214 protein-coding genes and 2 tRNA genes are annotated in these 230686 nt (G+C 34.2%); 81 read left to right on the top strand and 135 right to left on the bottom strand.

Going from position 1 to position 230686, the window contains the following annotated elements; translation table 11 throughout:
* Positions 1-49: 49 nt before the first annotated feature.
* The 7 genes from CAP47_RS08835 to CAP47_RS08805 form a co-directional block, all read right to left on the bottom strand.
* Complete coding sequence (locus CAP47_RS08835) at positions 50-1381, bottom strand: tyrosine-type recombinase/integrase (protein WP_100776291.1); 1332 nt, start codon at positions 1379-1381, stop codon at positions 50-52.
* Between the two features lie 420 nt (positions 1382-1801).
* The gene (locus CAP47_RS08830; RefSeq protein ID WP_100776290.1) at positions 1802-2491 is read right to left on the bottom strand and encodes a LysE family translocator; all 690 of its coding nucleotides are present in this window, start codon (positions 2489-2491) and stop codon (positions 1802-1804) included.
* 37 nt (positions 2492-2528) lie between these two features.
* Positions 2529-4232 (bottom strand): single-stranded-DNA-specific exonuclease RecJ, encoded by a 1704-nt coding sequence (gene recJ, locus CAP47_RS08825; protein WP_100776542.1) that lies wholly within the window; start codon positions 4230-4232, stop codon positions 2529-2531.
* A 15-nt stretch (positions 4233-4247) separates the two neighbouring features.
* Positions 4248-6959 (bottom strand): PD-(D/E)XK nuclease family protein, encoded by a 2712-nt coding sequence (locus CAP47_RS08820; RefSeq protein WP_100776289.1) that lies wholly within the window; start codon positions 6957-6959, stop codon positions 4248-4250.
* Positions 6960-7058: 99 nt separating this feature from the next.
* The gene (locus CAP47_RS08815; protein ID WP_100776288.1) at positions 7059-8429 is read right to left on the bottom strand and encodes an OmpA family protein; all 1371 of its coding nucleotides are present in this window, start codon (positions 8427-8429) and stop codon (positions 7059-7061) included.
* Between the two features lie 99 nt (positions 8430-8528).
* Positions 8529-9728 carry a glycine C-acetyltransferase gene (kbl, locus tag CAP47_RS08810; protein WP_100776287.1) on the bottom strand — a complete coding sequence of 400 codons (1200 nt, stop codon included), beginning with the start codon at positions 9726-9728 and terminating at the stop codon, positions 8529-8531.
* A 17-nt stretch (positions 9729-9745) separates the two neighbouring features.
* The gene (locus CAP47_RS08805; RefSeq protein ID WP_192869976.1) at positions 9746-12868 is read right to left on the bottom strand and encodes a UvrD-helicase domain-containing protein; all 3123 of its coding nucleotides are present in this window, start codon (positions 12866-12868) and stop codon (positions 9746-9748) included.
* 233 nt (positions 12869-13101) lie between these two features.
* Between CAP47_RS08805 and CAP47_RS08800 the strand changes: the two genes are divergently transcribed.
* Positions 13102-13710, top strand: a complete 609-nt coding sequence (locus tag CAP47_RS08800; RefSeq protein WP_100776285.1) for a superoxide dismutase — start codon at positions 13102-13104, stop codon at positions 13708-13710.
* A gap of 57 nt (positions 13711-13767) precedes the next feature.
* Here the strand turns inward: CAP47_RS08800 and CAP47_RS08795 are convergent, their stop codons facing one another.
* From CAP47_RS08795 to CAP47_RS08785, 3 genes are all read right to left on the bottom strand, one after another.
* Positions 13768-14805 (bottom strand): glycosyltransferase family 9 protein, encoded by a 1038-nt coding sequence (locus CAP47_RS08795; RefSeq protein WP_100776284.1) that lies wholly within the window; start codon positions 14803-14805, stop codon positions 13768-13770.
* Positions 14805-15413, bottom strand: a complete 609-nt coding sequence (locus tag CAP47_RS08790; protein ID WP_100776283.1) for a DUF4254 domain-containing protein — start codon at positions 15411-15413, stop codon at positions 14805-14807. The genes CAP47_RS08795 and CAP47_RS08790 overlap by 1 nt, the downstream gene beginning before the upstream one ends.
* 128 nt (positions 15414-15541) lie before the next feature.
* Positions 15542-17377: a T9SS type A sorting domain-containing protein gene (locus tag CAP47_RS08785; protein WP_100776282.1), complete on the bottom strand. Its 1836-nt coding sequence runs from the start codon at positions 17375-17377 to the stop codon at positions 15542-15544.
* Between the two features lie 160 nt (positions 17378-17537).
* Between CAP47_RS08785 and CAP47_RS08780 the strand changes: the two genes are divergently transcribed.
* Both CAP47_RS08780 and CAP47_RS08775 read left to right on the top strand, forming a co-directional pair.
* Positions 17538-18464, top strand: coding sequence for a mechanosensitive ion channel family protein (locus tag CAP47_RS08780; RefSeq protein WP_100776281.1), 927 nt, complete (start codon positions 17538-17540; stop codon positions 18462-18464).
* A gap of 33 nt (positions 18465-18497) precedes the next feature.
* Positions 18498-19688 (top strand): MFS transporter, encoded by a 1191-nt coding sequence (locus CAP47_RS08775; protein WP_100776280.1) that lies wholly within the window; start codon positions 18498-18500, stop codon positions 19686-19688.
* Between the two features lie 21 nt (positions 19689-19709).
* Here the strand turns inward: CAP47_RS08775 and CAP47_RS08770 are convergent, their stop codons facing one another.
* Positions 19710-20363 carry a metal-dependent transcriptional regulator gene (locus CAP47_RS08770; protein WP_100776279.1) on the bottom strand — a complete coding sequence of 218 codons (654 nt, stop codon included), beginning with the start codon at positions 20361-20363 and terminating at the stop codon, positions 19710-19712.
* A 169-nt stretch (positions 20364-20532) separates the two neighbouring features.
* Here CAP47_RS08770 and CAP47_RS08765 point away from each other — a divergent pair, with 169 nt between their 5' ends.
* From CAP47_RS08765 to CAP47_RS08750, 4 genes are read left to right on the top strand one after another with little or no spacing between them, the layout of a single operon-like run.
* On the top strand, positions 20533-21840 hold the full coding sequence (locus CAP47_RS08765) for a TolC family protein (protein ID WP_100776278.1): 1308 nt from the start codon (positions 20533-20535) through the stop codon (positions 21838-21840).
* Positions 21841-21853: 13 nt separating this feature from the next.
* Positions 21854-22936, top strand: a complete 1083-nt coding sequence (locus CAP47_RS08760; RefSeq protein ID WP_100776277.1) for an efflux RND transporter periplasmic adaptor subunit — start codon at positions 21854-21856, stop codon at positions 22934-22936.
* Positions 22937-22942: 6 nt separating this feature from the next.
* Positions 22943-26146, top strand: a complete 3204-nt coding sequence (locus tag CAP47_RS08755) for an efflux RND transporter permease subunit (RefSeq protein ID WP_100776276.1) — start codon at positions 22943-22945, stop codon at positions 26144-26146.
* 18 nt (positions 26147-26164) lie between these two features.
* Positions 26165-26353, top strand: a complete 189-nt coding sequence (locus CAP47_RS08750; protein ID WP_093238345.1) for a DUF2892 domain-containing protein — start codon at positions 26165-26167, stop codon at positions 26351-26353.
* Between the two features lie 78 nt (positions 26354-26431).
* On the opposite strand, the gene CAP47_RS08745 is transcribed toward CAP47_RS08750, so the two are convergent.
* From CAP47_RS08745 to panC, 6 genes are read right to left on the bottom strand one after another with little or no spacing between them, the layout of a single operon-like run.
* The gene (locus CAP47_RS08745) at positions 26432-27952 is read right to left on the bottom strand and encodes a lytic transglycosylase domain-containing protein (RefSeq protein WP_100776275.1); all 1521 of its coding nucleotides are present in this window, start codon (positions 27950-27952) and stop codon (positions 26432-26434) included.
* Positions 27953-28001: 49 nt separating this feature from the next.
* Positions 28002-29369: a DNA repair protein RadA gene (gene radA, locus CAP47_RS08740; protein WP_100776274.1), complete on the bottom strand. Its 1368-nt coding sequence runs from the start codon at positions 29367-29369 to the stop codon at positions 28002-28004.
* 8 nt (positions 29370-29377) lie between these two features.
* A complete protein-coding gene (locus CAP47_RS08735) occupies positions 29378-30520 on the bottom strand; it encodes an alpha/beta hydrolase (RefSeq protein ID WP_100776273.1) in 1143 nt (380 codons plus the stop codon).
* Positions 30521-30550: 30 nt separating this feature from the next.
* A complete protein-coding gene (locus CAP47_RS08730) occupies positions 30551-31513 on the bottom strand; it encodes a YbhN family protein (RefSeq protein ID WP_100776272.1) in 963 nt (320 codons plus the stop codon).
* On the bottom strand, positions 31510-31860 hold the full coding sequence (gene panD / locus CAP47_RS08725) for an aspartate 1-decarboxylase (RefSeq protein WP_093238360.1): 351 nt from the start codon (positions 31858-31860) through the stop codon (positions 31510-31512). The genes CAP47_RS08730 and panD overlap by 4 nt, the downstream gene beginning before the upstream one ends.
* Positions 31861-31864: 4 nt before the next feature.
* Positions 31865-32713 carry a pantoate--beta-alanine ligase gene (gene panC, locus CAP47_RS08720; RefSeq protein ID WP_100776271.1) on the bottom strand — a complete coding sequence of 283 codons (849 nt, stop codon included), beginning with the start codon at positions 32711-32713 and terminating at the stop codon, positions 31865-31867.
* Between the two features lie 100 nt (positions 32714-32813).
* Between panC and CAP47_RS08715 the strand changes: the two genes are divergently transcribed.
* The 5 genes from CAP47_RS08715 (at position 32814) to CAP47_RS08695 (ending at position 38976) form a co-directional block, all read left to right on the top strand.
* Positions 32814-33650 carry a glycogen/starch synthase gene (locus CAP47_RS08715; protein WP_100776270.1) on the top strand — a complete coding sequence of 279 codons (837 nt, stop codon included), beginning with the start codon at positions 32814-32816 and terminating at the stop codon, positions 33648-33650.
* A gap of 1 nt (position 33651) precedes the next feature.
* Entirely contained in the window at positions 33652-35214 is a 1563-nt protein-coding gene (locus CAP47_RS08710) for a DUF4270 domain-containing protein (RefSeq protein WP_192869975.1), read from the top strand.
* Between the two features lie 18 nt (positions 35215-35232).
* Positions 35233-37080 carry a glutamine--fructose-6-phosphate transaminase (isomerizing) gene (gene glmS, locus CAP47_RS08705; protein ID WP_100776268.1) on the top strand — a complete coding sequence of 616 codons (1848 nt, stop codon included), beginning with the start codon at positions 35233-35235 and terminating at the stop codon, positions 37078-37080.
* Positions 37081-37181: 101 nt separating this feature from the next.
* On the top strand, positions 37182-38690 hold the full coding sequence (gene atpD, locus CAP47_RS08700; RefSeq protein WP_100776267.1) for a F0F1 ATP synthase subunit beta: 1509 nt from the start codon (positions 37182-37184) through the stop codon (positions 38688-38690).
* 10 nt (positions 38691-38700) lie between these two features.
* Positions 38701-38976, top strand: a complete 276-nt coding sequence (locus tag CAP47_RS08695) for a F0F1 ATP synthase subunit epsilon (protein ID WP_100776266.1) — start codon at positions 38701-38703, stop codon at positions 38974-38976.
* 57 nt (positions 38977-39033) lie between these two features.
* On the opposite strand, the gene CAP47_RS08690 is transcribed toward CAP47_RS08695, so the two are convergent.
* Positions 39034-39543: a CvpA family protein gene (locus CAP47_RS08690; RefSeq protein ID WP_100776265.1), complete on the bottom strand. Its 510-nt coding sequence runs from the start codon at positions 39541-39543 to the stop codon at positions 39034-39036.
* A gap of 43 nt (positions 39544-39586) precedes the next feature.
* On the opposite strand from CAP47_RS08690, the gene CAP47_RS08685 reads away from it, so the two are divergent.
* The 3 genes from CAP47_RS08685 (at position 39587) to CAP47_RS08675 (ending at position 41441) form a co-directional block, all read left to right on the top strand.
* Complete coding sequence (locus CAP47_RS08685; RefSeq protein ID WP_192869974.1) at positions 39587-39943, top strand: hypothetical protein; 357 nt, start codon at positions 39587-39589, stop codon at positions 39941-39943.
* Between the two features lie 63 nt (positions 39944-40006).
* On the top strand, positions 40007-41029 hold the full coding sequence (pheS, locus tag CAP47_RS08680; protein WP_100776264.1) for a phenylalanine--tRNA ligase subunit alpha: 1023 nt from the start codon (positions 40007-40009) through the stop codon (positions 41027-41029).
* A 16-nt stretch (positions 41030-41045) separates the two neighbouring features.
* Positions 41046-41441, top strand: a complete 396-nt coding sequence (locus CAP47_RS08675; protein WP_100776263.1) for a hypothetical protein — start codon at positions 41046-41048, stop codon at positions 41439-41441.
* Between the two features lie 3 nt (positions 41442-41444).
* On the opposite strand, the gene CAP47_RS08670 is transcribed toward CAP47_RS08675, so the two are convergent.
* From CAP47_RS08670 to CAP47_RS08650, 5 genes are read right to left on the bottom strand one after another with little or no spacing between them, the layout of a single operon-like run.
* The gene (locus CAP47_RS08670; RefSeq protein WP_100776262.1) at positions 41445-42335 is read right to left on the bottom strand and encodes an EamA family transporter; all 891 of its coding nucleotides are present in this window, start codon (positions 42333-42335) and stop codon (positions 41445-41447) included.
* Positions 42336-42351: 16 nt separating this feature from the next.
* Positions 42352-43389 (bottom strand): NAD(P)H-dependent glycerol-3-phosphate dehydrogenase, encoded by a 1038-nt coding sequence (locus CAP47_RS08665; RefSeq protein ID WP_262502135.1) that lies wholly within the window; start codon positions 43387-43389, stop codon positions 42352-42354.
* 6 nt (positions 43390-43395) lie between these two features.
* Positions 43396-43983 (bottom strand): nicotinate (nicotinamide) nucleotide adenylyltransferase, encoded by a 588-nt coding sequence (gene nadD, locus CAP47_RS08660; RefSeq protein WP_100776261.1) that lies wholly within the window; start codon positions 43981-43983, stop codon positions 43396-43398.
* Positions 43984-43985: 2 nt separating this feature from the next.
* A complete protein-coding gene (gmk, locus tag CAP47_RS08655) occupies positions 43986-44564 on the bottom strand; it encodes a guanylate kinase (RefSeq protein WP_100776260.1) in 579 nt (192 codons plus the stop codon).
* 1 nt (position 44565) lies between these two features.
* Entirely contained in the window at positions 44566-45432 is an 867-nt protein-coding gene (locus tag CAP47_RS08650) for a YicC/YloC family endoribonuclease (RefSeq protein ID WP_100776259.1), read from the bottom strand.
* Between the two features lie 113 nt (positions 45433-45545).
* Between CAP47_RS08650 and lpxB the strand changes: the two genes are divergently transcribed.
* Positions 45546-46658, top strand: coding sequence for a lipid-A-disaccharide synthase (lpxB, locus tag CAP47_RS08645; RefSeq protein ID WP_100776258.1), 1113 nt, complete (start codon positions 45546-45548; stop codon positions 46656-46658).
* A 76-nt stretch (positions 46659-46734) separates the two neighbouring features.
* On the opposite strand, the gene CAP47_RS08640 is transcribed toward lpxB, so the two are convergent.
* From CAP47_RS08640 to hemA, 6 genes are all read right to left on the bottom strand, one after another.
* Entirely contained in the window at positions 46735-47388 is a 654-nt protein-coding gene (locus CAP47_RS08640) for a 3-oxoacid CoA-transferase subunit B (RefSeq protein WP_100776257.1), read from the bottom strand.
* A 16-nt stretch (positions 47389-47404) separates the two neighbouring features.
* Positions 47405-48103, bottom strand: a complete 699-nt coding sequence (locus CAP47_RS08635; RefSeq protein ID WP_100776540.1) for a CoA transferase subunit A — start codon at positions 48101-48103, stop codon at positions 47405-47407.
* 158 nt (positions 48104-48261) lie between these two features.
* The gene (gene hemE / locus CAP47_RS08630; protein WP_100776539.1) at positions 48262-49290 is read right to left on the bottom strand and encodes a uroporphyrinogen decarboxylase; all 1029 of its coding nucleotides are present in this window, start codon (positions 49288-49290) and stop codon (positions 48262-48264) included.
* A gap of 35 nt (positions 49291-49325) precedes the next feature.
* Positions 49326-49976 carry a uroporphyrinogen-III synthase gene (locus tag CAP47_RS08625; RefSeq protein WP_100776256.1) on the bottom strand — a complete coding sequence of 217 codons (651 nt, stop codon included), beginning with the start codon at positions 49974-49976 and terminating at the stop codon, positions 49326-49328.
* Positions 49977-50897 carry a hydroxymethylbilane synthase gene (gene hemC / locus CAP47_RS08620; protein WP_100776255.1) on the bottom strand — a complete coding sequence of 307 codons (921 nt, stop codon included), beginning with the start codon at positions 50895-50897 and terminating at the stop codon, positions 49977-49979.
* A 35-nt stretch (positions 50898-50932) separates the two neighbouring features.
* Positions 50933-52195 carry a glutamyl-tRNA reductase gene (gene hemA, locus CAP47_RS08615; protein WP_100776254.1) on the bottom strand — a complete coding sequence of 421 codons (1263 nt, stop codon included), beginning with the start codon at positions 52193-52195 and terminating at the stop codon, positions 50933-50935.
* 197 nt (positions 52196-52392) lie between these two features.
* Here hemA and CAP47_RS08610 point away from each other — a divergent pair, with 197 nt between their 5' ends.
* From CAP47_RS08610 to CAP47_RS08600, 3 genes are all read left to right on the top strand, one after another.
* Complete coding sequence (locus CAP47_RS08610) at positions 52393-53283, top strand: helix-turn-helix domain-containing protein (RefSeq protein ID WP_100776253.1); 891 nt, start codon at positions 52393-52395, stop codon at positions 53281-53283.
* A gap of 163 nt (positions 53284-53446) precedes the next feature.
* Positions 53447-54466 (top strand): ferrochelatase, encoded by a 1020-nt coding sequence (hemH, locus tag CAP47_RS08605; RefSeq protein WP_100776252.1) that lies wholly within the window; start codon positions 53447-53449, stop codon positions 54464-54466.
* Positions 54467-54469: 3 nt separating this feature from the next.
* Positions 54470-55831, top strand: coding sequence for an MATE family efflux transporter (locus CAP47_RS08600; RefSeq protein WP_100776251.1), 1362 nt, complete (start codon positions 54470-54472; stop codon positions 55829-55831).
* A gap of 35 nt (positions 55832-55866) precedes the next feature.
* On the opposite strand, the gene CAP47_RS08595 is transcribed toward CAP47_RS08600, so the two are convergent.
* The 17 genes from CAP47_RS08595 to CAP47_RS08515 all read right to left on the bottom strand — a co-directional run bounded on the left by CAP47_RS08595 (position 55867) and on the right by CAP47_RS08515 (position 76647).
* Complete coding sequence (locus tag CAP47_RS08595; protein ID WP_100776538.1) at positions 55867-56496, bottom strand: carbonic anhydrase family protein; 630 nt, start codon at positions 56494-56496, stop codon at positions 55867-55869.
* A gap of 225 nt (positions 56497-56721) precedes the next feature.
* Positions 56722-57483, bottom strand: a complete 762-nt coding sequence (locus CAP47_RS08590) for a tetratricopeptide repeat protein (protein ID WP_093238426.1) — start codon at positions 57481-57483, stop codon at positions 56722-56724.
* 2 nt (positions 57484-57485) lie between these two features.
* Complete coding sequence (locus CAP47_RS08585) at positions 57486-59252, bottom strand: BatD family protein (RefSeq protein ID WP_100776250.1); 1767 nt, start codon at positions 59250-59252, stop codon at positions 57486-57488.
* A gap of 5 nt (positions 59253-59257) precedes the next feature.
* The gene (locus tag CAP47_RS08580; RefSeq protein WP_238141014.1) at positions 59258-60163 is read right to left on the bottom strand and encodes a tetratricopeptide repeat protein; all 906 of its coding nucleotides are present in this window, start codon (positions 60161-60163) and stop codon (positions 59258-59260) included.
* The gene (locus tag CAP47_RS08575) at positions 60150-61199 is read right to left on the bottom strand and encodes a vWA domain-containing protein (protein ID WP_100776249.1); all 1050 of its coding nucleotides are present in this window, start codon (positions 61197-61199) and stop codon (positions 60150-60152) included. The genes CAP47_RS08580 and CAP47_RS08575 overlap by 14 nt, the downstream gene beginning before the upstream one ends.
* Positions 61199-62203: a vWA domain-containing protein gene (locus CAP47_RS08570; RefSeq protein WP_192869973.1), complete on the bottom strand. Its 1005-nt coding sequence runs from the start codon at positions 62201-62203 to the stop codon at positions 61199-61201. The genes CAP47_RS08575 and CAP47_RS08570 overlap by 1 nt, the downstream gene beginning before the upstream one ends.
* The gene (locus CAP47_RS08565) at positions 62193-63818 is read right to left on the bottom strand and encodes a hypothetical protein (protein ID WP_153043512.1); all 1626 of its coding nucleotides are present in this window, start codon (positions 63816-63818) and stop codon (positions 62193-62195) included. Before CAP47_RS08565 ends, CAP47_RS08570 begins: the two co-directional genes overlap by 11 nt.
* Before the next feature lie 23 nt (positions 63819-63841).
* Positions 63842-64705, bottom strand: coding sequence for a DUF58 domain-containing protein (locus tag CAP47_RS08560; RefSeq protein ID WP_100776246.1), 864 nt, complete (start codon positions 64703-64705; stop codon positions 63842-63844).
* Between the two features lie 54 nt (positions 64706-64759).
* Positions 64760-65764, bottom strand: coding sequence for an AAA family ATPase (locus CAP47_RS08555; RefSeq protein WP_100776245.1), 1005 nt, complete (start codon positions 65762-65764; stop codon positions 64760-64762).
* A gap of 181 nt (positions 65765-65945) precedes the next feature.
* Entirely contained in the window at positions 65946-67154 is a 1209-nt protein-coding gene (locus CAP47_RS08550) for a murein hydrolase activator EnvC family protein (protein ID WP_100776244.1), read from the bottom strand.
* Positions 67151-67906, bottom strand: coding sequence for a DUF4292 domain-containing protein (locus tag CAP47_RS08545; protein WP_100776243.1), 756 nt, complete (start codon positions 67904-67906; stop codon positions 67151-67153). The genes CAP47_RS08550 and CAP47_RS08545 overlap by 4 nt, the downstream gene beginning before the upstream one ends.
* 6 nt (positions 67907-67912) lie before the next feature.
* Positions 67913-69274, bottom strand: coding sequence for a tetratricopeptide repeat protein (locus CAP47_RS08540; protein WP_100776242.1), 1362 nt, complete (start codon positions 69272-69274; stop codon positions 67913-67915).
* A complete protein-coding gene (locus tag CAP47_RS08535) occupies positions 69274-70287 on the bottom strand; it encodes a sugar phosphate nucleotidyltransferase (protein ID WP_100776241.1) in 1014 nt (337 codons plus the stop codon). The genes CAP47_RS08540 and CAP47_RS08535 overlap by 1 nt, the downstream gene beginning before the upstream one ends.
* Positions 70288-70310: 23 nt before the next feature.
* Entirely contained in the window at positions 70311-70745 is a 435-nt protein-coding gene (gene dut / locus CAP47_RS08530) for a dUTP diphosphatase (protein WP_100776537.1), read from the bottom strand.
* A gap of 9 nt (positions 70746-70754) precedes the next feature.
* Positions 70755-72209: a lipopolysaccharide biosynthesis protein gene (locus tag CAP47_RS08525; RefSeq protein WP_100776240.1), complete on the bottom strand. Its 1455-nt coding sequence runs from the start codon at positions 72207-72209 to the stop codon at positions 70755-70757.
* A 120-nt stretch (positions 72210-72329) separates the two neighbouring features.
* Positions 72330-73769 carry a DUF5689 domain-containing protein gene (locus CAP47_RS08520; protein WP_100776239.1) on the bottom strand — a complete coding sequence of 480 codons (1440 nt, stop codon included), beginning with the start codon at positions 73767-73769 and terminating at the stop codon, positions 72330-72332.
* A gap of 22 nt (positions 73770-73791) precedes the next feature.
* On the bottom strand, positions 73792-76647 hold the full coding sequence (locus tag CAP47_RS08515) for a TonB-dependent receptor (RefSeq protein ID WP_100776238.1): 2856 nt from the start codon (positions 76645-76647) through the stop codon (positions 73792-73794).
* 135 nt (positions 76648-76782) lie between these two features.
* Between CAP47_RS08515 and CAP47_RS08510 the strand changes: the two genes are divergently transcribed.
* Complete coding sequence (locus tag CAP47_RS08510) at positions 76783-77820, top strand: endonuclease (RefSeq protein WP_100776237.1); 1038 nt, start codon at positions 76783-76785, stop codon at positions 77818-77820.
* Between the two features lie 101 nt (positions 77821-77921).
* On the opposite strand, the gene atpG is transcribed toward CAP47_RS08510, so the two are convergent.
* From atpG to CAP47_RS08450, 12 genes are all read right to left on the bottom strand, one after another.
* The gene (gene atpG, locus CAP47_RS08505; RefSeq protein ID WP_100776236.1) at positions 77922-78791 is read right to left on the bottom strand and encodes an ATP synthase F1 subunit gamma; all 870 of its coding nucleotides are present in this window, start codon (positions 78789-78791) and stop codon (positions 77922-77924) included.
* Positions 78792-78848: 57 nt separating this feature from the next.
* Complete coding sequence (gene atpA, locus CAP47_RS08500) at positions 78849-80432, bottom strand: F0F1 ATP synthase subunit alpha (protein WP_100776235.1); 1584 nt, start codon at positions 80430-80432, stop codon at positions 78849-78851.
* A 41-nt stretch (positions 80433-80473) separates the two neighbouring features.
* On the bottom strand, positions 80474-81004 hold the full coding sequence (gene atpH / locus CAP47_RS08495; RefSeq protein WP_100776234.1) for an ATP synthase F1 subunit delta: 531 nt from the start codon (positions 81002-81004) through the stop codon (positions 80474-80476).
* A gap of 3 nt (positions 81005-81007) precedes the next feature.
* On the bottom strand, positions 81008-81502 hold the full coding sequence (locus tag CAP47_RS08490) for a F0F1 ATP synthase subunit B (RefSeq protein WP_100776233.1): 495 nt from the start codon (positions 81500-81502) through the stop codon (positions 81008-81010).
* Between the two features lie 91 nt (positions 81503-81593).
* Entirely contained in the window at positions 81594-81815 is a 222-nt protein-coding gene (gene atpE, locus CAP47_RS08485) for an ATP synthase F0 subunit C (protein ID WP_093238488.1), read from the bottom strand.
* A gap of 33 nt (positions 81816-81848) precedes the next feature.
* Positions 81849-82925: a F0F1 ATP synthase subunit A gene (gene atpB, locus CAP47_RS08480; protein WP_100776232.1), complete on the bottom strand. Its 1077-nt coding sequence runs from the start codon at positions 82923-82925 to the stop codon at positions 81849-81851.
* 120 nt (positions 82926-83045) lie between these two features.
* The gene (locus CAP47_RS08475) at positions 83046-83444 is read right to left on the bottom strand and encodes a hypothetical protein (protein ID WP_143521309.1); all 399 of its coding nucleotides are present in this window, start codon (positions 83442-83444) and stop codon (positions 83046-83048) included.
* Positions 83431-83676: an AtpZ/AtpI family protein gene (locus tag CAP47_RS08470; RefSeq protein WP_100776231.1), complete on the bottom strand. Its 246-nt coding sequence runs from the start codon at positions 83674-83676 to the stop codon at positions 83431-83433. The genes CAP47_RS08475 and CAP47_RS08470 overlap by 14 nt, the downstream gene beginning before the upstream one ends.
* Positions 83630-84049, bottom strand: a complete 420-nt coding sequence (locus tag CAP47_RS08465) for a polymer-forming cytoskeletal protein (protein WP_093238500.1) — start codon at positions 84047-84049, stop codon at positions 83630-83632. The genes CAP47_RS08470 and CAP47_RS08465 overlap by 47 nt, the downstream gene beginning before the upstream one ends.
* A gap of 7 nt (positions 84050-84056) precedes the next feature.
* Positions 84057-86483 (bottom strand): tetratricopeptide repeat protein, encoded by a 2427-nt coding sequence (locus tag CAP47_RS08460; RefSeq protein ID WP_238141012.1) that lies wholly within the window; start codon positions 86481-86483, stop codon positions 84057-84059.
* 183 nt (positions 86484-86666) lie between these two features.
* Positions 86667-87386, bottom strand: a complete 720-nt coding sequence (locus CAP47_RS08455; protein WP_093238506.1) for an ABC transporter ATP-binding protein — start codon at positions 87384-87386, stop codon at positions 86667-86669.
* A 3-nt stretch (positions 87387-87389) separates the two neighbouring features.
* Positions 87390-88865, bottom strand: a complete 1476-nt coding sequence (locus CAP47_RS08450) for a DUF5687 family protein (protein ID WP_100776230.1) — start codon at positions 88863-88865, stop codon at positions 87390-87392.
* 119 nt (positions 88866-88984) lie between these two features.
* On the opposite strand from CAP47_RS08450, the gene CAP47_RS08445 reads away from it, so the two are divergent.
* Complete coding sequence (locus CAP47_RS08445) at positions 88985-89521, top strand: 3-hydroxyanthranilate 3,4-dioxygenase (RefSeq protein WP_100776229.1); 537 nt, start codon at positions 88985-88987, stop codon at positions 89519-89521.
* Here the strand turns inward: CAP47_RS08445 and CAP47_RS08440 are convergent.
* From CAP47_RS08440 to CAP47_RS08430, 3 genes are all read right to left on the bottom strand, one after another.
* Entirely contained in the window at positions 89518-91755 is a 2238-nt protein-coding gene (locus CAP47_RS08440) for a patatin-like phospholipase family protein (RefSeq protein ID WP_100776228.1), read from the bottom strand. The genes CAP47_RS08445 and CAP47_RS08440 overlap by 4 nt on opposite strands.
* Positions 91745-93550 carry an excinuclease ABC subunit UvrC gene (gene uvrC / locus CAP47_RS08435; RefSeq protein ID WP_100776227.1) on the bottom strand — a complete coding sequence of 602 codons (1806 nt, stop codon included), beginning with the start codon at positions 93548-93550 and terminating at the stop codon, positions 91745-91747. Before uvrC ends, CAP47_RS08440 begins: the two co-directional genes overlap by 11 nt.
* A gap of 100 nt (positions 93551-93650) precedes the next feature.
* Complete coding sequence (locus CAP47_RS08430; RefSeq protein ID WP_100776226.1) at positions 93651-94400, bottom strand: TerB family tellurite resistance protein; 750 nt, start codon at positions 94398-94400, stop codon at positions 93651-93653.
* A gap of 183 nt (positions 94401-94583) precedes the next feature.
* On the opposite strand from CAP47_RS08430, the gene CAP47_RS08425 reads away from it, so the two are divergent.
* The 7 genes from CAP47_RS08425 (at position 94584) to CAP47_RS08395 (ending at position 103916) form a co-directional block, all read left to right on the top strand.
* Complete coding sequence (locus tag CAP47_RS08425; RefSeq protein ID WP_100776225.1) at positions 94584-95741, top strand: homogentisate 1,2-dioxygenase; 1158 nt, start codon at positions 94584-94586, stop codon at positions 95739-95741.
* Between the two features lie 36 nt (positions 95742-95777).
* On the top strand, positions 95778-96938 hold the full coding sequence (gene hppD, locus CAP47_RS08420) for a 4-hydroxyphenylpyruvate dioxygenase (protein ID WP_100776224.1): 1161 nt from the start codon (positions 95778-95780) through the stop codon (positions 96936-96938).
* An 89-nt stretch (positions 96939-97027) separates the two neighbouring features.
* The gene (locus tag CAP47_RS08415) at positions 97028-97801 is read left to right on the top strand and encodes a DUF3108 domain-containing protein (RefSeq protein WP_100776223.1); all 774 of its coding nucleotides are present in this window, start codon (positions 97028-97030) and stop codon (positions 97799-97801) included.
* A 93-nt stretch (positions 97802-97894) separates the two neighbouring features.
* Positions 97895-99151 carry a M23 family metallopeptidase gene (locus tag CAP47_RS08410; protein WP_238141009.1) on the top strand — a complete coding sequence of 419 codons (1257 nt, stop codon included), beginning with the start codon at positions 97895-97897 and terminating at the stop codon, positions 99149-99151.
* Between the two features lie 102 nt (positions 99152-99253).
* A complete protein-coding gene (locus tag CAP47_RS08405) occupies positions 99254-101926 on the top strand; it encodes a TonB-dependent receptor (protein ID WP_100776222.1) in 2673 nt (890 codons plus the stop codon).
* Positions 101927-102031: 105 nt separating this feature from the next.
* Positions 102032-103174 (top strand): ATP-binding protein, encoded by a 1143-nt coding sequence (locus CAP47_RS08400; protein ID WP_100776221.1) that lies wholly within the window; start codon positions 102032-102034, stop codon positions 103172-103174.
* Between the two features lies 1 nt (position 103175).
* Entirely contained in the window at positions 103176-103916 is a 741-nt protein-coding gene (locus CAP47_RS08395; RefSeq protein ID WP_100776220.1) for a metallophosphoesterase family protein, read from the top strand.
* On the opposite strand, the gene CAP47_RS08390 is transcribed toward CAP47_RS08395, so the two are convergent.
* Positions 103913-105685: a 1-deoxy-D-xylulose-5-phosphate synthase gene (locus CAP47_RS08390; RefSeq protein ID WP_100776219.1), complete on the bottom strand. Its 1773-nt coding sequence runs from the start codon at positions 105683-105685 to the stop codon at positions 103913-103915. The two genes, CAP47_RS08395 and CAP47_RS08390, sit on opposite strands and share 4 nt — an antisense overlap.
* Before the next feature lie 37 nt (positions 105686-105722).
* On the opposite strand from CAP47_RS08390, the gene CAP47_RS08385 reads away from it, so the two are divergent.
* Positions 105723-106169: a nucleoside deaminase gene (locus CAP47_RS08385; protein ID WP_100776218.1), complete on the top strand. Its 447-nt coding sequence runs from the start codon at positions 105723-105725 to the stop codon at positions 106167-106169.
* Here the strand turns inward: CAP47_RS08385 and CAP47_RS12515 are convergent.
* Genes CAP47_RS12515 through CAP47_RS08375 form a run of 3 tightly spaced genes read right to left on the bottom strand, consistent with a single transcriptional unit; the run spans position 106166 to position 107780 of the window.
* Positions 106166-106654 (bottom strand): alpha/beta hydrolase family protein, encoded by a 489-nt coding sequence (locus CAP47_RS12515; RefSeq protein WP_238141007.1) that lies wholly within the window; start codon positions 106652-106654, stop codon positions 106166-106168. The two genes, CAP47_RS08385 and CAP47_RS12515, sit on opposite strands and share 4 nt — an antisense overlap.
* Entirely contained in the window at positions 106651-107013 is a 363-nt protein-coding gene (locus tag CAP47_RS12510) for an alpha/beta hydrolase family protein (RefSeq protein ID WP_238141005.1), read from the bottom strand. The genes CAP47_RS12515 and CAP47_RS12510 overlap by 4 nt, the downstream gene beginning before the upstream one ends.
* Positions 107010-107780: an alpha/beta fold hydrolase gene (locus CAP47_RS08375; protein WP_100776217.1), complete on the bottom strand. Its 771-nt coding sequence runs from the start codon at positions 107778-107780 to the stop codon at positions 107010-107012. Before CAP47_RS08375 ends, CAP47_RS12510 begins: the two co-directional genes overlap by 4 nt.
* A gap of 281 nt (positions 107781-108061) precedes the next feature.
* On the opposite strand from CAP47_RS08375, the gene CAP47_RS08370 reads away from it, so the two are divergent.
* The 3 genes from CAP47_RS08370 to CAP47_RS08360 are packed head-to-tail and all read left to right on the top strand — an operon-like array spanning position 108062 to position 111535.
* A complete protein-coding gene (locus CAP47_RS08370; protein ID WP_100776216.1) occupies positions 108062-108724 on the top strand; it encodes a succinate dehydrogenase cytochrome b subunit in 663 nt (220 codons plus the stop codon).
* A 12-nt stretch (positions 108725-108736) separates the two neighbouring features.
* Positions 108737-110740, top strand: a complete 2004-nt coding sequence (locus CAP47_RS08365) for a fumarate reductase/succinate dehydrogenase flavoprotein subunit (protein WP_100776215.1) — start codon at positions 108737-108739, stop codon at positions 110738-110740.
* Positions 110741-110788: 48 nt separating this feature from the next.
* The gene (locus tag CAP47_RS08360; RefSeq protein WP_100776214.1) at positions 110789-111535 is read left to right on the top strand and encodes a succinate dehydrogenase/fumarate reductase iron-sulfur subunit; all 747 of its coding nucleotides are present in this window, start codon (positions 110789-110791) and stop codon (positions 111533-111535) included.
* A 73-nt stretch (positions 111536-111608) separates the two neighbouring features.
* Here CAP47_RS08360 and CAP47_RS08355 read toward each other — a convergent pair whose 3' ends face one another.
* Entirely contained in the window at positions 111609-112553 is a 945-nt protein-coding gene (locus tag CAP47_RS08355) for an NAD-dependent epimerase/dehydratase family protein (RefSeq protein ID WP_100776213.1), read from the bottom strand.
* A 102-nt stretch (positions 112554-112655) separates the two neighbouring features.
* On the opposite strand from CAP47_RS08355, the gene CAP47_RS08350 reads away from it, so the two are divergent.
* The 3 genes from CAP47_RS08350 to CAP47_RS08340 are packed head-to-tail and all read left to right on the top strand — an operon-like array spanning position 112656 to position 115746.
* Positions 112656-113162: a hypothetical protein gene (locus CAP47_RS08350; RefSeq protein ID WP_100776212.1), complete on the top strand. Its 507-nt coding sequence runs from the start codon at positions 112656-112658 to the stop codon at positions 113160-113162.
* Complete coding sequence (locus tag CAP47_RS08345; protein ID WP_100776211.1) at positions 113152-113640, top strand: nuclear transport factor 2 family protein; 489 nt, start codon at positions 113152-113154, stop codon at positions 113638-113640. The genes CAP47_RS08350 and CAP47_RS08345 overlap by 11 nt, the downstream gene beginning before the upstream one ends.
* Before the next feature lie 48 nt (positions 113641-113688).
* Positions 113689-115746, top strand: a complete 2058-nt coding sequence (locus CAP47_RS08340; RefSeq protein ID WP_100776210.1) for a M13 family metallopeptidase — start codon at positions 113689-113691, stop codon at positions 115744-115746.
* A gap of 75 nt (positions 115747-115821) precedes the next feature.
* Here the strand turns inward: CAP47_RS08340 and CAP47_RS08335 are convergent, their stop codons facing one another.
* A complete protein-coding gene (locus tag CAP47_RS08335; RefSeq protein WP_100776209.1) occupies positions 115822-116055 on the bottom strand; it encodes a hypothetical protein in 234 nt (77 codons plus the stop codon).
* A 69-nt stretch (positions 116056-116124) separates the two neighbouring features.
* Between CAP47_RS08335 and CAP47_RS08330 the strand changes: the two genes are divergently transcribed.
* The gene (locus CAP47_RS08330) at positions 116125-117267 is read left to right on the top strand and encodes a serine hydrolase domain-containing protein (protein ID WP_100776208.1); all 1143 of its coding nucleotides are present in this window, start codon (positions 116125-116127) and stop codon (positions 117265-117267) included.
* A gap of 2 nt (positions 117268-117269) precedes the next feature.
* Positions 117270-117980: a 3'-5' exonuclease gene (locus CAP47_RS08325; RefSeq protein ID WP_100776207.1), complete on the top strand. Its 711-nt coding sequence runs from the start codon at positions 117270-117272 to the stop codon at positions 117978-117980.
* Between the two features lie 72 nt (positions 117981-118052).
* On the opposite strand, the gene CAP47_RS08320 is transcribed toward CAP47_RS08325, so the two are convergent.
* The 3 genes from CAP47_RS08320 to CAP47_RS08310 are packed head-to-tail and all read right to left on the bottom strand — an operon-like array spanning position 118053 to position 122429.
* Positions 118053-119879 (bottom strand): M1 family metallopeptidase, encoded by a 1827-nt coding sequence (locus CAP47_RS08320; RefSeq protein WP_100776206.1) that lies wholly within the window; start codon positions 119877-119879, stop codon positions 118053-118055.
* 3 nt (positions 119880-119882) lie between these two features.
* A complete protein-coding gene (locus tag CAP47_RS08315) occupies positions 119883-121556 on the bottom strand; it encodes a S8 family serine peptidase (protein ID WP_100776205.1) in 1674 nt (557 codons plus the stop codon).
* 15 nt (positions 121557-121571) lie between these two features.
* Positions 121572-122429 (bottom strand): MBL fold metallo-hydrolase, encoded by an 858-nt coding sequence (locus CAP47_RS08310; RefSeq protein WP_100776204.1) that lies wholly within the window; start codon positions 122427-122429, stop codon positions 121572-121574.
* Positions 122430-122523: 94 nt separating this feature from the next.
* Here CAP47_RS08310 and CAP47_RS08305 point away from each other — a divergent pair, with 94 nt between their 5' ends.
* The 3 genes from CAP47_RS08305 to CAP47_RS08295 are packed head-to-tail and all read left to right on the top strand — an operon-like array spanning position 122524 to position 126004.
* The gene (locus CAP47_RS08305) at positions 122524-124413 is read left to right on the top strand and encodes a cation:proton antiporter (RefSeq protein WP_100776203.1); all 1890 of its coding nucleotides are present in this window, start codon (positions 122524-122526) and stop codon (positions 124411-124413) included.
* A gap of 36 nt (positions 124414-124449) precedes the next feature.
* Positions 124450-125550, top strand: coding sequence for a DNA-processing protein DprA (gene dprA / locus CAP47_RS08300; protein WP_100776202.1), 1101 nt, complete (start codon positions 124450-124452; stop codon positions 125548-125550).
* Positions 125551-125560: 10 nt separating this feature from the next.
* A complete protein-coding gene (locus CAP47_RS08295) occupies positions 125561-126004 on the top strand; it encodes a hypothetical protein (RefSeq protein WP_093238599.1) in 444 nt (147 codons plus the stop codon).
* Between the two features lie 80 nt (positions 126005-126084).
* Here the strand turns inward: CAP47_RS08295 and CAP47_RS08290 are convergent, their stop codons facing one another.
* From CAP47_RS08290 to CAP47_RS08205, 18 genes are all read right to left on the bottom strand, one after another.
* Positions 126085-126978 (bottom strand): DUF3078 domain-containing protein, encoded by an 894-nt coding sequence (locus tag CAP47_RS08290; protein ID WP_100776201.1) that lies wholly within the window; start codon positions 126976-126978, stop codon positions 126085-126087.
* Between the two features lie 21 nt (positions 126979-126999).
* Positions 127000-127506 (bottom strand): DUF2480 family protein, encoded by a 507-nt coding sequence (locus CAP47_RS08285; protein ID WP_100776200.1) that lies wholly within the window; start codon positions 127504-127506, stop codon positions 127000-127002.
* 20 nt (positions 127507-127526) lie between these two features.
* Entirely contained in the window at positions 127527-127850 is a 324-nt protein-coding gene (locus CAP47_RS08280) for an SUF system Fe-S cluster assembly protein (protein ID WP_093238605.1), read from the bottom strand.
* 10 nt (positions 127851-127860) lie between these two features.
* Entirely contained in the window at positions 127861-128232 is a 372-nt protein-coding gene (locus tag CAP47_RS08275; RefSeq protein WP_100776534.1) for a SufE family protein, read from the bottom strand.
* A 52-nt stretch (positions 128233-128284) separates the two neighbouring features.
* Positions 128285-128698 carry an META domain-containing protein gene (locus tag CAP47_RS08270; RefSeq protein WP_100776199.1) on the bottom strand — a complete coding sequence of 138 codons (414 nt, stop codon included), beginning with the start codon at positions 128696-128698 and terminating at the stop codon, positions 128285-128287.
* The gene (locus CAP47_RS08265; RefSeq protein WP_100776198.1) at positions 128695-129933 is read right to left on the bottom strand and encodes an aminotransferase class V-fold PLP-dependent enzyme; all 1239 of its coding nucleotides are present in this window, start codon (positions 129931-129933) and stop codon (positions 128695-128697) included. Before CAP47_RS08265 ends, CAP47_RS08270 begins: the two co-directional genes overlap by 4 nt.
* Before the next feature lie 48 nt (positions 129934-129981).
* On the bottom strand, positions 129982-131295 hold the full coding sequence (sufD, locus tag CAP47_RS08260) for a Fe-S cluster assembly protein SufD (RefSeq protein WP_100776197.1): 1314 nt from the start codon (positions 131293-131295) through the stop codon (positions 129982-129984).
* A 20-nt stretch (positions 131296-131315) separates the two neighbouring features.
* Positions 131316-132074: a Fe-S cluster assembly ATPase SufC gene (sufC, locus tag CAP47_RS08255; protein ID WP_093238617.1), complete on the bottom strand. Its 759-nt coding sequence runs from the start codon at positions 132072-132074 to the stop codon at positions 131316-131318.
* A 3-nt stretch (positions 132075-132077) separates the two neighbouring features.
* Entirely contained in the window at positions 132078-132491 is a 414-nt protein-coding gene (locus CAP47_RS08250) for a hypothetical protein (protein ID WP_153043510.1), read from the bottom strand.
* Positions 132492-132501: 10 nt separating this feature from the next.
* A complete protein-coding gene (gene sufB / locus CAP47_RS08245; protein WP_100776195.1) occupies positions 132502-133947 on the bottom strand; it encodes a Fe-S cluster assembly protein SufB in 1446 nt (481 codons plus the stop codon).
* Between the two features lie 11 nt (positions 133948-133958).
* Positions 133959-134288 carry a HesB/IscA family protein gene (locus CAP47_RS08240; protein ID WP_100776194.1) on the bottom strand — a complete coding sequence of 110 codons (330 nt, stop codon included), beginning with the start codon at positions 134286-134288 and terminating at the stop codon, positions 133959-133961.
* A 73-nt stretch (positions 134289-134361) separates the two neighbouring features.
* Positions 134362-135414: a thiamine-phosphate kinase gene (gene thiL, locus CAP47_RS08235; protein ID WP_100776193.1), complete on the bottom strand. Its 1053-nt coding sequence runs from the start codon at positions 135412-135414 to the stop codon at positions 134362-134364.
* 158 nt (positions 135415-135572) lie between these two features.
* Positions 135573-136952, bottom strand: a complete 1380-nt coding sequence (gene accC, locus CAP47_RS08230; RefSeq protein ID WP_100776192.1) for an acetyl-CoA carboxylase biotin carboxylase subunit — start codon at positions 136950-136952, stop codon at positions 135573-135575.
* Between the two features lie 54 nt (positions 136953-137006).
* Positions 137007-137504, bottom strand: a complete 498-nt coding sequence (gene accB / locus CAP47_RS08225; protein ID WP_093238635.1) for an acetyl-CoA carboxylase biotin carboxyl carrier protein — start codon at positions 137502-137504, stop codon at positions 137007-137009.
* A gap of 18 nt (positions 137505-137522) precedes the next feature.
* A complete protein-coding gene (locus CAP47_RS08220) occupies positions 137523-138521 on the bottom strand; it encodes a beta-ketoacyl-ACP synthase III (RefSeq protein ID WP_100776191.1) in 999 nt (332 codons plus the stop codon).
* A 269-nt stretch (positions 138522-138790) separates the two neighbouring features.
* The gene (locus CAP47_RS08215) at positions 138791-140344 is read right to left on the bottom strand and encodes an aldehyde dehydrogenase family protein (protein WP_100776190.1); all 1554 of its coding nucleotides are present in this window, start codon (positions 140342-140344) and stop codon (positions 138791-138793) included.
* A 150-nt stretch (positions 140345-140494) separates the two neighbouring features.
* Positions 140495-141598 carry an alanine racemase gene (alr, locus tag CAP47_RS08210; RefSeq protein WP_100776189.1) on the bottom strand — a complete coding sequence of 368 codons (1104 nt, stop codon included), beginning with the start codon at positions 141596-141598 and terminating at the stop codon, positions 140495-140497.
* A 3-nt stretch (positions 141599-141601) separates the two neighbouring features.
* Positions 141602-142222, bottom strand: a complete 621-nt coding sequence (locus tag CAP47_RS08205; RefSeq protein WP_093238650.1) for a thymidine kinase — start codon at positions 142220-142222, stop codon at positions 141602-141604.
* Between the two features lie 99 nt (positions 142223-142321).
* On the opposite strand from CAP47_RS08205, the gene CAP47_RS08200 reads away from it, so the two are divergent.
* Positions 142322-143491: a hypothetical protein gene (locus CAP47_RS08200; RefSeq protein ID WP_100776188.1), complete on the top strand. Its 1170-nt coding sequence runs from the start codon at positions 142322-142324 to the stop codon at positions 143489-143491.
* Positions 143491-144159, top strand: coding sequence for a 16S rRNA (cytidine(1402)-2'-O)-methyltransferase (rsmI, locus tag CAP47_RS08195; RefSeq protein ID WP_100776187.1), 669 nt, complete (start codon positions 143491-143493; stop codon positions 144157-144159). Before CAP47_RS08200 ends, rsmI begins: the two co-directional genes overlap by 1 nt.
* A gap of 53 nt (positions 144160-144212) precedes the next feature.
* On the opposite strand, the gene pyk is transcribed toward rsmI, so the two are convergent.
* The 5 genes from pyk to CAP47_RS08170 all read right to left on the bottom strand — a co-directional run bounded on the left by pyk (position 144213) and on the right by CAP47_RS08170 (position 148520).
* On the bottom strand, positions 144213-145643 hold the full coding sequence (gene pyk / locus CAP47_RS08190) for a pyruvate kinase (protein WP_100776186.1): 1431 nt from the start codon (positions 145641-145643) through the stop codon (positions 144213-144215).
* Positions 145643-146131, bottom strand: coding sequence for an IPExxxVDY family protein (locus CAP47_RS08185; RefSeq protein ID WP_192869972.1), 489 nt, complete (start codon positions 146129-146131; stop codon positions 145643-145645). The genes pyk and CAP47_RS08185 overlap by 1 nt, the downstream gene beginning before the upstream one ends.
* A gap of 125 nt (positions 146132-146256) precedes the next feature.
* Positions 146257-147009: a ribonuclease III gene (rnc, locus tag CAP47_RS08180; protein ID WP_100776184.1), complete on the bottom strand. Its 753-nt coding sequence runs from the start codon at positions 147007-147009 to the stop codon at positions 146257-146259.
* A 15-nt stretch (positions 147010-147024) separates the two neighbouring features.
* Entirely contained in the window at positions 147025-148275 is a 1251-nt protein-coding gene (gene fabF, locus CAP47_RS08175) for a beta-ketoacyl-ACP synthase II (RefSeq protein WP_100776183.1), read from the bottom strand.
* A gap of 11 nt (positions 148276-148286) precedes the next feature.
* Complete coding sequence (locus CAP47_RS08170; protein ID WP_093238670.1) at positions 148287-148520, bottom strand: acyl carrier protein; 234 nt, start codon at positions 148518-148520, stop codon at positions 148287-148289.
* Positions 148521-148670: 150 nt separating this feature from the next.
* Here CAP47_RS08170 and CAP47_RS08165 point away from each other — a divergent pair, with 150 nt between their 5' ends.
* Together CAP47_RS08165 and CAP47_RS08160 are read left to right on the top strand one after the other, a co-directional pair.
* Positions 148671-149261, top strand: coding sequence for a phosphoribosylglycinamide formyltransferase (locus CAP47_RS08165; RefSeq protein WP_100776533.1), 591 nt, complete (start codon positions 148671-148673; stop codon positions 149259-149261).
* Positions 149262-149264: 3 nt separating this feature from the next.
* Positions 149265-149879 (top strand): viroplasmin family protein, encoded by a 615-nt coding sequence (locus CAP47_RS08160; RefSeq protein ID WP_100776182.1) that lies wholly within the window; start codon positions 149265-149267, stop codon positions 149877-149879.
* A 5-nt stretch (positions 149880-149884) separates the two neighbouring features.
* Here the strand turns inward: CAP47_RS08160 and CAP47_RS08155 are convergent, their stop codons facing one another.
* From CAP47_RS08155 to xrtF, 3 genes are read right to left on the bottom strand one after another with little or no spacing between them, the layout of a single operon-like run.
* Positions 149885-150319 carry an exosortase F system-associated membrane protein gene (locus CAP47_RS08155; protein ID WP_100776181.1) on the bottom strand — a complete coding sequence of 145 codons (435 nt, stop codon included), beginning with the start codon at positions 150317-150319 and terminating at the stop codon, positions 149885-149887.
* Positions 150312-150473 carry a hypothetical protein gene (locus CAP47_RS12570; RefSeq protein ID WP_317042703.1) on the bottom strand — a complete coding sequence of 54 codons (162 nt, stop codon included), beginning with the start codon at positions 150471-150473 and terminating at the stop codon, positions 150312-150314. The genes CAP47_RS08155 and CAP47_RS12570 overlap by 8 nt, the downstream gene beginning before the upstream one ends.
* 40 nt (positions 150474-150513) lie before the next feature.
* Entirely contained in the window at positions 150514-150864 is a 351-nt protein-coding gene (xrtF, locus tag CAP47_RS12565) for an exosortase family protein XrtF (protein WP_317042702.1), read from the bottom strand.
* Between the two features lie 91 nt (positions 150865-150955).
* Between xrtF and CAP47_RS08145 the strand changes: the two genes are divergently transcribed.
* The 5 genes from CAP47_RS08145 to CAP47_RS08125 all read left to right on the top strand — a co-directional run bounded on the left by CAP47_RS08145 (position 150956) and on the right by CAP47_RS08125 (position 157257).
* A complete protein-coding gene (locus tag CAP47_RS08145) occupies positions 150956-151414 on the top strand; it encodes a GAF domain-containing protein (RefSeq protein ID WP_100776180.1) in 459 nt (152 codons plus the stop codon).
* A gap of 136 nt (positions 151415-151550) precedes the next feature.
* Entirely contained in the window at positions 151551-152315 is a 765-nt protein-coding gene (locus tag CAP47_RS08140; protein WP_100776179.1) for a polysaccharide biosynthesis/export family protein, read from the top strand.
* 1 nt (position 152316) lies between these two features.
* Positions 152317-154725: a GumC family protein gene (locus CAP47_RS08135; RefSeq protein WP_100776178.1), complete on the top strand. Its 2409-nt coding sequence runs from the start codon at positions 152317-152319 to the stop codon at positions 154723-154725.
* Positions 154713-155207 carry a C40 family peptidase gene (locus CAP47_RS08130; RefSeq protein ID WP_238141003.1) on the top strand — a complete coding sequence of 165 codons (495 nt, stop codon included), beginning with the start codon at positions 154713-154715 and terminating at the stop codon, positions 155205-155207. The genes CAP47_RS08135 and CAP47_RS08130 overlap by 13 nt, the downstream gene beginning before the upstream one ends.
* Before the next feature lie 4 nt (positions 155208-155211).
* Positions 155212-157257 (top strand): ComEC/Rec2 family competence protein, encoded by a 2046-nt coding sequence (locus tag CAP47_RS08125; protein ID WP_100776177.1) that lies wholly within the window; start codon positions 155212-155214, stop codon positions 157255-157257.
* Here CAP47_RS08125 and CAP47_RS08120 read toward each other — a convergent pair.
* From CAP47_RS08120 to CAP47_RS08105, 4 genes are read right to left on the bottom strand one after another with little or no spacing between them, the layout of a single operon-like run.
* Positions 157241-157780 carry a thioredoxin family protein gene (locus CAP47_RS08120; protein ID WP_100776176.1) on the bottom strand — a complete coding sequence of 180 codons (540 nt, stop codon included), beginning with the start codon at positions 157778-157780 and terminating at the stop codon, positions 157241-157243. The genes CAP47_RS08125 and CAP47_RS08120 overlap by 17 nt on opposite strands.
* A gap of 25 nt (positions 157781-157805) precedes the next feature.
* The gene (locus CAP47_RS08115; protein ID WP_093238696.1) at positions 157806-159887 is read right to left on the bottom strand and encodes a peptide MFS transporter; all 2082 of its coding nucleotides are present in this window, start codon (positions 159885-159887) and stop codon (positions 157806-157808) included.
* A gap of 16 nt (positions 159888-159903) precedes the next feature.
* Positions 159904-161721: a peptide MFS transporter gene (locus CAP47_RS08110; protein ID WP_100776175.1), complete on the bottom strand. Its 1818-nt coding sequence runs from the start codon at positions 161719-161721 to the stop codon at positions 159904-159906.
* Between the two features lie 24 nt (positions 161722-161745).
* Positions 161746-163926: a S9 family peptidase gene (locus CAP47_RS08105; protein WP_100776174.1), complete on the bottom strand. Its 2181-nt coding sequence runs from the start codon at positions 163924-163926 to the stop codon at positions 161746-161748.
* A 211-nt stretch (positions 163927-164137) separates the two neighbouring features.
* On the opposite strand from CAP47_RS08105, the gene CAP47_RS08100 reads away from it, so the two are divergent.
* Positions 164138-165442 carry a hydroxymethylglutaryl-CoA reductase, degradative gene (locus CAP47_RS08100; RefSeq protein WP_100776173.1) on the top strand — a complete coding sequence of 435 codons (1305 nt, stop codon included), beginning with the start codon at positions 164138-164140 and terminating at the stop codon, positions 165440-165442.
* Entirely contained in the window at positions 165442-166359 is a 918-nt protein-coding gene (locus CAP47_RS08095) for a GYDIA family GHMP kinase (RefSeq protein WP_100776172.1), read from the top strand. The genes CAP47_RS08100 and CAP47_RS08095 overlap by 1 nt, the downstream gene beginning before the upstream one ends.
* A gap of 59 nt (positions 166360-166418) precedes the next feature.
* Here CAP47_RS08095 and CAP47_RS08090 read toward each other — a convergent pair whose 3' ends face one another.
* From CAP47_RS08090 to CAP47_RS08060, 6 genes are all read right to left on the bottom strand, one after another.
* Complete coding sequence (locus CAP47_RS08090) at positions 166419-168572, bottom strand: peptidylprolyl isomerase (protein WP_100776171.1); 2154 nt, start codon at positions 168570-168572, stop codon at positions 166419-166421.
* Positions 168573-168695: 123 nt separating this feature from the next.
* A complete protein-coding gene (locus tag CAP47_RS08085; protein WP_100776170.1) occupies positions 168696-169985 on the bottom strand; it encodes a hemolysin family protein in 1290 nt (429 codons plus the stop codon).
* Positions 169986-170177: 192 nt separating this feature from the next.
* Positions 170178-170744: an LPS export ABC transporter periplasmic protein LptC gene (lptC, locus tag CAP47_RS08075; protein ID WP_100776168.1), complete on the bottom strand. Its 567-nt coding sequence runs from the start codon at positions 170742-170744 to the stop codon at positions 170178-170180.
* Positions 170745-170752: 8 nt separating this feature from the next.
* Positions 170753-172117 (bottom strand): tetratricopeptide repeat protein, encoded by a 1365-nt coding sequence (locus tag CAP47_RS08070; RefSeq protein WP_100776167.1) that lies wholly within the window; start codon positions 172115-172117, stop codon positions 170753-170755.
* Between the two features lie 9 nt (positions 172118-172126).
* Positions 172127-173371, bottom strand: coding sequence for a lipid outer membrane transport protein FadL-like protein (locus tag CAP47_RS08065; RefSeq protein WP_100776166.1), 1245 nt, complete (start codon positions 173369-173371; stop codon positions 172127-172129).
* Positions 173368-174099, bottom strand: a complete 732-nt coding sequence (locus CAP47_RS08060; protein WP_100776165.1) for a type III pantothenate kinase — start codon at positions 174097-174099, stop codon at positions 173368-173370. Before CAP47_RS08060 ends, CAP47_RS08065 begins: the two co-directional genes overlap by 4 nt.
* A 99-nt stretch (positions 174100-174198) precedes the next feature.
* Between CAP47_RS08060 and CAP47_RS08055 the strand changes: the two genes are divergently transcribed.
* From CAP47_RS08055 to CAP47_RS08040, 4 genes are all read left to right on the top strand, one after another.
* Positions 174199-174271 (top strand) — tRNA-Phe (locus CAP47_RS08055).
* A 636-nt stretch (positions 174272-174907) separates the two neighbouring features.
* Entirely contained in the window at positions 174908-175189 is a 282-nt protein-coding gene (locus CAP47_RS08050) for a GIY-YIG nuclease family protein (protein ID WP_100776164.1), read from the top strand.
* Positions 175190-175378: 189 nt separating this feature from the next.
* Entirely contained in the window at positions 175379-175660 is a 282-nt protein-coding gene (locus CAP47_RS08045) for a GIY-YIG nuclease family protein (RefSeq protein ID WP_100776163.1), read from the top strand.
* A 246-nt stretch (positions 175661-175906) separates the two neighbouring features.
* Positions 175907-176173, top strand: coding sequence for a GIY-YIG nuclease family protein (locus tag CAP47_RS08040; protein ID WP_100776531.1), 267 nt, complete (start codon positions 175907-175909; stop codon positions 176171-176173).
* Between the two features lie 224 nt (positions 176174-176397).
* Here the strand turns inward: CAP47_RS08040 and CAP47_RS12425 are convergent, their stop codons facing one another.
* The 4 genes from CAP47_RS12425 to CAP47_RS08020 all read right to left on the bottom strand — a co-directional run bounded on the left by CAP47_RS12425 (position 176398) and on the right by CAP47_RS08020 (position 180857).
* Positions 176398-176595, bottom strand: a complete 198-nt coding sequence (locus CAP47_RS12425) for a type II toxin-antitoxin system RelE/ParE family toxin (RefSeq protein WP_202820551.1) — start codon at positions 176593-176595, stop codon at positions 176398-176400.
* Positions 176586-176822 carry a hypothetical protein gene (locus tag CAP47_RS08030; RefSeq protein ID WP_100776162.1) on the bottom strand — a complete coding sequence of 79 codons (237 nt, stop codon included), beginning with the start codon at positions 176820-176822 and terminating at the stop codon, positions 176586-176588. Before CAP47_RS08030 ends, CAP47_RS12425 begins: the two co-directional genes overlap by 10 nt.
* Before the next feature lie 115 nt (positions 176823-176937).
* The gene (locus CAP47_RS08025; protein ID WP_202820550.1) at positions 176938-177489 is read right to left on the bottom strand and encodes a hypothetical protein; all 552 of its coding nucleotides are present in this window, start codon (positions 177487-177489) and stop codon (positions 176938-176940) included.
* Between the two features lie 23 nt (positions 177490-177512).
* A complete protein-coding gene (locus CAP47_RS08020; RefSeq protein WP_153043509.1) occupies positions 177513-180857 on the bottom strand; it encodes a hypothetical protein in 3345 nt (1114 codons plus the stop codon).
* A gap of 220 nt (positions 180858-181077) precedes the next feature.
* Between CAP47_RS08020 and CAP47_RS08015 the strand changes: the two genes are divergently transcribed.
* The 3 genes from CAP47_RS08015 (at position 181078) to CAP47_RS08005 (ending at position 184145) form a co-directional block, all read left to right on the top strand.
* Positions 181078-182739, top strand: a complete 1662-nt coding sequence (locus tag CAP47_RS08015) for an ABC transporter ATP-binding protein (protein ID WP_100776159.1) — start codon at positions 181078-181080, stop codon at positions 182737-182739.
* 121 nt (positions 182740-182860) lie between these two features.
* A complete protein-coding gene (locus tag CAP47_RS08010) occupies positions 182861-183418 on the top strand; it encodes an autotransporter domain-containing protein (RefSeq protein ID WP_100776530.1) in 558 nt (185 codons plus the stop codon).
* A gap of 22 nt (positions 183419-183440) precedes the next feature.
* Positions 183441-184145 carry an SIMPL domain-containing protein gene (locus tag CAP47_RS08005; RefSeq protein ID WP_100776158.1) on the top strand — a complete coding sequence of 235 codons (705 nt, stop codon included), beginning with the start codon at positions 183441-183443 and terminating at the stop codon, positions 184143-184145.
* A gap of 146 nt (positions 184146-184291) precedes the next feature.
* On the opposite strand, the gene CAP47_RS08000 is transcribed toward CAP47_RS08005, so the two are convergent.
* Positions 184292-185371: an HpaII family restriction endonuclease gene (locus CAP47_RS08000; RefSeq protein WP_100776157.1), complete on the bottom strand. Its 1080-nt coding sequence runs from the start codon at positions 185369-185371 to the stop codon at positions 184292-184294.
* A complete protein-coding gene (locus tag CAP47_RS07995; RefSeq protein ID WP_100776156.1) occupies positions 185368-186633 on the bottom strand; it encodes a DNA cytosine methyltransferase in 1266 nt (421 codons plus the stop codon). Before CAP47_RS07995 ends, CAP47_RS08000 begins: the two co-directional genes overlap by 4 nt.
* Before the next feature lie 194 nt (positions 186634-186827).
* On the opposite strand from CAP47_RS07995, the gene CAP47_RS07990 reads away from it, so the two are divergent.
* The 15 genes from CAP47_RS07990 to CAP47_RS07920 all read left to right on the top strand — a co-directional run bounded on the left by CAP47_RS07990 (position 186828) and on the right by CAP47_RS07920 (position 201489).
* Entirely contained in the window at positions 186828-187376 is a 549-nt protein-coding gene (locus CAP47_RS07990; protein WP_100776155.1) for a CopD family protein, read from the top strand.
* Between the two features lie 31 nt (positions 187377-187407).
* A complete protein-coding gene (locus CAP47_RS07985; RefSeq protein WP_238141001.1) occupies positions 187408-188814 on the top strand; it encodes a sensor histidine kinase in 1407 nt (468 codons plus the stop codon).
* A gap of 5 nt (positions 188815-188819) precedes the next feature.
* Entirely contained in the window at positions 188820-189596 is a 777-nt protein-coding gene (locus CAP47_RS07980) for an enoyl-CoA hydratase/isomerase family protein (RefSeq protein ID WP_100776153.1), read from the top strand.
* A 133-nt stretch (positions 189597-189729) separates the two neighbouring features.
* Positions 189730-190716: a DUF1028 domain-containing protein gene (locus tag CAP47_RS07975; RefSeq protein ID WP_100776152.1), complete on the top strand. Its 987-nt coding sequence runs from the start codon at positions 189730-189732 to the stop codon at positions 190714-190716.
* Positions 190713-191729, top strand: coding sequence for an isoaspartyl peptidase/L-asparaginase family protein (locus CAP47_RS07970; protein WP_100776151.1), 1017 nt, complete (start codon positions 190713-190715; stop codon positions 191727-191729). Before CAP47_RS07975 ends, CAP47_RS07970 begins: the two co-directional genes overlap by 4 nt.
* A gap of 196 nt (positions 191730-191925) precedes the next feature.
* A complete protein-coding gene (locus CAP47_RS07965; RefSeq protein WP_100776150.1) occupies positions 191926-194232 on the top strand; it encodes a putative monovalent cation/H+ antiporter subunit A in 2307 nt (768 codons plus the stop codon).
* A 1-nt stretch (position 194233) separates the two neighbouring features.
* On the top strand, positions 194234-194647 hold the full coding sequence (locus tag CAP47_RS07960; protein WP_093245515.1) for a Na+/H+ antiporter subunit B: 414 nt from the start codon (positions 194234-194236) through the stop codon (positions 194645-194647).
* Between the two features lies 1 nt (position 194648).
* Positions 194649-195002, top strand: coding sequence for a Na+/H+ antiporter subunit C (locus CAP47_RS07955; RefSeq protein ID WP_100776149.1), 354 nt, complete (start codon positions 194649-194651; stop codon positions 195000-195002).
* Positions 194999-196510, top strand: a complete 1512-nt coding sequence (locus CAP47_RS07950) for a proton-conducting transporter membrane subunit (RefSeq protein WP_100776148.1) — start codon at positions 194999-195001, stop codon at positions 196508-196510. The genes CAP47_RS07955 and CAP47_RS07950 overlap by 4 nt, the downstream gene beginning before the upstream one ends.
* A 1-nt stretch (position 196511) precedes the next feature.
* Positions 196512-196994 (top strand): Na+/H+ antiporter subunit E, encoded by a 483-nt coding sequence (locus tag CAP47_RS07945; protein ID WP_100776147.1) that lies wholly within the window; start codon positions 196512-196514, stop codon positions 196992-196994.
* Positions 196991-197266 (top strand): cation:proton antiporter, encoded by a 276-nt coding sequence (locus CAP47_RS07940; protein ID WP_100776146.1) that lies wholly within the window; start codon positions 196991-196993, stop codon positions 197264-197266. The genes CAP47_RS07945 and CAP47_RS07940 overlap by 4 nt, the downstream gene beginning before the upstream one ends.
* Positions 197259-197678, top strand: coding sequence for a monovalent cation/H(+) antiporter subunit G (mnhG, locus tag CAP47_RS07935; protein WP_100776145.1), 420 nt, complete (start codon positions 197259-197261; stop codon positions 197676-197678). Before CAP47_RS07940 ends, mnhG begins: the two co-directional genes overlap by 8 nt.
* A gap of 46 nt (positions 197679-197724) precedes the next feature.
* Entirely contained in the window at positions 197725-198486 is a 762-nt protein-coding gene (locus tag CAP47_RS07930) for an exodeoxyribonuclease III (protein WP_100776144.1), read from the top strand.
* A gap of 39 nt (positions 198487-198525) precedes the next feature.
* Entirely contained in the window at positions 198526-199479 is a 954-nt protein-coding gene (locus tag CAP47_RS07925; protein ID WP_100776143.1) for a flagellar motor protein MotB, read from the top strand.
* Positions 199480-199482: 3 nt separating this feature from the next.
* The gene (locus CAP47_RS07920; RefSeq protein WP_100776142.1) at positions 199483-201489 is read left to right on the top strand and encodes a thioredoxin domain-containing protein; all 2007 of its coding nucleotides are present in this window, start codon (positions 199483-199485) and stop codon (positions 201487-201489) included.
* On the opposite strand, the gene dgt is transcribed toward CAP47_RS07920, so the two are convergent.
* Together dgt and CAP47_RS07910 are read right to left on the bottom strand one after the other, a co-directional pair.
* Positions 201484-202830 carry a dGTP triphosphohydrolase gene (gene dgt, locus CAP47_RS07915; RefSeq protein ID WP_100776141.1) on the bottom strand — a complete coding sequence of 449 codons (1347 nt, stop codon included), beginning with the start codon at positions 202828-202830 and terminating at the stop codon, positions 201484-201486. The two genes, CAP47_RS07920 and dgt, sit on opposite strands and share 6 nt — an antisense overlap.
* Before the next feature lie 11 nt (positions 202831-202841).
* Positions 202842-203411 (bottom strand): DUF3109 family protein, encoded by a 570-nt coding sequence (locus CAP47_RS07910; protein WP_093245467.1) that lies wholly within the window; start codon positions 203409-203411, stop codon positions 202842-202844.
* Positions 203412-203583: 172 nt separating this feature from the next.
* Here CAP47_RS07910 and CAP47_RS07905 point away from each other — a divergent pair, with 172 nt between their 5' ends.
* The gene (locus CAP47_RS07905) at positions 203584-204162 is read left to right on the top strand and encodes a MarC family protein (protein WP_192869971.1); all 579 of its coding nucleotides are present in this window, start codon (positions 203584-203586) and stop codon (positions 204160-204162) included.
* Position 204163: 1 nt separating this feature from the next.
* Complete coding sequence (locus tag CAP47_RS07900; RefSeq protein WP_093245463.1) at positions 204164-204364, top strand: hypothetical protein; 201 nt, start codon at positions 204164-204166, stop codon at positions 204362-204364.
* Between the two features lie 4 nt (positions 204365-204368).
* On the opposite strand, the gene CAP47_RS07895 is transcribed toward CAP47_RS07900, so the two are convergent.
* Genes CAP47_RS07895 through CAP47_RS07885 form a run of 3 tightly spaced genes read right to left on the bottom strand, consistent with a single transcriptional unit; the run spans position 204369 to position 206969 of the window.
* The gene (locus CAP47_RS07895; protein ID WP_100776140.1) at positions 204369-205943 is read right to left on the bottom strand and encodes a S41 family peptidase; all 1575 of its coding nucleotides are present in this window, start codon (positions 205941-205943) and stop codon (positions 204369-204371) included.
* Entirely contained in the window at positions 205940-206371 is a 432-nt protein-coding gene (locus CAP47_RS07890; protein ID WP_100776139.1) for a deoxycytidylate deaminase, read from the bottom strand. The genes CAP47_RS07895 and CAP47_RS07890 overlap by 4 nt, the downstream gene beginning before the upstream one ends.
* A 13-nt stretch (positions 206372-206384) precedes the next feature.
* A complete protein-coding gene (locus tag CAP47_RS07885) occupies positions 206385-206969 on the bottom strand; it encodes a HupE/UreJ family protein (protein WP_100776138.1) in 585 nt (194 codons plus the stop codon).
* A 129-nt stretch (positions 206970-207098) separates the two neighbouring features.
* On the opposite strand from CAP47_RS07885, the gene CAP47_RS07880 reads away from it, so the two are divergent.
* Positions 207099-207172 (top strand) — tRNA-Ala (locus CAP47_RS07880).
* A gap of 163 nt (positions 207173-207335) precedes the next feature.
* Here the strand turns inward: CAP47_RS07880 and CAP47_RS07875 are convergent.
* The 6 genes from CAP47_RS07875 to CAP47_RS07850 all read right to left on the bottom strand — a co-directional run bounded on the left by CAP47_RS07875 (position 207336) and on the right by CAP47_RS07850 (position 210805).
* Positions 207336-207557 carry a hypothetical protein gene (locus CAP47_RS07875; protein ID WP_100776137.1) on the bottom strand — a complete coding sequence of 74 codons (222 nt, stop codon included), beginning with the start codon at positions 207555-207557 and terminating at the stop codon, positions 207336-207338.
* Between the two features lie 71 nt (positions 207558-207628).
* Complete coding sequence (locus tag CAP47_RS07870; protein ID WP_093245439.1) at positions 207629-207988, bottom strand: YraN family protein; 360 nt, start codon at positions 207986-207988, stop codon at positions 207629-207631.
* Between the two features lies 1 nt (position 207989).
* Positions 207990-208886 (bottom strand): LD-carboxypeptidase, encoded by an 897-nt coding sequence (locus CAP47_RS07865; RefSeq protein WP_100776528.1) that lies wholly within the window; start codon positions 208884-208886, stop codon positions 207990-207992.
* 112 nt (positions 208887-208998) lie between these two features.
* The gene (locus CAP47_RS07860) at positions 208999-209589 is read right to left on the bottom strand and encodes a hypothetical protein (RefSeq protein WP_100776136.1); all 591 of its coding nucleotides are present in this window, start codon (positions 209587-209589) and stop codon (positions 208999-209001) included.
* Positions 209590-209699: 110 nt separating this feature from the next.
* Positions 209700-210254, bottom strand: a complete 555-nt coding sequence (locus CAP47_RS07855) for a hypothetical protein (protein WP_100776135.1) — start codon at positions 210252-210254, stop codon at positions 209700-209702.
* Positions 210255-210265: 11 nt separating this feature from the next.
* A complete protein-coding gene (locus tag CAP47_RS07850) occupies positions 210266-210805 on the bottom strand; it encodes a hypothetical protein (protein ID WP_153043508.1) in 540 nt (179 codons plus the stop codon).
* Between the two features lie 390 nt (positions 210806-211195).
* Here CAP47_RS07850 and metG point away from each other — a divergent pair, with 390 nt between their 5' ends.
* The 3 genes from metG (at position 211196) to CAP47_RS07835 (ending at position 215210) form a co-directional block, all read left to right on the top strand.
* On the top strand, positions 211196-213250 hold the full coding sequence (gene metG / locus CAP47_RS07845) for a methionine--tRNA ligase (protein ID WP_100776133.1): 2055 nt from the start codon (positions 211196-211198) through the stop codon (positions 213248-213250).
* Between the two features lie 27 nt (positions 213251-213277).
* Entirely contained in the window at positions 213278-214120 is an 843-nt protein-coding gene (locus tag CAP47_RS07840) for a mechanosensitive ion channel family protein (RefSeq protein ID WP_100776132.1), read from the top strand.
* A gap of 247 nt (positions 214121-214367) precedes the next feature.
* Complete coding sequence (locus CAP47_RS07835) at positions 214368-215210, top strand: mechanosensitive ion channel family protein (protein WP_100776131.1); 843 nt, start codon at positions 214368-214370, stop codon at positions 215208-215210.
* A 7-nt stretch (positions 215211-215217) separates the two neighbouring features.
* Here the strand turns inward: CAP47_RS07835 and tsaB are convergent, their stop codons facing one another.
* From tsaB to CAP47_RS07805, 6 genes are read right to left on the bottom strand one after another with little or no spacing between them, the layout of a single operon-like run.
* Complete coding sequence (gene tsaB / locus CAP47_RS07830) at positions 215218-215883, bottom strand: tRNA (adenosine(37)-N6)-threonylcarbamoyltransferase complex dimerization subunit type 1 TsaB (RefSeq protein WP_100776130.1); 666 nt, start codon at positions 215881-215883, stop codon at positions 215218-215220.
* Between the two features lie 26 nt (positions 215884-215909).
* Positions 215910-217346, bottom strand: coding sequence for a TolC family protein (locus CAP47_RS07825; protein ID WP_100776129.1), 1437 nt, complete (start codon positions 217344-217346; stop codon positions 215910-215912).
* A 40-nt stretch (positions 217347-217386) separates the two neighbouring features.
* Positions 217387-218499 (bottom strand): efflux RND transporter periplasmic adaptor subunit, encoded by a 1113-nt coding sequence (locus CAP47_RS07820; protein WP_100776128.1) that lies wholly within the window; start codon positions 218497-218499, stop codon positions 217387-217389.
* 24 nt (positions 218500-218523) lie between these two features.
* The gene (locus CAP47_RS07815; protein ID WP_100776127.1) at positions 218524-219792 is read right to left on the bottom strand and encodes an ABC transporter permease; all 1269 of its coding nucleotides are present in this window, start codon (positions 219790-219792) and stop codon (positions 218524-218526) included.
* A 1-nt stretch (position 219793) separates the two neighbouring features.
* Positions 219794-221038, bottom strand: coding sequence for an ABC transporter permease (locus CAP47_RS07810; protein WP_100776126.1), 1245 nt, complete (start codon positions 221036-221038; stop codon positions 219794-219796).
* Positions 221031-221732 carry an ABC transporter ATP-binding protein gene (locus CAP47_RS07805; protein ID WP_100776125.1) on the bottom strand — a complete coding sequence of 234 codons (702 nt, stop codon included), beginning with the start codon at positions 221730-221732 and terminating at the stop codon, positions 221031-221033. Before CAP47_RS07805 ends, CAP47_RS07810 begins: the two co-directional genes overlap by 8 nt.
* A gap of 244 nt (positions 221733-221976) precedes the next feature.
* Between CAP47_RS07805 and CAP47_RS07800 the strand changes: the two genes are divergently transcribed.
* Positions 221977-222465 (top strand): c-type cytochrome, encoded by a 489-nt coding sequence (locus CAP47_RS07800; protein ID WP_100776124.1) that lies wholly within the window; start codon positions 221977-221979, stop codon positions 222463-222465.
* 79 nt (positions 222466-222544) lie between these two features.
* On the opposite strand, the gene CAP47_RS07795 is transcribed toward CAP47_RS07800, so the two are convergent.
* From CAP47_RS07795 to CAP47_RS07775, 5 genes are all read right to left on the bottom strand, one after another.
* On the bottom strand, positions 222545-223048 hold the full coding sequence (locus CAP47_RS07795; RefSeq protein ID WP_100776123.1) for a hypothetical protein: 504 nt from the start codon (positions 223046-223048) through the stop codon (positions 222545-222547).
* A 54-nt stretch (positions 223049-223102) separates the two neighbouring features.
* Positions 223103-223453 carry a hypothetical protein gene (locus CAP47_RS07790; RefSeq protein WP_100776122.1) on the bottom strand — a complete coding sequence of 117 codons (351 nt, stop codon included), beginning with the start codon at positions 223451-223453 and terminating at the stop codon, positions 223103-223105.
* 2 nt (positions 223454-223455) lie between these two features.
* Positions 223456-225198, bottom strand: a complete 1743-nt coding sequence (locus tag CAP47_RS07785; RefSeq protein ID WP_192869970.1) for a hypothetical protein — start codon at positions 225196-225198, stop codon at positions 223456-223458.
* A gap of 153 nt (positions 225199-225351) precedes the next feature.
* Positions 225352-226890, bottom strand: a complete 1539-nt coding sequence (locus CAP47_RS07780) for a glycine--tRNA ligase (protein ID WP_100776120.1) — start codon at positions 226888-226890, stop codon at positions 225352-225354.
* A 77-nt stretch (positions 226891-226967) separates the two neighbouring features.
* Complete coding sequence (locus tag CAP47_RS07775) at positions 226968-229322, bottom strand: S9 family peptidase (protein WP_100776119.1); 2355 nt, start codon at positions 229320-229322, stop codon at positions 226968-226970.
* Positions 229323-229396: 74 nt separating this feature from the next.
* Here CAP47_RS07775 and CAP47_RS07770 point away from each other — a divergent pair, with 74 nt between their 5' ends.
* Positions 229397-230263: a ChaN family lipoprotein gene (locus tag CAP47_RS07770; protein WP_100776118.1), complete on the top strand. Its 867-nt coding sequence runs from the start codon at positions 229397-229399 to the stop codon at positions 230261-230263.
* Between the two features lie 177 nt (positions 230264-230440).
* On the opposite strand, the gene tnpA is transcribed toward CAP47_RS07770, so the two are convergent.
* Positions 230441-230686, bottom strand: a 246-nt coding sequence (gene tnpA, locus CAP47_RS07765; protein ID WP_153043507.1) for an IS200/IS605 family transposase, incomplete at its 5' end; no start/stop codon positions are given.

Here is a 230686-nt window from a genome sequence, read left to right as displayed (position 1 = left end):
GTCGATTAAGATTTAAATGTAAAATTATATTTTACATTACAAGGTTAGTTTAATTTTGGTTTTTTTTAGTTTTTAATAATTTTAACACTTTTGGCTGAGGTATTTTGTCAATGTAGTCAAACATTTGAACTGCTAAATCTTCTTCAGACTTACCAATGTACTGCAAAAACATATTTTCTGAGCTATGACCTGTAACTGAAATTAAAATAGGTGTTGGGATACTACTATAATAATTTGAAGCAAATGAACGTCTGCAAACATGAGTACCTATCAACTTCCATTTAGGATACAAGCCTTTTATAGTAGTGCCATGCTTTCCATTTTGTCTTATCCTACCTATTGTTGGCTTATCAATTCCAGCAATTTTGCACACTTCTTTAAAATACTCTCGCAATTTAGTATGCGACAGCGTATAAGGAAAACCACCTTTTATAATACTCTCGGCTTCAGGTAGTATTGGTATTGTAACTGCTTTTCCTGTTTTTTGCTGCACAATTCTAAAAACTCGCTTACCTCTAACCATTTCAATTTTATCAATTGATAACCTCAACAAGTCAGACACTCTCTGACCAGTATGACAGCCTAAAATAAGCCATTTACGAGCGTTATTTAAGTAATTGGTACTTATGTCAGCTTCTTTTATTTGCTGCAATTCATCAAACGATAAATAGATTATTTCTTCAGGTTTTTTATTATCTGAAATAACTTGTATGTCTTTACTTGGGTCTATGTTTATTTTAATGTCATCTATGTCATTCAGGATTGATTTTAAGTTTGCTAATTGCTTCCCCACATAATTAACTGAGTAATCTTGATTAAAAAGCCAATTTTCAAAATCTTTAATTATTTCTTTATCAATTTTTGAAACTATTATTTTTTTGCCTTTCAAATGATCTATTTGAAACCTTTCTACAATTGTTTTAAATTGCTCAATACCTTTTATACGTCCTCTGCTTAGTCCTACTTTAAACCGACCACCTTTTGTTCTTATTTTTTTTCGTGGTGCATGGTCTATTGCTTTTTGAATTTGATAAGTAAGTGTGTGGGTTTTATCCTTAAGCCTGTTAAAAAACTTATCAATAAAAAATTGTAACCAGTCGCCATCAACATCAATACCTTTTGCATAATCTTTATTAAGCTGGGTTAAAACATCGTCTTTTAGTTTGTCAAGTTTTTTTTTGGTTTCCTTAGCGTTTGCCATTTTTGGCTTTGTAAGATCTACAAGCTTTTTTTTTGATTTTTTTGATTGTTTAGTTCCCCAGTGTTTTGGATTGGTACTGAGTCCTGTTTTTTTTCTAAAAACTTTTGATTTTCCGTTTGAACTTGCCGACAGGTTAGCATAAATATTTGAACCTATCAATTGAAAACTTAGACTTGCCATTGCTGTTTTGTGTTTTGAAAATTGATAAAGTCAAATATAAAGATTTTGCATACTATTTGCATAAGAATTTAGAACTTATGCTATTTTTATACATTTTATTGCATAGGCTAAAAACATAAATTCCTGATTATCAATCTAATTATATTTAACAAGATTGAACTAAAAGCAAGGGTTGAGGTACGCTCGACACCTCTCTAAAAACCTAACTTGTTTAAAGTTGGGTTTTATTTTTTTTACTTGAAACTCTACAGCGGTGCTCCCGAGACTTCGGGACGCTCACATCCTCACTAAACGCTAACTATAAACTACTTACAAGCTTCTTTGTATAGTATTGCATAGAAGTTTTTTTCTAGAAGGAACTTGAACTAACTTCTATAAAAACTCAAATGATCTCGTTTCAATAGGTTGAAGAAACTTTTTTTATTCAAATTCTTGAAACATTGTGATGTCGAGATTGTCTTCAATTTCGTGCATATCTTCAGGGAATGTTCCTCTGAGAACAAGTATGATTCCGAAGATCAGCATCAGAATGCTGATGGCTTGCTTCATCAGAATAATTCTTCTTGTCGTTAATTTTTTATTCAGACGTTTCGCAAGCAAAATCTTAAGGATATCGATAATAAGGTAAGTGATAAGAATTGTCCCAAAGAAAACAGTCATTCTTTTAGGATCCATTTCTAAAGTTGGTCCGAAAATAATCAACAAACCTAACCAAAAGCCGAGTACGCCTATGTTGATAAAGTTGAGCAAAAATCCTTTGACAAATACGCCTATATAATCTTTGCGTTTTAATTTCTGAACTTCAAAATTTGCAGATTTACGAGCGGATTTCTTAATTTTTATGAAACTCATAATGCCGTAAACCAAGAGAACTGTCCCCCCAAAAATAAATAAAGCAGGGTCATCTTTTATACTTGTCAATAATTTATTTGTACTAAAATAAGCGATACAAAGAAAAACGAAATCGGCTAAAATAACACCTAAATCAAATGTCAGTGCCGCTCTAAAACCACGTAAAGCGGCAGTTTCTAGCAATACAAAAAAAACAGGACCAACCAAAAAAGCTAAGAAAAAGCCTAAGGGTATAGCTGATAAAATATCTTCAAACATTCCGTTGATTCTCTATCTCAAAGTTAATAAATAAGAACTAACTATCAGTCATCACTCTGATATCTTTAATATTCAATTGAAGATTTATCTCATTATTCCATTCGTTTTCTTCAATTGTAAAAACAGCTTCAAGTTGATCATCTTTAGAAATTTTTTCTAAAATGTCACCCAAACCAAATCCAATCGCTCCGATACCGACCTTACCCTGAATCAATTTACATTTAAGATGTTTTCCTTCCTTCCCGACAGCTTTTGCATAAGGATCTAATTTTAGATAAGAGGCGTAAAAGGTAGGTTTCATATTTCTCGGACCAAAAGGCGCAAATTGCTTCAGTATCCTATTCATTTTATCTGTAATATTTTTCAGCTCGATCTCAAATTCATATTGAATTTCAGGAACTAACAAATCAGGATCAATGCTATTTTTGACAACAGATTCAAATTTATTTTTGAAGGCTTCATAATTGTTTTCATCAAGTGTTAAACCTGCGGCATATTTATGCCCACCGAATTGTTCGATAAGATCAGAACATTCTTCAAGCGCATTATAAACATCAAACCCAGTGACTGATCGTGCTGAAGCCGCCAATTTATCTCCGCTTTTTGTAAAAACTAAAGTTGGTTTGTAATAAGTTTCTATGAGTCGTGAGGCCACAATACCGATGACGCCTTTGTGCCAAGATTCATGATAAACAACATTGGTAAATCGATTTTCTTCTTTTAAATCTATGATTTGCTGAAGTGCTTCATGTGTTATTTTTTTATCAGTTTCTTGGCGATCAGAATTATGCCTATTGATTTCTTCAGCAAAAGAAGTTGCTTTTTCAATATTATTTTCACATAATAAGTTAACAGCTTCAAGTCCGTGTCGCATACGTCCAGCGGCATTGATTCGAGGGCCAACACTGAAGACTAAATCTGTAATGGTGAAACTTTTACGTTTAGTTTGCTCCAATAAAGCAGTAACACCTGTGCGTTTTCTGGCATTAACTAATTTTAAACCGTAATAAGCTAAAATCCTATTCTCACCAGTCATCGGTACGATATCTGAACCAATGGCTATGGCAACTAAATCCAGATAATGATAAACTTTTCGTACGTTAAGCCCAAGCTTTTTCTGAATGGCTTGTGCCAACTTAAAACCAACGCCGCATCCACAAAGCTCATCGTATGGATAATGGCAATCGTCTCGTTTAGGGTCTAAAACTGCAACAGCTTCAGGTAAATTCTTACCTGGTCTGTGGTGATCACAAATCACAAAATCAATATTTTTTTCCTTTGCGTAAACAACTTTATCAACAGCCTTTATGCCGCAATCTAACGCGATAATGAGATCAATATTTTGTTCGGTGGCAGTGTCAATTCCTTGGTAAGAAACGCCATAACCTTCGGCGTAACGATCAGGGATGTAAGAAATCACCTTGTCAGTTAGTGTTTTTAAATAGCTTGACATAAGAGAAACGGAAGTCGTACCATCAACATCATAATCGCCATAAACCATGATCTTTTCGTTATTTTCAATTGCTGAAATAACTCTCTTCACAGCGACATCCATATCTTTCATCAAGAACGGATCATGGAGATCTTCAAGTTGAGGCCTAAAAAACTGCTTTGCTTCATCGAAAGTTTTTATATTTCTATTGATGAGCAAATGTGAAATTTCTTCACTTACATTTAAAGATTCAGCCAATTGCTTGACAACTTCATGATTATCAATTTTCTTTTCAGTCCATCTTTTCATCATACTTCTTTTTCATCATACTTCTTTTTCTTCAAAAGCTTGGTTAGGATCAAGGATTTCATTGATTAAGGTAATTAATTTTTCTTTAAATTTACTTAAAACTGATTGATCAATATACTGACTCGAAGCATTTGTTTTGTCTTTAAACTCCATGAAGCCTGAGTTTAATTTTTTGAATGTAATGATACCAACAATTGACTGATCTGTCAATTCATCTTCGTAAAGCAGGGCATAAAACAACAACTGAAAGGCTTTACTGTAATCGTAATCAGATATTAATTCCTCCCATTTTTTAGCATCTAAAATAAGTTGATTTGGCTTAACTTCACCTGTTTTATAATCGACAATTCTCAGTTGATGATTGAGCATATCAATTCTATCAATTTCACCTATCATTTTGACTTTAAGGTCAAGTTTCTCATCCTCCAAGAAAATTTCTTTACGCTTTTCGAGTGATTTTAAAACCAGTTCATTCTTTTCGACAACTTGTAATTCTTGCTCAAGAAAGCGTTTTGTCTGTTGTTTTGCAATTTCATAATGCAACAAATTTTCACCAGTCTGAATGGCATCTTCATTAAATTCTTTTGCAAATTGCTTCTTTAATTCGAGCTCATAAGTTTGTAAGATTTTCCTGAGATGCTCAGCTGTGATTATTTCATTGAGATATTCTTTATAAATATTTTCAATCGTTTTATGGATTACGTTACCATGCACGCGATATGAAACAGTGTCTTCTATCTCTTTTGTTTCTTTGATGCCAAGAACATATCTTTTATAAAAATCAAGCGGATTACGGATATAAGTCGTCAATGCAGAAGCTGAAATACCATGCTCAAAACGCTTTTTCAGAATGCTGATCATTACGGGCGTTTTCTTGACTTTTGAGAGTTCATCATGCAAAACATTTGCAGTTGCTGCACCAGTAAAGTGTTGTATTTGATGTTGAGGTCTTTTGAAGTACTTTAACTGTTTCAGAAAACGGCTTTCTTCACCTTTGGACATGCCCTCAGTATCTGTATTGTACAAAAAATGCGCTTCTTTTACATCTTGTAAAAGTCTAAAAAAGTGATAAGCATAAACATCGTCTTTTTCGGTATAAGTCGGTAAATCGTATTGTTTTTTTAAATCGAAAGGGATATAAGAGTTTTGAGTTTTCCCCAATGGTAAAACACCTTCGTTAACTGAAGTCATAATGATGCGTTCAAAACTTAAAACACGTGTTTCGAGCATTCCCATAATCTGTAAACCATCGTAAGCATCGCCGATAAAGTCAACCGTCTGCTGACTCAAAATGTCTTTATAAATTTGCTTAAGTGTTTTAAAGCTAGTGATTAAGCTGGTTGAACTGTTATAGGTTTTTACCTTTTCAAATACTTTCTGAAAACCTCTAAGGTAAAGAAGTCTGACTTGATCATCCTGATAAGTTTGTTCAAAGAAAACACTGAGCTTGAACATCTTGTCAAGAAATGAGTCAACACTTTTGTAATCATAGAAAATAAGCTGAAGTTGCTCTGAAAATTTTTCAGAAATAGACTGAGAAACTTCAAACAATCTTTCTTTAGAGATATAAATTTGATTTGCTTTTAATAACTGGCTTTTAAGTTTCTTTTGTTCTTCAAAGAAAATACTTTTAAACATCGGATGACTGATAATTTGAAGCAAAACTTGATGATAAATCTCTTGGTGTTGATCAACTTGCCAATCTATAATACGCTCAAAAAACGAAGCAAAACTTGTCTGGCTTAGCGCCAGTCCCATTGTAATATTTGCCTTTTTTACGTTATCTGGTAAAGCATTTAAAATAGGTTGAAGCAAATTTTCATCACCCAAAATCAAAGCTGTTTTTTTGAGTTCAGCTTCAGAAAGATGAGATAAAATTTGTCCGACTAGTTTGGCCTGACCTATTTGTTTAGAAACATCATAATACTTAATGTCCTTTTTTTGGCTAAAATTGTTTGTGCTGGCTTCTAGAGGTTGATTTTTATATAAAGACCAACTTTGAGCATAAGTACGCATAAATTCTCCTGCTTTGTGTTCTTCTAAAAGATACTGATCAATATCCCAGAAAACTTCAGCAGATTTATGTTCTGTTAAATAACGAATCAATTTTATTTCCGCTGTATTTAAAGCATTGAGACCAACGAAAACAAAATCTTTATTTTTCCTTTCAGCGTAAGATTCTATTTTCTCTGTTGCAACTCTGTAAGCTAAGCCCTGATAAGCTTTCTGTTGACTTAAAAGTTGTTCTCGTAAAGCTTTATAATAGCTGGGTAAAATTTCCCAAAACTTCAAATAGTTTTTAACCATTTTCGTTTGATCAGCTCCCTTTGACCAATGCTCAACATCTTTGATATCTTTTAAATGGTTAAAAAAACGAGTGGTATCAATGAGGTATCGATCAATTTCATTGAAGTCTTGTATTAAGGTTTGTGACCATCCATAAAAAGTTTCAAAACTTTCTTGTTCATCTTTAGGTGTTATTTTTTTATAGATATGATACAGCTCAAAAACTGTTTCTAAACTATCGATATAATTTAGCCCTGAAACCTCAGCAATAAATTCTTCAACACTTAAAACTTCTGGAAAAATAAAAACATCTTGTTTCGTCATTTGAGACAAGCGCCTTTTAAAAGCATTCGCCGATCTTCGACTCGGAAACACAAAACAATTATTCTGAAGTTGATTAACATCATACTTGAAAATGATATCATCTAAAAATTGAGACATAGAGAAAATTTTAAACTAAAAATGACGGAGTTCAAATATAATCCAAAAAAAAGACTGTCTCGAAAGACAGTCTTTAAGAATATTTAATGAAGCTTTAAATTACTTCTTCAAGTTAATTTCAACTCTTCTATTAGCAGCTCTACCGCTTCTAGTTTTGTTAGTTTTAACTGGTTTAGTTTCACCATAACCTTTAGAAGAAAGTCTGAATTCATCAACACCATTTTCTACCAAGAAATTCTTAACAGAAAGTGCTCTTGCATCAGAAAGCTCCATATTGTTTTTAGCACTACCAACAGTATCAGTGTGACCTTCAACAGTAAATTTAGCGTTAGGGTACTCATCTAAAATCGCAATAATTGCATCTAAAGCTTCTTGAGAATCTTTAGTGATTGATGTTTTACCAGTAGCGAAGTTAATTGTTTTCGCGTAGTCATTCAATTCTTTTTGAACCTCATCACTTACTTCTGGACAACCATTGTTTGCTACAGTACCTGCAACCTCTGGACACTTATCATCTTTATCTAAAACGCCATCTCCATCAGTATCTGGCCATGGGCAACCATTATTTTCTTTTGGTCCTTTTTCATTTGGACAATCATCTTCGTGATCAGCAACGCCATCTCCATCAGCATCTGGGCAACCATTCATTGCTTTAGTTCCAGCAACTTCTGGGCACTCATCTTGTGGATCTGGGATACCATCTCCATCAGTATCAGGGCAACCATTAAACTCTGGTAAACCTGGAGTATTTGGACATTCGTCATCTTTATCAGGGATACCATCTCCATCAGAATCTGGACAACCGTTAAACTCTTTTAAACCTGGAGTATCAGGACATTCATCTTCTTTGTCATAAACCCCATCTCCGTCAGTATCAACACCTCCGAAACCAAGTTTAACTCCAAGCGCGTGCTGGAAGTGATCCATTCCTGAATCTTCGAAAGCAGCTTTGTAAGAAGAATCTAAAGTTAATGCAATATTATCTGTCATCCAGAAATTTATACCTAAACCTCCATTAAAAGTTGCTTCACCGCTATCGTCTAACCAGTAGTAACCAGCACCAGCTGATAGAAATGGATCAACTACTTTAGTGTTTAGTAACTCCATGAAGCTATATTGAACAGATGCATCAACAGAGTAATATGACAAATCATTGACTTCAATGTCTCCAATTTGTTTAATCTTGTTTACCGAACCAGCTAATTGTCCGCTAAAACCTTCTCCAATATATCTTCCGACAGTTACTTTAGAGAATGATGGCATAATATTCCAGTGATCTGAAGCATTGAAATATTCGTCAAAAATACTTTCACTAGACATTGTTCCTTCTCCCATTCCGTCACCAGTTGGGTAGAAATCAATTGCGTTTGTTCCTATCGAAACAGCCCAAGGGTTGTCTTCAGTTTGAGCATGTGCAGTGATAGTAAAAACAAACATCATTAGTAATGTTAATTTTCCTAAGTGTTTCATAATTATCTTTATTAAATTAGTGTTTTGTTAAGCAAAAGTAGCCTAATATTCGCGTCTTATCAAAAAATATTATATTAATATTTTTATAAAACTTGTGATTTAATTAATAACTCCCATCGATTGACCAATCTTTTTAAACGCATTTATCGCTCTGTCAAGGTGTTCTTTTTCATGTGCTGCAGAAAGTTGAACTCTAATTCTTGCTTTTTCCTTTGGAACGACTGGAAAGAAGAAGCCAATCACATAAATTCCCTCTTCAAGAAGTTTCGCTGCCATTTCTTGCGCCAGTTTAGCATCATAAAGCATCACTGGTACAATTGCTGAATCACCATCTATAATGTCGAAACCTAATTCTTTTATATTCTTCTTGAAGTAAGCTGTATTGTCTGCTAACTTTTTTCTGAAGCTATCATCATTTTCTAAAATATCAAAAACTTTTAACGACGCCCCAACGATTGCTGGCGCTAATGAATTTGAGAATAAGTATGGTCGTGAGCGCTGTCTTAGCAAATCAATAATTTCTTTTTTTCCTGTTGTATAACCGCCCATTGCACCACCAAGCGCTTTCCCTAAAGTTCCTGTAATGATGTCAACTCGGTCTAAAACGCCTTTTTCTTCAAGTGTACCGATTCCTTTCTCTCCGATAAAACCTGTCGCATGACACTCGTCAATCATAACAAGAGATTCATATTTATCAGCTAAATCACAGATTTCATCTAAAGGTGCAACAAGTCCGTCCATTGAGAAAACACCGTCTGTAACAATCAAGATATTTCTCGCTCCGTTTTCTTTTGCTTTCTTTAACTGATCTTCCAAATCTGACATATTACCATTTTCATAACGGTAACGTGCTGCTTTACACAAACGCACACCATCTATAATAGAAGCGTGGTTTAATGAATCTGAAATAATTGCATCATCTTTTGTCAACAATGGCTCAAAAATACCACCGTTTGCATCAAAACACGCAGCGTAAAGTATTGTATCTTCAGTACTATAGAAGTCTGCAATTTTTTTCTCTAATTCGACATGAATGTCTTGTGTACCACAGATAAATCTAACACTTGACATACCAAATCCGTGACTATCTAAGGTATCTTTTGCTGCCTGAACAACATCAGGATGTGATGATAAACCTAAGTAATTGTTTGCACAGAAGTTCAAAACTTTTTTACCTGTGTTGATTGTGATTTCGGCATCTTGTGGCGATGTAATCACACGTTCCTTTTTATACAATCCATCATCTTTGATCGATTGGATTTCGTTTTGCAGTTGTTTTTGTAAGTTTTTTGAGTACATAGTTTTTATTTACAAATTTATAGAATCTTTATCTCAATGCTTTCAGAAATGTAAACAATCATTTTTTGCTCAACTTCATAACCTAAAGCCTCAATAGCATGTGCGTATGCTTGAACTTGAACGGCATGATTTTCTGAAAAGCCTCCTGTTTTATAATCAATAATAATAGCCTTTTTATCGAGAGTACAAAATTTATCTGGCCTCAATAATTCTCCCTTGTAGTAAATTTCTCTTTCGTTGAAGGTTGTCCATTGCTCTGAAAAATAAACTTTTAAATCAGGGTGCTCAGTGATTTCAGTTAATTGCTGTTTCAACATCTCTTTTTCTTCTAGAGAAATCTCTCCTTCTGATAATACTTTCTCCAATTGTAAATCTATGTCAGCTGTGGTGTAAATATGTGAGAGCAAATCATGAATTAAATTCCCTCTTCGTCTCGCATCCATTTGTTCTGTGTCTGAGATTGACTCTGATTCTGTCACCAAATTGACATGGTATTTATCTTTTGAGGCTAAGAATTTAATCGGGAAAAGTTGATTTTGATCTTTCTTTTTTCTTTTAAAATCATCAATATCAGAAGTTCCAAATTCTATCTCAATGGCATCAAAATTTTTATTATTTTCTAAAGCATAAGTTTTAAATGTATTGAAGTAGTCAGAATTATTTGGTTTTGTTTCATTTGAAAAAACATGTAATTCTTGTGAAGCTCTTGTTAGCGCAACATATAATAAATTCATGTTTTCTAATTCAGTTTCACTTATTAATGACTCTACTTCCTTACCAAAAACAGGGTGTGTATCAGTTTTTGAAGGTTTGGTGATCAAACCTAAAGGCAAATCTTTATCTTCTTCTAAAGGAAGCCAAACATGACTTTGCATAATATCAGCATATTGTTCATCGGCAAAAGGCAGTAAAACAATAGCAAACTCAAGACCTTTACTTTTATGTATTGTCATAATTTCAACAGCGTCTTGATTCTCTGGTGCAACGATTCCTTTAGATGTAGCTTTTGTTTCCCAATGTTTTAAAAATGACTTCAGATCATTTGTTTTCTTTTGTGTAAAATCAAAAACTTCATCTAAATAAAACTGAACATAAGCATTTGCAAATTCAGCTAATTCAAATGCATCAATCGCATATTCAACAGCATCATATAAAGGTAACTCATGAAATTCTTTAGGATTAAAGTGAATCTTATACTTTTCCAATTCTTGCCAAAACCCTGAATTTGAAGTTGTGATTAATTTTCTAATAAAACCAAAACCATCTTCTGGTTTAATCAAATATTTTTCTAAATAGGAAACTACTCGATACATCGCTTCATCATCATCTTCATTTTCAAGCAAACTCAATAAAGCATCTAAAAATTGAACAGTCGCATCAGAAGAAATCAAAAGGCTTTCAGATGAAATAATCGGAATCTCAGCCTGAGACAGGGCTTCTGCCAAAATGATACCTTGACTTTTCTTCCTTACCAAAATACAAATGTCTTTCAATTGAAAGCCTTGTTCCAGTTTTTGATTGATTTTATTGACAACAAGTTCTGCGTATTGCTCCTCTTTTTCTTCTTTATTTTTGGCGTCAATAAATTGAATATTGACATAACCTTTCGTTTTCTTAATCGGTTTTTGTTCTAGTTTTTCTCTTTCATAAATCGATTTCACCAATTCACTATCAACGAGATTTTTAGCTGAAGCAAAAAGCCCATTATTAAACTGAACGACCTCTTGAGAGCTTCGGTAATTATTAGGTAAGTTAACAACTTGAGGTGTCAAATTGAAATTATTTTGTCCATCGATTAAATCAACGAATTGACCAACATCACCGCCGCGCCAGCGATAAATCGACTGTTTAGGATCGCCAACTAAAGTTAAGCTTCCCCTTTCGTTATTTTCATAAAGCGAGCTCAAAGCATTATCAACCAAAGGCTGCATATTTGTCCACTGCATTTTGGAGGTATCCTGAAACTCATCAATAAAAAAATGTTGAAACTTCTCTCCCAATCTTTCATAAATAAAAGGCGTTGGCTGATCTTTTAATTCTGCATGTATGGTTTTATTAAAATCAGAAATCAATTGAATATTTCTTTCTTCTTTAATCAGATTCATTTCAGTTTGTACCAAATTAAGAACAGAAAGTTGTGTCAGGTTTTTTAAAACTTTTGTATTGATTTTAACTTGATCAATTTTCGCTTTAAAAAGCGAAACCACTTCTAAAATTTGAGGCGCAACACTTTCTATAGCTTGCTTCTTTTCATCAGCTGTTTTTTTTGTGTAGAAGGTAGATGTATCACTTGTTTCCATCCACTTTGCTGTCATTTTAATATCGGAAATATTCTTTGTGTCGACAACTTTTTTAAAAAAATTAGGAATCGTATTTCTACTGAAACCATCCATTATTCCTTGCGAGCCAAAAACATCTAACATTTGTACTGCAAGTTCTTTTACTTCAACTTCAAGCTTTTCATTTTCTTTGATAATTTGTTTTTTTGTCTTTGTAAAATCATCAATTTCAAAATTTTGTAAAACTTCAACATATTCAATTTCATTATCGTTGAGCAGTAATTTTGAAGCATCTAGAATATCTTGAAAAATGTACCCGCTTTTATCATCGTAGATTTTTTCAGTCGTAAAATCAATCAGAGTTTTGGTTAACTTTTTATCATGACCAACTTTGTCTATCACACGATTAACAGCGTTTTCGAGCAGAGAATTTGCATCCATTTCAATATCAAAATTGAAAGAAAGGTTGAGATCTTTAGCAAAAGTTCTGATAATTTTATGTGTAAAAGCATCAATTGTCGAAACTTCAAAAGCAGCATAATTGTCCAGAATCTGCTTAAGCATGATGACAGATTTTTTCTGAATTGTTTTTGCATCCAATCCGCTAATTCTAATCACAGCTTGGCATAAATCAGAAACTTGCTCACCTTCTTTAATTTGAGCAAACTCAACAAGACTATCTAAAATTCTTGTTTTCATTTCTGCAACAGCTTTATTAGTAAAAGTCATTGCCAAAATGCGTCTGAAAGGTTGCTGGCTTTTTGAAGATAATATTCTGGCAAGGTAATCTGCTGTCAGTGTAAAGGTTTTACCCGAACCCGCTGAGGCATTATATATCTTAAAAGAAGATGCTTCTTGCATGTTTAATTTTCTAATTTTTAAAAAATGAAAGATACAAAGAGCTGATGAATTGTTAGCTGATAAAATTTGTTTTAATGTTTGATTTTTTTTCATAAAACCTACTGAAAAACAACATTTATTAAAACACAGCAACAGAATTACAATCTATTTTAAGTATTTTATAACACCAAAAAATTTAAAAACATCACTCTTCTTCTTACTTTTGGAATGAACATTTTTAAAAAAACACTATTATGGCTTTTGAACTACCAAAATTAGACTATGCACATGATGCACTGGAACCACATATTGATGCAAAAACGATGGAAATTCACCATGGGAAGCATCACAATGGTTATACAACAAAATTAAATAACGCAATTGAAGGAACTGATTTAGAAGGGAAATCAATTGAAGAAATTTTAAACAATTTAGATCTTTCAAATAGCGCAGTCAGAAATAATGGCGGTGGATTTTACAACCACAGTTTATTCTGGAAAGTGATGTCTCCAAACGGAGGTGGAAAACCAAGCGGTGAATTAGCGAAAGCAATTGACGATGCTTTTGGTTCTTTTGAAGATTTTAAAGATAAATTTTCTAAAGCTGCAGCAACACAATTTGGATCAGGTTGGGGTTGGCTTTGCGTTAATGAAGGTGGAAAATTAGAAATTCACTCAACGCCAAATCAAGACAACCCATTAATGCCAAATGTTGGCTGCTCAGGAATGCCGATTTTAGGTGTTGATGTTTGGGAACATGCATATTACTTAAACTACCAAAACAGACGTCCTGATTATATTGAAGCATTCTTTAATGTGATTAACTGGGATGAAGTTGCCAAAAGATATGCTGAGCATAAATAAGCTTTAGCGGCTAAAAAATTACTAAGAAGCTGTTTCATTTATTTGAAGCAGCTTTTTTTATATCAATTCTTCTTCAGCTGTTTCAATGATTTCTTTCGGATCTATTGAAGACATGACATTCTCATAACCTTCAATCATTTTGTTGCCATAAACCGAAGTTGGTAATAGTGGATAACGCTCTAAATCTGGTAAAATCTGCTGAATTCTTTTCTGATTAAAAGGTGAAAATCCAGCATAAGGGTGTGTCGCTCCCCAAATAGTCACAACACGCACACCAAACATGGCAGCCAAATGCCCGTTTCCGCTATCCATGGAAATCATTAAATCAAGGTTGGAAATTATTTGTAATTCTTGCACAAAAGAAAATTTACCTGCTACTGAGGTGCATCCAGAGAATTTGTTTTCTAGTTCTTTTAACTTAATAACTTCATTCTTTCCTCCGCCAAAAAGCAAAATTTGATAATTTTTATTTTGTAAACTCTCAATAACTTCCTGCATTAAAGCTAAAGGATATTGTTTTGGCTCATGTGCTGCAAAAGGTGCAATACCGATAAGTTTTTCAGAAAAATCAACAGCTAATTCTTCTTTAACTTGCTGATCAATAGGAAGTTGATGGTTGAGATAAAAAGCATTAAAATCAATATAAAATCCAAGTTTTTCTAAAACATCTGCATAACGACAATGTGTCGACTTCAGTTTTAAAAAAACTTTATTTTGAGTTCGCGTTAAGCGTTTTTTTGCTTTTCTTCCTTTGTCAATTTTTACATAATCATGACCGAGAATTTTAAGAAAACCGCAAACTATTTTTGATCTTAAAACATTATGAAAATCAGCGACATGCGTTGGCTTTAATTGATGTAAAGTTTGTGCCAAACGCCATAAACCGACAACACCTTTGTGTTTTTTCTTTGTGTCAACCTCAACAGTCTTGACATTTGGTAAATGATGAAATAATTGACAGAAAAAAGCTTTACTTACAACAGTCACCTTGATATCAGGATTTTGTTGAAGCAAAGCTTCTATTACAGGAACTGTCATGGCAACATCTCCCATAGCAGATAATCTGATAATCAGAAGATGTTGGTGTTTTGTCATTATTTTTTACTTCTTAATATAGGATTCATCTCATCATCATTGTACATCTTCATCTGCTTATAGACTTTCATGTATTTTTCACCTTTTTCAATATCTTCCAAAAGTTGATCAATCGCGGTTGATAAATCTTCACGTTGCTCTAAAAGAACATCCAATTTTGCTTGACATGAAGCGATGTGTGCTTCAGAAGCATCTTTACGCTCAGCTTCTTCTTGCATGTGATATATTTTCAATGCTAAAATTGATAATCGATCAACACCCCAAGCTGGACTTTCAGTGTTGATTTTAGCGTCAGCTTTAGGTTTCACCTCTTTAAATTTTTCTAAGAAATAACTATCAATAAACTCAACAGTGTCTGTTCGATCTTGGTTAGAAGCATCGATTTTTCTTTTTAAAACCAAGGCATCATCAGCATTGATTTCCGGATCACGGATTAAATCTTCATAATGCCATTGTACAGTATCAATCCAGCATTTTCTATAAAGTAAATGCGAAAGAAGATCTGTTTTTTGATCGTAAGGATTTGAGAATTCTTGAGCCACATCATCTTTGATGTGATAGGTTTTGATGACTTCCTGAAAGATGTCATTTGCTTGAGGTGAAAACATAATTTTATAGATTTGTTACAAATATAACATTCCAAAATTAGCTTCACAAAACTGGGTGTTGTAATAAATTAGTTTCAATCTTTTAGACATTTAAAAAACGTCAAAAAAAATAAATTGAAGCATTTAATTTACTTCACTAATAATTTTATTGTGGTAAGTCTTTGATTTTGAGATTTCAACTTCACAATATAAATTCCAGAGGAGAGCTGATCTTGCAATTCAATTGGCTGTCCTATTTTTACTTTATATTGAGTATAAACCTCTCTACCAATGAGGTCGAATATAGATATTTGCAATTCTCCAAAATTCTTTCCTTCTACAGTAAATTGGCCATCTGTGGGATTAGGCCACAGGCTCAATTTCTGATACTGAGAATCTTCCACACCCATCCTTTTCTGCATAAATTTAATTAAAAAAGAATTTGTAGGATTATTACCGTTAGGTAATTCAGATTGGTAAGCATTGGATGTTGCTATAGCATTGTAACTCATAGTTGTTCCTGTTAAGTAAAAACCATCTTCATCGTTCATAGGAAGCACCTTCGTAATTGCATCTCTTTTTTCTCCACCATAATAACTAGCATAAGATAAGTTTCCATCTTCTGAAAATTTTGCAAAATACCCATCATGATTTGCTCCACCAGTATTCGGATTAGGTTGTTCTTGGTAAGCACCATCTGTAGAAATATGCTCATAAGAGTTTGTAGTGCCAGTGAGCCAAAACTCATAAGCCTCTGATGAATTACTATAGCTTAAATTAAAAGGAATCATACCATTCGCACCATAATAAGTACACCAAATTCTATCGTATGTCTCACTATCCATCTTTAAGAAAATCATATTGCTATGTGTTCCAATTAAATTTTCTTGATAACTTCCTGAACTGGCAATGTTAGTGGCACTTTCACTAGCTCCTGAAACATAAATATTATTCTGTAATACAATAATATTCTGACCTTTATCATTTTCATCACCTCCATAATAAGTGCTCCACAAACGGCTACCAGAAGATGAGAATTTTGATACAAAAATATCTCTATTACCATTATTTTGCATTTGATAAGCATCTGTGGTTGAAAAGTAACCTGTCGCATCTTCTGTTGTACCAACAACAAAAAGATTTCCTGATGAATCTACGCTTAAATCTGACACCATATCATTAACAGCACCCGATCCATAATATGTTCCCCAAATTCGTCCTCCATTTTCATTAAATTTCATAATCAAACCAGCTCTTTGATTATGCACATCTGTGAAAATAACGTTTTCTTGAAAGCTTCCAACAGTGGTTAAATGCGAAGTAGAATTTGTATTTCCTGTTATAAATACCTGCCCATTTTCCACGGTAACACTAGAGATGGCTTCCATACGCTCGCCATCTACATAAGTTGACCAAATCAAATTTCCTGAAGAAGAAAATTTTGTTAAAAATCCTGATGTATAACGCGGAATAGTTATTGGTTCCATATCAACCATAAATTCTTGAAAAGAACCAGTTGTTGTCATCCCTGTTGAACTGCTTGTTGAACCTACAATGTATAAATTACCATTATGCCAAGCTATATCTGTTGGCCAATCACCGCCTTCACCACCGAAAAAAGTAGACCAAACTAAACTTCCTTCGGAATCAAATTTGCTAAGTAAAATATCTGATTCACCTCCTCCGAAAGTTGTTTGGTATGCTCCTGGTGTTATGTAATTAGCCGCTTCTGTTTCCATATTTAAAGCCCAAACCTCGGATAACATATAAATGTTTCCATCAGAATCTATTGCGCTTGAAACAGACTTTGTTATATAAGGCCCATAATATGTACCCCAAATTCTATCATATAATGAAGAATTGTTTTGTGCAGTTAAATTCCCAAAAGACAAACAGATCAATATAGTCATGACTTGTGCTACATTTTCTAAAGCCACACTAAAGTAATTATTAAAAGAAAAAATAAAATCTTTGCCTTTCTTCATAGTGTTAAATTTCAAACAATCAAACCTTCAAATATAAAATTTAATTCAATATAATTTATTTTTTTGATTATTATTTAGACACACATAGCAATGTCGTGAAGGTTTAGGACAACTATTTTAAATAGATGTCTTATTTTCACACATCAAACAGAACTGGACTATGAAGGAAAAACAAAAAGATAAACGTTCAATCGCGATTTATGGCATCACGGCAATGCTATTAATTCTTTTACATTATTTATTAAATTTCATCATTTTCGGCTCTTGGCGTGAGTACATTCCCTTCATGAAAAAGTTGAGCATCAGCTTATTTCTCATCGCCTTAATTTTACTAATCAGTAAATTAGTTGAAAACAGAGTTAACAAACAGAATCAACTTGAAGGAGATCGGTACAATTTAATTCGTATCACAAGATTATTAGCTGTTTTTTTTATCATAATTGTCATTACGGCTTTCCTTTTCCAAAATTTATATGCAGCAGCGGTTAGTTTTGGTTTATTCTCCTTAATTATAGGTTTTGCTTTGCAAGCGCCAATCGCTTCATTTATCGCTTGGGTTTATCTCATATTTAAACGTTCATATTTAGTTGGCGACCGTATTCAAATTAAAGATTTTAGAGGCGATGTGATTGAAATAAGTTATTTAGACACAACTATTGAAGAATGTAGTGGTGATTATTTAGGCAACGACAGAAAAAGTGGTAGAATTGTTAGATTCCCGAATAGCTTAATTTTAAAAGAAGAAATCACAAACTATTCTGGGCCTGACATCCCGTTTATTTGGAATGAAATCGCTGTGCAAATCGCTTACACGAGTGATATTGATTTTATAGAAAAATGCTTGCTTAAAGCTGCTTCAGAAGATTTTAAAGAAAAATATCCACACCTATCAACCGATAGACATAAAAAATGGAAGCCTGCTGTCTATTTCAGAAATAACATTTATGCTTGGATGGAAGCCGTTGTATCTTATCCAGTTGAACCTTATGATACAACAGGAAGAAGAAACAGAATTCTTAAACAAGCTTTACCAATGTTAAATGCTGCACCTGAAAAAGTTCAATTTCCTGAAGGCAGGTTGAGATAAAATCTTTGTTGAAATCAAATCATAAAATTTAAAATGAGTCATTCAAAGTCAAATCGCTGGTTTATTGCCATCATGGCAACACAACTTCAAGTTATTTTAGGAACCGTTTACGCTTGGAGTTTTTTCCAGAAACCTATTATGTTAAAATACGGCTGGAGCAATGTTGAAACCATGTGGATTTTCAGTATCTCAATTCTTTTTCTGGGTTTATCCGCTGCTGTCGGTGGTCGGATTCTTCCAAAGTTTGGCCCTAAAAAACTAGCAACGATTGGCGCATTACTCTACGGTTTAGGTTTAGGCTATGTGACGCCAGTGGCAACTGTTTCAAAATGGTTTCCTGACAAAAAAGGTTTGGTGACAGGTATGGTCGTGATGGGTTTTGGACTCGGCGCACTTGTGATGTCAAAATTAATTGCGCCTTTGTTTTTAGAAATTGCAAATGACAATATCATTGAAGTTTTCATATACATTTCAATCTGTCTTATTGTTTTAGGGACTATGGCTGGGTTATGTATGAAAAATCCACCTGAAGGTTTTATTCCAGATGGCTATCAACCTGAAAGTCATGAAACCCAGAAACAAGAATCAGGACATGATTTGAGCTTAAAAAGCAGTTTACTTTCAAAAAAATTTTTAGGCATGTGGCTGATCTTTTTTCTAAATATTTCTGCTGGCATTATGTTCATCAGTTTACAATCGCCAATGATTCAAGATTTGCTTCTCTTAAAAGATGCATCAATTTCTGCTGAAGAGCTTTCTATTGCTGGTGCAAGCTTGATTGCAATCAGCTCATTATTTAATGGTGTTGGACGATTTTTTTGGGGAGGTTTTTCTGATAAAATCGGAAGAATACAGGTTTTTAAACTCATTCTGGCTTCACAAATTATCGTATTTATTCTCATGATTTACACAGAAAACCCTTGGATTTTCGGGGCACTTGTTTGCTATGTATTGCTATGTTATGGCGGCGGTTTTGGTGCAATGCCATCTTACGTTCTCGATGTTTTCCACGCTAAATTAATGCCTGTTGTTTACGGCGTAATTCTTACAGCATGGTCAATTGGTGGAATTGTCGGACCACAAGTAGCCGCTTTTATTAGAGATTATTATGCAAATACACCAGAGCTGGTTGGCTCTCGAACTTATATTGCAGGAACAATTTTACTTGGTTTAGGATTTATCATCAGCTTAATGCTAAGCAATAAATCAATTACTGAAAGTTAGTTCTTGTAATAAAAACTTCTTCTAATTTTTAATGTAAATATTAGACGAAACCATGAGAGAAACACGTAAGTCTTTATCTTTGAGTTTAATCAGCATTGAGTTATCAAAATTTTCTTTATCAATAACTTCAATCTTTTCACCTAATACAAGTCCGTTTTTATCAAGATATTTTAAAAACTCTGAGCTTGTATCTTTAACGCCTATCAAAGTTCCTGAATCTTTCACATTTAGTTTAGATAAAAGCGTTTTCTGAGCCACTTTTAAATTTCCTTCAGCATCAGGAATCGGATCTCCATGCGGATCTCGCTTCGGAAAATCAAGGAATTTATCCAATTCTTGAGTTAATTTTTTTGATTTAATGTGTTCAAGTTGTTCTGCAACTTCATGAACTTCATCCCAGGTAAAATTCAACTTATCCACCAAAAAAACTTCCCATAAACGATGTTTTCTGATCACTCCTAAAGCTGCAACTCGTCCGCTCTCTGTTAATCTAGCACCCTTATATTTCTTATAAACGACTAATTTCTTCTCTGATAATTTTTTCAGCATATCAGTTACCGAAGAAGCTTTACTGTCAAGCTGCTCTGCAATTGCATTTGTACTCACACCATCTGGATGATTTTCTTCCAAGTGGTAAACTGATTTGAGATAATTTTCTTCAGAAAGAGAGATCATAAAATTAATTTTATCGTCAGACAAAAATATGATTTTTCTCTAGCTTACATCTGTTTAGCAAATCTTTTTGACTTCTATTTCTGGTCAAACATTCCTCAATCGCTCGGTAACTTTTGTTACTGTCAGCATTAAACTTAGCTTGTATTTTTGCAGTGATAATAAATAAATCATGCAAAATAGAATTCTTACATTATTGTTGATCTTATTGGGCACAACCACGTTTGCTCAAGAAGTGAAGCTTATTTCAGAAGACGATATTCTGAGTGAGTTAGAATCAAAAAATTTAAAGATTTTGATGGCTGACAAAGAAACTGCTAAAGCCGAAGCTGACTATTTTCAGTCTTCCGCAGTGTTTTTGCCTCGAATCTCAGCAAGTTATTCAGCAACGCGAACAACAAATCCTTTGATGGCATTTGGTTCAAAACTCAATCAAGAAGTTTTAACGCAAAATGACTTTAACCCTGCTCTACTTAACGATCCTGATGGAATAAACAATTTCGCCACCGTGATTAGCGTAGAACAACCATTAATTAATGTTGATAAGTTTTATGAAAGACGTGCTGCTAAACTCAAAGTGACAGCAACTGAATTGCAAGGCGAACGCTTTAAAGATTTTATGAAACTCGAAACACGTAAAGCCTATATGCAATTGCAAATGGCGTACAAACAACGTGATGTTATTGAACTTGCACTTAATACGGCTCAAAAACACCAAACCAATGCAGAGAATTTTCTTGAAGAAGGTTTGATTCAAAAAGCTGATATTTTAGATGTTAAAATCCGTGTTAGTGAACTTGAAAATCAATTGGTTCACGCAGAAAGTCAAATCGAAAATGCCTCTGATTTTCTCAAATTTGTCATTCATTCTGATGAAGAGTTGACCTTAAAACCTATTGAAGATTTGCAACTTAATGCTGATTTAAATGAATTAAATTCTGCAAAAGTCAAAGATGAAAGAGAAGATATTCAGGCGATGACACATGCTGTAAAAGCAAGAGAAAAAATGCTGAAAGCCTCACAAATGACTTATTTGCCAAGCCTCAACGCTTTTGGAAGTTATGAACTTTATGATGATGAGTTTTTTCAAGCTGATGCTAATGGATACCTCATTGGCGCCCAGCTAAAATGGAACATTTTTGAAGGCGCTCAACGTATTGGAAAAATAAAAGCCAAAAAAGCCGAATTACAAATGGCTGAAATGGAACTTCAGAATTATAAAGACGAATCAAAATTAGCTTTACAAAAAGCAAAACGCGAATATAAAGATGCTTTAAACGAAGTTAAAACCACAGCAATTTCAGTTGAGCAGGCTCAAGAATCTCTGCGTATTAAGCAAGATAGATTTGCTGAAGGTTTAGAGAAATCAACTGAAGTTTTAGATGCCGAAGCAAAATACTCTCAGCAACAACTGAAGCATTTTAATGCTATTTTCAAACACAATTATACTTCATATTACCTCAGTTTTTTAACAAAATAAACAAACCCTGATCATGACAAAATTTTTAATAAAATCAGTTGCATTCATTTTCATCGTCAGCTTTATGAGCTGTGGCAATAAGGAAAATAAAGAAACAACAAAACGACAAAAAGATCCTATTGCTGTAGAAACATCAACAGTTCAAGCTTCAAACTCTTCATTTATCAGTACAAGCGGACAAATCAAGGCTCTTGATCAAGCAACGATGAGCACAAGAATGATGGGTTACATTGAAGAAATCCCTGTTGAAGTTGGTCAAAAAATAAAGAAAGGACAACAACTCATTCGTATCAACAGCCAAGAATTAAGTGCTAAAAAAGCACAAGTTGCAGCACAAATCAATAAAGCTGAAGCCAATTTTAAAAATGCTAAACGGGATTATGAACGCTATCAAAATTTATTAAAAAAGAACAGCATTAGCCAAAAAGAATTTGATAATGTTGAGACAGCTTACAATATGGCTAAAGCAAATCAAGAAGCGGCGCAACAGATGAAAGCCGAAGTTCAATCTCAGTTTGCTTACACAAATTTGCAAGCTGCTTTTGATGGTGTAGTCACAAATATTTATGCTGAAGTCGGGAATTTAGCCAAACCTGGCGAACCTTTATTAACGATTGAAAATCCTTCGAAATTTGAAGTTCGTACAAGCGTATCTGAATCACAAATTTCAAATATCAATACAGGTGATGAAGTTGATGTTTACATCTCAAGCCTTAGCTTAAAAACAACTGCTAAAGTTTCAGAAGTTGCTGGTTCTGCATCTCAAACAAACGGACAATATGTTGTCAAAGTTATTTTAGATAAAAATCCTGAAGGCATTAAATCTGGAATGTATGCTCATATTGATTTTAAAGTTAAAGAAAGTCCTTCAGCTAGTTCTCAAATAATGATTCAGCATGATGCAATTGTCAGTCAAGGTGAATTACAGGGTGTTTATACAATCAGTAGTTCAAATACAGCTATTTTAAATTGGTTACGCCTCGGAAAAAAACAAGGCGACATGGTTGAAGTCATTTCTGGTATTTCTGAAGATGATGTTTATATCCTCAATGCAGAGTCAAGATTGTATAACGGCGCTCCAATTCGTCTTAAATAAAAAATCATGAAAGAAGGTATTGCTGGCAAAATTGCTAAAGGTTTTTTAGACTCAAAACTGACCATTTTATTGATGGTCGTGTTTATGGTTATTGGTGTTTACAGCTCGTTTTTAATTCCACGTGAAGAAGAGCCACAAATCGATGTGCCAATGGCAGATATTTTTGTGGGTTATCCTGGCGCAACACCAAGTGAAGTTGAGTCGAGGGTGATTGCTCCACTCGAAAAAATAGTTTCAAATGTAACTGGCGTTAAGTTTGTTCATTCTTCTGCTCTTCCTGGTCAAGGGATGATGATTGTTCAGTTTTACGTTGGTGAAGATGTTGAGCGTTCTTATGTCAAGCTTTATGACGAAATCATGAAGCACATGGATAAAATGCCACATGGTATCACACAACCTCTTGTTAAAACAAGATCTATTGATGATGTCCCAATTATGGGATTGACATTATGGAGTGATAAATATGATGATTTTCAACTTAAGAAAATCATGCAAGAAGTTGAAAACGAAGTTAAAACAATTACTGATGTCGCACGAACAGATATTATTGGTGGACGTGATGAAGTTTTAAATATTGTTTTAGATCCATCAAAGATGGCTTCTGCTGAAGTTGATCCTTTAGAAATCAGGCAACAAATTTCAGCTAATAATGTGCAAATGCAGTTGGGAAGTTTCAGTCAAAACAACCGTGAATTCAGAGTGAAGACAAATGGTTTTTTTGAAACTAAAGAAGATCTTCAAAAATTAATTATTGGCCAGAAAAACCAAGCACCAATTTATCTTAATCAAGTGGCTTCGGTAGAACTAACGGCAGAAACGCCTCATCAATATGCAAGCTTTGGATTTGGTGCTGGTGATGGGAATATCGTTGAAAATCCATCAGAGTATCCTGCTGTCACTTTATCAGTTGCTAAAAGAAAAGGTGCTGACGCGATGAATATCGCCGACCAAATTTTGGAACGTGTTGAACTTTTAAAGCTAAACACCATTCCTAGTGATGTTAAAGTTGAAGTGACTCGAAATTATGGAGAAACAGCTTCTGACAAGGTTTCTGAATTAATGCTTCACCTCATCGGTGCAATTATTGCCGTGACTTTGGTTGTGATGTTAGCCATGGGATGGCGAGGTGGTTTGGTCGTCTTTTTATCAGTGCCAATTACTTTTGCATTAACTTTATTAAGCTATTACTTACTCGATTATACTTTAAATAGAATTACACTTTTTGCATTGGTTTTCGTGACTGGTATTGTGGTGGATGACTCCATTATTATTGCAGAAAATATGCACCGTCACTTTAAAATGCGGAAGCTTCCTTTTAAAGAAGCTGCACTTTATGCAATTAACGAAGTTGGAAATCCTACAATTTTAGCGACTTTCACTGTGATTGCTTCTGTTTTACCGATGGCATTTGTTAGCGGTATGATGGGACCTTACATGAGTCCAATGCCTATTGGTGCTTCCATCGCAATGATTTTATCGCTATTTGTTGCTCTAACAATTACACCTTATTTAGGCTATATTTTCTTAAAAGGAAAAGAAAAAAAGAAAGCTAATCAAACTGTTGATGAAGATGAAACAAGTGGGATTGAAGATACAAGAATATACAAGCTTTACAACAAATTTGAGAGACCTCTTTTAGAAAATAAGAAGAAAGCGTTTCTTGCTATTGGCGTGACAGCTATCGTTTTATTCGGAACGATTGCTTTGTTTTTTACGGAAACAGTTTTGGTGAAAATGTTACCTTTTGATAACAAAAATGAATTCCAAGTTATTGTAGATATGCCAGAGGGCAGTACACTTGAGGAAACCTCAGCGGCTGTGAAAGATATCACGCAGTATATTTCTCAAGAAGAATATGTTATCAACTATCAAAGCTACATCGGTGCTGCGGCTCCAATAACTTTTAACGGTTTAGTTCGTCATTATGATATGCGTCAGCAAAGTCATCAAGCAGATATCCAGGTTAATATCAAGAACAAAGATGACCGAAGCCTACAAAGTCATGACATTGCTAAATTGATGCGACCAGGCATTCAAGAAGTTGCAGAAAAGCATAATGCAAATGCAAAAATTGTTGAAGTTCCACCTGGACCACCAGTTTTATCAACCATCGTGGCTGAAGTTTACGGGCCAAATGAGGAAGAGCAAATCAGGATTGCACAAGAAATCAAAGACATCTTAAAAAACACAACTGATGTTGTAGATATCGACTGGCGAATTGAAGCGCCTCAAACTGAAATCACTTACGATATCAATAAAGATAAGGCTCAAAAAGCAGGAATTAGCACACAGCAAATTGTGCATAGCTTGAGAACTGCACTTGGTAATGATGCTGTGAGTGCGATGTACATGCCTGAAAAAACTGAACAGGTTGATATTGTTTTAAAGCTTGATGAAACTCAAAAAAACATTGATGGATTAAATCTTATTGAAATTAAATCTCAACGAAGTGAAATGATACCTATCGTTGATTTAGTAACAATTAAAGAAGGTAAAATCCCGACAAGTAAATACAGAAAAAATCAAATGTCTGTGGTTTATGTTACGGCTGAAATGGCTGGAGAACTTGAAAGCCCTGTTTATGCAATTTTAGGCATGGAGGAAAAGCTGAAAGAAATTCAGCTCCCTGAAGGTTATGAGCTTAGTGAACTTTATTTAGGTCAGCCAGAAAACACCGATGATTATACTGTAAAATGGGATGGTGAATGGCAAATTACACTAGAGGTTTTTAGAGACTTAGGTTTAGCTTTTGGTGGTGTCATCATCATTATTTACATGCTGATTGTCGGTTGGTTCCAGAACTTCAAAACACCAATTGTTATGATGGTTGCAATTCCTTTATCAATGATCGGAATCATTTTAGGTCACTGGATGATGGGGGCTTTCTTTACAGCAACTTCTTTTATTGGGATGATTGCGCTTGCAGGCATCATGGTCAGGAACTCCGTATTATTAATTGATTTTATCAATATTAGGTTAGCAGATGGCATCCCTTTAAAACAAGCCGTTATTGAAGCTGGCGCTGTAAGAACAACACCTATTTTATTAACAGCAGGAACAGTTGTGATCGGTGCGTTTGTGATTTTGTTTGATCCTATCTTCCAAGGTCTTGCCATTTCATTAATGGGTGGAACTATTGGTTCTACATTTTTGACATTGCTAATTGTACCATTGGTATATTACTTAATGATGAAAAACAAGTACAAATAATTTTAAAAATAAAGAAAAATGAGAAATAGATTAGTTAGAGGAATCGCTGGTACATTTGTATTAATCAGCCTTCTCCTTGCGGTATATGTCAATATTAATTGGTTATGGTTTACAGCCTTTGTAGGTGCAAACTTGTTACAATCTTCAATTACAAAATGGTGTTTACTTGAAGATATTTTGAGAAAATTCTTTGGTGTAAAAGATTAATTCTTTCACTAAAAAGATTAATCTAAAAAGGCGTTTTCAATTAAGAAAACGCCTTTTTTAATTAAGAAGAACTGACATCTATCCTTTGCGAATCTGAAGTGTCATTCCTGGTTTTAATCGATTTGAATTCAAATGATTCAGCTTTTTGATATCTTCAATTGTCACATCTTGAAATTTGCGAGAAATACTCCATAATGAATCACCATTTTTAACGATATAAGTTGATTTATTTGAAGAAGTCTTTTTCTTTTGAGACTTCTGTTTCTTCTTTTCTTTCTGAGGAGAAGACTCAACAACAGCCGTTGGTTTTTTAGGATAAATAATTAAACGCTGACCAATTTTAAGTCTATCAGATCTTAAGTTATTCCATCGCTTAATTTGGCTTGTATAAACGCCAAATTTAGAAGCAATCTTCCCCAAATAATCGCCAGATTTTACGCGGTACCTAACCTTATCATCTGCTTTATAGTATTTCGGCAAAGGCTCTTCTTGTTCTGCGATTTGCGCTTCTGCGTAATTGTAAATTTTATTTTCGTTTGCCACAAATAATCCAACAGCATGATATGGCAATCTCAGATAGTATTTTTTATTTTTTTCATAAGGAATAATTCCCAACTTATAACTTGGATTTAAAAATTTCAAATATTCTAAATCTAAATCAGTTGCAGTGGCAACATGTTCAAGCTTAATAAGTTTTTTTGTATGAATTGTATCTGTTGCATAAAAAACATGAGAAGGTTCGTTTGGCGCTAAATTATGTTCATCTGCATATTCAAATAAATACATCATTGCCTGGAATGATGGCACATAACCCGCTGTTTCACGAGGCAAGTGTCGTCTGAGTTTCCAGTAATTAATTTCGCCGCCACTTCTTCTTATCGCTTTAGAAACATTTCCAGGACCAGAATTATATGCTGCAAGTGCTAAATCCCAATCATCAAACATTGTGTATAATTTTTTCAAATATTTGGCTGCAGCTTCTGTTGAAGCGACAGGATCCATACGTTCATCAACATAACTGCTCACATCCAAATCGTACATTTTACCAGTGGTATACATAAATTGCCATAAACCCGTGGCGCCAACTCTTGACTTAGCACGAGGATTTAAAGCAGACTCTACCAATGCGAGATATTTCATCTCAAGAGGAATATCGTATTTATCAAAGGTTCTTTCGAAAAGCGGAAAGTAAAAACGACTCAAACTCATTAAACGCTCTGTACTGACTTGGCCTCGACTGAGATAATAATTGATTACGCTTTCTAAAGAAGGATTATACTCAATATGAAACGGCATTTTTTCATTCAGACGCTTAAGACGCTCTTTTAAAACCTCAGTTTCAACAGATTTGATAGAAACTCTTTCTAAATCCTTCTGAGTGACATCGTCATGAATTTGCTCAAATAGATCAGAGCTTGAAAGAGCTTGTTGCCAGACAGAGTCAAGACGGATTGTTTTTTTATAATCTTCAAAAACAATCTTAACTGAGTCTTGAATAATCTCGTGAAATTCCTGTTTACTCAGCTCATTTTCAGGGTTGATTTGTGCTTGATGGCTTGCCGTCAAAAGACAAAAACCTAAAATCATTATATATCTCATGCTTCATTATTTCATTTTGAACAAATTCAAAAATAAGATAAATACAGTTTTAAAATAAGATTTTAACTAAATCCTGAATTTTAGAAACTTTATAAATTTCAATTCCGTAGTTTGTCTTCGGTAATTTAGCTTGTTTGGAAACGACAATTCTTCCAAAGCCTAACTTCTCTGCTTCAATCACACGCTGCTCAATTCTCGTGACTGGCCTAATTTCTCCAGCCAAACCGACTTCTGCTGCAAAGCAAATATCATTTGGGATGGCTTCGTCTTCATTTGAGGATAAAATTGCAGAAACAACAGCTAAATCGATCGCGGGATCATCAACATGAATACCACCTGTGATATTTAAGAAAACATCTTTTGCGCCAAGTTTAAAACCAGCCCGTTTTTCTAAAACTGCCAAAAGCATGTTTAATCTTTTGACGTGATAACCCGTAGTGGAACGTTGTGGTGTTCCATAAACTGCTGTGCTAACTAAGGCTTGAATCTCAATCATCAGCGGTCTGATACCTTCTAAAGTTGCGGCAATTGCAGTTCCGCTTAAGCCATTGTCAATTTTAGAAATCAATAAATCAGAAGGATTCTTGACTTCTTTTAAACCATAAGCCTGCATTTCAAAAACACCAAGTTCATGTGTTGAGCCGTAACGATTTTTGTGTGCTCGTAAGATACGGTAAACATAATTCCGGTCGCCTTCAAATTGTAAAACAGTATCAACCATGTGTTCCAAAACTTTTGGTCCAGCGATACTACCTTCTTTATTAATGTGACCAATCAATAAAACTGGTGTGTTTGTTTCTTTGGCAAATTTGATGAGTTCGGCTGCACATTCGCGCACTTGAGAAACACTACCTGGTGAACTTTCAACATAGTCTGTATGAAGTGTTTGAATAGAATCTATGATTAAAACATCAGGTTGAACTTCACCGATTTGTTTAAAAATATGCTGTGTTTTTGTTTCTGAAAGAATATAACAATTATTCTCTTTATCAGAAATTCGCTCTGCTCTCAACTTGATTTGTTGCTGGCTTTCTTCACCTGAAACATAAAGAACTTTATCATTAAATTGAAGTGACAACTGTAAAAGCAAAGTACTTTTCCCAATACCAGGCTCGCCTCCTAAAAGTGTGACAGAACCAGGCACTAAGCCACCACCCAAAACACGATTAAATTCTTCATTTTTGGTTTCCATTCTTTGAATAGCGGAAACTTTAATGTCAGCAATGCGTGTTGGCTTTTGCTTTCTTTTCAAAGGAGAATCTTGCGTGTGCGAATCCCAACTGGGTTTAGATGTTTTCTTCTCTACAATTTCTTCTGCTAAAGTATTCCATTCTTTACACGCGTTACATTGGCCTTGCCATTTAGCGTATTGAGCGCCACAACTTTGACAGTAATAGAGCGTTTTAGTTTTTGCCATAATAAATTTTAGTAGCCAAAAGTTTCTTTAAGGTATTCTGCTTTATCAAGCACAACATCATTTGTAATTCCACCTGCTTCTTCTAGACCATATGCATTTTGGTAACTACGCATGGCTTTTTTAGGTTTTCCGATTTCTTCAAAATAACGTCCTCTGAAATAATTACCTAAAACAGTTTTAGGCATTTTATCTTCAGCAAGCTTAGAGAGGTCCTTATAAAGTTCAAACTTTTTATTTTTTTTAATGGCCTTATCGATTAACATTAAATCGTTGACACGGTAATCAATTTCAAGTGCATAAAGCTCATAAATAGTTTCATGTTTTCTAATAAGATATTCAACATAATCATCAGCTTTAAGAAGTTGATCTTGATATTCTTTTTCAGAAATTGGTTTATATAATGAGAAAATATTCTGAAGCGCTCTCGGTAAGGCAATAGTTACCATACTGAAATGATCAGCATCTTCAACATCCTTATAATAATAATGAAACCTCTTATTTTCAACTAATGAAAATTGCGCGTTGGCTTGTCTAATTTTATTTTTTAAAGACTCAATATCATTTTCAGCTGTTGCTAAATAATACCAAACTTGATGTTTTGATTTTTCAAAAGCATCATTTAAACGACTGATATTTTTCGTTGTATAGTCAGGACTTAAATTGATATAACCTCTAAAAACAGGATTTTCTTGGATTAAAAAATAACTTGCAAAATCAGCCATATAATCTTGTGCTACAATGACTGAGAAAGGTGATGCACGGTAATTTTCGTATACAAATTTCATCACTTCTAAACTGACAAAATCATAAAATTTAACACCTTTATCTTTTGGGTAACCCTTACTATCATCTTTTTGGCCGTCTTCCATTCTGTAACCAGCTTGGTTAATACCAATGACGATCACTTCAGGAATATAATCCCAGTAGGAATAAAAATCAGAAATACCAGCAACTGGTTCAAACAAATAATCACCATCGAAGGTAACAATAACTGGATAGCTTTTATTAGCATTTTTCTTGTAGTTACGCGGAAGTTGAACTTTAATTTGTCGAGTTTCTTCAAGAATTTTAGAGTCGACTTTAATGTATTCGGTTTGAGAAAAACCTAGACTAAAACAAAAAGTTAAAGTCATTAAGATCAGTTGCTTCATAATAATAAAATATCTATAAAAGTAAGGAAATTAATTTTTATTAACAAGAGGTAATAAAATTGCAGAAATTCCGCCAATGATAATCACCAGTAAAGTTTGCGCAACCCAAACAATCCATCCAAAGGACTCTCCAGCCACTTCACTTCCGCCAAAAAGAGCAATACTCGCACCAACAGTAACAGGGTAAATACCAATGCCACCGTTAGTAATTGACATTGAAAACGAACCAAAAACAAAAGCGACCAACATTACATTGAGACCTAAACCCGCCGTTTCAGGCACGCTATATTTCACCACAACAAACATAGCCACATAAAGGAACCATATTAAAAAGGTGTGTGCAATAAATGCTGATCTATTTTTCATTTTTAAAATCGATTTCATCCCTTTCAGAACACCTTCCAAAAATTCTCTGATTTTAATAATTAAGGCGTGATTTGATTTTCTAAGAATTTTAAGACCAACAAGAAATATAACAATCAATAGTAACATGATTCCGAATGTCATCACAGGATTGATCGATTGTTCTTCAAAAAAACCAAGTATAATCTCAGCTTGCATTGCAATCGTTAAACCAACAATACTGAGAAGCATGATAAAATCAATAACACGCTCAGTGACAATGGTTCCAAAACTTTCTTGAAACTTGACTTTTTCGTAATTAGAAACACTTACTGCTCGTAAAACTTCGCCAGATCTAGGCACACCGAGATTAGCAAGATAGCCAAACATCAATGACATAAATGTGTTAGAAAAACGCGGTTTTACGTTAAGAGGTTGAAGCAAATAATGCCATCTGTAGGCACGAGACATATGGGATAAAACACCTAAAAATACAGAAATTGAAACCCAAAAAAGGTCAGCTTTTTTAATATTCTCCCAAATAAGTTGACGCTCTTCAGCTTCAAATCTAGCAATAGAAATTACAACAAAAAAAACACCGATCACTAATGGAATAATGACTTTTAAGAGTTTTTTTGTTTGCGGCTTCATGATGTAAGTAGATTATCATCATTAGGAAAAACAAGACTTGGTTTAAAAGCTTTTCCTTCTTCAATTGTCATAAATCCATAAGACATAATAATGATGATATCTCCAGGAGCAACGCGTCTTGCTGCGGCTCCATTTAAAGTAATCTCACCACTTTGACGAGGACCAGGAATAACGTAAGTTTCTAAACGTTCACCATTGTTGTTATTCACAATTTGAACTTTCTCTCCTTCTATAATTTGAGCAGCATCCATTAAATCTTCGTCAATAGTAATGCTACCGATATAATTCAAATCTGCACCTGTGACTTTAACTCGATGTATTTTTGATTTGACAACTTGTATTTGCATAAATTTATTTAAAAAGAATATTATCGATTAATCTCACTTCGCCAGCAAAAGCAGCCATAAATCCGCGGTAAGATTTTTCATTTTTCTTTGTATCAACAGGCACTAAACTATCAGCTTCTGCAATTTCAAAATACTCAAGATCCAGAGTTTGATTCTTGTCGAAATCGGACTGAATCATTTCTTTTATCTCTCGAAAATCTTGACCTTCATGAAAAGCAGATTTCGCTTTTTGTAAGCTTTCATGTATTAAAGAAGATTCTGATAATTGATGATCTGTCAACCTGAAATTTCGAGAACTTTCAGCCAAACCGCTTTCCATTCTTGATGTTGGACAGCCAATAACTTTTACATCTTGCTCAGTGATCTCAACCAATTTTTTAACCAATGCCAATTGCTGATAATCTTTTTCACCAAAAAAGGCTTTATCAGGTTTGACAATATCAAAAAGTCTTTTCAAAATTGTCCCAACGCCATTAAAATGTCCAGATCTAAATTCACCTTCCATGTACTGAACGATACTTCCGAAATCGAATTCTTCAGCTTCAACATTTTCACCATAAACCTCTTCTACACTTGGACTAAAAACAATAGTTTTGGCATTGTTGTTCAGAAGCAAATTGTAATCTGCATCATGGTTTTTTGGGTAATTTTTAAGATCTCCAGCATTGTTAAATTGCGTTGGATTGACAAAAATACTGACAATAACGTAGTCACAATGCTGAAAAGCAAAGTTGACTAAACTAATATGGCCTTGATGTAAAGCACCCATTGTAGGCACTAAACCGACTATTTCCTGTTGCTCTTTGAGCTTAACAACTTCTTTTTGAAGTTTTTGTGAGTCTGTAATGTTCACTCTTGTTTTCTATAATTAATTTGCAAAGCTAATATTTTCGCGTCAATCCGCATAAAATTTTGTAAATTTGCAACTTTATTAATAATCATCTAATTTTCCCATGAAAGATAAACGCATATTATACGTCTCGTCTGAGGTTGTCCCATATTTTCCAGAGAACAACATTTCCTCAATGTCATTTGAAGCACCTAAAATGGTTAATGCTGCTGGCGGTCAAACAAGAATTTTTATGCCGCGGTTTGGGAATATCAATGAAAGAAGACACCAACTTCATGAAGTGATCAGGTTATCAGGAATGAACCTTGTTGTCAATGACCTCGACATGCCTTTAATTATCAAAGTCGCTTCTATTCCTAAGGAAAGAATGCAGGTTTACTTCATCGACAACGAAGATTATTTTAAAAGAAAAGCAACCTTGACTGATGAAGATGGTCAATTATTCGAGGATAATGATGAACGTGCAATTTTCTTCGCAAAAGGAGTTATTGAAACCGTTAAGAAATTAAACTGGGCACCAGATATTATTCATATCAATGGATGGCTAGCATCATTATTACCTATGTATTTAAGAAATTACTATGGTAATGAACCTTTATTTAAAGAATCAAAAATTATTACTTCCGTATACAATCAAAGTTTTGATGATACGTTAGATTCTGAAATGATGAAGAAAGTTTTATTTGACGGTTTGGAAGATGATACTGTTGAACACCTCAGAACACCGAATTACACAAACATCATGAAAGTTGCAATAGACAACTCGGATGGTATTATTTATGGTGGTGAAGATGTTCCTGAAGAATTACAATCATATATTTCAGAGAAAGATTTACCAACTTTAGAATACAAATCTCGTGAAGTTTTTGCACAAGCTTATCAAACTTTCTACCTGAGAGATATTTTAAATGAAACAGAAGAAGAAGCAGAAGACAACTAGAATGAATAGAATTTTTAGAAACACCCTAGGTCTCGTCGGCCTCATTGCCGCTTTTACAGCATGCCAAGAAAATAGTTTTGAAAATGGAAGTGATTTCATAGGTAGCATAGATATGCAACCAGCTTATGAAATTGATGAAATCACATCTTACAGCGAAAAAATAAAATCCGTTCAAACCAATGGTTTATCAAATTACCTATTAGGAACTTATGATGATCCTGTTTACGGTAAAAGTTCAACAAGCTTATTAACACAGTTGAGACTTGATCAAACCAGTCCTGATTTTGGCACAAATCCAGAGGTTGATAGTGTTGTTCTTTCGTTTCCATTTTATGGTCGCGAAACAGGTGAGAATGAATATGAATTAGATTCTATATATGGAACTGGTGATTTTAAATTAAAAATTTATGAATCTAACTATTTCTTAAGAACTATAGATCCAGGAAGTGATGGTGATTTTGATGAAGATCAAGCTTATTATTCTGATCAAATTGGTGATTTTGAAAACTTTTTTGATCCAACACCAGTTTTTGAATCTGACGTTATCACATACAGCGATGTCACTTCTCCAATTACGCTTATCGATAGTAGTGATCCTGAAGAAAATGATACGATTAATTTGTCTCCACGTATCAGAATTAAATTACCGGTATCTTATTTCAAAAGTAAAATCATTGATAAAGAAGGCAGCGACGACCTTGTTAACAACAACAAGTTTGTTAACTATCTCAGAGGTCTTTACATCAAAATGGAGCAGGTAGGCCCTGAACCAATCATGTATTATTTAAACTTTAATAATGACGTTTCTGAAATAAAAATTCACTATACAACTGAAAGAGAAAGTTTAAATGTAGAAGATTCCATTATCCAAAAGAACGAAACTTTTAAAATGAATTTTAAAGGCATCAAAGTCAATCTATACGATAACAATTTTGATGTTGACCTAACAAGTCAAGACAAAATAAATGGTGAAGAGAACATTTACCTAAAAGGTGGAGAAGGTTCTGCAGGAATCATTAATTTATTTGATGGTGCTGACACTGACGGAAATGGAGTTTCAGATTTGTTAGAAGAAATCCGTGAAAAAAACTGGATTATCAACGAAGCAAATTTGATGGTTTACGTTAATGAAGATATTTCTCCAATTGATTCAGATAAAGCAAGACGCCTCTTTGTTTATAATGCAGATAAAAATAGAATTTTAACTGATTATCAAAACGATCCAACAGTCAATAATGACAACCCTTCAACTTCAGCTTCTATTCACCTTCCTCCTTTAGATGAAGATGAAAATGGAAATAAATTTTATAGGTTAAGAATTACAGATCACATTAATAACGTGATTAATAATGATTCGACAAACGTTAAACTTGGGCTTCTACTTTCTGAAAATGTTAACCTGACAAGAGTTAAAAAAGTTCAAAATGGACCTAATTCAGAAATTGATAAAATTATTGAAAGCTCTGTTATTAGCCCAAGAGGCATGGTTCTACACGGATCGAACTCACCTGATGTTGAAAAAAGACTAAAATTAAGAATCATCTATACAGAAACTGAAAATTAATAATCTAACCAAAAAATTATGTGTGGAATTGTAGGATATATTGGACCTAAAAACGCCTATGAAGTTGTTTTAAAGGGTTTGCAAAGATTAGAATATAGAGGTTATGATAGTGCAGGTATTGCATTATATAATAATGACGAATTAAAGATTTGCAAAACTAAAGGTAAAGTCTCAGAACTTTTATCAAAATGTGAATCTGAAAAAATAACAAATGGTCACATTGGTATTGGCCATACACGCTGGGCAACTCACGGTGAACCTAATGATGTTAACTCACATCCGCATGTTTCAAATTCAGGTGACTTAGTGATAATTCACAACGGAATTATCGAAAATTACGAGTCGCTTAAAAAGGAATTAACGAACAGAGGTTACACTTTTGAATCTGACACAGACACAGAAGTCTTAATCAACCTTATTGAAGACGTTAAAAATAAAGAAAATGTCAAACTAGGAAAAGCAGTTCAAGTTGCACTCAACCAAGTTGTTGGTGCTTATGCAATTTCAGTTTTTGACAGAAATAAACCTAATGAAATTGTTGTTGCAAGACTCGGTAGCCCACTTGCCATTGGTGTTGGTGAAGATGAATACTTTATCGCATCGGACGCCTCTCCTTTTATAGAGTTTACAAATAAATCTATCTATCTTGAAGATGGCGAAATGGCTGTTGTAAGATTAGGTAGAAAAGTAAAAGTGAGAGAAATCAAAAATGATAAACTCGTCAAACCTTATGTTCAAGAACTTCAACTAAGTCTTGATCAAATTGAAAAAGCGGGTTATGATCATTTTATGCTCAAAGAAATTTATGAGCAACCAGAAGCTATTAAAGACACTTATCGCGGTCGTATGTTACCAGAGAAAGGTTTAATTCGCATGTCTGGTATTGATGATAATATTGAAAAGTTCTTAAATGCAAAACGCATTATCGTCATTGCATGTGGTACCTCATGGCATGCAGGTTTAGTTTCAGAATATTTATTTGAAGATTTTGCAAGAATCCCTGTTGAAGTCGAATATGCTTCAGAGTTTAGATATCGAAATCCCATTATTAATGAAGATGATGTTGTGATTGCTATTTCCCAAAGTGGGGAAACTGCAGATACAATGGCTGCCATAAAAATTGCAAAAGAGAAAGGCGCATTTGTCTTTGGTGTGTGTAATGTTGTCGGTTCGTCTATTTCAAGAGAAACGCATGCTGGTGCTTACACCCATGCAGGCCCTGAAATCGGTGTCGCTTCTACAAAAGCATTTACAACACAGATCACAATTTTAACTTTAATCGCCCTAAAACTAGGAAAGCAAAAAGGAGAGATTTCTAATTCTCAATTCCATGCTTACTTAAATGAACTTAACACGATTCCTGAAAAAATTGAACGCACGCTTGAAACAAACGAAGAAGTCATCAAGGTTGCAGAAGCATACAAAAATGCAAAGAACTGCCTTTACCTAGGACGTGGACATAATTTCCCCGTTGCTTTAGAAGGTGCATTAAAATTGAAAGAAATTTCATATATACACGCTGAAGGATATCCGGCAGCAGAAATGAAACACGGACCAATTGCGCTAATTGATGAAATGATGCCAGTCGTTGTTATTGCAACTAAAAAAGGACATTATGAAAAAGTGGTAAGCAACATTCAAGAAATCAAATCTAGAAAAGGAAAGATTATCGCTGTAGTCACTGAAGGAGATACTTCAGTTAAACAAATGGCAGATCATATTCTTGAGGTTCCAGATACAATTGAAGAATTTACACCGCTATTGACAACAATACCATTGCAATTATTATCTTACCACATTGCTGTGATGCTTGACAAAAATGTCGATCAGCCCAGAAATTTAGCAAAATCAGTTACAGTAGAATAAAGACAATTATTTTTAAAATTGAGAAACATTTAGTTTAAAAAAGTGATATATTTGCAAACTGAAAAATTAATTTTTCTCAAACATCATAAAACTCCTTGATAATGTCACAAATTACAGGTAAAATATCTCAAATCATTGGTCCAGTCATCGATGTTGAGTTTGAAAATTCAAAAGATTTACCAAAGATTTACGATTCTTTAGAAATCAAAAGAGAAGACGGCAATATATTAGTCTTAGAAGTTCAATCTCATATCGGTGAGAACGTTGTAAGAACAATTGCGATGGATTCTGCTGATGGTCTCAAAAGAGGAACTGAAGTTCTTTCAACTGGCGATCCTATTCATATGCCAGTTGGTCAAGATATTTACGGCCGTTTATTTAATGTTACTGGTGATCCTATTGATGGTATGGCAGAACTTCCTAAAAAAGGAAAAGCTGGTATGCCTATTCATAGAGAAGCACCTAAATTCGAAGATCTTTCTGTTTCAAAAGAAGTTCTTTACACAGGTATCAAAGTTATTGACTTGATTGAGCCATACTCAAAAGGTGGTAAAATTGGTCTCTTCGGCGGTGCTGGTGTTGGCAAAACAGTACTTATTCAAGAGTTGATTAACAACATTGCAAAAGGACACGGTGGTTTATCGGTTTTCGCAGGTGTTGGTGAAAGAACACGTGAAGGAAATGACCTTTTAAGAGAAATGCTTGAGTCAGGCATTATTAGATATGGTGATGATTTTATGGAGTCTATGGAAAATGGCGGATGGGACCTAAAAAAGGTTGATAAATCTGCAATGAAAGACTCTAAAGCAACTTTCGTATTCGGTCAAATGAACGAACCTCCTGGAGCACGTGCACGTGTTGCATTATCAGGATTAACGATTGCTGAGTACTTTAGAGATGGTGCTGGTGAAAGCCAAGGAAAAGATGTTCTTTTCTTTGTCGATAATATCTTTAGATTTACACAAGCAGGTTCAGAAGTTTCTGCACTATTAGGTCGTATGCCTTCTGCAGTTGGTTACCAACCTACATTAGCAACCGAAATGGGTGCGATGCAAGAGCGTATTACATCAACTAAAAAAGGTTCGATTACTTCTGTACAAGCGGTTTACGTTCCTGCGGATGATTTAACTGACCCGGCTCCAGCGACAACATTTGCTCACTTGGATGCAACAACAGTATTATCGCGTAAAATTGCTGAACTTGGTATTTATCCTGCAGTTGACCCTCTGGAGTCAACTTCAAGAATCTTAACAGCTGAAATTCTGGGAGAAGATCACTACAATTGTGCTCAACGTGTAAAAGAACTTTTACAGCGTTATAAAGAATTACAAGATATTATCGCGATTTTAGGTATGGAAGAATTATCTGAAGAAGATAAGTTAGCTGTATCTAGAGCTCGTCGTGTTCAACGTTTCTTATCTCAACCCTTCCACGTTGCTGAACAATTTACAGGTCTTAAAGGTGTGCTAGTTGATATTAAAGAAACAATTAAAGGATTTAATATGATTATGGATGGTGAACTAGACCATCTTCCAGAAGCAGCATTTAACCTTAAAGGAACAATCGAAGAAGCGATTGAGGCTGGAGAGAAAATGTTAGCTGAAGCTTAAAATCAAAATTATGCAATTAGAAATTGTTACACCAGAAAAGGTCATTTTAGATCAAGATGTTCAATCTGTTAGCGTTCCTGGAATTGAAGGCGAGTTTCAAATTTTAGAAAATCACGCCCCTATCATTTCAGTTCTTACTAAAGGTCATATCAAACTTGATGTAAATACAAAATTGCCTAAAGCTATAGAAGATGATTTCCAAAAAATGAATGATAAACTTTGTATGGAAATTACTGGTGGTGTTATCGAAATGAATAATAACAAAGTTATTGTTTTGACAGATTAAGCAAAGCAATGACTTCATTATATAAAAGCTCATCTCTATAGGTGAGCTTTTTTTATATTAAATATTGCGGGTATGCTCTTCAAATAATTCAGCTAATGCAGGAAAGTAATTTTGATATAATCCAAATGTGTTTTGAAAAACTAAAGAATCCTCAAGCCAATCTTCTGATTTAAGAGAGTAAAAAGTATCTATATAATCTAAACTCAAATAGAAAACGATTAAAAGCAAGAGTAATTTCATCAACCCAAACAATCCTCCGAAAAGTCGGTTAACAAGTCCGAGAGCTATAATCTTTAAAAAACCTGTAATTAACTTAGCTAATAAATGAACTAAAGTCACAACAATAACAAAAAGTATAAAAAAGCTAAATATCTGCAGACTTTCTTCAGACCAATCTAAATATTGAGAAATATATTGAACTGACATAAACTCATAATAGCTATATGAAATCCACAAACCTAAAAACAAGGCTACAAAACCAGCAAGTTCAATAAAAAAACCTCTCTTTAAACCTTTAAATAAAAATAAGATGGCAATAACACCAACAACAATATCAAAAATATTCATTCGGTAAATATACTAATTTAGACGAAAGCCATAACTTTGTCATATGATTGGAGACGAAAAATTAAAAGAACGATGGAGTGAGCTTTCCGATAAACTTTCTCACCAATTTGGTGATGGAGAAAAGCTTGAGCTAGATGCAATCATCTACCTCGTTGGTGTGCAAGAGTTAGGCAAACCACAACTTAAATTTAAAAAAGATGATAAAGTCAATTTAATGCATATCGCTATTTGCAAGTTATTAGAAACATATGGATATTATGAGTTTGACTTTGTTGATGAAGATGGTTGGCCACACTATAAAAATGTTTCAAAACTTCCTGCCTTAAAAGCTGGTGAGCAAAGTGTTTTAATGAAGGAAGCCATCGTTACCTATTTTTTAGAAAGAGGCTACATCAATTAAAAGAACATAGCAACAAAGCATTAATTAATTTGTATTTTTGCAATCTCATTTACAAGCCGACTTATGATTGATCAGATTAAATCTCATATTGAAACTGTTAAAAAATTCAATGCTTCATCTGAAAAAGAACTTGAAGAATTTAGAATTTCTTACCTAGGTAAAAAAGGAATTCTCAATGATTTCTTTTCGAAATTTAAAACTGTTCCTAACGAACAAAAAAAAGATTTTGGGAAAGCTATCAATGAACTCAAGCAAGAAGCAAGCTCTAAAATTGAAGGACTTAAAGCTGCCTTTAAAAATCAACAAGAGGAAAAAGGGATTTACGGCGATTTGACGAAGCCAGGAGAACAGATAGAAATTGGTTCAAGGCATCCCATTTCTTTGGTGAAAAATCAGATTATCGAAGTTTTTTCTAACATTGGTTTCAATGTTTCTGAAGGTCCTGAAATTGAAGATGATTGGCACAACTTCTCTGCCTTAAACTTACCCGAATATCACCCAGCACGTGATATGCAGGATACATTCTTTATTCAAACAGATCCGAAAGACATCTTGTTAAGAACACATACATCTAGCGTTCAGGTAAGATATATGGAGAATAACACACCACCGATCAGAACAATTTCCCCTGGTCGAGTATTTAGAAATGAAGACATTTCATCAAGATCCCATTGCATATTCCATCAAGTTGAAGGTTTATATATTGATAAAAATGTTTCTTTTAAAGATTTAAAACAAACATTAATGTATTTCACTGAACAGCTTTTTGGAAAGTCTAAGATCAGGTTAAGGCCTTCATATTTCCCATTTACAGAGCCAAGTGCAGAGGTTGATATTTATTGGGGATTAGAGACAGAGACCGATTACCGCATCACAAAAGGGACAGGTTGGCTTGAAATTATGGGTTGTGGTATGGTTGACCCAAATGTTTTGAAAAACGTAAATATCGATCCAAATGAATATTCTGGATTTGCTTTCGGGATGGGAATTGAGCGTATCGCGATGCTTCTTTACCAAATTGAAGATATCAGAATGTTTTATGAAAATGACATACGTTTCTTAAAGCAATTTAAATCAGTTCTCTAATCAAAATTTTTGATAGATGAAGAAAGATATTCAACTACCAGAGGTTGAAAACGTTTACGTTGCAGCGCTTTATGAATTTAATGATGACTTCAATTCTAATGAATGGAATATTTACATCATTAATAAAAATGATGAAGCTTTGGAAACATTGCTGATTGTTTCCGATGGAAAATCTACAAAAAAGAAAACATCAACTTTACGTAAAAAACTGGAACGCTTACCTGCAAAAACCATAGCACATTTAGAGTATTTACAAGATGACTTAACAAGCTTTGAAAATGCTTTTAAGGTGACCTATTTCATTGGGAATAAAATGTATCACAAAGACTTTATATTTCCTCCACATTCAATCTCTCAAAAGAAAGTGAAGGAAATAAAAGCTATTGGTAAAAAAGGTGTTTTAGCACAGTAAGATTTATCGCGCTGCCTTTTTATAGTTCATCAAAATGATAGCCGATAGAATCATGAGAATTCCGATCCATTTGATATAATTTTGTTGCTCACCAAGCACGAAATAGCCCATCATAACTGCGACTGGCAATTCAATAGATGATATGATCGCGCCTAAACCTACATTGATTTTAGGCATACCTGAAGTCAAGAATAAGGGAGGCAATATTGTTCCAAATAGCGCCAAAACAGGACCCCAAAGTTTAAATATCCCTAAATCAAACTCACCTCCAAAAGTGAAAGCTGTAAAAATTGTTGCAACAATCAATCCGCCAAGAATCATCCATTTACTTCGTGTAATTGAGTGATATTGAAGTGAAACCCGTGATGATGTAATAATTGTTGCCGCAAAAGAGATTGCAGCGCAAAAACCATAAAACAGGCCTATTCCATTCACAGATTGGTTTTTTGTTAAGATATCTGCTGCGAGCACTGTTCCTGTTAAAACTAAGATAACAGAAAGTATCTTTTGTTTTGTTGGCTTCACTTTATTGACAACTATATCGAACACAACACCTATCCAAACGCTTTGCATCAACAAAACAATACCAACAGAAACAGTAATAGTTTCCATGGCTAAATAATAGAAAATACTGGTAAATCCTAAAGAAGTTCCAGACAAAACAAGGTATAAACGAGACCTGTTTCTCACTGCTTTTGTTTCTTCAGGTCGATTTGATTTTTTTAGGAAAAAATTTAAAACAATCAACCCGATAAAACCTATAAAAAGTTGTGCAAAAGTCACTTCATAAACTGTAAAATCTTCTTTGTAGGCAAGCTTCACAAAAGTTGTAAGCATACCATAACATGAGGAGCCAAGGGCTACAAAGAGCGCTCCCTTTAAAACTGAATTCATATACTAATAAGTAAAATTAAACTAATTTATCTGCAAGCTTTGCAAATACCTTTTTAGGATTTTTATCTAAGTAAAGTACTTTATAAACGGTATTGATGATAGGTGTTTTTGCTTTTTTATCATCCTTTTTATTGATGTCATATGCACTTTTAGCAGCATAATAACCTTCTGCAACCATGCTCATTTCAAGCTGAGCGCTTCTAACTGTGTAACCTTTACCAATCATATTACCAAATAATCGATTTCGGCTAAACACAGAATAACCTGTCACCAATAAATCACCTAAGTAAGCTGAATCATTAATGTTTCGTTTCATTTTATAACGCTTTTTGATAAAGCGTTTCATTTCTTTAATCGCATTACTCATCAAGACACTTTGGAAGTTATCACCATAACCCAAACCATGTGCAATTCCAGCAGCAATAGCATAAATATTTTTAAGGACGGCAGCATATTCTGTTCCTATCACATCTTCAGTAATATTACATTTAATATTGTCACTGCTCAATTGATCAGCAACCAATTGCGCCTTTGCTTCATCTGCTGATGCAATCGTTAAGTATGATAATCTTTCTAAAGCAACTTCTTCAGCGTGACAAGGCCCAGTAATAACACCTATATTTTCGAAAGGAATATCATAATTCACATTAAAGTGTTCTCCAACTAATAAATATGATTCTGGTACAATTCCTTTAATAGCGCTAAAAACAACTTTATCTTTTAAAGGTATTTTGATTTTATCAAGCTCTGTTTGAAGAAATGCTGAAGGCACAACAAAAATCAAAACATCTGACTTTTCAACAATTTCATTAATATCGCTAGATAAGTAAAGTTCCTCTGTATGAAACTCCACAGAACTTAAATAATTAGGGTTATGTCCTTCTTTTTTAATATGCTCAACGGCTTGCTCATCTCTAATGTACCAATTGATCAAATCCAGATTTTCACTTAACATCTTAACGATAGCTGTTGCCCAGCTTCCACCTCCAATCACTGCGAATTTGTGTGATTGAGAATCTGTTTTCTCTTCTGTTTTTATTTTATTTCCTTCCACGTTTTCTTAGTTTCTATAAAAATTCATCTCATCTACATATTTCCAAACTTTCGTTGGCAATAGCGGTTCTACATTTTTCCCTTCTTTGATTGACTGGCGAATCAATGTTGATGAAATTTCAATAATTGGTGTGTCTGTTGTAATAATATTCGGATGGTTATGAAATTGCTCTGGCACTTCTCCATCTGAAATTCTTGGACACACATAAATTTTATGATGTTCTAAAATATAATCATAATTTTTCCATTTATGAAAATGATTCAAATTATCCTCACCCATAATAATGGCAAACTCATTTGTCGGATGTTTTTCTGCCAATTTTGCTAGTGTCAAACTTGTATAATTAGGCTGTTCCATTTTAAACTCAATATCGCTCGCCTGCAAATGCTCGTAATCTTCTAAAGCACGATAAACCAATTCAAATCGGTGGTGATTATCCAGTAAATTTGATCGCTTCTTAAAAGGACTTTGAGGCGTCACAACCAACCAAACCTCATCTAAATCAGTGAATTGAGATAAGTGATTAGCAATAATTAAATGCCCGATATGAAAGGGATTAAATGTCCCGAAATATAAACCGACCTTCTTATGCATAACTACTGATTTACAAAATCATCAACAAGATGATAAGCTTCTTCTAAAGCTTCATTCAGGTTATTATTAACAATAATATGATCGAATTGTGGTGCTGTTGCTAACTCAATTGAAGCTTTTGCCACACGCATATTAATTCTATCTTCAGTTTCTGTTTGGCGTTTTTTTAAACGGATTTTAAGTTCCTCAATACTCGGCGGCTTCACAAAAACAGCCAATGTTCTCTCAGGATAAATATTTTTGATATCTAGACCGCCAACAACATCAATATCAAAAACAACGTGTTTTCCTTTTTTCCAAATACGCTCGACTTCTTCTTTTAATGTTCCATAAAAGTTATCGCGATAGACTTCTTCCCACTCCAAGAAATCATCATTTTTAATATGTGTTTTAAATTCCTTTAAACTCATAAAGTAATAATCTTCTCCATCTTTTTCATGGCCTCGAGGTTCGCGCGATGTTGCCGAAATTGAAAAGTCGAGATTCAATTCTTCTTTTGATAATAAATAACGTACAATCGTCGTTTTCCCTGAGCCTGAAGGAGCAGAAAAAACAATAAGTTTACCGTTTTCAGATAGCATATTAAAGGACGTTTAAAAGTTGTTCTTTTATTTTCTCTAACTCGTCTTTCATCTTAACGACAAGTTTTTGCATTGGTGCATAATTAGATTTTGAACCAATGGTATTGATTTCCCTACCGATTTCTTGACAAATAAAATTCAATTTTTTTCCATTAGAATCTTTAGAATCCAAATTCTTCGAAAAGTAATCCAAGTGGTTTTCTAAACGAATTTTCTCTTCAGTGATATCATATTTTTCAATATAATAAACCAATTCTTGCTCAAAACGATTTTCGTCAACATTGGTTTTTAAATCATCAACAGCTTTATGAAGACGCTCTCTCACGTTTTTGATACGTTCAGGATCAATTGAAATCACTTCTTTAACAAGCGATTTGAGATTGTTAATTCTTAATTTAAAATCAGCCTCAAGTGCTTTACCTTCATCTAAACGATGCTTGACTAATGTTTGTAAAGCTTCTTCTAAAGTTGACTCAATCGCCTTGATTTCATTTTTTGCTAAAGTTGTTTTATCTGTAGATAAAGCTTCAGGAAATTTCATAGCAATTGCTAATAATTCAGAAAAATCTTTATTTTCATCTGGCTGAATTTCTTGTAACTGCTTGATATAGCTTTCAACAACTTTTGTATTAATCACGGCGGAAGCTTCTCCTGATTTAGATTCAACATAAAGAGAAACATCAACCTTGCCACGTTTAAGAGCTTCAGCAATTTTATTTCTTAAAGGAATTTCAATTTCACGATATTGTGAAGACATTCTCAAATTAACATCTAGATTTTTGCTATTTAAAGATTTAAGCTCAACATGTATCGTTTGACCTGCGATCTCTTGCGAGCTTTTACCGTAACCCGTCATGGATTGAATCATAATCAGTATTTAGAAATGAATCTGCAAAGGTAAAAAAACTAAAACTATGCTCGCTATTATATCTGATTATGCATTAATTATTTTAATTTTACCCAGTTAAATTGCTTATTTCTATGAAATATTATCTCATTGCCGGTGAAGCTTCTGGAGATTTACATGCTTCGAATTTGATGAAAAGCTTGCTCAAAAAAGATGAAAATGCAGATTTCAGATTTTGGGGCGGCGATTTAATGAGTGATGTTGCGCAACAAAAACCCGTAAAGCATTACAAAGACCTTGCTTTTATGGGTTTCATAGAAGTTCTGATGAACCTTAAAACCATTTTAGGAAATATCAAAGTCTGCAAAAAAGACATTGAAAAATATAAACCTGATGTGATTATTTTTATTGATTATCCTGGTTTTAATATGCGTATTGCGAAATGGGCAAAAGAGAGAAATATCAAAACTTTTTATTATATCTCACCACAAATTTGGGCATGGAAGGAAAACAGAATAAAAGCGATTAAGCGCGATGTTGATGAAATGTTTGTGATTCTTCCTTTTGAAAAAAGTTTTTACGAAGAAAAACACAATTTTCCAGTGCATTTTGTCGGGCATCCACTCCTTGATGCAATTGATAAACTTGAAGTTACACCGATTGAAAAATTTCGTAAAAAACATGATTTAGACAATAGAGAAATCATAGCGATTTTACCAGGTAGTAGAAAACAAGAAATTGTCAAAATGCTGTCAACAATGCTTGATATGCCTAAAAAGTTTGAAGCATATCAGTTTATTATTGCAGGCGCTCCAAGTCAAGAGAAATCTTTTTATGAGCAATTTCTGGTCAAAGACAATGTCAGTTTTGTCACTAATGAGACTTACCAACTTTTATCACATTCAAAAGCTGCAATGGTGACTTCTGGTACTGCAACTCTTGAAACTGCTTTATTTGATGTTCCTGAAGTCGTTTGCTATAAAGGCAGTGAAATTTCTTACCAAATCGCCAAACGCATTATTAAACTCAATTATATTTCTTTGGTTAATTTAATTATGGATCAAGAAATTGTCAAAGAGTTGATTCAAAATGAATTTAACGCAAAAAATCTTGAATTTGAGCTGGAAAAGATTTTGGACGACAAACATTCAACTCAAATGAAGCAAAAATTTAAAACGCTTAAGCAAAAGTTAGGTGGCGTTGGTGCAAGCGATCAAACTGCTGATTTAATGCTCGATTTACTCTAAAAATAAAACCGCTTAAACACATTGCTTAAACGGCTTTATCAGTTTAGTTTTTATAAAAAATGATTCTTATTTAATACTATAAAACCATTTCTGGAATATCGCCTTCAACGATTAAATCACCTTCTGTCGCTTTCTTTATTTCTTCAACAGTAACTCCAGGTGCACGTTCTAAAAGTTTAAACTTTCCATCAACAATATCCAAAACAGCTAAGTTTGTGACAATCTTGGTGACGCACTTTACGCCTGTTAATGGTAAGGTACAAGATTTTAATAATTTTGATTTGCCTGCTTTATTCGTGTGCATCATTGCCACAATAATATTCTGAGCTGAACCAACTAAATCCATTGCGCCTCCCATGCCTTTTACCATTTTACCTGGTATTTTCCAATTGGCGATATTTCCGTCTTGTGCAACTTCCATCGCACCAAGAATGGTTAAATCGACATGTTGACCTCTAATCATTCCAAAACTTAAAGCTGAATCGAAAAAACTAGAGCCAGGTCGAGCCGTAATTGTTTGCTTACCTGCGTTAATTAAATCAGCGTCAACTTCATCTTCAGTTGGAAAAGGTCCCATTCCGAGAATTCCATTTTCACTCTGAAATTCAACTTCTATATCATCTCTTACAAAGTTTGCAACAAGTGTCGGAATACCAATTCCGAGATTGACGTAATAGCCATCTTTCACTTCTTTTGCAATACGTTGTGCTATTCCTTTTTTATCTAACATAATTTCTTTTTCAATTTTAAGATTCTCTTACCGTTCTTTGTTCAATGCGTTTTTCGTAATTGTCGCCTTGATAAACTCGCTGAACAAAAACACCTGGAATATGTACAGAGTTCGGATCTAATTCTCCTGGCTCAACAAGTTCTTCAACCTCAGCAACAGTAATTTTTGCTGCGCCGCTCATCACCGCATTAAAATTTCTTGCTGTTCCTTTAAAAATAAGGTTTCCTGCTGTATCACCTTTCCAAGCCTTAACAAAAGCGAAATCCGCTTTAAAAGCTTCTTCTAAAATATGAAGTTTTCCGTCAAAATCTCTGACTTCTTTACCTTCTGCCACTTCAGTTCCATAACCTGCAGGTGTAAAAAAAGCTGGAATACCATTTTGTGCAGCACGACAACGTTCAGCTAAAGTTCCTTGTGGAACAAGATCAACTTCTAATTCGCCGCTTAACATTTGACGCTCAAACTCAGCATTCTCACCAACGTAAGAAGAAATCATTTTTTTAATTTGATTCTTTTTCAGCAAAACTCCCAAACCAAAATCATCAACACCTGCATTGTTAGAAATACAAGTAAGGTTTTTGACATTGCGTTTTGATAATTCACTGATGCTATTTTCTGGAATACCACACAAGCCAAAACCGCCTAACATCAAGGTCATACCATCCTTAACGCCATCAAGTGCTTCTGTGACATTATTTACAGTTTTTGTAATCATTCTTTTTAAAATTTGTGTTGAAAATACGCATTTTTTAATGTTTTGACAAAGAAGAATCATCACAAAATGAATCTTTATGTTTTTTAGTATTAATCAAAAAAAGCCAACGATTTTCGTTGGCTTTGATATTAAATATCTCAAGTTTAAAATTGAAATGATTATTTAGCTTTATAGTTTTTAACTGCATTGACAAAAGCTTTCGCGTGATCAACAGGAATATTTGGTAAAATACCATGACCTAAATTGGCGATGTATTTATCTTTCCCAAATCTGTCAATCATTTCAATTGTCATACGTTCTATCTCTGGAATTGGTGACAACAATCTTGAAGGATCGAAATTTCCTTGAAGTGTGATTGAATTATTTGTAAATTTTCTTGCATTTTCAGGACTACATGTCCAGTCAACACCTAATGCTGAAACGCCTGATTGTGACATTTGCTCAAGTGCAAACCAGCAACCTTTTCCAAATGCAATCACAGGAATATCATCTTTTAACGCATCGATAATTTGCTGAATGTATTTCCAAGAAAAAAGCTGATAATCTTCAGGTGATAACATACCCCCCCAAGAATCAAAAACCTGAACAGCATCTACACCAACTTCTACTTTTCCTTTTAAATAAGCAATCGTTGTATCAGTAATTTTTTGTAAGAGTTCATGAGCAGCAACAGGATTTGAGAAACAAAACTGTTTTGCTTTATCAAAGTTTTTAGAGCCTTGACCTTGCACACAATAGCAAAAAATCGTCCATGGAGATCCAGCAAAACCGATTAAAGGCACTTCATTATCCAGTTCCTTTTTTGTCATTTTAATGGCGTCATAAACATAGCCTAGTTCTTCATAAACATCAGGAACAACAGCATCTTTTACATCTTGAGCAGAACGAATTGGATTTGGCAACCAAGGCCCAACGCCAGGTTTCATTTCTACTTCAATATTCATGGCTTGTGGGACAACTAAAATGTCACTAAATAAAATAGCGGCATCAGTTCCGACTTGACGAATTGGCATTACTGTAATTTCGGTCGCTAATTCTGGCGTTCGACAACGCGTAAAAAAATCATACTTTTCTTTAATTTTCATAAAATCAGGCAAATATCTCCCTGCCTGTCTCATCATCCAAACCGGTGGTCTTTCAACGGTTTCGCCTTTTAAAGCTCTTAAAAATAAATCGTTTTTTATCATTGTCATTATATTAAACTCTTGTCTGTAAAAATTATTTATTGCAGTATTTTCACTGCTTTAACAATCACACTTTCAACACTCGTTTGTGATGAATATGCAACTTTCTCGACATAACTTTCAGCCGCTTTTGCCGTTGTTGTTCCTATGCAAACAGCCTCAATTGATGTCATTTTAGAATTAGCCTCAAAAAAAGATCGAATCCCACTTGGACTATAAAACAAAACAACATCAAAATCTTTATCAAATTTTTGATGTCGGCTTGTAGTTTGGTAAATATGATGTTCGTTGAGTTTTAAATTTTTCTCAACAAATTCATGAGGTATTGTATCTAAACGTTGCTCACTGCAAATCAATGAGAAATCTTCATCAGCATAATTTTCTGTGATAATTTCTGCTAATTGAGAAGCGTACTCACAAACCAAGGCAACTTTATAGTTATTCTTATAAAGCAGACCTGCCGTTTTTTCGCCAACACAAAACAATTTATCAATCTGAAATTTATTTTCAATGATAAGTTTAGCTGTATTTTGACTTGTAACGATTGCGTTTTTGATTGGCTGCTTAGGAAAATTATCAGTTAAAGCAGTAATTTTGATTGCATCATAATGCACAAGTGAATGTGATGTATTCAGCAATAATTGTTGCTGTGCTTCTGTTAGCTTTTTTGTAGAAAGTATTCTTGCCATTTATAAGACTTCTCTTAGTTTCTTCATCAAAGTTTTTGCAGCTTTATTCTTCAGAAGTTTTTTAGCGACTTTAACTCCAAAACCTTCAGCTTGATCAACATTTATAGTTTTTGAAATATCGTATTTCTGTTGACCATCTAGACTAAAAAGAACACCTTCAAAATGAAGTTGATCTTCTCTAATTTCAGCAAAAGCACCAATTGGCGCCGTACAGCCGCCCTCTAAAGTTCTTAAAAAATCACGTTCAATGGTGACAGCTATATCTGTTTCAGGATGGTTTAAAGCTTTTAAAGCATTGAAACTATGTTGGTTTTCCCTCATACAAACCGCCATAATTGCACCTTGTGCAGGTGCGGGAATCATCCAATCTAATTCGGTATGATTCTCTGGTGTCAGCTCAATACGTTCAAGACCAGCCGCAGCAAAAATCGCTGCATTCCAATCAGAATCCTTTAATTTTTCTAAACGCGTAATCACATTTCCACGCAAGTTAACAACATCATGTTTAGGATACTTGTTAAGCCATTGCGCTTTCCTTCTCAAACTTCCAGTTGCAATAATGCCATGAGGTTGATTGAGAAAAATTAAATCTTTATGAACTAGGATATCTTTATGATTTGCACGTGGCAAAACTGCACCTTTAATAACACCTTTTGGCAATGCCGTTGGCACATCTTTCATGGAATGCACAGCAACATCTATGTCGCCATTAATCAAGGCAACATCTAGTGTTTTTGTGAAAATCCCTGTAATTCCCATTTCATACAAAGGTTGCTTTAAGTTCAGGTCGCCTTGAGATTTAACAGGTTTGAGTTCGGCTTTATAACCTTGATCTTCTAAAAGAGTTTGAACTTTTTTCGCTTGCCAAAGTGCAAGTTGGCTATCACGCGTTCCAATTTTAATCGTTTGCTTATCTTCCAATCGATAGAAATTTAAAAATGATAAAAGAAATTTATTTACTTAGACTTTTCTTGCATTTCAAGCTCAAAAACTTTTTTGAGTAAAGCAACACTATCTTCCGTTGATCCGTTTGCAGCTCTTAAATGACTTGCAAAACTTCTCGTGATTTTATGGATCAAACGATCGCTAAAAACCTCAGCCTGTTCTTTATCAAATCCTTTGACTTTTCTGCTTTGGTAATCTAGCTCTTCGGCTTGAAAATCTTTAAATTTATCTTTTAATGCTTTTATCGTAGGTGCAAACTTACGTGTATCTAACCACTCGTAAAATTCATCTCTTTCCTCTTCGATAATCAACTCAGCATCAGGAATGAATTTTTTACGTTTAGATAAAGTTTGATCTGTCATCTGTGATAAATAGTCAAGATGCAGCAATGTAACATCATCAATATTAACAACATCTTCAGAAACGTTTTTCGGGATAGAAAGATCCAGAATCAATAAAGGTTTCTTTGGAAAGATAATCTCTTTTGTAATTGTAGGTTGCTGAGCACCAGTTGCAACAATCAGTATATCGGTTTGACGAATTTCAGCTTGAAGTTCAGAATAATCTTTAACTGTTAAATTAAATTTCCCTGCAACTTCTTCAGCCTTGTCTTTCGTTCTGTTTATTAATGTAATATGCTTGTTACTCGTGTGCTTCACAAGATTCTCGCATGTGTTTCGACCGATTTTACCAGTTCCAAAAAGCAAGATGTTTTTTTCTGAAACATTTTCGATATGATCTAAAATGTACTGCACGGAGGCAAAAGAAACCGAAGTAACACCAGAAGACATTTCTGTTTCATTTTTGATTCTTCTACTCGCACGAATAGCAGAATTGACTAATCTTTCTAAAAAAGGGTTAATTAAATTTCGGTTTTTAGAAATCGTAAAAGCAGATTTAATTTGACTAATAATTTCAAAGTCGCCTAAAATCTGACTATCTAAACCACAACCAACACGAAACATGTGAGAAATTGCTACTTCATTTTCACGGACATAACCTACTTTTTTGAATAAATCTTGATTACCAATACTAAACTCACACAATAAACCTATAAGCGTGTTAGCATCATCTGCAAAGGCGTAAATTTCTGTTCTATTACAAGTTGAAGTCACTGTAATTGCATCCAAACCGATACTTTCAGCTTTATCTAACAAGGATTTACGCTGATCAATACCTAAACTGAATTTTCCTCTTGTTTCTGCATCAGCTTTTTGATAACTCAAGCCTACAACAAAAAAAGTCTGGTATTTTGATACGTTATATTTGTACATTTATGTCTTCAGAAAGTTTGATACAAAAATAGAACAGAAGCACTTCTAAAAGTAACGCTAAAAGTTCATTTAATGTCGTTTAAAGTCTTTTTGCCTAAAAAATGATTTATATCAGCTATTAGGCTTACTTTTGTAATGTTATTCATGCTTTTAACACTATTTAAATAGAATCATTCTAAATAAAAAAATTATTTTCTATGTCTTTAAGCTTAAAAAGTAACGCTAAAAGTTCGGCTCAGTTTTACGAGCTTGAAAATGGAATTTACATTATAAATATCCAAAATGAATCTAGCGAGTCAGATCAAATCAATAGAAAATTGAGTGCAGATTATATTCAATTTCACTTTTGTTTAAAGGGTATCATTAAATTTAACTTTAACCAAGGTGAATATGCATTGAACATTAAAGAAGATAAATCTTTACTGCTTTACAATCCTCAAAAAGAGCTCCCGATTAATATAGACGTCAATCCAAAATCTTGGAGTGTTTCTATCTTAATTTCAATCAAAAAACTTCATAGTTTATTTTCTGCAGAAGCAAATTATATAGATTTCCTAACAGAAGACAATCGTGATAAAAAATACTATACTGAAGGTAACTTGTCACCAGCAATGGCAGTTGTGCTGACACAATTTATGAATTTCAACTTACATCCTTCAATAAAAAGTATTTATCTAAAGGCCAAAGTTTATGAATTGATTGCACTTTACTTCAACAGACCTGAGGAAGTTGACATTGAACAATGTCCTTTTTTAGATGATGAAGATAATGTGAAAAGAATAAAATTAGCCAAAGAAATTATCATCAATCGTATGGTTGAACCACCCACTCTAAAGGAACTTGCTGAAGAGGTTGGCTTGAGTTTGAAAAAGCTTAAAGAAGGATTTAAAGAAATCTATGGTGATACGGTTTATTCTTTCTTACTCAACTATAAGTTAGAATATGCGCGAAAGCTTCTTGAAGATGGACAACACAATGTTAATGAGGCTGGTTTGTCAATTGGTTATTCCACGGCAAGTCATTTCATCACTGCTTTTAAGAAGAAATTTGGAACAACTCCAAAAAAGTATGTAGGCAACTTTATGTAATTATAATTTCAAGTTCTGTTTGTAAGTCTTTTAGTAGAAAAAATTTGCTACCAAGAAATTGATTAAAACTAAAAGATTTAAAGCTTATTTTGTTAAGATAAAAATATAAGTTTTTAAAAATGATCTTCATCTTAATTCCTTTATGTTTGTAAAAAATTGAAAAATGAAAGGAGTTTTACTTGTAAATTTAGGTTCTCCAGCGAGTACAGATCCAAAGGATGTCAAGTCTTACCTTGGTGAGTTTTTGATGGATGAAAGGGTGATTGATTTGCCTTACTTGTTACGAACAATTCTTGTGAAAGGCATCATCTTAAACACGCGACCTAAACAATCTGCAAAAGCTTACTCAAAAATTTGGTGGGATGAAGGCTCACCTCTTATTGTTTTATCCGAAAAACTACAAGATAAAGTTAATCAAGAAACAAGTGTTCCCATCTCACTTGCCATACGTTATGGTGAACCTTCAATGAAAAATGGATTACAAGAACTTTATGACCAAGGCGTCACTGAAGTTTTGTTAGTTCCACTTTATCCGCAATTTGCTATGGCAACAACTGAAACGATTATTGTTTTAGCTGAACAATTACGTGATGAATTTTTCCCAAAAATAGATTTTACAGTTGTTCCACCTTTTTATAATCATCCTGACTACGTCACTGTTTTATCAAGAAGTATTATTGAAGAACTGGAAAAAATTGATTACGATCATTTACTTTTCAGTTATCACGGCGTTCCTGAAAGACACATTAGAAAAAGTGATATTACAAATAGCCATTGTAAGATTGATGGAAGTTGCTGTCAAACACCTTCAAAAGCTCATCAATTTTGTTACAGACATCAGTGCTATGAAACAACGCGTTTGGTTGGAGAAAAACTGAAGCTAAAAGAAGGCACATTCAGTACAAGTTTTCAATCGAGACTTGGTTTTGACCCATGGTTAAAACCTTACACAGACAGAACTGTTGAGAAAATGGCTCAAGAAGGCATAGAGAAAATTGCCGTTGTCACACCAGCATTTGTTTCTGATTGTTTAGAAACACTTGAAGAAATAGCGATGGAAGCTGATGAAATTTTCAAAGAGAATGGAGGTACAGAATTTACTTTTATCCCATGTATTAATGACAGAGAAGATTGGGTGAAAACGCTCAGTCGATGGATTGATGAATGGGCATTATCAAAATAAATTATGGCGAGAGTCAACGCCGAAAAGCTGGGGACAGAACCGATTAGTCAATTATTAATCAAACAATCTGTTCCCGCTTCAATAGGCATTTTAGTGATGTCAATCAATATTTTGGTTGACACTATTTTTGTAGGAAACTGGATAGGACCAATTGCAATTGCTGCGATTAATGTGGTTTTACCAGTTTCATTTTTTATAGCTGCGCTAGGAATGGCGATCGGCATTGGTGGTGCATCTGTTATTTCTCGTGCATTAGGCGCTGATTTAAAAGAAAAAGCTCTTAAAACATTTGGGAATCAAATCAGCATCACCTTACTTATCACATTAAGTACAATGGCGCTTGGCTTGATTTTTATGAACACCCTGATTCCTGCTTTTGGAGGAAAAGGTGATATTTTCGAACCTGCAAAGATTTACTATCGTATTGTTGTTATAGGCGTGCCAATTCTTGCCTTAACAATGATGGGAAATTCAGTGATTAGAGCTGAAGGAAAACCAAAATTTTCAATGATTGCCATGATCATTCCTTCTATAGGAAACTTGATTATGGATTATTTATTTATTAACGTATTTGATTGGGGAATGATGGGTGCTGCATGGGCAACAACAGGTTCTTACATTCTGTGTTTACTTTATATTATTTATTTCTTCATGTCAAGTAAATCAGAATTAAAACTCCGCTATCAAGATCTTGGTTTTGATGCTAATATTTTAAAAGAAATTGCGAGTTTAGGTTTCGTCACAATGGCAAGACAAGCTGTTGTCAGTTTGATTTACCTCATCTTAAACAATATTTTATTTAAACTTGGCGGTGAAAATTCAGTTACAGTTTACGCTATTATATCACGTATGCTAATGTTTGCACTCTTCCCTGTGCTTGGCGTGACACAAGGCTTCCTGCCAATTGCAGGATATAATTATGGTGCTAATAAAAGTGAACGTGTAAGAGAATCAATTAACAAAGCCATCCTATACGCAGCTGGATTAGGTTTGCTGGTGTTTGGGTTGATCATGTTCTTTGCGCCAGAAATAGCAAGTGTCTTTACACAGGATGCTGATATTTTAGAAAAAACACCTTCTGCAATGCGTTGGGTTTTTGCTGCAATCCCAATTATTGCTTTACAATTGATTGGTTCAGCTTATTTTCAGGCTATCGGAAAAGCTAAGCCTGCATTTTTCTTAACATTATCAAGACAAGGTTTCTGTTTTATTCCGCTTATTTTAATATTACCTAAATTCTATGGCGAATTTGGTGTGTGGATTTCTTTTCCTTTAGCAGACATCTTATCAACGATAATTACAGCGTTTTTCCTTAATCGAGAGATCAAAAAAAACCTTTTAAATAAAAAAAGCACTGTTTCCTAAAACAGTGCTTTCTACAAAATATATGGTAAATTCGATTAATCGATTAACTTAATTTCTCCTGATTTTAAATAGTAAACACCACCAACGATTTTAATAACGCCAGAATCTTCTAACTTTTCAAGAACTGGACTATTTTTTCTAATTTTATCAATGGTCAGTTCTACATTTTTCATCACAACAGACTGAACATAATCTTTGTTTTTAGAAGATTGCTCACCTTTGATATCGCCTATTGCTTCAATGGCTGGCTGAATATTATCGAGCATTGCAGTCATCGTTCCAAACTTCACTTGATCACAAGCAGCAGAAATTGCGCCGCAAGATTCATGACCTAAAACAAATATCAACTTACTTCCTGCAATTCCACAAGCAAATTCCATACTGCCAATAATATCAGAATTAGCAAAATTACCAGCAACTCGTGCAACAAAAACGTCACCTAAACCTTGATCAAAAACGGTTTCGACAGGCACACGGCTATCAACACATGATAAAACAATTGCTTTTGGGCTTTGCCCTGTTACTGCCATCGTTTTCTGCGCGTTGTAATCTCTTTCATGCGAGTCATCCTTGATGTATCTTTTGTTTCCTTCCATCAAATCAGACAATACCATTTCAGGAGTCAGCTTACTTTGCTCTTCTTTAGTAATTATCTTATTAATCATGTTTGGATTTTTTAAACTGTTTAGCTCTTTAGAAAACATGTTTTTCATAAAAATGTATCTCTAAGTAGACTTAATTATGAATGTGAACAATCTAAAGTTCTAAAATTAAATAATCGTCAACAAAAGTATTTTATAAATTTAAATTGACAATCAAGTTTCTAATAAAATTAGAAACTTGATAAAGATTTTCTGATTTTAAATTCAAAAAAGCTGACAATGAATTATTTACTGAATTGTTTTATAATTTGCGTTTCGCATCCAAACTACAGTTCCATCAGGAAGTTTGATTTCTTGAAAATTATTAAACTTAGAAAGCAATTCAACTTTGGTTCCTTCGTGAAGTGTCAAAACAGCCTCATTTCGTTGGTTTGGCTCTGAGAAAACTTCTATTTCATCATCAAAAAGAATCGCATAATCTTTACTCAAGAAAGTTTCTGATAGCCTATTGGCTTGCCAAAAACTCAAACTTGCCAAGATTAAGGAAATAAAAAAGAGACTTAAACCCAAACGCTTAAATTTAGATTCACTTTTAAACAAATAAAGAACAAAACTCAACGCCATCAGAATAACGAAAGTAACAACGAGATAAGCCCATTGATCAACGCTTAGTAAATGATTGAAACGGTTTATTAACTTTTGAAAATCTGAAATTTCTACTTTAGAAAACTGATCGATCGTCATATTTTCTGCATACTTCAGGTTTTCCTGAACAAACTTAGCATTTGGTTTTAATGCTAAAGCTTTTTCATAAGCGTAAATAGCTTCGGCAAGTTTATTTTGCTTAATGTAGGCATTCCCTAAGTTGTAGTAAAGCTCAACAGATGTTTGTCCTTCATCAATTATGGAATTATATAAATTTTCAGCAAGTTCATATTTTGCATTGTTGTAAGCTTGATTTGCTTTATCAAAATTTTGAATAGCGTTTTCCTGAAATCCAAAAGTCAAACTCGTCCAACAAAAGACAATGATTAAAATTAATTTTTCCATTTTCAAATTTGTTTATCAATCTTAGAAATCAATACACTTGACTTTTTATAATCTTCCTCCATTGAATGGCTTTCTGCAGAAGCATAACGGGCTAATTCGCATTTCTCAATCATTGACATCATCGCTTCTAAATCAGCTTTGTCAACAGATTTATCTTGTAATCTTATTTTTAAATTCTCTTTGGCTAATTCATGCGTTTTAATGCCAAGCTTAGCTTTTAAAAACTTGTGTAAAGCCAACTCTAAGTTTGTATAAAAAATTTCTGGCTGACCTATTGATGATTTCGCTTCAGAAAGATATTTTTTAGCTAATCTGTCTAAATGTTTATTGGTTTTGTTTTTCGAATCTGTTTGAAACAATCCACTTTTTCTAAAAACCAAAAGAAAAGGAATCATCAAAGTGAATACACCCACTAAAATCCAGAATAAAGTTGACTTAAAAAAAGGCGTAGACTCAATGGATTTTAAGTTTGTTTCTGGACGTATGAAATTGAGTTGTGTGATGTCGCTCACATAATTTTTGTTCTGTTCATTCATCTGAACTGTGTCAGTAGAATTTGTAGATGTTGTTGCGACATTTGGATTGGCTTTAACATCAAGACTGATAGCCTTAGAATTAATCGTTTTATAAGCCTCAGCTCTTGGATCAAAGTAAGTAAAACTCAACGGATTAATTTTAAACTGACCAGGCGTGTTTGGCACTAAAGTGTATTTATCTTTCACTTCACCATACATTCCACTTACACTTGTTTTGACATTTTCAGTATGTTCGGGATCATAAGATTCAATCGCAGAGGGAAATTTAGGTTTTGGCATATTCATCAAGGATAAATTTCCTTTACCAGAAATAATCACATCATAATTGAGAGATTCAGTTGCTAAAAGTTCAGTTTTATTTGTTTTTACATTGAGTTCAAATTCACCAACTGCACCAGAGAAATCAATAGGCTTACCTTCTTGAGGCAGGCTTTTCACGTCAACAGTTTTACTTTTTGCAGAAACTGTTTTTTGAGCAATGTCATACAATCGACGTCCAAAAAAATCTCTTTTATTGGAAGGTACTTCAACTGAAATATCTAATGAAAGTGGTTCGATAACTAGCTTACCCGTTTTTTGAGGATACAAAACAGTTCGTCTTAACTCAACATAACGGTAAGGATTTCCGCCGTAAGTTCCCTCTTTAACTTCTTGACGTTTTAAATCTATATTTTGACTCCAAAAACCATTGTATTTTGGTTCATCTAAGCTCTGCCAGTTTCTGACATTAGTGGTCGGACTCACATAAAGCTTATAAACTACGGAGATGCCTTCGTTGAGGTATGGCTTATAATTACTGACTTCAGCAACCAAATGAATTGCATCTGACAAATCGATTTGATTGCCAGTTCCATCTCCTGGGTTATCAACGGCTGAAGTCACCTCAATAGGTATTGGTGAAGTTTTATAAACCTGACCATCAACTTCAATTTCTGCTTGTCCAACTTCTAATTTTCCTTTTTTGGTAGGTTGAAGGAAGTAAGTATAGGTTTTAGAAAATGAGCTTTTCCCGTTCACCCATGTTGATTGAACAGACTGATTTGGTCCAGCAATTTTTCTGAAATTAATGAATGAAGGCGCTCTAAAATTGTCACCATCGTGATTGACAGTAAACTTAATTTTAACGCGTTCATTAATTCCCATTTTATCGCGGCTTGATTTAGCCACAAAACTCACTTGTGCAAACACTGAGGAGCATACAAGGAGATTTAAAAATAGAATTATATTTTTCATTTTAATTACCAATCTTTTTCTGTTTTAACCTTTGAACCTTTTGCTTTTTTGGCATTTATTTTTTCTTGAATTTGGTCTTCCTGATTTTCTATTGCTTTTAATAAACGCTGAACTTGCTCAGGTGAAAGCTTTCCTTTTTGAGGCTTTTGTTGTTCCTGTTCACCTTTATCTTTATTGCTTTTATTCTGTTCTTTATCTTTTTTGTCTTGCTGATCTTTTCCTTCTTCCTTTTCATCAGACTTATCTTTATTCTGATCGCCTTCATCTTTATTTTCTTGATCTTTCTGATCGCCTTTATCTTTTTGATCTTCGCTATCGCCGTCTTTATCAGAATCTTTGGACTTGTCTTCTTGGTCTTGATCCTGATCTTGATCTTTTTGTTGATCTTGATTTTCTTGTTTATTATCATCGCCGTCTCCTTTGCCATCATTCTTCTCATTCTTTTGCTTTTCTTTGGCTAAAGCATAATTGTAACGTGTTTCTTCATCATTAGGATTATTTCTTAAAGCATTTTTATAAGCTTCAATGGCGCCTTTATAATTTTCTTCTTCCATTAAAGAATTACCAAGATTATGATATGCCTTATGAATCAAATCTTTATCGTTCGTGTTTTTTATCGCCTCTAAAATACGTCTGCGAGCAGCAGGAACCTCATCATTATCTAAATATAAATTACTGAGATTATAGGTTGCCGTTGAATTATTTCCTGTTTTGGCTAAAGCTTGACGATAAGCCGCCTCTGCCTCAGCAAAATCACCAGAAACAGCTTTTTCATAAGCCTCAGATAATAGTTTTTTATCCTCTTTTCTTAATTCAGGTTTATCTTGCTGCTGTTGCCCTTTTGAATGTTTTGAAAACATTAAAAAAGAAACTGTCAAAACCAAGTATAAAAGTTGTTTACTTCTTTGCATCATCCTTGTCATTAAATAAATTCAACCTTTGTATCCAGTTTGTTTTTTTATCGAAAACGAACATATCTAATATGAGCAAAAGAATCGCTAAACCTAAAAACCATTGATATTGGCTTTTAAAATCAGCGTATTGTTTTGATTCAAATTCTGTTTTCTCTAATTCATTGATGTTCTCAAAAATCTGATCGACCACTTCTTTTGTATTCACGCCGTGCATATAATCACCATCAGTAATTGAGGCAATTGTTCTTAAAGTGTTTGGATCCATTTTGGTAATGACCGTTTCGCCAGTTTTATCTTTTTTATAAGATTTAGTTTGCCCTCTTTTTTTGATCGGAATTGGTGCTCCTTTTTCAGAGCCTAAGCCTATTGCGTAAATTTTAATTCCTTTTTCTGCGGCTTTTTCACTGATGGCTTCAAGGTTGCTTTCATGATCTTCACCATCGCTTAAAATTACAAGAACTTTATTAGTTTGATCTTCATCATTAAAATAAGTTGTTGCTAAATCAATCGCTTGGTTAATGGCTGTTCCTTGACTTGAAACCATATTCGTGTTCATGGTTTTCAAAAAAGTTCGGGTTGTTCCGTAATCTGTTGTGATTGGTATTTGTGGAAAAGCACTTCCAGCGTAACCAATTAAACCAACACGGTCTCCGGCTAATTTACTAATTACTTGATTTGTGATTTGCTTTGCTTTCTCAAGTCGATTAGGAGCGATATCTTCAGCCAACATACTTTTGGAAACATCAAGCGCAAAAACAATATCGATGCCTTCGCGTTTTACCGTTTCTATTTTGGTTCCCGCCTTCGGGTTGACAAGCGCAATCGTTAAAGCAATGATCCCTAAACTAATAATAAGCAGTTTTAATAAGGGTTTACCTTTGGAGAAATCTGGTGCTAAATAGTAAAAAAACTTTGCTTCAGCGAACTGAGCTTGACGTTTTTTCTGCCATAATGCATAAATCCAAAACACCAAAAAGAGAATTGGAATCAGGGCTAAAACCCAAAAATAATATGTTTCTTCAAGAATATACATTATACAAAACTTCTAAATACTGTAAATTTCAACAATTGCTCTAAACAAATAAGACCAAAACCTATGAGGATTAAAAGTCTAAATTTCTCATCATAATTGTAATATTTAAATTCCTCAACTTCTGATGTTTCTAACTTATCAATTTCATCATAAATCGATTTTAACTTCTCATTATCTGTTGCTCTAAAATATTTTCCACCAGTTTGTTGAGCAATATCCTTTAATAAAGCTTCATCAATTTCAACCTTAACTTGGCGATAAACATAACTTCCATCTCCACGAACGGCGACTGGCGACAGTGCTTCTCCATTCGTCCCTATCCCGATTGTATAAACTTTTGTATCGTATTCAAGTGCCAATTCAGTTGCTGTCACAGGATCGATAAAACCTGAATTATTGACACCATCTGTTAAAAGAATAATGACTTTACTTTCAGCCTCACTTTCTTTAAGCTTATTGACAGAAGTTGCCAATCCCATTCCGATAGCAGTTCCGCCTTCAATAAGGTCGTTAAACTCAATCCCATCAATCGCTTTTAAAGTGATTTCTTTATCACTTGTAATCGGTGTTTTGGTATAACTTTCACCTGCAAAAATTGTAATACCAAATCTGTCATTTGGTCTTTGATTTACAAAATCTTTTGCCACTTGCCTTAAAGCTTCAAAACGATTTGGCTTTAAATCTTTTGCCAACATACTTGCAGAAACGTCAACAGACATGACAATATCGATTCCTTCAGATTTTTTTACTTCAGTTGATTCGTCAACTTCTCTTGGTCTTGCCATCGCGACGATAAAAAAGCAAAGTGCTGCTAAACGTAACACCAATAAGAAAGGACGTAGTTTAGCGAGTAAACTTTGCTGACACTGAAATGCTTTTGTGCTTGACAAAAGCAAGCTTGAGTACTTCTTTTTATGACTCAAAATAGCCCATAAAATGAGTAAAGGAATGACCGTTAAAAGCCATAACCATTGCGGATGTTCAAATGTGAGATTAGCGAACATTGGCATCAGGTTTTTCAAATTCAACTGAATTGATGATACGCTCCGTTATCGTTTGAGCGTATTCATCTTCTGCGTTATAGATAATTGTGATTTGCTGATAACGCCCAGCAAATCCAAAGTTTAAAATTTGATAATTCTTTTTGATATCATTCTGTGTAATCGGGTTTTTAATCGCAAAACTTCCAAAAACCTTCACACCTTCTACACCTTGATAAGTTTCAAAGTCTTCATTCTTCATCAAAATATTATAAGCGCCTTTTTCTTCTAAATTCTGATAAACGCCTTCAACAGCTTTATCTAAATCAAAATCGACTTCTTTTTCAAAAGAAACTTGACTTAACACCACAAATAAATTTGAATAAATACTTCCTGAAGCAAAGCTTTCTTGCTTTGAAGCTTGCACAGTTTTGATACCTAAGCTGTCTAAATTTTGACGCACAAGAACTTCTGGCGTTGTTATTTTCACAGCAGGAACAGAATACTCACTTGTGATCCAATCATTTTCAAGCATAGATTTACTTTCGTTACCAAAAACATTATCTCTCACATAATCAAAGCCTTTTGTGGCAACTAAAGATGAAACGCTTAAAATAAGAAGCAAAACGCCAATGGCAACACCAGCAATAATCTTTTGCTTTTTACGCTTTTGTCGCAATTGCTCTTGATAAGCTCTATCTTTTCGTTTCTCTTCTGCCGTTGGTTCAGGAATTGCGCTTTGTACATGCTTGATAAACTTTTCAATGTCTTTACGATAAGCTTTTAAACTAATGACATCAGGCTTTTGTCCTGCAAATTTTGAGAAATCGGCTTGAACTAATATCTTTTGATAAGTCTCTAAATACTTCTCTTTGAAATTGACTTTCTTGTCTTCCTTTTTTTGATAAAGCGCTTGCATCAATTCGCTAGAGGTATATTCCATCGCACGAACTTCAATTTTTTCATCTAAATAACGGCGACTGATGTTCGTCAACTCTGTAATATAGTCTTTAAGCTGTCGGTTCACGATTAAATCAGATTGATCCAATTCTTTTAAAGAAACTTGTGCTTGCTGATAAGGCGGTAATCTCTTTTTAGAATGGTCTTTTTTCTTTTTGTATTTAAAATAAATAAAAACGAGAAGGATAATCAACAAGATTATACCCAACGCCCACCAAAACCATTTTGGGAGTTGAAAAGGTTTTTTAACGCCAATCTCACGTTTGATTGGATACAGTTTTTGTTTCGTCGTATCAACTTCGATATTGGCAACACTTAATTTGATGCTATCGGTTAAAAAAGGCTTTTCATTAATTTTTAATAACTGAGGCGGAATTGTGTATTGACCAGAATCAAATTGTGTGAGTTTGTATTTCTTTAAAAGTTTTAAATTTTTATCATTTAAAAAAGTCGTGTCAATTTTCAAATCTTCAACCATTTCCATAGGAACAAAACTTTGCTCCTTTGGAAAAATAACCTGGTCGTTTTCTGAAATACCTTCAACCGAAATGCTATAGGATATTTGCTCTCCTATCCGCATCTGAGAAGTATCGACTTCAGCTTTAACGTTTTGAGAAAAAGCATCTGTAAAACACAAAAACATCAGACAAATCAATGTCAAATGTTTTACCGATAGCATCGAAAAATGTTTTAAACTTTTTATCATCTTCTTTTAAAATATGCTAATAATTTCTTGACATAACTTTCATCAACGCGACAATTCATATAACCAGAACCGCTCAATCTAAAAGCGCGATAAAAATAATCAACCTGATCTCTATATTGTTTTTGGTAGGTTTCTTTTACACTTGCTAACGAGGTATTCACCCAATTGAATGCTCCAGTTTCAGCATCTTGCACTTGTATCAAGCCTAAACTCGGTAAACTTTCTTCGCGTTCATCATAAACTCTGATCCCAGTAACATCGTGTTTTTTAGCAGCAATTTTCAATTTATGCTCATAAGTATCGTCCATAAAATCTGATAACACAAAAACAATCGCTTTCTTTTTGAGCATGTCAATCATATATTTGAAAGCTTTGCCCAAATCTGTTTTTTTGTTTTGAGGTTTAAACTCTATCAATTCACGAATAATTCTCAATACATGAGAGCGCCCTTTTTTGGGTGGAATATACAGTTCGATTTGATCTGAAAACAGCATCAAACCAATCTTATCATTATTTTTAGTAGCAGAAAAAGCGAGTGTTGCTGCTATTTCTGTAATGATGTTATCTTTAAAATCAGCTTTAGTCCCAAAGGAATTAGAAGCAGAAACGTCAACAAGAAGCATCATTGTTAGCTCGCGCTCTTCTTCAAAGACTTTCACAAAAGGCTCATTGTAGCGCGCTGTCACATTCCAATCAATGCTACGCACATCGTCACCAAATTGATATTGACGAACTTCGCTGAAAGTCATTCCGCGACCTTTAAACGCAGAATGATATTCTCCACCAAAAACATTATCGCTGAGGCGACGTGTTTTGATTTCGATTTTGCGAACCTTTTTTAGTAAATCTTTAGTTTCCATAAAGTGAAAAAATTGACATCTTAACTCAAAATAACGATTGGGAAATCGTCACTTTTACGGCACTTCAATCTCGTTAATCACTTTGTTGATGATATCTTCTGTTTTGATATTTTCAGCTTCAGCTTCATAAGTAATTCCGATTCTATGACGCAAAACATCATAAACGATAGCACGCACATCTTCAGGAATCACATAGCCACGACCTCTGATAAAAGCATAACACTTTGCAGCAGTTGCCAAGTTGATACTTCCACGAGGAGAAGCACCAAAACTAATCAACGGCTTAATCTCTTCTAAACCATAACGTTCTGGGTAACGTGTTGCAAAAACAATATCAAGGATGTAGCGTTCAATTTTTTCGTCCATATAAACCATACGAACCGCTTCTTGCGCACGTAAAATTTGATCGAGAGAAACGACAGGCTGAACTTCATCATAAGTGCCTTTTAGGTTAGCTCTTACAACCATCTGCTCTTCTTCGAGTTTTGGATAGTCGATCACAGTCTTCAACATAAAACGGTCAACTTGTGCTTCTGGTAAGGGATAAGTTCCTTCTTGCTCAACTGGGTTTTGCGTTGCCATCACTAAAAATGGTGGCTGTAACGTAAAACTTGTATCACCAATTGTGACTTGCTTTTCCTGCATAGCCTCTAGTAAAGCAGATTGCACTTTAGCTGGTGCACGGTTGATTTCATCAGCAAGGACGAAATTTGCAAAAATCGGTCCTTTTTTAATACTGAAATCGTTTTCTTTAATGTTATATATCATTGTCCCAACAACATCGGCTGGCAACAAATCTGGTGTAAATTGAATACGGCTAAAATCTCCTTTGACCGCTTTTGACAATGTATTAATCGCCAATGTTTTGGCAAGACCAGGAACACCTTCTAATAAAATGTGGCCTTTACCTAACAATCCAATTAATAGGCGCTCAATCATATGCTTTTGCCCAACGATAACCTTGTTCATTTCGTTGACTAATAAATCAACAAAAGCACTCTCTTCTTTCACTTTTGCATTGATAGTTTCTATATCAAGTGCTGCATTTTGTCCTTCCATAATCAGAATTTCTTATAGACGTATAAGTTCGTTTTATTACAATCTCGCGCAAATTCAAAAATAAATTGATTTTGCGTTGTTAATAGGAGGTTAAAAATAAAAAAATGGAGAAATAATTATGCTTATTTTATCAAAAAAGACAGAATTCTCTAAAGTAATTGGGAAATTGATGTCCTCGCATTTACATTTTGTAAATCCAAAGTTCAGGATTAAGTTTTTTCAAGTTCTTGAAAAGCTGAAAAAATAGCGTTGTTTTTCCTGATGAAGGGTTCTTACCAACACGGCCGATATCTTGATTTCTGAAAACAGTATCACCTTTTTCGACATAAACTTTATCTAAGTTATTATAAACCGTGATATAATCCCCATGACGAATCATCACGGCAATATTTGCTCCAGGAATTTTATTGATTTGGCTGACTTCACCTTCAAAAATAGCACGCGCATTGCTGTGCTTTTCAGTATCAATTCTCACACCATTACTTTCAATCATTGTAGTTCTCACAATCGGGTGCCGGTGCTTACCAAATCGCATAGAAACAATACCTGAAGTTACTGGCCACGGTAATTTGCCTTTGTTTTTATAAAAATCTTTTGCTAAAGCTTTTGCCTCTGGTGTTAATTTAAAACGGGTTGTTGATTTTGACCCAGATTTTGCATTTTCACGTGCGATGGCTTCCTTAATTAAACGTTCAATTTCTTGATCAATTTTAGCGACTTGCTTCTGCTTATCCTTGATTTCACTTTTGAAATCTTTTTCTTTAACTTTAACTTGCGCTAATAAAGATTTTAAATTCTTTTGATTAGAAACCAATTCACTTTTAGCCTTTCTGTTTTCGGCTAGAATGCTCTCTTTTTCTTTGCGCTGCTTGAAGAGCTCGTCGTTTAAAGCTTGTAATTCTTTAGTTTTAGCCTGAATTTCTTCACCTTGTTGCTTTCTGTAATTTGCGTATTGCTTCATATACTGCAAACGTTTATAAGCTTGAAAAAACGACTCAGACGATAACAAGAACATGATACGGTTTTGTTGATTATTACTGCGATAAGATTCCTGAATCATTAAGCCATAATCTTCCTTAAGATTGGATAAATCTGTTCTTAATCTATCAATTCTGTTTGCGTTTTCGTTGATGTTTTGTGTGATTAAGTTTGCTTCTTGATTGTAAACGCGCACCAATTTTTCAACAGAAGTAATTCGTAATTGTATTTCTTCTACTTCCTCTAAAAGTGATTTTTCTCTTTGTTGCGTAGAAACGAGAATCTTATTGATATCAGCAATCTCTTTTTTGATTTCCAATCGTCTTGCTTCTAATTCAGCTTTAGTTTGCGCAAACACAACTGAAGAAACACTAAAGAGTAAAAAGAAAATAAAAAATCTCAATTTAATCATAGCTTAGCTGGTTTATAAGACGATGGTACTGAATAAGGAAAACTCAATTTTTGGTTTAAACTTCTCGATTTGTAATCTAATTTGATTTTAACCAAATCATCATTTTCCTTGGCTAAAATAAGAATCTCATTTGGGAAATAACTATTTTTATCTTGTCTATAATCTTTATAAAAAACTTTCAAATCTCTGTTTTGCTGACTCAAACCTTGCTCAGTTAACAGAAAATCAGAAGCTGAGATTTTTGCTGTAAAAATCAAAAAATTCTGAAGTTCACTAATGTTTAAATATGCATTTTCTGAGTAATACATATGTTTTTTCTTTAAAGGCTCTAAATTTCGACCGATCAAAAGATTTTGTATTTGCTCAAAATCGATTTCTAAACCTAAATATTCCTTCGCTATTCGGAAATCACCATCAAAATATGTCTTGTCTAGCTTTTCGTAATACTGAACTTTTTCAGGAGTAATTAACACTTTAGCAACAGAAACAAGTCCCATCACTTTTGCGCTCAACCAAATTTTTTCGTCTTTTAAAATACGGTAATTAATACTCAAGCTTTGTGCGTCCTTTTTACTTTCGTATGAGACTTTCATCTTTCCAGAAATGCTTTCAAACTCTGGTGAATTCTTTTCAAAGTTCTTTAAAGCAACACGTTCTGAAACTGGTTTATCAAGATCGGATGCTGCTTTTTTTGTGCCACACGATGTCAGCACAAAAGTAAAAACAAGGATAAAACTGATATATTTTCTCATAGAATCTTATTCTTTTAGACGCTTAATTTTTTCTTGATAGAGCTTCATTTTTTCAGCGTTTTCTTCTCTTTGATAAATTTTCAAATAAAGCTCATAAATCTTAAGTTTAAGCTGTGTATTATCAATCAATAAAGATAAACTCATCTCTAATTGATCAATAGATTTTTGTGTTTGATTTAACTCAAATAAAGCTGCTGCTTGCGTGTAATAAAATATCGCTTGTGACGGATAAACGCTTAAAGCCTGCTCGCTTGTATTGAGTGCATCTTCAAATTTACCCAGATAAAGTTCAAGGTTTAAAATCTCTTTATATAACTTGAAATCATTGGGTTTATTGCGCAAAGCTTCTCGGTAATGACCTAGCGCTTTCTCTTGATCTTTTTCTTTGTAAAAGTTACCCAGCTCTTTCTGGCTTGATGTGTTTTTTTCTGAAGTAATGGCTTGATCTAATAAACTGATTAAATCTTGTTTTATTTCGGCATTTTGCTCAGCATAAATTCGGTAGGCATTGATGACTTCAACTTTTTCTTTCTCAGCAATCATCGGATTATTAAGTGTTTTCTGAGCATATTTCTTAGCCAAATCCTTCTGCTCAGTTTTGATATATGCTAAACTTAACGAAGGCAAAACATCAACAAACTCAGGAAGTTTTTGTTGTGCTTTTTGAGATAAGTCAATCACGTTTTCAAATTCGTTTCGATTCAAATAAATACGATTTAGAAAACGATAAGCATTTTTATCTTTTGAATTCTTTTTTAAGCGATTTTGAAAATAAGAAATCGCTGCTTTTTCATCGTTTTGAGAACGATAAATAACAAAGCGTTGTTGATCACGAGAGTCTGAATAACCGTAGCGTTGATCAAATTGTTGAAGTTGATTTAAAGCTTTATCATACTGTTTTGTGATATGGTAAAGGTTAATGAGTTCTTGTTGATAGTTGGAGTTATTTTCCGACAAAATCAAAGCTTGCTCAATCGCTTTTTCAAAGGCTTTATTTTGTGTGAAAAGTTGGTACAAAACCTGATGCACATATTTTTCTTGGTCTGCTTCAGCTTGCTCTAAAGCTTTCATTAAATAAGATTCAGCCTTCGTGTCAGCTTCTAATTTTGCGTGATTTTTACCCATCAGAAATAAAGCTGCAAAACTAGATTTATCAAGTTTGAGACATTTTTCTAAAGCAGAAATTGCCTTTTCAGGATTTTCAATCGCTTCTTGGGCTAGCGCTTCAAAAAAATGTTCTTGAAATTGATCAGATACATCTCCTAAATCATCACGATTAACTTCGTTTTGATTAATTTCTTCTTGGGCAAATGAAATAAAACTTGCCAAAAAGAAAATGAGAAAAGAGATGTATCTGACTTTTTTCATTACTCTAAAACTGAATAATCACCGATGCTAATCGATGTGAATTCACCGTTGTATTTTGCGAAATTGCCAATCATTGCATTATCGAGTTTTGCATTTTTGATTTCGGCATTTTCTTGAACAAGTGAATTCTTCATTTCTGTATTTTCAACAACTGTGTTGTTTCCTAAAGAAACATGAGGACCAATTTTTGCGTTTTTAAGCACAACATTTTCACCTATAAAACAAGGCTCGATGATTTCAGAATTTTCAATTTTAACTGAATCAGAAATCAAATTTTCTTTTTGATCAGCATGAATAAAATTCAGCATACGCTGATTGGTTTCAACAGTGACGGTTTTGTTTCCACAATCCATCCATTCATCAACTTTTCCTGGTTTAAAAACACGACCTTCAGCACGCATTTTATCAATTCCATCATTGATTTGATATTCACCACCACGCATGATATTTTCTTCAATCACTTCTTCTAATTTAGATTTAAGAAGCGCAACATCTTTAAAATAATAAATACCGATAACAGCCAAATCTGAAACAAATTCTTCAGGCTTTTCAACTAAATCAACGATGTGATTATCATCATTTAATTGAACTACGCCAAAAGCACTTGGGTTATCTACTTGTTTCACCCACATCACAGCATCGGCATCTTTATCAAGCGTAAAATCAGCTTTAAAAAGTGTATCGGCATAAGCCACAACAGCGGGTCCGCTCAAAGATTCTTTGGCACACATGATGGCGTGACCAGTTCCTAAAGGCTTATCTTGGTAATAAATACTAGGTTTCGCATTTAAGCTTTCAGCAACTTCAGTGAGTTTATTTTCTATTTCTTGTCCAAAATCTTCAGATATAATAAAAGCAACTTCATCAATCTTTTCATCCAAAACACCTGCAATATCTTCTACAAGACGCTGAACAATTGGTTTGCCAGCAATAGGAATTAATGGTTTAGGAACAGTTAATGTGTGAGGTCTTAAACGAGAACCTCGACCTGCCATAGGCACTATAATTTTCATAATCTATATTCTAAAAGTTAGTTTTATTTTTTGCCGGTGCTGCCAAATCCGCCTTCACCGCGTTCTGTTTTGTTGAGTTCTTCAACTTCAATCCAATCAGCTTGTTCACATTTTGCAAAAACAAGTTGAGCGATTCTATCACCATGAGAAACTGTAAAATCTTCTTGAGACATGTTGATAAGGATTACACCAATTTCACCGCGATAATCAGCATCAATTGTGCCTGGAGAATTAACAAGAGAAATTCCTTTTTTAAGAGCTAGTCCACTTCTTGGTCGGACTTGCGCTTCGTACCCTTCAGGGATTTCTAGAAAGATTCCTGTTTTCACTAAGCATCTTTCAAATGGTTTTAGTAAAACATCTTCAGTTATATTCGCTCTTAAATCGACACCTGCAGAAAACTTCGTTTCGTAAGATGGAATTGGATTAGAGGATTTATTAAGAATCTTGATTTGCATAGGCTTCATTTATGATTTTAATAATTTCTTGATTTCGTTTTTTTCTTTAAAATAAATGAAGAAAACAAAAAAGGCTAAACTTGCAATGCCGAAGATATAATTTTCTTCAAAGGTATAAAAAGAAAGTGCTCCTAAACCAACGGATACAAGCATATATAAAAGTATTCGAGATGTTTGGAAAGGGATAGGATAGTATTTTTTTGAGTAAATGTAGGACAAAATCATCATGCTTGCATAGGCCAAAAGCGTAGCGATTGCAGAGCCGTAATAACCAATCATTGGGATCAATAAAATATTCATCAAAAGTGTCAACAATGCGCCAAAACCAGAAATATAAGCACCAAACTTGGTACGATCGGTAATTTTATACCAAACAGATAGATTGTGATAAATCCCTAAACAAAAATTGGCCAATAATATAAGCGGCACAATAGCTAAGGCTTCATAATAACTTTCATCACGAACGATAAGCAGTTTTAAAGGCTCGATAAAAACCATCACGCTCAATAAAATAATCGCGCCAATAATGACAAAATATTTTGTAATCATGGCATAAGCTTTTTGAGGGTTTTCAGTTTTGGCATGGCTAAAGAAGAAAGGCTCGATCCCCAAACGGAAAGCGGTGGCATAAAGCGTCATGAAAACAGCTAATTTATAACAAGCGGAATAAGCGCCAATTGCCGAATCAGCAATGTCATCTGGCAATAAATATTTTAATAAAATCCTATCAAAAACTTCATTGACTGAAAAAGCTAAACCGGCGAGTAATACTGGATAAGCATACTTTAGCATACGTTTCCACAAAGCTTTATCAAAATTAAAACTAAGCTTAAAATAGAAAGGCAAAAGCATCACTAAAGTCGCTGCACTTGCGACTAAATTAGCTATAAAAACATAATTGACTTGAAAATCTGGAACATATAAAGCTTCAAAAAAAGAAGATTTTGTATGCCATGAAACAAGCCAAACTAAGAAGAAAACTGTTAGAAAAACGTTGATAGAAACATTGATTAGCTTGATTAAAGCAAACTTTCGTGGTTGTCCTTTAGCTCTTAAATAGGCAAATGGGATAATCACAAAAGCATCTAAAGCCAGAATCCAGATGATTAATTTATAGTGATCGGGATGTATATCTAAAAGATGAGATAATTGTGGCGTAAAAAATAAAGCGATGATCAAAAACAAAGTTGTAGTTCCAACTAATGACCAAGCTGATGTATTAATGACATTCTGTTTATTTTCTTTAAGATTAAAAAATCTAAAAAAAGCGGTTTCCATGCCGTAGGACAGAAACACATTGAACAATACAAAATAAGCAAAGATGACAGAAATACGGCCGTAAACAGCTGAATCTGTTAAGTATTCGGTATGAATTGGCACAAGAATGAAACTGATCATTCTCGGCAAAACCGTTGCTAAACCGTAAATAAAGGTTTGTTGAAATAGCTTTTTATAAAGACCCAATACTTATTTTTTAAGTTTTCAAATTTAAGCAAATAATACGCAAATGCGTTCCAGGTTTAAGACGAAAAAAGGCTGTCGTAATGTGACAGCCTTTTTTAAATTCGTTAATGAAAATGATTTTTAGTTACCTGTAACTTTAATATCATCTATGTGGTAACGTGTTGTCGCATCAGGGTCAGAACCTACATATTTAAATGCGATTCTAACATTATCACCAGCACAAGAAATATTTGTTGGACCAACATCTTGGAAATTTCCAAAACCACTTGAAGGACCGTTAGGCACTTCAAGATCTAAAGCCTTCCACTCTGTTGTTGCAGGATCACCTGTGTAATTATCGGTAATATGCATTGATAAAATAACACCATTGTTATGGTTTGTTTGGATACGCATGCTCAAATCTTCATCAGTTGTTGATGATAAGTCGATTTCAGGCGAAACTAACCAAACTTCATAATTAGTCTCTCCTGATTGAAAACCTGATATTTGCGCATATTTATCACCTTGAAAGTTTGTTAACACGTATGATAAGTTTCCACCTGTGACGTTAATATTATCCCAGCCAATTGATGCAAAAGTTGTTGCTGAGTTAAAGTTCTCCTCATAAACGATAGAATTACTATCGTTAGGGATACCACAATATAGAATATTTGGATCATCACAACGCTCATTTGTCATATCTGCGTCTTCAGGAGTTCTCATAAAAAGAGTGTAGTTATCACCATAGTAAGTCCTTGATAAAACGCCTGAAAGCGTTCCTGAGCCTTGCGGAAGAGAAACAGATTTAAAATCAGAGAAAGCACTTGTACTTATCGGCATTTGACCATTAGAAACACAACTTAAGAATGTACGCTCAACATCATACTCATCACCTGGCTCACCAGCATAAGTGATTGATGAAATGACATTGCCATCTTCATCATATCGCATAAGAGACCTTTTAAATTGAACTTCACTAAATTGAACAAAAGTATTAACATTTTCTGCTGATAAATCGTCAAAGGAAATCATGTCAGGGACAATTGTTGCGATTTCAGATGATCTTAAAATATGTTTTTCAACTTGCGATGCTGGGATGTCATCTATTTCAGAACCATTGTTTATACCTAAAGTTGGCTCGTTGAACTCAGTGTTTGGGTAATACTGAACATTATCAACTTGCTGTCCAACTGTTAATCCATCAAGCTTGATATATACTTTTTGACCAAATGCATATCTTGTAAAAGCTGGTGTTATATCAATACCAATAGCAAAACCTATCGTTGGGTTTTCAGGCTTGTCTTGAACGACTAATTTTTTGTAAAAGTTACCTCCTTCGTCAGAAGAAACAACATAAGCTTCTGCGTAGTTATTGGTTTCTTCGAAAGTAAAATTTTGATATTCATTAGTAACCAATTCATTATAAACCGTTGATAAATCAACTATAGTTCCATCAATATTTGGCTCTTCTTCTACAATGTTTAGGTCTGCGTAATCGTCATCTTGGACGCAAGAGGTCAACATTGTGCTTGCTCCAATAAATAGGAGCATCAAAAAATAATTTATTCTTAAATTTTTCATTATCATCTGAATTTTTATTTTATTAAAATCTTAAGTAAACATTTAAATAATAGGTTGTTCCATAACCATAGTAATGACGGTTACCAAAAACGGCACCGTTAGAGCGGCTCATATCTTCTCCTCTTGTGTTGAAGTTAGATTTTCTGGTTTGTTCAAAACCACCAGTTTTATAGACTTCATCAAAAAGGTTACTTACTACAGCGAAGAAACCGATATATTTATCTCCAATTCTCCATGATTTTCCTCCAGTTAAATTAACAAGCATGTAATCATCAAACTTCTCTTGCTTTAGTAAGCCTCTTGCTTCTTCATTGTTATAATCAGAGAATTTAACACCATCATAATCAAGTGCGAAGTTGTCTGATCTCAGTAATCCACTTGGCGTGATATAAGAGTTTGAGAAATGGTTAGCAGTAACACCTACATTCCAATAATTTGGATCTCTATACTCAAAACCTAATTGAAAAACACGCTCAGGTCCACCAGAAACGTGAAGCTTTTTCATGTCAGTTTTCCCATCTCCAAAACTTAATTGTTGTCCAGGAAAATCTTGACTTGTCAAGTATATATTAGGATTATTATCATAAATATAATTTCCTACAGAACCTGCTGCTTTCAATTTTAATGTTGGCAAAATTTGCGCTTCAATACCAAACTCAACACCGTAGTGTTTTCTATCAATACCCGACATGACTTCTTGCACAAAAGCACTTCCATCATCAGCAGGCAAGCCAGTGATATCTTCAGTAAAATAAAAGGCTACATTTGTTTCATCTTGAAAACCAGCATAGAAACCAGTCACACGTGCATTTAATAATGGTGATTTATAGATATAACTTAAGTCTAAAGATTGACTTGTCACTTCAGTTAAACCATCAATAACCTCATGGTTCTGACGTGCGTTACTGTAAGAGTTTCTGATAGTCGGCGCATCTTGAGCATAAGAAAGGTTCATGTCAATTAAGTGACGCCCCGTGATTTTATAAACTCCACCTAATTTACCACCAAAAGTTGTAAAATCAAGTTTTTCACCTTTACCAAAAGATCCAGCACCTGGGAAGAATCCATTTTCGTAAAGACCAGTTCTTTGGTAATTTGTTTGACCAACTTTACCACCAACGTAAAAATCTAAGCGATTATATTTTAATTGCATTTGTGCAAAAGCATCATAAACTTCAGCATCAATTTCGTAGTTATATTTATAACGCTCACCTTCATAAACAAGACGGTTAGGATTATTTAAATCCGATTGCGCAAGGTCTTGTGCAACACCAGAAATAAAACCTGATTCTTCAGCAAAGAAGTCAATATCTAAATAACTTTGACCTCCAAGTAAATCTTCCATTTGAGCAAAGTTCTCACTGTTCAGCTTTTTATAATTCAAACGACCGTTTAAAGTCATGTTTTCATTGATTTTAGCTGTTAAGATAGAGTTTGCCATAATTTTAGAATCTTCAACTCTATCGCTGTATAAAGCGTAAACAGAATTGTCTCCTTTAAAGTTACGATTACCTCTGTACAGGCTACCCCAATCTAATTGACCTCCATTAACGAAAGCTTCTCTAGCTTCGTATGCACTTTGGAAATCAGCAGGTGTTGGGTTGTCATCTTGTAAATGGTAACTCGGCAAGTTTTGGTAATAATTAGCTGATGGATTTCTCGCACCACCTAAGTAAAATGGCTCACCAGTATTTGGATCAATTTCCAAACGTGTACCACCATTATCAATACGTGTTGTTGACATAAAACCGGTTTGGTAGCCAACGTTAGTATTTAACTTAATATCTTCATTGATATCCCAGTAATGGTTCAGCATAAAAACTGGTTCTTCGGTTTTACGAATTTTAGAGTTACGCTTATCATCACCATGCCATCCCCAGTTTGGGTTATAGCTTCTCCCTTTAAGCGCGACAACTTCCTCAGTTAAAGAAGTACTCATCCCTCTTCTGTTAGGCGCGTAAAAGCCTGTAAAGTTTAAGCTATGCTTATCGTTTAACTCTTTTTCAACAGCCACGAAAAATGAATTGGCATCATAAAGAGTTCCGTCTTTATAACCTTCTTCACCAAAACGACGCGAAAGAAGAACAGAATAAGACCAGCCTCCTTCTAAAGCACCAGAATTGTAACTTCCCATCACACGACCTTGGTAGCTTCTGTTAGAAGACGCATAAGAAACACGACCACCTTGACGCATTTTTGAAGCTCTCATGATAATGTTAGTTGTTCCACCAACATCACCAAAGTTGTAATCACTCGCTTTTGAGTTTCTTACAAAAACACGGTTACGCTGAACATCATTTAGTCCGCCCCAGTTTCCCCATGAAGGTCGACCAGAGTAAACTTTGTTCATTTCCAAACCGTTGATTAAAACTTTACCGCTCGCATTATCTAATCCTCTAGGATTGAAAAACGCAGCAGAAAAATCGTAAGCAGCAGCTCTTAAAAATGCATCTTGTGAAGATGCTAATAAACCTGAAATGTTGTATGCCGAAGCATCATCACCATCAAGCTCATTGTCCGTCAAACTAATTGTACTGATTTGAAGATTTTCTTTAGCAATATCGAATTCTAAAAACAAAGTTCCAACATCAAGTGTTTCACCTACGTTAATAACAATTGGATACCGACCAGTTGAAAATTCAACTTCATCAACAATTAAAAAATGTTCACCAAGAGGTAGATTTAACCCCTTAAATGTAAAAGACCCGTCCTTAAGTGATTCAACACTCAAATCTGATCCTTCAATACTGACAGTCGCTCCAGGAATACTTTTCCCTGAGACATCTTCGAGAACTTTTCCAACCACATTAGTTTGCTGAGCAAACATCTGTACGGTAAATAAAAAAGCGAAGAAGCCATAAATCTGTAGTCTACGCATGTTACTAATTTAAAGTTAAATTATTTCTTTTATTAACAGATAAAAGAAGATTACAAAAATAGTCATTAATTATTAATTCATTAACTTTACATCCCTAAATTTACGGCTTAACAAAAGAATAATACCCAAATAATTATGTCTAAATTAAAATTATTTACAATCATAGCATCTCTAACTTTAACATTTAGTTTTGCTCAAAAAAAAGATTATAAAGTGACAACAGTTGCATTTTATAATGTTGAAAACTTGTTTGACACAATTAACGATCCTACAAAATATGATGAGGCCCCTATCATGGAAATGAGTGAAAGCATAAGAGGTGATGTTTACATCAAGAAACAAAAAGGCTTAGCTAAAGTAATTAAACGCATCGGGGCTGAGTTATCTAAAAATGCTCCTGCAATTGTTGGCCTTGCCGAAATTGAAAATTTTGATGTTTTACAAGATCTTGTGAATGAGCCTGAATTAAAACAATACAATTATGGTATTGTTCATTATGATTCTCCTGACGAAAGAGGAATCGATGTTGCTTTACTTTATCAAAAAGGTATTTTTAAACCGACACATACAGGTAGAAAAGAACTGATTATGTATAGAAATGGTAGCAGCACGAAAAGAGATTATACAAGAGATCAATTATACGTGAAAGGCTTATTAGATGGTGATGAAATTCACTTTATGGTGAATCACTGGCCATCGAGAGGTAGTGAAGAAGCTAACAGAATTAAAGCAGCTAAATCTTCTCGCTCCGTTGTTGACTCTGTTATGAGCAATGATCCGAATGCAAAAATCATGATGATGGGGGATTTCAATGACGGACCTTACAACAAAAGTATTACTGATCACTTACACGCAAAAGGTAAAAAGAGACAAGTGAAATCGAAAGAGCTATATAACCCATTTGACAAACTCTTTAAAAGAGGAATTGGTACAATTGCTTGGAGAGATACTTGGGATTTATTTGATCAGATCATGGTGAGTAAATCATTGATCACTAAAGATTACTCAAGCTACCAAATGTATAAAGCTGGAATTTACAATGCTAACTTCCTTCAAACATCTGAGGGCAAATATAAAGGATATCCTTTTAGATCATTTGCAGACGGCGGCTTTACAGGAGGATACAGTGATCACTTCCCTGTCTATATTCACTTGATTAAAGAAGCTAATTAAACTTCTAAAAAAGACTACAAATAAAAAATCCTCGATTGAAATTTCAATCGAGGATTTTTTATTGAGTTGAGCTTCTAATTTAATAAAAGCTTATTTTAAACTTAAGCGCTTAAAGCTTCAGCACCTGCAACAATTTCTAAGATTTCATTAGTAATTGATGCTTGTCTAGCTTTGTTGTAAGAGAGTTTAAGATCATCTCTTAATTCCGTTGCGTTGTCTGTTGCTTTGTGCATTGCAGTCATACGCGCACCATGTTCAGATGCTACTGAATCTCTTATAGCTTTAAACAATTGTATTTTTAAGGACTTAGGGATTAACTCCTTAATGATATCAACCTTATTTGGTTCATAAATATATTCAGTCGCATTTGGCGAAACTTTGGTCTCACCAACTTCAGTTTCTAGAGGTAAAAATTGCTCTTCTTTAATAATTTGAGTTGCAGCATTTTTAAAGCTATTATAAACCAAGATGATTTTATCATATTGACCTTCTGCGTATACTTTCATGAGGTATTCAGCAATTTCTTTGACATTGTCATATTCTAAATGATCAAAAACTTCATTGTTGTTATGTATTACATTGAAGTCTTTTTTTAGAACATCATCGGCTTTTTTACCAATTGTCAATAAATCAATTGTCGCTGCATCATCAAATTGTTTTGAAACGAGTTTTGAACGCTTCACAATATTTGTATTGAAAGCTCCAGCCAAACCTCTATTTGATGAAATCGGAACGATCAAAACCTTACTCACTGGTCTAACTACCGTGTAAGGACTTTGCGCCTCACCATCAAGAGAAGCACTAAGATTTTGAAGTAGTTCTGTTAATTTTTCAGCATAAGGACGCATTCTTGTAATTGCATCTTGCGCTTTGCTCAACTTTGCAGCCGAAACCATCTTCATGGCACTCGTGATCTGCATCGTTGATGAAACAGAGGTAATCCTATTTCTTAATTCTTTTAAGTTAGCCATATTCTAATCAATGAATAATTAGAAAGAGTAGGTTTATGAAAACCTACTCTTTACAATCTAATTTGTATATTTTTCAGCGATTTCTTTCGCCACTCTCTGAAGTGTATCAGTCACTTCTTCAGTTAATTTTCCAGATTTTAAAACATCAAGAACATCTTCTCTATGTTTCATTTCTAAGAAATTTAAGTAATCAGTTTCAAATGCTTTCACTTGATCAACTGGTACGTTTCTAAGTAGGTTTTTAGAACCTGCATAAACGATTGCAACTTGGTGTTCAACCGGGAATGGGCTAGATTCACCTTGCTTAAGAATCTCAACGTTACGTTTACCTTTCTCAATAGTTGCCATTGTAGAAGCATCTAGATCAGAACCGAACTTAGCGAAAGCCTCAAGCTCTCTATATTGTGCTTGGTCAAGTTTTAATGTTCCTGCTACTTTTTTCATTGATTTAATCTGAGCCGAACCACCAACACGTGATACTGAAATACCAACGTCAATTGCAGGACGAACACCAGAGTTAAATAAATCAGTTGTCAAGAAAATTTGACCATCTGTAATCGAAATAACGTTTGTAGGAATATATGCAGAAACGTCAGCTGCTTGTGTTTCAATAATTGGTAAAGCTGTTAAAGAACCTCCACCTTTCACTTTATCTTTTAAAGATTCAGGTAAATCGTTCATTTGTTTAGCGATATCATCATCATTGATCACTTTAGCAGCACGCTCTAATAATCTTGAGTGCAAGAAGAAAACATCACCAGGGTATGCTTCACGACCCGGTGGACGTCTTAGTAATAAAGAAACCTCACGGTAAGCAACAGCTTGTTTAGACAAATCATCATAAACAATTAAAGCTGGGCGACCTGTATCTCTAAAGTACTCACCAATAGCAGCACCTGCCATTGCTGAATAAACCTGCATTGGAGCAGGATCAGATGCATTAGCCGCAACAATAGTTGTGTAAGCTAAAGCGCCTTTTTCTTCTAGTAAGTTAGCAATACCTGCAACAGTAGAAGCTTTTTGACCAATAGCAACGTAAATACAGAAAACTGGTTCGCCTCTATCGTAAAATTCTTTTTGGTTCAGGATGGTATCAATACAAACAGTTGTTTTACCAGTTTGTCTGTCACCAATCACAAGCTCACGTTGACCACGACCAACAGGAACCATTGCATCAATAGCTTTAACACCAGTTTGCATAGGTTCAGTTACAGGTTCACGGTAAATAACACCTGGCGCTTTACGCTCAAGTGGCATTTTAAAAGTTTCACCTTCAATAGCGCCTTTACCGTCAATTGGTTCTCCAAGTGTGTTCACAACACGTCCTACAATTCCTTCACCAACATTGATAGAAGCAATTTGTTTTGTACGTTTTACAGTATCACCTTCTTTAATTTCAGAAGATGTTCCGAATACAACGACACCAACACTAGCTTCTTCTAGGTTAAGTATCATTCCGTTTAAACCACTTTCAAACTGGACTAATTCACCGTACTCAGCATTGGTTAAACCATAAACATTGGCAATACCATCACCAACTCGGAGCACTGTTCCAACTTCTTCTAATGATGCTTCAGATTCGAAGCCTGAAATTTGCTTTTTTAAAATTGCCGAAATTTCAGCAGGATTTACTTCAGCCATAACTTTATTGTTGCATTAAATGGTCATTAAGACCGTTGCTTTTAATTTAAAAATTCTCTTTTCAAGGCGTTTAAATTACCTTGTGCACTTGCATCAAATTGCAAGTCTTTCAGTTTCAATATAAATCCACCTAAAATAGATTCATCAATTTCGTTTTTAATCTTCGCAGAATAGCCAATAACATTTTTAATTGTTTCTTGAACTTTTGCCTCAACTTCAGGAGTTAAAGCAGTTGCAGTTACAACAGTTGCTTCCTGAATATTGTGAAGATCTTTATATTTAGAAATAAATTCAACAGCAACAAGCATCAGAATATCAATTCTATTATTAGTTGCTAATGTTTTGAAAAGTTCTTGCACCAATTGATCCGTTTGCTTAAAAACATCAACTACTACATCAAGTTTAGTTGATAATTTAACGACAGGACTAATCAAGACAGCGTTCAGTTCCTTATTCTGATCTATTGTTTGATGGATTAGCTCCATATCCCTATAGACTGCCTCCAGCTTATTTTGCTCTTGCGCAAGCTCAATCGTAGCTTTTGCATATCGGTATGCTGCTCTTCTACTCATAGTTTAGTTAGCTTTAACGTCGTCAAGCATTTTGTTGACAAGTTCCATTTGAGCTTTGTCACTATTTAATTCTTTTTTGACAACCTTTTCTGCGATATTAATTGAAAGCTCAGCAACTTGTGCTTTAATTTCTTTAATAGCAGCCTTCTTCTCAGCCTCAATCACTTCTTGCGCTTTATTAAGGATGTCATTTGATTTAACCGTTGCATCTTCTGTTGCCTCGGCAATAATATTCTTTTTCATCTGCTGCGCTTCTCTCAACATTTCGTCACGTTCAGCACGCGCCTCTTGAAGCATTTTCTCATTATCAGCTTTAAGATTTGCCATCTCAAGCTTTGCTTTTTCAGCAGATGCTAAAGCGTCATTAATAGACTCTTCTCGTTTTCTTATCGACCCTAAAATAGGTCTCCAAGCGTATTTTGACATCAAGAAGATCAAGATTAACAAAACGATTACTTGCCAAAAGAACAATCCAAAATCAGGTTTTATTAACTCCATAGTTTAAATAATATCTAGTATTAATTTAATTTTTTAATTAAAGCACTTCTCTCTAACCAATCGTTAGAGAGAAGTACTTTTGTTCAATGTCTTACTTAAGCACACCTAATAAAGCTGCTACTACACCGAATAACGCAACACCTTCAACAAGTGCCGCTGCAATAATCATTGCAGTTTGGATTTTGTTTGCTGCTTCTGGTTGACGAGCGATCGCTTCCATAGCTGACGCACCGATTTTACCAACACCAAATGCTGCTCCAAAAACTGCTAAACCAGCTCCTAAAGCTGCCAATCCTACATATAATAACTCCATAGTAAAAAAAATTAAAAAATTAAAAAATTAAAATTAATGATGTTCTTGTACGGCTGCTCCTATAAAAAGCGCCGATAGCATTGTAAAAATAAAAGCTTGTAGAAATGCAACTAAAAGCTCTAATACCATAATAAATAATGCAAATGGCACCGAAATACCAGCTACACCTACGTTTTCTAATATAAAAATCAAACCTAGCAAACTAAGAATGATGATATGTCCCGCTGTAATATTCGCAAATAAACGAATCATCAAGGCAACAGGCTTGATAATTAAACCTATCAATTCAATTGGCGCTAATAAAATTCTTACCGGAACAGGCACGCCAGGCATCCAAAAAATATGAGCCCAGTAATCCTTATTACCATTAAAAACAATTAAAATCAAAGTAAATAAACCTAAAGCAACTGTCACCGATATATTTCCAGTAACGTTAGCCGCACCAGGTAAAAGACCTAAAAGGTTTGTCACCCAAATAAAGAAAAAGACAGTCAACAAGAAAGGCATAAACTTCTTGTATTTTTTTTCACCTATTTGTGGTCTTGCAATATCATCTCTAACAAAAAGAACCAAGGCCTCCAAAGCATTGTTCATACCTTTAGGTGCATGAGCATTTTTCTTGTGATGACTTGCCAAGCTTAAGAAAAAGAACAACATGACAATCACGGTTAAAAACATTGCAGCAACGTTTTTAGTGATAGATAGATCAAGCGGCTCAACTGCATTTGCAGGATAGCCATCCTCACCCATCTTTAAAGTATTTTCACCAGCATCTAACTGATAGATTCCTTCATGATAATTCACGAACTTCAATCCATCTCTTTCTACAACATTTTGACCTTCAACATCGTGATGAAATTCGCTTGACATAAAAGCCACCAGACCAGCATCTGTATATAATATAACAGGTAAAGGAAGTGTAAAAGAATTATCACCACTTCCAAAAAAGTGCCACCCATGCGCATCACCAATATGATGCATAATCATATCTGTAGGGTTAAATTCTTCTTCCGCTTCTGCGATATCTTTATTAGCAAATGATGCAAATGGTAACATTGTAAAAGCTAATGTTAGCGCCATTACTATCCTTAAAGATTGGTTTGCTTTCATAGTACCCGAATTGTGCTCTCTAAAATTTCGGTGCAAAGATATACTTTTAATCTTTATTAGAAAGCCTTGCTATAAAAAATATACTTTCTTATCAATTAGCCCTATTTTATTGAAATAGTTCTACTTAGCTCGAAGCAGCTTCACCACAAATAAAGTTTCGAATAAAAGGAAAAGAAAGTAAGGAATGAAAAAACTAAATATATCTAAAGTGATGTGATTATTATCTGAATCATTAAGAATAACTGGAAGAAGAAAAATAATCGAAAAAAACATTTTAACCAAACCTAAGCCTATAAACGCAAAACCTGTTTTGTCACTAAAAGCCTTGTCAATCATCAGTAAAACTGTGTAAATAAGCAAGGTCATAAAAAACAAAAAAATGTAAGTGATAAAGGTTGGGTAATAAATATTCACATCTAAACTTATTTCTATAATTAGATACTGAACCAAACCCGACAAAACAGCAAATGGAATTAAATATTTGATGAATTTCAGAAAAGATTGTTTATGTATTATCATCATTTAAGTCTTTGACTGATTTATAAACCTGATAGAGCGATATAAAAACGCCTAACAAGGAACAAGATATTGTAAATACTGAAAATTTATTTTCATATTTACCGTCAATCCAAATCCCCAAAAGGACGCCTCCTAGAATCACGATGATCATCTGAAAAGCTAAGCCTGAGAAAGTAACCCAGTTACTAAGCGGTTTCTCCTTTTTTTTGTTTTCTTTTCCTTCCTTTTTCATCATTCAAGGTTTTAACACCATCTTTCATCACGCAGGTTGCATTAAATAAAGCTCCTGGTTCAATAGATAATTTATCAGTGATTACTTCACCTTCAATATGGGCGGATGACTTTAAACTCAACTGGGATTCAACAATTAATTTACCTGTAAACTTGCCTTCAAAATCTGCACTATGACATTTAACCTCTCCTTCTACACATCCTGATTTACCAACGACAATTCGTCCTGGTGTTTTAATTGTTCCTTCCACCTTACCATCGATCCTAAAGCTCCCTTGAGACTCAATATCACCTTTAAATGTTGTGCCTTGAGCAATTTTATTTTGTTCTTTTGTCAAATCTTGTTTTGGATCTTTTTTCTTTTCTGAAAACATAATCGTTTTATTTATTTTTGAATTCTTCGTTCATTTTATAAATCTGAATCACCCTATAATTATGAGATGATGCTATAAAGTAAGAAGTCGAGTTTAATTCTTCAAGCTTTTCAACTAATTTCTTGGCCAAACCTTGACCGCCAAGTTTTGAGTTAAGACCATGAACAATCAAGAAAGTTAAATTATTACTGTAAGCATCTTTGGTTAAGTTAAAACCATAACCCATTTCTTGGATTTCATTTTTAATCATTTCATTCAACTCATCAACATTAACATCAGCAATGATTTCGAAGACAAGTTTAAACTCCTCTGCTTCAGCTTCATCTGTAAACTCAGCTTTTGCGACTTTTTGATCTAATTGATTGTATCTGTCCTGCGCATACTTCCCTTCTTTTGATTGCGGATAAGTCAATGCGACATAATTCAATGCTTTTTTATAAGCCTTCATCCCATCAACACGTCCAATAGCTTTTGCTTTCAACAACTCAAACTTAGGGGCAATATTCGTTCCTGTAAATTGCGCCGAGTAAGCATTACATTCTGCTATGACAGAAGTATAATCTCCACTTTCATATTTCTTGTAAGTCTGGTAATAAATATTTTGTGGGTTATTCGCATCACTTGCAAATGCTTCTGGATTTCTAATAATTTTAGCGTAATTAGATTCAGGATGATTTTGTAAAATATCATTTTTCCACTTCAGCTCCTTAGAGCTTTCTCCCGTATCTTGATAAATTTTATATAAATAAAATTTTGAAGGTAAAATAAGACGTTCTTCTGGGTTTTGCTTCAAAACAGATTCTAGTTTATCAGTTGCCAAATCGTAACGTTTGAATTTTTCCTTATAAATTATCCCTAATTGGTAGTAAGCAAAATTTCTATCATCAGAAATTGAGTCAATGACTTTTTGCTCTGTAGGAATTTGAGAAATATAAGTTTCAGGATCGTATTTTGGAGATTTGAATTCTTCTTCCATCGGGTCGACATCACTATCAGCTCCTTGGGCTATTGCATCATTAGACTTCTGAGGTTTCATACGCCAATTGTCTGCTAGTTTAAGCTCACCCCAAGTTTTTGTAAATTGTTTGTAAGCGCGTTGTTTTAAATTTTCATTATAAAAAACTGATGCGCCTTGCACTGGAGCTCTCGAAGATCTTTGTTTAAAACCTTGACCTATTTTTAAAGCTTTATCTGAAGTGAAAACACTCTTCGCCTCCTCTTTAAGTGAGTCAACATGCTTTTCAAAGTAAGCTAAACGCTCATTTTCAGAAGCATCAACTAAATATAAAATACTATCGTTCTTATTTGCAATCGCTTCATATTTAATGACATCATCCAGATTTTCTCTTTTTTTCTGAATTCTTATTTTCTCACGTGTTCTTTCTGTCAAGTTAGTGAGCGTACTATCATAATATTTACCTGATGTCAGATATGAAGCACGGTTAAAGTAAATATCGCCCAAATCTTTGTAGGCTTGCGCTTTTAAATAAGGATCTTCTGAACTTTCTTTTAACGATGCGTTATATGATTCTACCGCCAAATCAATGGAATCAAGCTGATTGAGATAGGCTGCTCTTTCATAATGGATAAAATCTAAAAAAGATCGATTTTCTCTGTCTTCAATTAATTCATTAAAAAACAGATCCGTTTCATCATATGCTAAATTCTCATAAGATTCTGTTTTCTTTTGCTCTAGAAAAGCGTGAATTCTATAAGTTCTCGGTGTTTTTCTATTGAGCTCTATGATTTTTTCAAAAGCTAAGTGTGCGCTATCTTTCTGATTAAGTTCTTGATAAACTTGTCCTTTTATGAAGTAAAGTCTGCCTTTTAGAGCATTGTCTTTGGTTAAACCGATTGCTTCGTCAATTGTTGGAATTGTTTGTGAAATTTCATCAATTTCTAAGTAAACCTCAGCTAATGATGTTAATGCTAAAACACGCACCTCATCATCCATTTCTTTAGTATTAACAAGGTTCTCTAGATTCTCAACTGCTTCTTGGTAATAACCAAGACGCATATTTGCTTTTTCATTCCAGATCTTGACTTCGTTGACGGTACTGCTTTTCGGGTAGTGATTTAAGATAAAACTAAAAGCATCTTTTGCAGGTATAAATCTTTGATCGAAATATCGTGATTTGCCAAGCAAGAGAAAGGCTTCATCCATTTGCGGATTGTATTCTTTACCACCAACATACATGGAGTGCTTCTGAATAGACTTTGTTGCCTTTTCTTCAGCTCTTATAAAGTTTTCATTACGATTTTCGTCATTAAGGCGCTCTTGATCTGGTAAAACTTGCATACGCTCTATAGGAAGAATTTTCCAATAATCTTCTTGATACGAGTCGTGTAGTTCTTCTTGACCTTCTTTTAAAGCAATATTCCCATTATAAAGTATATTATAATAAGTTCCCATTGCATGGAAATTTCTATTCAAGAATTTGTCCTTTTTTCTGGAACAACCCAAAAGGCTCAGGATAATAAAAGAGAAAAAACCTAGGTAAAGAAGTGATTTTTTAAACATATAATTAAAGCTAGCGCAAACATAACTAATTTTCAGCCTGTTTATTATGTCTTACAAAAATAGATTTTTAAAAGAAATTAAGAACTTTTTATGACATCAATTCATCTCTTCTTGACCAAAATATGCATTTAATTCTTCTAATGTTGCCTCGCTCGTCTGTGTATCTTTCACGATTTCTCCTTTATTTAAAACGACAATGCGCTCACAAACTTCAGTGACATGCATCAAATCGTGACTGGAAATTAAAATTGTGACTTCATTATTGTCCGATAATTCTTTGATAATCTTTTTCAAACGAATTTGTGTTGTTGGGTCTAAATTTGCAAAAGGCTCATCTAAAATAATGACTTCAGGATTTCCGATAAAAGTTGCGACAATACCTACTTTTTTCTGGTTTCCTTTAGATAAATCTCGTAAATATTTTTTTTGATTTAAAATTTCTCCATGAAAAAAATCAGAGAAACCAGCTAGTAATTCGTCCACTTCAGCTTTTGATACGCCACGTAAATCTCCAATAAAATAGAAATATTCTTCAGCTGTAAGATAACCAATCAAGAAACTTTCATCAATAAATGATGATGTAAAAGGTTTCCAATCTTCACTTTCACTCACAACAATATTTTTGCTTGTAATCTGACCTGTTGTTGGCTGAATTAAATCTAGAAGCATACTGAAAAAAGTTGTTTTTCCAGCGCCATTATTTCCAACTAGACCAAAACTTTGTCCTTTAGGAATTTCTAATTCAGGGATGTTTAAAACCTCGACACCTTTATAGGCTTTAGTCAGATTCTGAGTATTGATAAGTATATTTTCCATAGTTTATTTCTTTTCGTCAAAAGCAGCAATTGTTTTATATTTGCCCTTCTGATAGACTTTTTCAATTTTATTTAAAAAAACATTTTTCAACAACAACCCAACAACGCCGCTCAAACCAAGCACAATCAATCCTGCGTCGAAGCTGATTAATTTATAAGGTATGTAGAATAAAAGCATTGGACCAAATATTTTTGGTAAGCTAATTAAGAGTTGCGCTGGGCTAAAACCATTTGTGTTTGAGAATGCTTTTGCTTTTTGATTCAGCTCAACTGGCACGCGATTGAGAGCACCTCCATAAAGTGTAATAAAAGTGTTTAAACCTATATTAAACAAACCGCCAGCTAGAATCATGGCGTAAATATCCCAACCAAAATAAAGATAAGGCAAACTTAAAATTGTGGAAATAAGGGTTGCGAAAATCATCAAATACAATTTTGATTCTAAATATTGACGATAAGGAATATTCTGGCTCATCATCAATTTATAATACTCACTATCCCAAGACGGTACAAGCTGACCAAAAGTGAGTAAAAATCCACCTGTAATAAACATTGACGCAAATGCCAAAATGACCGGAATCTCTGAATACATGTCTTGTGTGTAAAAAATTAATCCATAAAAAAGAAAGAAAAATGAAGTCAGCAAAACTTGTTTTGGACGTGCATTTCTTAAAATCATTTTGACATCGTTTTTCAAGAAAATTGAAAGTTTACCAAATCGATCTAAAAAACTGAGGTTATAAGATTTAACGTCAGATGCTTTTTCAACAATAGCACCGTCGATATAAAACTGCTTAAAAATGAAATTATAATTTATTTTGAAAAGTAAATACAGAAGAATCATCGGAATAAGTATCCAATATAAATCTGTATAAATCGCATAAAAAGCTGTCCCGAAATAGCTTGCAATATCAATAATTCCGTAAAAGTTGAGAGCCAACAAAGTTGCGACTAAGCCTAAGATTATGAAAAAGTAAACTTTAGTTTTATTGATTAAAAAATTGGCGTAATTAATAGAAAAACCAATACAAATAAATGAAAGCAACCAAACTAATGTCCCAATAACATCATAAGATTTAAAAAGCAAAACACCTGCGATAGGGACAAAGAAAAACATTGGCAGAATGTTGAAAAACGATAGATTTGTTTTAAAAAGCAAAAACCTGACAACCGCCGACCTTTTAATAGGCAGAATTAGTAAAGGCTTTATATTCATCACAGGGAGTTGCTGTAAGAAATAACGAAAAGCCAAATCGCCTAAAACGTAATAAATCAAATAATTATTTAAAACCTTAAACGGATCTTTTTCTGGGAAGGCTTCTTCTAAGCCAAAAATAACTGCAACACCAACAAAAACTGCCATTGCTAAGAAATATAAAGCTCCAAAAGCCAAAAGAATTTTGATTGCTAAACCTTTTTGGAAATATGAAGATCTGGAAAACTGTTTCCATTCTAAACGCACGAAACTTCTAATTTTCATGATATACAATTTCTTTATTTGTTGTTAACAATCACTTTTTGTTACACGTAAAACTATTTTTTTTAATTGAAATTGATACTTTTAAAAACAAATAATTACTTTTATAGAAAATCTTTATTATGCCTGTTTCAGCTCCTTTCAATTTAAATAAGTGGATAGAACAAAATCGTGATCTATTAAAACCGCCTGTCGGAAATAAAAATATTTATAAAGATGCTGGTGACTTTATCGTGATGATTGTAGGCGGACCAAATGCCAGAAAAGATTACCACTACAATGAAACAGAAGAATTGTTTTACCAGCTTGAAGGCCAAATCGAAGTTCACATTCAGGATGAAGGCAAGAAAAAAACGATGAAATTAAGTCCTGGTGATATGTATCTGAATCCTGCCAAAGTTCCGCATTCACCCGCTAGAAAAGAAGGTTCAGTTGGTTTAGTTGTTGAACTAAAGAGAAATCACTTGGATGGTGAAGATGGTTTGATGTGGTTTTGCGATAACTGCAATCATAAACTACATGAAGTCTATTTTCCTTTAAATGATATTGAAAAAGATTTCTTGAGTCACTTCAAAGATTTCTATAGTGATGAAGAAAAAAGAACTTGTGATGAGTGTGGTACTATTATGCCTGTTGATGATAGGTTTACAAAGGATTAAAACCAATAACCAAGACTGATATACCATTCTGCCTTTTTAACTTCTGGCGAATATGAACCTATTAAATGTATTGGCCCCAAAAAAGTTTCAAGACCATAACCAAGTGCGTAACCTGAAAAGCTAGGTTCAGAAAACCAATCTCCATCTTTAAACAAATCATCATCTAGATTTGCAAAATTAGCGTAGGCTAAAATATGATGGTTTTGTATAAAATTATAATCCAATCGCAGATCTCCTTTGATGTAACTGTTTCCTGAGATTGTAAAGAAATCATAACCTAAAAAGTGCTGAAAGTTATTGATGGTTTGGTTTCCATAACCTCCTAAATAAAAATTCATACTTGCTAAATCCTCATTACCAATTGTAAAACCAGCTTCACTTGATACAAAAGCATTTAGCTTTGGAAATATTTTGAAAGCTTTTGAAACCTTTCCTTTTATTATTGAGAACTCAGAATAATCATCAAAAAAAGGCAAATAAATATTCATTTTCCCTTCAAATAAAAACCCTTTAGATGGAAAAAACTCATCATCCAAACTATCAAATTTAAAATAACCGTATGGACTTGTCAGCATTGAATTATCAACTTCAGTCACTTGATTATTCTCATTTTGATCCAAAATAATTGTGTTTGTGGTTGCACTCAAGTGTTTATATTCAGCACCCAAACCAAATCTCATACTATCAAATAAGCGGGTTTCTACAAAAAATTGATTTGTAAAATCCTTGAATAAAAGTCTCACTTCATTGATGTCAGCTGAAGGTATTTGCGTGTTATCAACAATAAATTGAAAGTCAACATCATCTGAAAAACGATTATAACTAGAATTGAGTCCGATACTCCAATAGCGACCTTTGTCAATAAAATAGCTGAAATCATATCTTATATTTTCACCAATAATAAAGTCAATTGACGTGTGATCATTTTTAAAAAACAAACTTTTCCTTGTGAAATTAACCAAGGCTGATGTTTTATAAAGTTGATCATAATGCGCGCCAAACCTCAAATAAGTATCAACTTTATTTTCATAATTTTCAAGATTGAGAATATAACCTTGACCATCTTTATCAAGGCTGTAATGAATTTTATTAAAGTTATCGGTCGAAGCCAAGTTATTCAAGCCATTATTTAATTGCTGATAAGCGATTTTTTTGTTTTGCTCTACATTTAATTTCCCAACTATATAACTTCTTGGGTAATCCGAATCACCTTTAATTCTGATAGAATTTATCGTCAGGCTGTCAACAATTTTTAGTCCTTGCTTAGGTTTTAAAGGTTTTTGTAAAACAGCTATTTTCTTTAACTCTGTCATGACAGAATCTCCAGAGACTTCTCCTCTTTTAATTATTTCTGATCCTTTATCAAAAGACATAATGGTGTAATCTGAAATATTTGGTTTGATATACAAATCTGTCAACTCCAACTTAGGCTTCATCGCATTGATTGTCCTAAAGTTATTGACTTGTGTAAAAATATCAAGACCACTTTTAAGGTTTTCGCGTGTCATCAAACTGTCTTGCACATCAACACCAATAATGAAATCGACACCTCTTTTTTCCATTTCCTCAACAGGATAATTATTTAAAACACCTCCATCAATATAGAGTTTATCTTCAATATTAACTGGCTGAAACAATGTTGGTATTGAGCCACTAGCTGCCATAGCTACAGCTAATCTCCCTTGAGTGAGAATTTCAGCCTGCCCTGTTTCTACATTTGTGACGATGCAATAAAAAGGAATTGGCAACTCATCAAATTTTTCCTTTTGAATATGCGCCGTGAGTTGGGCTAAAAGATTATAAATATTTTGACCCTTTGAAATACCTGAAGGAATTGTCGGCTTAAAATCATCAAAATTCAGACGGATCGCATAGCGCACAGATTGTTTTTTCTCAAAATAAGTTTTGGATTCTCTAGGGAAATCATCTTGAATCAGTTTTTTAAAATTCATTTGTCTGAAAACTGAATCCAATTGATGTGTTGAATAACCCGCAGCATAAAGTCCGCCAATAATAGCGCCCATGCTCGTTCCGCCAATTTCATCAATACGAATGCCAGATTCTTCAATTTTTTTGATCACACCAATATGTGCCAAACCCTTTGCACCACCTCCGCTTAAAACAAGCCCTACACGCAGATCCTTATTAGAACTCTTCAAGGAATCCAAAACTGTGTTTTGAGCTGAAAGCAAACTCACAGTAAAAATCGTAATGATTAAAAATTTAATTTTCATGAGGCTTTACTTTATAATATTCTAATATTTTCTGAGCTCTAGATTGCCCTACAACTGCGGCTAAATCTTCTTTTGAAGCTTTTTTAATTTTTGACAAAGATCGGAAATGTCGCAATAAATCTATCGCAGTTTTTTCACCTATACCAGGTATTTTTTCTAATTCAGTATCAATTGCAGCTTTGCTTCTTTTATTCCGATGAAAAGTAATGCCAAATCGGTGAGCTTCATCTCTTAGACGCTGAATAATTTTTAATGTTTCAGACTTTTTATCTAAATAAAGTGGATATTTATCTCCAGGATAAAAGAGCTCTTCTAGACGCTCAGCAATCCCAATAATTGGTAACTTCCCTCGCAAGCCTAGTCTCTCCAAAGCTTGTAAAGCAGAAGAAAGCTGACCTTTTCCACCATCAACAACCACAAGCTGTGGCAAATCCTCATCCTCTGCCAACACGCGTTTATAACGTCTGTAAACCACTTCTTCCATTGAAGCAAAATCGTTTGGCCCTTCAACAGTTTTGATATTAAATTTACGATAATCTTTCTTGCTTGGTTTTCCGTTTTTAAAAACAACACAGGCCGCCACAGGATTTGTGCCTTGAATATTTGAATTATCAAAACACTCGATATGTCTTGGTTCTTCATGCAAGCGTAAATCCTTTTTCATTTGCGCCATCAATCTATTGGTATGCCGCTCAGGATCAACAATTTTAATTTGTTTAAAACGCTCCATTCTGTAATACTTAGCGTTGCGCAGTGACAAATCGACTAAAGCTTTTTTATCACCTAATTTTGGCACAGTCACTTTAATATTTTCGCCTAAATCAACTTCAAATGGAACTAAAACTTCTTTTGACAAACCTTCAAAACGTTGACGAATTTCGATGATGCCTAACTCTAATAAAGCTTTATCATCTTCATTCATTTTCTTTTTCAATTCAAGTGTTTGCGATCGAATGATTGCACCATGCTTCACTTGTAGAAAATTAATATATGCAAAAGCCTCGTCACTTTTGATGCTAAAAACATCAACATCACTAATTTTTGAGTTGACGACAGTTGATTTAGCTTGGTAATTTTCGAGTGCTTGTATTTTTTCTTTAATCTTCTGTGCTTCTTCAAAACGCATGTTTTCAGCTAAAGTTTGCATTTGTTTTTTAAAAGCATCTAAAGAATCTTTAAAATTTCCTTTTAAAATTCGCCTGATTGAGTTGATTTGTTCAGCATATTCTTCTTCTGTTTGCAGACCTTCACAAGGCGCCATACAATTGCCAATGTGATATTCTAAACAGCGCTTATATTTTCCCTGTTCTACTTTTTCTTTAGATAAATCGTAGTGACAAGTTCTGAGCTGAAAAAGTCCGTTAATCAACTCTAATAATATTTTAACCGTATTTTTTGTCGGATAAGGTCCAAAATATTCACTGCCATCTTTAATTAAATGTCGAGTGGAAAAAACACGTGGAAATCTTTCTTTTTTGATGCACAACCACGGGTAAGTTTTATCGTCACGTAACAAAATATTGTAACGTGGTTTGAGTTTCTTGATCAGATTATTTTCAAGTAATAAAGCATCAATTTCAGACTCAACAACAATGTGTTTAATGTCCTTAATTTTAGAAACTAAAATCTCCGTTTTTCGATTGTCATGCTTTTTTGTAAAGTATGAAGAAACTCTTTTTTTGAGATTTTTAGCTTTTCCAACATAAAGAATCTTGTCTTCTTTATCATAATATTGATAAACTCCAGGACTTTGCGGAAGCGTTTTTAGAATAAGATCAATGGATGGAGAAGACATTTTTGACTGAAAAAATTTAAAGTAAAGATAAAAAAGCTAATTGATAAACGCGTAGAATCAAACCTTAAAAGGGAATTAAAACTTCTAACAAAAAAGCTTTTTATAAACCGCGTTCCTTTTGTATTTTCTCGTAGGCTTCTTGCACTTTTGTAAACTTCTCTTGAGCTCCTTTTTGGTGTACTTCATCCATGTGTTGTAATTTATCAGGATGGTATTTTTTAGCCATTGTTCTGTAAGCTTTTTTAACTTCAGCATCAGAAGCAGATTTCTCAATTTCAAGAATTTTATAAGCATTGTCGGCTGATTGGAAAAACATGGCTTTGATGCTCTCAAAATCTTGATGACCAACTCTCAAATGTTGCGCGATATTTCTGATCACTTGTATTTCAGAATCTGAAACATGCTGATCAGCATTAGCGATATTAAATAAAAAGTGAAGCACTTGCAAACGCACTTCATAGCTTAAGCGAGGTCTGAGATAAGCGCAAATACGATCCGCTGAAATCTCTCTGTTTTTTACAACATTATTGAAAGTTCTAAAAGTTGCATTGGCACGCTCTTTTCCGTAAGATTGGACGAAATACATCCTTACAAAATCCATTTCGGACTGAGAAACGCGACCGTCAGCTTTAATGACTAAAGAAGACAAAGACAATAAGTTCAGCTCAAAATCTGATGGAGAAACACTGCTTTTTGGCGACTCATCGAACATATCAAAAAAAGAACCTGAACCACGAGATTTAGAAGATGTAAAGAAAATTCTTTCCAGAATACTTCCTATCAACAAACCTAAAATAGCGCCGCCTAAACCTCTAATCGCAAACCCGATAATTGCAAATAACCACTTCAATACTTATCTTTTTGGCTTGCAAATATAAGCTAATTGATAAGTTTTAAGAGGAAAATCAATTGAGTTTAAGAAAAATCATAAAAGACAAATATTCAAAAACTTAACGTTTAAGTTCTGATGATGGTGAGTTTTTTATTTCGTTTTTACATCTATTTTATAGATATTTGGAAAAACATAAGAACTATGCCTTTTTATCATAAACTCGGAAAAATTCCGCATAAACGCCACACGATTTTCAAAAAACCTAATGGCGATCTTTATTATGAACAATTATTTGGCACAATAGGCTTTGATGGTATGTCGTCTAATCTTTACCATGTTCACAGGCCAACTCAGGTTAAAGAGATCAAATCTTCTTATGATGTCAGTCCGAAAATCACAATTGATAACAACATCAAATCTTACAGGTTTCACGGTTTTAAAACAACGCCAGAAGATGACTTTTTAGAGAGCAGAAAAACGGTTTTACATAACAGTGATTGCAGTATCACTTTAGCAGCACCAAGACAGTCAACGAAAGATTATTTTTACAAAAATGCGGATGCAGATGAGCTTCTTTTTATACATAAAGGAAAAGGAAAACTTCGCACGCAATTCGGAAATTTAAATTTCAAATACGGCGATTATTTACTTGTCCCTCGTGGTGTGATTTATAAAATTGATTTTGAAACTTCTGATAATAGACTCTTTATTGTTGAATCAAGAAGACCAATATATACACCAAAGAGATACAGGAATCATTTTGGCCAGTTACTCGAACATTCTCCATTTTGCGAACGCGACATCAGGCAACCTTACGAGCTTGAAACCAATGACGAAAAAGGAGATTTTTTGATAAAAGTGAGAAAACAAGACCGTATTTTTGATATGGTTTACGCCACACATCCTTTTGATGTTGTGGGTTACGATGGTTATAATTATCCGTACGCATTTTCAATTCACGATTTTGAACCTATCACAGGTCGCGTGCATCAACCGCCGCCAGTGCATCAAACTTTTGAAACAGATGCGTTTGTGGTTTGTTCTTTCTGTCCAAGACTTTACGATTACCACCCAGAAGCAATTCCTGCACCTTACAATCACAGTAATATTGACAGTGATGAAGTTCTTTATTATGTTGATGGCGATTTTATGAGTCGAAATGACATTGAAGCAGGACATATTTCTTTACATCCCGCAGGCATTCCGCATGGGCCACATCCTGGCGCAGCAGAACGCAGCATTGGAAAAACTGAAACAGAAGAATTAGCCGTGATGGTTGACACTTTCAAACCTCTTCAGGTGACTGAAGAAGGAATGAAAATCGCTGATGACAGCTACCATAAATCATGGCTTGAATAAAATAAACAATCACTAAAACTAAAATATTTAAAAATTATGGCAAAAAAAGTAGAGTCCGTCAATTACGGTTTAGAAAAAATTTTTGAGGGCGCGCAAGATTTTTTACCACTCTTAGGTACTGATTTCGTTGAGCTTTACGTCGGTAATGCAAAGCAAGCAGCACATTATTACAGATCAGCATTTGGATTTCAAACTTATGCTTACAAAGGTTTAGAAACAGGAAGTAAAGACAGCGTTTCTTATGTTGTGATGCAAGATAAAATCAGAATTATTCTGACATCACCTCTTAACTCAAAAAGTCCGATTAACGATCATATTGTTAAACATGGTGATGGCGTTAAAGTCATTGCGCTATGGGTTGAAGACGCAAAACTTTCTTGGGAAGAAACCACAAAAAGAGGTGCTAAATCTTATATGGAACCAACTGTTGAAAAGGATGAGCATGGTGAAATTGTTAAATCAGGAATTTACACTTATGGCGAAACTGTTCACATGTTTATTGAACGCAAAAACTATAAAGGTCAATTTTTACCAGGTTATGAAAAATGGGTTTCTGATTACAACCCAGAGCCTGTTGGTTTAAAATTCATTGACCACATGGTCGGAAATGTTGGCTGGAACGAAATGAACATTTGGGTCAAATGGTATGAAGATGTGATGGGCTTTGTCAACTTTTTATCTTTTGACGATAAACAAATTCACACAGAATACTCAGCTTTGATGAGTAAAGTAATGAGTAATGGAAACGGTAGAATTAAGTTCCCAATTAATGAACCAGCAGAAGGAAAGAAAAAATCTCAAATTGAAGAGTATCTTGATTTCTATGAAGGACCAGGCGTTCAGCATATTGCTGTTTCTACAGATGACATCATCAAAACAGTTTCTGATTTAAGAGCCAGAGGAATTGAGTTTTTATCAACACCGCCAGATGATTATTACAAAGCTATTCCTGGGAGGTTAGAAGAATTTGACCATGAATTAAGAGAAGATATCGAGAGATTAAAAAGTCTTGGAATTATGGTTGATGCTGATGAAGAAGGTTATCTTTTACAGATTTTCACAAAGCCAGTACAAGATAGACCAACACTCTTTCTGGAAATCATTCAACGCATGGGCGCACGCGGATTTGGAGCAGGTAACTTTAAAGCCTTATTCCAGTCTATTGAGCGAGAGCAAGGTTTAAGAGGGACACTTTAGAAATCTTAAATAATCTATAATTAAATCCTGCCAATTGACTTTGGTAGGATTTTTGAATATTTCAGGCTTGACCCATTAAAACTAAACAATTGAAAAAATCATATTTCCTCACCATAGTCTTTATTTTAAGTCTTACAGCCACTTATGCACAAAGTGCTTATCAAGCTGGAGAAGATTTAAAATTTAAAATAAAATATGGTTGGTTTAAAGCCAGCGAAGCCACACTTAAAGTTAAAAAAGCAGAAATCGACAATAAAGAAGTTTTATTTGTTGATGGCTTTGGTAAATCAACAGGTTTATTAGATATATTTTTCAAAGTTCGTGATGAGTATAAATCTTACATAGATCCTGAAACTGATTTACCTCAAATATTTGTTCGTAAAATTAATGAAGGTGGACATATTAAGGATAAGAAACTTGTTTTTAATCACGATTCGAATTCAGTCAAAGTTTACGATCGCAAACACAATACCTCAAATCATTTTTCATTTAAGGAAGGCTCACAAGACATGATTTCAGTTTTGTATTACCTTAGGAATACAGTTGATAGAAAAAAGATTAAAGCTGGAGATGTGATTAAAGTTAATTTATTTTTTGATGAAGAAAACTTCCCTTTTCAAGTTAAATTTTTAGGTCGTGAAAAAATTTCAACAGATTTTGGTAAAGTACCTACACTTAAATTTAGACCTTATGTGATGGCAGGTCGTGTTTTTGAAGAGAAAGAAAGCCTTACAATGTGGATTACAGATGACAAAAACAAAATTCCAGTCAAGATTGAAGCTAAACTAGCTGTCGGTTCTTTAACCGCTAAGCTGACTGAATTCCGAGGACTTAAACACTCTTTTCGCATCATCCCAGATTAAGGAATAGACTCATCCAACTTAGCTCAATTTTAATTTAACAAAATTTGGGTTTTAAAAAAGCTAAAAAATCTATTTTTGCAGAAAAATAAGCTCTTGAAAACAGCAAAATACTTTTTTTTATTTGGCACTTTGCTACTTTTTGCCGCTGGATGTCAAAATGATAAAAAAACAGCATCCAAAAAAGTCAAGGAAGAGAAACCAACTAAGGTTATCGAAAAGAAACCCTTGATCGGTTATGGTTTAAATCTTGACGATTTCAGTATCGAACGCGACACCGTTCGTTCTGGGGAAACTTTCGGTTCTATTATGGATGAAAAAGGCGTTAGCCCTGCGAAAGTTTATCAAGTCACCCAACATATCTCTGATAGTATTATCAACTTTAGACGAATTAATAAAGGTAAGCCTTATATCATTCTTAAAAATAAAGACACAACTGAGACAAGTCGTTATTTTATTTATGAAAAAGACCGTATCAATTATGCCGTCATCGATTTAGGCGACTCAATTAAAGGACGATTAGGTAAAAAGCCAGTCACTATTAAGCGTAAAACAACCTCTGGTGTCATCAAGACTTCTTTATCACAAGCGATAAGCGATGCTGAGTTAAATTATATTTTAGCAAGCCGTTTTTCTGAGATTTACCAATGGAGTGTTGACTTTTTTAGACTTCAAAAAGGAGATCAATTTAAGCTTGTTTATAAAGAAAAATTCATTAACGACACTGTTTACGCGGGTCTTCAAGAAGTTGAAGCTGCTATTCTTAAACATAAAGGAAGGGAGTTTTATGCATTCAATTTTGAAATAGATTCTTTAACAGGTCGAAAGGATTATTTTGATGAAAACGCTAAAACATTAAGAAGCTTCTTTTTAAAAGCGCCTTTGGAATATAGCAGAATTTCTTCCCGCTATACAAGACGACGTTTTCATCCTGTCCAGAAAAGATGGAAAGCTCATAAAGGAACTGATTATGCCGCGCCTACAGGAACTCCGATTTGGTCAACAGCTGATGGTGTTGTCACAATATCTGGCTATACAAGAGGAAATGGCAAATATGTTAAGGTAAGACACACAAATAAATACACAACACAATATTTACACATGTCTCGTCGAGCTGTTAAAAAAGGAGACTACGTCAAGCAGGGAGACATTATCGGTTATGTAGGAAGCACAGGCTTAGCTACAGGACCACATGTTTGTTATCGTTTCTGGGTTGATGGAAGACAAGTTGATCCTTATAAACAAGACCTTCCAGATGCAGAACCTATGAAAGAAGAAATAAAACCTTCTTATTACGATTTTATCGAACCTTTGAAAACTAAGCTTGATAAAATCAAGTACATTCAGATTTAAACTTATAAAATTTAAGAAATGTCGTTTCTTAACATTAAGTTAATATACACTAACTTAAAGTGTGCGATTTTTGCAAAAAATTTATAAACAAAATTTTTCGCAATGAGAACATTATTTCTAGGCTTATTCCTCATGTTTGGTTTAGTCTTATCTGCACAAACCATTACAGGTACAGTTGTAGATTCAAAAATGAATGCACCACTACCTGGTGCTAACGTTATTGTTAAAGGAACCACAACTGGTACAACTACCGACTTTGATGGAAACTTTACAATAAACGTTAAAGAAAGTCAAGGAACTTTAGTTTTTTCTTACGTTGGCTTCGAAAAGAAACAAGTAAAATTTAACGTTACTGGCTCTAGTTTAGACTTAGGTTCAGTTTCATTGAACGAGGACGCTGAATCTTTAGACGAAATAGTGATTGTAGGTAAAGGTATTATTGATGTTGCTACAGGAAGACAAACACCAGTTGCGGTGAGTACTGTTACATCAAAAGATATTACTAAAGTTGCAGGTAATGCTGAATTTCCTCAGCTTTTAAGATCTGTTCCTTCTGTTTACTCTAACTCTCAAGGTGGTGGTTACGGTGACTCTGAAATTAGAGTTCGTGGTTTTGACCAAAGTAACACAGCTTTCTTGTTAAATGGTCAACCAATTAACGGAATGGAAGACGGTAAAATGTACTGGTCAAACTGGCAAGGTGTTAAAGACATCGCTAGCGCAGTTCAGGTACAAAGAGGACTTGGAGCTTCTAAATTAGCAATTTCTTCAGTAGGTGGAACAATCAACATTGTTACACAAACTTATAACAGCATGCAAAGAAGCTACGTTCAGCAAGAAGTTGCGAACAATAACTATACTAAGTCAACTGCTTATCACTCAACGGGTGCTAACGAAAATGGCTGGTCTTCAACTTATATGTTATCTTACTGGCAAGGCGATGGTAACTTTTATGACGGAACTGAAGGTGAGGGAACAACTTACTTCTTTTCTGTAGGTTATAAACCTTCTGATGAACATGCCTTCAACTTCCTTTTAACTGGCGCTCCACAAATGCACGACCAAGCTTACCAAGGAAATATCGGATATGCTTTAGATTACGGAAGACGTTACAATGAAAACTGGGGTACTTTAAACGGTGAGTACTATAACGAAAGAACAAACTTCTACCACAAACCAGTAACAAACTTTAACTGGGATTGGAATATTTCTGATAAAAGTGATTTATCAACAGTTGTCTATGCTTCTTTCGGTAGAGGTGGTGGAACAGGTCCTTTAGGACGTTACAACGACAAATTTAACGCTAACAGACAAATTGATTTTGATGCAATTTATGCACATAACAGAGGTTTAGCTCCAACTAATATTGGTGGTCAAGATTATATTGTTGGAATGGATGATTACCCAAATGAGATGGGTTATATCACTAGAGCTTCTATGAACAACCACTTCTGGACAGGTATTGTTTCTAACTTTAACCATGAAGTTAATGACGAGTTAGAATTTAATGTAGGTTTTGACTACAGATATTACCATGGTGATCACTACAGACAAGTTGTGAACAAACTTGGTTTAGACGGATGGTATGAAGGTGGAAACGGCTCTATCCCTGGCGGTCAAGTTGTTTTTGACTCAAATGATATTTCTTTATTTGGTCCAACTTTCAACACAGTAAGAAGCGATCAACAGATTGATTACAGCAACTCTGAAGACATTTCTTACATCGGTGGTTTCGGTCAAGTTGAATACGCAACTGATAAATTCTCTGCCTTCTTACAAGGCTCTGTTTCAAACCAAAACCATACACGTTACGACTATTTCGCATATACTTTACCAGAAAATCAAGAATCTGAAAGTATTGAAAACTTAGGTTACAACCTTAAAGCTGGTTTAAATTATATCATTAATGATAATCATAATGTTTTCGTAAATGCAGGTTTCTACTCAAGACAACCTTTCCACGATAACATTTACAAAAGATATTCTAACGATATCAATCCATTAGCTGAAAATGAGGATATCACAGGTATCGAAGTTGGTTACGGTTTGTCTCTAGAAAAGTTTAGCATGAACCTTAATGCATACTGGACAAAATGGGCTAACAGAACTGATACAGGTACAATTAGAGCAGATCTAGTTGGTAATGATGGTATCGATGAAGAATATATCACAAACTTTACGCAAATTGAACAAACTCACTACGGTGCAGAATTAGATTTCGTTTACAAACCAATTGATGGACTAACAATTAAAGGTCTTGCAGCTATCGGCAACTGGGAATATTCAGACAACCCACTTCAAGATGTTTATGACTCAAATAGTCTAGAGATCATTCCTTCTTTATCAGGAACAGAATCTTATGTTGATGGTGAGAAAATTGGTAACGCACCACAAACAACTTTTAGCTTAGGTGCTAACTATAGAATTACAAGAAACTTAAGTGTTGATGCTGATTGGTACTACTACGCTGATCTTTTCGCGGACTTAGATCCTCTTGAATTTACTGACCCTAACGGTGATAACACAATTATTGAATTGCCATCTTACGATTTAGTGAGAATCGGAGCATCATATGAGTTAGAGTTAGAAGGTAAAAAATCTTTAGAATTCCGTGGAAGTATTGATAACTTGTTCAACGAAGTTTACTTAACTAGCTTAAGTTCAAACAAAGCAGTTGAAGCTGGTGATCGTACATTCAAAGGAATTAGCGAAACAAACAGAGGTTATTTCGGATTTGACAGACAATGGAGCTTAAGTGTTAAGTTCAATTTCTAAATCATAATTTATAGAATTATCCAATTGAAAGCGAGACTTTAAAAGGTCTCGCTTTTTTTATACCTTTTATTTTTATTCAGTTTAAAAGTGTAATTTTACAACACGATGCTTAATAAACGCCTTCTTGTTAAAAACCTTTTAGCACATAGTAGTGAGAATAGTTTCTATGATAAAAAACAACAACTCAATTTAAGCTCAAAAGAAGGTAAAGCTAAATTTCTGAAGCATGTTTGCGCCTTAGCCAACTCAAACCCGAATAACGCAAGTTTTATAGTTGTCGGCGTAACAGATCAAGACAATGAAGTGATTGGCACTGATTTTTTTGATGACAGTAAAATTCAAAACCTCATCAATGCCTATCTCAACAATCCGCCGCGTATTATTTACGAGAATGTTCAATTCCCACATTTGCCAAATCAAAAAGTCGTTGGCTTAGTCAGCATTTACCCAAAAGAAGAAAGCAGCATCTGTTCGCTACGTAAGAATATATGGAAATATAAAAGAAATCAAGCTTTTGCTCGACAAGGCAGCAATAGCAAACCTATACCAAAAGAATTCAACTCTGATAAACACAGCAATCACATCGCTGTAAAAACCATTGAAGACAACTCGCATAACACCATCAAATATACTCTTGACAACGTCTTTGAGTTTATGGAAAAGGCAAAAGACTTCAACCCTCAATATCATGTCTTTAAAGAATATTTTGTTGTTTGCTGGGCTGGACAAAAAGTAAATAGAGATAAGCAAGAATTTCTCTCACGTGTCAATATTGAACTTATCAATGAACAAGTCAAACTTTTTTACTCAACTTTTGATGAAGTCAAAATAAGTTATGATGACGAAAAATTCGAAATTGTAGAATACGTTCATTTAGGTTTGAAAACAAAATTCAATCATTATCCACTTGAAAAAGTCAGCATCAGGTTTAAGAATACAATGAGTTACGATATCCAAACAGAGATGCTTTTTGATCCGCCACAATACGATGCAAAAACATTAAGCCATTATATGAATCACAATGCTACACTTTTAAAAAAAATTGAAAAAAATTTAAAACTGGCAAATTCAGAAATTCGTGATCTTGAACAATTGCCAAGCATTTACTTAATCGCCTATCTCAATGGATTTGAAGATGCACTAGATAAACTTAATTTAGCCAAAAATTTGCTAAAAAATGATTTTGACTTGGCATATCAAGGCGTAAAAGATAAATTACGAATTCTAAGAAAAATCAAATACAACTAAAATGCCTAAAACTTATGTGATTGGTGACATCCATGGTGGATTACTTGCACTAAAAGATCTTCTCCAAAAATTAGATTTAAGAGACGAAGATCAACTCATCTTTCTTGGCGATTATGTTGATGGCTGGAGCGATTCTGCTCACGTGGTTTCATATTTAATTCAAATCAAAGAAGAATTAAATTGTCGTTTTATTAGAGGTAATCATGACGATTTGGTTTTACAATGGCTAACCACAGATTTCAATAATGAAAAATGGTTACAGCACGGCGGTAAAAGCACAAAAAAAACCTACGAGAATTTAGACCAAACGACGATAGATTTACATATTAATTTTTTAGACAATTTAGAAGATTATATCATCGACGAACAAAATCGATTATTTCTTCATGCAGGATTTTCAAACATGAGTGGCCCTCAATTTGAATATCACGAAGACACAGTTTATTGGGACAGGACTTTATGGGAAATGGCTTTAGCATTGGACAATAGAATAACTAAAGAAGACAAAACATACCCTAAAAGATTAAAACATTTCAAGGAGATATACATTGGTCATACACCTGTCACGCGTTTAGGAAAAACTGAACCAGTTAATGCAGTAAACATCTGGAATGTTGATACAGGTGCAGCTTTTAAAGGCCCTTTAACAGCTTTAGAAATTAATACAAAAGCCTTTTATCAAAGTAAGCCTGTACACGAATATTACCCAGATGAAATTGGTAGAAACTTCAGTAAGAATTAAAGCATTTCTTTAATCTTTAAAGCGATTTTATCAGCCGATAAACCAACAAGATCATAAAGTTCTTCAGGACTTCCATGCTCAATAAATATATCAGGAATGCCTAATGGATGGATTTCTCCAAGATAATTTTTCTGTTGCGCTTCACTTAAAACAACACTGCCAAAACCACCTATAACAGAACCATCTTCAACAGTGATAATTTTATCATATGTGTTAAAAATTTGATGAAGTATTTTACAATCAAGCGGTTTTAAAAATCTAAAATCATAATGACTAGGCTGACATTGATCTTCAACCAATTTTATAGCATTTTGAACTTCATGAGCCACACTTCCTAAACTCAAAATAGCAATATCATGACCTTCTGAAATTTGCTTTGCTTTTCCAATTTCAATTTTTTCAAAATCAACTTGCCAATCTATATTAAAAGCTCTTCCACGTGGATAACGAATCGCGAAAGGATGTTCATCATATAGAGAGGCTGTATAAAGCATTTGTCTCAACTCAATAGCAGATGAAGGCGCTGCAATCACCATATTCGGAATACAATTGAGGTAAGCTAAATCAAAGCTACCGTGATGTGTTGCTCCATCATTACCAACCAAACCAGCACGATCAATACAGAAAACAATCGGTAAGTTTTGCAATGCAACATCGTGAATCAATTGATCATAAGCACGTTGTAAAAATGTTGAATAGATCGTGCAAAAAACTTTCTGCCCCTGCGTTGCTAATCCAGCAGCAAAAGTAACAGCATGCTGCTCAGCAATACCGACGTCAAATGCACGATTTGGCATTTCTTGCATCATATATTTCAAAGAACTTCCTGTTGGCATTGCAGGAGTAATGCCAACAATATTTTGATTCTCTCGTGCTAATTCTAATAATGATAAACCAAAAACATCCTGAAATTTAGGAGGTAAATTTCTGTCATCTTTAGGCAAAAGTTCTCCAGTGTTTTTATCAAACTGCCCTGGTGCATGATAAGTGACCTGATCTTGCTCAGCACTTTTTAATCCTTTTCCTTTTTTAGTGATCACATGCAAAAACTTTGGCCCTTTGACTTGCTTGAGCTTTTCTAGAGTTTCAATGAGTTTAGGCAAATCATGACCATCAATCGGGCCTTCATAATTGAAATTCAGAGTTTCAATCATATTATCTTGAGCTGGTTTTCGACCTATTTTAGCTTTGGTTAAATAATTTTTAAGTGCGCCAACACTTGGATCAATACCGATAGCATTATCATTTAAAATCACTAATAAATTAGCATCCGTGACGCCTGCGTGATTTAATCCTTCAAAAGCCATCCCTGCAGCAATTGATGCATCACCAATCACAGCGATATGTTGTTTTTCTTTGTCGCCTTTTAATTGTGAGGCGATTGCCATTCCTAAAGCGGCAGAAATAGAAGTTGAACTATGGCCAACACCAAAAGTGTCGTATTGACTTTCATCAGGTTTCGGAAATCCACTGATGCCGTTGAGACGTCGATTTGTTTCAAAAATTTTGCGTCTTCCAGTTAGTATTTTATGGCCATAAGCTTGATGTCCGACATCCCACACGAGCAAATCTTCAGGTGTTTCAAAAACTTTATGCAATGCAACTGTGAGTTCTACAACGCCTAAACTTGCACCCAAATGTCCTTCTTTAGTCGAAACAACATCGATGATAAAAGCACGTAATTCAGATGTCAACTCTAATAATTCAGCTTGACTTAATTCTTTTAAATCTGCTGGCGAATCAATTTTTGAAAGCAATTCATAATCCATACCACAAAGTTACCAATTAGAAATTGTATTTTTGAATATGCTTCAACCATTTGACGATAATTATTTCATGAAAAAAGCTTTTCAACAAGCCGAAATGGCATACGAAAAAGCTGAAATTCCTGTAGGCGCGATCATCACGCATGGTAATCAAATTATAGCCCAGGCACATAATTTAACAGAACAACTCACCGATGTCACTGCCCATGCAGAAATGCAGGCTATCACAGCAGCAGCCAATTATATCGGCGGAAAATATTTGCACGATTGTACGCTTTATGTAACGCTTGAACCTTGCCAAATGTGTGCAGGCGCTTTATACTGGAGTCAAATCTCCAAAATTGTTTTTGCAGCAGAAGATGCCAAACGCGGTTACCGATCAATGCAAGCTAAACTTCATCCTAAAACAAAGGTCGAGTTTGGCATTATGGAAGAAGAAGCCGCACAGCTCATGAAAGATTTTTTCTTAGAAAAGAGAAAGTTTTAATTTGAATTTTCTAAAATAAAATCAACACTGACCTTGATGAGGTCTTGTGTTTGTTTTGGTAAAACAGAAGCTTCAAAAGGATGTTTCATACCATAAACATGATTCGCATCTTTGATGAAGTACATTTCAGAATTCGGAATTACTTCAGCCAGTCTATTCGCGTCATTTAAGTTGACAGCTTCATCTGAAGTTCCGTGAACGATTAATGCTGTCTGTTGCAAATTTTTAGCTTGTTCCAAAATTGACAAACGTTTTTCATTGGCTTGAAAATCTTCAAAAAATTGAAAATAATGCGGCATCATTTGGCCTGTTCGTCCATTCTTGACATGGTAAACACCTTTTCCTTTCCACTCTTCGAAATCATCTCCTTTTGGAAATCTTTCTTTAAAATCCGCTACGGATGACCATGAAATGACTTTCTGAATTCTCTTATCTTCAGCAGCTTTAAGATAAACAATGCCTCCGCCTCTGCTGTGACCAATCAAATTAAGTTTTTTGTGATAATATGCGGATTAGTAGCAAATTCACGCTCAACCCAATCAATCACTAAACCTAAATCATTCAGTTGTTTGGAATAATTATCTTGTCCAAAAGCTTGTAAATCTTCAAAAGTCGAAGGAGATTCAAGTGTACCACCGTAATGTGAAAAATTAAATTTTAGAAAAGCAATTCCTTTTTCAGCAAAAGCTTCAGCGATCAGATGCCAAGCGCCCCAGTCTTTAAAACCTTTGTAGCCGTGACAAAAGATAACGAGCTCTTGATTTGTAAATCTTTTAGAATAAGTATAATCAATCAAGATAGGTTTTCCGTTTTGACCTTCTATTTGTGCATTTTTCTTTATCATAAAAATTCTTTTATCAGCTGAATCACTTTCTCGGGATGCTCGATCAAACTCATGTGTCCACCAGATAATACAGCTGTGTTTAAATCGTATTTTTCAATCACAGATTCAATATCTTGAAAGCTTGCAATTTGATCTTGATCTCCGAAAATAAGTAAACTTTGTGAATTAAACTGATTCAAAATATCAGATCTATCTCGTCTGTCACGCATGGCCTCCGTTATTAAAATCAAAGCTTGAGTTTCACATTGTTGGGCGACTTCTGCAGCTTTATTAAATTCATATTTCTGATGTGTTTCTGGTAAAAACAAATTCTTGACAGCCATTGACTTAAAGGCTCGTGGATGTTTTTTCAATAATTCAATCGCTCGATTTCTGTCTTTTTTTCTTACATCTGAATCCGCTAAAGAAGTAGAGTTCAGCAAAATCAATTTTTGTAAAATATCAGGGTATTTTTCAGCAAAAGCTAAAGCGATATAACCGCCTAATGAATGACCGATGATTGAGAGTTCATCGATTTTATGAAGTTTGACAAACTCAAAAATAAGTTCTGCTAACTTTTCTAAATTATTTGCTTCTTCAAAAACAGGAGAATCACCATGTCCTGGTAAATCGATTGTGTAAACTGTGTATTTCTCTTCATCGAAATGTGATAATACTGAATTCCACATCTTTGAACTTTCTAAAAAACCATGAACAAATAAAAGTACATGATTGCCATTTCCTCGTTTATCATAATATAGTGGTGATCGCAGGTTGATAGATTTCATAAGTGTTGGCTCAAAATTTATATAGAACTAAAATCAAATTTATTCAAATAATTTCTTAAACATCATGAAATTTAAATCAGAATTTCTAGATTTAATTTTTGAATGACAAATCAAATATTTTTAGCCTTAAATGAATTAAATCTTTGAATTTTAAATTTATCTGAGAAAAAATCAAGTGTTTTTAACTTTAAAACTATTCTAAATTATATTTAAATATAAGGCCTCACTTGTATTTAATCAATATCAAGTGTACTTTTGGTGTAAATTTCAAACAAATTGTAATGAGTGGGATATCAAAAACATCAATAGCAAGGAAATTTGCTATGGCACTTTCAGGACTATTTTTAGTTCTATTTTTAGCACAACATTTCACAATTAATTTTACTTCTGTATTTAGCGAAGACACTTTCAACGAAATTTCTCATTTTATGGGAACAAATTTCTTAGTGCAAGCTGTTTTACAACCAGTTTTAATTTTTGGTGTTGTTTTTCATTTTATCATGGGATTTATTTTAGAGATCCAAAACAACAAAGCGCGTGTTGTCAAGTACAAAAAGTACAGTGGCGGTGCTAACTCAAGTTGGATGTCAAGAAATATGATTTTCTCTGGAGCAGTTATTTTATTGTTCTTAGGTCTTCATTTCTACGACTTTTGGTTCCCTGAAATCGTTCACAAATATATAGAAAGTCATCCTGAAGATCCAACACGTTACTACTCAGAAACTGTTGCTAAATTTGCAGGAGACCCGATTAGAACTGGTCTTTATGCCATCTCATTTATCTTTTTGATGTTGCACCTCCTTCATGGATTTGCGTCATCATTTCAATCAATCGGATTCAACAATAAATATTCAAGAGCCTTAACGGTTTTCGCAAAAGCTTTTGCTGTTGTGATTCCTCTAGGATTCATCTTTATTGCTGTATTTCACTATATTAATAATTAACAGGAAAGGATTATGTCAGTTTTAGATTCAAAAGTACCTCAAGGTCCCATTGCAGACAAATGGACAAAATATAAAAACGAAATCGACCTCGTTAACCCTGCCAATAAGAGAAATATAGATGTTATTGTTGTTGGAACAGGACTAGCAGGTGGTAGTGCAGCTGCAACTTTAGCAGAATTAGGCTACAATGTCAAAACATTTTGCTTTCAAGATTCACCGCGTCGTGCGCATTCAATTGCGGCACAAGGCGGTATCAATGCTGCAAAAAACTATCAAGGTGATGGTGACTCAAACTATCGCTTATTTTACGATACAGTTAAAGGCGGTGACTACCGCTCAAGAGAAGAAAACGTATATCGATTAGCTGAAGTTTCAGGAAATATTATTGACCAATGTGTTGCTCAAGGTGTACCATTCGCTAGAGAATACGGAGGTTTACTAGATAACAGATCTTTTGGTGGTGTACTTGTTTCACGTACATTTTATGCTAAAGGTCAAACAGGTCAGCAACTTTTACTCGGTGCTTATTCAGCGATGAATAGACAAATAAACCGTGGTAAAATTCAAGCATTCAACCGTCACGAAATGATGGAACTTGTTGTTGTTGACGAAAAAGCAAGAGGAATTATCGCTAGAGATTTAGTCACTGGTGAAATTGAAAGACATTCAGCTCACGCTGTTGTGATTGCTTCAGGTGGTTACGGAAACGTTTTCTACTTATCGACAAATGCGATGGGAAGTAACGTGACTGCAGCTTGGAGAACACACAAAAAAGGTGCTTTCTTTGCTAACCCTTGTTATACACAAATTCACCCGACTTGTATTCCAGTTTCTGGTGACTTGCAAGCAAAATTAACCTTGATGTCAGAATCATTACGTAATGATGGACGTATCTGGGTGCCAAAGAAAAAAGAAGATTCAATTGCAATTCGTGAAGGCAAATTAAAGCCAACACAAATTGATGAAGAAAACAGAGATTACTATTTAGAAAGAAGATACCCTGCATTTGGTAACCTTGTGCCGCGTGATGTGGCGTCAAGAGCTGCTAAAGAAAGATGTGATGCTGGTTTTGGTGTCAACAAACAAGGTCAAGCAGTTTACCTTGATTTCAAAAGTGCCATCCACCGTTACGGAAAGGAAAAAGCTTTTACATCTGGACATAAAAACCCTTCTCAAGAAGAGATTATACGTTTAGGTAAGCAAGTTGTTGAGTCAAAATACGGTAACCTTTTTGACATGTATCAAAAAATTACTGATGAAAATCCATACGAAACACCAATGATGATTTATCCAGCGGTTCACTATACGATGGGCGGACTTTGGGTTGATTACGATTTAATGACGACAGTTCCTGGTTGTTACGCTATTGGAGAAGCAAACTTCTCTGATCACGGTGCAAACAGACTTGGTGCTTCAGCATTGATGCAAGGTCTTGCAGATGGTTATTTCGTATTACCTTATACAATTGGTAACTACTTAGCTGATGATATTAGAACAGGAGAAATTTCAACAGACTCAAAAGAATTTGAAGAAGCTGAAAAATCTGTTAGAAATACAATTGACAAACTGATCAACGTGAATGGTGAAAAACCAGTTGATTACTTCCACAGAAAATTAGGATTGATTATGTGGAACAAAAGTGGAATGTCAAGAAATGCTAAAGGTTTAGAAGAAGCAATTCATGAAATTGCAGAACTGAGAGACGAGTTTTATAAAAATGTACGTGTAACAGGTAAAGCAGAGTCAAAAAATGCTGAACTTGAAAAAGCAACACGTGTCGCAGATTTCTTAGAATTAGCTGAACTTTTTGCAAAAGATGCTTTACACAGAAATGAATCTTGTGGCGGTCACTTTAGAGAAGAATACCAAACTGAAGATGGCGAAGCGATGAGAGATGATGAGAACTTTAAATATGTCGCTGCATGGGAATTCAAAGGAAAACCTAGCGAAGCAGTCATGCATAAAGAAGACTTGAATTTTGAAAATATTGAATTGAAAACAAGAAGTTATAAATAAGAAGCTTAATAGTTTTTCTGAATTTGTAACAACTAATTATCAAAGAGTATGAAACTTAAATTAAATATATGGCGTCAAGAAGATGCTAACGCAAAAGGAGGATTTGAGACTTACGACTTAGATGGCATTCATGGTGATATGTCCTTCTTAGAAATGCTTGACATCCTTAACAACGAACTTGTTGAAAAGAACGTTGAGCCAGTAGAATTTGACCACGATTGCCGTGAAGGTATTTGTGGGATGTGTTCACTACAGATTAATGGCGAGCCACATGGTCCTGATAGAGGGATTACAACTTGCCAACTTCATATGAGACGCTTTAAAGATGGTGATACAATTACAATTGAACCATTTAGAGCAAAAGCTTTCCCTGTGATTAGAGACTTAGTTGTTGATCGTTCTGCTTTTGATAGAATTCAGCATGCAGGAGGTTATATCTCTGTGAATACATCTGGAAACACACAAGATGCGAACAGCATTCCTGTAGAGAAAGAAAACGCAGATTTATCTTTCAACGCAGCAACATGTATTGGATGTGGTGCTTGTGTTGCCGCATGTAAAAATGCAAGTGCAATGTTATTCACCTCAGCTAAAGTTTCTCAATATGCTTTGCTACCACAAGGTGAAGTTGAAGCGACAGAACGTGTTTTAAACATGGTTCACCAAATGGATAATGAAGGTTTTGGGAACTGTACAAACACAGGCGCATGTGAGTTAGAATGTCCAAAAGGCATTTCTTTAGAAAACATCGCACGTATGAATAGAGAATATTTAAGCGCAAGCTTTAAAGGATAAATTAACCTTTATCTTATAAATCAAAAAAAGCTCCGTCATTGGAGCTTTTTTGTTTTATCATTTTACTGAAAATTTATTTTAAACTTTTAACGCCTTTAAGCATGGCACTCACCATAGCTTCAAGATCATATTCATGTTGCCAGTTCCAATCTTTTTGTGCTTCAGTGTCATCAATTTTTGACGGCCAAGAATCGGCAATAGGTTGTCTAAAATCTGGTTCGTAATCGATTTCAAAACCAGGAACTTCTTTTCTAATTGCATCAGCCAATACTTTTGGTGTAAAACTAATGCCGCCTAAATTGTAAGATGATCTAACTTTAACATCATCAGCATCAGCTTCCATCAACTGGATTGTCGCCTTAATCGCATCATCCATATACATCATTGGCAAAGCTGTTTCTTCACTTAAAAAAGACGTGTACTTCTCTCCTTTTGCTGCTGAATGAAAGATCTCAATTGCATAATCGGTTGTGCCGCCACCTGGAGGCGTTTTATAACTGATTAAACCTGGGTATCGAATACTTCTCACATCAACGCCGTAACGCTTAAAATAATATTCGCACCAACGCTCACCTGCTTGTTTACTGATACCATAAACGGTTGATGGTTCCATTACAGTTTGCTGTGGCGTATCCATTTTCGGTGTTGTAGGTCCAAAAACGGCAATACTTGATGGCCAAAACACTTTACTGATTTTATTCTCTTTAGCAAGATTCAATACATTAAATAAAGTCTCCATATTAAGCTGCCAAGCTTTCATCGGAAACTTTTCAGCAGTTCCACTTAACATCGCTGCCATGAGATAAACGGTGTCAATATCATAATGTAAAATAGTATCTTGCAAAGCATGGAAATCTGTTGCATCCAGAACCTCAAAAGGACCTGCATTCATAATGTCTTCCGAACCTTCCCGAATGTCACTTGCGATGATGTTATCCTTACCGTGTTTCTCTCTTAGTTTTGCAGAAAGCTCAGAACCTATCTGGCCACAAGCTCCGATGATGAGTGTTTTTGCCATAAATTTAATTTTTGACAAATATAAACATTGATGCAAGCATTCTTGCTAAAAATAGTATAATTGTAAAGTCCCCTTTTTGCAAAATCAAAATGGATTATTCTTATGAAAAAAGTATGTGGAATTTTATTTTGTCTAGCTTTTCTATCATGTCAAAATGATAAAAATTCTAAAAATGATACCCAAGAAAAAATTGATTTCTACGAAAATAAAGTTCAAGTTGACACCATTTTTATTCAACAATTAAGCAAACCAGCTAGCGAAGTTGCTATGGATTGGAATGCCTATGTTGCCTTACAATCTGAAATAAATAGAATGAAAAATTTTAGTATTTCTGAAGTTTTAAATAACACAGATAACATTATTCGTATTTCTGATTCATTACAAAAAAGTATTCCTGATCCTCTTCAGAAAAAAACCGTTCAGTCTCGTCTTAAACTGATCGAAACGCAAACCAGAAGATTGAAGCAGCTCTTGTATTTTAGAAGTCAAGACTCTTCAAAAATCAACGAATCTATTTATAAATTGGTCCAAGGCTACAGCAGTTTAAATATTCAGATCAACGAGATTTATATAGAAACCCCAAATTTTGAATTTCAAAATGAAAATTAAGTTCCTCATATTTATCTTCTGTTTTCAAATTTCACTTTTTGCTCAAGACAAAACTGAAATCAACAAAACTTTAGATCAATGGCACAACGCAGCAGCAAATGCCGATGAAGATATCTTCTTTGGTTTAATGACAAATGAAGCCATTTTTATTGGAACAGATGCAACTGAAAACTGGCAACTCAAAAAATTTAAAAAATACGCACTTCCACATTTTAAAAGAGGAAAAGCTTGGACTTTTATACCTCAACAAAGAAATATTTATTTTAATAAAAATGGAAATACAGCTTGGTTTGATGAAGTTTTAGATTCTGAACACATGGGTTTATGCAGAGGAAGCGGAACACTTGTTAAAGAAAATAACCAATGGAAAATAGCGCATTACGTTTTATCCATTCTCGTCCCTAATGAAAACGTCAAAGATGTTTTAAAGCTTAAACAAAGCCATGATAAAGACTTCACTGAAAAGGAAAACAAATAAGTGTAACTTTACAGAAATAATTAGACATATTATTAAAACAATAACAAAATGAAAATCAAACAATTAACTTTGTCTTTGGCCTCGCTTGCAGTTCTTGCAAGTTGTCAAGATGGCGAACAAAAAAATGAAATTGCAGAATCTGCTCCAGGGATTGATGTCAAGTACATGGATCAGGATGTGCGACCACAAGATGATTTTTACACCTATGTAAACGGTCAATGGAACGCAACAGCTGAAATTCCAGACGACAGAACGAGCTGGGGAGGCTTCCAGATTTTACGTCAAAAGACAGACAATGATGTTTTAGAAATCCTTAAAAAAGCTGAATCTTCTGGTCAATATGAAGCTGGAACTGATCAAGCAAAAGCACTCAATGTGTTTAACTCAATTATGGATACTGAACGCCGTAATGAAGAGGGTTTAAAGCCAATTGAAGCAAGCATAAATAAAATTGAAGCGATTAAAAACGCTAAAGATTTACAAGAATTATTGGCTAAAAACAGTTCTGAAATTTCATCTCCATTCTTTAGTTTATCAGCTTATTCAGACCCGAATGATAGTAACATTAATATTGCTTACATCGGGACTGGAAGTTTAGGTTTACCTGAGCGTGATTATTATTTAAAAGATGATGAAGATTCCAAAAAAATCAGAAAGCAATATGTTGATTTCGTGACTGAAATGCTTCAATACTTAGGCGATTCTGAGGAAGATGCGCGTGATCAAGCTAATCGTATTTTAGCTTTAGAAACTGAATTGGCTAAAGATCGTTTAACGAAAGTTGAACGTCGTGATTTTAGAAATTACAACAATAGATTTCATGTTGACAACCTTGACAAAGCAGCAAGCAGCGTTGACTGGAAAAAATACATGACAGATTTAGGCGTCGAGAAATTACCTGATACTGTTTTAGTCATGGAAACTAAGTACATGACAACGCTTGATAAAATGCTTAAAAGAGGAAACGTAGATGATTGGAAAGTTTTATTACGTTGGTCAACTTTAAATGATGCTTCAGGTTATTTATCAGAAGATATCGAAAAAACAAGCTGGAATTTTTACAGCAAAACACTTAGCGGTGCTCAAGCGCAACGTCCACTTGACGAAAGAGCGCTTTCTGTTGTGAACAATACAATTGGTGAAGCTGTTGGACAGCTTTATGTTGATGCGAAATTTCCACCGGAAGCTAAGCAAAAAGCTGAAGCGATGATACAAAATGTCATCTTGGCTTTTGAAAAAAGAATTGATAATCTTGAGTGGATGTCAGAAGACTCAAAAGCTGAAGCAATTAAGAAACTAGAGAAATTTACTGTTAAAATTGGTTACCCAGACGAGTTTAAAGATTACTCTGATTTAAAAGTTAATAAAGACAAATCTTACTACGAAAATATGGTTGCTGTTGGTGAGTGGAATTACCAAGATAATCTTTCTAAAATTGGTGAGCCTGTTGACAAAACAGAATGGGGAATGGCACCGCAAATAGTGAATGCTTACTTTAACCCAATGTTTAACGAAATTGTATTTCCAGCAGCAATTTTACAACCACCTTTCTATGATTATAAAGCTGATGCAGCTGTGAATTACGGTGGAATTGGTGCTGTGATTGGTCATGAAATCTCTCATGCTTTTGATGATAGTGGTGCGCGTTTTGACGCTGAAGGAAACTTAAAAAACTGGTGGTCTGAAGAAGATTTAAAACAATTCACGGAAAGAGGAAAAGCACTTGCTGATCTTTATAGTTCTATTGAAGTTCTTGATAGTGTTTATGTTGATGGAGATTTCACATTAGGTGAAAACATCGGTGATTTAGGTGGAGTTTTAGGCGCTTATGATGGTTTACAAATGCACTTAAAAGAAAATGGAAATCCTGGAAAAATTGAAGGCTTAACGCCAGAACAGAGATTCTTTGTTTCTTGGGCAACTGTTTGGAGAACTAAAACAAGAGATGAAGCTTTAAAAACACAAGTCAAAACTGATCCGCATTCACCTGGAAAATACAGAGCTTATGTTCCTTTACAGAATGTTGATGCTTTCTATGAAGCGTTTGATATTAAAGAAACTGACAGCCTTTACATCGCTCCAGAAGAGCGCGTGAGAATCTGGTAAGTTAATGTGACAGATTAAAATAATCTATAAGCTGTTTGAATAAACTCAAGCAGCTTTTTTATGCCATAAAAAAGCTTACTCTTCCTCTTCAAGTTGCTTCAGCTTTTTGACTTCATTCTTTTTCAGATATTGCAAAATCATCATTGCAGAGACAATGAGTAAAAGTGCAATCAGTAAAGATGACTCAAAAGCTTTGTTCATAAACACATAAATTGTGTAAATCAGAAATCCAATCCACACTAAACCTGTGAAGTAAAACAAAGATTTTAATGTTTTGACACGACTTTTTATTGTTTCTTTCTTATCCATTTGAGTTGCTTATAAATCAAAGTTAAAAAATTCAATTATCTTAGAGACAAATAATTAATATTCTCCTTCATGAAAGTCATTCGTCAAGTCCTGAAATGGGTTATTGGTCTACTACTTTTAATCTTTGTCCTTCTCTACATATTCGATGCAACCTATATTTTAAAGGGTATTCGTGTTGTTTACTTCACTGGTCACAAAACTGCTTTTATAGATGATTATCCTTATTTCGATAACCGGACGATTGAAAACAAAACCGTTCAGCCTTGGAAAGAAAAAGAATCAAACATCAAACCGACAGGCCGTTTAAAAGACACTTATGACGAATACGGAACAATCGCATACCTGATTATTAAAAACGGTAAAATTGTTTACGAAGATTATGCTGAAGATTATTCAAAAGACTCTAAAACAAATTCCTTTTCAATGGCAAAGAGCATTACGAGTGTTTTACTTTTTAAAGCCATTCAAGATGGGTTTATTAAAAGCTTAGATCAACCCATCACTGATTTCTATCCAGACTTTAAAGGTGAGTTTGCCGATCAAACCACAGTTGGCGATTTAGCCTCGATGGCATCTGGTTTAAATTGGGAAGAACATTATTACAGTCCATTCTCAATGACAGCGAAAGCTTATTATGATGATAATATTTCTGAGCTCATTGAAAGTTTAGCTATTGATGAAAAACCTGGTGAAAGTTTTAAGTACCTCAGCGGAAACACGCAACTTCTCGGGATGATTATCACAAAAGCAGTTGGTAAAAACCTTTCAGAATACCTCAGCCAAAGTATTTGGAAACCTTTAGGCATGAAAGATACAGCTTATTGGCAACTTGATGGAATTGATAATGGCATGGAGAAAACATATTGTTGCATCGCTTCTAACGCACGAGATTTCGCGAAAATCGGACAACTTTTTTCACAAAACGGACAATGGAACGGAGAACAAATTATCAAACCTAAATTTGTTGAAAAAGCTACAAAAGCACGCTTCAAAGACAGTCCTTACGGCTATGGGTTTTGGATCAGCGATTATAAAAACAAACACATTTTTAGTATGCGTGGTATTTTAGGTCAATACGTCATCAGCATTCCTGAAGATGATTTAGTGGTTGTAAGACTAGGACATAAAAGAGACGAAGAAAAAGTGAATGAATTTCCTAAAGATTTTTATATCTATATCGATGAAGCCTACCAAATGCTGAAAAACCAATAATTATGTTAGATAAACTTCACCTTGACAATATTCTTTTTTTAGATATTGAAACAGTTCCTGAATATGAGGATTTTCAAGAACTTGATCCGACAACGCAAGAGCTTTTTGACACAAAAACAGCTTATAAAAGAAAAGAAGAAACCGCTGAAAACTTTTATGAAAATGCCGGTATCTGGGCTGAGTTTGGGAAAATCGTTTGTATTTCGGTTGGCTTTCTCGTAACCAAAGAAAGTGAAAGACAGTTTAGAATGAAAAGTTTTTCAGGTGAAGAAAAAGAACTTCTGTTAGAATTTAAATCACTTTTAAATACACATTTTAATCAAAATCAACATTTGCTTTGCGCACATAATGGAAAGGAATTTGATTTTCCCTACATCGCAAGACGTATGCTGATTAATGGAATCAAACTTCCTAAAAAGCTTAATTTATTTGGAAAGAAACCTTGGGAAATTCCTTATCTAGATACTTTAGAACTCTGGAAATTTGGCGATTATAAGCATTACACATCGCTTAAACTTTTGACTGCTATTTTAAAAGTCCCTTCGCCAAAAGATGATATCGATGGTAGCCAAGTGAAAGATGTTTATTACAAAGAAAAAGACATCAACAGAATTGTCACTTATTGCGAAAAAGATGTTCTGGCCATTGTCCAAATCATCTTAAGACTGAGGCAAGAAAAGCTTTTAGAAACTCACGAAATCATGAGTGTTTAGGAAATAATGCAAATTAAAAAAGCCGTCAAACTTTTATATTTGACGGCTTTAGATTTTTAAATCAAAGGAATATTACTTCAATACTTTCACATTATTTGTCCGATCAACATCAGCCATAAATTGGCTTGGATCAATTTCAATTTTAGTGATTGCAAAATTAGTCACAGGTAGCTCAAGTTTGTAGGTAGGAAATGCCCAAGGCCAATCCTCTTCTACAACACCTGGGTTTGGTTTTGTCCAGCGCATCATTCTCAAAGGAATATAAATCATTTGAGTAGATCCGTCTTCGTAAGTCACCTCAACTTCAAGTGGCATCGGCATTAAGCCTTTACGCTCTAGGTTAACGATGATTGTATTTTGGGTGACATCGTTTTGTACAGATGTGATTGCATAATCAATCTGATTCGTTGTACGTGTCCAATCATTAAGGTACCATGACAGTTCAGCATCACTTACTTTTTCAGCTATTCTGATAAAATCATTAGGAGTTGGGTGCTTAAATTTCCACTCATCGTAATAACGATGAATTGTTTTTTGCAAATTATCTTCACCGATTAAGTAGCCTAATTGAGATAAGAAAACAGCTCCTTTTGAATACGCAGAAGCTCCATAAGCCGCGTTGTACTTATAACGATCAGCATGTGTTGTCTGCGGATGCTCAAACCCTGAATTAGCTAAGCCAATGTAAGAGTTATAAGATCTTTGATGAGGAAAATCTGGATCTTTCTCAAAAACAGCATTTTCAGCTAAAGTTGATATATATGAAGTAAAACCTTCATCCATCCACTCGTGTTTTGATTCGTTCGTTGCCAGCAAATGCTGAAACCAAGCGTGAGCTAATTCATGAGCTGTGACACCAACTAAACTGCCAAAGCTTCTTTCACCTGTAATCAAAGTACTCATCGCATACTCCATACCTCCGTCACCTCCTTGAATAACTGAATATTGTTTGTACGGATATTGACCAATATGCTTGTTGAAATACTTTAGAAGTCCTTCAGTTTTATCCTGTAAATTGACCCAATTTTCTTTAATATCTGGATTGTCTTTATATAAAAAGTGAAGTGTTGTTCCATCATAAGCTGTACGTTTATCATGGATATACTCTGGATCTGCTGCCCAAGTAAAATCATGAACATCTGGTGCGATAAAATGCCATGTGAGTTTTCTACCTTTTCTTTTCACTTTTACACCTTCATCCTCGTAACCATAACCAATCTCATTAGGATTTTGCAAATAACCTGATCCTCCTAAGATGTAATTTTTGTCAATTTTAATTTTGACATCAAAATTTCCCCAAACACCGTGAAATTCACGACCGATATAAGGATCAGCATGCCAACCTTCAAAATCATATTCAGCTAATTTCGGATACCATTGCGTCATCGACAAAGCCACTCCTTCTGCTGAATTACGACCAGATCTTCTGATTTGCACAGGGACTTGACCTTCAAATTTCATATCAAAAGTTGTACTATTGCCTGGCAAAATCGGATTTGCCAAACGGACTTCAAGCACAGTTCCTTTGACTTGATAAGAAGCATTCTCACCGTCTTGCATTAAACTTTTAACCTTTATAAAACCGATTTCATCTTCTGAAAGTTTAGAAATTCTATCTCCAACTCTACTGTCTGGATCTTTAATCGTTCTTGATCTGACATCCATTTCACTTCCTGGCTGAAAAGCATTGAAGTACAAATGATAATAAGCTTTATAAAGTGTATCTGGAGAATTGTTTGTATAAACTAACTCTTGCTCTCCATCGTATTGATATTTTTTAACATCAAAATCGATATTCATCGTGTATTCAACGTGTTGTTGCCAATATGAAGTATCGTTTTGCGCAAAAGCAACAAGCGAAAAAATGAAAAGATTTAAACTAAAAAAATAACGTAGCATAAATTAAAGTTTTGATGCGTAAATAATCGCGTTGTATAAGTTCACCATCTTTCCTGATTTAGAAAGTTTATTAAATGGTCGCATATCTTCAGCATTACCACCAACAATAACTTCCATATCAGTTGTTAACCCACTATTAACGATAGCATCTTTAATTTGCTCCGCTGATAATTTTGGGAAAAGCGAACGAAGAACAGCAGCAACACCTGCAACATTAGGAGATGCCATTGATGTTCCTTGTAAAAATTCGTATTTGTCTAAAGGCGTTGTCGCGTAAATTGCTGAACCTGGAGAAAATACATCAACACTTTTAAGACCGTAATTTGAAAAACCTGAGACTAAATTTTCACCATAGCTTGGTGTAATTGAACCAACGTTGATAAAGTTAGAAACGATTTCATTTTCGTTTTCTGGCCATTGATCGTTAGGGTAAACACGTTTTTCATCAAGATCAATCCCTTCATTTCCAGCAGCATTAATAATTAAAACGTCATGCTTTGCAGCATAAGCGATAGCTTCGTTAACTTTATCAGGATGGGGTGAGTGGTATTTACCAAATGATGTATTGATAACTTTTGCACCATTATCAACTGCATAACGAATACCCATAGCGATATCTTTGTCATACTCATCACCGTCTGGAACGGCTCTAACAGCCATAATCCTCACATTCTCAGCAACACCATCCATTCCGATGTCGTTATTTCTCTTTGCAGCAACAATACCAGCAACGTGAGTTCCGTGCTTAGCATCTTCTTTTTTAGGATCTGGACCAGCAACTTGGTTGTTTCCATAAATAGAAGCAGTGAAGTCATTTTCATCATCACCTAACTTTTCTGCACGCGCATTTAAATCAAGGTTAAAGTGAGAATCAACTCTGTTTCCATAATAATCAATACCGCCTTGTAGTTGCTTTTTAGCTTTTTCTAAATCTTCACCAACATTTGACATGATGTTCATCAAAAACATTTTCTGTTGATTGATTTTCTCATCATCAGACTGCATGTTTTTAAGATTTTCTAAAGTTAAATCTTCACCTTTAAGCGAGTCTGTCAAATTCTTTTGAGCAGTTGTTAACTGTTCAATTAAGTTATTATAGTAACCAAGGTTTGCCTGTGTTTCTTGAATTTCTTTATCAAGTTCAGCTTTTGCAGCCTTGTACATAACGAACTTTTCTTTATCTTCAGCAGAAACATCAGATAAAGTTTTACCTTCAAATTGATCTTGATAATCTCTGACAATACGTGTCATTTCAAGATTCTCTTCAACGATGTCTCCTAAAAAATTCCAGCCATGAACATCGTCAACATATCCGTTGTTGTCATCGTCAACATTATTATTAGCAACTTCTTTAGGATTAACCCAAACAACATCTTTTAAATCTTCGTGCTCAATATCAATTCCGCTATCAACAATAGCAACAATAACTTCTTTTCCTTCGTAATCTTTGATCAGTTCATCATAAGCACGCTGTGTACTCATCCCAGGGACAGTGTCTTTGACCAAGTCCATGTGGGCCCAAGATTTTCTAGCATCTTCAGAGAGTGAAGATTTCTTGACATCGCTAAAATCGTTTGTTAGCGGTGTAGCATCAATTTTAGGACCACTTGCACAGCTAATCATAAGTCCTGAGGCAAAAACAAGGCCTGTGACTTTTTTTAAAGAATTAAATTTCATTAGATAAATATGTGTTTAATTAAACAGTTCGTTAAATGTAAATGTTTCATGATGTCTTGCACCTTTTTCGGTATCTTTTAAGGTGATTATTTCATTATGTGCATCATGCTCCAAAAATAAGTAATAGTTTTGATTTACAGCTTCATCCAAAAAAGCTTTCTTTTCTTTTAAGGTTAAAAGCGGTCGGGTATCATAACCCATCACAAAAGGCAAAGGCACATGACCTGCAGTTGGTAGCAGATCAGCTGCAAAAACTAATTTTTTACCTTTATAACTTATGATAGGGATCATTTGTTTATCGGTATGACCATCAACAAAAATAACCTCAAATCCCAGTTCTTGATAAAAATGACGCTGAGAGGTACGCTCGAGGAAATTAAGTTGACCAGATTCTTGGATTGGTAAAAGGTTTTCCTTCAGAAAAGAAGCCTTTTCTCTATCGTTAGGATTAATAGCCCAATCCCAGTGTTCACGATTTGTCCAGAATTTAGCATTTTTAAATGCAAGTTCGTAACCTGTTTTGTCTTTATTCCACTGAACACTTCCACCGCAATGGTCAAAATGTAAGTGTGTCAAAAAAACATCTGTGATATCATCTGGATGAAAACCTTTAGCTTTCAATGAATTTTCAAGACTGTGATCGCCCCAACGGTAATAATAACTAAAAAACTTTTCGCTCTGCTTATTGCCTAAACCAGTGTCGATTAGAATCAATCGATCTCCATCTTCAATAAGAAGGCTAGTTGCAGCAATATCAATCATATTATTTGAGTCAGCAGGATTTGTTCTTTGCCAAAGTGATTTTGGAACAACACCGAACATTGCACCTCCATCTAACTTAAAATTCCCTGTCTCAATCGGGTATATTGTCATATTATGAAGCTTTTATTGCCAAAATACTAAATCTGTCTTAATTTAGGCTTTCATATTTTTTGAATTATGCTATTTTTAACAACAAAAATTATTTATGGTTGAGTTAGCTGGTATTATTATTTTAGGAATTCTTGCTCAGTGGTTTGCGTGGCGTTTAAAAATTCCTGCAATTTTACCTTTAATCCTCATCGGACTATTAGTTGGTCCTGTGGCAACACTTTTTACTCCTGACAATACGAAACTCATCGAGCCTATTTGGAATGGTGAATCTGGTTTGTTCCCTGGTGAAAGTTTATATTACTTTGTTTCATTAGCTATTGCTATTATTCTTTTTGAAGGAGGTCTGACATTAAGGCGAAGCGAAATTTTAAATGTCGGCCCTGTTATTGTCAAATTAATCACAGTTGCTGTTGCAATAACCTTTGCAGGAGCTGGTATTGCCGCACATTTTATTTTAGGACTAAGCTGGCAGATATCTTTGCTTTTTTCAGCATTAATTATCGTGACTGGTCCTACCGTTATCTCACCAATTCTTAGAAATATTCCGCTCAAGAAAGATGTTTCATCTATTCTCAAATGGGAAGGAATTCTTATTGACCCAATTGGCGCTTTGGTTGCTGTTTTAGTTTTTGAATTTATTCTAGCTGGTAAAGGTGAAGCTTACACTACAACTGCTTTAATCGAATTTGGAAAAATTGTTTTATTCGGATTTACATTTGGATTTACTTTTGCCCATGCTTTGAGTTTTGCAGTTAAAAAGAAGGTGATTCCTCATTATTTACTAAACGTTTTCACGCTTGCTACAGTTCTAGGTGTTTTTGTACTTGCCGATCAATTTGCTCATGAAAGCGGACTTTTAGCCGTTGTTGTGATGGGAATCATTATGGGACACACAAATCTTCCTAATCTTAAAGAATTACTTTATTTTAAAGAATCCTTGAGTGTTTTATTGATTTCAATCTTGTTTATTTTGCTTGCGGCAAACATCAATTACGAAGATTTATTGCTGGTTTATAACTGGGAAACATTGATACTATTTGTGGTGATTGTATTTATTGTAAGGCCGCTTGGTGTCTTCCTCAGTAGCATCAACTCAACCTTAGAGTTTAATGAAAAACTCTTTATTAGTTGGGTGGGCCCTCGTGGTATTGTTGCTGCTGGTATCGCGTCTTTATTTGGTTTAAAACTGATGAATCAAAATATTCCAAATGCTGAATTAATCACGCCTTTAGTCTTTACAATCGTCTTAGGAACAGTACTTTTAAACGCAACGACAGCAAGACCTATTGCTAAATTATTTGGTGTCTTTTTAACAGATGCACAAGGTATTTTGATCGTTGGCTCATCATCTTTTTCAAGATTAATTGCTCAATATTTAAAAGATAATAAACGTCACGTTGTTATTGTTGACAACAACAAGAGCAATATTGAGAAAGCTAAACAAAAAGGAATTGATGCAATTCATGCTAATATTTACTCTGATGATTTAATCGATAATATCGAGCTTAGTGACGTGGGTTATATGATGGCATTAACAGGAAATACTTCTGTTAATAAAAAAGCAATTGAAAATTTTGCGAAAACTTTTGGCGAACACGGAACTTACCGTGTTATTTCTTCTGAAGAAATGGAGGATCCTGAACAAAATCCAGAGGAAGGCTTATTCTCTCACACTGATGATTACATCAAACTTGTGAACTTGTCAAGAAGATTCCCTAAGATTAATGAAATTGATTTAAATTCTGAAGAGCACTACAGAGGCTTGGTTGAAATAAGTAAAGTTGAGTCTGATATTATTCCTTTATTTATTAAAAATGAAGACGGTAAGCTTAACATTATTAACTCGAACAGTATGGATGTCGAGATAGATGAAGGATCAGTTCTCGTTTATCTTGGTAAAGAGTTTAAGCAAGAAGAATCTAAAGAAGTGACTAAAGATGAAGAAGAAATTGACGTGGAGATTAACGAAGAAAAAACAGATTAATTCATAAACCCAAGAGGAATTTCCTCTTTTTTAAAAATGACACTAGACGAACTCCAACATGCGATTGCACTCAAACTCATTCCTTCTGTTGGAGACACAACAGCTAAAAAGCTCATACAGCATTTTGGTTCTGCAAAAGCCATTTTTAATGAATCAAAAAACGATTTAAAAAGCTTAACTGGTATAGGTGAAGTTAAGTTGAAAGCTTTTAAAGATTCTGCCTACTTGACCAAAGCTGAAGAGGAAGTCAGGTTTATTGAAAACGAAAAGATTGATTACACTTACTTTAAAGATAAGAACTATCCGTATTATTTAAAACAATGTATTGATTCGCCAATTGTATTGTTTTCAAGAGGTAACATTGATTTACAAAATAAAAAAATTATCAGTATTGTTGGAACCAGAAAGATAACAACAAGTGGTATCGAGTTTTGTGAAAAATTGATTGAAAACATCGCTCCACTCAATCCAGTTATTGTTTCTGGCTTCGCTTATGGTGCAGACATTACAGCTCATAAAGCTGCGATAAAAAACAATTTACAAAACATTGCATGCTTGGCTCACGGACTCGATCAAATCTACCCAAAAGTTCATAAGAAATACAAGAAAGATGTTGAAAATAACGGTGGCTTCATGACAGATTTTTGTAGTTATCAAGAATTTAATCGTAACAACTTTTTATCTCGAAATCGAATCATCGCAGGGATAAGCCAGGCAACAATTGTTATTGAAAGCGCAGAAAAAGGAGGTTCTTTAGTTACGGCGCATATTGCAAACTCATACAATCGAGATGTATTTGCCGTTCCTGGTAGGCCTACAGATCAATACAGCAAAGGCTGTAATTCTTTGATTAAAAGACAAATGGCTCATTTACTCACCGATCCTGCTGACATTATTTATCATCTCAACTGGGATATTGCAAAAGAGAAAAAGAATAAACAAACACAACTCTTCGTTGAATTAACAGATGATGAAGAAACTTGCCTTAAAATTCTTGAGAAAAAAAGAAAGGCTGAACTTGATGAAATAGCCATTAACTGCCAGTATTCAACTTCAAAAACAGCAAGTATTTTATTAAATTTGGAACTTAAAGGATTAATTAGACCTTTGCCTGGTAAACAATTTGAATATATATAAATCTTAAATAATGAAAACTCTTAAAACTTTGTTTCTTGTCGGTTTAGCGATAATCGCTATAGCTTGTAACGAGGAGCAGAAAACAAAAATTGAATCTGATTTTAAAAAGGAAATTGATAAAGCCATTGAAATTCATGATGATGTAATGCCCAAAATGAGTGATATCAACAAAAAAATCAGAAACCTTGATACGCTTACAGGAATAGATAGTACAACGGTTAATGCATCTAAGGAAAAATTAAAAAACGCTCATGGCGAAATGATGACCTGGATGAAAGATTTTAGTCAAGGTTTTAGCACAAAAGAAATCAGAGAAGGCTTGCAAACTGACAATGCTGATACAATTGAACTTAAAACAAATTTAGCTATCAAGTTTAGAGAAAAAGCGATTAAGATGCAGAAAAACATCAATGAAAGTCTAGAAGAAGCTAAGAAGGTTTTAAATAAAAACTAATTACTAAATTCTTTACTAACAAAAAAAGGCAGTTTCACTTTACAGCGAATCTGCCTTTTTTATGAAATAATATTAATTGCTTAAAGTTCAAAATTGACGCCAACACCTAAAACTTCTCTCACCTGAAAACCTTTAGCAGCGTTATCATCATAAATCGCTTGAAAAGTCAGGTTTGTTGAAATATATTTATTGACTTTTAAAACTAAATTCATGGTATAATCAAGATCAACATTTTGTGGATCTTCTAAATAGTTTGAATACAATGCTAAAATATTCTCCATGCTTATATTGTCCATGATATCAAACTTAGCATAAGCATTAACCGAAGCTCCAAACTCAAAGCGAGTTGTTTCACCTTCATCCAAACCAAAAAAATCGCCATCTTCATAACCAGGCGTTGTTGTAAACTCTTTATCGGCAGAAATCATACGCCCTGATAATGGTGAGATATTAACTTTAAGGTTATTGCTTTTTTTCCATAAAGCACCTAAAGCTATTTGCGTATAAGCAGGTGACATGAATTGCGTTTCTTTCTCTCTGATTTCTTCACCGGTATTTGGATCTTCATCAAATTCATAACCTTTATCAAACTGTGTTTTGAAGTTGAGTAAAGCTGAAGCAAACCAGTTTGTATCTTGAAATTGACGTCCTAAAATAGAGTTAATTTCAAAACGGTCACTCGTTTTTCTGTAATTGTCTTGCTCTTTTGTTTTCGTAATTCCATAATCTGCAAGGATCTTTGTATCCCAACTATACTGATCTTTCTCGTAATTAATATCATAATTAATCACAATATTACCTGAGTAATTTGAGGTTCCACCACCTTGCCATTCCGCATTAAAAGCAGATTGATTAATAAGTAGTGAAAAGGTTCCTCCTGTTTTCCAGATTGAATCTTTTGGAGTTGGGTTTGAGTCTTGCGCATATAGACCAAGGCTCAGAAATAAACTTAAAAGAAAACTTATTTTTTTCATAGTTATACTAATATTTAGGATTTATTTTTTCTTTTTATAAAGCGGAACGGCAGAACAAGCTTCACCATACATGATGCTTTTTGCGTATTCCTGTAGTTTTGAAATAATTAATAGATAGGCATTTTGTGGTACTGGCTTATCACTGCAACCTTTCACAATAATTGGTTTATCTTGATATTCTGATAAATCAATGTCTCGAAGTTTTTCAGCATATAGAATGCTTTCTAAAACTTCTAAATCACCGTAAACAATTTTTTTGGCATAAGCCTTAAGATGTGTAGCAACAAGCATATAAGCCCAAGTTGGCACAATAGCATCTGATGAACAATGTAAAGCGACATAAGCGCCTTTATACTGCTCCCAATCAAACTCTCTTAAAGCCTGACGGAATTCTTTCTCGCGCAATACGAATCCTTCATACAGCCATTGCTTTAAGTCTATTTGGGAACGCGTTCCTGGCACATAATAATCTTCAAGATTAAATGTGATTAATTGACTTTGTGCAACACGGTTTACAATTTCTGACATAAATAGTTTTTATATAAAGCTTAGAGCATTCCTAATTCAAGTTTTGCTTCTTCACTCATTAAATCTTGTGACCAAGGAGGGTCAAACGTCAATTCAACACGTGTGTCATTCACTGAATCAAGTGATTTTACTTTTTCACCAACTTCTTGAGGCATTGACTCTGCCACTGGACAGTTAGGCGAAGTCAAAGTCATTAAGATTTTCACATCTCTGTCTTCATTGACAAAAACGTCATAAATTAATCCTAGCTCATAAATATCAACTGGGATTTCTGGGTCATAAATTGTTTTTAAAACGCGAACAATTTCGTCGCCTAGTTCTTGAGTATCAACTTTATCTGACATAATTTTTCATTTAATGGTTACTGTATGCGATAGCATACATTTTTAATTGTTTAATCATACTGACCAGTCCATTTGCACGCGTTGGCGAAAGGTGATCTTTTAAACCGATTTCATCTAAAAAATCAGTATCAGCATTCATAATTGCCTCCGGAGTTTGGTTAGAGAAAACACGAATCAAAATCGCAATAATTCCCTTTGTAATAATCGCGTCACTATCAGCAGTAAAAATAACTTTACCCTCTTCAAAATCAGCTTTGACCCAAACTTGACTTTGGCAACCTTTTATTATATTATCTTTAGTTTTGTAAGCTTCATCAATCATTGGAAGCGATTTCCCGAGTTCAATCATGTACTCGTAGCGTTGCATCCAATCATCAAACATGCTAAATTCGTCAACAATTTCTTCTTGTATTTCTTTGATATCACTCACTATATTATTGTTTTTGAGCTTTAATTAAAGTTTCGCCTTTATCGTTTTCAAAAATAATCTCTTTTTCTGTTTGTTCAAAAGTCGAGATTCTTGACGCTAATTGAAAAAGAAGGTTTTCGTTTTCCATTTGTTCAGCGCAATATTTCTTCGTTGAAACGCCGTGACCTAAATTGATACGACCATCGGTAATTGCGTAATTAAATCGGTAATTATTACAACCTCCAAAGCCATAGATTTTAGCATCCTTGCTAGAAATACTCAGATCTAAACTTCCTTTTGAAACATCTTTCTGACCGAGTTGTACGATGTGGAAGTCATCAGACTTTAACTTCTCAGAATTAGTAGCCGACTGTCCTACTTGACATGAAACAACTAAACTTAACAAACAAAGTGAAAATCCGGCTTTTACTAATCTCATAACAGCATTGATTTTGCTTTTTTGACAGCCTCAATAAAGGTATCAATTTCTTCTTTAGTGTTATAAAAAGAAAAAGAAGCACGTACTGTTCCAGGGATTTTATAAAACTTCATAATTGGCTGAGCACAATGATGACCTGTTCTTACAGCGACGCCCATTTTATCTAGAAGTGTTCCGATGTCATAAGAATGAATGCCTTCAATATTAAATGAAATCACAGCTGTCTTTTGTTCAACAGCGGTTCCGTAAATTCTGACATCACCAATTTCATTCAATTGATTTGTCGCATAAACCAATAGCTCCATTTCATAATCTGCAATCGCATCAAAGCCAATATTATTCATATAATCAAGAGCGACACCAAAGGCAATTCCGCCAGAAATGTTTGGCGTTCCTGCCTCAAATTTATGTGGTAAACCTGCATAAGTTGTTTTCTCAAAATCAACTTCAGCAATCATCTCTCCTCCACCTTGATATGGCGGAAGTGCTTCAAGAAGTTCTTCTTTTCCATATAAAACACCCACACCAGTTGGACCACACATTTTATGTGCTGAAACTGTATAGTAGTCAATATCTAAAGCCTGAACATCTGCTTTAATATGTGGAGCAGCTTGTGCACCATCTATCAAAACTTTAGCACCAACAGCATGTGTTTTCTCAATGATTTCTTCAATAGGATTAATTGTCCCTAAAGCGTTTGAAACATGATTAACAAAGACAAGTTTCGTATTGTCATTGAGTAACTGGTCAAAAGTATCAAGCTCAAGTTCACCGTTTTCTGTCATCGGGATAACTTTAAGCTTGGCTCCTGTTTTTTCGCACATCATCTGCCAAGGCACAATATTAGAGTGATGCTCCATCGCCGAAACAATCACCTCATCTTGCTCATTTAAAAGCTGAGAATAACCATGAGCAACCAAATTTATAGCATGAGTTGTACCAGCTGTAAAAATGATTTCATGCACATGCTCTGCATTGAAATGTGCTCTTATTTTTTCTCGCGCCTGCTCATAAGCGTCTGTTGCAATTTGAGATAACGAATGCACACCACGATGAATGTTGGCATTGTAATCTGAATAATAATGAACAATCGCGTTAATCACCTGTTGTGGCGTTTGAGAAGTTGCTGCATTATCAAAATAAACGAGCGGTTTCCCGTTTATCTTACGTTGAAGAATAGGAAAGTCCGCTCGAATTGCATTAATATCTAATGTATGTTTAGAAGTTTCTTGCATTGTTTTAAAAATTTAATGAACTCCCAAACAATGGTAATTACCTTAAATTTACGAGTCGAAACCTAATTCAACACCTATTTTTAAAGCGATTTGTTTGGTAATTCTTTTCTTAATTTCAGGAATTTTCACACTGCTTAAAACATTATTTGCAAAAGCAAACATCAGTAATGCACGTGCCTCTTTGTAAGGGATTCCTCTAGTTTGTAAATAATAAAGTGCTTCTTTATCTAATTGACCAATTGTACATCCGTGACTACATTTCACATCGTCAGCAAAAATCTCCAACTGTGGTTTTGAGTTACAAGTTGCTGTATCGTCAATCAAAATATTGTTGTTACTCTGAAAACCGTCTGTTTTTTGAGCAATTTTATCAACGAGTACTTTTCCGTTAAAAACACCAACAGATTTCTCTGAAAAAATGCTTTTATAATCTTGATAACTCTGACAATTAGGCTGTTGATGGTGAACCAATGTGTTATGGTCAACATGCTGCTTACCTTCAATAATCGTCACACCTTTTAAAATAGAGTTGATATTTTCTCCTTCTTGGTAAAAATTAAGATTGTTTCTTGTTAATTTACCTCCAAAAGAGAATGTATGCACTGAAGCAACACTGTCTCTATCTTGCTTCACAAAAGTATTATCAATTAAAGAAGCTGAAGTGTGATCGTTTTGAATTTTGTAGTAGTCAAGTTTAGCATTTTTCTCAACAAATACTTCTGAAACAACATTTGTCAAAACTGGATTTTCAGTTAAACTTTGATGCCTCTCAATGATTTCGACCTGAGATCCTTCTTCAAGAACGATTAAGTTTCTTGGTTGTACCATCAAAGCTTCTTCATTTCCTGTTGAAAAATTCAGGATTTGAATCGGCTTCTCAGCAGCTACATTTTTTGGGATGCGGATGTAAGCACCTTCTCTTGTAAAAGCTGTATTTAAGGAAACCATGCTGTCTTCTGGGACAGCTTTATTGAAATATTTATCAATAACTGGCTTGTATTTGTCTTTGTTTAAGGCAGAAGACATCAAGCAAGCATCAATCAACTCGTGCGTTGTATTTGATAATTTTGATGAAAAAATACCATCGACAAAAACAATTGTATACGTATCAATATCGTGGATAAAATACTTCTTAACATCCTTATAATCAAGCGCATCTTCTTTTTTCGGGAAAAAGTTATAGTCTTGTTTTAAAATAGGTTTTAAAGAAGTGTATTTCCAATCTTCTTGTCTTTTTGTAGGAAAACCTGTTTCCTCAAAAAACTTGATAGCTTCATCTCTATGTTTATGGATATCACTTTCCATATCAACATTCTCTTCAAAAAGTAGATAAGATGAAATTAATTTATCTTTTAGTGTCATTTTTATTACTTTTTGAGTGATTAAAGACGTGCAGTTTGTTCTTCCTTAATCCAATCATAGCCGCGTTCTTCAAGAACCTTAGCAAGCTCTTTATCACCAGATTTAACAATCTTACCATCAAGTAAAACGTGTACAAAGTCAGGAACGATATAATCTAATAAACGCTGGTAGTGTGTAATCACTAATGTTGCATTCTTATCTGTTCTTAAATTATTGACGCCGTCAGAGACAATTCTTAAAGCATCGATATCAAGACCTGAATCTGTTTCATCAAGAATAGCTAGTTTTGGTTCTAACATTGCCATCTGGAAAATTTCGTTACGCTTTTTTTCACCACCTGAGAAACCTTCGTTTAATGAACGTGATAAGAATTTTCTATCGATTTGAAGTAATTCAGATTTTTCTTTAATTTTTTTCAGCATATCTTTTGCTGGCATTGCTTCTAAACCTTGTGCTTTTCGAACTTGATTAATTGACGTTCTCACAAAGTTAGTCACCGATACGCCTGGAATTTCAACAGGATATTGGAATGAAAGAAAAATTCCTTTATGTGCTCTTTCATCTGGAGAAAGCTCTGAAATATTTGATTTTTCAAAAATAATATCACCTTCAGTTACTTCAAAATCTTCATTTCCAGCGATAACAGAAGCTAATGTACTTTTACCAGAACCATTTGGTCCCATAATCGCATGAACTTCACCAGCATTTATTTCAAGGTCAATTCCGTTTAATATTTCTTGACCTTCAACGTTAGCATGTAGGTTTTTTATTTTAAGCATGATTTACTTTGTTTCTAATTTAACTTTTTGTTTTTGTGGTGCTTTGACTTCAACAATATCTTCGATAATTAGCCATTCTTCCCACGTATTTTTTTGTTCTGACTTAGTAATTTCACCTGTTAAAATCACAGGAATCATATCAAAACTATCTTTTTTAACTTTATTAGTTTTTTTGACAAGCTCATTTGCTTTATCGTTCATTTTTATACCATAAATAAAGTCGTCTCCTTTTAAAACAGCTAAATTATCTAGGTAAATAAATTCACCTTTAATCAATTTTCCTGCTTCATATGTGCGCGTGCTTTCAAATTCTTTCACTGTTTTTTCAGTTTTTGAAACATCAGATTTTTCGCTTTTCTGACAAGCAACAAGTGATATTAAAACGAAAACAATAATAACTTTGAGTCCTTTCATCATAACTAATTAATTATCCAACTGAACCTTCTAATGAGATTTGTAATAGTTTTTGAGCTTCAGCAGCAAACTCCATAGGAAGTTTGTTTAGTACTTCTTTACTGAATCCATTCACGATCAGTGCAATTGCACTTTCAGTATCGATTCCTCTTTGGTTACAGTAGAAAATTTGATCTTCACCAATTTTACTTGTCGTGGCTTCGTGCTCAACTTCACCAGTTTTGTTTTTCATCTCGATGTAAGGGAAAGTATGCGCTCCACATTTATTCCCCATCAATAATGAGTCACACTCTGAGAAGTTACGTGCATTTTCTGCGCGTTTATTCATCTGAACTAAACCTCTGTAAGAGTTTTGAGAATTACCAGCAGAAATTCCTTTTGAGATAATTGTACTCTTGGTATTTTTACCAATATGTATCATTTTCGTTCCCGTATCTGCTTGTTGGTAATTATTTGTCACAGCAACTGAGTAAAACTCACCTACTGAATTATCACCTTTTAAAATACAGCTTGGGTATTTCCATGTAACCGCAGAGCCAGTTTCGACTTGTGTCCAGCTAATTTTTGCATTTTTCTCACACAATCCTCGCTTTGTTACAAAGTTAAAAACACCTCCTTTACCTTCTTTATCACCAGGGAACCAGTTCTGAACTGTACTATACTTAATTTCAGCATTATCAAGTGCAACAAGCTCTACAACTGCTGCGTGCAATTGATTCTCATCACGCATTGGCGCTGTACAACCTTCAAGGTAACTGACATAACTTGAATCTTCAGCAATCACTAAAGTTCTTTCGAACTGACCTGTTCCAGCTTGGTTAATTCTAAAATATGTTGAAAGCTCCATTGGGCATCTGACACCTTTTGGAATGTAGCAGAATGAGCCATCACTAAAAACGGCTGAGTTCAATGCTGCAAAAAAGTTATCTGTTGTTGGAACAACCGAACCTATATATTTCTTAACAAGTTCTGGATGTTCTGAAATAGCTTCAGAAATTGAACAGAAAATAATTCCTTTTTCACGAAGATTCTTTTTAAATGTTGTCGCAACAGAAACTGAGTCCATCACAACATCAACAGCAACACCAGCTAATTTCTTTTGCTCTTCTAATGAAATACCTAATTTCTTAAATGTGTCAAGTAATTCAGGATCAACCTCATCTAAACTATCATATTTCGGTTTGTTATTAGGTGCCGAATAATATGAAATAGCCTGGTAATCTGGTTTTTCGTAACCGACGTTTGCCCAATCAGGCTCTTCCATTGTTTTCCAATGTCTGAAAGCCTCTAATCGCCATTTCGTCATCCAACCTGGCTCACCTTTCTTTTTAGAAATTCCTATCACCACATCTTCATTAAGGCCGGGTGGAAAAGTATCAGATTCAATATCGGTGTAAAAACCGTACTCGTACTCTTTATCTTTGAGTTCTTTTTCTAATTCATGTTCTGTATAAGACATAGCATTCTTTTTTATAATGAAAAACTTTCGCCACAACCACATGTGCGTTGTGCGTTCGGATTATTAAAAACAAAACCTTTGCCGTTAAGACCTCCTGAATATTCTAGTGTTGTGCCAACGAGGTATAAAAAGCTACTTTTATTAACAACGATTTTAACGCCATTATCCTCAAACACTTTATCTTTTTCTTCATGATTTTTATCAAAATTCAAATCATAAGACAATCCCGAACATCCGCCACTTTTTACGCCAACGCGTACAAAGTCGTTATCAATCTTAAAGCCATCTTCAGCCATTAAGGCTCTCAACTTTTGCTTTGCTGTTTCACTTACTTTGATCATCCTTTTTTAGATTAATTCTAATTAATGCACAAAGATACATTTAACCTTATCAAAGACAAACTCATTAACAATATTATTCATCTTCATCAACTGTGTTCCAACCTCTTGCTTGCATTGGGATTTTCGTGTTCATTCTTGAGATTAAATGAATTCCTTCTTTTTCTTCAACCATGTGACCAATCACAGTTAAGTGCGGATTTGCTTTGATTTTCTCATAATCATTTTGGCTAATTGTGAAAAGTAATTCATAGTCTTCACCTCCATTTAAAGCGACAGTTGTGCTATCTAATTTAAACTCTTCACAAGTCGAGATAACTTTAGGGTCAAGAGGAATTTTATCTTCATATAAGTTAGCGCCAACTTTAGAGCTTTTGCAGATGTGCATTATTTCTGAAGAAAGCCCATCACTGATGTCAATCATTGAAGTTGGTTTCACTTCAAGTTTTCTCAAGAGTTCAGGAATGTCTTTTCTTGCTTCTGGTTTTAACTGTCTTTCGATAAGGTAAGTATATTCAGTTAAATCAGGTTGTGAATTTGGATTAACCTTAAAGACTTCTTTTTCTCTTTTTAGAATTTGCAAGCCCAAATAAGCAGCACCAATATCACCAGTCACAACTAGTAGATCGTTTGGTTTAGCGCCATTTCGGTAAGCGATATCCTCTTCTTTTGCTTCACCTAAAGCAGTGATGCTGATTTGTAAACCTTTGACTGATGAAGTTGTATCGCCTCCAATCACGTCTATATTGTATAAATCTGCAGCTTTTGTAATTCCTGCATATATTTCTTCAAGCGCTTCAACAGTAAAACGATTTGAGCAAGCAATAGAAACTGTTATTTGTTTTGCTTCGGCATTCATTGCGTAAACATCTGATAAATTGACCATGACAGCTTTATAACCCAAATGCTTCAGCGGCATGTATGACAAATCAAAATGCACACCTTCAACTAAAAAATCTGTTGTTACCAATGTTTTGTGCTGATGATCTATCACAGCAGCATCATCGCCAATTCCTTTAAGAGTAGAGTCTGGGTGTTTAATTTTAAAGTGCTGTGTTAAATGATCTATCAATCCGAATTCACCTAACTCTGATAATTTTGTTTTACTATCTTCTGTGTTGTCAAACATCTTTTTAAATTATTTTGCAAAGTTAGTGATAAAGATTTTGATGACGATATTTTATCAAATTAGCTCAAGCTTCCAAATGCTAAAATTCTCTAAAAAAATGAGCATAAAAAAATCGCACTTTAAAAAGTGCGATTTCAGAAAAAATAGATTTCTATATTTTATTCGTCGTCATCTTCGTCATCATAATCACCTTTTGGTTCTTCTGGCATTTCAAAATCTTCCATAAATTTTGTTGTGTAATCACCAGAAACGTAATCAGGATGTTTCATTAACAAACGATGAAATGGAATTGTTGTTTTAATCCCTTCAATAACAAATTCACTCAATGCACGACGCATTTTATTAATTGCTTCTTTTCGTGATTGTGCAGTGACAATCAACTTTGCAATCATAGAATCGTAATTGGGTGGAATCACATAATCACTGTAAACATGTGTATCCACACGGACACCATGACCACCAGGAATATGCAATGTTGTGATCTTCCCAGGTGAAGGTCTAAAGTTATTGTAAGGATCTTCAGCATTGATACGACATTCGATAGAATGAAGTTTAGGGAAATAATTCTTTCCAGAAATTGGTACACCTGCAGCAACTAAAATCTGCTCTTTGATCAAATCATGATCAACGACTTCATCAGTTATTGGGTGTTCAACTTGAATTCTCGTATTCATTTCCATGAAATAGAAATTTCTGTGTTTATCTACAAGAAACTCAATTGTTCCGGCACCTTCATAACTGATATATTCTGCGGCCTTTACTGCTGCATCTCCCATTTTCTTTCTGAGTTTATCAGTCATAAAAGGAGAAGGTGTTTCTTCAGTTAATTTCTGGTGACGTCTTTGTACTGAGCAATCTCTTTCTGATAAGTGACAAGCTTTTCCTGTTTGGTCTCCAACAATCTGAATTTCGATATGGCGTGGCTCTTCAATAAGCTTCTCCATATACATATCATCATTGCCAAAACCAATTTTAGCTTCTTGTCTTGCTGATTCCCAAGCTGCTTCGAGTTTATCTTCGCTCCAAACAGCACGCATTCCTTTACCACCACCACCGGCAGTTGCTTTTAGCATCACAGGGTAACCAACTTTTTTTGCGGTTTTTTTACAGTCTTCAAAATCTTTTAAAATTCCTTTTGAACCTGGAACACAAGGTACGCCGGCAGCTTCCATGGTTGCTTTAGCTGTTGCTTTGTCTCCCATTTTCTCAATCATTTCAGCTGAAGCACCGATAAATTTAATGTCATGTTCAGCACAAATCTTTGAAAAATTGGCATTTTCAGATAAAAAACCATAACCTGGATGTATTGCATCTGCATTGGTAATTTCAGCAGCAGAAATAATATTTGGTATTTTCAAATATGATTCGCTTGAGGCTGGTGGGCCAATACAAACAGCTTCATCAGCAAATCTCACGTGCAAGCTTTCTTTATCAGCAGTAGAATAGACAGCAACGGTTTTGATGCCCATTTCTTTACAAGTGCGGATAATTCGTAAAGCTATTTCGCCACGATTTGCGATTAGTATTTTCTTAAACATAGGCTTTTCTTTTAATAAAGATTAAAAAGTAAATTGTTAGAAGAGAACATCAATTTAAGATGGATCAACTAAAAATAAAGGTTGATCAAATTCAACAGGAGAAGAATCATCAACTAACACCTTGACGATTTTACCTGAGACCTCACTTTCAATCTCGTTAAATAATTTCATAGCTTCAATCGTACAAAGCACATCACCTTCGTTAATTTGACTACCCACTTCTACAAAAGCTGGTTTATCTGGTGAAGGTTTTCTGTAGAAAGTTCCGATAATTGGAGACTTAACAGTAATATATTTATCATCACCTGAAGGATTTTCAGATGTCGCATCGGCTTGAGGTGCTGCCTGAGCAGGTGCAGTCGCTTGAGGTTGAGCTGACATTTGCTGCTGTGGCATTGCTCCCATTGGGATTTGCTGAACGACTGTTCGCTCTCCACTATCTTCTGAACCTGTTTTGATCGTAATTTTAAAGTCATCCATTTCAAGCTTAACTTCGCTTGCTCCAGATTTCGCTACAAATTTAATAAGGTTCTGAATTTGTTTAATTTCCATAGTTTAAGTTTTTGTGAGTTATTTAGTATTATAAGCCCATTTCAAGTAGATTGATCCCCATGAGAATCCTCCTCCAAATGCTGCAAAGATAATATTATCACCCTTTTTTAACTGTTTTTCGTAATCACTTAATAATAAAGGTAAGGTTGCGGAAGTTGTATTCCCGTAACGCTGTATGTTCATCAAGACCTTTTCTTGGTCTAAGTTCATTCTTTTTGATGTTGCATCGATGATGCGTTTATTGGCTTGATGCGCAACTAACCAACTGACATCATCAGCTTTTAAATTATTGCGTAGCATTATTTTTTCGCTCACATCAGCCATATTAGAAACGGCAAACTTAAAAACTGTTCGCCCATCTTGAAAGACGTAATGTTGCTTATTCTTAACTGTTTCTTCAGTTGCTGGCATTTGTGATCCACCAGCATCAATCTTTAAAAACTCTCGTCCAATACCATCTGTACGCAGAATTTCATCTTGCAAACCAAAGCCTTCTTCATTTGGCTCAAATAAAACTGCACCAGCTCCATCTCCAAATATAATACAAGTTGCACGATCTGTATAATCTATAATTGATGACATTTTATCAGCACCAACTAATAGAATTTTTTTATAACGACCAGATTCTATATATGAAGAGGCTGTTGACATGCCGAATAAAAAACTCGAACAAGCTGTTTGTAAATCATAAGAAAAAGCATTAGTTGCACCAATTTTTGTCGCTGTATATGCCGCCGAACTCGCGACAGGCATATCAGGTGTGGCGGTTGCAAATAAAACAAGATCGATTTCTTTAGGATCAAGATTTGCTTTTTCAATCAAGTTTTCAGCAGCTTTAATTCCCATGAAAGATGAGCCTTTCCCTTCGTCTTTAAGGATGCGCCTCTCCTTAATTCCAGTTCGGGTGGTTATCCATTCGTCGTTTGTTTCCACCATTTCTTCTAGCATTTTGTTTGTCAAAACGTATTCTGGTAAGTAAGAGCCGACAGCTGTTATTGCTGCTTTAGTTTGATTCATATTTTGAATGTTTAGCGTCTAATGACAGCTTTTAAATTGAATTTTGAGAAATAAAAAACAATGCAAATTAAAATGTTTTTTACTCTTAAACAAAAAACTAAACTGCTAAAATATCATTTTGTTTGAAAAACAAAATTCAAACGACTGAATTGAAGCAATTTACATATAAATATTGATATTTCTTATCAGATTCATTTTTAAGAGTGCTAAAATTTATAAAAACAAAAAAGCCCTGAAAAATTCAGGGCTTTTAAATAATGAATCGAGTTTTATAAATCGAACTTGATCCCTTGTGCTAAAGGCAACTCAGTTGTATAATTAATTGTATTTGTTTGTCTTCTCATGTAAACCTTCCAAGCATCAGAACCTGATTCGCGGCCGCCGCCAGTTTCTTTTTCACCACCAAAAGCGCCACCAATTTCAGCACCTGATGTTCCGATATTAACATTAGCAATACCACAATCTGATCCTTCAACAGACAAGAAACGTTCTGCTTCTCTCAAGTTATTTGTCATAATTGCAGAAGAAAGTCCTTGAACAACACCATTTTGTAAATCTAATGCGTTGCTAACATCGCCTGAATATTTCATGATATAAAGGACAGGACCAAAAGTTTCATGCTGTACAATTTCATAATCATTTTCAGCTTCAGCAATTGCTGGTTTAACGTAGCAACCACTTTCATAACCTTCACCTTCTAAAACGCCACCTTCGACTAAAACTTTTCCACCTTCTTCTTTAACTTTCTTTAAAGCATTAAGGTAGTTATCAACAGAATCTTTATCGATTAATGGACCAACGTGATTGTTTTCATCAAGTGGATTTCCTATTTTAATTTGCTTGTAAGCATCAACGATTGCGCTTTTTACTTTATCATAAATTGATTCATGAATAATCAATCGACGTGTCGATGTACATCTTTGTCCACAAGTTCCAACTGCGCCAAAAACGGCACCGATCACAGTGTTTTTAATATCTGCATCTGGTGTAACGATAATCGCATTGTTTCCGCCTAATTCTAAAAGTGATTTACCTAATCTTTTCGCAACAGCTTGCGCAACAACTTTCCCCATTCTGATAGATCCTGTTGCAGATACGAGAGGAATACGTTTGTCATTCGTCATGTATTCACCGACTTTATAATCACCGGTAATTAAAGATGAAATTCCTGCTGGCACATCATTTTTCTCAAAAACACGTGCAGCAATTTTTTGACAAGCCACTGAAGTCATCGGTGTTTTTTCAGAACCTTTCCAGATACAAGCATCACCACAAACCCAAGCTAGGGCTGTGTTCCACGACCAAACTGCAACTGGGAAATTAAAAGCAGAAATAACACCAACAACACCTAAAGGATGCCATTGCTCGTACATGCGGTGTCCTGGGCGCTCAGAGTGCATTGTTAAACCGTGTAATTGTCTAGAAAGTCCAACTGCAAAATCACAGATATCAATCATTTCTTGAACTTCACCTAAACCTTCTTGGTAAGATTTACCCATTTCATAAGAAACAAGTTTTCCTAAAGGTTCTTTTAAGCGCCTTAATTCATCATTAAACTGACGAACAACTTCACCACGTGCTGGTGCTGGCCAAGTTCTCCACTCTAAAAATCCTTTGTGAGCAGTTGTAATAACTTTCTCATAATCTTCTTGAGTTGTCGCTTGTACTTTTCCGATTGAAGCGCCATCAACAGGAGAAAAAGATTCGATCATTTCACCATTTGCAAAAGATTCTGTTCCTGTAGAAGTTCCTTTATTTTCTTGCTCAAGACCTAAATCTTTAAGCGCTTTATCAATGCCGAAATTCTTAGCAATATCACTCATATTATTCTTTATTTTATTTGATTATTAAACAATTTCTTGCGAATGTAACATTTTTTTCACGAATTTAGTAAGGCTATTCCTTAAATCAATGTTATTTGAAATGCAGCTTAATAATGCAATAAAAGTGAGTGTGAAAAATAAAAAAGTAAATTAAAACTCAATAACACGTGTAACACGTTGAGAGATTCGCGTGATAATTTCATAAGGAATAGTTTGATGAAATTTATCAAAAGCGACTGCTGAATGTTCTTTTCCAAAGATAGTAACATCATCACCTTCTTTACAATCAATCCCTGTTACATCAAGCATCAGCGTATCCATACAAACATTCCCAACAATTAGCGCCTTGTGTCCATTCAACAAGACTTCAGCTTTTCCATTACCAAATTGACGTGCAATACCATCTGTATAACCAAGAGGTAAAGTAGCGATTTTTGCTTCTTTCTCCGCTTTGAACATTCGCTCATATCCCACGCTTTCTCCTTTTTGGATTGTACGAAGTTGAGCGATCACAGTCTTTAGGTTTGAAACAGGAATGAGTTGAGCATTTTCAACTTCATTATTACCATAACCGTATAATGCAATACCAGCACGCACCATATCAAATTCCGCCTCTGGATAATTAAAAATACCACTAGAATTACATAGATGTGATATGAAAGTTTCTCCGAATTTATGAATGAAAAATTGACGTGCTTTCTGAAATTTCTCAATTTGCTGCTTTGTAAAATCAGCTTGAGAAGCAGTTCCGGAAGCTGCCAAATGAGAAAACAAACCAGATAATTTAACTCGTTTATTCGTTTGTATTTCTTCATAAATTTCATCGAGCTCATCGAGATCAAAACCCAATCGATTTAAGCCTGTGTTGATTTTTAAATGAATTGGAAAATCAATTGTTTCCAATTCATTTAGATGCTTGTTAAGTCCAATTAAGAAATTGAAACTATAAACACTTGGTGTTAAGCGGTAATCAATCAAATTAGACAATTCTTCGATTTGAGGATAAAAAACCAATATTGGCGTTTGTATGCCAGAGTTACGCAACCTCACGCCTTCTTCAGTGTAAGCGACAGCAAGATAATCAACACCATAATCGACTAATTTATGAGCAATAATTTCTGAATCCGTGCCGTAAGCAAAAGCTTTGACAACGCCCATAATTTGGGTTTCAGGCTTCAACTGACTTTTAACTGTTTTATAGTTTTCAGCCAAAGCCTTTAAGTCAATAATTAATCGGGTTTCTTTTGTTGTCATTTATTATTCAGACTCGTTAATCTTATTTTCTTTATTCTTAAGTTTCTCTTCCCGCATAGCTCTATAAAAAGCCGCACGACTTAAAGGTTCATAAGCTTCAGTCTCGCCTAATAAAACCAAATCGTCTTGTGTAGATTTTCTAAAACTATATTGTGCTAAATTTCCTGTGCGTGTGCAAACTGCGTGAACTTTTGTCACGTATTCAGCGGTTGCCATTAAGTGCGGCATCGGCCCAAAAGGATTGCCTTTAAAATCCATATCCAAGCCAGCAACGACAACACGAACGCCACGATTAGCAAGATCATTACAAACACTCACAATTTCGTCGTCAAAAAATTGCGCTTCATCAATCCCGACCACTTCACAATCATCTGCAAGAATACGTATGTTAGCTGCTGCTGGAACTGGTGTTGACCTAATGGCATTAGAATCATGAGACACAACATCGGCATCATCATAACGTCGATCAACTTCAGGTTTAAAGATTTCGACTTTTTGTTTGGCAAACTGGGCGCGTTTCAATCTACGGATTAGTTCTTCAGTTTTTCCTGAAAACATACTTCCACAAATCACTTCTATCCAACCAAATTGCTCATCAGGATTTACTGTATTTTCGAGAAACATTTTGTAATTTAGGCGTTTAAAATTAAAGTTGAGATTCACTTTCCAACTGCTAAAATTAGTAAAAAATTAAGCGTAATTACAAAGCGAAAGGTAAAAGTTATGAAAAGAGTTTTAGAAGATGAATTGATTAGTTTGGCTCACAGGATTTTAAAATTAAAAAGCAGAGCAGACATTCACCAATTAAAAAAAGAAGCAGGAATGCTTTATGAAAAATTAGCCGTTTTATCTTTTGCAGAAAAACATTTTGGCGGAATCAAGCCCACGATAGGAAAGACAGAATTTTCTGATGCTTTTTATTCTCAGTATTCGCATATTGATGAAGATGGAGATCATAAAAGTCCAGATGGCACAGAATATAATCCTGAACCAATTTCTGAACCCAATACAGAAAAAATAAAAGATATTGTTTCTCACATGCCACCGGAAGCTGAACAAGTTGACTATTTAATGAATCAATTTAAAAAGTTATCTGCAAGTGATTTTAGTGAACTTGAAGAAAAACAAGAACTTCATCAAGACATGGAAGTAGATCCGCAAAAAGAAGAGGAGGATTCTCAAGAAGATTTAGAAGACAAAACTCAAGAGTCAGTTGAGAAAAAAGCTGACGAAGAGGAAACAATACAAGAAAAACCAACTCAAGAAGAAGAAAAACAAGACTTTCAAACTCAAGAAGAACTTCAAACTAATCAGGGTGAAATAGATGATGAGCAACCTGTTGATAGCTCTCCAAAAGAAAAACAGGAATCAGAAACCGAACAAAATACTGAGGAGAAAGCTTCAGAAGCATCGTCATTTGAACAAGATTTTGGAGTTCACTTTGACGACTTGCCTTTTTTTGAACCTAAAAAGGAAGACGAACAAGAGCACAAATCTGAAACTTTTGAGGAAAAAAATAGTGAGCCTGAAGTTGAAAACAGCTCGCATCAAGAAAAAGAAACACAGGAAGAACCTCTACCAGATAATATTGAGAAGCAACAACCTAAACGCACAATTGATCTGTTTAATCAAGATAAAAAATCTTTAAATGATCGCCTTCAAGTTGGTTTTCAAATAGGATTGAATGACAGATTGGCCTTTACAAAAGCGCTTTTTGATAATAATGTAGAAGATTACAACAGAGTCATGTCTCAAATTAGCACGCTAAATTCATTTGAAGAGGCTCAAAACTTTATCGACCACAATGTCAAACCAGAGTATAACAATTGGGAAGATAAAGCTGACACTTACAAACGTTTTATGAATTTACTCAAACGAAAATTCGAAGCTTAATGTCAAAACTTTTCCTTGTCCCTACGCCGATTGGCAATCTTAACGATATGACTTTTAGAGCCGTTCAAACGCTAAAAGATGTTGATATCATCTTAGCTGAAGACACACGTGTTAGTGGAAAACTACTCAAACATTTTGAGATAGATACGCCAATGAAAAGCTATCATCAACACAATGAACATCATAAAACGGACATCATTATTAAAGCCATTAAAAATGGACAAACTCACGCTTTAATCAGTGATGCGGGAACTCCAGCTATTTCTGATCCTGGATTTCTATTGGTACGCGAATGTATAGCTGCTGATGTTCAGATAGAGTCTTTACCTGGTGCAACGGCTTTTGTCCCTGCACTTATCAATAGCGGTTTACCCAATGATAAATTTGTTTTTGAAGGTTTTCTGCCTGTCAAGAAAGGAAGACAAACAAAACTAGAAGAACTCGCAAAAGAAAGAAGAACTTTTATACTTTATGAGTCTCCTTATAAACTGATAAAAACACTGAAAAACTTGGGAGAACATTTAGGAGAAGATAGGCAAGTCTCCATTTCTCGTGAGCTCACAAAACTTTACGAAGAAACGCTGAGAGGAAGCATCAAAGAAATGCTATCACATTTTGAAACTCACAAACCCAAAGGCGAATTTGTACTCGTGATTTCTGGGCAATAAAAAAGCCCCGTTGTTATTTCAACGAGGCTCTTCTGTATAATTTGAGATTTTTTCTATTTGATTTTTGAAACACGCAATGTGTTTACCATCCCTTTATCTTCAATTGGCATAGACGCTAAGTTGATCACATAGTCTGATTTTTTTGCATAATTATTATCAACAACATGCTGGTTGATATCTTTAATTGTTTGATCAGTAGAATCAAATTTATCATAATAATAGGCTGTCACACCCCAAAGCAAACTCAACTGCGTTAAGATTCTTTTATTAGAAGTAAAGGCTACAACATTAGCATTTGGTCGCCAAGCTGAAATCTGGAACGCAGTATATCCGGAGTTTGTTAACGTACAAATTGCGCTTGCCTCAATTTCATTTGCCATCAAAGCCGCGTGATAACACACAGACTTTGTCATATATCTTTTAGTCTTAATATATGGTGGCTCATGAGGAACACGAATCATCGGTGAGTTTTCAACAGCCTTTACAATTTGAGCCATTTTTTCGATCACTTGTACAGGATATTTTCCTACAGAAGTTTCACCACTTAGCATTACAGCATCAGCACCATCCATAACAGAATTCCCAACATCATTAACCTCAGCTCGAGTTGGTGTTAAACTGGTTATCATGGTTTCCATCATCTGTGTCGCAATAATTACAGGGATTCTAGCTTGCTTAGCTTTCATCACAAGTTCTTTCTGAATTAAAGGAACTTCATGAGCCGGAACCTCAACACCTAAATCACCTCTCGCAACCATTAAACCATCACAGTAGGCGATAATTTTATCAATATTCTTAACGCCTTCTGGCTTTTCTATTTTAGCAACAATAGGGATTTTGTGATCACTATGTTCTTTAATGAGTTTTTGTAAAGTTTTTAAATCGCTTGCATATCTTACAAATGAAAGCGCCATCCAGTCAACCTCTAGTTCGCAAGCGAAAATTGCGTCCTTAATATCTTTCTCTGTTAAAGCAGGAAGAGATATTTTAGTATTTGGTAAGTTTACACCTTTACGAGAGCGAAGCGGTCCGCCTTGAATCACCTTTGCTTTAACCTCATTCGTTTTATTCGTTGAAACGACTTCAAAAATAAGCTTACCATCATCTAAAAGAATGCTCTCACCTTTCTGAACATCACGAGGAAAAGTTTCGTAATTCATGTAAACGCGTTTGTTTGTGCCTTCAAACTCTTCACCTGTTACAAAGTAAATTTCGTCACCTTCACTAACAACAACCTCATCTTTCATTTTCCCAACACGAAGCTTTGGTCCTTGAAGGTCTCCAAGAATTCCAACATTAAAGCCATATTCTTCGTTGAGCTGACGTATCATTTTGACTCGTTCTTTAACATCGTCATAACTAGCGTGAGAAAAATTTATTCTAAATATATTGACGCCTTTTTCAATCATAGCTTTCAGCGTTTCTCTACTGCTAGTTGATGGGCCTAAGGTCGATACTATTTTAGTCTTTTTAGATGTTTTCATTATTTAAAAATTAAGTATTCTGGATTTTCAATTAAACTCTGATCAATTAATGAAGCACTTTGAATGCCCCTAATTTGATGAAGAATTTCGAGAATTTTAGCACTGTCAAAGATATTCATTTCATCTTCAACTTTGATAAGATAATCGGTGTGTTTTAGATTTTTAAGCAAGTAAAAGGTTTGAGTAGAGTGATGATCAAATAAAAAATTATCATTCTTAGTAATTAAAGTTTCAGTAAAACATTTGTTTGAAACCAAAAACATTTGACAATCCCAATGAGAATCGTAAAAATCAAAATAAGTAAAACTTGCTGTTTCTTGATTGTTATATTTCAATTGTAAATCTTTATTAGACCTTTTAAAACTAACTTTAAAATATTTATTGACAAGATAAGCAACATGATGTGCATCTAAACTTGTTTTGATTGATATCAGTTTATAATCTTCTTGATAAGAATCTCCTAAGAAAAGTATTTTTTTAGTTGACAAAATATATAAGTTTTATAATCAGAGATTTAAACCTAAGCGAAAAAACACTAAAGTATAAATTTAAGTAAATTACTTACCTAAACATAAAATTTAAGGTTAAACTATACCTTAAGTAGAATGAGGGGCTAAATATTGAGTGTCTTGGTTTTTATCTCACTCTGCAAAGCATAGTAAGCGCGTTTTGCTGCTTTTTCTTCAGCTCTTTTTTTAGAAGTTTCTCTGGCTTTAGAAACGACTTCATCATCTATAAGAAAGCAAACGGAAAAATGTTGTTGCTCGTCGCAACCATCATCTACTTTTGTACAAAATTCAAAATCGTGTTTATTTTTTTGACACCATTTGATCACTAAACTTTTATAGCTTGTCACACGCTTTTCAAGTTCATTCAAGTCCACATATTTATCAATAAGACACTTTTGAATAAATCTTGCAGAAAAAAGATAACCTTGATCTAAATAAATTGCACCAATTAAGGCTTCAAAAACGTTACCCGTGATATTCTTACCCAATTGATGATCAGGAATGTTACGCATCAATAATTTGAGAAGTCCCAGCTCTTCTCCGATAAGATTTAAATGCTTTCTACTCACTATTTTAGATCGCATAACAGTCAGATAACCCTCATTTCCTTGGGGCGCATGTTTGAATAAATAGCTTGAAATCACTGTATTGAGAACCGAATCACCTAAAAACTCTAAGCGTTCATAATTGAGATCTGAACCATTTTCATCTTTTTCTTGCATAGATGAATGCATAAAAGCACGATAATAATGGGCATAAGATTGTGGCTCGAATTCAATAATTTTTTCGAGATTTTCACAAAAAATCCCGTTCGGTTTTGAACGGGATTTCCTAAATAATTTATTGATAAAATTCATATTAAATTATGAATATTATTCGTACTTCTTGAATGCGACACAAGCGTTGTGACCACCAAACCCAAAAGTATTACTCAATGCAACTTTAACATCGCGTTTTTGAGCTTTATTTAAGGTTAAGTTCAGTTCAGCATCAATATTTTCATCAACTGTCGCATGATTAATTGTCGGCGGCACAAGATTATGCTGCATCGCTAGGATTGAAGCGATAGCTTCCACAGCGCCTGCTGCTCCTAACAAGTGACCCGTCATGGATTTTGTTGAATTGATATTAATATTTTTGGCATGGTCACCGAATACTTCTTTAATAGCTTTTAGCTCAGCCACATCACCTAAAGGTGTTGAGGTTCCGTGAGTGTTGATTGCATCAACATCTTCAGGTCTGAGTCCTGCATTTTTAAGACAGTTTTTCATCACCGCAATCACACCTTGACCTTCAGGATGAGGTGCTGTCATATGATGCGCATCAGCAGAGAGTCCTCCACCAATAACTTCGGCATAAATTTTAGCACCACGTGCTTTTGCATGCTCGTACTCTTCAAGAATTAATGCACCCGCACCTTCACCTAACACAAAACCGTCACGGGTTGCATCAAAAGGTCTAGAAGCTGCTTCAGGATTATCATTTCGAGTTGAAAGAGCGTGCATCGCATTAAAACCACCCATACCTGCTTGGGTAACCGCAGCTTCGCTACCTCCAGTTACAATGATATCACTATCACCTAATCTGATTGTATTTAAAGCATCAATCATTGCGTTAGCTGATGATGCACAAGCGGAAACTGTTGTATAGTTTGGCCCCATGAAGCCGTGTTTGATTGAAATATTACCAGGAGCAATATCTGCAATCATTTTAGGTATAAAAAATGGATTAAAACGCGGTGTACCATCACCCTTTGCAAAATTTAAAACTTCATTTTGAAAAGTTTCTAAGCCGCCGATTCCAGCACCCCATATGACACCAACTCTGTATTTATCAACAGTATCTAAATCGATACCTGAGTCAGCAATTGCTTCATCTGAAGCAACCATAGCATATTGGGCAAATTTATCTAGGCGTCTAACTTCTTTTCTATCAAAGTAATCTTTGGTATCAAAGTTTTTAATCTCGCAAGCGAACTTAGTTTTGAAGTGCTCTGTGTCAAAATAAGTAATAGGCGCAGCACCGCTTCTACCAGCTGATAAGCCATCCCAATACTCTGAGATAGTATTACCAATTGGAGTCAGTGCACCAAGACCTGTAACAACAACACGTTTAAGTTCCATGTAATGCTTTATTATTTTGCTTTTTCGATGTAATCTACAGCTTGACCTACAGTTGAAATATTTTCAGCTTGATCGTCTGGTATTTGAATATCAAATTCTTTTTCAAATTCCATAATAAGCTCTACGGTGTCTAAAGAATCCGCACCTAAGTCGTTAGTAAAGCTAGCTTCAGTTACAACTTCGTTTTCGTCAACACCTAGCTTGTCAACGATAATTGCTTTTACTCTTGATGCAATGTCTGACATGATTTTATTTTTTTAAGTTTAGTTTAGTGGGCAAAAATATAAAACTTTATTCTAAAACAAGTTTTAATTAAAAAAATGTCTCCTTTTTTCCTGTAAAAAATTATTAATCATTGATATTTGTTAGCTTTACAGCTTAATAATTTTTTTATCGTGGATCAGAATTCTCCCAAAAAAACCAAAAAAATTGTCATTTTCGCTTCAGGAAATGGGACTAACGCAGTCAATATCTTCAATTATTTCAAATCTTATGATGATATTGAGGTCACTCATATTTTTTCTAATAAAAGAGATGCAAAGGTTTTAGAACGCGCTAACCGTTTAGGTATTACACCTGTTTGTTTCACTAAGTCAGCTTTTTCAGAAACTGATGAAGTTTTAATTCTTCTAAAAGAAATCAAACCAGATCTTATTGTCTTAGCTGGCTTTCTTTTAAAAATACCTCAAAGTATCATCAATGAATTTCCTGACAGAATCATTAACATTCATCCCTCATTATTACCAAAATATGGAGGTAAAGGCATGTATGGATCTAAAGTTCATGAAACTGTTATTGCAAATAAAGAAGTAAAATCTGGTATCAGTATTCATTATGTGAATCCTATTTATGATGGTGGTAAAATAATATCTCAACATGAAATTAGCGTTTCTGAAAGCGATACGCCCGAAAGTCTAGCCGAAAAGATTCATGAGTTAGAATACAAGTATTTCCCTCAAGTTATTCATCAAACTTTATCTTCATAAAAAATGGCTAAGAAAAAATTCTATGTTGTTTGGGATGGTTGGGAACCGGGAATTTATAAATCTTGGGATGAATGCAAAAAGATGATTAAGAATTATAAATCAGCTAAATACAAATCTTTTAAAACTTTAGAAGAAGCACAGTCAGCACTTCAAAAAGGTTTTTTTGAATATCATAAAACAAAAGACCAACTTAGTGCCAAAGCTCTAGAAGAGATAAACTTTAAAAGCATTTCAGTCGATGCTGCTTCAAGTGGAAATCCTGGTAAAATGGAATATCGCGGCGTAATAACAAAAACAAAAGAAGAGCTTTTTAAAATTGGTCCTTTTGAACAAGGGACAAATAATATTGGTGAATTCTTGGCTTTAGTACATGGTTTAGCTTTTTTAAAAAGTAAAAACAGTCAACTTGCCATCTACTCTGATTCTAAAATTGCGATGAGTTGGGTAAGACAAAAAAAGTGCAAAACAAAGCTTCAGAAAAATGCTAAAAATGCTAAAGTTTTTGAACTGATTAAGCGTGCAGAAAATTGGTTAAAAACAAATACATATTCTACGACAATCTTAAAATGGAACACCAAAGAATGGGGAGAGATTCCTGCTGACTTTGGTCGCAAATAAATCTGTTATTCTTTTTGTTGTGACATCATTTTTTGATAATAAAAAGCAGGAATCAAAATAATTACTAGCACAGGCTGCACCAAAAAGCGCCTCGTATAGAACAGATAAAAATATTCGCCCTGCTCAAGATTATTTAGAAAGTAAAATAAAAGAGGTGTCAAAACAAGGTAAGCTAAGCTATACAGCACTACAGCAAATTTAAGCGTCTTTTTATTCTGAAAAAGCAAAAAAATAATAGCTAAAGAAATAAAAGTGTTAAGTAAAAACCTTAGCGTAATCTGAAGCCAAATCTGGAGCATTTCGAACTCAGGAGGCTCGGCATAACTAAACTCTTGGTCAAAAAAAATAGCAAGTTCACTATTAAACAAATGATGCTCAAAAAAACGTATTGCAGCTAGAGAGAGCAACAAAACAAGTGAATAGCGTAAAAACTTAGACATCTTTTTTCGTTTTATTCAGGTTAAAATTTCTCACCCACACAAACCAAAGAATAAATACAACTCCATAAATAAATGCAGGAAACAAAGTGGTATGCAAAAAATCTGTGTATTGAGGATACTCAAAAATTGCAATACTCAATAAAGCGATACGCAAAATATTAAGTGCATAGATGATAACTAAACCTGAAAAAATATTAAAGTAAAGTTGACTTCCAGTCTTTTTTAAATGCTAAAATAAAAGCTAAAAAAAGCACCATCACACTTATTGCATTACAACCCTCAACGATTCGTACCACATAATCTCCATTAATTGCAATACGCATTGAAGGATCATAATCACTTGGGATTGATTTGGTCTCGTAACCAAACGCTTCAATTAAATCCTGACTTTGTAAGGCGACAATATGCGTGATAAATTCAGGATAATATTTCTGAGAGCTGGCATTATTCAAATAAAGATTATATAAAAATGCAAGTATCAAATAACTCCCAAAGAATATAAGCAAAAAGCGGATAACAGGTTTATTCTTTTGTAAAAGACGCATTATGTAAAAGAGATTGGTATGATTAAGCAAAAATATAGAAATCTTCATGAAGACTCAGCCAAATATAAATACTTTTGCAGAAAAAAAAGTAATGGAATTTAATGAACTTAAACACAAGGTTTCAAGCCTTATAGAGAAACAAGATGTGAACCAAGACGAAAAATTGAGATTGATATGTGAACTCCTAAAAGCTGAAGTTTCGCATTATGACTGGGTCGGTTTCTATTTTCAAAACGAAGATAAAAAAGAATTAATTTTAAAAGCCTTTGCAGGCGAACCAACTGACCACACAATCATTCCTTTTAGCAAAGGTATTTGCGGTCAGGTCGCAGTCTCAAACGAGAACTTTTTGGTTGATGACGTGAAAGCACAAAATAACTACATTGCTTGCAGCATTAATGTAAAATCTGAAATAGTAATACCGCTATTTGTTAATAATCAGAATATCGGTCAGATTGATATTGACTCACATACAGCTAAAGCCTTTGATAAAGAAGATGAAACTTTTTTAGAATGGATTAATAGTGAAATAGCAAAAAAACTGTTTTAATCTTCACAAAGTGAGGTTAATCAGTTAAGAATATTATTTTTGCAGCGAAATGATTTACATCATACAATTAAGCCTATACATCTTATTTTTTTGAAGAACCTTTCAGTAAAAGTAGATTTATATATATTTGCAAATTATGAGAAACCAACTTTACTACATCCTTGTCCTGATTTTTTTCGCTTCATGCGCGCCCAAAAAAAATATCATATATTATCAAGATTCAGATTCTGTAGACCTGAAATCAGTCGAAAGTATTTATAAACACCCTAAGATACAGATCAATGACATACTTCACATCACTGTGTCAGCATTAAATCCTGAGAGTGTAATTCCCTTTACAGCGGAGATTTCCAAAAATCAATCACAAAGTATGCGGATGGAGTTATTAAAACTTCAAGGATACCTTGTCAATAGTGAGGGGAAAATCAATTACCCGCAATTAGGTAAAATTGATGTCAAGGGAAAAACAACTCAAGAGGCTACAGATTTAATACAAAGTAAGCTTTCTGAATTCATTATTATGCCCCGTGTTTCAGTAAGAATTATAAATTATAAATTTACAATCGAAGGTGAAGTTAAGAAACCTGGAACATATGAATCTACAGAAGAGGTATTAACCTTACCACAGGCAATAGGCATGGCTGGTGATTTGACCATTAATGGTAAGCGCAACAATATAAAAGTAATTAGGGAGGTTAATGGAAATAGGGAAGTTAAAACAATTGACATTACTAAAACTGACTGGCTTAACAGTCCTTATTATTACGTTTATCCGAATGACATCATTTATGTAGAACCTAATAATCCGAAAGTAAAACAAGCAGGTTTTATTGGAAACACTGCAACATTACTATCAGCTCTCTCTGTAATTTTGTCTGCAATTGTTATAATAACTCGTTAATATGGATACAAACTACCAATCAAACTCAGCTGAAAATCAAAATGGCGAAGACATTAAAAAGACAATTTTTCAATATTTGAGATATTGGCCATGGTTTTTCCTATCTGTTATTATTACGGTCACAGTAGCATTAATCTACATACAATATTCACCGACTATATATAAGACAAATTCTAAAATCAAAATCCTTAAAGAGCAAGAAGGTCTAGACCTTCAAGGGTTACAAGGTGCATCTCCCCTTCTTGATATGAGCTCTGTAAATTTAGACAATGAAATTCAAATACTTAAGTCACGTCGTATCGCTAAAAAAGTGATAGAGGATTTAAGGCTTCAAACGAAATATTACACATCTGGTACAATTAAAGATCGTGAAATTTGGGACAATCAAGTTCCTTACATCATTGATTGGTCTGCTTCCGACAGCTCTGATTATAAAGAACTCCCAATGATGTACCTAAAGTTCAACAACCAAAATAGTTTTGAACTAACAGAAATCGAATCAGATTTTAAAGTTTCGGCAAAATTTGGAGATACGATTGAATACAGTAATGAAGAAATTAACAATATTAAATTTAGCATAGGAGTTAATCCTTTTTATAAAAATGATTTGGCTTCAATCACTGAGAAATCTTTTAGTTTCAAAAAAACAAGTTTGGATCAAACCATCACTAATTTAATTAATAGTTTGGTGACTGAAACTGTAGATCAACGTGCTGATATCATCACAATAATTATTGAAGGAGAAAACGATAATAAAAATGAAGATATTCTTGATGAATTGATGAAACAATTCAATCAGGATGGAGTTGATGACAATAGACTTATTGCTAAAAGAACTCAAGAGTTTATTGAAGAAAGACTTGTTTTTCTTGTTGAAGAGTTAGACACAGTTGAAACTGGTATTGTTGACTATAAAAAAACAAATGATTTAACTGATATTGAAGGAAATACAAAATTATTATTTGAAAAGGTTAGCAAAACTGAGATGAAAAGGTTTGAGATTGAGAACCAAGTCGAGATTGCGAATGAATTCAAAAAACTTGTCAACAATCAAGATACAATTAGTCTTTTACCAGCAAATTTAGGCATTGAAAGCCAAGAGGTTAACACGCTAACAAAGTCTTATAACGAATTAGTTTTAGAGAGAAATGATATTATGGTTTCATCAACAGAAGAAAACCCTGTGATAAAATCTATAGATCAGCGTATTAAGCAGCTTCGTAAAAACATCAATAAATCGATTGATAGCTACACTGAAAGCCTAGAGATCTCATTACAAAATACAAGATCGAGAGAATCAATATTTAGCTCTACAATTGATAAAATACCTAATCAAGAAAAAGAAATTAGAAGCATTGAAAGAGAAAGAATGGTTAAGGAAAAGCTCTTTCTATTTCTTCTACAGAAAAGAGAGGAAGCGACTTTAACATATGCAATCACATCTCCGGTCATAAAGGTTGTAGATTATGCTTATACTCAACCTACTCCAGTTAGCCCAAAAAAGAAAATTATTGCATTAGCAGCTCTAATTATCGGTCTGATCATTCCTTTTGGAATTTTATATTTAAAGTTTTTGCTTGACACTAAATTAAACTCAGTAGATGCAATTAAAAGAGAGCTTCCAGATATTCCTGTTGTAGGTGAAATACCATTAACTAATGTTTCTGAATTCAACATGATTAAGCCTACTGATAGAAGTGCTTTAGCTGAATCTTTCAGAATATTACGTACCAATATTAAATTCATCAACCTGGAAAAGAAACAGGAGCAGAATAACAAAAAAAATCAAGTCATTTATGTCACTTCATCAACTAAAGGAGAAGGTAAAACTTTTGCCTCAATAAATCTGGCCTCAGTCACTGCGCATCAATCAAAAAGCACTCTTTTGGTTGGTTGTGATATTAGAAATCCACAATTGCACAACTATTTTGGACTTGATAAGAATGTAAAAGGCCTAAGTAATTACCTTTACGACTCTAGTATTTCAATTGACGATATTGCTATTGAAAATGTCAACAACAGTGATTTGGATATTATACTTTTGGGAGAAATACCTCCAAATCCTTCAGAAATTCTACTTAGTTCAAGATTCGATGAATTTATCGAAGACGCTAAGAAAAAATACAAGTATATAATTATTGATACAGCTCCTACAATATTGGTAACTGATACAATAATGATATCCGATAAAGCGGATATAACGCTTTATTTAACAAGAGCAGACTATACAGATTTACGACTATTAGATCATATAAAAGATTTAAAAAGACATCAAAAATTAAAAAATATTGGCATAGTGCTTAATGGTGTTAAACAATCAGGACGTTATTCATACAACTATGGCTATGGATATGGATATAATGAAGACACTGGTTCGTCAAACAACGGTTGGAGGTTTTGGAAAAAATAATAAAACATAAATCTTTATTTTTTATTCTTATCTTTAGCTTGATTTTAGGCTTATTTACGAGTTGTGGAGCAAAAAAAAGATCACAACTTGAAATAAGCCAAGAGCAGAAGATTGTTAATTATGCCAAAGGCTACTTAGGCACTCCCTACCAATATGGTGGCACAACCCCTAGAGGTATGGATTGTTCAGGACTGATACAAACGAGTTTTTATCAGTTCGGTATAAAGATGCCTCGCTCTACTAAAGACTTATTAAAGGCAGGAAAAAGAAAGCCATTAAGGAAAGCAAAAGTAGGTGATTTAGTCTTTTTTAGAACATCTAAAAGATCACGAAGGAAAAACCATGTAGGCATTGTCACTAAGGTTAGTGGTGATGCTGTTGATTTTATTCACTCAAGCACATCAAGTGGCGTTATTATTTCTTCTACCGAAAATCCTTATTGGAACAAAGCCTTTGCCGAGCTTAGGCGCTATATAAAGTAGAAACTTGAAATTTTTAAATATCAATTTAATCATCCTCACATTATTTTTATGTGTAGGAGTTGCTTTGGGTTTTCATATTGAAATCCAAAACAAGGCTTTGATATTTATCTCCACTTCTAGTGTTTTCATCGTCAGCTATTTTACTATCAAAAGAAATCTAAAGCTGTCATTTATATTTTTTGGCTTAGCATGTTTAATGCTCTTTTTTATAGGGTACGCGCGTGCACAATTAGAGTCTCCACAACTTCAAAAAAATCATTACGCACAAGGTGATATAAGTCATCAAACGCCTGTTCAGTTTCAAGGAGAAATCACTGAAGTTCTTAAAGCTAACGCTTATAATGATAAGTATTATCTCGAATTATTTCAGATCAACTCTCAAGACAATTGTGGTAAAATACTTTTAAAAGTTAAAAAAGATTCGATTAACAAACCGCTCAAAATTGGTCATCAAATTCATGGGATTGCGACTATTAAAAAACTAAATCCTCCTCAAAATCCACAAAGATTCAACTATAAAGCGTACATGAAATTTCAATCTGTTTATGCAACTTTAGACACTCAGAACGAATATATTGAAATATACAAACTCAATTCTTCACTAAAATCTCACGCTGATGAAGTAAGGTTTATTATTAAAAACAAATTAGAAAATGCTGGTTTTAAAGGAGAATCTTTAAACTTAATTGAAGCAATGTTGCTTGGGCGTCGTGACAATATCAGTAAGGAAACACTCTCACATTTTCAAGATTCAGGTGTTATCCACGTTTTAGCTATATCAGGTTTACACGTTGGTATCATCTTAATTTTCTTGCATTGGCTGACGTATTTTACGCTTTATAACCGATTAACGAGACTTGCAAGACCTCTTATTATCATCATTGGTCTTTGGGCTTTTGCTTTTATAGCAGGTTTGTCACCTTCAGTTGTTAGAGCTACATTGATGTTTAGTATTTTAAGTTTTAACTATTTTCTTCAAAGACGAACAAGCACTGTTAACATTTTATGTGTTGCACTTTTACTCATGCTTATTTACCAACCTCAATACTTATTTCAAGTTGGATTTCAATTGAGTTTTACAGCTGTTTTAGGAATTCTGACACTTCACCCAAGGCTTAAAAAAATCTATCAACCACGCTATTTTTTAGACAGAATCATTTGGGACGTTTTGAGCGTTTCTATCATCGCACAAATTAGTGTTCTACCTTTGCTTTTATATTACTTTAATCAAGCTTCTGCCCTATTTTGGCTAGCTAATATTATGGTGATTCCGTTTTTGGGAATTATTCTAGGTTTTGGAATTTTCAGTATTGTTTTAAGCTTATTAGGCTTGATGATTAAACCTTTAGTTGTTGCTTATAGTTTTATTTTAGAAACTCTCCTTAAGGCTATTGAATGGGTCGCTATCCAAGATCAATTTATATTTGCAAATATCTATTTCAATAAAGCTATGTTATGGACAAGTTTGTTAATACTAATCAGTCTCTTGATATGGGATAATAAATCTAAAATTAGATCATATACATTTTTGAACATCAGTTTTTCAGCTTTCCTCATTGTGTTTTTAAATGCTTACAAAACATATAAAAGTCAATCAGATTTATTTATTTTAAAAAGCTATAATAAATCTTTAATAATAGAAATTAATGGCTCAGAAATGATTGTTTATAAGGATTCCATAGCTGAAAGTCAAGAGAAAGATTATGCTACGAAGAGTCTAGCGCAGTTGAAAGGAATTCAAACAATTCAGGAAAGACCTCTAAAAAATGTTTATACGCTTAATGGAAATAAAAGTCTCTTAGTGATAGACTCACTTGGCGCTTATGAAAAAAATCATTTTAATGATTATGTTCTACTCAGAAGTTCACCGAAAATCAATTTGGAGCGTTTTATTAGCTCAACCAAACCCAAGTTGATTATCGCTGATGCAAGCAATTACAGAAGTTATGTAAATCGATGGAAATCAACATGTGAAAAATACAATATTGATTTCCATTCGATTTATGAAAGTGGTGCTCTTGAATTGAGCAAGCTTAAAAAGTTGCCTTAAATTTAGACTGGTAAGCTTCCCAATCTTCTTTTGTTGTCACATTTTTATACTCATCTTCAGCAATCATTTTGAGATATACTTCAAGCTGTTGAGCAGTTTTGTAGCCGACAACTGGCGAAATCACGTCAGAGTTTTCATCAAAGAAAACAACTGTTGGATAAGCACGAACTTTTAAAGCATGCGCAAAAAAGTGCTGACTATTTCTAGCTTTATCAGATTTAGACGCATCATGATTTGGATTCTTGTAATCAAACCCTTGATAATTTACTTCTTCAGTTCCTTCTGCATCAAATTTGACAGCGTAAAAATGTTCATTAACATACTCAACCAATTTTTTATTTGTGAAAGTACGTTTATCCATTAATTTACATGGCCCACACCAATCTGTATAAATGTCTGCAAAGATTTTTTTAGGCTCCTTTTTTTGTGCCTCTAGAGCATCATTCATTGACATCCAGTTAATCTCTTGTGCAGAGACATAAAAACCGACTAATAAAATGACAAGGCTTAATACCCGTTTCATATTTTAAATTTTGATTATTTATAATTTATTTGACGCCATGCATCAATTTCTTCAATAGTGGATGTAAAGCTGAAACTAGTAAACCAGCGACAATAGGAATTGCAGCAAAAATCAAAAAGAAAGTTGACATGCTATATTCATCCTGTATCTGATCGACCATTCCTCCCATTGAAGCCGCTACTTTGTTACCAATAGCAATAGCCAAGTACCACATTCCGAACATCAAGGCAATCATACGTGCTGGCACTAATTTACTCACATAAGAGAGTCCAACCGGAGATAAACAGAGTTCACCCAATGTATGGAACAAATAAGCTAAAATTAACCAAATCATACTAACACGAACTACACCTGCTTCAGCTCCTTGTGGAATTATACTTGACCCAAAAGCTAAAACTGCGAAGCCAATACCCATGACAATTAAACCTAAACCATATTTAAATGCGGCTGATGGATTGTATTTACTTTCCCACCATTTAGAAAAGAATGACGCAAATGCAATGATGAAAAATGAATTTAGAATACTGAACCAAGAAACAGTTATCTCAACCTCGTTATCTTTCACTTCGGTTACAGTTCCTTCAACAATTTGTGACTGTAAACCTTCTTCTTGATAATCTAAGGCTAAATCTTCTTTCTTAACTTCATCAAGATATTGATACTTGCCAAGTTCTAGATGAGCAGCAACATTTTGACCAACGTTTAGCTCATCACTTGAAGTCAAATCAAATGATCTAGTGACTGCAGTTTCGCCTGCTTCAAGAGGTCTTGACGCCGAGATGGCTTCATAAATTGTTTTAGTTTCTCCATCAACAGTTTCTTCAATAGCTACAGCTTCATATTGTACTTCATAAGCTTTTGTAGAGAAATCTTGAGCAAGCATCCAAATAACAATACCCCAAACAACAGTAAAACATATAGCTAAAACAATGTTACTTCCTGGTATTCTAGCAAATGATTTTTTATTTAAAAGGTATAAAACCCAAGTAATAATCATTAATGGAATCACAGTCAGTAAAGTGTTAACCACGTTAAATATAATCGCTGAGTTACCTGTGAGTACACGATCGGTATAATCTCTTGCGAAAATAACCATTGAAGTTGCTGCCTGTTCAAAAGGAATAAAGAATAAAACCGTGAAGAATGCAAAAATAATAACTGCGATCATACGATCTCTCACAACTTTCTCATAACGAACAATTCTTCCTATGACCAAGAATAAAAATAAAGCAACACCTATAAGCGTAACCACTAAAGGTCCTGATAAAATATCTTTTGAAACTAGAAATTCTTCAGGTAGTAAATTAATGTTTCCAATTTTTGAAGTTGGATCATTAATCAAATACAATAAACCAATCGCTGAAGTCACAACGATTAAAATTTTATCTAACGAAGTAAATTTATTCTCTTTGTAATCTTTAACCTCGTTTGCTTTTTCTTCCTTTGTCTGTCTTTTAGGTGGAGCACCAATTTTACCAAATAATGGTTTCGCTAACAGAAACTGAACAGTTCCGAATAACATGAAAACACCTGCTAAACCAAAGCCCCAAGACCAACCAACGCGCTCTGCTAAATAACCACAAAGCATCATTCCGAAAAAAGATCCTGCATTAACTCCCATATAAAAAATGGTGTAAGCACCGTCTTTTTTCTCTGGTAAGTAAACATACATTTCAGAAATAATGGACGTGATATTTGGCTTAAAGAAACCTGTTCCTAAAACAAGTAAGCCTAAGCCCATGTAGAGAGATAATTCAGTTTCAATAGCCATTGATGCATGACCCAAAGTCATGATGACACAACCTATTAAAACTGCCCAACGATAACCCGTTAATTTATCAGCGATAACACCACCCAATATCGGCGTTAAATAAAGCAAACCAGCATAAGTACCAAAAAGTGCTCCTGCATTTGAAGCTGACCATTCCCAACCAGGATTACTCCCAATGGCTGCCATTGTTAAGAAATTAACTAACAATACGCGCATTCCGTAAAAAGAGAAGCGCTCCCACATTTCTGTGAAAAATAAAACAAAAAGTCCAGCTGGGTGACCTAATACTTTACTTTTAAAAAACTCATCATGCTGAGTCGAACTTGCTGTTGCCATAGTCTATATATTCGTATTAATCCTTAATTTCTGTATCTGCGATTTCAAAACCTTCAGCTTCTAATCCTTCTACCTCTTTATCTTCCGCACCATGCGTCAATTTCTTAAGTCTTTTTAGGAAAAGAATAAGTAGGAAACCGAAACTCACTGTAAAAATTGTTAACCAAAGGAAAGTTTGATATTCCTGTTCGTTTTGTTCTTCTTCTAAAACGAAGCTCACGCCATAATCTTTACCATCTCCCTTATTCTCTGTCTGCTGAGCAGCATCAGGATCTTTTTCAAAAATCAAACGTGCGTGATAAGGGTCTTCCTTAGTCACTTCATTTGAAGATAGAGTTTCTTTTAACTCAGCTTTTCTTTTTCCACTTAATTCAAAAATAGGATTAAGGTCTCTTGTTCCTTCATATTCTGTGTACTGAACTTCACCGTTTTCTAGGTAAACATCACTTTTTACAATGAAGTTTTTATCTTCATTAATTGGATAATCGTAAACTTGAATAACTTTATTCTTTTCGTTTTTCACCTTCATGGTGTCTTTTTCCATAAAAGGTATGACTTGCTCTTTATTAAAAAGCATTGTTCCTTTATAAGGATCAAGTTGTGCTGATTCTCCAATGCTACCTGCAAGTTTATTACCAAAACCAGTTGCTGCGAAGAAAACCCCCATCATAATAGAAGCATATTTCAATGGCGCTAATTTGGTAATAAAAGAAAGTGCGACAGGCGATGTTGATAACTCACCAAGCGTATGAAATAAATAAGCTAAGAAAATCCAGATCATTGCTGCTTTTCCGAAAGTTTCAGAGCCAGCTTCTTCTGAAGCAAACATCATGAAAATATAACCAAGTCCCATAATGACAGTTCCGACTGACATTTTGAATAAAGATGAAGATTCTCTTCCTTTCTTCTTCCACCATACCCAGAAACCTCCAACGATGGTTCCGAAAATGATAATATATGCCGCATTTAGAGATTGGAATACAGCAGCAGGAATTTCTTCTAACCAGCTTAAACCAATGTGTCTATCAATTTTTGCATCTGTATAGAGGTTCATCAATCCTCCAGCTTGCTCAAAAGCTCCCCAGAAAACGACAACCATTAAAAATGAAATTAAAAGAACAATAACTCTGTCTTTTTCAACTTTTGTTAAAGGTCTTTTAGCTGCTGCTTTTTCTTCTGGAGTAACATTATCTCCACCACTAAATTCTCCGACGCCTTTTAGAAATTTCTGTCCCCAGATATAAACGATTTGGCCGAGTAACATCCCGATTCCTGCTAAACCAAATCCATAATGCCATCCGTAATAATAGGCAACTAAACCAACTGAAATACTTGCTAAAAAAGCACCAACATTAATACCGATATAAAAAATAGTAAATCCGCTATCTCTTCTAATATCTCCTTCTTTATAAAGACCACCAACCATTGTAGAAATGTTTGGCTTTAAACCACCAACTCCAATAATAATCAAAGTCAAACCTGTAAAGAAAGCCCAATCTTGAGGAATAGCAAGTATACCGTGACCTAAACAAAGCGTGAGTCCACCCCACATTACAGTTTTTTTCTGGCCGAGTAATTTATCTGCAACCCAACCTCCAGGAATAGAGGCAACGTAAACTAACATTGTGTACCAACCGTAAAGCCAAATTGCATCTTTACTGCTCCAACCTAAACCAGGATCTGCAGCTGTTGCTGATGCAGCGATGTATAATGTAAGGATTCCTCGCATTCCGTAATATGAAAAACGCTCCCACATTTCTGTAAAAAACAGAATGAATAAGCCGACTGGATGTCCAAATAATTCTGTTCTTTTTGTTTTTACTGTTGTTGCCATATATCTAAGTTCTGGTTATTTATTTTATAAATTTTCTGTAATAAAATCTGTCATTAATTTGTACAGATGTAAGCGTGTGTTTCCACCATAAATCCCGTGGTTTTTATCAGGATAAATTCGCCAATCAAATTGTTTGTTTGCTTGTACTAAAGCTTCAATCAATTGCATTGTATTTTGTACATGTACATTATCATCTGCACTTCCGTGAATCAACAAATAACTATTATCGTCATTAAAATTTTTCACATGTGTAATCGGTGAGTTTTCATCATAACCACTCGCATTTTCTTGTGGTGTTGTCATATAACGCTCTGTATAAATTGAGTCATAAAACCTCCAGCTTGTCACTGGAGCAACTGCAATTGCAAAACTAAAAACATCACCTGCCTGAAAAATTGCGTTGGAAGACATAAATCCGCCGTAGCTCCATCCCCAAATACCAATTCTGTTTTTATCAATATAATCACGCTGACCCAAAAGTTTTGCAGCGTCGATCTGATCTTTTAATTCTAATTTTCCGAGTTCTTTCTGAGTCACCTTTTTAAAATCGCGACCTTTAAATCCTGTTCCTCGACCATCAACAGTGACAATAATGTAACCTTTGTTTGCCAACATTTGATACCAATAATCGTTTGAACCCATAAAACTATTAGATACTGACTGTGAACCCGGTCCAGAATATTGATACATCAACATTGGATACTTCTTAGAAGCATCAAAATCCAAAGGTTTAATCATCCACATATTCAAATCATTCCCATTAACCTCAATAGTTGATAATTCTTTAGGTGATATTTGATACTCGTTCAATTTATTTTCTAAAACATCATTGTTCTTAATTTCTCTAACAACTTTTCCGTTTTTAGCTAAATTTAAAGTGTAAAGATTTGGTATTTTAACGCTATTAAATGTATTCACATAATAAGTGAAGTCTGCTGAAAAAGATGCTGAATTCGTCCCTTCTTTTGTACTTAAATCTCTTTTTGATTCTCCGTTGAGCTTGATTGAATAAATTCCGCGATTAACACTTCCTGTTTCCGTACTCTGATAAAAAATACGCTTGTTTTGACGATCATAACCGTAGTAAGAAGTCACCTCCCACTTACCATTTGTCACTTGATTAATCAGTTTTCCTTTCTTGTTGTAATGATAAATGTGTTTCCATCCATCTTTTTCACTCGTCCAAATAAAACTGTTATCCTCTAAAAAAGTTAAGTCATCTGTGACATCAACATAGGCATCATCTTTTTCTGTATGAATCAATTTTGCTTTGCTTGTTTTTGTATCCACAAAATAAAGTTTCAATTCATTTTGATGTCTGTTAGTTGCTTGTACGCTAAAAACATTTTCATCTTTTGTCCATTTTAATCTTGGCAGATATTCGTAGGCTTCTAAAGAAACTTGATTCTTTTTTTGAGAAGCAACATCATAAATATGCAAAGTCACTTCAGCATTATTCTCTCCAGCTTTTGGATATTTAAAAACATCTTGGCTTGGGTATAAATCTTGTCCGTATCGACCATACATATCCATTGAAAATTCTGGAACATCAGTCTCGTCAAATCTTAAAAAAGCAATTTTATCGCCGTCTAAACTCCATTCAAAAGCACGAACAAAAGCAAACTCTTCTTCATAAACCCAGTCTGTTAATCCGTTGATGATTTCATTATCAACACCATCAGATGTGACTTGCGTTTTTTGGTTTGAAGAAATATTTTTAATAAAGATGTTATTGTTTTTCACATAAGCAACCTTCTCATTATTTGGAGAAAAAGTTGGTTCCTGAATCATCTCTTTATCAATACGGGTTATTTTTTTTGTTTTGATATCATACACGAAATAAATTCCTCGCGTTGATCTTCTAAAAATCGGTTGAATGTCAACTCCCAAAATCGCTTTAGATTCATCTTCGCTTAATTTAAAAGTTTGAAAATATTTTAATTCTGGAATATCAGCACTGTTTATTAAAGTGCCAGTACGCTGACCCGATTTATAACTATAAATATCAACACGCATTTCCGATTTTTCTCGATCATAATCTTGAATGATGTATGACTGCCCATCGTTTAGCGACTGCAAAGCTTGCAATCCCTCTTGTCTGAATGTCCCAGACCAAATTTCCTCTAAAGAAATTTGTTTGTTTTGAGCCGAAATTTGAAATGAAAATGCTAGAAATAAAAGGAATGAAAAAGTCCTGAAAAACATAAGCCTAAATTTGAATCTCCAATTTTACTAAAAAAACATTAAAAATCACTTGTTTTTAGTCATAAAACTGCATGGAGAAGGTCTTAAAATGCAAAAAAACTTTGGTCGAGAGCTAAATCTCAAAAAATTGAATTAGAAAAGACGAAAATCACGCAGAGTCACTTGTAAATACTGTTGTATATTTGTTTGAAAATTGACAAGAAACAGCCTTATGCCAATAATCTCAGGTTTCTCAAAACTCAGCAAAGAATCAAAAATTGATTGGATTTGCGATCATTATCTCTCATCAAACAAAAACGCTAAACAAGTTCTAGCAAATTATTGGAATTCTGATTCTAAATTGCAGAAACTACATGATGAGTTTACCGAGAATACAATTTCAAACTACTACTTGCCTTTTGGTGTTGCTCCAAATTTCACTATCAATCATGAAACTTATGCAATTCCAATGGCTATTGAAGAAAGCTCGGTCATTGCGGCAGCAAGTAAAGCTGCTAAATTTTGGAATGATAAAGGCGGTTTCAAGGCTGAAGTTTTAGGCACAACAAAGGTTGGCCATGTTCATTTAAATTACAAAGGTGATGCTCAAAAATTAAAAGATTTTTTTAATCAAATTAAATCTCAGCTAATAACTGATGCAAAACCCATCACTAAAAACATGGAGAAAAGAGGTGGCGGCATTCTAGATATTGAACTTGTTGATAAAACTGATCAACTTGATCATTACTTTCAATTGCACTGCACTTTTAATACTAAAGATGCGATGGGTGCTAATTTCATCAATTCTTGCTTAGAGCAATTTGGACAAACCTTTGAACGCGAAGCAGAAAAACATGATGCTTTTAAGGAAAATTCTCCCGAGGTTATCATGTGTATTTTATCAAATTATGTTCCTGAATGTTTAGTCCGTGCAGAAGTTTCTTGTGATATTAACCAATTAGGAAAAACCAAAGAGGAAGCTGAGAAGTTTGTTAGAAAATTTAAGCAAGCCATCGATATTGCGACTATAGAACCTTACAGAGCTGTCACACACAACAAAGGCATCATGAACGGCATCGATGCTGTTGTATTAGCAACAGGTAACGATTTTAGAGCTGTTGAGGCTGGCATTCATGCTTATGCTTCTAAAGATGGACAATATAAAAGTTTGACAAAAATCAGCTTGGAAGATCAAAAGTTCAGATTCTGGATTGAAGTTCCACTTGCAGTTGGTACAATTGGAGGCTTGACAAGCTTACATCCTTTAGTCAAAATTGCGATGGAAATGTTGGGCAAACCTAATGCAGAAGAACTCATGAAGATTATTGCTGTGGCTGGTTTGGCTCAAAACTTTGCAGCCGTTAACTCATTAGTGACTACAGGAATTCAGAAAGGTCACATGAAGATGCACTTGATGAATATTCTCAATCAACTCAAGGCTTCAGAAGGTGAAAGATTAAAAGCTGTTGATTATTTTAAAACGCATACAGCAACGCATTCTGAAGTGATTGCGTTTATTGAAAAATTAAGAGCGTAATGCAAAAATCAGACTTTTACAGTCACGGAAAACTTTTAATCACTGGCGAATATTTAGTTTTAGACCAAGTTAAAGCACTGGCATTGCCAACAAAATTCGGACAGCATTTAAGCGTTAAGGAAACAGACTCTCAATTTTCAACTTGGGAAAGTTACTTGAGTGACGGAAGCCTGTGGTATAAATTTGAATTTAAAATAAATGAAATTTGTCAAACTTCATATCAGCCTAAAAATGATTTTGAAAAACGCTTAAGTCAAATATTTAGATTTATAAAAAGTGAAAAGCCTGATTTGTTACAAAGTGAATTTGAGTTTAAAACCTCTTTAGAGTTTCCTCAAAATTGGGGATTAGGTTCTTCCTCAACTCTCATCAATAATCTTGCGAAATGGTCTAAAATAAACCCTTACAAACTGCTTGAAAACACTTTTGGCGGTAGTGGTTATGATATTGCTTCAGCACGAAGCGAAACAGGTTTATTTTACACCAGAGAGACTTTTGATCCTGTAATAAAAACGACTCAATTTCCAGAGTTTCTAAAAGATCATATCTACTTTGTTTATCTCAATCAAAAACAGAATAGTCGTGACGCAATACAACATTATAGAAACATAAGCCAAGCGCGAAAAGATAAAAGCCTCAATCAGGTTTCTCAAATTTCTGAAGAGGTTATCAATGTTGATAATTTAGAGCGTTTTGAAGAAATTTTAACTCAGCATGAAGAAATTTTAGAGAAATTATTGGGTCAGCAAAAGGTGAAGGATAAATTGTTTCCCGATTACAAACACGGCATCGTTAAAAGCCTTGGTGCTTGGGGCGGCGACTTTGTGCTGGTGACAGCTAAAAACAAAAATCAACTCTCGTATTTTAAAAACAAAGCTTACCACATGATACTCACTTACAGAGAAATGATTTTATAAAAAAATGCCTTAAAACTTAAAGTCTTAAGGCATTCTATATTTTTCAACTCAAAAGATTCTTAATAGAAATTAGATCTATTATCCTCGATTTCTGAAGTTTCTTTTAAAGCTTTATAAACTGGATTGATATTATTCTCTCCAGATAATCTTTGTAATTTTTGATTGAAAGACTGAACTCTTTTTTGAGTTTCTTGATTAGCTTGTGATACAAAAGAAGGTAATTCTGGCGCATCTTGCTTTGCTAAAAGCTTGACTAAATAAACACCTTTTTCTCCTTGTATAGCTTGGCTAACTCCGTTTGTCTCTAAAGCAAAAGCAGCACCAACAACTTTTGGCTCACGACCAGCACCTGCTAAAACAGGACTTCCCATATTTACTGCAGCAGCATCTTGAACACTAACACCAAATTGTGATGCCACTGCATCTAAATCATTTGAGTCGATTTGGGACATAATTTCCTTTGCTTGTTTATTTGCCTTAATGATTGATGTCACTTTTTCTGAAGCTTCTTCAGCAGTTTTTACACCTTCTGGAGTTTTCTTCACTAACTCAGCAATTATATATCCGCCAGAAATATCAAATCTATTGATGTCTCCAACTTTTGTTGTTTCTTCGAAAGCCCACTTAACAACATTTCTTTGCTTGCCTAATTGAGAAATCGTTTCATCTAATCTGTTCATTTTATTAACAGGAACAACATCAAGATTAACTTCTTTAGCAGCTTCTTCAACTGAAGATTCTTTAGCAGCTAATTCAAAATTACTCGCATTACGATATAAAGTGTTTAAAGTTTTATCAGAAGCTTCAACAGATTTCACGATACGTGCAATTTTGTAAGCTTGCTTTTCATCTTTCTTGTCAGTGACATGAACAACGTGGTAACCAAAATCAGTTTCTACAACACCTTTATGTCCAGCATCTTTAGAGAAAACATAATCATTAAAGTCTTCAACTAAACTTCCGTAAGTCACCCACTCTAAGTCTCCACCGTTTTCAGCAGATTGTTTGTCAGCTGAAAATGACGTTGCTAATTCAGCAAACTTATCAGCATCTTTACTAATCACATTTGTGATGCTATCCGCTAAAGCTTTTGCTTCTTCTTGAGTTCTTGTTGCATTTGGATCAACATTAGTTCCTTCGTAAGTGACCAAAATGTGCTTAACACTAACCGAGTCAACCATTTGTCTTTTGTCGATCATTTTGATTAAGCTCATTGTTGAGGCATCAACATGAGGCCCAAAAACTTCTCCTTTTTCCAATTTTGTAACATCCGATCTAATTTCTTCGGGTAATTGGTATTCAAAGAAATATCTGTCAGCGAAAGGAACATCTGAGTTCAAGTTGACAAATTCTTCTATATTATCAGTTGTTTTTAAACCTTTCTGAATTTCGTTTTCTTTAGTCACTGAGTTATAAACTTCTTGATCGTCTAATAGTTTTTTCAAATCAGCTTCTACACCTTTGATATCTTCAGCAGAGGATTCTTCTTTAAAGAAAACGTATCTAATATCTCTTTCAGCTTCTTGTTTAAAAGCACTTTTATTTTTGTTGATATAATCTTTGATATCAGCTTTGCTAACTTCAACGTCTGCAGCTTTATCAAAAGGAACTCTAACAAAAGCTAAATCTAAACTTGCATTTTGTTTTTTGAACGCTTGCTCAGCTTCTAGCTTTGTTGCGCCAATTCCTGCTCTGATCATGTCGTAATATAATTCAGCTTTTGCGATGGTTTCAATACTTTTTTCAAAGTTTAACCACTGCGGATACATTTCATTTGGTGATGAAACTTTAATTTCTGCAACGTATTGTTTTACTTTTTGAGGATCAAAGAAGCCAGCTTCGTTTGAAAACGTCGGATTTCCGGCTAATTGCTGTTCCATCGCATTTGTAATTTGATCAGAACCAACTTCAAGACCTAATTTATCTAATTCTTGATCTAACAATAAATTAAAAACTTTTGAATCCCAAATCTGGTTAACAGCCTGTATAGTAGAAACTTGACCTTGACTTTGTTGAACTCTGTTTTCAACCATCTGAGCAAATTCTTCTCTGCTAATTTCGCGATCTCCAACAACACCAATAGTGTTCATAGATTTCGTAGAAGTGAAACCACCTTGTCTGATGACATCCGCTAGAACAAAAGAAAATAATGCTAATGCTATGATGACTATCAGGAAGACAGTGCGTTGTCTGATTTTACTTAAAATCGCCATTGAATATGTATTTTAAAAATAGTAGGTGGCGAAAATAAGACAATTCGGCAATAAATAAAACTTAATGCTTTGAAAATTAAGGGAGATTTTAATTTTTTATTAAGAAACCCAAATAGGCTGAACTTAATCTGGCTGTAAGACTTTGAGAGCAACCATTTCAATCTTTTTACTCGAGGCCTCTAATATTTTAATTTCAAAATTTGCGATGCGAATAACACTACCGATATCAGGAATTTCTTCAGCGTAATGAACAATCATTCCGCCTAAAGTTTCATAATTGTCAGATTCAGGTAAATCAAATTTATAATCTTCATTTAGGTCATCGACTTCATGCCTTGCCGAAAAACGATAATAATTATCATTAATTTTTTGCTCGATCAAATCATCTGAATCGTGTTCATCTTCGATATCGCCGAATAGTTCTTCAACAATATCTTCAACAGTCAGCATACCGCTTGTTCCACCGTACTCATCAACAACAACCGCGATACTTGTATGTTTAATTGTCATCAAATTCATCACATCTTTAACCAACATGGTTTCAGGAATAAAAACAACTTCCCGAATAATGTCACTGATCTGATTTGGTTTTTTAAAGAGTTCAAACGAATGAATGTATCCAAGAATATCATCATTTGTAGCACGGTAAACCAGGAGTTTTGACAAACCGCTTTCTGTAAAAATAGAAGTTAGTTCATCTTTAGACGCATCAATATCGACAGCTTTAATCTCGTTCCTTGGCACCATCACTTCACGTGATTTAACATCAGAGAATTGAAGTGCATTTTGAAAAAGTTGAATTTCAGAATCGAGTTCTTCCTTTTCATCAACAGCTTCCATTTGTTCGTCGATATAATTGCCTAATTCAACTTTACTGAAAGTTAACTGAACTTGGTCGCCTTGAACTTTAAAGAAAACCTTTAAAACAATATCAGAAATCCAAATAATAAACTCTGATATAGGGTAAAAGATGATATAAAATAAAAATGCCGGAATCGCAAAAATGCGCAACATTAAGTTAGAATAAATTTGAAAGAAAACTTTTGGTAAAAATTCTGCCGTCAGCAAAATGACCAAAGTTGAAATCAGTGTTTGTGAAAACAAAGAAGCTTCAACTAATAAATAGTGTGAAAATTGATTTTGGATTGGTAGAAGTGACTGAAACCAACTCATAATTAGATCGCCCATAAAAAGCCCGTAGACAACCAAGGCAATATTGTTACCGATAAGCATAGCAGCAATAAACTTTGAAGGTTTACCTGTTATGATTTTCAGAACTTTACTTGTGAGGTCTTGCTGATATTTTTCTAACTCAATATGAACTTTGTTAGAAGAAACAAAAGCGATTTCCATCCCAGAAAAAAAAGCGGAGAGCAGTAATGATAAAATAATGACGATTACCGCTGTGCTCATTTCTTGGGTGACTTATCTTGATATTTTTTTCTGAATTTACGTTTAAAGAAAAACATAAAAACAGCAATGGCAGCCATAAAAATATAAAGGTAACTGCGACTTTGAGATATTGACCAAGTCACGATTGCCTCATAAATAAAAAACACTGCGAAAGCAATGTAAGCGTACTCAAAGTATTTGAAAAACTTCATATTATTGATCTAAATTGTCAATGGTTTGCTTCCCGATATTTGCTCGAGAATTAAATATAGTAAATTCTTGGTTGGCATCAAAACCATTTCCGTTATTCACAGTTCCGTTTGATAGCTTTAATTTATAATGTTGATCGGTATAAATCCAAGATTCATCTTGATCCCAGTAAAGCTGTTCGGCGGTCAACACAACGCCGTCATCAGTTGTAATTGAAACGCTGTCTTGCATATCAATCAAACCTGTTTCTTCATAAAGAATAGCATATTTTGCAAAAATACTTGATTTTGCAGAATCTTCGCTATAAAAATCTACATCAACAGTATTTGGAAATTCTCGATAAGGAAAATCTTGATGCGTATAATCTAAAACCTCAGGACTTCTTAAGTTAACCTTGACTTTTCCACTATCAGTATAAAAAAGATTAACATCATAAGCTCTTGATTGAGGTGCGTCAGTTAATCTATTAAATTGATTGACATCTCTCGAATTGTCTTGACATGAAAAAAGTATTGTCACCCAACTAAGCGTGACAATACTTGATATTATAAATTTAATATGTCTAGACATTTGTTGTTTTAAAAGTTTGGCACTTTCACACTTTCACCAATCCAACATGAGTAAGAAATTGTTTTCCCAGCCATACCTTCTTGGAAAATATCAGATTTTTGTGGTGCTCTACCTCTATAGCTTTCTGCAGTTGCTTTAGCAGTTGACTTTAAAGAAGGATCAACACGACCAGCACGATTTGCATAGTCAGCAGCTAACCAATAAACACCTCTTTTCTCAAAAGTTGTGTTACCACAGCTGTTTGCACTTTTAGCATACATTTCTGCTATCTTCAAGTAAGCAACACCCATTGAAGGTTTTTGTGATAATGCTTTTCTATAAAAAGAACGTGCAGAAGAAAAGCTACCTTTCTTTTTGTAAGTTTCAGCAATGTTATAATAAACACGTGCTTTATCAGCAGGCTTATCTTCTAACTCAGCAGATTGATTATAATAATCAAGTGCTTTACTCATGTTACCATTTTTCTGTGCTAAACGTCCTAAATATAAGGCAGTTTTAGCTGATGGTTTCAAATCGTTTTGAGCTTCAACAATTTTAAAGAAAATAGGATCATCTGTACATTCCTTAGCAAATAAACGGCTTGCTGCATTCTTTAGCCATTGAACATCTCCTTTTTTAGCTTCAAAATCCTTGTTATACATCGGGATTAAGTTCTCACAATCAGCTTTACTACCAAGTAAAGAATTGACACTTCCCTTAATTTTGTTATAGTTTCTTAAGTAGATTTCAGAATTCTTCATGATTTTCTTTTCACGAGAAGTCAAATCTTCTTGGTTTTGTTCCTTTTCAATTAAAGGCTGAACTTGCGTTGCTTTTTTATTTTCTTGCGTTTCGATCAACCCAATCACCTCATCATATTTATCAAATAAGAATTGGATATCTCTATCGCCATTATCATTTAAAGTATTTGCAATTCTGAAATATGCATACAAAGCAACAGGATCAACAAAGTTATCAGCATCTTCTTCAACAATTGCTTCAAAAGCTTGTAATCTTTCTTCTAAAGTTCCAATCTCGTTTTTATACTTAACTTTAGCAATATCCGAAAGCACTTTTGCTTTTTTAGTTTTGTTTGGGAAATATTTTAAACGCATGTTTTGGTTTTCGATAAACTTCTCGACAAACTTTTCTTTTTCATCTTCAGTTTCTGCGTTCTCGATAAAGCTTTCAAACATTTTAGCACCATACTGATAAGTCATTAATTTCTCCTCAGGACAGTCTTTAATTATCTTTTTGTAATGTGTATAAGCGTTATCGTAGTTTTCTACTTTTGCACTTTCACTAAATAAACTAAGGTTTGCACCACAGTTTTGAGCAAAGACAGAAAAACTAAATAAAAGACCTGTTAATGTTAAAATTACTTTAGATTTCATAATGAATTTTTAATTAAATTTTGATTTTATAAACCACTTGTCGTTAAATGAGAAGCTAAGAAAAACGCTGATGTAATCTTCTTGAACTAAATTGTTACTCTTTGTTCCTCTTTTGAAGTATTCAACACCAATATTGGCATTGGTAAAAACTCTTCCCGCAGGTATTCCGAGTCCAAAATTTATGCCAAACTCCTCAATGTCTTTTCCATTATAGTTTAAACCTGTTTTCTCAAATCTAATCCCAGCCCTGTATGACAAACGCTTAAGAAAGTTTGCAGGATCATTATATCTCGGTATAAAAAAACCACCTAACTTGATGATTTCACGATCATCGTAAATAACCTCATTACTAAAATTGTAGGTTAATTCAGAGAAATCGTTTGCTTTTTGCATCACATAATCTGCGCCTACATACCATTTACGTTTCTGGCCAAAACCTAAGCTCAAACTCGTTTTTTGTGGTAAAGTCAATTCAGAATCTTCAATTGGCATTTGGCTTTCATCAATCACAATAACTTGATCGCTTGAAAAAACTTGCACAGAAGCCAATCGACGGTCAACAGTTGCATCGAGATCCATTTCAGGTCTAAAGGTTGCTGCAAGTCTTAAGTAATTTTTCTTACCAACTTGAAAATCTTTAATAGCACCAAACTCAAAATCAAAACCTCTTAAGTCTGTTTCAATCAATTCACGTGAAGCATATTGCACTCCTTTTCTTGTAATTAAATTATTATAATTGAGCGTTCCAAAATTATAATTGGCAGTAAAACCTAATTTAAAATCTTTAAAAACTTCAGCTCCAGCGCTCAAATAAACAGAGTTTAATCCACCTTCGCCTTCATATTTATTTCTGATTTCAGAAGTGTTTTCTCGAATATCATAACCAACAGCGGAAACAGGTTTTACACCAAAACCAACTCCGAATTTATTAAAAGGAATACCAACAGCGAAATAATCAAAAGTGGTATGCGCAAAACTTTCTGATTTTTCATTAGTTTCCAATGAAACACTATTAATTGTCATCCCTGCCGTTAAAGCTGTGTAAGCCAAATCGCCGTAAGCGGCTGGATTTTGCAAGTTTAGATGAATGCTATCTGAAGTTGATGACAAACCTGCCATCGACCTATTTTCAGCTGTCCCTCTAAAACCTTCATTTCCTATCCCTAAAAAAGAATAGGGTGAAAACGTTCCTTCTTGTGCTGTACTTGCAAAGCTCACAAGCAAAACAACTATTATGCTGATTCTTTTTATCATGTATTTTTGTTGTATTCCAAAATAAAGTTCAAACCTTCAATGAGAAAATTTGAAGTCGCAAATATGCTATTTTTTAAACGAGTTGACAAGAGTTGATGGTCACCTCCTGTTAAAATAACTGTTAAATCTTCATAATCAACTTGGTAGGATTGTATAAATCCGTCGATTTCATTTACCATTCCCTCCACAACACCAATTTGCATTGACGCTTTAGTGGATTGACCAATTTGACTCGCCTCATAATCGTCTGCAGATATCAACGGCAATTTACCTGTAAAATTATGCATAGCTTTAAATCGCATTGACAATCCTGGGGAAATTGCACCACCTTGATAAACTCCATATTTATCAACAAAATCGTAGGTTACGCAAGTGCCAGCATCAACTATTAAGGTATTTTGAACTGGAAATTGTTTAACGGCAGAGCAAGCCAAAGCTAATCTATCTAAACCTAAAGTTTCTGGTGTTTCATATGCGTTTTTAAAAGGTAAATCTGTTTGATGCGAAAGTACTAAACACTTTGTGTGAGTCGAAAGAAATGCCAAAACATCAGGATTTAAATGCGTTGTAGAAGCAAGAATACTATGGGTGATTTTATTTTCTCCTAAAACTTTTTCAAGTAAAAGCATCACTTCAGCATAATCTGTTTTATGAATTTTAAAAAGAGTATTCTTCTCAAAAACAGCTAATTTCAAAAAAGAGTTACCGGCATCTACAATGAGATTCATCCTATTGTTATTTGCTCGCAAATGTACAAATTTGAAATTTTACAAAAATTATTTTGGTGGATTGATAAATGCCATTATATTTGCACTCGCAAAACTAATGGTGCCTTAGCTCAGTTGGTAGAGCAAAGGACTGAAAATCCTTGTGTCCCTGGTTCGATTCCTGGAGGCACCACAGTTTAAACCTCAATCGTAAGATTGGGGTTTTTTATTTTTACACAAACTCAGATTGTGTCACTGATTCTTCCGAAGCCTCGGAACTGGAGGCACCACAGTTTAAACCTCAATCGTAAGATTGGGGTTTTTTATTTTTACACAAACTCAGATTGTGTCACTGATTCTCCCGAAGCTTCGGGACTGGAGGCACCACAGTTTAAACCTCAATCGTAAGATTGGGGTTTTTTATTTTTACACAAACTCAGATTGTGTCACTGATTCTTCCGAAGCCTCGGAACTGGAGGCACCACAGTTTAAATTTTAATTGTAAGATTGGGGTTTTTTATTTTTACACAAACTCAGATTGTGTCACTGATTCTCCCGAAGCTTCGGGACTGGAGGCACCACAGTTTAAACCTCAATCGTAAGATTGGGGTTTTTTACTTTTACACAAACTCAGATTGTGTCACTGATTCTCCCGAAGCTTCGGGACTGGAGGCACCACAGTTTAAACCTCAATCGTAAGATTGGGGTTTTTTATTTTTACACAAACTCAGATTGTGTCACTGATTCTTCCGAAGCCTCGGAACTGAAGGCACCACAGTTTAAATTTTAATTGTGAGATTGGAATTCTTTATTTTGCTATTTTAGTTGAATGCATTTTTTATACATCATTTATAGTCAAAATCTAGATAAGTTTTACATCGGCGAAACTACCGATGTCAACCATAGAATTAAATTACACAACAAKCAYGCTTTTAAAAATGCTTATACCAAAGCCGCTGATGACTGGATACTCAAACTGAAATTTCAATGCGTAAATAGAGAAAATGCAATCTTTCTAGAAAAATTTATCAAACGTATGAAAAGTAGAAAGTTTATCAACAAAATAATTGAACAACCTGAAATACTTCATGATGTTCTTAATAAAAAATAGTCCCTGATTCTCCCGAAATTTCGGGACTGGAGGCACCACAGCTTAAACCTCAATCGTAAGATTGGGGTTTTTTATTTTTACACAAACTTAGATTGTGTCACTGATTCTCCCGAAGCCTCGGGACTGGAGGCACCACAGTTTAAATTTTAATTGTGAGATTGGAATTCTTTATTTTGCTATTTTAGTTGAATGCATTTTTTATACATCATTTATAGTCAAAATCTAGATAAGTTTTACATCGGCGAAACTACCGATGTCAACCATAGAATTAAATTACACAACAAGCATGCTTTTAAAAATGCTTATACCAAAGCCGCTGATGACTGGATACTCAAACTGAAATTTCAATGCGTAAATAGAGAAAATGCAATCTTTCTAGAAAAATTTATCAAACGTATGAAAAGTAGAAAGTTTATCAACAAAATAATTGAACAACCTGAAATACTTCATGATGTTCTTAATAAAAAATAGTCCCTGGTTCTCCCGAAGCTTCGGGACTGGAGGCACCACAGTTTAAACCTCAATCGTAAGATTGGGGTTTTTTATTTTTACACAAACTCAGATTGTGTCACTGATTCTTCCGAAGCCTCGGAACTGAAGGCACCACAGTTTAAATTTTAATTGTGAGATTGGAATTCTTTCACTTTTATAAAATTTGAACAAATTCTTAAAGGTAATTCTTGATTTTGCTATTTTAGTTGAACGCATTTTTTATACATCATTTATAGTCAAAATCTGGATAAATTTTACATTGGCGAAACTACCGATGTCAACCATAGAATTAAATTACACAACAAGCATGCTTTTAAAAATGCTTACACCAAAGCCGCTGATAAATGGACACTCAAACTAAAATTTCAATGCGTAAATAGAGAAAATGCAATCTTTCTAGAAAAATTTATCAAACGTATGAAAAGTAGAAAGTTTATCAACAAAATAATTGAACAACCTGAAATACTTCATGATGTTCTTAATAAAAAATAGTCCCTGATTCTCCCGAAATTTCGGGACTGGAGGCATCACAGCTTAAATTTTAATTGTGAGATTGGAATTCTTTCGCTTATAAAAAAGTTCTTCTGACAGAGAATTTATTCCGTCCGTTTTATCTTATCAGGAATTTGTTGGGTATCAAAAACGTCCATTATTTCAATTCGTTTTTTCTCTTTATTTATCCAATAAATTATCTTGTAAGTTTGATGTACTAAATATCAAAATTCTTTTGATTTGTTGGCCAATCTTGGCTCTACCTGACCAATTTCAGGTAATTTTTTAAGTCGTAATGTTTCAAGAACTATTTTACGGTTTTCATTTTTCGCTACCTTAGGACTTGCATTTTCTTTTAAGTACCTAAAGTTCTTTCTTAGTTCATCTTTTGCGAAATCAGTCCAAAAAATTTTTAACTCCATTTCTCAATATCAGCTAATAAATCTTTTGCTTCAGTCAATCTTCCATTTTCAGAATCTTTCATCGATTTATCAATTCGTTTATTCAATTCCTGAATTGACATTTGTTCAGTTTCTTTATGGCTAGATTTTTCTTTTTTAAGTATTTCCTCAAGTTTTGAAATAGCTTCCTCACTTTGAAGTTTCAAAAATTCTTGAATAAATTCTATTTTACGCGCTTCAATGTTCATTTTCACTATTTTAATCAAATATACGAATTTATCTAAATAACATTCTCAATAAAAAATAGTCCCTGGTTCTCCCGAAGCTTCGGGACTGGAGGCACTACAGTTTAAATTTAATAGGTTATTTATTCCAATCCCACAGAACAACATCCCAGTCCTTATCATTGTCTTTATAACTGTGAATAACTTGATATCCTATTTTTAAATGCGCATTTAGTGATCGTTTATTTATACGGTCAATTTCAGTAATCGAGAAATCGTAAAATTGAGAATATGTTTCTTTATAAAGTTGAAAACATTTTTCAACCAAACCTTTCCCTCTATAATCTTTATAAATGCATGCTTGACCTACAACCATGTATTTATATTCTGAAATACTCTGACCTTTAAAAATGAGTTTATCAAATTCATTAAACATCGGATAGATCAAAGGAATATCATATCTAGACTTCCCTGTCATTGTCAGCACATAGCCTACAATCTTATTTCCATCTTTAGCAATGACATGAGGCTCAATCTCATTTAAGCTTTTGAGTATTTCCCAATCATGGTCAACTGTAACATAACCTTCTAATTCAATTTCTTTTGGCGTTAAATTCTTTTTTAAATTAGCCTTTTGCAAACTAAGAATACCTTCTAAGTCTTCATCACTCTTAGCTAATGTATATTCCATCATTTTTCAATTTATAATTTGTCCTAAAAAAAAGCTCTCAACTGAACACTTCCTGTATGTATCGCTTTTCGATCTGCTGTTTTTCTGCCTAAATATGTCAAATTTAAATCTAAAAATTTGCTGATGCGTTTTTGTAAAAAAACCGACCACGTAAAGTTATTATCTGGCTGCAAGCCTTCCAGCATTTGATAAGCAACTGCCGATTGTGAATTTCCTTCAAACTTATTTTTGATGTATTTCGTTTCTGCAGTAATTGTGTACTTTTCATTGTTGTTTAAACTTAAACTCAAACCAAATTCATGTTGTTCCAAAGATGCTAATTCGCCTTTTGTATTTTCATTTTCACCGTAACGATAAAAGAGATCGAACTTTTTATTTTTTCCTGGTAAATATGAAAAAGTTGGTTTTGTTGAAAATCCAGACAAACTGTAGTTTCGATTTGCGAAATTTTCAGAATCACTTTCTGATGAAGTAAACCTCTGGTGAAAGCTTAGCAAATACAGTGAATTTAATTCATGCTTAAACTGTAATTCATGCAGCGTGTTTTGCAAACATTGCAAACCAACAACAAGTAGATTTTTGGTTTCGCTTTTAGAGAAAGTATAGGCTGTACTTAAGTTTCTTTGTCCACGATTATAAAAAAGAGTATTCCTAAAAGCATTGTTTTGGCCTATCACATTTTCAGAATTTTGTTGAAATGGATTAAAATCCAATTTCGAACCATCACGCTCTGTTTTTTGATCAATTGTTATTGAAGTTTGATTATAAAAATGGGATATAAACTTTTTAAAACCTTCATCAGCTGCATATTGTCTAAAATCTAACACAACTTGTTGACTTAATTTATTCTGATTCGTTCTCACATAAATCTGGTTAGGCAATAAAACTCTGATGTATTTTGCCTCATCTTGAAACTGAGCGATTTCAAATTCGTCTAATTCCTGAATGCCATTTCCATTATAATCATTCCATGTAAATTGTCCTTGGCCTGGCTCGACTTCAACATAAGTAAACTCTTGTCGAGCAATATTTCCACTATGTGTTTCGTAAGTTGTTGTTAAGTTTACAATACGATTAAATAAAGATTGCTGATAGCGAATACGGCCATTGATAGTTGTTTCATCTTCTCGGTTTTCTTCTTTAAAATCAAGATTTCTCCAACTTCCAAAAAAAGTGAGTTGTGCATCTTTTTTATCAATTAATTTAGAGTCAACATACAAACTCTGTGAAGTATTCACACGTTGTAATTCATTATTTTTAATACTATCATTAACCCGCTGTTGAAAACCAACTTTTGCATAAACCGATGTTGAATCACCAACGCCAACATAGGCATCATAGGCAATGAATTTTTGGGTTTGTGCTGTGTAAATTTGCTCTTCTTTTAAGTAATCTTCATTGTTTTCAAGCTCAACGCCAACTCCTGTCCATACTTTTGAAAAGTCATATTCTGCTTCAAGTTTTGCTCTTATAAAATCGGTTTTATTTACTTCAGAATCACTTTGCATTGTACTTGCATTTGAGCGTATCAAGAATTTCCCAAAGCGGTTTCGAGATCTAAAAGCGTGTTTTTGTCCTTCGTAAAAATCACTATATTCTAAATTTTCAAATTTGTATTCATTAAAATGTTGCGCGCCATCAATAAACTCCGCTCCGAGTGTAATATAATTTTGGTCTCCTGTTGTGTTTCTTAAATTCCAATCTCTTTCAAATTCTACGTTATAAATGCGTTCAATACTTTGATAATCGTCTTGTAAATAATTAAAAGAACCAAAAACATTCAATTGTCGATGTTCATCTTTCGACTGAAAAATATTTTGCTTCATACCAATTTGAGTGGCAAAACCATTGTTATCATTATTGTCTAAATTTGAAAATAAATTTTGATCATAAATACTCGCAGCCAATTCAAAGTCGATCTCCGTGCCTTTTCTGGGCTGATAAGCACCACTGATATTTGCTAGCTGTAATTTTGAAGGTGGAATTAACCTTATAAATGGTTCAAAATTCCCTTGCGAAACGCCGTTTATTGGAGCGATATATTCAAAAATTGTGGTCACAGCTTCTTGTGAACTTACAATGTAATTGCCTTGATTTTGACCCACATTTGTAAATCTTACATTAAAAAGTTCATCCTCTGGATTGTTTGAAAATTCGAATATTTCAACACCATCCTGCATGACTTTTTTATACAAAATTCTGTTTTCTGAATAATTTGCAGGCACGGCACTTTCAGCAAACATTTGGCTTTCATCATCACCTGCTTCGCTTAAAACCTCAACTTGTTCTTCAGTTAAACTTTGCTGTAATGATTGATTTTTTAAATCATTTTCATTGTAAACAAGAGCTTTTAAATAAAGCTTGTCTGTTTCAATTTCGCCACCTGCTGTCGCGATAATTCTGGAATAGTTTTGTTCAGAAACTTGATATTCCACAGAAATCCGCATTGTTGAATTTATAGGGAAATTAGGATTAAAAATAATCTCACCCGCATTATAATCGATTATATAATCTTCATTTTCTCCACGTTTCAGTTGACGACCATTTACAAAAACGGACTCACTTCCAGAAATAATTAAAATGTATTGCTCACCTTGGTCGCCTCTTAGTTTATAAGGTCCTTGGTTTCCTTCTTGTGCTTGAATGTCACTACGTTTAAAAACACCGCGAACAATTGCTGCAGCACCAAAAAGTGATGTTCGGGAAAGTGTATCTCCAAAATTTACATCCAGCTTTAAACCTTGTACGCGTTTGTTATAATTTGCAAAAAGGGAGTTGTGATTTTCTAAATCAACATCTCCAGCTCTTATTGCCCAATTCTTAGATTGAAGCTCAATAAAAATCTGATCAAATTCATTTAAATTTTGCGTGTAACCGCCAGACTGCGAAGGTAAATTCGCATCACGAATGGAGGCACGAATGCTTAGATCGTCATTTAGTTGTCCCGAAATCTGCAAATCAAGTTCTGACTGAACAACTGCATTTTGGTTGTTTCCAACCACAAGTCCACGCGAAATATTTCCGCTGGTATGCAATCCTTTGAAGGGTTGTTTCAACTTTGCTTCTGGTTTTTGAAGTTGCAGATCAACCATGTTTTCTGTTGTGCCAACGCGATCTGGCACAATCACTTCATCAGGATCTAAAAGTTGATGCGATACCGTTAAAAATTTCGGATAGCGCATAAATGTGACCTGAAGTGAGTCGTGCTTTAGAAGAAATTTTGGTTTCAAAACCAAACGAGCAGAAGCAAAATTAATATGATAAAAACTGGTATCAACTTCTTTATTATCGGATGTTTTCAGAGAAAAACGCACTGGCGCAATACTGATGCTATCCAATACGACGGTATCCTTTACAGGAATTCGCATCTGTTGAAGATTGGAATAGTTTTGTGCTTGACCACAAACTAAAGTGAATAAAAGAATAACAAAAAAAGCGCCCTTCATACAAGTAAAACTCAAAGATAAGTCGAATATTTTATGAGAAGCAAATGCAAGTGTTTATTTTCATTGATGTCAGGCTCCATTCATTTTTTGATAACAAAAAAGTCAATTGATTTTTTATCTTTACATCTCAAGCTAAAAATCTATGATACCTCTTCTTTCCGTCAAACAACTGAATGTAAGTTTTGGTCAAAACAAAGTCGTTCAAGACCTCAGTTTTGATTTGAACAAGAATGAAATTCTTGGCATTGTTGGAGAATCTGGTTCAGGAAAATCGGTAAGTTCTCTTGCTATTATGCGTTTATTAAGTCCAAAAGCTAAAATTGAGGGTGAGATTTTATTTCAAAAAGAAAATATTTCTGAATTATCAGAAGAAAAAGTGCGTCGCTTGCGCGGAAATGATATTTCGATGATTTTTCAAGAACCGATGAGTTCTTTAAATCCGTCGATGAAATGTGGTAAACAAGTTTGTGAGATTCTTCAACTTCATAAAAAACTTTCTTTTAAAGACGCCAAAAATGAAGCGCTTCAACTTTTTGAAAAAGTCAAACTCCCAAGACCTCAAGAGATTTTTAAATCTTATCCACATCAAATTAGCGGCGGACAAAAACAGCGCGTGATGATTGCCATGGCCATTGCTTGCAAACCCAAATTGTTAATTGCTGATGAGCCGACGACAGCTTTGGATGTGACAGTTCAAAAAGAGATTTTACAACTTTTAAAAGATATTCAGCGAGAGACTGAAATGAGTATCATTTTTATTTCGCATGATTTGGCTTTAGTGGCGCAATTTGCAAATCGTGTTGCAGTGATGTATCAAGGAAAACTTGTGGAAATCAATACCTCCAAAGAAATTTTCACCAATCCGCAACAAGCCTACAGCAAAGCTTTATTAGCTTCAAAACCAAGAACAGATCAGCGACTAAAAAAATTGCCGACTGTGACTGATATTTTGGAAAATAATCCGCCAACTGAGATTGAAACCAAAATTGAACGTCAACAAAGACATCAAGAACTTTACGCAAAAGAAGCTTTATTGAGAGTCAGCAATGTTTCAAAAATTTTTGGTACAGCAGGAAATTGGTTTAAAAAAGACAATCAATTTCATGCTGTTAATGATGTGAGCTTTGAACTTTATGAGGGCGAAACTCTAGGTTTGGTAGGCGAATCAGGTTGTGGAAAATCAACTTTAGGAAATTTGATTTTGGGTATCGAAAAAGTCAATGCTGGCGAAATTTGGTATAAAGGACAAGATTTAGCCAGTCTATCTTCCAATGAATTTAAAAAATTAAGACGTGAAATTCAGCTGATTTTCCAAGATCCTTTTTCGAGTTTAAATCCGCGTTTAAGTGTTGGCGAGGCAATTGTGGAGCCTATGCTCGTGCATCATATTTATGCAAACAGAAAAGAAGCCGTCAAAAAAGCTTATGAATTATTGGATCGCGTCGGACTTTCAGCCGAGCATTTCCACAGATATCCGCATGAGTTTAGCGGTGGTCAACGCCAGCGTATTGGCATTGCACGAACAATTGGTGTACAACCCAAGTTAGTGATTTGTGATGAATCTGTTTCTGCGCTTGATATTTCTGTGCAAGCTCAGGTTCTGAACCTTTTAAACGAACTTAAACAAGATTTTGGCTTTACCTATATTTTTATTTCGCACGATTTGTCAGTTGTCAAATACATGTCTGATCAACTCTTGGTGATGTATCAAGGCGAAATTGTTGAACGCGGCGATGCTGATGATGTTTATGAAAATCCAATGAAAGAATATACAAGCGATTTAATCGCTGCGATTCCGCAGTAAAATTGCTTGAAACACTTTCAAACAAAAGAAATCTGAATATAGATTTAACGATTTTTTTTGATGAGTTTTTTTGAATTAAGCCGAATTTTGTGTCAATCAATATGAAATCAAACGAATGGACATGAAAAAAACATTCCTTATTCTCGGTCTTATCATTTTGTCTGCAAAAACATTTGCGCAAGACACAGAATACCCTAAAAACGAAATTAAAGTCAATATTGCAAATACCATTATTATGGCTTCTGCGGAAGTTGGCTATGAAAGATTTATTGGTACAAATCAATCTATTGAAGCAGTTGCGTTGATTAATGACCGCATTAACTTTCACAGCGAATCTGGTTCTCGAAAGTTTAATACCAATTCAGTCAAGTTGGGTTACAACTATTATTTTGATACCTACAATGCTGGCGCAGGTTTATACGCCAATCCTTTTGTGAAATATAGATTTGGTGATTTTGAACAAGATGTTGTTTTAGATGGATTGCCAGATCCTATCACAGAAAAAACAGACATGGACACCTTTATGGTTGGCATTGGTGCTGGTTATAAATGGAGTTTTAACGACACTTTTGTGCTTGCTCCTTTTGCTTCTGTTGCCAGAAACTTTAGTGATGAAGTTGGCGATAGATTTTCAAATGTTGAGTTTCACGCAGGATTTTATGTTGGCTACAGATTTTAATTAAACACTTAAATTTTAAAAAATGATACAATCAAAAATTTTTATACTCTTTATCAGCCTCATCAGTTTAACAAGCTTTGGGCAGTCAAAAAACTTTTTGGATAGATCTTATCTTGAAACAAAAGCGAAAGTGGATACTTTGGTGACACCCGATAAAATCACAATCGAAATCACGATTGATGAAGAAGATACCAAGAAAAAGAAAACCGCTGAAGAGCAAGAACAAGATCTTAAACGCGCGCTCGAATCTTTAGATATTGATATCAGTGAAGACTTGACACTTGTTGACCTCAGCAGTGATTTTAAAAAATACTTTTTAAGAGGTCAAAAGGTTTTGAAAGCTAAAACCTATAACCTTATTGTACACGATGCAAAAATGGCTGGACGGGTTTTAGTAAAATTAGATCAGGCGGAAATCTCAAATGTGAATATCACAAAAACAGAATTTACTGATAGAGAAAATCTTATTTTACAGTTGAAAGCAAAAGCTGTTTTAAAAGCTAAAAAGAACGCTGAAGCCATGCTAAAACCACTTGACATCAAATTAGGGCCTTTGCTTTATGTGTCTGATTTACAGATGCGTCAGAATTACTTAAGCGGAAAAGTATCTGGCGTTCAGCTTCGTGGTATGGCATCAGTACCGCCACCACCTGCTCCTGAAATGCTGGACATCGAGTTTGAAAAAATCAAATTTACAGCTGAAGTATTTGCGAAATTCAGTATCTAATTTGGCAATAATGACAAATAATCTAAGCTTGCTTTTATATCAAAAGCAAGCTTTTTTTGTTGGTGGGGAATGAAGTGAACTGTTTTTAATTTCATTGCAAAACGTTTGCTACTAGAAAATTAGAAATGTGATCACTTCACTAAATGCTATTTTTTAAATCGTATTTGTAAGTTTAATTTAAAATATAATTGTCCTTTCTCCTTATAAATTTCACCAAAACTGTGTCTAGAAGAACTTGCCGTCTCAAACTTTGTGTTATTTAATAAATAATCTTCAAATTGATTACGGTTGTAAATATGATAACACAAAACCTCTCCATTATCTTTTACGATTAAATAACCTCCTGTAGCATCATATTCTCCTGTCCACACTCTTGAGGGCATCATTCCAAGTGCAACGTCTGTAAGAAATCTTTTAATTTTATATTCATAAAATTTATGCTCGTTCTCAGTATCAAAATTTACTGGATTTTTTTCAGTTATTGAACTTACTAAATCTCTCAAATGTGAGTATTTACTTGAATAAAAATCAAATACAATTTGTGATAATATCTGAGGCAGTAAGCTGTCAATAAGAACAAGATTGTTTGAGAAGATTTTCCGTTCCGTTTTAAAAAATTCAAATTTCCCTCCTTTAGTCTCGATTTGAGCTATTCTGTCCTTTATTTTACTCCGGGTTGAAATTGAATTAATTTCTTTGATTTCTTCTTCTGTGAAGTTATGATCAGTAATTTTATAAATAAAATTAGTTGTTTTTCCCGCATTTAATAAGGTAGATGGACTGCCAAGCTGAGACTTGATACTAAACCCTAAAGTCGGTTGTTGATTTGTTCTTTGATCGTGAACAACAATTGTAATATCGGTTTTTGCCGAAGAACTTGCTTTTAAAGAAATACAATTTATAGACTCCATAAACTCTTCAATTTCTGGAACAGAAAAAGTTCTTTTTTTATTTTCCTTAATTGCATTTAACAAAAGAAGAGCCTTATCTTTAAAATCTGAAATTGGGATTTTTAAAACCTCTTCATTTCCTGAAATCAAAATGATATTATCTTTAATTGAGTATTCAAAATTGCCTTTATTTTCTGTACGAAGCACTTTAATTATAGGGTAAACTAAATCTTCTATTTTTTCTATGTCTTTATTTCCTAGAAATAATTGTTTGTCACCTAGTACTTTGAACAAAGCATAAATTTCGCTCCACTCTCCTTTGTTTCCTTTAATCATTTAAAGCTTAATTTTTCTATGATTTTTTCTGCTGTCGCTTGAATTGCTGGAACTGCAACCGAATTCCCAAACTGTTTATACGCTTGTGCGTCTGAAACGATAATTTTAAATTTATCAGGAAAGCCTTGTAATCTCGCCCATTCACGAGGTGTCATCTTTCTAATTCCTTCGCGATTAACTTTACCTTTAATATTTGTTATTGGTTTGAAATTAGTTAGTCTATTATCATTCACTAAGTTTCTTTCTCGCCCCATTCCGCCACAAACAACAGCATTAGCGGTTCCGTCATTTGGTATAATTTCATAACCAAATCCATTCCCTTTACTTTCATGTCTTTTTCTATGGTTTTTTAGAGTTTGAACGTAAGTTGTTGATAGGTAATATTTAACAGAGACTTCTTGTTCTTCTAAAATATCATCTAAAACCTTTTTTTTCTCAATTGGTTTTGGGTATTCGAATTCATTAATTCCTAAGTCTTTTCTAAAGCCAACTATAAAAATCCGTTCTCTATTTTGTGGAACACCAAAATCTTTTGCATTTAATATTTTTGGTTCTGGAACGTAATAATCTAAATCATTTCTCAAAACATTTAAAATAGTCGCTAAAGTTTTTCCTTTATCGTGATTTCTTAAACCCTTTACATTTTCAAGAAATATGGCTTTTGGTTTTTTATCTTTGATAATTTTAGCCACTTCAAAAAACAAAGTTCCTCTTGTATCTTTAAATCCGCCGCGTCTTCCTGCAATTGAAAATGCTTGACAAGGAAACCCTGCACAAAGTACATCAAAATTATCAGGGATATAATTTTTTATTTCAGGTTTTGTTATGTCTCCAAACGGAATTTCGCCAAAATTAGTTTTATAAGTTTTTTGAGAATATTTATCCCACTCACTTGTGTATACACACTTGCCTTTAAGGTTTTGAAGCGCTAAACGAAATCCACCAATTCCAGCAAAAAGGTCAATAAACTTAAATTTCGGATTTTTGGGTGCTGGAAATGGAATATTTTTATTTAAATCGAAAAGTAAATATTGTAGAGCATCTTCGGCAACTTTATTTGTTATTTCTGTTTTTGGATATTCTTTTTTAAGAATTTCAGTAACATACGAAAGAGCGCCTTTTTTGTAAAATTGGGAAACCCCATTTTTATGATTGTGTAAGTAATGAGTAAAAGAAGCAGGTTTTGAATCGTCTGGCTCAATTATTTTTATTTCAAATAACTGTCCATCAATGTTTTCTATGTCAATTCTTTCTTTCAGCATAATTCATTTATTCAACATCACAAGATATAAAAGAATGTGTTCGGTTTGTTCGGTTTGGCCGTTTTTTTTATTCACAATATTATTTCAAATACTTAGAACGCGAAGACCAAAACAACTCTTCTCAAAATCAGCGCTGAAAATAAAATAGACGATAAGCAAATTTCTTATCTTTGGATGATTAAAATTCTTTTCTGATGGCATATAATTATATCAAAGCTTTGCACCTCATCTTTGTGATTACTTGGTTTGCAGGATTATTTTATATTCCTCGCCTTTTTATTTATCATATTGAAGCTAGAATGAAACCTGAAAACGAAGCAAAAATATTAAGTGACCAACTTAAAATAATGACAAGTCGATTGTGGAATATCATCACTTGGCCATCTGCTATTTTAGCAACAATATTTGCAATTTGGCTGTTAATTGATCAGCCTTTATGGTTGCAAGAACCTTGGATGCACGTTAAACTTGCTTTTGTTGTTCTATTGATTGCTTATCATCTTAAAAACCATCAAATTTATAAACAATTTCAAAAAGATGATATCCGCTGGACCTCATCCCAAATGCGTTTATGGAATGAAGGCGCGACAATCATATTGTTTGCCGTCGTTTTTTTAGTGATTTTAAAAAGCGCTTTTGATTGGATTTATGGCTTAGTCGGTTTAATTGGGCTTGCCGTTTTACTGATGATTGGTATCAAAGTTTATAAAAATTACCGCCTTAAACAAGGAGAAGATGTTTAAAAAATCGCTCAGCACTAGAATATTTGTCTCCATGATGGCACTCGTTCTTGGTGCCTCTATTCTGATTGCTGGCGTCACAATATTTCGCTATAAAGAAGAAGCTGAAAGCCTGCACAACGATAAGCTGGTCAGGAAAGAAAACGCAATTCGAGCAAATATTGATTACATTTTAAGAACAACTTATTACACGGTAAATACAGAAAATTTGCCGCTTATCTTTAAAGATAAAATATACGAAATTCAAGATATTCACGACACAGAACTCAACATTTTTGATATCAAAGGAAACCTCTTAAAATCCTCGATGCCAAAATTTTATCTTGATTCTACAGAGCGTCGAATCCCAGAAAATAAATTAGAGCTTTTAAAAAACTCAACAGAAAAAAGATACGTCAATACATTTACAGAAAACGATCAGAAATATCATTCATCTTACACATTTATACTCGACAAATATTTCAAACCCATCGGCATCCTTAATTTACCATACATTGAAGATGACGGTTTTTTAAAAAGAGAACTCAACGACTTCTTGATAATTCTTGCTCAAGTTTATGCGTTAATGCTCATCGCAGCCATTGTTTTGGCTTACTTCCAATCCAATTATATTACAAGATCTTTGAAATCTATTAGTACAAAAATTAATAAAACGCGTATCGGTCAGAAAAACCCGAAAATTGAAGTTAAAAGATTAAGTACAGAAATCAGACCACTTGTGAGCGCTTACAACACGATGATTGATGAACTTGAGGAAAGTGCTGAAAAACTCGCGAAATCTGAACGCGAAGAAGCTTGGCGAATGATGGCAAAACAAGTCGCCCACGAAATTAAAAATCCGCTAACACCAATGCGTTTAAATGTTCAAAATTTTGAACGCAGATTTAATCCTGAAGCACCTGATGCATCTGAAAAGCTAAAGTCATTTTCAGAAGGTATGATTCAGCAAATTGATACATTAAGCGCCATTGCAAATGCGTTCTCTGATTTTGCGAATATGCCAGCTCAAAAAAATGATTTGATTAATGTGTCAGAAATCATCACTTTAACCATTGATATTTTTAATGCAAATTATATTTCATTTGAAAATCCTGAGGAAGATGTATTTTTAAAATTCGACAAAACCCAACTGATTCGTATTTTGACAAACTTGATCAAAAACGCAATTCAGGCAACAGAACATCTTGAAAAACCTAATATCAGAATAAAACTCAATGAAAATGATACACATATTTTCATAGAAATTTCAGATAATGGACTTGGCATTAAAGAAGAAAATCAAAATCGTATCTTTGAGCCTAAATTCACAACCAAATCAAGCGGAATGGGGCTTGGTTTAGGTATGGTCAAAAACATCATCGAAAATTATCAAGGTGAAATTCAGTTGACCTCAAAAGAAGAAAAAGGAAGTCTATTTAAAATTAAAATTCCAAAAAAATAAACATCATGACATACGACAATCTTAAACTCACAATCGATGCAAACATCGCAGTTTTAGAAATCAATAGACCCAAAAAACTCAATGCTTTAAACAGAGCCACTATCCAGGAACTTCATGAAGCTTTTAAATCTCTTAAAGACAACGATGAAGTCAGAGCAATCATCCTGACAGGAACTGGTGAAAAAGCATTTGTTGCTGGTGCAGATATTTCAGAATTTGCAGATTACAGTGTTGAAGAAGGTAAAGATTTAGCAGCTAAAGGACAAGAAACTGTTTTTGATTACATCGCAAATTTCCCAAAACCTGTCATTGCAGCCGTTAATGGATTTGCTTTAGGCGGCGGACTTGAGTTAGCGATGTCAGCTCACATTCGTGTAGCAAGTGATAACGCAAAAATGGGCTTACCAGAAACATCATTAGGTGTAATTCCTGGTTACGGCGGAACGCAGCGTTTACCTCAACTTGTTGGTAAAGGTCGCGCCTTTGAAATGATCATGACAGCAGGAATGATCGATGCTGAAACAGCAAAAAATTACGGTCTTGTAAATCACGCGACAACACAAGATGAGTTGATGGAACTTGCCCAGAAAATCACTGGAAAAATATTAAGAAATTCATCACAAGCTATCAAAGCAGCTATCAAAGCAGTTAATGCCAATGATGAAGATGGCGTTGATGGTTTTAAAGAAGAAATCAATGCGTTTGGTGAAGCCTTTGGTACATCAGACTTTAAAGAAGGAACGCAAGCATTCTTAAATAAAGAAAAACCAAAATTTAGCTAGGCCAACTTTATAAATTTATTAAAGCTGTTTTTAAAGAAATCAAATTTTACTACTCAACATCGTAAGATTTGACTTTAGAAACAGCTTTTTTAATTTCTTAAAAAAATTGTAAATTGAGCAAAAATCCTTTGAAATGAAATTCCTTTTTACATTTTGCTTTTCCATCATATTTTCTCAAGTCGTTGTTGCGCAACAAAAACCGTATCAGGATGAGTTTGCTCACACCTTTTCCATTTTAGCGCGCGACGCAGAGACTGGCGAAATGGCAGTTGGTGTACAAAGTCACTGGTTTTCTGTTGGTACAGCTGTCCCATGGGCAAAATCTGGCGTTGGTGTGGTTGCCACGCAATCTTTTGTTAGCAAACGTTATGGTTATGAAGGTATTGAATTGCTTGAAAAAGGATACACGCCTGAAAAAGCTTTAAATCACTTATTAAAACAAGATCAAAACAAAGCTTACAGACAAGTTGCTATGTTAAATAATGATGGAAAAATAGCAGTACACACAGGAGAAAAATGCGTAGAATCAGCTGGACATAAAATTGGTGACAATTTTGTGGTGCAAGCCAATATGATGCTCAACGATGAAGTGATTGAGCGCATGTACGATGCATATAAAATGAATTTACATTTACCTTTAGCCGAGCGAGTCATGTCAGCAATGCACGCCGCGCAAGGAACAGGTGGCGACATCAGAGGAAAACAATCAGCAGCTTTAGTTGTTGTTTCTTCTGAAAAACCCAAAAACCCTTGGGATGATCGCATCATTGATTTACGTGTTGACGATCATCAAAATCCCATTAAAGAACTCGACCGATTGCTCAACGTTCATCGTGCTTATGAATTTATGAACAAAGGTGATGTTGCTATGGAAAATCAAAATACTGAAGCTGCATTAGATGCTTATGGTAAAGCTGAAAAGCTTCTTCCTAACAATACAGAAATGAAATTCTGGAAAGCTGTTGCTTTGGTTAACTCAGGAAAAGTTGAAACTGCTGTTCCTATGTTTGAACGTATTTTTAGCAGAGATAAGAATTGGCAAAAATTACTTGAAAGATTACCTAAGGCAGATTTACTTAACATCCAACCACAAGCCTTAAATTACTTATTAGAATTATGATGAAATTTCAAAAAATAGCCATCTTATTCAATTTTTCCATTCTGTTATTTTTCATCACAAGTTGTGCGGCGCAGCAACAGCAAAATAACAAAGTCGCAATTGTGATTCATGGTGGTGCTGGAACCATTTTGCCTGAAAGCATGACGGATTCCCTTCGAATTGTTTATCAGAATAAACTCGAAGAAGCAATAACAGCTGGACATGAAATTTTAAAAAGTGGAGGTTCAGCAATGGAAGCTGTTCAGAAAAGTATCAACATCATGGAAAATTCACCGCTTTTTAATGCTGGAAAAGGTGCTGTCTTTACCCACGATGAAAAAAATTCTCTTGACGCTTCAATCATGGATGGAAACACACTAAACGCTGGTGCCATCGCAGGTGTGACAAATGTCAAAAACCCGATTAATTTATCTTATGAAGTCATGATAAACTCGCCTCATGTTTTACTTTCAGGAGAAGGTGCTGAAACTTTTGCGAAAGAACAAAGACTCGAAATCGTTGATCCTTCTTATTTTTTTACGCAAAATAGATATGATGCGTTACAACGTGTCAAAGCAAAAGAAAAATCATCTTTTTATGATCCAAATATCGATGATTCAAAATACGGAACAGTTGGTTGCGTCGCATTGGATGAAAATGGAAATTTAGCTGCAGGAACTTCAACTGGAGGCATGACAAATAAAAAATGGGGACGCATCGGCGACTCTCCTATTATTGGTGCTGGAACTTATGCCAACAATAAAACCTGTGCGATTTCCTCAACAGGCTGGGGCGAATATTTTATACGTGGTGTCGTAGCTTATGATATATCAGCACAAATGGAATATGCAGGAAAATCACTTTCTGAAGCAAGTAAAAATGTCATTAAAAAATTAGCAGACTTAGGTGGTAATGGTGGTGTCATCGCCTTAGATCATGAAGGAAACATCAGTATGGAATTCAATACTGCTGGCATGTATCGCGCCAGTATAGATGCACACCAGAATTTAGAGGTTAAAATGTTTAGAGAATAAAAAAATGTATATCTTATTTTTTCAATCAAAATTGATGAATTAAGTCATAGATTCATTCACTTTTTACTGCAATACGTATTTAAGATAATTTAAAGGTGATGAAAATGTTAAACTAAAATTAAAGATATCATACCTAAGCTGTTTATATCATGGAGATTCACAATATTATTTATATTTGTAAAATTAACAACTGAGTATGCTAACAGCGATTTTATTAGGGTTTTTATTTGCGATTTTCCTGGTCTTTACCGGGAAATTTTTTCGTGGAAAATTTGCAGTCATTTCCTCATTAATCCCAATTAGTCTGTTTGCTTATTTTTTGAGTTTTATTTCCCAAATTTCTAATGGTGAAATCATCACTCAAAAAATCAATTGGATTCCGAGTTTTGGCGTCAACCTTTCTTTCAGGCTTGATGGCTTAGCTCTTTTATTTGCCTTAATGATTACTGGTGTTGGTTCACTGGTTTTTTTATATACTTCAGCTTATCTTAAAGGACATAAATATTTGGATAGATTTTATGGCTATCTCAGTCTTTTTATGGCCGCAATGTTAGGTTTAGTCCTGTCTGACAACCTCATGTCAATGTTTATTTTTTGGGAACTTACGAGTATTACGTCATTCTTCTTAATCGGATTTAATAATGACTCTAAAGCTTCACGTAAATCTGCTTTAACTGCTTTAGGCATCACTGGTATCGGCGGGCTTTTGCTTCTTGGTGGCGCTGTTTTATTAGGCTACATGACAGGAACTTATGAAATTTCTGAAATGCTATCTCAGACTGATCTTATTCAGTCTCATCCTTATTATGCATTAGCAGTGATTCTTATTTTTGCTGCAGCGTTTACAAAATCGGCTCAATTTCCATTTCACTTTTGGTTACCAGGCGCGATGAAAGCTCCAACGCCAGTGTCCACTTACTTGCACTCGGCAACGATGGTAAAAGCAGGCGTATATTTGTTATTCAGATTATCACCAGTGTTGGGCGGTTCAGAACTTTGGCATACAACATTAATTGTTTTCGGAGCAATTACAATGCTTTACTCAGCCATTCATATTCTTTTCAGAACTGATTTAAAAGGAATTTTAGCTTACTCAACCATTTCAGCTTTAGGTATTTTGGTTTTCCTCATCGGAATTGGTACGCAAGCAGCGTTGATTGCAGCTGCAGTCTTTATTATTGTTCACGCTTTATACAAAGCTTCTTTGTTTTTGATCACAGGAATTATTGATCATGAAACAAAAACACGTGACATCACAAAACTAGCTGGACTCCGTAAAGTATTGATGCCAGTCGCAATCGCTGGATTTATTGCTGCTCTTATTAGTGGTGGCGTTCCTCCAACTCTTGGTTTTGTTGGAAAGGATTTGATTTATGAAGCAACCTTGGGCAGTCAGTATGCAATCATATTAACCGCTTTAGCTGTTATAACGAAGATACTTTTATTTTATGGTGGTTTTGTTGCTGGTGTTAAACCTTTTACGGGGAAGCTTCCTCAGAAATTTGAAAAGATACATATGCCTAGTCCGCTGATGTGGATTCCGCCACTACTCATGGTTATATTAGGTTTAGTATTTGGTTTACTACCTTCATTAATCGAATCTGCTTTTGCAAAACCAATCACCCAAGTGATGTTTGAAAACCCAGAAAATTTTCAATTAAAACTGTGGCATGGTTTTAATACTGTTCTAGGCTTAAGTGCTGTAACAATTATTATAGGTACAGTGATGTACTTTATTGTAAAACCAACTTACGCAAAAGAAAATTTTATACAAAAGTTAGATTTTATTGCACCCAAAGATTTAATGCTCAAAGGTTCTACTGCTTTTGAGAAATTTGGGAAATTATGGACAAATTTTTTCCAAAATGGATACTTACGTGATTATGTTGGTATTGTCGTAGCTGTTATTATAGGGCTTATTAGCTTTTTATTACTGCCAAACTTCCAATTAAGACTAGACTATAGCAGTTTAGAAGATGTTACCGTTTATGAAATAGCCATTATATTAATGATGTTTGCTGCCATTGTTTTTACTGTATTTACAAATTCTAGACTTGCTGCAGTAGCTTCTATGGGAATTGTTGGCTTTTCATTTAGCTTATTGTTTTTATTCTATAGTGCGCCAGACCTAGCGATGACTCAGTTTTCTGTAGATACACTGACTGTTATTTTATTTGTTTTAGTGCTTTATAAATTACCTAAATATCTCAAAATGACAAAGAGAAAAAGCCGAATGAAACATGGCGCTTTAGCCGTTGTATTTGGTAGTTTAATGACTTTGTTAGTTTTGAGTGTTTTACAAGAACCTAAAAACAACGAAATTACAAAGTATTATGCTGAAAATGCTTATAAGCTAGCGCACGGGAAAAATATTGTCAATGTTATTTTAGTTGACTTTAGAGGGATTGATACGATGATAGAAATTTCAGTTTTAATTGTGGCTGCTTTAGGTGTCTTCGGTTTATTAAAATTAAGATTAAGACCAAAAGATAAAATCAAATAAGATGAAAACAATCATTCTACAAACAGCTTCAAATTACCTTTTACCGGTACTTCTGCTCTTTTCAGTTTTCATTCTGTTAAGAGGACATTATTTACCTGGTGGTGGTTTTGTTGGTGGTTTAGTCGCTGCCATTGCTTTTGTATTGGATGCATTTGCAAACGGTATCAATGAAACCAAAAGAGTGCTTAAGTTTCATCCAGGCTATTTTATGCCTGTTGGATTGGGCATTGCTTTTTTAAGTGCTATTTCACCGATAGTATTAGCAGATTTACCAATTATGACAGGTCTGTGGGCTGATGGAAGTATACCTGTTTTAGGAACGATTGGTTCCGCTTTATTTTTTGATACTGGCGTCTATCTTGTTGTGATTGGTGCTGCGCTTACAATCATATTTACAATCTCAGAATCCGCTTGATATGGAAATACTCTTAGCAATTATGATAGGTTTTTTGTACGCCGCAGGCATCTATATGATTATGCGTCGAAGTATCGTCAAGCTTATTCTTGGCATCGTTCTTTTAGGAAATGGTGTTAATTTATTGATTTTTCTACTTGGAAGAATCACAAAAGGTGAACCGCCAATTATACCAGGAACTGAAAGCGTTATCGAGGGCCTATATGCAGACCCAATACCACAAGCTTTAATTTTAACTGCAATTGTTATTAGTTTTGGACTTCAATCTTTTGCCATCATTTTGGTCAAACGCGCTTATAAAGTATTAAAAACAGACGATTTAGATCAACTCAACACGACAGACGAAAATTCATGACAAATCATATTATCACATTACCGCTTCTTGTCAATCTCTTTATCAGTATTATACTGATGTTTTATTGGAGAAAAGTTCGCTTACAAAAAATTGTTAGTGTTGCAGGAAGTATTATCGGTCTTGCTGTTGCGATTTATGTATTTGTACATGTTTATCAAAACGGAACTCAAACGGTGGCATCAGGAAGTTGGTCGGCACCCTTCGGGATTGTATTTGTCGGAGATATGCTTGCCGCTACTTTAGTTTTGCTTACAGCAATTAGCGCGCTTGCTGTGTCTATATTTTCAACGGTCGCAGTCATTAATGCGAGGTTGAGGTTTGGCTATTTTAGTGTATTTCATTTTTTGATATTAGGTCTAAACGGTGCTTTTCTCACAGGAGACATCTTCAACCTTTACGTTTGGTTTGAGATTATTATTATCAGTTCCTTTGTCTTAATCAGTATTGGAGGAGAAAAAAATCAGCTTGAAGGTGCTGTCAAATACTTTACGCTTAACTTCTTTGCGTCAATGATTTTCTTAACAGCTTTGGGTGTTCTTTATGGCTTAGCTGGAACTTTAAATATGGCCGATCTATCTGCTAAAGTAAGTCAAATTGATAATCAGGTTTTGGTTGAGGTTTGTGCTGTTTTATTCTTAGTCGGTTTTGGGATTAAATCAGCAGTTTTCCCTCTTTATTTTTGGCTTCCTGCCTCCTATCACACGCCGCCAGCTGCGGTTTCAGCAATATTTTCAGGCTTACTCACAAAAGTTGGTGTTTACGCATTGATCAGGGTTTTCTCTGTTATTTTTGAAATGACGCCTTTTTTACAAACTTTATTAATGGTCATTGCTGTGCTCACAATTTTCAGTGGTGGTATCGGTTCATTGATTCAGAACAATATCAGAAAAGTTTTCTCATACCTCATAATTTGTCACATTGGTTTTATGATTGGTGGTTTGGCGATGTTTACAAAAGTTGCTATTGCTGGTGTTGCTTTTTATCTGATTCATGACATCATCATCAAAACAAATTTATTTTTAATTGCTGGCTTAATTTTCAGAATGAAAGCCAGTTCAAGTATGCGAAAAATTGGAGGTATTTATGCAACTTATCCCAAACTGAGTTTATTGATTGCCTTACCTCTTTTTTCATTGATTGGGATTCCTCCTTTATCAGGATTTTGGCCTAAAATTTCATTGATTATTGCCAGTTTTGAACTGAAACATTATTGGTATTTTGGTGCTTTAATTTTTGGTAGTTTTATTACATTGGTCATCATTGCGCGATTATGGTCTCGCGTATTTTGGAAAGATCAACCTAAAATGGAAACCAGCGAAAAGTTCAATTATTTTTACCAATTGAGTTCTTTCGATAAAATGCGATTTGTCTTACCGATTGTTTTATTAACAATTGTCACGCTTTATATCGGTTTTGGCGCTGAGCACATCCAAGAAATTTCAACACGTATTGCTGAAGAAATTGTCAACAAAGACTTGTATATTAACGCAGTACTTAAAAGTTCTTAAAATGGAAAAACAATTTTTATCAAATATTCTCCTGATGCTGATCTGGGTTTTCTTAACGGGAGACTTTGCATTCAGCAGCTTTGCTTTTGGTTTTATATTGAGCTTTTTTATTTTATGGATTATCTCAAGGAAATTTAAAAAACGTAAAACCAAGTATTATAGATTCTTGCCGCGTGTTATTAGTTTCATATTCTTTTTTGTATGGGAGCTGACCAAAGCTAACATTCAAGTGGCTTATGAAGTGAGTACGCCGCATTACAACATGAAACCAGGTATTGTAAAAGTGCCCTTGGATGCTAAAACAAACATGGAAATTACCTTCCTAGCAAACCTGATCACATTAACACCAGGAACTTTAAGTTTAGACGTTTCTACAGATAAAAAAGTGCTTTATGTACACACGATGTATGTGAACGATAAACAAGAATTTATTGATGATATCAAAAACGGTTTTGAAAAGAGATTATTAGAAATATTAAGATGACATTAAACGATTATTTATATTACTTCATTTTACCTGTGCTTTCAGTTGCAGAGATATTGGTGTTGGTCAGATTTATCAAAGGACCGAGTATCATTGATCGCGTGATTGCACTCGATTTGATGATTACAATTGGTATCGGAATTATTTCCATTTACAGCATTATCAATAATCAACCAACATTTTTAGATATCGCCATGATTTTGGCATTAATCGCGTTTTTAAGTACCGTAGCTTTCTCTTATTATCTCGAAAAAAGGAAAAAAGATGACTGAAATTTTAATCTACATATTTTCAACTTTAGGTGCTTTATTTGCACTATTAGCGGCCATTGGTTTAGTTCGAATGCCAGATCCTTATTTAAGGATTTCGGTTAATACAAAAGCTGCAACACTTGGCGTTGGCTTATTGTTAGGTGCGGCGGCTATTTTCTTTTCCGACTTTTCAGTCACTACACGTGTGCAAGCCATCGTTATTTTTATTTTTTTGACAGCGCCTGTAGGTGCTCACTTACTAGGGAGAACTTCTTATTTCCTCGGAAATAGTTTGTGGAGTGGCTCTGTAATTGATGATCTAAAGGGAAAATACAACAAAGCGACACACGAATTAAAAAGTGAAGACGAAATAAAAAAGCCTGTTGATAAAGAAGCAAGAAAAAAAGAAGAGAAGAACGATCAAACACCTTAATCCCATCAGAAGGACTTTCTGAGTTTATCATTTCTAAAATAAAATCATGAAAATTATTTCTTATAACGTCAATGGAATACGAGCAGCTTTAAAAAAAGACTTTATTCCTTGGCTAAAAGCAACTGATGCAGATATTGTTTGTTTTCAAGAAACAAAAGCACAACCTGAACAAATTGACGATTCTATCTTTAAAGAAATCGGTTACGAATATTGCTATTGGTTTTCCGCAGAGAAAAAAGGTTATAGCAGTGTTGGCATCATCAGTAAAATAAAACCAAATCACGTAGAATACGGAACTGGCATTCCATCTATGGATAAGGAGGGCCGAAACCTGAGGGCCGATTTTGATACTTTTTCAGTGATGAGTTTATATTTACCTTCAGGGACAAATGATGCGCGTTTAGATTTTAAACTCAACTACATGGATGAGTTTAAAACTTATATTGAAAATCTACTCCAAGAGAAACCAAATCTTGTTATTTCTGGAGATTATAATATCTGCCATGAACCAATCGACATTCACGATCCTGTTCGTCTCAAGAGGGTTTCTGGGTTTTTACCTGTTGAACGTGAATGGTTAACTGCTTTTATGGAAATCGGCTTAATCGATTCATTTAGATTACTCAACCCTGAAAAAGAACAATATTCGTGGTGGAGCTATCGCGGCAATGCCAGAGCAAGAAATAAAGGCTGGCGTTTAGATTATCATTTGGTTTCAGAAGCTTTGCACAATCGCATTGAACGCGCCTTAATTTTAGATGAAGCTGTACACAGCGACCACTGCCCTGTTTTATTACAATTAAAATAAGACCACGCTAACAGCGTTAAACTTATAAATCATATTGCCATGTTAAAGAAAATTGCCCTTTTATCTATTATTGCAAGTATGACTGCTTGCATGAGCCAAAAAAAATACGACGAACTCGATAGAGATTTTAACAATCTCAAAGCCGACCATCAAGCGCAAACTTCGCAATTCGAAGATTGTGAGGATGAAAAAGAGATGATGAGTGACGAGCTTCAATCCTTAAAAAAAGATTATCAGTCTTTAGAAAACAAAAAAGAAGCAATTGAAAAGGAGTTGAATCAAAAGAAAAGTGATTATGATAAACTATCGGATTCTTATAATGCTTTAGAGAAAAACAGCTCAAAAGTATTGGCTGAGAATGCACATCGCAATCGTGAATTACTAAAAGAATTAGAACAAAAAGAAGAAAAATTAGCCTCAGAACAAGAACGTTTAGAAAAACTACAGAAGGATTTGCAGTTCCGTGAAAAACGCATCAACGAACTCGAATCTATCATTGCTGCTGAAGAAGCAAAAATGAATCAGCTGAAAGATAATCTTTCAAAAGCGCTTGTTAACTTTGAAGATAGAGGCTTAAGTGTCGAACAGCGTGATGGTAAAGTTTATGTTTCTATGGAAAACAAATTACTTTTCAAATCTGGAAGCTGGTCTGTTGGTAGTGAAGGTCAACAAGCTGTTAAAGAAATCGGTAAGGTTTTGGCTAATAACCAAGATATCAATATCCTAATTGAAGGTCACACGGATAACGTCCCTTATAATGGTAGCGGAGCTTTAAAAGACAACTGGGATTTATCAACAAAGCGAGCTACTGAAGTTTTAAAGCTATTATTAAAAAACGCAAACATTAAACCCCAAAACTTAACAGCAGCAGGGCGAGGTAAATTTGCACCAGTTGCACCAAACTCAACGCAAAGTGGGAAAGCTAAAAACAGACGTATTGAAGTTGTTTTAACGCCTAAATTTGACGAGATTTCTAAACTCTTAAATCAATAAACTATGAATTTGCTCAGCAAAGCTTCCAGTCCTTACCTTTTACAACACAAAGACAATCCTGTAGAATGGCGAGAGTGGAACAGCGAAACGCTAAAACTTGCTGAGGAACTCGACAAACCTGTCATCATTAGTGTCGGCTATGCAGCTTGTCACTGGTGTCACGTGATGGCACACGAATCTTTCGAGGATAATGAAGTCGCCAAATTGATGAACGCGCACTTTATTTGTATTAAAATAGATAGAGAGGAACGCCCAGATATTGACCAAATCTATATGGATGCGGCACAAATATTAACCGGCAGAGCAGGTTGGCCACTCAATGCTTTTGCTTTTCCTGATGGCAGACCTTTTTACGCTGCAACATATTTTCCTAAAGATAATTGGAAAAAAGTGTTGATGAATGTTGCTGAAGCATTCGCATCACAACGAAAACAATTAGAAGAAACAGCCAATAAACTCACAAAAGGCATTCAGGATGTGGATGTCATGAACTTTGACGTAACTGAGAACACAAAATTTTCAAAAACTGATTATAAAGATTTTTTTGGTGGGTGGATTAATTTAATCGATAGAGAAAATGGTGGTTTTAAAGGTGCTCCAAAATTTCCTATGCCAAGCAGCTGGATTTTTCTGTTAGATTATCATTATTATACAAAAAATCAAGATGCGCTTGATATCACAACAAATTTACTTGATGGTATGCATAAAGGTGGTATTTATGACCAAATACATGGTGGGTTTGCAAGATATTCTGTCGATGACAAATGGTTTGCGCCGCACTTTGAAAAGATGCTTTATGATAATGCGCAACTCATCAACCTTTACTCAAAAACTTATCAGTTGACGCAAAACTCATCTTATGAGAAGGTGATTCGTCAAAGTTTAAATTTTATAAAAAATGAATTGACCGCTGAAAATGGAGGCTTCTACTCTGCTCTTGATGCAGACTCTGATGGAAAAGAAGGCGCCTACTATACTTATCATTTTGATGAAGTGAAAAAAATTCTAACCGATGAAGAATTCAAAATAGCCGAATCATATTTTGGTTTAAAAGAAAATGGAAACTGGGAAGACGACCAAAATATCTTTTACAAAGCGAAGTCAATTAATGAAGTTGCTCAAGAACTAAAATTTGATAAGAATAAAATTAAAAAAGATTTAGAAATCATCATTTCTAAGATTAAAAAAAACAGTTTAAACAGGAACAAGCCTAGTCTTGATGATAAAATTTTAAGCAGTTGGAATGCAATGATGCTCATCGCTTATATTGATGCCTACAAAGCTTTAAAGGATGAATCATATCTAGAAGCTGCCATTAAAAATGCTGATTTTTTAAACAAAAATCTTATTGATGAAAAACTTCAAGTTTACAGGAACTATAAAAATCAGAAAGCAAGTATTTCAGCATTTTTAGAAGATTATGCATGGCTTGCACAAGCCTTTTGCAATCTTTATCAAGTCACTTTTGAAAGTCAATATTTAGAACGTTTTAAAGAATTAACTGATATTACAATTAAGAAGTTTTATGATAGTGAACGCGGGATTTTCTATTACACTTCAGCAGAAAATTCAGATTTAATCGCTAGAAAAATTGAAATCAATGACAATGTTATTCCTGCATCAAATTCAGTAATGCTCAATCTGTTAATTGATTTATCACATTTCTATCCAACATCAAACTACTCCAATATTACAAGCCAATTAGCTTCAAAAATTCATCAGAAGATTTATAAATCTGGTCCTTATTTAGCCAATTGGGCACGCGGCATTGGCAAAATGGTTCATGGTCAAGTAGAAATTGTCTGCGTGGGTCACAAAGCTTTAGAAAAAGCACAAGAACTTCAACATCTATATTTTGGTCATGCTGTTTATATGGGTGAAAACACAAAGATTGACCTTGTAAAAGACAAGAGAAGCACTGGTGATTTAATTTACATCTGTCAAGATAAAGTCTGTCAACAACCCGTTGAAACTGTGGCGGAAGCTCAAGAAATACTCAAAAATTTATAAATTATTACCGTTGAGTTTTTTATAAGTCCTCAAGGCTTCACTATCTGTCATAGCCGCGATGTAAGATGTAACTTCCATCAACCATTTCTCGGTTGACATATCTTCAAAATCTAGATGAGACAAGAAGTTATTAATCACAAGATCATCAAAATTGGTTTCATTACCAGAGAGTTTGTTTTCAATAGCAGAAGTAAAATCATGTAACATACTTGTCAAGATTTTATAGCCTGCAATCTCTTTATCCATCACCTCTTGACTTTTGTAAATCCGCTCAACACTTACTTCAATAATATCTTTAATTTGTGCTGTATATTTTGATTGTGAAAGGAGATCTGTGTGAAATTCACCTGCCAAAATCGCTTCTTCATTTTCCATAAAAATAGAAACAGCTTCACTGATGAGTTCACCTATCGCTAAAGATCTGAGATAAGCAATTCTATTTTGTGTTGTTTTCAGTTCAGCATATTTCTCAGGTAAAATACGCTTACTGATGATTTTTGATAAATATTCTAGTGCTAATTCTTCAGGAATAAGTCCGAGATTAATACCATCTTCAAAATCGATAATTGTGTAACAAATATCATCCGCAGCTTCTACTAAAAAAGCCAAAGGATGACGATGATAGCGTTTTGCACCCGCATTTTTCACAGGTTCTAAACCAACTTCTTGAGCAACCTCATGAAAGAAATTTTCTTCATCTTGGAAGAAACCGTACTTTTTATCTTCAACATTTTTAGTCGGTTTGTAAGGTAAAGAAGCTTTAGGGTATTTTGTAAAAGCAGCCAAGGTTGCGTAAGATAAACGCAAGCCACCAATTGTTCCGTTTTTAGTTTCTGTTAATAGTTTGAAACCATTTGCATTACCTTCAAAAGTGCAAAGATCTTGATAAGCTTGTGAATTGATTTCTGGCTGAAAACGTTTACCTTTACCGTGTTTAAAATAATCACTTAAAGCATTTTCTCCTGAATGTCCGAAGGGCGGATTTCCGATATCATGCGCTATTGAAGCAGCAGCAACGATAGCACCAAAATCATTGATTTTGTAACCATGATGTGTCTCTAAGTCTGGATATTTTTTGATCAGTGCTTTCCCAACTTCTCGTCCAAGAGAGCGACCAACAACAGAAACCTCAAGACTATGTGTTAAACGCGTGTGTACAAAATCAGTTTCTGATAGCGGAATCACTTGCGTTTTATCTTGTAAGCTTCTAAAAGCCGATGAGAAGACAATTCTGTCATAATCAACCTCAAAACCCAATCGGGTTTCATCTTGCTCATGACGTAAACGTTTATGTTTGTCTCCTTGTTTTCTCAAGGATAAAAGCTGTTCCCACTGTGACATAAAAATCTTATTTATTGCTGTTCTTCTTCTAAAATTCGTTCGAGTTCGCTGTACCAATCTTCACCGAATTTACGGATCAGTGCATTTTTAGTAAATTTATAAACAGGCACTTGAAGCTCTTTACCCAGAGTGCAAGCGTCATCACAAATATCCCATTTATCATAATTAACAGCGGTCAACTCGGATAGTTTTTGAACACGAATTGGGTATAATTCACACGACACAGGCTTCTTCCATTTGATAACACCATCACGATAAGCACTTTCAATTCCGCATAAAGCTGTTCCGTCTTTTGCAAAATTAACATAAGCGCACTCGGCATTATTCACCAAAGGTGTTTCAGGCTCACCGAAGTCTGAAGTTACATGCGTGCCTTGTGCTTCAATGGCTTCAATACCTTCCTGACGTAAATAAGGTTTCACTTTTGGATAAACATCTTTAAGAATCTGAATTTCATCAAACTCAAGAGGTGCGCCTGCATCACCAGCCACACAACATTCGCCTTTACAAGCTGCAAGATTGCAGGTAAAGTCCGTATCAATAATTGCTTCTGAAATAAGCGTTTTGCCAATCTGTATCATGTCGCAAATTTAGAAAATTATTCGGCTATAATCAGGAATCACATGTAAATAAAGCTTCTTCATCAAATCCTCAATCACACTTCTAAATTTAAGAAATATTTAGCCTAAAAAACTTCAATTTATATTGTGATGAATCAAAATATGAAAACTACTTTTGCAAAAAATTTAAGTGATGTTTGGTATTTTTGATTTTAAACAAATTTTTACAGCAGGAATGATTCTCTTTGCAGTGATTGATATCACTGGAAGCATTCCTATCATTGTTAATCTAAGACAAAAGGTTGGTCATATTCAAAGCGAGAAAGCTTCTATTGTTTCAGCCATATTGATGATTGTTTTCCTTTTTGTTGGTGAGTCGATTTTAAAACTTATCGGTATTGATGTCAACTCATTTGCTGTTGCTGGTGCTTTAATTTTATTTTTCTTGGCTATCGAAATGATTTTAGGTATTCAACTTTATAAAGATGATGCACCTGAAACTGCAGCAATTGTCCCCTTAGCCTTTCCAATAATTGCAGGTGCTGGAACAATGACCACAATTTTATCATTAAAATCAGAATTTGAAACGCCAAATATCATTGCAGCCATCCTTTTTAATATTGTAATTGTTTATTTTGTCTTAAAATCTTCTAAGAAAATCGAAAAATTGCTTGGTAATCAAGGAATTTCAGTGGCTCGTAAAATTTTTGGTGTAATTTTGTTAGCGATTGCTGTCAAGTTATTTGTGACAAACATTCAAAATTTATTCTAGTATGAAGTATTTGATATATTTTCTAATTTTATTTGCGAGTTTTTTCTTGATTTATAATCTGACACTTATCGATTACAGTGCGATTTTTAGTGAAGGAAGTTTCAAACCAGTTGTCAGTGCAATTATTTCTGTGGCTGCTATCTTTCTACTTCTGATTCTAATTCTTTCAAAGAAAATTTCTAGTAAATATGAAGATCGATAAAATTTTATTGAGATTTAATTTCTAAAACTCTTTCTAGCATTTCATCATTTTTATTGATAATTCTGTATGCTAAATTATCATCAAAAATCTGTTGTGCCATCGTTGCTTTTAAATAAACTTTAGCTTCTTCTATGCTAGATGAAAAATCATAAGTCATACTGAAGTCACCTAAATAATTTTCAAAATTAGAAATCATTTCATAAGTGATGAGATCAGCTGTTATGAATTGTTTTTCTTCAAGATTATTATAGTAAGCTCTGTCTTTATCCATTTGGGTAAAAATAAAGCGTGACATTGCGCCACCTTCAAACATAAACTTCAAATCTTTTGAAACTTTAGTCGCATTGATTGGTACAAAAATATCAGGAATGATGCCTCCTCCTCCGTAAACAGTTTTTCCACCTGGTGTTGTAAATTGTTTAGACTCATCAACGTGAATGCTATCTTCAGATTGAAGTTCTCCGTTTGTATATCTTTTTAAGTAATTTGAGAAGTAATCTCTGTTTCCGTTTTCGTAAGATCTTTGAATCGATCGACCTGTTGGTGTGTAATATCGTGCAACTGTTAACCTGACAGCACTTCCATCGCCAAGTTGCATTTCACGTTGTACCAAACCTTTCCCAAAAGAACGGCGTCCGATAATTGTCCCTCTATCATTATCTTGTATGGCACCAGCAATAACTTCACTTGCGGAAGCTGTTTTCTCATTGATTAATACATAAACCTTAGCATTTTCAAAAGCTCCTCCTGATGTTGCAAAACGTTTATTAAGATCACCATCTTTATTTTTAGTAAAAACTATGAGTTGATCTTCTTTTAAAAATTCATCAGCAATTTGAGTTGCCTCCTGAAGATAGCCGCCAGTATTGTTTCTTAAATCAAGTACAACCGATTTAATATTTTGTAGTGGAAGTCTATTCATGCGACCTTTAAATTCGCTATAAGTTGTTTCTGAAAAACGGTTGATTTTCACATAAGCTGTTGTGTCATTCATCATATATGAAGCATCTACACTTTTCAGAGGAACCTCATTTCTAATAACATTGAAAGTTAAAAGTTCATCTTCATTAAAACGTTTTACTTTGAGTTGTACACTTGTTTCTTTTTCACCTTTCAGGAGTTTTGTAATTGAATCTGAAACAATGGATGCTGATAAATCAACACCGTCAGCTTCAACAATTCTATCACCTGGCAAAAGTCCAGCTTTATCACTTGGCCCATTTTCAATTGTTCTGATCACTGCTAAAGTATCGCCGATATGATAAAAGCTTATCCCAATACCAACAAAGCCACCACGCATTTCGTCGTGAACTAAACCGTAATCTTGCTGAGAAATATAACTTGAATGCGGATCGAGTTGATCTAATACAGATTTGAGCGTTATATCGACAATGCTATCAGTATTGACTTCATCAACATAAGATTCATCGATGTAGTTTATAAATTTTGAAAACTTTTGTTGACTAGAGCTTTTCAATTCTTGTTGTTCAGGAAAATTGAGACTTTGTCCCAAATACATTCCAATAACAATTGCGAGAGCAACAATAATGGGTAAATATGTTTTTAATGTAAATTTCATGCTTCAAGATTCTGTACCTGTTGTATTGCTACACCTGCTTTTTCAAGAAAGGCTAAACCTGCATCATCCTTGTAGGAGTTTTGGTAAACAACACGTTCAATCCCTGATTGATGTATCAATTTACTACATTCTTTACATGGCGATAAAGTGATATAAAGCGTTGCACCACGGCAAGATTGTGTTGAACCCGCAACTTTAAGAATTGCATTCGCTTCAGCATGTAAAACATACCATTTGGTGTAATTACTCTCGTCTTCACACAGATTCTCAAAACCTGAAGGTGTGCCGTTGTATCCGTCAGATATAATCATGCGATCTTTAACGATTAATGCGCCAACTTTCTTACGCTCGCAGTGAGAGAGTTTTCCCCATTCATGTGCAATGCGCAAATATGCTTTATCAAATTTAAGTTGTTTTTGATCTACCATGATTTATATTTTATTAAAAAATCCAGTTTTTTGTTAAAATTGGAATCGCTAAACCGAGTATAACTGATGATATAATTAAAACCCAATCTCGCTGAGAGTAACGCAATATTCTTTGAAAAATAACTGATAATAAGAAAGTTGCAATCACAATAAGAACTTGCGATATATCAATTCCTAGTGCAAATTCAACTAAATTTATGAGAAGACTAGATGAACCTTTAGATATTTCACTAAAGTATGATGCAAAGCTAAAACCGTGAACTAAACCAAAAGATAAGATGAATAAATAAAGAACAATAGGGCGTGATGAAGATTTACTTTTTCCTGCAATAAAAATATTATAGAGTGCCATAAAAATAAGACTGGCAGGGATGAGGAAATTAATAAGCTGTAAATCAACACTTAAAACTTTATAAGCACCCAATATAAGTGAAACGCTGTGACCAATGGTGAAAATTGAAATTAAACCTATTGTTTTTTTCCATTTTTTTGTTGCGTAAGCAGTCACTAAAATGATGATAAACAAAAGATGCTCATAAGCTGAAAAACCTACAACATGATTGAATCCTAGTTTAAAAAACAACCAAAAATCTGTCATTCTTCTATTTTTAATTTAGGAGCGTAAATGTAATTAAATTCAAGGGTTTTAATTGAATGAAAACAAAAAATCAATTTTAATGAATTGGTTATTAAAATTCAAAGATTATCATTAATTTTGTCTCCAAACGGGGGATTAGCTCAGCTGGCTAGAGCGTTTGGCTGGCAGCCAAAAGGTCATCGGTTCGACTCCGATATTCTCCACTATTTTTTTATCATAAGGACATTGGTTCTCCCGAAACTTCGGGACAATATTCTCCACTATTTTTTTTATACTAAAAGATCATCGGCTCTCCCGAATAGTCATGACAATATTATTTTTGCTTAAAATTTAACTGAGTAAACCATTAGCAAATTCTGGTCTTTTTTATTTAGACAATTCAGGTCGATCTTCATACCAGTCCTTAAAAGTTTTATTAGTGTGATAATCCTCCCTTAGAGTATGATAAACAGCAGAAATAAGAATGAGTTGGCCGAACATAGTCAGATAGAAAATCCATGAGATTGCAATATTCATACTTGAGAATATTGAGAGCGTAATCAACAATAAAGTTGTAAATATCAGAAGTAATATACCTTTAGATTTCATAATGTTTTTATTAAATATAATGAAATCAAGACTTTACCTGTGTTTAATTACTATTAAAAAAATGATAAGATTTAAAAATAGTAAAAAGCATCTTCGATATGCTCAATGCGTTTGCCGAGTTTATTTTTGATAATGGCAACGATATCAAATCTCACTTCTAAGTCCAATTCATTATGCTCAACATAATGATCAATGGCTTTTACCAAACGTTTAATCTGAGCTGGTTTTACAAAATCTTGCGGGTCACCAAAGTCTGGTGTGCTTCTGGTTTTCACCTCAACAACAATAAGATACTTTCCTTTTTGAGCGATAATATCAACTTCAGCTTTATCAAAAGTATAATTGGTTTCCAGAATCTGATAACCTTTGTGCCTCAATAAATTGACAGCATCTTTTTCCCCTGATTTTCCTAATTCGTTGTGTTCTGCCATTTTATTTATACGAAAGTTGTCCGCCTTCTGTATTGACTTTTAATGTTACTTTTTGTCCTAAAACTAAAGTGCGATTATCAGAAATATGACCTGCTGGGAAATTAAACAAAACAGGGAAATCATAAGTTTGAAGCATTTCAGATATAATTTCTTCAGCATTTTTACCAAACGAAATTGTGTTATCATTCATGTCTGTCATGCCGCCAATGATCACACCCTTTAGCTTTTCAAAATAAGCGTTGCGTTTTAGGTTTTGCATCATGCGATCAATATGATATAAATATTCATCTAAATCTTCAATAAATAAGATTGCATTATCAGAATCAATCGCAGAAGGACTTCCGCAAAGCGAATAAATCATCGATAAATTTCCCCCAACGAGTCTGCCTTCAGCTTTACCTTGTTGATTAAAATCATGTCCTTTTGTTTTATACTTGATTTTTTCACCAAACAAAACCGATTTTAAAGAAGCCATTGTTTCTTTCGTTTTATCCTCAAAACCTAAACACATTTGCGCATGTAAACTACATAAACCTATTTTTTGTAATTCAGAATGAATAGCCGTGACATCGCTGTAACCGATCAGCCATTTTGGTTGTTTAAGTAGCGGTGTAAAATCAATGAGATCAAGAATTCTGACACTTCCATAACCACCTTTGGCGCACCAAATTGCTTTGATGTTTGGGTTATTGATTTGCGTTTGTAAATCAGCAGCGCGTTCTTGATCGGTACCTGCAAACTGATGATTTTCTAAACCAATGCTGTTTCCGATAACAGCTTCTAAACCCCAAGATTTCAATAATTTTATTGCAGGCTCAAGTTCTTTGCGCTGAACTTTTCTGGCTGTCGCAATGATAGCAACTTGATCTCCTTTTTGTAATGCTGGTGGTAAATGCATAAGTGTTCCATTTTTTAAACAGATAAAAGTAAACACTTTAAGTGCAAGACAAAAATGAAAAACCCCTCTAAATCAATAAAAATAGAGGGATTAAAAAATTATTAGATTAAGATTATTCTTTAGAAAATAACTTTTTACTTGTTGAATTACCTGGTTTTGACGCGCTGTCATCTATTTCATATAAATTACCCTTGAAATATCCAGTAACTTTTTTTCCTTCAATAGTCGTGACATCAAAATTGAGTTCATAAACAGGACCGTTTTGTAAAACTTCAATCATACCGCTGTTAAAAGGTGTCACCAGCTCAGCATCATTATTCGAATAACTTCCATTAATTACTAACTCTGAATAATCGCTGAAGGTTCCAGCATTTTCATCACCAAGAGCATATGTATATGTTCCTGTTGGAATTTTATTAGATTCAACAGTGAATATTTCAAAATATACTCCTGAAATTACATCATCTTGAGGCATAGGTTCTCCTTCAATTAATTGTATGTCTGATGTTGTAAGGCTGATGTCAAAATTAGAATTCCCTGCATAAGTGCGGAAATTGATAATCATTCCATCTTTAAATTCATAACGAGTTCCATCTACTTCAAAATAATTTTCAGTAACAGAACCTGCATCATCATCGCTACTACAAGACATAAAAAATGTACCAATAAATAACAAAAGTACAATCGTGTTTAATTTTTTCATATTAGTTAATTTAATGTTAAGTCGTAAATGTAAAATATTTATTTTAACGGGAAATGTATTTTTTTTAATAAAAATCCACAATTTTTAAAAATTCAACTGTGCTTCAATTCTTATAAGTCGAAACCTAGATTGAGTTGAATCAATATGGGAAAAAAACCACCGTTCCCTTTTGTATCAAAAAAATACTTAGGCCCAATATGAAACAACAAATGATATTTCTCTTTATAACTTCTTTGGATTCCCCATGCTAAACCAAGGGAGAAATCGTAATCTGAAGTTCGTTCAACATTATCTGCAATCGATGGCCCTTTTGCTTGTAGACCTGCTGTGATAAAATTTCCTGAGTTATTGACAATTGACTTATCTTTTCGTTTCCGTTTATTCAGATTATAAAACAACTTATGCTGCACTTCTAGAAAAGGAGCGATAATATATTTAAATCCTGTTTTTTTACTAACCGTGAGTTCATCAATCACACCACTGTAGCCAACACCAAGACCTGTTGATAATGTTGAAAAATCGCTTGTGGGAAATTCATATTCAACACCTGGATTGATAAGATTTACACGAAAAACTTCTTCAGTTAACCTTGTCTCTTGAATTTTTTCTTGAGAAAAACTCCAACAACTTATGAATAACATGCAGGCGCAAAAAAACTTTTTCATATCTTTCTTAATTATTCAATCATCTCTAAAGTCCCTTTATAATAAAGAGAAACTTGATTATCTTCTTCATCAATACCATCAAAACTAAGCTCGTAAGCCGTTCCGTTGTCTGAAATTTTCAAAACACCATATTCAATCTCGACAATATTTGCTGATTGGTCTTCATAATTAAGACCTAAAATCAAGTTTGCATTACTCAAAACATTTGCATCTACAATTGCTGAATCATTAAAAACATAATCACCAACAGCTGGCATTTGTGGGTTATCAGAATAAATTTCTAAAACAATTGTGTTAGAGAAATTATTTACAGGAACTAGCTCTCCGTTAACATAATTAACTTCAGAATCAGAAAGAGTAATACCGTAAGCATAAAGGTTGTTTTGAGGCTCATCAGTCTGAAGAAATCCTGATAATAACTCAGTTTCCATATCACCAACTTTTAAAGAATTTTGTTTTTCAATAATTGGTGTTGCATCATCATCACTGCTACAACTTAACATAAATGAACTGATAACAACTAAAAAGAATAATTTAGAAATGTTTTTCATAATATTTTTATTTTACATTAGTTTAATAATTAATTACTGTGCCATACGAAACTACTTCCTCTCCATTCACCGCCTCTTCTGGACAAACCAATAAAATCAACATATACATCATCAAAACTCATTAGATCTGTCGTATCAAAATTGTAGATGTTTGAGTTAAAGATCTGAGAAGGGTTAGTTATTATATTATTAAATTGATCAAAGGATAAGGAAATAGATTTAAAACACACAATATATAATTTTTAACAAAGATATAACAAGAAGAATATAAAGTTGTTAATTTTTATTTTTTTTCATTCATGTAAAAACAATAACGCACTTTAATCCACAAAGGATGCAAGCATAATACATTGTGTTTATTAACTTTGCGCGTTTCAAAAATTGATTTTTATGAAGAACCCTAAAAGATATACAATCACGGCAGCTTTGCCATATACCAATGGTCCAATACACATCGGGCATTTATCTGGCGTTTACATTCCTGCTGATATTTACACGCGTTATCTTAAACTTAATGACAAAGATGTTTTGTTTGTTTGCGGAAGTGATGAGCACGGCGTTCCTATTACAATTAAAGCAAAAAAAGAAGGCGTGACACCTCAAGATGTCGTTGATAAATACAACCATATTATCAAAGAATCTTTTAAAGATTTCGGAATTCAGTTTGATAATTACTCTCGAACTTCTGCTGAAGTGCATCATGAAACGGCAACTGAGTTTTTTGAAAGCATGCACGAGCAAGACAAGTTTATCGAAGAAACAACAGAACAACTTTACGACCCAAAAGCAAAACAGTTTTTAGCTGATAGATTTGTCACTGGAACTTGCCCTAAATGTGGAAATGAAGAAGCTTACGGCGATCAATGTGAAAAGTGCGGAACTTCATTAAATGCAAATGATTTAATTAACCCTAAATCAACTCTAACGGATGCAAAACCTGTTTTAAAATCAACAAAGCACTGGTTTTTACCACTTGATCAATATGATGCTTGGCTGAAAGATTGGATTGTAAAAGGACATAAAGATGACTGGAAACCTAATGTTTACGGGCAATGTAAATCTTGGATTGATGAAGGTTTGCGTCCGCGTGCTGTCACCAGAGATTTAGATTGGGGCATTCCTGTTCCTGTTGAAGGTGGTGACGGTAAAGTTCTTTACGTTTGGTTTGATGCGCCAATTGGCTACATTTCAGCTTCTAAAGAATGGGCAAAACGTGAAAATAAAAGCTGGGAACCTTATTGGAAAGATGAAGATACAAAGCTGGTTCACTTTATCGGAAAAGACAATATCGTTTTTCACTGCATTATTTTCCCTGTAATGCTCAAAGCTGAAGGCAGTTACATTTTACCGGATAATGTGCCAGCTAATGAATTTTTAAATCTTGAAGGACAAAAATTGTCAACTTCCAAAAACTGGGCGGTTTGGTTGCATGAATATTTAGAAGAATTCCCAAATCAGCAAGATGTTTTACGTTATGTTTTAACGGCAAACGCACCAGAAACAAAGGATAACGACTTTACATGGAAAGATTTTCAGACCAGAAACAACTCTGAGCTCGTTGGTATTTTCGGTAACTTCATCAATCGTGTTGTTGTTTTAACTGACAAATATTATGAAGGCATCATTCCTGAAAAATCAGAATTATCTGAAGTTGATTTAGAGGCTTTGAAAGAACTTCAAAAATCAACTGAAGATATCGCTGTTTCTATTGAAAAATATCGTTTCAGAGAAGCACAAGCTAAAATGATGAACATCGCGAGAATAGGAAATAAATATCTTGCCGATGAAGAACCATGGAAACTTCAAAAAACAGATCCTAAACGCACAAAAACAATCATGTATGTTGCGCTTCAAATCGCAGCTGGTTTAGCCATCATTTCTGAACCTTTCCTCCCATTCTCTTCAGCAAAACTTAAGAAAATGCTCAATTTTGAAGCATTAGAAAACACACTTTTCTGGAAAGATATTGCTGACAAAAAAGAGTTTTTACCAAAAGAACATCAAATTGGAAAAGCTGAACTTTTATTTTCAAAAATAGAAGATGAAACAATTGAAAAGCAATTACAAAAGCTTGAACAAACTAAAGAAGATAACAAAGAAAAAACTTATGCGCCTGTCAAAGAAGAGATTACTTTTGATGACTTCTCTAAACTTGATATCCGCGTAGGAGAAATCATTTCTGCTGAAAAAATGCCAAAAGCAAAAAAGCTATTAATTCTTAAAGTTAACATTGGTCACGAAACCAGAACAATCGTTTCTGGAATCGCTGAACATTATAAAGCGGAAGAGATAATCGGCAAGAAAGTTTCTGTCGTTGTTAATTTAAAACCGATTAAGCTGAGAGGAACTTTAAGTGAAGGCATGATTTTAATGGGAGATAACGGAAAAAATTTAAGCTTTGTTTCTCCTGAAAATGAACTTGATGCGGGTTCTCAAATTTCGTAAACAATAATTTTTTTAAATATTCTATTTATGACAATTCAAGACGTTGAAAAATACGCTAATTTATTAATTGAAAAAGTGGTGGCTTACTTGCCAAGTGTTATCGGTGCTATTTTAGCCATTGTTATCGGTCTATGGCTGATCAAATTTATCACCAAGAAAATCAGGAATATTATGGAAAAACGCGATGTCGATATCGCCATTCGTAATTTCAGCCTGAGCATCATTAACATCGGTTTAAAGATCTTACTTTTCATTATTGTTATTACAAAGCTTGGTTTTGAAACGACCTCGTTTGCTGCTATCATTGGTGCTGCAGGTTTGGCTGTTGGATTAGCTTTACAAGGTTCATTATCTAACTTTGCTGGTGGTGTTTTAATCATTTTATTAAAGCCTTTCCGTATTGGTGATTGGGTTGATGCTCAAGGTGTTTCTGGAACAGTCGATCAAATTTCTCTATTTTACACGCATTTAATTACTTTCAACAATCAACGTGCTGTGATTCCTAATGGTGAATTATCTAACAATAAAGTGATTAATTATTCATCAGAAAAGCAACGTAAAGATGCGATTACAGTTCGTATTTCTTATGATTCTGACATCAAAAAAGCGCGTGAAGTGTTAATGGATTTGATGTTGAATAATGAAAATATTTCAAAGGAAACCAAGCCTCAAGTTTTTGTTTCTGAATTAGCTGAAAGTTCGGTTAATTTATCCATCCGATTCTGGGCTGACTTACCTGTTTTTTGGGATGCACATTTTCAAATTATGGCTGATATCAAGGGAACTTTGGAAGAAGCAGGAATCCGCATTCCGTTACCTCAGCGTCATGTAATGATCCACAATCAAGAAGATACAGACTCTGATAAATAAGCTTTTTAGACCTTAATTGTCTTAGTTATTAATTTATTTAAACTTCCATTTGCAATGTGAAATGATTCATTTGCAGATGGAAGTTTTTTTTATGTGGTAACTCAATATCTAAAAGCCATCAACAAACGGTGTAAAATGGTATAATGTAATAGGTTTATCGTGAAAAAAATCTTAAAAACAATTCATATATAACGTGAAATATATAATTTGTCAAATTAGTTAAAAAAATAACCTCTAAATCAAAACTATGGAAGACATTGGAAATTACGTAAACTTATTGATGCAAAAAATCGTTGCTTATCTACCTAACATTATTGGCGCTATTTTAGCGGTAATTATTGGACTTTGGTTGATTAAATTTATCACGAAAAGAGTCAGGAAAATCATGGAAAAACGCAATGTTGATGCGGCAATTCGCGGTTTTACAATCAACATTCTTAACGTTGGTTTAAAAATCTTACTTTTTATCATTGTGATCACAAAGTTGGGTGTTGAAACAACTTCTTTTGCTGCTATTTTAGCTGCTGCTGGTTTAGCAGTTGGTTTGGCTTTACAAGGCTCACTATCTAATTTTGCTGGTGGTGTTTTAATTATTCTGTTAAAGCCTTTCAAAATCGGAGATTGGATTGAAGCACAAGGCGTTTCGGGATCTGTTGATGAAATTTCGTTATTTTACACGCACATCATCACTTTCAACAATCAAAGAGCTGTGATTCCTAACGGCGAATTATCTAACAATAAAGTGATTAATTATTCTTCTGAAGATAGACGTAAAGATGCTATTACAGTTGGTATTTCTTACGACTCAAACATCAAGACTGCAAGAAATGTTTTGATGGACATTATGGAAAAAGATGAAAGAATTGATAAAGACCCAGCACCACAAGTTTTTGTCGCAGAATTAGCAGATAGTTCGGTTAATCTATCAGTGAGATTTTGGGCAAAACAAGATGTTTTTTGGGGAGCGCACTTCGACTTTATGGAAAACTCTAAAACTGAATTAGAAGCTGCTGGTATTTCATTACCATTCCCACAAAGAGATGTGAATTTGTTTCAAATGAAAAATACTGAAGAAGAAAACAAAGCTTAAAAATAATTTATCCTGGTCTAAAATCTTTTAAATAAAAAGGTTCAAAATAGGCCACATCTTCAAAAGATGAATTTAAAAACTTCTGTCTGGCAATGTAGAATTGTTCTCTTGCTGACGGAAGTTTTTCTTTTATAAAATGTGCATTCGGATGTTTGCAGATTTCTTCAAACTTCTCGACACCATCTCCAATAAAATAAACAGGTTGATTCTTAAGCTGTTCTTTAAAACTTGTTTCATCTAAAATTTTTGCTTCAATTTCAGTTAACTCCCGATGTTGCGCATCAAAAGTTTGTGTGTAAACCTCCATTCGCCTTGCATCAAGCATTGGGATAATTAAAGCATCATCAGGAATATCCTTTATTTGTAAGGCCAAGCAAGCTAGTGTAGAAACCGAAATTAGTGGAAGTTGTGCTGCATAGGCAAAACCTTTTGCAGCTGAAACACCAATACGTAAACCCGTGTATGAACCTGGGCCTTTACTGATAGAAATCGCATCAAGATCTTGAATGCTCAAACCTGCTTCTTTTAAAATATCATCAACAAAAGGATGCAGTTGTTCTGCATGTGAATAACCCTGAGAACTCAATTCCTTAACATCGATCAATAAATCTTTATCACCTAAACTGACAGAGCAGTTTTTCGTTGCTGTTTCTAAACATAAAATCTTGGCCACTTCCTTATTTTTAAATACAAAGGTAATTAGTATTCGACAATTTGAATACCAAAATAGAGCTCTAATACTTTCAACTTAAAGATGTAATCGTACTTCGCGTTAATCAAATTATTTTCAGCATTCGTCAATCTGAATTTCGACTCAGTTAAAGCGAAAGAATTTGATACACCAACATCAAAACGTTCTTGTGCATAATCATACGCTGTGCGTTGCGCATTGACAGCTTCGGTTGCAGCTTCATAAGTTTTAAGCGCTCCTTGCGCATCAACAAAAGCTTGATAAACATCAGATTCTAAATCTAACTTAGCTTGCTCTAATTGAAATTCAGCACGCTCAGCATTTATTTTTTGCTTAGCAACTTGATGACGAACTTGGAAACCATTAAAAACAGGAATACTCAATTGCAAGCCATAAGACAACCCATCATTACGCCACAGTTGATCAACAAAAGAACGTGAACTCAAAGTTTCAAAAGCAAAGTTTGGTGCAACAACAGCTTGATTTGTTCCTTCAACAACACCGATTTGAGTAGTTGGATTATCAGGGTCAATACCTGATTGCACTACACGGTTACGATCTGACTCACGCGTATTATAATTGATGAAAGCTGAAAGTGTTGGGTAATAATTTGATCTTGTGATTTCAACATTTTTCTCAGCCATGTCACGTTGTTGTTCAGCAACTTTCACTTCGTATCGCTCTTCTTTTGCTTTGGTGATAATTTCTTGTGGAGATTTATCTAAAATATCAGTAATCGGGATATCATACTCTTCATCTGCGATATCAAAAGTTTTGTAATCCTCGATTAATAAAGTTTGCGCAAGGTTAATTTTTGCAATTTGTAAATCATTTTTGGCAATTTGTATTTGCTGCTCTTCATCGGCATTCGTTGCTTTCACTTGAAGTAATTCACCTTCAGGAACTGTCCCAGCATCAATCATTTTTTGAGTTTGATCAAGCTGTTCTTGCGTCACTGCGTTTTGCTCTTTTAAAACTGCTAATCGCTGTTTGCTGACAAGAATTTGTAAGTAAGCATTGGCAACAAACAAAGCAATATCATCTTTCATTTGTCCTAATGCATATTGGCTGGCCAATCTTTCCATTTTTGCCAATTGCAATTCTTTTAAATTCTGAAGACCTTTAAACAAAGTCAGGTTTGCAGATGCGTTTAATGAAAAGTTACGCGTCACTTGGTTTTCAAGAACTCCAGTTGTTACGTTTTGAGTTAAACCAGAATTCCAGGCGTTACTCAGGTTCCCATTAATAGAAGGCAAATAATTACCAATGGCTTGCTTTTTAGTAATTTCTGATAATTCAGTATCTAATTGCGCTTGCTTAACAGAAATATTGTTTTCCATCGCGAATTTTACGCAAGCTTCAAGCGTCCATATTTCTGGTTTTTCTTGAGCAGACATGAAAAGTGTTGCCGTCAGAAAGATAAATAAAGTAGATGCTAATTTCATTTGTTTCTTTTTTGATTGATTAAATCAATTATCCTCTTGATTATTTAGACTTTGATTTACCTGTCGTTTCATTCCATACTTTAATGCGATCATCTTCATCAATTCCGCTTAAAATTTCAACGTGAATTCCGTCGCTTACACCAAGTTCAACATCTTTTCTTTCAAATTTTTGATCACCAGTTTCAACCTCAACATAAGCTTGGTCAGTTTCTTTATCAAATTGAATCAAAGCTTCTTTAAGCGACAACACATCTTCTTTTTTCTCTAAAATAATTGAAGCATTTGCACTTAAGCCAGCTCTGATAAAAATTTCATCATCGCGGGTTAAAGTTCCTTCAATTTCAAATTGAACAGCGCCATTTTCTTCAACACCTTGCGGTGCAATATGATCTAAAACAGCGTCAAAAACTTTATCCTGAATGGCACCAACAGTAATTTCTAAAGGTAAACCTTCTTCAATTTTTCCAACTTCAGATTCGTCAACTTTTCCTTCAAAAATCATTTCATTCACATTCGCAATTGATGCAATTGTAGTTCCCTCATTAAAGTTATTGGCTTCAATCACTTGGTTACCAACTTTAACAGGAACATCGAGCACCATCCCTGTAATTGTTGCTTTAATTTCTGTAGTGGCAGCATCACCAATACCAGCAGTTGTTCCTGTTTTGATAATCTCAAAGGTTTCTTGAGCTGATGATAAGTTTTGCTTAGCAATATTATACGACGTTGAAGCTTGGTCAAATTCATTTGCAGAAATCACGCCTTTATCAAACAATTCTTTTTGCCTGTCGTAACTTTTCTTTTCGTTGCCCAAATTAATTTTTGAAGTATTAATTTGATTTTTCGCATTGTTTAAATTCGTCACATTCGGGACAACTTTTAAACGAGCGATTAAATCACCAACCTGAACTGTATCTCCTGCATCAACAAATAATTTCTCGATAATACCTGAAATATTTGGTTTCACAGGGACTTCTTCACGTGGCGTAATTGTTCCTGTTGCAACAGTTTTCTTTGTAATAGTTCTTTCTTCTACTTGCTCAGTTTTATAAACAACTGGGTTCTCTTGATTCTTTGTGTAGAGATAATAAAGTGCGCCACCAAAAGCTGCAAAGATGACAACAAGCACTAAAATTGTAATTATTTTTTTCATGATTTTAAAAGATATGACTGTTTTCTATTCTGTTCTTAGGGCATCGACGGGTTTAATTTTTACTGCATTTTGCGCTGGGATAAAACCTGCTAAAAGTCCTGAAATTATAAGTATTGTCATGGCAATAACCACAACAAAAAGATCCACACTTGGGTTAACAAACATCATTTCGGAATTGTCTTCCATATTAGATAAAAAGAAATTGACGACACCTAAAATGGAGGTGGCAAAAACAATCCCTGCCATTCCTGAAATAATTGTCAAGAAAACAGATTCTAGCAAAACTTGCCCTCTGATGTTCCATGGGGACGCACCTAATGCTCGCCTGACGCCTATTTCTTTCGTTCGTTCCTTAACAACAATCAACATAATATTTGAAATACCGATAACACCTGATATTAAAACCAATATGCCAACAAAATAAGCGACAAGATTTAAGGCTAAAAATAAACCTTGTATTTTCTTGAATTGCTCATATAAATCGAAATTACCGATAGCTCTATCATCTTCAGGGTGAATTCGATGTCTTTTTTTAATGATATCAAAAACCTGAGATTTCAATTGTGTAATCGAATGATTGTTATCTGCCGTAATTGCCATCCAGCTTACTCTGTCACCATAATTGAAAGCTTGAGAGAAAGATGTAAACGGCACATAAATTTGTTTCTGGGCTTCTTCAATATCTCGACCCATGCCACTTTTCTTTTTATAAACGCCAATTACCATAAAGTTGACACCATTGATTTTGATATAACTGCCGAGCGCAACTTCACCTTTATCATAAAGTGCATCAACAACGCCTTGACCAATAACAGCCGCTTTTCTATTCGCATTGATGTCATTCATGTTTAAGAAACGTCCTTCAACAATATCCATTGGTTCTTGGTTAATGACATCAGGATAATCTCCGTAAACATCAAAAGCACCTGTTTTTAAACCTTTAGTGACATTATTATCACCACCAAAACCGCCAAGTTGATTTCGTGGAGAAACATATTCTAAACCATTGATCTTTGCTTTTAAAGCTTCTACATCAGACAAATCAAAATTGTAACGGCGACCTTTTGGTAAACCATCATAAGGTTTTGAAGCTGTTTGTGACCACATAAACATCGAGTTTGTGGCAATACCTGAGAAGCCTCTTTTGATACCGTTTTCGAGTCCAGTTCCGGCTGCCAATAAAATCACAAGAATAAATATGCCCCAAAAAACCCCAAAAGCAGTCAAGACTGTTCTGAAGACGTTTGACGTCAGCGACTCTAATATTTCATTCCATTTATCTCTGCTAAACATATTATTCGTCTCTTAAGGCTTCGATTGGTTTAATTCTGGCACCGCGATAGGCTGGAAAAAATCCTGCTAAAGCACCAGCGATAATCAAAATAATTAGGGTTGTTATGGCAACATTAAAACTGACTTCTGGATTTGAAATAAATTCAGAATCGATTAGAGGTCCTAAATTTTCTAATAAAACAAGCGCAAGAATGAGTCCTATAAATCCTGAAATTGCTGTTACAAAAATTGATTCGTGCAAAACCATACCGACAATTGACATAGGTTTAGCACCCAAAGCTTTTCGGATACCAATTTCTTTAGTGCGTTCTTTTACAATGATGAGCATAATATTACTTACGCCAACAATTCCTGCAAGAAGTGTTGCAATACCAACGCCCCAAAAGAAAATCTTAATCACATTCATTAAATCATAAAAACGTTTTGCACTTTCAAGACTACTGTTTACTGAAATAGCACTGGTATCTTCAGGCGCAACTTTATATTTTGTTTTTAATTGGTTTGTCAGGTTATTGACAATCATTTCTGATTCTTGTAATGCTTCATCAAAGTTTGTTCTTTTAGGCACTGTAAATGCCATTGAACGGATATCATTGCCTGCGCCAAAAACCTTTTGTGAAGTTGATAATGGGATGTAAACGCGCGACTCCTCTCTTTCACCTCCTGGATCAGAAAAAACACCAACAATTTTAAAATTGATTTTCGAAATTTTGATAAACTCCCCTATTGGAACTTTTTCATCGAAAAGATCGTCTGCTACTTTTTGACCAATCACGACATATTTTTCAAATTGCTTTTGGTCTGTTTGATTAATGAATCGGCCAGAAACCATGGAAGCAGATTCTAAAGCTTGGTAGTCTGACATCACACCTTCCACACGGTAAGAACCTGATTCTTCGCCATAAGTAATTAAACCAGACCAAATGCGATACATAGATGAAGCACTTTCAAAATTGCCCTCATTTGCACGCATTGTATAATCGAAATCTTCATTTTTCATTTGTATGTAACGTCCAGGGTTTAAGCCTTTATAACCTACAGTTGTTACACCTGTGTAAACACTAATTCTATTTTCGGCATCACTTTGAAATTGTTTTTCAATTCCGTTTTTCATGCCTTCACCAACGCCAAGCAAAACCACAAGAATAAAAATACCGAAGATGACAGAAACACTTGTCAGAAAGGTTCTTAATTTATTTTTGCTAATGGTATCAAATACCTCTTGCCAGCGCTCTATACTAAACATTTTGAATCGCTTTGACTTGTTCATTCATCGAGTCATCGATGATTAGACCATCTTTCAGGTTCACAATTCGCTTTGTCATTTTTGCGATGTCTTCTTCGTGCGTCACAACAAGAATTGTCTTGCCTTCATCATTAATCCCTTGAATGAGATCCATGATTTCGTAAGAAGTTTTTGTATCTAAAGCACCAGTGAGCTCATCGGCCAAAAGCACTTTTGGATCACTTGCTAAAGCACGAGCAATAGCAACACGTTGTTTTTGACCACCAGAAAGTTCGTTGGGTTTATGTTTCGCCCAATCAGCCAAACCTACTTTTTCGAGGTAAGCCATTGAGCGCTCCATGCGATCTTTACGATTCATGCCTTGATAAATAAGAGGCAAAGCCACATTATCAATTGCACTTTTATAATTAATCAAGTTGAAAGATTGGAAAATAAAACCTAAAAATTTATTTCTGTAATTGGCAGCAATCTTCTCGTTGAGGTTTTTAATAGGAACGCCATCAAGGTGATAAGTTCCTTGATCAGCTTCATCAAGAATACCTAAAATATTCAATAAAGTTGATTTACCTGAACCTGAAGAACCCATAATTGAAACCAATTCACCTTCTTTTACACTGAAGTTAATGCCTTTAAGAACATGAAGTGAATTTTTACCTATTTTGTAGGATTTGTGTAAATCTTTGATTTCAATCATAAAAATAATTTTAGCGCCCTTGACTAATTAGACTGAGAAAAATAGCTTTTGTTACATCAATAATGAATTGATCTATGTTAAATAAAAGAGATTTCAGAATTTTAAATAATCGATAACTGTTTTTTGCTTGCTTTTCATTTGAAAAATTAATCATAAATTCATGTCACATATTTGTTAATTAATTGTCCTCAAGGATTGATTTTAATAAGTTGTAAGATCATTTTATTTATAAAATCATTCTATTATGAAAAATATAATCAAGTTTTGTTTCACTATGTTATTAGGACTTTTGCTTGCTTGCAACTCTAATCCAAATCAAACAAAGCAAAGTCAAACAAAATCAAAAAGCTCAGAACAGAAAGTTGACTCCTCAAAGGTGATGCATAATCAAGAAAGGTACAAAGCAAAAACAGGTGTTGGACCCATAAAAGATAAAGTTGAATTAGACAGCCAAATCGACGAAGAATTGGCTTTAAGAGGTAAAGAACTTTACAACAATGCCTGTGCGAGTTGCCACAGAATAAAAGAAAAATCTGTTGGGCCAGGACTTGGCGGTGTTTTACAGAAAAGATCGCCGCAATGGGTGATGAACATGATTTTAAACCCTAGAGAAATGAAGAGAGAAAACGTTCAAGCACAAGCTATGGACGCCGAATATGATGCTGACATGGTGAACACAAACCTTACTGAAGATGAAGCCAGAGCAATTGTAGAGTATTTAAGGACGTATTAAAATAAAAAAATCCCTCAACAGCTTAATTCTTGAGGGATTTTTATTTATCTTAAAAAGATAAGCTACGCTTAAATGTTAATTAAATCTCTGTGATTCTACTTTTTAATAAAGTCATTTCATAACAAGGCACAAAAGTTTTATCTAAGTCTGATTTAAAGATGATAAAAATATTATAACGCTTGTAGGTCTTTTTTCTGCTCTTTTGCAAATATTCATAATAATAAGAATAATGCTTAATGAAAAATTGTGCTAATTCCTTGTAATTAAAATGATTGAGCTTAGCCATAAAAGCTTGAATATCTTCAAGATTTCCTTTTCTTCCCAATTCTGATATCATTTCTTTCGGTAATAGATACTTGTAATTATTCTGATCTGCTCCAGGTACATAAATATGAGACAAATTTATTAGCCAATTCTTTTTTTTATTAAAATGATAATATTTAAAATTAATAGAATCTTTACTACTTACTTTAATAGAATCTGTCTGCTTATCTACCACCAAGAAAAGACTATTTGATATAGATTGTGCACAAATCGTTTGAGCAAAAAAAAGTAAAATAAAAAGGTAAATTAGTTTTTTCATAATTATTAATTTGGACAGTTCTCAGTCGTGAAAATAAATAATTGATAGGCCCGATTAATATTCTACTGAACTTAGTATTTTGATATCCCAGCATCCGTTGACATTTATTGAACCTTCAAACTCAATGTAAACATTTTCAAAAGGTATAAATACACCAACTTTGTAATGTTCTTTATTGGATTTTATTTTCTTTAAAGTTTTGATTACCAAAACATCAGTATATTCTTTATCAGATGTTAAAGGAAGATTTTTAAAGTTCTCACTAAAGTTATTTTTAAAAACTATTGGATCGTCAACATACTGTAAAATTTCTTTATGGTTGAAAATTTTTGAAATCAACTCTTCTTTGTAATTATTTTGAAGTACGAAGTTTACTATTAAAAATAAAGATAATATTGATTTCATGTCTAGTAATATTTATTTAAGATTAACCATTGAGCTGAACCGGCATTTAAATCTTGACCATATGTATTAATTTCAAATATTGTGCCTTCTTCACCAGGATAATCAATCCCATCTAGGTTATCCAAAAAATGTACATATTCATGCAAAATCACGACACCTAAATAAAAAATTAATCCATCCTCAACATATTGTTCATCGTCAGAATTTTCAATATTATTAATAAAATCTGAATCTAAAATTATTTTATCAGGATGGTTAACGCGATCGTATAACGCTGTTGTTCTCCAGTCAGTATCATCATTATAATCATCAAGTTGCTGTATATTTATTTCTGGACCATTTCCCCATTCAAGATGATATTTTATATCAGCTAAAGGCGCATCGGTTATTTCTTCTATTTTATTTAATATGAATGAATTATTTTTCAAAGTAGGTAATTTATTTTTTAAATATTCAGTTAATTTTGGATAGGTTGATTCATAATTACTACCATCTGGATATTTTACAAAAGGGAAAACTGTTAATAAACTATTATTAGAATAGGCGTCAAATACCTCCTCCCAATCAACTTCAGCATCGGGCTGGCCATCACCATCATTGTCTTGCAGCGCTGGCATAGCTTCGCGTAAAAAAGCAAATGCTTCATCGCTATAATTGTTTTGGGCTAAGAAATTTATTATATCGTTTTGAACATTTATGTTTAAACTGTTTATTTGTGTAAATAGTAACCCTATTGCTGCCTTTGTAGTAGGTGAAACATTCGGAGATAAAAAGACTGACATTAAGTTCTCTATAAATACTGAAGCCTCTTGTGATGGCATGAGCATAGCATCATCTTTGCGTGTATTTAAAAATTTTACAATTTCAGATTTCAATGGCTCCTCTAAATTTGGAGTCTGTTGCCACCACAATTTAAAAATTATATTAGGATTTATGAAGTAATAATTTACAGTATTATCAATTGGCACTGTAGATATATCTACAGTATGAGAATTACCTCCAGCTCCCAAACAATCTTCTCGTAAGCATAGATCAATAAAACCTGATACAGGAGTACCTATTCCTCCATAAGTTGGTATACCAAAACAGTTCTCCCAAGTCATAGTAAATAGATGATTCTTATTTTTACACTGAGCAGTAGCTATATGCAACGTTGGTTCAGAGCCTGACCATGGCTGGGTACATACTGTAATTGACTGAGTGATACAGGCTTGCTCACTTGTTTTATTTGTCTGACCAGTATCTACAGTACTTAAACTCACCCCACCTTCAAAAATAAATGCATTATGTTCATCAAAATATTTTTTAAATTTATTCCTTTTATAGGTAAATACAAAGGCTTCATATTCATCAGAATCATTATAAATTTTAATAACTAAATTTTTAAAATCATTAGTTGGTTTTTCAGTTTGCATAAACATAGTATATGCTTTGAAGCCATTACCATTCTGAATATTTACAACACTACTATCTATTTTAAATTCATATTCTATAATTCTATTACTTCCTTTTAAGTTTATATCTTTAAGTGATTTGATTAATCTAGAATCCTGAGGTATATCAAATAACGTCGTAGTTGTAAAAACTTCATTCTTTAAATTAAAACTTTCGTAAGTTGGTTGTAACTCTTTTTCAATACTATCTTCACAACTATTTAAGGTCATCAGGAATATACCCAATAAGATAAAAAGAAACCTTTTTAAAACTTTAATTCGAAAAACCGTGTGTGTGTGTAGATTTAACATAAACAGCATTATTTAAATTGTTAATAGAAAATAAATATATAATAAAATATGTTAAAAAAACACATCGAGTAAATTATTTTAAGTAATTAACAAAAAAATCCCTCAACAGCTTAACTCTTGAGGGATTTTTTTTTAATGTAAAATAGTCTGTTTTTAAGACTCTAAAACAGTTCTAAAATCAACTTCTTTTTGAATAATTGCTTTTAAATCTTCAATCTTCACGCGTTGTTGTTCCATGTTATCGCGATGTCTGATCGTTACTGTGCCATCTTCTTTTGTGTCATGGTCAACTGTGATGCAGAAAGGTGTTCCTGCTGCATCTTGACGACGATAACGACGACCTACTGCATCTTTTTCATCATAAATCACATTAAAATCCCATTGCAATTCTTTCATAATCTCCTTAGCAATTTCTGGTAAACCATCACGCTTCAGTAATGGGAAAATCGCTGCTTTATGCGGTGCTAAAATCGGAGGAATTTTTAAAACTGTTCTGCTTTTACCATCGCCTAAATCTTCATCTTGAAGTGCTGCTGAAAATACCGCCAAAAACATTCTATCTAAACCGATTGAAGTTTCAATAACATAAGGTGTATAATTTTCTTTTAATTCTGGATCGTAAAACTGAAGTTTCTTTCCTGATAATTCTTCGTGTGCTTTTAGATCAAAATCCGTACGTGAGTGAATCCCTTCAAGCTCTTTAAATCCAAATGGAAATTTAAATTCAATATCCGTCGCTGCATTGGCGTAATGTGCTAAGTTTTCGTGGTCGTGAAATCTGTAATTCTCTTCACCTAAACCAAGCGATCGATGCCATTTGTAACGTGTTTCCTTCCAGTGTTCAAACCATTTTAGTTCTTCACCTGGTCTCACAAAATATTGCATTTCCATCTGTTCAAATTCACGCTGACGGAAAATAAATTGTCTTGCCACAATTTCATTACGGAAAGCCTTACCGATTTGTGCAATTCCGAAAGGAATTTTGTGTCGGCTTGTTTTCTGAACGTTTGCAAAATTCACAAAAATACCTTGTGCCGTTTCTGGACGTAAGTATAAATCTGAAGCTGATTCTGCTGATGCGCCTAACTTTGTCCCGAACATTAAGTTAAATTGTTTGACATCTGTCCAATCACGTGAACCGCTTGCAGGACAAGCAATTTCAAGCTCATCAATCAAATTTCTGACATCGACTAAATCACCATTATTGAGTGATTCGCCAAGGCGTTCTAGTATTTCTTTAGATTGTTGACGGTACTTCACCACACGCGGATGTGTCGTTACAAATTCTTGCTCGTCAAATTTATCTCCAAATCGTTTTTTGGCTTTTTTGATTTCTTTTTGCGCTTTTTGCTCTAGTTTTTCAACATAATCTTCCACCAAAACATCAGCGCGATAACGCTTTTTAGAATCCTTGTTATCAATCAACGGATCGTTAAATGCGTCAACATGTCCTGAAGCTTCCCAAGTTTTTGGGTGCATCAAAATTGCAGCATCAAGGCCGACAATTTCCTCATGCATTTGCACCATTGATTTCCACCAATAGTTTTTGATATTATTTTTGAGTTCAACACCGTTTTGACCGTAATCATAAACCGCACTTAAACCATCATATATTTCACTTGATGAAAATATATACCCATATTCCTTAGCATGGGAAATTACTTGTTTGAATTTGTCTTGTTCTTTTGCCATAGCGCAAAAATATAAAATTTAAAGATGTTCAGAACACCTTTTGAGATGAATACCTTTTTAAAAAATCGACTGCAAACTTAGTCTTTTTTACCGATAGTTTCTTGAAAGAGTTTTAAGATGCGTTTATACTCATCCGTCCAACTGCTTGGCTGAGTAAATCCATGTCCTTCAACAGGATAAACCGCCATTTCCCAATCGTCTTTTCCGAGTTCGATTAAACGCTGTGATAAGCGGACAACATCTTGAAAATGCACATTTGTATCAACAATACCATGAGCGATCAGTAAACGATTTTTTAAACCTTCGGCAAAATAAATAGGTGAGGAGCGACGATAAGCAATCGGATCGAGATGTGGCTCGTTTAAAATATTTGATGTGTAGCCATGATTATAATGTGCCCAATCTGTCACAGAACGCAAAGCCGCGCCAGCCTGAAAAGTGTCTGGCGAATTGAACATTGCCATTAAAGTGATAAAACCACCATAACTTCCGCCATAAATACCGAGCTTATCAGGATTGATGCCGTGTTCTTGTACGAGAAAATCGGCTGCATCAATTTGGTCAGACAAATCTTTTCCGCCCATATGTCTGTAAATTGCAGTTCGCCAATCGCGGCCATAACCAGCGCTGCCACGGTAATCAATATCTAAAACAGTGTAGCCTAAATCTGTCAACAAATTATGAAACATATATTCTCTGAAGTAAGTTGACCACCACTTATGCGCATTTTGTAAATAACCTGCGCCATGTACAAAAATAACAGCCGCATGCATATCTTTATCAGCTTCTGGTTTATATAATCTTGCATAAGGTTTTTCGCCATCGCTGGCTTCAAATTGAATCAACTCAGGTTTTCTCCAGTTATAAGCTTGAAATTCTTCAGATTTACCTTCTGTTAATTGTTCTGCTTTTGCACTTTTTTTATTGCGCTTCAAATAAAGCTCCCAAGGCTGATTTTTTGAAGAAAAACGAATCGTCAAGTATTTTTCATCAGGCGATAAAGTCACTTCATTATTTCCTTCCATTGAAGTTAGCTTTGTTATGTTTCCACCAGAAACTGGCATTTTATAAAAATGACGTTCACCAGGATGAACTTCTGATGATGTGAAATACCAATGCTTCTTATCATTTGAAAATTGCGGATTAAAAACTTCAAATTCTCCTGAGGTTAAAGCTTTTTCTTTTTTTGAAGAAACATGATAAGTATAAAGATGAGAATAACCTGTTTGTTCTGATTGGTAGTAGATTGTTTGAGAATCAACCCAACCTAAAGTTCCGCCGTTGTAATATCCATTAATGCCTGGGCCACCAATCCACGCTTCATCATGTTGATGACTGATTGTTTTTAACTCACCTGAATTTAAATCAATTTCGCAAATCCATCGGTCTTTATTGTCTTGTGAGCGCACATCAACAACCGCATGTTTATCATTTGGAGAGAAGTAAACTTGAGAATAAGTCACAGCTCTTGGTTCATTTTTCCATTCTCTATCTGGATAATCTTCTGTGTAAGCTGGTAATCTATCGATTTCTGGCAAGTTTGTCGGATCGATTTTCTTCACAGAATCATTTGCCGTGTTGTACAAATAAAGTGTTGTTTCACGCTCTTGATCGCCAACTTTTGAGCGTGCATTTAAGTTTTTGGTGTAACCAGAAGCATCAGCGTAATTCGGCACGCCAGTGTAATCTGAACCTGTTGGTTTATAGGTTTGAAATGTGAGGAAGCTCGCTTTATTGCTAACATTAAAATTGTAAGCTCTTGTTTTTCCTAAATAAAATTTCTTTTGCTTTGTATCAAAATTGTCACGATACTCTTTTTGTTTTTCCTTTTTTTCTTCAGCTTTATTAACCTCAGCTAAAAGTTTTAAATTTTCATCTTTAAGCCATTTCTCTCTTTCGCTTAAATTGTCTTTATCGCTTGGTTTTTTGCCTTTCTGTATAAAACTCAGTTGGTTGATTTGAGCTGTTTTTAAATTGTAAACATAAAGGTTTGAATCCATCATAAATGAAATACGCTCATCTGATATAAACTGAGGAGATGTAATGGATTTCCCTAAATTTAAAAGCATTTTCGATGCATATTTTCGAACATCATAAAGCATTAAGTGTCCATTTTTTGTGTAAACTTTTTCACGTTTTTTTGAATTGAAATCACCGTTTTGAGGAATGAGATGTCGCTTTTCATTCAAGCTGACTTTTTCAATGTGGTTTTTCTTGTTTAAACTGATTTTATAAAGCGAATCAGAAATGTTTTTTTCAGGGTTGTACTGAAAGTAAATCACATCCGATTGTTCGTTCCATTGGATGTTTGAAGGAAAAGTTCCCATCCAATTTGGGTCTTGCATAATTTTTTCGACTGTCAATTCAGATTGTGCGAAACCTAAAAATGACAAGAAGAAAGTTAAACTCAAAAATAATTGTTTTGTCTTCATCAAGTATTTGTTTTATGTCCTGTGTAAAATCGCTAATTTAGCCAATCTTTTCACCTTATTAGAAACTTTTAGTTATGACTTCAAAACTTCGTCTGTGTTTAATATTAAGCCTGCTTTTTTCGATTTCTACTTTTGCACAACATAAAGCCGCCTATAAACTTGTTGACCAAAATGGAAAAGAAATCGCTTATCAAGAAATGATTGAAACCTTGAAGGATGTTGATGTCGTTTTGTTTGGTGAGTTTCACGACAACCCAATTTCGCATTGGTTACAATATGAAGTTGTGAAGAGCTTGCATGACGAAAATATCAATATTAAGCTTGGCGCAGAAATGTTTGAAGCTGATCAGCAGGAAGCATTAAATGCTTATTTATCTGATGAATTTTCTGCTAAACAACTGCAAGATTCCATTAAATTATGGCCGAATTATAAAACCGATTATAAACCTTTGGTTGATTTTGCAAAAACGAATTCTTTAGAATTTATCGCGACAAACATCCCGAGAAGATTTGCTAGTGATGTTTACAAAAAAGGTGGATTTAAGGCGTTAGACGAATTAAGTTCGAAACAAAAATCATGGATTGCTCCTATGCCAGTTCCTTTTGATATCGAGCTGCGATCTTACCAAGATATGCTTAAAATGATGGGCGATCACGGTGGCGTTGATATCGTGAAAGCGCAAGCGATTAAAGATGCAACAATGGCGCATTTTATACTGAAAGATCTTTTGCCAAACGAAGTTTTTATTCACTTTAATGGTAGTTATCACTCCAATTATTTTGAAGGAATTTTTTGGTATTTAAAGCAATACAGAGAAGAAGTTCGTATCAAAACAATCACAACAGTAGAGCAGCAACAACTCAAAAAGCTAGATGAAAAGAACAAAAACTTAGCCGATTACGTCATCATCGTTGATGAGAATATGACAAAGACTTATTAAAGAAAATCAACAATCTGAAAATAATAAAGTGTTAAGCGAAGATGAACTTGATAAAGAAATGGCAAATGATTTTAAAAAGTTAGGTAGTGATAAATAAATTCTTTTTTAAGAAACTAAACAACTCTGCACTGAAAGTGCAGAGGTTTATTAAGACTGGGGACTAAAAGTCCCACTTTACTATTCCAATATAAAATTGGAATTATCACTCGAATCTCGACGGTGATGTTCCAAATATTCGTTGACCATTTTATCGGTAATATTCCCAGTACTCCATACTCCATAACCGCTTGCCCAAAAATGTTGCCCCCAATAACGCTCTTTCAGTTTTGGAAACTCTTGTTGAAGTTTCCTTGAGGTTCGCCTTTTGAGCTTTTTCAATATACTACTTACATTCAATTTTGGAGCATATTCAATGTGCATATG

The organism is Psychroflexus sp. S27 (assembly GCF_002810405.1).
In the GTDB taxonomy this organism is placed as follows: Bacteria; Bacteroidota; Bacteroidia; order Flavobacteriales; family Flavobacteriaceae; genus Psychroflexus; species Psychroflexus halocasei_A.
This window is presented reverse-complemented; position numbering and strand designations above follow the sequence as displayed.

Bases quoted from the DNA above. Each gene is read 5' to 3' on its own strand.
- CAP47_RS08835 (WP_100776291.1), bottom strand. From the start codon at position 1,381: ATGGCAAGTCTAAGTTTTCAATTGATAGGTTCAAATATTTATGCTAAC.
- CAP47_RS08830 (WP_100776290.1), bottom strand. From the start codon at position 2,491: ATGTTTGAAGATATTTTATCAGCTATACCCTTAGGCTTTTTCTTAGCT.
- recJ (WP_100776542.1), bottom strand. From the start codon at position 4,232: ATGAAAAGATGGACTGAAAAGAAAATTGATAATCATGAAGTTGTCAAG.
- CAP47_RS08820 (WP_100776289.1), bottom strand. From the start codon at position 6,959: ATGTCTCAATTTTTAGATGATATCATTTTCAAGTATGATGTTAATCAA.
- CAP47_RS08815 (WP_100776288.1), bottom strand. From the start codon at position 8,429: ATGAAACACTTAGGAAAATTAACATTACTAATGATGTTTGTTTTTACT.
- kbl (WP_100776287.1), bottom strand. From the start codon at position 9,728: ATGTACTCAAAAAACTTACAAAAACAACTGCAAAACGAAATCCAATCG.
- CAP47_RS08805 (WP_192869976.1), bottom strand. From the start codon at position 12,868: ATGCAAGAAGCATCTTCTTTTAAGATATATAATGCCTCAGCGGGTTCG.
- CAP47_RS08800 (WP_100776285.1), top strand. From the start codon at position 13,102: ATGGCTTTTGAACTACCAAAATTAGACTATGCACATGATGCACTGGAA.
- CAP47_RS08795 (WP_100776284.1), bottom strand. From the start codon at position 14,805: ATGACAAAACACCAACATCTTCTGATTATCAGATTATCTGCTATGGGA.
- CAP47_RS08790 (WP_100776283.1), bottom strand. From the start codon at position 15,413: ATGTTTTCACCTCAAGCAAATGACATCTTTCAGGAAGTCATCAAAACC.
- CAP47_RS08785 (WP_100776282.1), bottom strand. From the start codon at position 17,377: ATGAAGAAAGGCAAAGATTTTATTTTTTCTTTTAATAATTACTTTAGT.
- CAP47_RS08780 (WP_100776281.1), top strand. From the start codon at position 17,538: ATGAAGGAAAAACAAAAAGATAAACGTTCAATCGCGATTTATGGCATC.
- CAP47_RS08775 (WP_100776280.1), top strand. From the start codon at position 18,498: ATGAGTCATTCAAAGTCAAATCGCTGGTTTATTGCCATCATGGCAACA.
- CAP47_RS08770 (WP_100776279.1), bottom strand. From the start codon at position 20,363: ATGATCTCTCTTTCTGAAGAAAATTATCTCAAATCAGTTTACCACTTG.
- CAP47_RS08765 (WP_100776278.1), top strand. From the start codon at position 20,533: ATGCAAAATAGAATTCTTACATTATTGTTGATCTTATTGGGCACAACC.
- CAP47_RS08760 (WP_100776277.1), top strand. From the start codon at position 21,854: ATGACAAAATTTTTAATAAAATCAGTTGCATTCATTTTCATCGTCAGC.
- CAP47_RS08755 (WP_100776276.1), top strand. From the start codon at position 22,943: ATGAAAGAAGGTATTGCTGGCAAAATTGCTAAAGGTTTTTTAGACTCA.
- CAP47_RS08750 (WP_093238345.1), top strand. From the start codon at position 26,165: ATGAGAAATAGATTAGTTAGAGGAATCGCTGGTACATTTGTATTAATC.
- CAP47_RS08745 (WP_100776275.1), bottom strand. From the start codon at position 27,952: ATGAGATATATAATGATTTTAGGTTTTTGTCTTTTGACGGCAAGCCAT.
- radA (WP_100776274.1), bottom strand. From the start codon at position 29,369: ATGGCAAAAACTAAAACGCTCTATTACTGTCAAAGTTGTGGCGCTCAA.
- CAP47_RS08735 (WP_100776273.1), bottom strand. From the start codon at position 30,520: ATGAAGCAACTGATCTTAATGACTTTAACTTTTTGTTTTAGTCTAGGT.
- CAP47_RS08730 (WP_100776272.1), bottom strand. From the start codon at position 31,513: ATGAAGCCGCAAACAAAAAAACTCTTAAAAGTCATTATTCCATTAGTG.
- panD (WP_093238360.1), bottom strand. From the start codon at position 31,860: ATGCAAATACAAGTTGTCAAATCAAAAATACATCGAGTTAAAGTCACA.
- CAP47_RS08715 (WP_100776270.1), top strand. From the start codon at position 32,814: ATGAAAGATAAACGCATATTATACGTCTCGTCTGAGGTTGTCCCATAT.
- CAP47_RS08710 (WP_192869975.1), top strand. From the start codon at position 33,652: ATGAATAGAATTTTTAGAAACACCCTAGGTCTCGTCGGCCTCATTGCC.
- glmS (WP_100776268.1), top strand. From the start codon at position 35,233: ATGTGTGGAATTGTAGGATATATTGGACCTAAAAACGCCTATGAAGTT.
- atpD (WP_100776267.1), top strand. From the start codon at position 37,182: ATGTCACAAATTACAGGTAAAATATCTCAAATCATTGGTCCAGTCATC.
- CAP47_RS08695 (WP_100776266.1), top strand. From the start codon at position 38,701: ATGCAATTAGAAATTGTTACACCAGAAAAGGTCATTTTAGATCAAGAT.
- CAP47_RS08690 (WP_100776265.1), bottom strand. From the start codon at position 39,543: ATGAATATTTTTGATATTGTTGTTGGTGTTATTGCCATCTTATTTTTA.
- CAP47_RS08685 (WP_192869974.1), top strand. From the start codon at position 39,587: ATGATTGGAGACGAAAAATTAAAAGAACGATGGAGTGAGCTTTCCGAT.
- pheS (WP_100776264.1), top strand. From the start codon at position 40,007: ATGATTGATCAGATTAAATCTCATATTGAAACTGTTAAAAAATTCAAT.
- CAP47_RS08675 (WP_100776263.1), top strand. From the start codon at position 41,046: ATGAAGAAAGATATTCAACTACCAGAGGTTGAAAACGTTTACGTTGCA.
- CAP47_RS08670 (WP_100776262.1), bottom strand. From the start codon at position 42,335: ATGAATTCAGTTTTAAAGGGAGCGCTCTTTGTAGCCCTTGGCTCCTCA.
- nadD (WP_100776261.1), bottom strand. From the start codon at position 43,983: ATGCATAAGAAGGTCGGTTTATATTTCGGGACATTTAATCCCTTTCAT.
- gmk (WP_100776260.1), bottom strand. From the start codon at position 44,564: ATGCTATCTGAAAACGGTAAACTTATTGTTTTTTCTGCTCCTTCAGGC.
- CAP47_RS08650 (WP_100776259.1), bottom strand. From the start codon at position 45,432: ATGATTCAATCCATGACGGGTTACGGTAAAAGCTCGCAAGAGATCGCA.
- lpxB (WP_100776258.1), top strand. From the start codon at position 45,546: ATGAAATATTATCTCATTGCCGGTGAAGCTTCTGGAGATTTACATGCT.
- CAP47_RS08640 (WP_100776257.1), bottom strand. From the start codon at position 47,388: ATGTTAGATAAAAAAGGAATAGCACAACGTATTGCAAAAGAAGTGAAA.
- CAP47_RS08635 (WP_100776540.1), bottom strand. From the start codon at position 48,103: ATGATTACAAAAACTGTAAATAATGTCACAGAAGCACTTGATGGCGTT.
- hemE (WP_100776539.1), bottom strand. From the start codon at position 49,290: ATGATAAAAAACGATTTATTTTTAAGAGCTTTAAAAGGCGAAACCGTT.
- CAP47_RS08625 (WP_100776256.1), bottom strand. From the start codon at position 49,976: ATGGCAAGAATACTTTCTACAAAAAAGCTAACAGAAGCACAGCAACAA.
- hemA (WP_100776254.1), bottom strand. From the start codon at position 52,195: ATGTACAAATATAACGTATCAAAATACCAGACTTTTTTTGTTGTAGGC.
- CAP47_RS08610 (WP_100776253.1), top strand. From the start codon at position 52,393: ATGTCTTTAAGCTTAAAAAGTAACGCTAAAAGTTCGGCTCAGTTTTAC.
- hemH (WP_100776252.1), top strand. From the start codon at position 53,447: ATGAAAGGAGTTTTACTTGTAAATTTAGGTTCTCCAGCGAGTACAGAT.
- CAP47_RS08600 (WP_100776251.1), top strand. From the start codon at position 54,470: ATGGCGAGAGTCAACGCCGAAAAGCTGGGGACAGAACCGATTAGTCAA.
- CAP47_RS08595 (WP_100776538.1), bottom strand. From the start codon at position 56,496: ATGATTAATAAGATAATTACTAAAGAAGAGCAAAGTAAGCTGACTCCT.
- CAP47_RS08590 (WP_093238426.1), bottom strand. From the start codon at position 57,483: ATGGAAAAATTAATTTTAATCATTGTCTTTTGTTGGACGAGTTTGACT.
- CAP47_RS08585 (WP_100776250.1), bottom strand. From the start codon at position 59,252: ATGAAAAATATAATTCTATTTTTAAATCTCCTTGTATGCTCCTCAGTG.
- CAP47_RS08580 (WP_238141014.1), bottom strand. From the start codon at position 60,163: ATGCAAAGAAGTAAACAACTTTTATACTTGGTTTTGACAGTTTCTTTT.
- CAP47_RS08575 (WP_100776249.1), bottom strand. From the start codon at position 61,199: ATGTATATTCTTGAAGAAACATATTATTTTTGGGTTTTAGCCCTGATT.
- CAP47_RS08570 (WP_192869973.1), bottom strand. From the start codon at position 62,203: ATGTTCGCTAATCTCACATTTGAACATCCGCAATGGTTATGGCTTTTA.
- CAP47_RS08565 (WP_153043512.1), bottom strand. From the start codon at position 63,818: ATGCTATCGGTAAAACATTTGACATTGATTTGTCTGATGTTTTTGTGT.
- CAP47_RS08560 (WP_100776246.1), bottom strand. From the start codon at position 64,705: ATGGAAACTAAAGATTTACTAAAAAAGGTTCGCAAAATCGAAATCAAA.
- CAP47_RS08555 (WP_100776245.1), bottom strand. From the start codon at position 65,764: ATGGAAGGACAAAATGCAGCACTTGATATAGAAACTATCAATGCAAAA.
- CAP47_RS08550 (WP_100776244.1), bottom strand. From the start codon at position 67,154: ATGATTAAATTGAGATTTTTTATTTTCTTTTTACTCTTTAGTGTTTCT.
- CAP47_RS08545 (WP_100776243.1), bottom strand. From the start codon at position 67,906: ATGAGAAAATATATCAGTTTTATCCTTGTTTTTACTTTTGTGCTGACA.
- CAP47_RS08540 (WP_100776242.1), bottom strand. From the start codon at position 69,274: ATGAAAAAAGTCAGATACATCTCTTTTCTCATTTTCTTTTTGGCAAGT.
- CAP47_RS08535 (WP_100776241.1), bottom strand. From the start codon at position 70,287: ATGAAAATTATAGTGCCTATGGCAGGTCGAGGTTCTCGTTTAAGACCT.
- dut (WP_100776537.1), bottom strand. From the start codon at position 70,745: ATGCAAATCAAGATTCTTAATAAATCCTCTAATCCAATTCCATCTTAC.
- CAP47_RS08520 (WP_100776239.1), bottom strand. From the start codon at position 73,769: ATGAAAAATTTAAGAATAAATTATTTTTTGATGCTCCTATTTATTGGA.
- CAP47_RS08515 (WP_100776238.1), bottom strand. From the start codon at position 76,647: ATGCGTAGACTACAGATTTATGGCTTCTTCGCTTTTTTATTTACCGTA.
- CAP47_RS08510 (WP_100776237.1), top strand. From the start codon at position 76,783: ATGTCTAAATTAAAATTATTTACAATCATAGCATCTCTAACTTTAACA.
- atpG (WP_100776236.1), bottom strand. From the start codon at position 78,791: ATGGCTAACTTAAAAGAATTAAGAAATAGGATTACCTCTGTTTCATCA.
- atpA (WP_100776235.1), bottom strand. From the start codon at position 80,432: ATGGCTGAAGTAAATCCTGCTGAAATTTCGGCAATTTTAAAAAAGCAA.
- atpH (WP_100776234.1), bottom strand. From the start codon at position 81,004: ATGAGTAGAAGAGCAGCATACCGATATGCAAAAGCTACGATTGAGCTT.
- CAP47_RS08490 (WP_100776233.1), bottom strand. From the start codon at position 81,502: ATGGAGTTAATAAAACCTGATTTTGGATTGTTCTTTTGGCAAGTAATC.
- atpE (WP_093238488.1), bottom strand. From the start codon at position 81,815: ATGGAGTTATTATATGTAGGATTGGCAGCTTTAGGAGCTGGTTTAGCA.
- atpB (WP_100776232.1), bottom strand. From the start codon at position 82,925: ATGAAAGCAAACCAATCTTTAAGGATAGTAATGGCGCTAACATTAGCT.
- CAP47_RS08475 (WP_143521309.1), bottom strand. From the start codon at position 83,444: ATGATAATACATAAACAATCTTTTCTGAAATTCATCAAATATTTAATT.
- CAP47_RS08470 (WP_100776231.1), bottom strand. From the start codon at position 83,676: ATGAAAAAGGAAGGAAAAGAAAACAAAAAAAAGGAGAAACCGCTTAGT.
- CAP47_RS08465 (WP_093238500.1), bottom strand. From the start codon at position 84,049: ATGTTTTCAGAAAAGAAAAAAGATCCAAAACAAGATTTGACAAAAGAA.
- CAP47_RS08455 (WP_093238506.1), bottom strand. From the start codon at position 87,386: ATGGAAAATATACTTATCAATACTCAGAATCTGACTAAAGCCTATAAA.
- CAP47_RS08450 (WP_100776230.1), bottom strand. From the start codon at position 88,865: ATGAAAATTAGAAGTTTCGTGCGTTTAGAATGGAAACAGTTTTCCAGA.
- CAP47_RS08445 (WP_100776229.1), top strand. From the start codon at position 88,985: ATGCCTGTTTCAGCTCCTTTCAATTTAAATAAGTGGATAGAACAAAAT.
- CAP47_RS08440 (WP_100776228.1), bottom strand. From the start codon at position 91,755: ATGAAAATTAAATTTTTAATCATTACGATTTTTACTGTGAGTTTGCTT.
- uvrC (WP_100776227.1), bottom strand. From the start codon at position 93,550: ATGTCTTCTCCATCCATTGATCTTATTCTAAAAACGCTTCCGCAAAGT.
- CAP47_RS08425 (WP_100776225.1), top strand. From the start codon at position 94,584: ATGCCTTTTTATCATAAACTCGGAAAAATTCCGCATAAACGCCACACG.
- hppD (WP_100776224.1), top strand. From the start codon at position 95,778: ATGGCAAAAAAAGTAGAGTCCGTCAATTACGGTTTAGAAAAAATTTTT.
- CAP47_RS08405 (WP_100776222.1), top strand. From the start codon at position 99,254: ATGAGAACATTATTTCTAGGCTTATTCCTCATGTTTGGTTTAGTCTTA.
- CAP47_RS08400 (WP_100776221.1), top strand. From the start codon at position 102,032: ATGCTTAATAAACGCCTTCTTGTTAAAAACCTTTTAGCACATAGTAGT.
- CAP47_RS08395 (WP_100776220.1), top strand. From the start codon at position 103,176: ATGCCTAAAACTTATGTGATTGGTGACATCCATGGTGGATTACTTGCA.
- CAP47_RS08390 (WP_100776219.1), bottom strand. From the start codon at position 105,685: ATGGATTATGAATTGCTTTCAAAAATTGATTCGCCAGCAGATTTAAAA.
- CAP47_RS08385 (WP_100776218.1), top strand. From the start codon at position 105,723: ATGCTTCAACCATTTGACGATAATTATTTCATGAAAAAAGCTTTTCAA.
- CAP47_RS12510 (WP_238141005.1), bottom strand. From the start codon at position 107,013: ATGATAAAGAAAAATGCACAAATAGAAGGTCAAAACGGAAAACCTATC.
- CAP47_RS08375 (WP_100776217.1), bottom strand. From the start codon at position 107,780: ATGAAATCTATCAACCTGCGATCACCACTATATTATGATAAACGAGGA.
- CAP47_RS08370 (WP_100776216.1), top strand. From the start codon at position 108,062: ATGAGTGGGATATCAAAAACATCAATAGCAAGGAAATTTGCTATGGCA.
- CAP47_RS08365 (WP_100776215.1), top strand. From the start codon at position 108,737: ATGTCAGTTTTAGATTCAAAAGTACCTCAAGGTCCCATTGCAGACAAA.
- CAP47_RS08360 (WP_100776214.1), top strand. From the start codon at position 110,789: ATGAAACTTAAATTAAATATATGGCGTCAAGAAGATGCTAACGCAAAA.
- CAP47_RS08355 (WP_100776213.1), bottom strand. From the start codon at position 112,553: ATGGCAAAAACACTCATCATCGGAGCTTGTGGCCAGATAGGTTCTGAG.
- CAP47_RS08350 (WP_100776212.1), top strand. From the start codon at position 112,656: ATGAAAAAAGTATGTGGAATTTTATTTTGTCTAGCTTTTCTATCATGT.
- CAP47_RS08345 (WP_100776211.1), top strand. From the start codon at position 113,152: ATGAAAATTAAGTTCCTCATATTTATCTTCTGTTTTCAAATTTCACTT.
- CAP47_RS08340 (WP_100776210.1), top strand. From the start codon at position 113,689: ATGAAAATCAAACAATTAACTTTGTCTTTGGCCTCGCTTGCAGTTCTT.
- CAP47_RS08335 (WP_100776209.1), bottom strand. From the start codon at position 116,055: ATGGATAAGAAAGAAACAATAAAAAGTCGTGTCAAAACATTAAAATCT.
- CAP47_RS08330 (WP_100776208.1), top strand. From the start codon at position 116,125: ATGAAAGTCATTCGTCAAGTCCTGAAATGGGTTATTGGTCTACTACTT.
- CAP47_RS08325 (WP_100776207.1), top strand. From the start codon at position 117,270: ATGTTAGATAAACTTCACCTTGACAATATTCTTTTTTTAGATATTGAA.
- CAP47_RS08320 (WP_100776206.1), bottom strand. From the start codon at position 119,879: ATGCTACGTTATTTTTTTAGTTTAAATCTTTTCATTTTTTCGCTTGTT.
- CAP47_RS08315 (WP_100776205.1), bottom strand. From the start codon at position 121,556: ATGAAATTTAATTCTTTAAAAAAAGTCACAGGCCTTGTTTTTGCCTCA.
- CAP47_RS08310 (WP_100776204.1), bottom strand. From the start codon at position 122,429: ATGACAATATACCCGATTGAGACAGGGAATTTTAAGTTAGATGGAGGT.
- CAP47_RS08305 (WP_100776203.1), top strand. From the start codon at position 122,524: ATGGTTGAGTTAGCTGGTATTATTATTTTAGGAATTCTTGCTCAGTGG.
- dprA (WP_100776202.1), top strand. From the start codon at position 124,450: ATGACACTAGACGAACTCCAACATGCGATTGCACTCAAACTCATTCCT.
- CAP47_RS08295 (WP_093238599.1), top strand. From the start codon at position 125,561: ATGAAAACTCTTAAAACTTTGTTTCTTGTCGGTTTAGCGATAATCGCT.
- CAP47_RS08290 (WP_100776201.1), bottom strand. From the start codon at position 126,978: ATGAAAAAAATAAGTTTTCTTTTAAGTTTATTTCTGAGCCTTGGTCTA.
- CAP47_RS08285 (WP_100776200.1), bottom strand. From the start codon at position 127,506: ATGTCAGAAATTGTAAACCGTGTTGCACAAAGTCAATTAATCACATTT.
- CAP47_RS08280 (WP_093238605.1), bottom strand. From the start codon at position 127,850: ATGTCAGATAAAGTTGATACTCAAGAACTAGGCGACGAAATTGTTCGC.
- CAP47_RS08275 (WP_100776534.1), bottom strand. From the start codon at position 128,232: ATGTTTGATGATTGGATGCAACGCTACGAGTACATGATTGAACTCGGG.
- CAP47_RS08270 (WP_100776199.1), bottom strand. From the start codon at position 128,698: ATGAGATTAGTAAAAGCCGGATTTTCACTTTGTTTGTTAAGTTTAGTT.
- CAP47_RS08265 (WP_100776198.1), bottom strand. From the start codon at position 129,933: ATGCAAGAAACTTCTAAACATACATTAGATATTAATGCAATTCGAGCG.
- sufD (WP_100776197.1), bottom strand. From the start codon at position 131,295: ATGACACTAAAAGATAAATTAATTTCATCTTATCTACTTTTTGAAGAG.
- sufC (WP_093238617.1), bottom strand. From the start codon at position 132,074: ATGCTTAAAATAAAAAACCTACATGCTAACGTTGAAGGTCAAGAAATA.
- CAP47_RS08250 (WP_153043510.1), bottom strand. From the start codon at position 132,491: ATGATGAAAGGACTCAAAGTTATTATTGTTTTCGTTTTAATATCACTT.
- sufB (WP_100776195.1), bottom strand. From the start codon at position 133,947: ATGTCTTATACAGAACATGAATTAGAAAAAGAACTCAAAGATAAAGAG.
- CAP47_RS08240 (WP_100776194.1), bottom strand. From the start codon at position 134,288: ATGATCAAAGTAAGTGAAACAGCAAAGCAAAAGTTGAGAGCCTTAATG.
- thiL (WP_100776193.1), bottom strand. From the start codon at position 135,414: ATGTTTGACAACACAGAAGATAGTAAAACAAAATTATCAGAGTTAGGT.
- accC (WP_100776192.1), bottom strand. From the start codon at position 136,952: ATGTTTAAGAAAATACTAATCGCAAATCGTGGCGAAATAGCTTTACGA.
- accB (WP_093238635.1), bottom strand. From the start codon at position 137,504: ATGGAAATTAAACAAATTCAGAACCTTATTAAATTTGTAGCGAAATCT.
- CAP47_RS08220 (WP_100776191.1), bottom strand. From the start codon at position 138,521: ATGAATCAAACTAAAGCAGCAATAACAGCTGTCGGCTCTTACTTACCA.
- CAP47_RS08215 (WP_100776190.1), bottom strand. From the start codon at position 140,344: ATGAGTGATATTGCTAAGAATTTCGGCATTGATAAAGCGCTTAAAGAT.
- alr (WP_100776189.1), bottom strand. From the start codon at position 141,598: ATGACAACAAAAGAAACCCGATTAATTATTGACTTAAAGGCTTTGGCT.
- CAP47_RS08205 (WP_093238650.1), bottom strand. From the start codon at position 142,222: ATGTTTCTCGAAAATACAGTAAATCCTGATGAGCAATTTGGTTGGATA.
- CAP47_RS08200 (WP_100776188.1), top strand. From the start codon at position 142,322: ATGAAAAGAGTTTTAGAAGATGAATTGATTAGTTTGGCTCACAGGATT.
- rsmI (WP_100776187.1), top strand. From the start codon at position 143,491: ATGTCAAAACTTTTCCTTGTCCCTACGCCGATTGGCAATCTTAACGAT.
- pyk (WP_100776186.1), bottom strand. From the start codon at position 145,643: ATGAAAACATCTAAAAAGACTAAAATAGTATCGACCTTAGGCCCATCA.
- rnc (WP_100776184.1), bottom strand. From the start codon at position 147,009: ATGAATTTTATCAATAAATTATTTAGGAAATCCCGTTCAAAACCGAAC.
- fabF (WP_100776183.1), bottom strand. From the start codon at position 148,275: ATGGAACTTAAACGTGTTGTTGTTACAGGTCTTGGTGCACTGACTCCA.
- CAP47_RS08170 (WP_093238670.1), bottom strand. From the start codon at position 148,520: ATGTCAGACATTGCATCAAGAGTAAAAGCAATTATCGTTGACAAGCTA.
- CAP47_RS08160 (WP_100776182.1), top strand. From the start codon at position 149,265: ATGGCTAAGAAAAAATTCTATGTTGTTTGGGATGGTTGGGAACCGGGA.
- CAP47_RS08155 (WP_100776181.1), bottom strand. From the start codon at position 150,319: ATGTCTAAGTTTTTACGCTATTCACTTGTTTTGTTGCTCTCTCTAGCT.
- xrtF (WP_317042702.1), bottom strand. From the start codon at position 150,864: ATGCGTCTTTTACAAAAGAATAAACCTGTTATCCGCTTTTTGCTTATA.
- CAP47_RS08145 (WP_100776180.1), top strand. From the start codon at position 150,956: ATGGAATTTAATGAACTTAAACACAAGGTTTCAAGCCTTATAGAGAAA.
- CAP47_RS08140 (WP_100776179.1), top strand. From the start codon at position 151,551: ATGAGAAACCAACTTTACTACATCCTTGTCCTGATTTTTTTCGCTTCA.
- CAP47_RS08135 (WP_100776178.1), top strand. From the start codon at position 152,317: ATGGATACAAACTACCAATCAAACTCAGCTGAAAATCAAAATGGCGAA.
- CAP47_RS08120 (WP_100776176.1), bottom strand. From the start codon at position 157,780: ATGAAACGGGTATTAAGCCTTGTCATTTTATTAGTCGGTTTTTATGTC.
- CAP47_RS08115 (WP_093238696.1), bottom strand. From the start codon at position 159,887: ATGGCAACAGCAAGTTCGACTCAGCATGATGAGTTTTTTAAAAGTAAA.
- CAP47_RS08110 (WP_100776175.1), bottom strand. From the start codon at position 161,721: ATGGCAACAACAGTAAAAACAAAAAGAACAGAATTATTTGGACATCCA.
- CAP47_RS08105 (WP_100776174.1), bottom strand. From the start codon at position 163,926: ATGTTTTTCAGGACTTTTTCATTCCTTTTATTTCTAGCATTTTCATTT.
- CAP47_RS08100 (WP_100776173.1), top strand. From the start codon at position 164,138: ATGCCAATAATCTCAGGTTTCTCAAAACTCAGCAAAGAATCAAAAATT.
- CAP47_RS08095 (WP_100776172.1), top strand. From the start codon at position 165,442: ATGCAAAAATCAGACTTTTACAGTCACGGAAAACTTTTAATCACTGGC.
- CAP47_RS08090 (WP_100776171.1), bottom strand. From the start codon at position 168,572: ATGGCGATTTTAAGTAAAATCAGACAACGCACTGTCTTCCTGATAGTC.
- CAP47_RS08085 (WP_100776170.1), bottom strand. From the start codon at position 169,985: ATGAGCACAGCGGTAATCGTCATTATTTTATCATTACTGCTCTCCGCT.
- lptC (WP_100776168.1), bottom strand. From the start codon at position 170,744: ATGTCTAGACATATTAAATTTATAATATCAAGTATTGTCACGCTTAGT.
- CAP47_RS08070 (WP_100776167.1), bottom strand. From the start codon at position 172,117: ATGAAATCTAAAGTAATTTTAACATTAACAGGTCTTTTATTTAGTTTT.
- CAP47_RS08065 (WP_100776166.1), bottom strand. From the start codon at position 173,371: ATGATAAAAAGAATCAGCATAATAGTTGTTTTGCTTGTGAGCTTTGCA.
- CAP47_RS08060 (WP_100776165.1), bottom strand. From the start codon at position 174,099: ATGAATCTCATTGTAGATGCCGGTAACTCTTTTTTGAAATTAGCTGTT.
- CAP47_RS08045 (WP_100776163.1), top strand. From the start codon at position 175,379: ATGCATTTTTTATACATCATTTATAGTCAAAATCTAGATAAGTTTTAC.
- CAP47_RS12425 (WP_202820551.1), bottom strand. From the start codon at position 176,595: ATGGAGTTAAAAATTTTTTGGACTGATTTCGCAAAAGATGAACTAAGA.
- CAP47_RS08030 (WP_100776162.1), bottom strand. From the start codon at position 176,822: ATGAACATTGAAGCGCGTAAAATAGAATTTATTCAAGAATTTTTGAAA.
- CAP47_RS08025 (WP_202820550.1), bottom strand. From the start codon at position 177,489: ATGGAATATACATTAGCTAAGAGTGATGAAGACTTAGAAGGTATTCTT.
- CAP47_RS08020 (WP_153043509.1), bottom strand. From the start codon at position 180,857: ATGCGAATTCCTGTAAAGGATACCGTCGTATTGGATAGCATCAGTATT.
- CAP47_RS08015 (WP_100776159.1), top strand. From the start codon at position 181,078: ATGATACCTCTTCTTTCCGTCAAACAACTGAATGTAAGTTTTGGTCAA.
- CAP47_RS08010 (WP_100776530.1), top strand. From the start codon at position 182,861: ATGAAAAAAACATTCCTTATTCTCGGTCTTATCATTTTGTCTGCAAAA.
- CAP47_RS08005 (WP_100776158.1), top strand. From the start codon at position 183,441: ATGATACAATCAAAAATTTTTATACTCTTTATCAGCCTCATCAGTTTA.
- CAP47_RS08000 (WP_100776157.1), bottom strand. From the start codon at position 185,371: ATGATTAAAGGAAACAAAGGAGAGTGGAGCGAAATTTATGCTTTGTTC.
- CAP47_RS07995 (WP_100776156.1), bottom strand. From the start codon at position 186,633: ATGCTGAAAGAAAGAATTGACATAGAAAACATTGATGGACAGTTATTT.
- CAP47_RS07990 (WP_100776155.1), top strand. From the start codon at position 186,828: ATGGCATATAATTATATCAAAGCTTTGCACCTCATCTTTGTGATTACT.
- CAP47_RS07985 (WP_238141001.1), top strand. From the start codon at position 187,408: ATGATGGCACTCGTTCTTGGTGCCTCTATTCTGATTGCTGGCGTCACA.
- CAP47_RS07980 (WP_100776153.1), top strand. From the start codon at position 188,820: ATGACATACGACAATCTTAAACTCACAATCGATGCAAACATCGCAGTT.
- CAP47_RS07975 (WP_100776152.1), top strand. From the start codon at position 189,730: ATGAAATTCCTTTTTACATTTTGCTTTTCCATCATATTTTCTCAAGTC.
- CAP47_RS07970 (WP_100776151.1), top strand. From the start codon at position 190,713: ATGATGAAATTTCAAAAAATAGCCATCTTATTCAATTTTTCCATTCTG.
- CAP47_RS07965 (WP_100776150.1), top strand. From the start codon at position 191,926: ATGCTAACAGCGATTTTATTAGGGTTTTTATTTGCGATTTTCCTGGTC.
- CAP47_RS07960 (WP_093245515.1), top strand. From the start codon at position 194,234: ATGAAAACAATCATTCTACAAACAGCTTCAAATTACCTTTTACCGGTA.
- CAP47_RS07955 (WP_100776149.1), top strand. From the start codon at position 194,649: ATGGAAATACTCTTAGCAATTATGATAGGTTTTTTGTACGCCGCAGGC.
- CAP47_RS07950 (WP_100776148.1), top strand. From the start codon at position 194,999: ATGACAAATCATATTATCACATTACCGCTTCTTGTCAATCTCTTTATC.
- CAP47_RS07945 (WP_100776147.1), top strand. From the start codon at position 196,512: ATGGAAAAACAATTTTTATCAAATATTCTCCTGATGCTGATCTGGGTT.
- CAP47_RS07940 (WP_100776146.1), top strand. From the start codon at position 196,991: ATGACATTAAACGATTATTTATATTACTTCATTTTACCTGTGCTTTCA.
- mnhG (WP_100776145.1), top strand. From the start codon at position 197,259: ATGACTGAAATTTTAATCTACATATTTTCAACTTTAGGTGCTTTATTT.
- CAP47_RS07930 (WP_100776144.1), top strand. From the start codon at position 197,725: ATGAAAATTATTTCTTATAACGTCAATGGAATACGAGCAGCTTTAAAA.
- CAP47_RS07925 (WP_100776143.1), top strand. From the start codon at position 198,526: ATGTTAAAGAAAATTGCCCTTTTATCTATTATTGCAAGTATGACTGCT.
- CAP47_RS07920 (WP_100776142.1), top strand. From the start codon at position 199,483: ATGAATTTGCTCAGCAAAGCTTCCAGTCCTTACCTTTTACAACACAAA.
- dgt (WP_100776141.1), bottom strand. From the start codon at position 202,830: ATGTCACAGTGGGAACAGCTTTTATCCTTGAGAAAACAAGGAGACAAA.
- CAP47_RS07910 (WP_093245467.1), bottom strand. From the start codon at position 203,411: ATGATACAGATTGGCAAAACGCTTATTTCAGAAGCAATTATTGATACG.
- CAP47_RS07905 (WP_192869971.1), top strand. From the start codon at position 203,584: ATGTTTGGTATTTTTGATTTTAAACAAATTTTTACAGCAGGAATGATT.
- CAP47_RS07900 (WP_093245463.1), top strand. From the start codon at position 204,164: ATGAAGTATTTGATATATTTTCTAATTTTATTTGCGAGTTTTTTCTTG.
- CAP47_RS07895 (WP_100776140.1), bottom strand. From the start codon at position 205,943: ATGAAATTTACATTAAAAACATATTTACCCATTATTGTTGCTCTCGCA.
- CAP47_RS07890 (WP_100776139.1), bottom strand. From the start codon at position 206,371: ATGGTAGATCAAAAACAACTTAAATTTGATAAAGCATATTTGCGCATT.
- CAP47_RS07885 (WP_100776138.1), bottom strand. From the start codon at position 206,969: ATGACAGATTTTTGGTTGTTTTTTAAACTAGGATTCAATCATGTTGTA.
- CAP47_RS07875 (WP_100776137.1), bottom strand. From the start codon at position 207,557: ATGAAATCTAAAGGTATATTACTTCTGATATTTACAACTTTATTGTTG.
- CAP47_RS07870 (WP_093245439.1), bottom strand. From the start codon at position 207,988: ATGGCAGAACACAACGAATTAGGAAAATCAGGGGAAAAAGATGCTGTC.
- CAP47_RS07865 (WP_100776528.1), bottom strand. From the start codon at position 208,886: ATGCATTTACCACCAGCATTACAAAAAGGAGATCAAGTTGCTATCATT.
- CAP47_RS07860 (WP_100776136.1), bottom strand. From the start codon at position 209,589: ATGAAAAAATTAAACACGATTGTACTTTTGTTATTTATTGGTACATTT.
- CAP47_RS07855 (WP_100776135.1), bottom strand. From the start codon at position 210,254: ATGAAAAAGTTTTTTTGCGCCTGCATGTTATTCATAAGTTGTTGGAGT.
- CAP47_RS07850 (WP_153043508.1), bottom strand. From the start codon at position 210,805: ATGAAAAACATTTCTAAATTATTCTTTTTAGTTGTTATCAGTTCATTT.
- metG (WP_100776133.1), top strand. From the start codon at position 211,196: ATGAAGAACCCTAAAAGATATACAATCACGGCAGCTTTGCCATATACC.
- CAP47_RS07840 (WP_100776132.1), top strand. From the start codon at position 213,278: ATGACAATTCAAGACGTTGAAAAATACGCTAATTTATTAATTGAAAAA.
- CAP47_RS07835 (WP_100776131.1), top strand. From the start codon at position 214,368: ATGGAAGACATTGGAAATTACGTAAACTTATTGATGCAAAAAATCGTT.
- CAP47_RS07825 (WP_100776129.1), bottom strand. From the start codon at position 217,346: ATGAAATTAGCATCTACTTTATTTATCTTTCTGACGGCAACACTTTTC.
- CAP47_RS07820 (WP_100776128.1), bottom strand. From the start codon at position 218,499: ATGAAAAAAATAATTACAATTTTAGTGCTTGTTGTCATCTTTGCAGCT.
- CAP47_RS07815 (WP_100776127.1), bottom strand. From the start codon at position 219,792: ATGTTTAGCAGAGATAAATGGAATGAAATATTAGAGTCGCTGACGTCA.
- CAP47_RS07810 (WP_100776126.1), bottom strand. From the start codon at position 221,038: ATGTTTAGTATAGAGCGCTGGCAAGAGGTATTTGATACCATTAGCAAA.
- CAP47_RS07805 (WP_100776125.1), bottom strand. From the start codon at position 221,732: ATGATTGAAATCAAAGATTTACACAAATCCTACAAAATAGGTAAAAAT.
- CAP47_RS07800 (WP_100776124.1), top strand. From the start codon at position 221,977: ATGAAAAATATAATCAAGTTTTGTTTCACTATGTTATTAGGACTTTTG.
- CAP47_RS07795 (WP_100776123.1), bottom strand. From the start codon at position 223,048: ATGAAAAAACTAATTTACCTTTTTATTTTACTTTTTTTTGCTCAAACG.
- CAP47_RS07790 (WP_100776122.1), bottom strand. From the start codon at position 223,453: ATGAAATCAATATTATCTTTATTTTTAATAGTAAACTTCGTACTTCAA.
- CAP47_RS07785 (WP_192869970.1), bottom strand. From the start codon at position 225,198: ATGTTAAATCTACACACACACACGGTTTTTCGAATTAAAGTTTTAAAA.
- CAP47_RS07780 (WP_100776120.1), bottom strand. From the start codon at position 226,890: ATGGCAAAAGAACAAGACAAATTCAAACAAGTAATTTCCCATGCTAAG.
- CAP47_RS07775 (WP_100776119.1), bottom strand. From the start codon at position 229,322: ATGAAGACAAAACAATTATTTTTGAGTTTAACTTTCTTCTTGTCATTT.
- CAP47_RS07770 (WP_100776118.1), top strand. From the start codon at position 229,397: ATGACTTCAAAACTTCGTCTGTGTTTAATATTAAGCCTGCTTTTTTCG.